This is a genomic window from Bartonella senegalensis OS02 (genome assembly GCF_000312545.1).
Taxonomy (GTDB): domain Bacteria; phylum Pseudomonadota; class Alphaproteobacteria; order Rhizobiales; family Rhizobiaceae; genus Bartonella; species Bartonella senegalensis.
In genome coordinates this window covers 9,247-213,443 of the sequence record NZ_HE997541.1, presented here as the reverse complement: position 1 = coordinate 213,443, position 204,197 = coordinate 9,247, and the positions used below count along the sequence as shown (strand labels likewise).

The 204,197-nt window shown below is 38.3% G+C and carries 148 protein-coding genes, 3 tRNA genes, 2 other RNA genes and 8 pseudogenes; 70 read left to right on the top strand and 91 right to left on the bottom strand.

From position 1 onward, the window contains the following. Positions 1-1,479 precede the first annotated feature (1,479 nt). A complete protein-coding gene (locus tag BN200_RS05385) occupies positions 1,480-2,880 on the top strand; it encodes an amino acid permease (RefSeq protein WP_019221521.1) in 1,401 nt (466 codons plus the stop codon). 101 nt (positions 2,881-2,981) lie between these two features. Here BN200_RS05385 and ilvC read toward each other — a convergent pair whose 3' ends face one another. From ilvC to BN200_RS09975, 4 genes are all read right to left on the bottom strand, one after another. Further along, positions 2,982-4,001 carry a ketol-acid reductoisomerase gene (gene ilvC, locus BN200_RS05380; RefSeq protein WP_019221520.1) on the bottom strand — a complete coding sequence of 340 codons (1,020 nt, stop codon included), beginning with the start codon at positions 3,999-4,001 and terminating at the stop codon, positions 2,982-2,984. A gap of 1,746 nt (positions 4,002-5,747) precedes the next feature. After that, positions 5,748-6,482 carry a pyridoxine 5'-phosphate synthase gene (locus BN200_RS05375; protein WP_019221519.1) on the bottom strand — a complete coding sequence of 245 codons (735 nt, stop codon included), beginning with the start codon at positions 6,480-6,482 and terminating at the stop codon, positions 5,748-5,750. Between the two features lie 83 nt (positions 6,483-6,565). After that, entirely contained in the window at positions 6,566-7,687 is a 1,122-nt protein-coding gene (locus tag BN200_RS05370; RefSeq protein ID WP_019221518.1) for an ATP-dependent DNA helicase, read from the bottom strand. A gap of 701 nt (positions 7,688-8,388) precedes the next feature. Next, positions 8,389-8,532, bottom strand: coding sequence for a hypothetical protein (locus BN200_RS09975; RefSeq protein WP_341871744.1), 144 nt, complete (start codon positions 8,530-8,532; stop codon positions 8,389-8,391). An 818-nt stretch (positions 8,533-9,350) separates the two neighbouring features. Here BN200_RS09975 and BN200_RS05360 point away from each other — a divergent pair. Both BN200_RS05360 and BN200_RS05355 read left to right on the top strand, forming a co-directional pair. Then, entirely contained in the window at positions 9,351-10,559 is a 1,209-nt protein-coding gene (locus BN200_RS05360) for an MFS transporter (RefSeq protein ID WP_019221516.1), read from the top strand. A 27-nt stretch (positions 10,560-10,586) separates the two neighbouring features. Continuing rightward, a complete protein-coding gene (locus tag BN200_RS05355; RefSeq protein ID WP_019221515.1) occupies positions 10,587-11,588 on the top strand; it encodes a TauD/TfdA family dioxygenase in 1,002 nt (333 codons plus the stop codon). A 675-nt stretch (positions 11,589-12,263) separates the two neighbouring features. On the opposite strand, the gene BN200_RS05345 is transcribed toward BN200_RS05355, so the two are convergent. The 7 genes from BN200_RS05345 to BN200_RS05315 all read right to left on the bottom strand — a co-directional run bounded on the left by BN200_RS05345 (position 12,264) and on the right by BN200_RS05315 (position 21,028). Beyond that, positions 12,264-14,063: an acetolactate synthase 3 large subunit gene (locus tag BN200_RS05345; protein WP_034989095.1), complete on the bottom strand. Its 1,800-nt coding sequence runs from the start codon at positions 14,061-14,063 to the stop codon at positions 12,264-12,266. Positions 14,064-14,331: 268 nt separating this feature from the next. Then, positions 14,332-15,204, bottom strand: a complete 873-nt coding sequence (gene miaA, locus BN200_RS05340; RefSeq protein ID WP_019221512.1) for a tRNA (adenosine(37)-N6)-dimethylallyltransferase MiaA — start codon at positions 15,202-15,204, stop codon at positions 14,332-14,334. Positions 15,205-15,842: 638 nt separating this feature from the next. After that, positions 15,843-17,360, bottom strand: a complete 1,518-nt coding sequence (locus tag BN200_RS05335; RefSeq protein ID WP_034989093.1) for a Do family serine endopeptidase — start codon at positions 17,358-17,360, stop codon at positions 15,843-15,845. Between the two features lie 152 nt (positions 17,361-17,512). Beyond that, positions 17,513-18,463 (bottom strand): protease modulator HflC, encoded by a 951-nt coding sequence (gene hflC / locus BN200_RS05330; protein ID WP_019221509.1) that lies wholly within the window; start codon positions 18,461-18,463, stop codon positions 17,513-17,515. Next, positions 18,463-19,608, bottom strand: a complete 1,146-nt coding sequence (hflK, locus tag BN200_RS05325) for an FtsH protease activity modulator HflK (protein WP_019221508.1) — start codon at positions 19,606-19,608, stop codon at positions 18,463-18,465. Before hflK ends, hflC begins: the two co-directional genes overlap by 1 nt. Before the next feature lie 119 nt (positions 19,609-19,727). Beyond that, a complete protein-coding gene (locus tag BN200_RS05320; protein WP_019221507.1) occupies positions 19,728-20,237 on the bottom strand; it encodes a dihydrofolate reductase in 510 nt (169 codons plus the stop codon). Beyond that, entirely contained in the window at positions 20,234-21,028 is a 795-nt protein-coding gene (locus BN200_RS05315; RefSeq protein ID WP_019221506.1) for a thymidylate synthase, read from the bottom strand. Before BN200_RS05315 ends, BN200_RS05320 begins: the two co-directional genes overlap by 4 nt. A 238-nt stretch (positions 21,029-21,266) precedes the next feature. On the opposite strand from BN200_RS05315, the gene BN200_RS05310 reads away from it, so the two are divergent. The 3 genes from BN200_RS05310 to BN200_RS05300 all read left to right on the top strand — a co-directional run bounded on the left by BN200_RS05310 (position 21,267) and on the right by BN200_RS05300 (position 26,903). Next, on the top strand, positions 21,267-22,574 hold the full coding sequence (locus tag BN200_RS05310) for an MFS family transporter (protein WP_019221505.1): 1,308 nt from the start codon (positions 21,267-21,269) through the stop codon (positions 22,572-22,574). A gap of 1,173 nt (positions 22,575-23,747) precedes the next feature. Next, positions 23,748-25,055: an MFS family transporter gene (locus BN200_RS05305; protein WP_019221503.1), complete on the top strand. Its 1,308-nt coding sequence runs from the start codon at positions 23,748-23,750 to the stop codon at positions 25,053-25,055. A gap of 540 nt (positions 25,056-25,595) precedes the next feature. Beyond that, a complete protein-coding gene (locus BN200_RS05300; protein ID WP_019221502.1) occupies positions 25,596-26,903 on the top strand; it encodes an MFS family transporter in 1,308 nt (435 codons plus the stop codon). A gap of 79 nt (positions 26,904-26,982) precedes the next feature. Here the strand turns inward: BN200_RS05300 and BN200_RS05295 are convergent, their stop codons facing one another. After that, entirely contained in the window at positions 26,983-27,288 is a 306-nt protein-coding gene (locus BN200_RS05295) for a DUF2853 family protein (protein WP_019221501.1), read from the bottom strand. A gap of 95 nt (positions 27,289-27,383) precedes the next feature. Here BN200_RS05295 and ssrA point away from each other — a divergent pair. The 5 genes and pseudogenes from ssrA (at position 27,384) to BN200_RS05275 (ending at position 31,385) form a co-directional block, all read left to right on the top strand. Further along, positions 27,384-27,740: a transfer-messenger RNA gene (ssrA, locus tag BN200_RS08780) on the top strand. A gap of 169 nt (positions 27,741-27,909) precedes the next feature. Then, positions 27,910-28,458: an SspB family protein gene (locus tag BN200_RS05290; protein WP_019221499.1), complete on the top strand. Its 549-nt coding sequence runs from the start codon at positions 27,910-27,912 to the stop codon at positions 28,456-28,458. A gap of 12 nt (positions 28,459-28,470) precedes the next feature. Next, positions 28,471-28,662 carry a DUF4169 family protein gene (locus tag BN200_RS05285; protein ID WP_019221498.1) on the top strand — a complete coding sequence of 64 codons (192 nt, stop codon included), beginning with the start codon at positions 28,471-28,473 and terminating at the stop codon, positions 28,660-28,662. Positions 28,663-28,678: 16 nt separating this feature from the next. Continuing rightward, a complete protein-coding gene (locus BN200_RS05280; protein ID WP_019221497.1) occupies positions 28,679-28,930 on the top strand; it encodes a ribbon-helix-helix domain-containing protein in 252 nt (83 codons plus the stop codon). Positions 28,931-29,047: 117 nt separating this feature from the next. Continuing rightward, positions 29,048-31,385, top strand: a pseudogene (locus tag BN200_RS05275) (ATP-dependent helicase). Between the two features lie 77 nt (positions 31,386-31,462). On the opposite strand, the gene BN200_RS05270 reads toward BN200_RS05275, so the two are convergent. Further along, entirely contained in the window at positions 31,463-32,092 is a 630-nt protein-coding gene (locus BN200_RS05270) for a DapH/DapD/GlmU-related protein (protein ID WP_019221496.1), read from the bottom strand. A 137-nt stretch (positions 32,093-32,229) separates the two neighbouring features. Between BN200_RS05270 and BN200_RS05265 the strand changes: the two genes are divergently transcribed. From BN200_RS05265 to BN200_RS05255, 3 genes are read left to right on the top strand one after another with little or no spacing between them, the layout of a single operon-like run. After that, entirely contained in the window at positions 32,230-32,811 is a 582-nt protein-coding gene (locus BN200_RS05265) for an SCO family protein (protein ID WP_019221495.1), read from the top strand. Positions 32,812-32,843: 32 nt separating this feature from the next. Then, positions 32,844-33,713, top strand: coding sequence for a 50S ribosomal protein L11 methyltransferase (locus BN200_RS05260; protein ID WP_019221494.1), 870 nt, complete (start codon positions 32,844-32,846; stop codon positions 33,711-33,713). Positions 33,714-33,730: 17 nt separating this feature from the next. Next, positions 33,731-35,557 (top strand): aminopeptidase P family protein, encoded by a 1,827-nt coding sequence (locus BN200_RS05255; protein ID WP_019221493.1) that lies wholly within the window; start codon positions 33,731-33,733, stop codon positions 35,555-35,557. 1,380 nt (positions 35,558-36,937) lie between these two features. Here the strand turns inward: BN200_RS05255 and BN200_RS05250 are convergent. From BN200_RS05250 to ettA, 25 genes and pseudogenes are all read right to left on the bottom strand, one after another. Continuing rightward, positions 36,938-37,177, bottom strand: a complete 240-nt coding sequence (locus BN200_RS05250) for a type II toxin-antitoxin system HicB family antitoxin (RefSeq protein ID WP_019221491.1) — start codon at positions 37,175-37,177, stop codon at positions 36,938-36,940. A 339-nt stretch (positions 37,178-37,516) separates the two neighbouring features. Beyond that, entirely contained in the window at positions 37,517-39,676 is a 2,160-nt protein-coding gene (gene ligA, locus BN200_RS05245; RefSeq protein ID WP_019221490.1) for an NAD-dependent DNA ligase LigA, read from the bottom strand. Positions 39,677-39,807: 131 nt separating this feature from the next. Then, positions 39,808-41,469, bottom strand: coding sequence for a DNA repair protein RecN (gene recN, locus BN200_RS05240; RefSeq protein ID WP_019221489.1), 1,662 nt, complete (start codon positions 41,467-41,469; stop codon positions 39,808-39,810). Positions 41,470-41,475: 6 nt separating this feature from the next. After that, complete coding sequence (locus tag BN200_RS05235) at positions 41,476-42,369, bottom strand: outer membrane protein assembly factor BamD (RefSeq protein WP_034989088.1); 894 nt, start codon at positions 42,367-42,369, stop codon at positions 41,476-41,478. 171 nt (positions 42,370-42,540) lie between these two features. Next, complete coding sequence (gene lpxC / locus BN200_RS05230) at positions 42,541-43,416, bottom strand: UDP-3-O-acyl-N-acetylglucosamine deacetylase (protein ID WP_034989086.1); 876 nt, start codon at positions 43,414-43,416, stop codon at positions 42,541-42,543. Positions 43,417-43,644: 228 nt separating this feature from the next. Then, a complete protein-coding gene (gene ftsZ / locus BN200_RS05225; RefSeq protein ID WP_019221486.1) occupies positions 43,645-45,396 on the bottom strand; it encodes a cell division protein FtsZ in 1,752 nt (583 codons plus the stop codon). 69 nt (positions 45,397-45,465) lie between these two features. After that, a complete protein-coding gene (gene ftsA, locus BN200_RS05220; protein WP_019221485.1) occupies positions 45,466-46,767 on the bottom strand; it encodes a cell division protein FtsA in 1,302 nt (433 codons plus the stop codon). After that, positions 46,764-47,681 carry a cell division protein FtsQ/DivIB gene (locus BN200_RS05215; RefSeq protein ID WP_019221484.1) on the bottom strand — a complete coding sequence of 306 codons (918 nt, stop codon included), beginning with the start codon at positions 47,679-47,681 and terminating at the stop codon, positions 46,764-46,766. The genes ftsA and BN200_RS05215 overlap by 4 nt, the downstream gene beginning before the upstream one ends. Next, positions 47,669-48,589: a D-alanine--D-alanine ligase gene (locus tag BN200_RS05210; protein ID WP_019221483.1), complete on the bottom strand. Its 921-nt coding sequence runs from the start codon at positions 48,587-48,589 to the stop codon at positions 47,669-47,671. Before BN200_RS05210 ends, BN200_RS05215 begins: the two co-directional genes overlap by 13 nt. Before the next feature lie 239 nt (positions 48,590-48,828). Continuing rightward, complete coding sequence (gene murB / locus BN200_RS05205) at positions 48,829-49,806, bottom strand: UDP-N-acetylmuramate dehydrogenase (protein WP_034989083.1); 978 nt, start codon at positions 49,804-49,806, stop codon at positions 48,829-48,831. Further along, positions 49,784-51,211, bottom strand: a complete 1,428-nt coding sequence (gene murC / locus BN200_RS05200; RefSeq protein WP_019221481.1) for a UDP-N-acetylmuramate--L-alanine ligase — start codon at positions 51,209-51,211, stop codon at positions 49,784-49,786. The genes murB and murC overlap by 23 nt, the downstream gene beginning before the upstream one ends. Next, positions 51,195-52,331, bottom strand: a complete 1,137-nt coding sequence (locus tag BN200_RS05195) for a UDP-N-acetylglucosamine--N-acetylmuramyl-(pentapeptide) pyrophosphoryl-undecaprenol N-acetylglucosamine transferase (protein WP_019221480.1) — start codon at positions 52,329-52,331, stop codon at positions 51,195-51,197. The genes murC and BN200_RS05195 overlap by 17 nt, the downstream gene beginning before the upstream one ends. Then, the gene (locus tag BN200_RS05190; protein ID WP_019221479.1) at positions 52,324-53,478 is read right to left on the bottom strand and encodes an FtsW/RodA/SpoVE family cell cycle protein; all 1,155 of its coding nucleotides are present in this window, start codon (positions 53,476-53,478) and stop codon (positions 52,324-52,326) included. The genes BN200_RS05195 and BN200_RS05190 overlap by 8 nt, the downstream gene beginning before the upstream one ends. 131 nt (positions 53,479-53,609) lie before the next feature. After that, on the bottom strand, positions 53,610-55,010 hold the full coding sequence (gene murD, locus BN200_RS05185; protein ID WP_019221478.1) for a UDP-N-acetylmuramoyl-L-alanine--D-glutamate ligase: 1,401 nt from the start codon (positions 55,008-55,010) through the stop codon (positions 53,610-53,612). 4 nt (positions 55,011-55,014) lie between these two features. Continuing rightward, a pseudogene (gene mraY / locus BN200_RS05180) lies at positions 55,015-56,090 on the bottom strand (phospho-N-acetylmuramoyl-pentapeptide-transferase). Positions 56,091-56,105: 15 nt separating this feature from the next. Beyond that, positions 56,106-57,527, bottom strand: a complete 1,422-nt coding sequence (locus BN200_RS05175; RefSeq protein ID WP_019221477.1) for a UDP-N-acetylmuramoyl-tripeptide--D-alanyl-D-alanine ligase — start codon at positions 57,525-57,527, stop codon at positions 56,106-56,108. Beyond that, positions 57,524-58,975 (bottom strand): UDP-N-acetylmuramoyl-L-alanyl-D-glutamate--2,6-diaminopimelate ligase, encoded by a 1,452-nt coding sequence (locus tag BN200_RS05170; protein WP_019221476.1) that lies wholly within the window; start codon positions 58,973-58,975, stop codon positions 57,524-57,526. The genes BN200_RS05175 and BN200_RS05170 overlap by 4 nt, the downstream gene beginning before the upstream one ends. A 23-nt stretch (positions 58,976-58,998) precedes the next feature. Then, positions 58,999-60,741 (bottom strand): peptidoglycan D,D-transpeptidase FtsI family protein, encoded by a 1,743-nt coding sequence (locus BN200_RS05165; protein WP_034989164.1) that lies wholly within the window; start codon positions 60,739-60,741, stop codon positions 58,999-59,001. Next, entirely contained in the window at positions 60,741-61,145 is a 405-nt protein-coding gene (ftsL, locus tag BN200_RS05160) for a cell division protein FtsL (protein WP_019221474.1), read from the bottom strand. The genes BN200_RS05165 and ftsL overlap by 1 nt, the downstream gene beginning before the upstream one ends. Continuing rightward, complete coding sequence (rsmH, locus tag BN200_RS05155) at positions 61,142-62,140, bottom strand: 16S rRNA (cytosine(1402)-N(4))-methyltransferase RsmH (protein ID WP_034989162.1); 999 nt, start codon at positions 62,138-62,140, stop codon at positions 61,142-61,144. Before rsmH ends, ftsL begins: the two co-directional genes overlap by 4 nt. A 291-nt stretch (positions 62,141-62,431) precedes the next feature. Next, positions 62,432-62,822: RNase P RNA component class A (gene rnpB, locus BN200_RS08565), an RNA gene on the bottom strand. Between the two features lie 97 nt (positions 62,823-62,919). Next, entirely contained in the window at positions 62,920-63,429 is a 510-nt protein-coding gene (locus tag BN200_RS05150; RefSeq protein ID WP_019221472.1) for a lytic transglycosylase domain-containing protein, read from the bottom strand. Between the two features lie 929 nt (positions 63,430-64,358). Then, a complete protein-coding gene (locus BN200_RS05145) occupies positions 64,359-64,733 on the bottom strand; it encodes a hypothetical protein (protein WP_019221471.1) in 375 nt (124 codons plus the stop codon). Positions 64,734-66,053: 1,320 nt separating this feature from the next. Then, positions 66,054-66,992, bottom strand: coding sequence for a methyltransferase domain-containing protein (locus tag BN200_RS05140; protein WP_019221470.1), 939 nt, complete (start codon positions 66,990-66,992; stop codon positions 66,054-66,056). A 444-nt stretch (positions 66,993-67,436) separates the two neighbouring features. Next, the gene (gene ettA, locus BN200_RS05135) at positions 67,437-69,086 is read right to left on the bottom strand and encodes an energy-dependent translational throttle protein EttA (protein ID WP_034989159.1); all 1,650 of its coding nucleotides are present in this window, start codon (positions 69,084-69,086) and stop codon (positions 67,437-67,439) included. Positions 69,087-69,246: 160 nt separating this feature from the next. Here ettA and BN200_RS05130 point away from each other — a divergent pair, with 160 nt between their 5' ends. Both BN200_RS05130 and pncA read left to right on the top strand, forming a co-directional pair. After that, positions 69,247-69,777: a hypothetical protein gene (locus tag BN200_RS05130; RefSeq protein WP_019221468.1), complete on the top strand. Its 531-nt coding sequence runs from the start codon at positions 69,247-69,249 to the stop codon at positions 69,775-69,777. 47 nt (positions 69,778-69,824) lie between these two features. Beyond that, positions 69,825-70,433, top strand: a complete 609-nt coding sequence (pncA, locus tag BN200_RS05125; protein WP_019221467.1) for a bifunctional nicotinamidase/pyrazinamidase — start codon at positions 69,825-69,827, stop codon at positions 70,431-70,433. A gap of 56 nt (positions 70,434-70,489) precedes the next feature. Here pncA and BN200_RS05120 read toward each other — a convergent pair whose 3' ends face one another. After that, positions 70,490-71,539 carry a DUF475 domain-containing protein gene (locus BN200_RS05120; RefSeq protein ID WP_019221466.1) on the bottom strand — a complete coding sequence of 350 codons (1,050 nt, stop codon included), beginning with the start codon at positions 71,537-71,539 and terminating at the stop codon, positions 70,490-70,492. A 385-nt stretch (positions 71,540-71,924) separates the two neighbouring features. Between BN200_RS05120 and BN200_RS05115 the strand changes: the two genes are divergently transcribed. Both BN200_RS05115 and BN200_RS05110 read left to right on the top strand, forming a co-directional pair. Next, positions 71,925-72,464 (top strand): helix-turn-helix domain-containing protein, encoded by a 540-nt coding sequence (locus BN200_RS05115; RefSeq protein WP_019221464.1) that lies wholly within the window; start codon positions 71,925-71,927, stop codon positions 72,462-72,464. Positions 72,465-72,877: 413 nt separating this feature from the next. After that, positions 72,878-73,057 carry a YegP family protein gene (locus tag BN200_RS05110; protein WP_034989156.1) on the top strand — a complete coding sequence of 60 codons (180 nt, stop codon included), beginning with the start codon at positions 72,878-72,880 and terminating at the stop codon, positions 73,055-73,057. A 2,769-nt stretch (positions 73,058-75,826) separates the two neighbouring features. On the opposite strand, the gene BN200_RS05105 is transcribed toward BN200_RS05110, so the two are convergent. Then, positions 75,827-76,141: a hypothetical protein gene (locus tag BN200_RS05105; protein WP_019221461.1), complete on the bottom strand. Its 315-nt coding sequence runs from the start codon at positions 76,139-76,141 to the stop codon at positions 75,827-75,829. Positions 76,142-76,367: 226 nt separating this feature from the next. Continuing rightward, positions 76,368-76,967: a hypothetical protein gene (locus BN200_RS08560; RefSeq protein ID WP_051007741.1), complete on the bottom strand. Its 600-nt coding sequence runs from the start codon at positions 76,965-76,967 to the stop codon at positions 76,368-76,370. A 459-nt stretch (positions 76,968-77,426) separates the two neighbouring features. On the opposite strand from BN200_RS08560, the gene BN200_RS05095 reads away from it, so the two are divergent. Continuing rightward, positions 77,427-77,741, top strand: coding sequence for a helix-turn-helix domain-containing protein (locus BN200_RS05095; RefSeq protein ID WP_034989154.1), 315 nt, complete (start codon positions 77,427-77,429; stop codon positions 77,739-77,741). 2,952 nt (positions 77,742-80,693) lie between these two features. On the opposite strand, the gene BN200_RS05085 is transcribed toward BN200_RS05095, so the two are convergent. Beyond that, positions 80,694-80,770 (bottom strand) — tRNA-Ile (locus BN200_RS05085). A 167-nt stretch (positions 80,771-80,937) separates the two neighbouring features. On the opposite strand from BN200_RS05085, the gene BN200_RS05080 reads away from it, so the two are divergent. Further along, positions 80,938-81,684 (top strand): SIMPL domain-containing protein, encoded by a 747-nt coding sequence (locus BN200_RS05080; RefSeq protein WP_019221456.1) that lies wholly within the window; start codon positions 80,938-80,940, stop codon positions 81,682-81,684. 35 nt (positions 81,685-81,719) lie between these two features. Here BN200_RS05080 and BN200_RS05075 read toward each other — a convergent pair whose 3' ends face one another. From BN200_RS05075 to dnaG, 5 genes and pseudogenes are all read right to left on the bottom strand, one after another. After that, positions 81,720-82,181, bottom strand: coding sequence for a YcgN family cysteine cluster protein (locus BN200_RS05075; RefSeq protein ID WP_034989151.1), 462 nt, complete (start codon positions 82,179-82,181; stop codon positions 81,720-81,722). Between the two features lie 450 nt (positions 82,182-82,631). Beyond that, positions 82,632-82,754 (bottom strand): hypothetical protein, encoded by a 123-nt coding sequence (locus BN200_RS09915; RefSeq protein ID WP_019221454.1) that lies wholly within the window; start codon positions 82,752-82,754, stop codon positions 82,632-82,634. Between the two features lie 390 nt (positions 82,755-83,144). Then, a pseudogene (locus tag BN200_RS05070) lies at positions 83,145-83,427 on the bottom strand (integrase arm-type DNA-binding domain-containing protein); the annotation flags it as partial. A gap of 1,344 nt (positions 83,428-84,771) precedes the next feature. After that, positions 84,772-86,775, bottom strand: coding sequence for an RNA polymerase sigma factor RpoD (rpoD, locus tag BN200_RS05060; RefSeq protein WP_019221450.1), 2,004 nt, complete (start codon positions 86,773-86,775; stop codon positions 84,772-84,774). A gap of 351 nt (positions 86,776-87,126) precedes the next feature. After that, complete coding sequence (gene dnaG / locus BN200_RS05055; RefSeq protein WP_019221449.1) at positions 87,127-89,064, bottom strand: DNA primase; 1,938 nt, start codon at positions 89,062-89,064, stop codon at positions 87,127-87,129. Between the two features lie 135 nt (positions 89,065-89,199). Here dnaG and BN200_RS05050 point away from each other — a divergent pair, with 135 nt between their 5' ends. From BN200_RS05050 to carA, 5 genes are all read left to right on the top strand, one after another. Beyond that, positions 89,200-90,417: a mechanosensitive ion channel family protein gene (locus BN200_RS05050; RefSeq protein ID WP_019221448.1), complete on the top strand. Its 1,218-nt coding sequence runs from the start codon at positions 89,200-89,202 to the stop codon at positions 90,415-90,417. 70 nt (positions 90,418-90,487) lie between these two features. Continuing rightward, positions 90,488-92,179 carry a Na/Pi cotransporter family protein gene (locus BN200_RS05045; RefSeq protein ID WP_019221447.1) on the top strand — a complete coding sequence of 564 codons (1,692 nt, stop codon included), beginning with the start codon at positions 90,488-90,490 and terminating at the stop codon, positions 92,177-92,179. 616 nt (positions 92,180-92,795) lie between these two features. Beyond that, positions 92,796-93,047 (top strand): GlsB/YeaQ/YmgE family stress response membrane protein, encoded by a 252-nt coding sequence (locus tag BN200_RS05040; protein WP_019221446.1) that lies wholly within the window; start codon positions 92,796-92,798, stop codon positions 93,045-93,047. A gap of 1,894 nt (positions 93,048-94,941) precedes the next feature. Continuing rightward, entirely contained in the window at positions 94,942-95,493 is a 552-nt protein-coding gene (ubiC, locus tag BN200_RS05035; protein ID WP_019221445.1) for a chorismate lyase, read from the top strand. 1,145 nt (positions 95,494-96,638) lie between these two features. Further along, positions 96,639-97,835, top strand: a complete 1,197-nt coding sequence (gene carA / locus BN200_RS05025; protein ID WP_019221442.1) for a glutamine-hydrolyzing carbamoyl-phosphate synthase small subunit — start codon at positions 96,639-96,641, stop codon at positions 97,833-97,835. 164 nt (positions 97,836-97,999) lie between these two features. On the opposite strand, the gene BN200_RS05020 is transcribed toward carA, so the two are convergent. Next, positions 98,000-99,220, bottom strand: a complete 1,221-nt coding sequence (locus BN200_RS05020; RefSeq protein ID WP_034989078.1) for a tetracycline resistance MFS efflux pump — start codon at positions 99,218-99,220, stop codon at positions 98,000-98,002. A gap of 1,276 nt (positions 99,221-100,496) precedes the next feature. Between BN200_RS05020 and carB the strand changes: the two genes are divergently transcribed. From carB to BN200_RS05005, 3 genes are all read left to right on the top strand, one after another. Next, positions 100,497-103,982, top strand: coding sequence for a carbamoyl-phosphate synthase large subunit (carB, locus tag BN200_RS05015; RefSeq protein ID WP_019221440.1), 3,486 nt, complete (start codon positions 100,497-100,499; stop codon positions 103,980-103,982). Between the two features lie 393 nt (positions 103,983-104,375). Next, positions 104,376-104,585, top strand: a complete 210-nt coding sequence (locus BN200_RS05010) for a cold-shock protein (RefSeq protein WP_019221439.1) — start codon at positions 104,376-104,378, stop codon at positions 104,583-104,585. Positions 104,586-104,864: 279 nt separating this feature from the next. Then, positions 104,865-106,067, top strand: a complete 1,203-nt coding sequence (locus BN200_RS05005) for a pyridoxal phosphate-dependent aminotransferase (protein WP_019221438.1) — start codon at positions 104,865-104,867, stop codon at positions 106,065-106,067. An 815-nt stretch (positions 106,068-106,882) separates the two neighbouring features. Here BN200_RS05005 and BN200_RS05000 read toward each other — a convergent pair. Continuing rightward, positions 106,883-107,788, bottom strand: coding sequence for a LysR family transcriptional regulator (locus BN200_RS05000; RefSeq protein ID WP_019221437.1), 906 nt, complete (start codon positions 107,786-107,788; stop codon positions 106,883-106,885). A gap of 62 nt (positions 107,789-107,850) precedes the next feature. After that, positions 107,851-108,798 (bottom strand): thioredoxin-disulfide reductase, encoded by a 948-nt coding sequence (trxB, locus tag BN200_RS04995; RefSeq protein WP_019221436.1) that lies wholly within the window; start codon positions 108,796-108,798, stop codon positions 107,851-107,853. A gap of 312 nt (positions 108,799-109,110) precedes the next feature. Here trxB and BN200_RS04990 point away from each other — a divergent pair, with 312 nt between their 5' ends. After that, on the top strand, positions 109,111-110,505 hold the full coding sequence (locus BN200_RS04990) for a TrkH family potassium uptake protein (protein ID WP_019221435.1): 1,395 nt from the start codon (positions 109,111-109,113) through the stop codon (positions 110,503-110,505). Between the two features lie 1,206 nt (positions 110,506-111,711). Here BN200_RS04990 and BN200_RS04980 read toward each other — a convergent pair. Both BN200_RS04980 and greA read right to left on the bottom strand, forming a co-directional pair. Then, a complete protein-coding gene (locus BN200_RS04980) occupies positions 111,712-112,770 on the bottom strand; it encodes a glycosyltransferase family 4 protein (protein ID WP_019221433.1) in 1,059 nt (352 codons plus the stop codon). A gap of 6 nt (positions 112,771-112,776) precedes the next feature. Beyond that, positions 112,777-113,250 (bottom strand): transcription elongation factor GreA, encoded by a 474-nt coding sequence (gene greA / locus BN200_RS04975; protein ID WP_019221432.1) that lies wholly within the window; start codon positions 113,248-113,250, stop codon positions 112,777-112,779. A gap of 328 nt (positions 113,251-113,578) precedes the next feature. On the opposite strand from greA, the gene BN200_RS04970 reads away from it, so the two are divergent. The 3 genes from BN200_RS04970 (at position 113,579) to BN200_RS04960 (ending at position 117,906) form a co-directional block, all read left to right on the top strand. Beyond that, positions 113,579-113,899 (top strand): SH3 domain-containing protein, encoded by a 321-nt coding sequence (locus tag BN200_RS04970; RefSeq protein WP_019221431.1) that lies wholly within the window; start codon positions 113,579-113,581, stop codon positions 113,897-113,899. A 241-nt stretch (positions 113,900-114,140) separates the two neighbouring features. Then, positions 114,141-116,453, top strand: a complete 2,313-nt coding sequence (gene uvrB, locus BN200_RS04965; RefSeq protein ID WP_019221430.1) for an excinuclease ABC subunit UvrB — start codon at positions 114,141-114,143, stop codon at positions 116,451-116,453. 736 nt (positions 116,454-117,189) lie between these two features. Next, the gene (locus BN200_RS04960) at positions 117,190-117,906 is read left to right on the top strand and encodes a BA14K family protein (RefSeq protein WP_019221429.1); all 717 of its coding nucleotides are present in this window, start codon (positions 117,190-117,192) and stop codon (positions 117,904-117,906) included. A 101-nt stretch (positions 117,907-118,007) separates the two neighbouring features. On the opposite strand, the gene BN200_RS04955 is transcribed toward BN200_RS04960, so the two are convergent. After that, positions 118,008-118,658 (bottom strand): MBL fold metallo-hydrolase, encoded by a 651-nt coding sequence (locus BN200_RS04955; protein ID WP_019221428.1) that lies wholly within the window; start codon positions 118,656-118,658, stop codon positions 118,008-118,010. Positions 118,659-118,811: 153 nt separating this feature from the next. Here BN200_RS04955 and BN200_RS04950 point away from each other — a divergent pair, with 153 nt between their 5' ends. Then, entirely contained in the window at positions 118,812-119,516 is a 705-nt protein-coding gene (locus BN200_RS04950; protein ID WP_019221427.1) for a response regulator, read from the top strand. A 7-nt stretch (positions 119,517-119,523) separates the two neighbouring features. Then, entirely contained in the window at positions 119,524-120,864 is a 1,341-nt protein-coding gene (locus tag BN200_RS04945) for an ATP-binding protein (protein ID WP_019221426.1), read from the top strand. 58 nt (positions 120,865-120,922) lie between these two features. On the opposite strand, the gene BN200_RS04940 is transcribed toward BN200_RS04945, so the two are convergent. After that, positions 120,923-121,423, bottom strand: coding sequence for a type III secretion system chaperone family protein (locus tag BN200_RS04940; protein ID WP_019221425.1), 501 nt, complete (start codon positions 121,421-121,423; stop codon positions 120,923-120,925). Between the two features lie 397 nt (positions 121,424-121,820). Beyond that, on the bottom strand, positions 121,821-122,072 hold the full coding sequence (locus tag BN200_RS04935) for an accessory factor UbiK family protein (RefSeq protein WP_019221424.1): 252 nt from the start codon (positions 122,070-122,072) through the stop codon (positions 121,821-121,823). Between the two features lie 263 nt (positions 122,073-122,335). On the opposite strand from BN200_RS04935, the gene lgt reads away from it, so the two are divergent. The 4 genes from lgt to BN200_RS04915 all read left to right on the top strand — a co-directional run bounded on the left by lgt (position 122,336) and on the right by BN200_RS04915 (position 126,537). Beyond that, a complete protein-coding gene (gene lgt, locus BN200_RS04930) occupies positions 122,336-123,202 on the top strand; it encodes a prolipoprotein diacylglyceryl transferase (RefSeq protein ID WP_019221423.1) in 867 nt (288 codons plus the stop codon). Further along, complete coding sequence (locus tag BN200_RS04925) at positions 123,189-124,268, top strand: class I SAM-dependent methyltransferase (RefSeq protein ID WP_019221422.1); 1,080 nt, start codon at positions 123,189-123,191, stop codon at positions 124,266-124,268. Before lgt ends, BN200_RS04925 begins: the two co-directional genes overlap by 14 nt. Positions 124,269-124,347: 79 nt before the next feature. After that, entirely contained in the window at positions 124,348-125,130 is a 783-nt protein-coding gene (pgeF, locus tag BN200_RS04920; RefSeq protein WP_019221421.1) for a peptidoglycan editing factor PgeF, read from the top strand. 474 nt (positions 125,131-125,604) lie between these two features. Next, the gene (locus BN200_RS04915; protein ID WP_019221420.1) at positions 125,605-126,537 is read left to right on the top strand and encodes a ribose-phosphate pyrophosphokinase; all 933 of its coding nucleotides are present in this window, start codon (positions 125,605-125,607) and stop codon (positions 126,535-126,537) included. Here BN200_RS04915 and BN200_RS04910 read toward each other — a convergent pair. Then, entirely contained in the window at positions 126,534-128,033 is a 1,500-nt protein-coding gene (locus BN200_RS04910; protein ID WP_019221419.1) for a helicase HerA domain-containing protein, read from the bottom strand. The two genes, BN200_RS04915 and BN200_RS04910, sit on opposite strands and share 4 nt — an antisense overlap. A gap of 285 nt (positions 128,034-128,318) precedes the next feature. Between BN200_RS04910 and BN200_RS04905 the strand changes: the two genes are divergently transcribed. After that, on the top strand, positions 128,319-128,936 hold the full coding sequence (locus BN200_RS04905) for a 50S ribosomal protein L25/general stress protein Ctc (protein ID WP_019221418.1): 618 nt from the start codon (positions 128,319-128,321) through the stop codon (positions 128,934-128,936). A 97-nt stretch (positions 128,937-129,033) separates the two neighbouring features. Continuing rightward, the gene (gene pth / locus BN200_RS04900) at positions 129,034-129,615 is read left to right on the top strand and encodes an aminoacyl-tRNA hydrolase (RefSeq protein WP_019221417.1); all 582 of its coding nucleotides are present in this window, start codon (positions 129,034-129,036) and stop codon (positions 129,613-129,615) included. A 1,049-nt stretch (positions 129,616-130,664) separates the two neighbouring features. On the opposite strand, the gene BN200_RS04895 is transcribed toward pth, so the two are convergent. After that, positions 130,665-131,414 carry a L,D-transpeptidase gene (locus BN200_RS04895; protein ID WP_019221415.1) on the bottom strand — a complete coding sequence of 250 codons (750 nt, stop codon included), beginning with the start codon at positions 131,412-131,414 and terminating at the stop codon, positions 130,665-130,667. A 261-nt stretch (positions 131,415-131,675) separates the two neighbouring features. Here BN200_RS04895 and ychF point away from each other — a divergent pair, with 261 nt between their 5' ends. Next, positions 131,676-132,779, top strand: a complete 1,104-nt coding sequence (ychF, locus tag BN200_RS04890) for a redox-regulated ATPase YchF (protein WP_019221414.1) — start codon at positions 131,676-131,678, stop codon at positions 132,777-132,779. A gap of 728 nt (positions 132,780-133,507) precedes the next feature. Here the strand turns inward: ychF and BN200_RS04885 are convergent. The 5 genes and pseudogenes from BN200_RS04885 to BN200_RS10105 all read right to left on the bottom strand — a co-directional run bounded on the left by BN200_RS04885 (position 133,508) and on the right by BN200_RS10105 (position 138,785). Then, a complete protein-coding gene (locus tag BN200_RS04885) occupies positions 133,508-133,948 on the bottom strand; it encodes a PRC-barrel domain-containing protein (RefSeq protein ID WP_019221413.1) in 441 nt (146 codons plus the stop codon). 98 nt (positions 133,949-134,046) lie between these two features. Then, complete coding sequence (locus BN200_RS04880) at positions 134,047-134,925, bottom strand: cytochrome c1 (protein ID WP_019221412.1); 879 nt, start codon at positions 134,923-134,925, stop codon at positions 134,047-134,049. Beyond that, complete coding sequence (locus BN200_RS04875; RefSeq protein ID WP_019221411.1) at positions 134,919-136,175, bottom strand: cytochrome b; 1,257 nt, start codon at positions 136,173-136,175, stop codon at positions 134,919-134,921. Before BN200_RS04875 ends, BN200_RS04880 begins: the two co-directional genes overlap by 7 nt. A 4-nt stretch (positions 136,176-136,179) precedes the next feature. Further along, positions 136,180-136,728, bottom strand: coding sequence for a ubiquinol-cytochrome c reductase iron-sulfur subunit (gene petA / locus BN200_RS04870; protein ID WP_019221410.1), 549 nt, complete (start codon positions 136,726-136,728; stop codon positions 136,180-136,182). A gap of 862 nt (positions 136,729-137,590) precedes the next feature. Continuing rightward, positions 137,591-138,785: pseudogene (locus tag BN200_RS10105) on the bottom strand (integrase). 659 nt (positions 138,786-139,444) lie between these two features. Here BN200_RS10105 and BN200_RS04845 point away from each other — a divergent pair. Together BN200_RS04845 and BN200_RS04840 are read left to right on the top strand one after the other, a co-directional pair. Beyond that, positions 139,445-139,657 (top strand): annotated as a pseudogene (locus BN200_RS04845) (portal protein); the annotation flags it as partial. A 401-nt stretch (positions 139,658-140,058) separates the two neighbouring features. After that, positions 140,059-140,532 carry a tRNA (cytidine(34)-2'-O)-methyltransferase gene (locus BN200_RS04840; protein WP_019221400.1) on the top strand — a complete coding sequence of 158 codons (474 nt, stop codon included), beginning with the start codon at positions 140,059-140,061 and terminating at the stop codon, positions 140,530-140,532. 220 nt (positions 140,533-140,752) lie between these two features. Here the strand turns inward: BN200_RS04840 and BN200_RS04835 are convergent, their stop codons facing one another. After that, the gene (locus BN200_RS04835) at positions 140,753-142,006 is read right to left on the bottom strand and encodes a CCA tRNA nucleotidyltransferase (RefSeq protein WP_019221399.1); all 1,254 of its coding nucleotides are present in this window, start codon (positions 142,004-142,006) and stop codon (positions 140,753-140,755) included. 255 nt (positions 142,007-142,261) lie between these two features. Here BN200_RS04835 and BN200_RS04830 point away from each other — a divergent pair, with 255 nt between their 5' ends. The 5 genes from BN200_RS04830 to BN200_RS04810 all read left to right on the top strand — a co-directional run bounded on the left by BN200_RS04830 (position 142,262) and on the right by BN200_RS04810 (position 151,604). Then, positions 142,262-143,293, top strand: a complete 1,032-nt coding sequence (locus BN200_RS04830; protein ID WP_019221398.1) for an AAA family ATPase — start codon at positions 142,262-142,264, stop codon at positions 143,291-143,293. Then, positions 143,293-144,204 (top strand): DUF58 domain-containing protein, encoded by a 912-nt coding sequence (locus tag BN200_RS04825; RefSeq protein ID WP_019221397.1) that lies wholly within the window; start codon positions 143,293-143,295, stop codon positions 144,202-144,204. Before BN200_RS04830 ends, BN200_RS04825 begins: the two co-directional genes overlap by 1 nt. Beyond that, on the top strand, positions 144,201-147,005 hold the full coding sequence (locus tag BN200_RS04820) for a DUF4159 domain-containing protein (RefSeq protein WP_019221396.1): 2,805 nt from the start codon (positions 144,201-144,203) through the stop codon (positions 147,003-147,005). The genes BN200_RS04825 and BN200_RS04820 overlap by 4 nt, the downstream gene beginning before the upstream one ends. Then, positions 147,002-149,098, top strand: a complete 2,097-nt coding sequence (locus BN200_RS04815; protein ID WP_019221395.1) for a membrane protein — start codon at positions 147,002-147,004, stop codon at positions 149,096-149,098. Before BN200_RS04820 ends, BN200_RS04815 begins: the two co-directional genes overlap by 4 nt. Before the next feature lie 1,603 nt (positions 149,099-150,701). Further along, positions 150,702-151,604 (top strand): metallophosphoesterase family protein, encoded by a 903-nt coding sequence (locus BN200_RS04810; protein ID WP_034989060.1) that lies wholly within the window; start codon positions 150,702-150,704, stop codon positions 151,602-151,604. Between the two features lie 115 nt (positions 151,605-151,719). Here BN200_RS04810 and BN200_RS04805 read toward each other — a convergent pair whose 3' ends face one another. After that, positions 151,720-152,628, bottom strand: a complete 909-nt coding sequence (locus BN200_RS04805; protein ID WP_019221392.1) for a cation diffusion facilitator family transporter — start codon at positions 152,626-152,628, stop codon at positions 151,720-151,722. Positions 152,629-153,401: 773 nt separating this feature from the next. Between BN200_RS04805 and BN200_RS04800 the strand changes: the two are divergent. Further along, a pseudogene (locus BN200_RS04800) lies at positions 153,402-154,216 on the top strand (TrmH family RNA methyltransferase). Between the two features lie 49 nt (positions 154,217-154,265). Here the strand turns inward: BN200_RS04800 and mnmA are convergent. After that, positions 154,266-155,495 (bottom strand): tRNA 2-thiouridine(34) synthase MnmA, encoded by a 1,230-nt coding sequence (mnmA, locus tag BN200_RS04795; RefSeq protein WP_019221391.1) that lies wholly within the window; start codon positions 155,493-155,495, stop codon positions 154,266-154,268. A 397-nt stretch (positions 155,496-155,892) separates the two neighbouring features. Between mnmA and sciP the strand changes: the two genes are divergently transcribed. Then, a complete protein-coding gene (gene sciP / locus BN200_RS04790) occupies positions 155,893-156,168 on the top strand; it encodes a CtrA inhibitor SciP (RefSeq protein WP_034989131.1) in 276 nt (91 codons plus the stop codon). Positions 156,169-156,393: 225 nt separating this feature from the next. Here the strand turns inward: sciP and BN200_RS04785 are convergent, their stop codons facing one another. Continuing rightward, positions 156,394-156,780: a hypothetical protein gene (locus BN200_RS04785; RefSeq protein ID WP_019221388.1), complete on the bottom strand. Its 387-nt coding sequence runs from the start codon at positions 156,778-156,780 to the stop codon at positions 156,394-156,396. Positions 156,781-157,349: 569 nt separating this feature from the next. Here BN200_RS04785 and ctrA point away from each other — a divergent pair. Further along, positions 157,350-158,051, top strand: a complete 702-nt coding sequence (gene ctrA / locus BN200_RS04780; protein WP_034989129.1) for a response regulator transcription factor CtrA — start codon at positions 157,350-157,352, stop codon at positions 158,049-158,051. Positions 158,052-158,640: 589 nt separating this feature from the next. On the opposite strand, the gene chpT is transcribed toward ctrA, so the two are convergent. Continuing rightward, complete coding sequence (gene chpT / locus BN200_RS04775) at positions 158,641-159,279, bottom strand: histidine phosphotransferase ChpT (protein ID WP_019221385.1); 639 nt, start codon at positions 159,277-159,279, stop codon at positions 158,641-158,643. Positions 159,280-159,491: 212 nt separating this feature from the next. Here chpT and BN200_RS04770 point away from each other — a divergent pair, with 212 nt between their 5' ends. Together BN200_RS04770 and BN200_RS04765 are read left to right on the top strand one after the other, a co-directional pair. Next, positions 159,492-160,082, top strand: coding sequence for a DUF1134 domain-containing protein (locus BN200_RS04770; protein ID WP_019221384.1), 591 nt, complete (start codon positions 159,492-159,494; stop codon positions 160,080-160,082). Positions 160,083-160,110: 28 nt separating this feature from the next. After that, positions 160,111-160,773, top strand: a complete 663-nt coding sequence (locus tag BN200_RS04765) for a hypothetical protein (RefSeq protein ID WP_019221383.1) — start codon at positions 160,111-160,113, stop codon at positions 160,771-160,773. Positions 160,774-161,042: 269 nt separating this feature from the next. Here the strand turns inward: BN200_RS04765 and BN200_RS04760 are convergent, their stop codons facing one another. Together BN200_RS04760 and BN200_RS04755 are read right to left on the bottom strand one after the other, a co-directional pair. Beyond that, the gene (locus tag BN200_RS04760; protein WP_019221382.1) at positions 161,043-162,161 is read right to left on the bottom strand and encodes a DegT/DnrJ/EryC1/StrS family aminotransferase; all 1,119 of its coding nucleotides are present in this window, start codon (positions 162,159-162,161) and stop codon (positions 161,043-161,045) included. 49 nt (positions 162,162-162,210) lie between these two features. Then, positions 162,211-163,167 (bottom strand): Gfo/Idh/MocA family protein, encoded by a 957-nt coding sequence (locus tag BN200_RS04755; protein ID WP_019221381.1) that lies wholly within the window; start codon positions 163,165-163,167, stop codon positions 162,211-162,213. Between the two features lie 168 nt (positions 163,168-163,335). On the opposite strand from BN200_RS04755, the gene BN200_RS04750 reads away from it, so the two are divergent. The 4 genes and pseudogenes from BN200_RS04750 to BN200_RS08755 form a co-directional block, all read left to right on the top strand. After that, positions 163,336-163,412, top strand: a tRNA-Met gene (locus tag BN200_RS04750). 473 nt (positions 163,413-163,885) lie between these two features. Further along, positions 163,886-164,194, top strand: a complete 309-nt coding sequence (locus tag BN200_RS10100) for a hypothetical protein (protein ID WP_154645980.1) — start codon at positions 163,886-163,888, stop codon at positions 164,192-164,194. Next, complete coding sequence (locus BN200_RS10095; protein ID WP_019221379.1) at positions 164,175-164,525, top strand: hypothetical protein; 351 nt, start codon at positions 164,175-164,177, stop codon at positions 164,523-164,525. The genes BN200_RS10100 and BN200_RS10095 overlap by 20 nt, the downstream gene beginning before the upstream one ends. A 153-nt stretch (positions 164,526-164,678) precedes the next feature. Continuing rightward, a pseudogene (locus BN200_RS08755) lies at positions 164,679-166,575 on the top strand (autotransporter family protein); the annotation flags it as partial. Between the two features lie 877 nt (positions 166,576-167,452). On the opposite strand, the gene BN200_RS04740 reads toward BN200_RS08755, so the two are convergent. The 10 genes from BN200_RS04740 to BN200_RS04685 all read right to left on the bottom strand — a co-directional run bounded on the left by BN200_RS04740 (position 167,453) and on the right by BN200_RS04685 (position 182,761). Beyond that, positions 167,453-168,235 (bottom strand): ABC transporter ATP-binding protein, encoded by a 783-nt coding sequence (locus tag BN200_RS04740; protein ID WP_019221376.1) that lies wholly within the window; start codon positions 168,233-168,235, stop codon positions 167,453-167,455. Further along, a complete protein-coding gene (locus BN200_RS04735) occupies positions 168,232-169,107 on the bottom strand; it encodes an ABC transporter ATP-binding protein (protein ID WP_019221375.1) in 876 nt (291 codons plus the stop codon). The genes BN200_RS04740 and BN200_RS04735 overlap by 4 nt, the downstream gene beginning before the upstream one ends. Continuing rightward, the gene (locus tag BN200_RS04730) at positions 169,100-170,029 is read right to left on the bottom strand and encodes an ABC transporter permease (protein ID WP_034989041.1); all 930 of its coding nucleotides are present in this window, start codon (positions 170,027-170,029) and stop codon (positions 169,100-169,102) included. The genes BN200_RS04735 and BN200_RS04730 overlap by 8 nt, the downstream gene beginning before the upstream one ends. Positions 170,030-170,031: 2 nt before the next feature. Further along, positions 170,032-171,105: an ABC transporter permease gene (locus BN200_RS04725; protein ID WP_034989127.1), complete on the bottom strand. Its 1,074-nt coding sequence runs from the start codon at positions 171,103-171,105 to the stop codon at positions 170,032-170,034. A 118-nt stretch (positions 171,106-171,223) separates the two neighbouring features. Beyond that, positions 171,224-172,843: an ABC transporter substrate-binding protein gene (locus BN200_RS04720; RefSeq protein WP_019221372.1), complete on the bottom strand. Its 1,620-nt coding sequence runs from the start codon at positions 172,841-172,843 to the stop codon at positions 171,224-171,226. 408 nt (positions 172,844-173,251) lie between these two features. Beyond that, the gene (locus tag BN200_RS04715) at positions 173,252-174,877 is read right to left on the bottom strand and encodes an ABC transporter substrate-binding protein (RefSeq protein ID WP_019221371.1); all 1,626 of its coding nucleotides are present in this window, start codon (positions 174,875-174,877) and stop codon (positions 173,252-173,254) included. A gap of 1,431 nt (positions 174,878-176,308) precedes the next feature. Then, positions 176,309-176,935 (bottom strand): DNA-3-methyladenine glycosylase I, encoded by a 627-nt coding sequence (locus tag BN200_RS04700; RefSeq protein ID WP_019221368.1) that lies wholly within the window; start codon positions 176,933-176,935, stop codon positions 176,309-176,311. Continuing rightward, complete coding sequence (gene xseA, locus BN200_RS04695; RefSeq protein ID WP_019221367.1) at positions 176,913-178,340, bottom strand: exodeoxyribonuclease VII large subunit; 1,428 nt, start codon at positions 178,338-178,340, stop codon at positions 176,913-176,915. Before xseA ends, BN200_RS04700 begins: the two co-directional genes overlap by 23 nt. A gap of 240 nt (positions 178,341-178,580) precedes the next feature. Then, entirely contained in the window at positions 178,581-180,212 is a 1,632-nt protein-coding gene (locus BN200_RS04690) for an ABC transporter substrate-binding protein (protein ID WP_019221366.1), read from the bottom strand. 917 nt (positions 180,213-181,129) lie between these two features. Continuing rightward, on the bottom strand, positions 181,130-182,761 hold the full coding sequence (locus BN200_RS04685) for an ABC transporter substrate-binding protein (RefSeq protein WP_019221364.1): 1,632 nt from the start codon (positions 182,759-182,761) through the stop codon (positions 181,130-181,132). A 918-nt stretch (positions 182,762-183,679) separates the two neighbouring features. Here BN200_RS04685 and BN200_RS09910 point away from each other — a divergent pair. Both BN200_RS09910 and BN200_RS04680 read left to right on the top strand, forming a co-directional pair. Beyond that, on the top strand, positions 183,680-183,808 hold the full coding sequence (locus tag BN200_RS09910; RefSeq protein WP_019221361.1) for a hypothetical protein: 129 nt from the start codon (positions 183,680-183,682) through the stop codon (positions 183,806-183,808). A gap of 71 nt (positions 183,809-183,879) precedes the next feature. Continuing rightward, positions 183,880-184,161 (top strand): DUF6460 domain-containing protein, encoded by a 282-nt coding sequence (locus BN200_RS04680; RefSeq protein ID WP_019221360.1) that lies wholly within the window; start codon positions 183,880-183,882, stop codon positions 184,159-184,161. Between the two features lie 22 nt (positions 184,162-184,183). Here the strand turns inward: BN200_RS04680 and BN200_RS04675 are convergent, their stop codons facing one another. The 3 genes from BN200_RS04675 to BN200_RS04665 all read right to left on the bottom strand — a co-directional run bounded on the left by BN200_RS04675 (position 184,184) and on the right by BN200_RS04665 (position 186,904). After that, entirely contained in the window at positions 184,184-184,993 is an 810-nt protein-coding gene (locus BN200_RS04675; protein ID WP_019221359.1) for a TIGR02186 family protein, read from the bottom strand. A gap of 2 nt (positions 184,994-184,995) precedes the next feature. After that, positions 184,996-185,916 carry a sulfite exporter TauE/SafE family protein gene (locus BN200_RS04670; protein WP_019221358.1) on the bottom strand — a complete coding sequence of 307 codons (921 nt, stop codon included), beginning with the start codon at positions 185,914-185,916 and terminating at the stop codon, positions 184,996-184,998. 172 nt (positions 185,917-186,088) lie between these two features. After that, positions 186,089-186,904 carry a hypothetical protein gene (locus BN200_RS04665; RefSeq protein ID WP_034989126.1) on the bottom strand — a complete coding sequence of 272 codons (816 nt, stop codon included), beginning with the start codon at positions 186,902-186,904 and terminating at the stop codon, positions 186,089-186,091. Between the two features lie 599 nt (positions 186,905-187,503). Between BN200_RS04665 and BN200_RS04660 the strand changes: the two genes are divergently transcribed. The 3 genes from BN200_RS04660 to BN200_RS04650 are packed head-to-tail and all read left to right on the top strand — an operon-like array spanning position 187,504 to position 190,885. Then, entirely contained in the window at positions 187,504-188,250 is a 747-nt protein-coding gene (locus tag BN200_RS04660; RefSeq protein WP_019221354.1) for an electron transfer flavoprotein subunit beta/FixA family protein, read from the top strand. Between the two features lie 52 nt (positions 188,251-188,302). Then, positions 188,303-189,223 (top strand): electron transfer flavoprotein subunit alpha/FixB family protein, encoded by a 921-nt coding sequence (locus BN200_RS04655; RefSeq protein WP_019221353.1) that lies wholly within the window; start codon positions 188,303-188,305, stop codon positions 189,221-189,223. Between the two features lie 3 nt (positions 189,224-189,226). Next, positions 189,227-190,885 (top strand): electron transfer flavoprotein-ubiquinone oxidoreductase, encoded by a 1,659-nt coding sequence (locus BN200_RS04650; protein ID WP_019221352.1) that lies wholly within the window; start codon positions 189,227-189,229, stop codon positions 190,883-190,885. A gap of 192 nt (positions 190,886-191,077) precedes the next feature. Here BN200_RS04650 and BN200_RS08525 read toward each other — a convergent pair whose 3' ends face one another. The 7 genes from BN200_RS08525 to BN200_RS04615 all read right to left on the bottom strand — a co-directional run bounded on the left by BN200_RS08525 (position 191,078) and on the right by BN200_RS04615 (position 196,892). Then, positions 191,078-191,359 (bottom strand): hypothetical protein, encoded by a 282-nt coding sequence (locus BN200_RS08525; RefSeq protein ID WP_019221351.1) that lies wholly within the window; start codon positions 191,357-191,359, stop codon positions 191,078-191,080. 1,019 nt (positions 191,360-192,378) lie between these two features. Beyond that, positions 192,379-193,170 carry a pyrroline-5-carboxylate reductase gene (locus tag BN200_RS04635; protein WP_019221349.1) on the bottom strand — a complete coding sequence of 264 codons (792 nt, stop codon included), beginning with the start codon at positions 193,168-193,170 and terminating at the stop codon, positions 192,379-192,381. Positions 193,171-193,224: 54 nt separating this feature from the next. Then, positions 193,225-193,470, bottom strand: a complete 246-nt coding sequence (locus tag BN200_RS04630) for a hypothetical protein (protein ID WP_019221348.1) — start codon at positions 193,468-193,470, stop codon at positions 193,225-193,227. A gap of 102 nt (positions 193,471-193,572) precedes the next feature. After that, complete coding sequence (locus tag BN200_RS04625; protein ID WP_195886764.1) at positions 193,573-193,941, bottom strand: YraN family protein; 369 nt, start codon at positions 193,939-193,941, stop codon at positions 193,573-193,575. 16 nt (positions 193,942-193,957) lie between these two features. Continuing rightward, complete coding sequence (gene rsmI / locus BN200_RS04620) at positions 193,958-194,845, bottom strand: 16S rRNA (cytidine(1402)-2'-O)-methyltransferase (protein ID WP_019221346.1); 888 nt, start codon at positions 194,843-194,845, stop codon at positions 193,958-193,960. A gap of 168 nt (positions 194,846-195,013) precedes the next feature. Continuing rightward, positions 195,014-195,142 carry a hypothetical protein gene (locus BN200_RS09905; RefSeq protein ID WP_019221345.1) on the bottom strand — a complete coding sequence of 43 codons (129 nt, stop codon included), beginning with the start codon at positions 195,140-195,142 and terminating at the stop codon, positions 195,014-195,016. A 658-nt stretch (positions 195,143-195,800) separates the two neighbouring features. Continuing rightward, positions 195,801-196,892, bottom strand: a complete 1,092-nt coding sequence (locus BN200_RS04615; protein WP_019221344.1) for an Mrp/NBP35 family ATP-binding protein — start codon at positions 196,890-196,892, stop codon at positions 195,801-195,803. Between the two features lie 625 nt (positions 196,893-197,517). Here BN200_RS04615 and rpmH point away from each other — a divergent pair. The 8 genes from rpmH (at position 197,518) to BN200_RS04575 (ending at position 203,727) form a co-directional block, all read left to right on the top strand. Beyond that, positions 197,518-197,652 carry a 50S ribosomal protein L34 gene (rpmH, locus tag BN200_RS04610; protein WP_011181069.1) on the top strand — a complete coding sequence of 45 codons (135 nt, stop codon included), beginning with the start codon at positions 197,518-197,520 and terminating at the stop codon, positions 197,650-197,652. Positions 197,653-197,770: 118 nt separating this feature from the next. Continuing rightward, positions 197,771-198,163 (top strand): ribonuclease P protein component, encoded by a 393-nt coding sequence (rnpA, locus tag BN200_RS04605; RefSeq protein WP_034989122.1) that lies wholly within the window; start codon positions 197,771-197,773, stop codon positions 198,161-198,163. Then, entirely contained in the window at positions 198,153-199,988 is a 1,836-nt protein-coding gene (gene yidC, locus BN200_RS04600) for a membrane protein insertase YidC (protein WP_019221342.1), read from the top strand. The genes rnpA and yidC overlap by 11 nt, the downstream gene beginning before the upstream one ends. Continuing rightward, positions 199,989-200,636 (top strand): ribosome biogenesis GTP-binding protein YihA/YsxC, encoded by a 648-nt coding sequence (yihA, locus tag BN200_RS04595; RefSeq protein WP_019221341.1) that lies wholly within the window; start codon positions 199,989-199,991, stop codon positions 200,634-200,636. Between the two features lie 139 nt (positions 200,637-200,775). Further along, on the top strand, positions 200,776-201,468 hold the full coding sequence (locus BN200_RS04590; protein WP_019221340.1) for a glutathione S-transferase family protein: 693 nt from the start codon (positions 200,776-200,778) through the stop codon (positions 201,466-201,468). Positions 201,469-201,789: 321 nt separating this feature from the next. Then, entirely contained in the window at positions 201,790-202,593 is an 804-nt protein-coding gene (dapB, locus tag BN200_RS04585) for a 4-hydroxy-tetrahydrodipicolinate reductase (RefSeq protein ID WP_019221339.1), read from the top strand. A gap of 35 nt (positions 202,594-202,628) precedes the next feature. Beyond that, positions 202,629-203,249 carry a 2,3-bisphosphoglycerate-dependent phosphoglycerate mutase gene (locus tag BN200_RS04580; RefSeq protein WP_019221338.1) on the top strand — a complete coding sequence of 207 codons (621 nt, stop codon included), beginning with the start codon at positions 202,629-202,631 and terminating at the stop codon, positions 203,247-203,249. A 393-nt stretch (positions 203,250-203,642) separates the two neighbouring features. After that, positions 203,643-203,727, top strand: a tRNA-Leu gene (locus BN200_RS04575). A 99-nt stretch (positions 203,728-203,826) separates the two neighbouring features. On the opposite strand, the gene BN200_RS04570 is transcribed toward BN200_RS04575, so the two are convergent. Then, complete coding sequence (locus BN200_RS04570; protein ID WP_019221337.1) at positions 203,827-204,030, bottom strand: helix-turn-helix transcriptional regulator; 204 nt, start codon at positions 204,028-204,030, stop codon at positions 203,827-203,829. Positions 204,031-204,106: 76 nt separating this feature from the next. Continuing rightward, positions 204,107-204,197: pseudogene (locus BN200_RS09675) on the bottom strand (lambda exonuclease family protein); the annotation flags it as partial.

Below are 204,197 nucleotides of genomic sequence, written 5' to 3'. Positions count from 1 at the left end.
AAAAGGGTGTTTTAAGATCATTTAAAGCCCCTTTAATGAATCTTTTTCTCTTCTCCTAAATATCACAATTGCTAATGATTAGTTCCTTTGCCGGAATCGCGTTATTTGACAAATTACAGGAATAAGTTGTTGTCACCTCTTTTAGGGTAAATTGACTGAAAGTTTTTCAGATATCTAGCACATTATTTAAAAATAAAAGAAGCTTCCACTTTCATTGCGCAAGCAGCGTAATATCACCTAATAATCTTACCACTTTATCGCTCTTCGATAGATCATAATTTATCGTAAGTTTTATACCAACCATTTTTTCAAAGGTTTTTAAAAATCTTTCAAAAAAGGTCATGTGAAGCCTTTTAATCTTTCTTGTAAGATTGCTTAAAATAAACCAGCTTTCTGATACGGCAACAATCAAAGCTTTCCTTTGCATATGTGCAAAGAACATAATTCTTTAAAAAATATCTTCACAATTTTGCAATAGAATGGACACAAAAAAATTACTCTGAAACTCTTATAACAACTATCCGTCTCTCTTTTTAAGAAAACATTTGTCTCTTTCAAAACCATATTACCCTTTTATTTTCTCTTTTATTCTCTCACAAAGAGATTTTTATCCACCTTTACATAAAGAACAAATGTATAGATACAGCTCAGTTCTCTGCCATATCTAAAAGACCCTCCAATATAATCTTAATGGGATTTTCTCGTAACATTCTACCAAACAGTGTAAACATCTGAAAAGAATTCTTCTTCATAACTTTAGGATTAAAGAACCGATAGGCTTTTTCAATTCCTTTGTACAAAAGAAAAAAGCTCTCCTCCGTTTATGCTACCAAATAAAAACCAATAAAATAATTGAGAAAACCATAACATTTCTGGATGAAACATTCATCAAAATCATCCTTCAGCAATAAGAAAAACCATTAAAACCCATGCCAAATCGCTGATGCACGACTCTCGTCTCACGCAAATTACCAATATCCTTCTAAAAGAGAATACTAGAACTTTCTTTTTTATGTTTGATTTTTCTATTCACGGAAATGACCTATAAAGAAATCATTTTAAATTTTCTGCAACTAGAGATTTGTCCTTAAGTAAGAGGACAATTTCTATACCCTGTACAACCGATAAATCAAACTTTCTCTCGAATATGAAGATATAAAATAATTGCCGATTAGTAGGACTTGCAATAACCTATAGACCACTCTTACAAATATTTAAAACAGCTTATAATTCTCATCATACACTAAGCCTTCTTATCAACCCTTTTAGCTACAACTCAAAACGTATCTCCAAATATTTATTGCATTATTTAGGAGTGAAATAGTATACCACGCCCATTCCATATTCTTTCTCTTTATCCACATGAAGTCATAAAAAATGTTTTTCTCCTTTACTCCTCATTCATATCATGCTTCGATAAACAAGATTACATTTTTTAGTGTAATTCTAACTTAAATAATTAAAGGGAACCTCCTCAAAATGGACTATAAACAAAATTTAGAAGATAATCCTCAGAAGAAATTGCAACGAGGATTAGACAACCGTCACGTACAACTTATAGCTCTAGGTGGTGCTATTGGAACAGGTCTCTTCATGGGATCAGGGAAAACAATCAGCGTAGCAGGTCCTTCCATCATACTTGTTTACGCTATTATTGGGTGTGCCTTATACTTTGTAATGCGCGCTATGGGAGAATTACTGCTTTCTAACTCGCAATACCGGTCTCTTATTGATTTTTCAACCGATATGCTAGGACCAGGAATTGCTTTTTTTGTTGGCTGGAACTATTGGTTAAGTTGGGTTGTGACTGGAGCTGCAGATATTATTGCTATCATTAACTATATGCATTTCTGGTGGCCAACACTCAATCCATGGGTTGTTGTTTTTTCTTGCATTGGCTTCTTTTTAATCCTTAATCTCCTTGCTGTAAAATTTTTTGGTGAACTTGAATTCTGGTTTGGTCTTATCAAAGTTGTAGCAATTTTAGCATTAAACGTTGTTGGATTTTATATGATTGTCACAGGCTTTACCTCTCCAAATGGCACTGTTGCTTCTCTCAGTCACGTATGGAACGGTGGAGATATATTTCCTCGAGGAATTACAGGATTTTTTGCTGGATTTCAAATTGCCATTTTTTCTTTTGTTGGTATAGAAATTGCTGGCACAACTGCAGCTGAAGTTAAAGAACCTAAAAAAGTTCTTCCCAAAGCAATTAATGCAATACCGGTTCGTATTGTACTCTTTTATATATTTTCTCTTGCTGTGATCATGTCAGTCACACCTTGGGATCAAGTTGTTCCAGATAAAAGCCCCTTTGTTTCGATGTTTTGGCTTGCTGGCATTCCAATAGCTGCTGGTTTGGTCAATTTTGTCGTTCTTACTTCAGCTGCCTCTTCAGCAAATAGTGGTATTTTCTCAACCAGCCGCATGATCTATGGGCTTGCAACACAAAAAGGTGCACCTCCACTTTTAGGTAAGCTTTCTAAATACCATGTTCCAGCTAATGCCCTATTCTTTTCTTGCTTATGTATTTTATTAGGTTATACAATTGCATCATCCTCTCCAAGCATCATCAGTGCTTTTACAATTGTGACCTGCATTTCAGCGATTGCATTTTTATTCGTATGGTCTGTCATTTTGATTAGCTATATTGTGTATCGCCGCAATCACCCTCATCTCCATGCTGAGTCGGTCTACAAAATGCCTGGAGGCGTTATCGTGTGCGGAATTGTTCTATTTTTCTTTGCCTTCATGCTCTATTTGTTGACATTAGAACCTGATACCTTTACGGCTTTGAAATATAGTATATTCTGGTTTATCTTCTTAGGCATAATGTATTTTATGTTTATAAGAAAGAAAACTGCTGAAGATAACAAATAAAATCTATATATTGAAAAGCATACCAAAAAAGGGTAACCAAAGTTACCCTTTTTTGTTTACATAAAAAATAAAAGCTGTTTACATAATATTTTCTATAAACTTCAATTACGTTCTTTATCAACCAAAGCGTTCGCCTTTATCCAAGGCATCATAGAACGAAGCTTTTTGCCAACTTCTTCAATAGGATGTTTATCATTCAAACGGCGCATACCTTTAAAATGAGCAGCACCGGCTTTATACTCCTGAATCCAATTTGAAGTAAATTTACCTGTCTGAATATCTTTCAAAATACGTTTCATTTCTGCTCGTGTCTCATCGGTAATCACGCGAGGACCAGACATATATTCACCCCATTCCGCCGTATTGGAAATGGAATAATTCATATTGGCAATACCACCTTCATACATGAGATCAACAATCAATTTAACCTCATGCAAACACTCAAAATAAGCCATTTCCGGCGCATAACCTGCTTCTGTTAGTGTTTCATAACCTGCTCGAATAAGCTCAACAAGACCACCACATAGAACCGCTTGTTCACCAAAAAGATCAGTTTCACACTCTTCTTTAAATGTTGTTTCAATCACCCCTGCACGTCCACCACCAAGACCACAAGCATAAGACAATGCGATATCATGGGCATACCCTGAAGCATCTTGTGCAACTGCAATTAAGCAAGGAACACCGCAACCATTTTGATATTCATTGCGAACTGTATGCCCTGGACCTTTAGGAGCAATCATCACAACATCAACTGTTTTTTTAGGTTCAATGAGACCAAAATGAATACTCAAACCATGGGCAAAAGCAATGACCGCACCATCACGCAAATGATCACGAATGTGCTCTTGATAAATATCGGCTTGTAATTCATCTGGCGTTGCCATCATAATGAGATCTGCCCATTTTGCCGCTTCAGCAACAGGAATAACCTCAAAACCGTCTGCGACAGCCTTTTTAGCCGTCACCGAGTCTGAGCGCAAAGCAATTTTTACATTTTGAACACCGGAATCTTTAAGATTTAAAGCATGCGCCCGCCCTTGTGAACCATAACCAACAATAGCCACTTTTTTTTCTTTAATCAAATTAACATTCGCATCACGATCATAATAAACACGCATGAAAATACTTCCTTATATTGATATTAAAACTGAATTTTAGATTTTTGATTGCATAAAAATCTAAAACTACCCCTAAGTGTTTCACACCCTATGCATAAACACAGCAATTCTTCACAACAGAACTGCAATTGAATAATCCTTAAAAGAGATGTATTGTATACAAAAAACTCTGCCCCCCAATCCTTACAAAAACATAGTGAGAATCTAAAAAGAAATTTCAGCCGCTTCTCTACAAAAAACGATACATTATAAAAAAATACTACCAAAGAAAAAGAGAGACTCTAAATTATACTCTTCTTCTGCAGAAAAAACCATTTTACCCTTAAAATTAAGGGGTATGATACGGCCTTCGACCCTTCGACCCTTCGACCCTTCGACCCTTCGACCCTTCGACCCTTCGACCCTTCGACCCTTCGACCCTTCGACCCTTCGACCCTTCGACCCTTCGACCCTTCGACCCTTCGACCATGAACTAAATTAAAGCGGATAGCAAGAAAAATTATAAAATGAGCACTGTAATTTATACTTTAGTTTTTTGCACTTAACATCGAACCCTAGAGGACAATTAAAGCTTCAAGCAATAATCCCATAAAAGAAGAAGCTTTTTGTCCAATCACGAGAAAATACGTCTTAACTATTTGGTTTTATTGAAAAACCATTCGATAGAATGATGTGTTTGATCACCATGTTCATCATCGTTTTGCGCTATGTGCTTAATTGAGAAAAAGCAAAATATTTTGCTTGCCTACCCCTGTTCTTTTTATACCTTCTGAACATAACTATTATCATATCAACAATCATTTATGTATTTTCTTACCCTTCAACAAACTAAACTGCTTAGATACAGTCATTGCACTCTCTGGAATTAGAATGAAAAGAAAAAACTTGGCTTAAAAACACGCATGACAGTGTAGGCTCCTCAGTGATCAAATCCTGAGTTTACTTTTCCAACGCGTCTCTCTAACATTGATCGTTTCTATAATTTTCCAACAACTTAGAACTTCTAGCACAGTAATAAACACGAATAAAGGAAACAAAAATCTTCAACAGCACTACATCCCATATCATCAATTCTTAGAAAATTTTTCTAAAAACTAGTCCCTCCTTCTAACTCTATGATCATAAAGATTTATCGACGAATTCTACACCACCTCATGTCACAAATAAAATAAGACAAAACCTATCTGTAAATAATGAAAAACTCTCACCCTTGAAACCGCATTTTTACATAACATAAACTTCTTTAATAAAAAAAATCGATGAGGTTTTCACATCTCACATGTATCTGCGAAACTTCTCTCCCATAAACAGTCAATCTTTTGCCAATCTCTCACTTGAGATCATATTTCTCCTACCTGATCTTTTATAAATAAAACAACCACCATTCGTACTTTACTGTTAAATCTTCCTAAGAAGCACAGATCTCGTGTAAAGTATAGATTTCGCTTCTTTCACACTAAAAACACTGAACAAACAGAAAAAGATAATTTTACTAACAAAAACAATATTTTAAAAAAATATTTTTATCTCTACTAAAAAATTACACGGAAAGATGTTTACTAAAATACCTGCTCAACCAAGAGCATTAATACAAAAATATCGAAGACGCTAAAAATACAGAGTTACTGACCACAGAGATGAAGAGCAAAGCGCTCTTCTTTACCAAGTATGTGCAAAATTACATTTTTGAAATAAAATTTGTAGAATTTTATCCTAATTCATAAAATTGAATAACCGAAAAAAGAATTAAGATAATAACCGGATGAAACGCTGAACAGCCTCATACATTCCGTATTCTAATGCATCAGCAATAAGTCCATGACCAATGGAAACCTCATCCAGCCAAGAAATATGATGAACAAGAGCAGGCAGATTAGTAATCGTCAGATCATGACCTGCATTAACACCTAATTGCAGCTCTTTGGCTTTTCTTGCAGCTACAGTAAGATTTTTTAATTCTTGATCCTGTTTTGTCTTATCTTGAAACGCACCACCGTAAGGTCCAGTATAAAACTCTACCCGATCAGCACCCATTGCTTTAGCAATGTCAAGACCTTCTACAACAGGATTAGCAAATAACGACACACGAATTTTTTTTTCCTTTAAACGCTGAATAATGGGCATTAAAAATTCTGCATCAAAAGCAAAATCCCAACCATGATCAGAAGTGGACTGCGCTGGATCATCAGGAACAAGAGTAATCTGATCTGCATATTTTTCTGCCAAATCTAAAAATGTATCATTTGGATACCCTTCAATATTAAACTCCGCAGTAGGAAAAGTGCTGTCAATTAAACGACGGATATCTGGCAAATCTGCAAAACGAATATGTCGCTCATCAGGTCGTGGATGAACCGTCAAACCTGCTGCACCAGCTGTCAGCGCTATATGCCCAAGATTCTTAAGACTTGGCCATGGAAGATTGCGCCGATTGCGCAACACAGCAACAGCATTAAGATTAACCGAAAGTCTTACTGCCATGGACACTCCCCATTCCTATAAAGAATTCTAAAGACAGAAAAATATACATTCCCTATGATCAGTCCAATAAAAAATAATTTTCGCTATCGAACAATAGTCAAACGCTCTGCCGCACGAGTAATTCCTGTATAAAGCCAGCGTGCAGACATGTCACGAAATGCAAAACTTTCATCAAATAAAACGACATTATCCCATTGAGACCCTTGTGCTTTATGAACCGTTAATGCGTATCCATAATCAAAATCATCATATCTCTTTTTTAATTGCCATGAAATATCATTCTCAGGGTTTTCAAACAATGCTTTTAAAAGCTTAATCTTGACTACTCCACGTTCACTCTCTTCTGGCTTAACGAGAAGATTAACACCAGGTTTAACAGTCTCCTTCTGTGAAGTCATTACTTTCCATAAAGAGCCATTTAACAAGCCTTTAGCCGGATCATTGCGCAAACAGACAAGCTTATCTCCCGCTTGTGGATAATCTGCCGTAAATCCCTTCAACGCACGCAAACGTTTGTTATAAAGATAACGTGTCCGGTTAATCCCTACCAAAAGCTGATCAGCATCCAAAACCAATTGCTGATTCACTTCTTTGCGAGTAATAATGCGAGCTGCTCCATAATCACCATAAGCAATATCACGCCCTTCACGCACATCCATAGCCAAACGAACAATGGGATTATCCCGCGCTTGTCGATGAATTTCTGAAAGAAGAAAATCTGGCGCACTATTAGAAAAAAAACCACCCCCCGAAATAGGAGGCAATTGGCCTGGATCACCCAGAACAAGAATTGGCGTACGAAAACTCATTAAATCACGCGCTAATTGTTCATCTACCATCGAACACTCATCAACAATAATGAGCTTTGCTTGTGCAGCCGCACTTCTGCGATTGAGTGCAAATGTCGGTGCGATAGACTTTTTTCCCGTAACTTCATCGGAAACCTCTTCCTCACCACGTGGACAATAAATCAAAGAATGAATAGTACAGGCGTTGCTTGCACCTTTAGAACGCAATACTTGAGCTGCTTTGCCTGTAAACGCAGCAAATTGAACAGAACCATCAACTGTTTCAGCAAAATAGCGCGCAAGCGTCGTCTTTCCTGTTCCTGCATAGCCAAAGAGTCGAAAAAGCGGAGAGCGCCCCTCCTTCAACCACGCAGAAACAGCCTTCAATGCATTATCCTGTTCCGGTGAAAACTGCATAATTTACCAAAATAAGATTCGTATAAAAAGAGCAAGCACTTTGAAAAAAAACTAATATCAAGAAAACACTCCTATCGAAAAAGTTTTTTGTCGAGACATGTCACTCTCCCCTTCTCACAGCACAATCGTCAACCTTTGTACCAACAAAACTCTCGAATAAAACGTCCCAGACTCTCAATCTTGCACCAAAGTGAAACTTGTATCACACATTTTCCTTAAATCTCATTCTTATTCTGAGCAGAAATTGTCCATATATTCATCATCAATCTGATTTTTATTAATAATGACATAAAGGAGCAGCACGAACGCCTATAAGGATAAGCAAACACAAAGCCAGTTATTTATGATTGGTGTTTCGCAAAGTGTTGTATAAAAAGCCGAAATATCTCTCCAATCCATTGCCGGTCTATGAGTGATTTTATGACATTGCTTGCCTAACAAAACTTGTGCTTTTATTGTTGCTTTTCAATCAAGCCTAACGTCACAGTGTGTTTGAGACACATATGAAAGCGATTAAAAGCTCTACAAGCAGTTCCAGCTTTTCTATGCCAAATGGGAGCGAGAACATTGTGTATCTCGATTTACGTAATCTCTAAAACGTTTATAGCCTAATTTGGGAAGAATATGAAAGCGTAATGGTAAAAACCAGTTCCCATCTTTACCGTTATTCTTTAATTCAACTTTAAGCTTTCAAAAGCATCTCAAGCAAGATCTTTTAAATAATGGGGAAGACGCATTATCACGCTTTTGTTTCTCACGTTTTTAATGAGATCACGTCCTTCACCTAAAACAGAACGCCATTGAATTGCCAATTCACGAACTTGTTTAAAAAAAACATCTCTCAACGCTCCCAAGCCCATTTCGCAATAGCGCCGCCCATGAATGATATAATGGTAAAGCTATTAAACACCACTATCTTGACACTTATGAAGAAGCAAACCGGCACACCATACTATTTGCCATCTCCCAATGTTACAAACTGCCCTTGGCAAGCAAATGGCTTTGATTGATTTAACATAAACAGATTTAAAATGAGAGAATTTTATAATATTCGGGACTCTCATTCAACATGCGAAAAAAGAATTATCTTTATAAACCAATGTATTGCCTATTAAGAGAAATACCTTATCCTACAAGAAAATAATACAGACAATAAACTCAAAACAACCTGCATATTGCAGCTTTTGTTGAATCAGATTTAAAGTAAAGAAAGTCACTAAAACAAAAGTTTAAATTGCTGTTATCGTAATTGCGAACTCCTTAGACCAAACATTATCCCTCAACAGGAATATCATTGGCAACTGCTTCATCATGAGCCTCATCAGGCAACAACATATCATTATGTGCACACCGCATCTAGACTATGTGACTGGAAAAAGCTTTGAGAATTATATTGAAAAAGCTTGCCAAAATAGAGCGTCTTTTATGAAGAGCGCTTAATGCCAGCTGAACCAATATTTGTAAAATTTATCTTATATCGCTAGCGTATCAAATTTGCACGACACATAATAGCTTATTTCCTTTAATTAAGCATATTTCTTGGCTTGCATATTAATACCAATCATATTGACAGATTTTTATGTCATCCGCATAAAATACCTCATTTATTGTTGCACTCATTATTAAAAAAGGCTACAAGTGCGCTTTCATTGGAGGGGGCATAGTGAGCAATCATCAATTTATAGAAAAGAATTATTATCGATGGATTGTATTGCTTGTTGCCACTATCGCTCAAGCATCAGCCTGCTTCTTTGTTCAAGGGATTGGTCCTTTAGCTGAATTTTTTAAGAGGGATTTCTCGCTAAGTGACTCTCAGATAGGTTTGCTGTCTTCAGCAGCGCAGTTCCTACCTATTATTGGATTACTTATAGCTGGCGAATTACTAGACAAGTTTAACGAGCGCTCTATTGTTGGCGTTGGCGCACTCGGCGTTTCTGTCGCTCTTTTGTTGGGAGCAATCGCAGATAACTATATTTCCCTTTTGATTTGTTTGCTCATTGTAGGGGGATTTTATAGTTCTGCTCAACCTGGTGGCGCTAAATCTGTTTCTGCATGGTTTCCACAATCGCAACGCGGATTTGCAATGGGAATAAGGCAGGCGGGGCTACCATTAGGTGGAGCATTAGCTGGGATGGTTCTTCCTGCGAGTGCGCTTGTCTATGGCATACAAGGTGCATTTTTGGTCGGTGCCATCGTTTCTTTTTTAGGTGGATGTATCTTTATTATTTTTTATCACGCACCAGCAAAAGTTGTCGCTATCGTTCCAAAAAGCAAGGCAAGAATTTCGTTCTATGCAAATGTAAAATCTCGTCTTGCGATGTTGGCTGCGCCGCATATGAAGAATATTATTTTTTCAGGCGTTTCACTTGTGATCGTCCAATATGTTTTAACCATTTTTATAACTGTTTATTTTTATAGAATCTATCACCTATCTCTAGATAAAAGTACTTATTTGTTTTTTGTTTCACAGGCTTCTGGTGCCTTAGGAAGAATTATTTTAGCAGCGTGGAGTGATCATTGTAGAAAAGGACGATTTTTTCCTGTCTTGTTTTGCATGATTGCAGTCGTTTTTGGATTTTTAATATTAATTTTGAGCTTGAGTGGATCCATAATTTATTTAACTCTTTTATCTGCTTGGTTAGGTTTTTTTGGATTAGGATGGTATGGCCCTTGGGTTGCTTATATTGTAGACTCTTCGCCGAAAGAAAGCGTTGGCTTTTCTCTGGGATTAGCAATGTCTGTCAATCAAATCGCAATTATTGCTGCTCCACCATTATTTGGATTAATCCAAGATTTTACAGACACTTATTTACTAACATGGTTGATTTTAATTTTAATGATTGTTTTTTCACTTTTCTTAATAAAAAAGTAGGGGAATATAATTGGGGAGGAAACTATAATGATAAATGAAAATACTTTTGAGTTGAGCAATGTCGAAAGAGACAATCTTTGGGAGGCTTTAGACCATATTATTTATGATCCATACGGTGGTATTGAATATTCGGTTAAGCTAAAAAAAATAGCATTTTCGCTGCTACCCCATAGAATCTTGGTAATTCTTATGAATCAAAAGATGTCTATTACCCCTAGACCATATTTAGTCTTTGAAAACCTTCCTATTGATAGAAAAATTAATACATCACCTAATCCTTATAATTTAGATTCGTCTTGTAAAAGCGGTTATATAAGCGAAAATTTAATTGTGATGTTTGCCTTATTAATCGGAGAGCCTTATTCAATTAAGTTTGAAGGCCAACATATAGTCAATAACCTAGTTCCTTTAGAGGATAATAAAAAAGATTATACAGGATTAGGATCTGAAGTTGAGTTAGATTTTCATATAGAAAATGCTGCACTAAAATTTATAAAAGGTTTAAATTTATCTCCTAAAGGGATACTTTTAACTGGTGTTCGCAATGATGTTGATGGCCCATTAACGAGAATATCTGATGCTCGTCTAGCTTTAAAACTTTTAAGTGAGGAGGATTTGAAGAGCTTAAGGGATAATTTATATATAATTAATGTTCCCTATAGATGGAGAAAAAATGGGGTAATCTCTACAAGTAAAGTGCCCCTAGTTCAAGGGGACAGTGAATTCCCAGATATCAGCGCTGTTTTTTATCCGGGCATGTTAGAGCCACAGTCAAAAAAAGCCAAGGAAGCTTTAGATCATTTTTATGAAGCTATTAAGGCTGTATCTTTTGGAATTAATGTACAACCAGGAAGATTATTATACATTGATAACAGAATGGCTCTACACTCTAGGGATAAATTTTTTGGATCATTTGATAGTTATAAAAATCCAATGCGGTGGCTTCAAAGAGTGTTTGTGTCTGCAGATTTATGGAATCATCGATATGTAAAACAAATAAAAGAAAGAGTCTTTGACTTTCAATGTTAATGTCCTGATAATGGTGTGATATTGAGTATTATTCTGGTTTATATATTGACGACACACCTCATATCTACAGATTTCTCTCGCATAATCAGGTGAGGTTACTAGTTGATTATAAGCTATGGTGGTCAATTGATTTTCTATGGCTGCATTTGATCTTTGTTATTTTTGCCCTTCCCTTCAAGCCACTAGGGGGATTCTCCTATCAAGCCCTTGAAAGAGCGATTTGGAACAATTTCATAATGCAACACCAAAACAAAGTGACAAACTTTTCTATTGTCTTCATAGGCACGACGGTTTGCATGGTCGCACCCTTCAAGTACGGTAGCTTTTTTTCTTGCACGATGGAATCTTTCATAGATGAGACAACATAATTAATTTATAACAGATAATTGAATGTATTATCTAAAAAATGCAACGAAATAGCTATTAATGTGAACATATGAATAAAAAACAAACATCACGTATAAATCAATTCAAACATAATTAGGCACACGATTGGGCACACGGTTTATAACATTTTTTAGATGAACAAATAATAATATATCCCATGTCTTTAAACAAAGCATGAAAATCATAAAATGAGCTGTAAGGATAATAGGAACTCTCCACAAAGAAGAGACAGAGATGAAGACTCCAAAGACTTCATCATCACCATCCTTCACTATTTTGTTAACATATTCAGACAAGAATTCTTCCCTCATCAGAAATAGCATTGGCAATGGCTTCATCATGCGCCTCATCAGACAACAGCATATCATTGTGCGCACAGCCAGAGGGGATCATGGGAAAACAATTTTCTAAATTATCAACACGACAATCGAAGAGAACTGGTTTGTCACAATCAATCATTTGCTGAATTTTATCATCAAGTTCATCCGGTTCTGAACAACGAATCCCAACCGCTCCGTAAGCCTGTGCCAATTTTACAAAATCAGGCATCGACTCCGTATAAGAATGAGAAAGACGATTACCGTGCAACAATTGCTGCCACTGTCGGACCATACCCATATATTGATTATTTAAAATAAAAATCTTCACTGGTGTCTTATGTTGAATTGCCGTTGCGAGTTCTTGGATATTCATTTGAATTGAAGCATCACCAGAAATACACACAACAAGTGCATCAGGGTGTGCAATCTGAACACCAATAGCAGCAGGAAGACCATAGCCCATAGTTCCAAGACCACCAGAAGTCATCCAACGTTTTGGCTTATCAAAACGATAATACTGCGCCGCCCACATCTGATGTTGTCCAACATCCGTTGTGATATAAGCATTTGCACCTTTGGTCAGTGCATAAAGCCGTTCAAGAGCATATTGTGGCATAATAACATCTTTTTTTTCCCTATATGCCAATGAATTACGAGCTCTCCAGCGATGAATTTGCGTCCACCACGCATGACGACTTTCGTTTTTCAATATTCGTTTCTGCATATTGAAACGTTGATTTATATCTCCTAGAATATCAGCGACATCGCCAATGAGCGGAACTTCTACTTTTACGGTTTTATTGATAGAAGCAGGATCAATATCAATATGAATAATGCGCGCATGAGGTGCAAATGCATCAAGTCGCCCAGTAATACGATCATCAAACCGTGCCCCAACAGCTAACATAACATCACAATCATGCATGGCCATATTAGCCTCATAGGTTCCATGCATTCCAAGCATTCCAAGCCAATTTTTGCTGGAAGCCGGATAAGCACCAAGTCCCATGAGTGTTGAAGTAATCGGAAAATCTCCCAATTCAACCAAATCACGCAAAAGCTTTACAGCTTGAGGACCCGATGAAATAACACCACCACCAGAATAAATAACAGGCCGTTTTGCTTGAGCTAAAAGAGAAACAGCATTTTCGATAGCTCCGCTATTCCCTTTTACTCGTGGAGAAGAATGCCGAGATAGCGAAATTTGAGGCGCTCTATAAAGACCTGAAGCGAATTGGATATCCTTAGGAATATCAATCAAAACCGGTCCTGGACGTCCTGATTGAGCAACAGCAAAAGCCTCATGAATAATGGCAGCAAGATCATTGACATCTTCAACCAACCAATTCCGTTTCGTACAGGGCTTTGTAATACCAACTGTGTCAGCTTCTTGAAAAGCATTTGTTCCAATTACAGTTGTTGATACCTGACCAGAAAAACAAACAAGAGGAATAGAATCCATGAGTGCATCTTGCAAAGGCGTCACAGCATTGGTTGCCCCTGGACCAGAAGTCACAAGCACAACGCCAACCTTCCCTGTGCTGCGTGCATAGCCTTCAGCAGCATGACCTGCTGCTTGTTCATGACGCACCAAAACATGCTGCAGTGAATCTTGTTGATAAAGTACATCAAAAATAGGAAGCACAGCTCCACCAGGATACCCAAAGAGATGTTTAACCCCTTGATCAATAAGAGCTTGAACCACCATTTCAGCACCCAACATTGTTTTTCCGTTCGCACTCTCTTGCATTCTTGGATGATTTATCATTTTCCCACTCGCCCACTTGATAGCACAATAAAAAAAGCCCCCGGAGGAGCCTATAAAAAAAGGCTCTGAGAGAGCCCATTACACACAAAAAACATAAATTGTATGATTACCCCCCATTATTCCAATGCGCAAAATATATAAGGAAAACCCTTCCTATAAAAATATTTCTAATTCCATTGATCCCATCCGTCAATAAAAAATTATACTTCTTTTAAAAAATTCCATTCATAATTCAATTTTTTACATTACTTTTCAAGCTTATACTTTCTCAAAAAAGAAGCATCCATTCTTCATCAAATTGATTACGAAACCATGTCATTTGCCTTTTTGCATATCTCCTCGTTTGTGTTTTCACCATTTCAAGAGCCTTCTCAAAACTTTGCTGCCCATCTAAATAAGCTATAAATTCAGCGATACCAATAGCCTTCATCGCTGGCAACAAAGGAGAAAGCGCAAGCTTCTTGATAGCCATCACCTCTTCTAAAGCACCCCTTTCAATCATAGAGTCCAACCGCCTATGAATACGTTCATACAGCAACTGACGCGGTGGAATGAGAAGAATTTTTTCTGCAACATACGGCGCAATGAGAGGTGTTGTTTTTTGCTTCTGCCACCAACTGAGCTTTTTATTAGTTGCCTCATAAACTTCCAAAGCACGGACAATACGTTGTCCATCATGTGAAGAAATTTTCTCAGCGAGAACAGTATCAACCTGCACCAACTGACGATAAAGGCTTTCAGCCCCCTCTTTATCAAGCAGAGCTCGCCATTTCTGCCGCACGGCATCTGGAACATAAGGAACTTTTGCAATCCCTTCCAAAAGAGCACGAAAATAAAGTCCTGTTCCACCAACAAAAATAAGCGATTTCGAAGCAAACCTAGTTAACAATTTCTCAACATCACACAACCATTTCCCGACTGAATAACTCACACTAGGACTCACATAACCGTAGAGATAGTGCGGAGCAATCGCAGTATCAGCCTGCGTAGGTCTTGCCGTTAAAATATTTAAAACATCATAAATCTGCATTGAATCAGCATTAATGATGACAGCATTGTTTTCCTGAGCCATTTGTAAGGCAAGTGCTGATTTGCCACTGGCAGTTGGACCTGCGATTAAGGTAATCGTTCTGCCTTTCATGAATGGAAATCCTTATATCCATCAATCAAAAACTTCTTGCAAGACGCATGAAAAACTCCAAAGACCTTGTCTTGCATCTCCATTGTCATAAATGTGAATGCATTCAAAGAAAATACAAGCATGCTCTCTTCAATTCACAAAGAGAAAGTACCTATGATAGTTTTGCCCCTATGAGAAAAGGAAAAATAAACACAAGAACAATGCCTAAAAATCTTAAAGTCTCTTTTCTCTATCCTTATTCAATAATAAAATACTGTCATAAATTTTTTCAAAGAAACTATTATCAAAAAGCATACTTTTTGCACTCATATACTAAAATAAGGCTAGCTAAAAAAACCATGATCACACAGCCTACGTTTTTATAAAAACGGATGATATTTGATTTAGAACAAACTCTTCACAGATCATCATCCTTAAGTGGGCAGTTTTCTTACAATTTTTTCCATCAACCACAAAAAAATATAGCAATGCCCACATGAAGAACTCTGGTATGAACCTTTTTTGTATAATTACTCTTTTAAAAACGAGTGAGAAAAAATTCTCACCTATCCCATATTTTTACAGAGATAAAAAAAACACGAATAATTGAATACATCTCCCCCCAAAAATGAATTGCTAAAATATTAAATCTCAAAATATCAATCCATCGGGATCGTTACAAATCGCAATTCTCCATCGGGCTTAGCAATGATGAAGAGAGCATTTTTGCGTCCAGCTTCACGTAATTTATGAAGACGTTTTTTAGCCTCATCAAGTGTTGTAACAGTGCTTTGATTGATATCAACAATCACTTCACCCGTGCGAATACGCTTTTTATCCGCCGCGCTATTTTCCACAACAGATGTCACGACCAATCCCTGAAGTTTATCGCTAATGGAATAATGTTGACGCAAATCCCCTGTAAGCTCAGTTAATGTCATTCCCATAAATTGAATTGTCCCACTTTTCGATACAGGAGGGCTCTTTTCATTATCAGATTCTGCGACTGTATTCTCATTTGTCTCTGTCTCAATTAAACGTCCAAGCCTAACTTTTACTGTTTTTTCCTGCCCATTGCGCAAAACAGTAATATCTACTACTTTTCCCTCAGGACTTTCCGCGACCAAACGCGGCAAATCGCGCGCATGCTTAATTTTGGCATTGCCAAAAGAAACAATGATATCACCAATCTGCAACTGGCTATTGTCTACATCCGTTTGCTCCATTTTACCTGCAACCAACGCCCCCACAGGACTACTCAATTTCAAACTTTCTGCAATATCTTCTGTCACCGGTTGAATACGAATAGCCAACCAACCACGCCTTATTTCTCCAAAATCCCGCAACTGATTGATAACAGAAAGAGCCATATCAGATGGTATAGCAAAACCAATACCAATAGACCCTCCAGAAGGCGAAATAATTGCTGTATTAATTCCAATCACCTCACCATTTCTATCAAATAACGGCCCCCCAGAATTGCCCCGATTAATCGCTGCATCTGTCTGAATAAAATTATCATAAGGACCAGCATTGAGATCACGATTACGTGCAGAAATAATACCAACCGTTACACTTCCACCAAAACCATAAGGATTACCAATAGCCATTACCCAATCACCAATACGGGCCTTTTCTGAGTCACCAAAACGCACAGCTTTTAATTTTTTACTTCCGACATCCACTTGCAGCAACGCTAAATCAGTCTTACTGTCCTTTCCAAGTAATTTTGCCTTTAGTTTTGTACCATCGGTAAAATTTACTTCAATATCATCGGCATCAACGATAACATGATAATTTGTAACAATAAGCCCTTTTTGTGCATCAATCACAAAACCAGACCCCAAAGAACGTACTTTTTGAAACTGACTCTCTTTTTGACCATCTTTAGGAGCAAAAAAATCAGTAAAATACTCTTGTAGTAATGAATCTTCTGGAATAACGGGTACCGAAGTATTTTCATCCTGTTCAGTCCCATCAACTGTTTGTGCTGTGGAAATATTCACAACTGTTTCCAAAAGCTGGGCAGCCAGATCAGGAACAGAAAGCGATGTATTTTTTGTCTCCCCCGCCCAGGACAAATTCATTGTCCCTGATAAAAACAAAACCATACAAACAAAAATTCTTATGACAAAGCACTTCATAGACGTATTTTTACCTATGACATTTCTACCCATAACACGCCTCTAACCAAAGACTGCAAAGAGCCATACCAAATTATCCCTGCAAAATTAGTATGGCTCAAGACCCATTTCATCCTAAAAGAAAACAACCAAATATCACACTTCTCATGCGAAAGTTTTTGTCCGCAATCGATCGAGTGCATCATTTATTCTCCCCCGACTTTTGAAACAGTTTTATTAAGCCCAGCATTCCCAGTAATATTCATTGTCGATGAGAATTTCCCATTTGCCTGCGGAAGATTACGAAAGTAGAAAAAGAAATCCTCATTTGGTGAAATGACCATCGGAGTACGCTCTAGATTCTTATACTGCTCCATCGCCAACCAAAAATCGTAAAAGGATGGATTAGCTTCCCGTGCTTTCAATAAAAGACGAATACTCTCAGCCTGACCTTCACCACGGGTAATCTCAGCATCACGCTTTGCTGCAGCGACGATTTCTTCATATTCACGATTAGCTTCCGCCACAATACGATCTCGCTCTTGCTGACCACGAGCACGAATATTTTCTGCTACAGCCTCCCGTTCAGCTGCCATTTGTCGGTAGACATCCTCTGAAACCGCATCGGTCAAATCGGTTTTGCGAATACGCACATCAACAATAGTAATACCTAACGAACCAGCATCTACGGAGAACTGACGCTGTACTTCAGCCATCATCGCTCCCCGTTCATCAGATAAAGCGGCTTTAAATTCGCGTTTACCATAAACGGCACGCAAAGCATCGATAAAACGCGGAGCAAGATTTTCACGCGCAGCAATTTGCGGACGCCCAGAAGCAATGCGCTGTAAAAACAGTTTAGGATCTGTAATACGATAAATAAAGAATGCATCCACTTCATAATAAGCACCACCACGAACCTGAACAGATTGTGTAGGAACGTCGTAACGTAACAAGCGATTATCAACAACAATTATCTTATCCACAAAGGGCACTTTAAAATAAATCCCCGGATCAGACTCCACTTTAACAATTTGCCCAAAACGCTTAATTGTCACTTGCTGACGAGGATAGACAATAAAAACAGACATCCACAAAGCCATCAAAACAAGCACTATGGCACTCAACATGAATAAGAAACGAGACTGCTGAACCATTAGCGTCCTCCAGAAATGTGATTATCCAAGAGCGATGCAGAATGCGCTGATCTTGTTTTCGCTTTTTCTGATGAATTGCCATGCAACAATTCATTCAGAGGAAGATAGGGCACCGCCGAAGAATTTATTTGATCAAGAACTAATTTATGAGGTGAAGAAAGAATACGCCCCATCGTCTCCATATAAAGACGATACCGTGTAGCCTCTGGTGAAATTGCAGCCTCACGCGCTATAGCTTGAAAACGCTCAGCACGGCCTGTTGCCTCTTCAACCATTTGTGCTTTTTCACCTTTTGCGATTTCCCGTGTCCGTGAAGCTTCACCATTGGCTAAACCAATCTTATTAAAACGCACACGATTTCCCTCTTCAATCATTCGCCCACGTTCCTGTTCTGCTTGTTGAACAGAATTAAATGCAGCAGCAACCTTGGTAGGAGGAGCAGCTTCACTGATAGACACACGGCTTATCTCAATACCAATTTGATATTTATCTACCGTCAACTGGATAATTTTTCTGACATCACTGGCAACTTCTTCTTTCTTATCACGTAAAACATCATCAACAGGCCTTGAGCCAATAACCTCACGCATTGCACTCTCAGCAACCTGACGAACCGTCCCTTCTTGATCATTCACATTGAATAAAAACTGACCAGGATGTGAAATGCGATAGTAAACGGAAAAATTGACATTCACAATATTCTGATCACTGGAAAGCATCAAGCCTTCACTTTGTTGCCTCTGTCCTGGCTGACCACCAATTGCGATTGTTTTTTCCGTTAAAGGTACTTTCATATAGGTCTCAATTGGCCAGAAGTGAAAATGCAAACCATCACTAATAATTTCTGTCTTAGGTACACCAAAACGCAATTCTACCGCTTGTTCATTTTGCTGAACAATATAAAGAGACTGATACAGCCAAAACAACACAGCAAATAGAAACACCAAAACAAAAAGTCCATTTCTGCCAAACTGCTTAAACTGATCCTGCCCTTTACGCAAAAGATCATCAAGATTGGGACTATTGTCACCACCGTTACTGCCACCAGAACCGAAAGGATTCTTAGAGGGTATTTTTTTGTCACCACCAAGTTTATTTTTATCGCCACTCCACGGGCCACCACCATTTTGATTTGTCCAGGGCATCATCACCTCTTTAACTGACTACCATTCCTACAAATACCAACCATTTACTTAATCTATAGGGTGCCTCACATCTTCATTACAAGACAATGGATAGCCTCTTTTCACTGAATTAAAAACCATTATTTGCGTTCATAAACTACAAAACGTGTCGGATGACTGTCTTTATCTCCTTCTGGAATATATTGTGTTTGCACAATAGTCCACTTTTCTTTATCAAAAACAGGAAAAAAACTATCACCTTCGATGGAATTTAGAACTTCTGTAAGGAATATTTTATCAGCAATATCGAAACCTTGTTGAAAAATCTCCCCACCACCAATAATAAAAATCGCATTTGCACCATTTTGAGAAGCCGCCTTTTTTGCGAGAGAACAAGCCTGAGATAAAGAGTGAGCGATAACAGCACCTTGAGCTGTGAATTCACAATTACGCGTAATAACAATATTTGTACGCCCTGGTAAAGGATGCCCAAGAGAATCCCAAGTTTTTCGCCCCATAATCACAGGCTTACCGAAAGTTAAAGCCTTAAAGCGTTGCAAATCTGTCGACAAATGCCAAGGCATTGCACCTTCTCGCCCGATAACACCATTTTCTGCAACAGCTGCAATTAAACAAATAGGAAAAGTCATACTGCTACCGGCGCCTTGATATGTGGTTGTGCATCATAATTAAGCAATTCAAAATCCTCAAATTTAAAAGAAAAGAGATCTGTTACCGCTGGGTTTATACGCATAAATGGCAAAGCATTTGGTATACGAGACAATTGATGTTGAGCCTGTTCAAAATGATTAGAATAAAGATGCGCATCACCAAGAGTATGAATAAAATCGCCAACTTTAAGACCGCTTACTTGCGCAATCATCATCGTTAACAACGCATAGGAAGCAATATTGAATGGAACACCTAAGAAAATATCCGCTGAACGCTGATAAAGCTGGCAAGACAACTTACCATCGGCAACATAAAATTGAAAAAAACAATGGCAAGGTGGGAGAGCCATTTCCTCTATGGACGCAGGATTCCATGCCGATACAATCAAACGACGAGAATCAGGCATCTTTTTAATCATTGTCAAAAGATGACTGATTTGATCAATATGGCGTCCATCAGGAGCTGGCCAAGAGCGCCACTGATAACCGTAAATAGGACCAAGATCCCCCTTTTCATCAGCCCACTCATCCCAAATTGATACACCATGTTCTTTCAACCAAGCAATATTTGTATCACCTCTAAGAAACCACAAAAGCTCATAAATGATCGAGCGTAAATGTAATTTCTTTGTTGTTAACAAGGGAAATCCAGCCTGCAAGTCAAACCGCATCTGATAACCAAAAACCGACCGTGTTCCAACACCGGTTCTGTCAGTACGATCAACGCCTTTATTTAAAACATGAGATAAAAGATCAAGGTAAGTTTTCATATAAAGTAGTATGGCCGATTCTATTCAATATAGAAAATAGAAACTATAAAATTTATAAAAATACAGTTTAAATCTCTCTCCTCAAATTTCTTACACAAGAAATTACCATGATTTGATGAAATTTTTGACGCAAAAGATAAAATATTATAGACAACTCCTAGGGGAATAAATACAGGGGTGATAAATACATAACATTATGAATATAAACAAAGATGAATATAAACAAAGGGATAGACTTATGGAGAATGAAAAAATTCTAGCACCGCATGACACAAGGAAACGTGTGCTCTCTATCATATCGAGTGCATCAGGTAATCTGGTAGAATGGTATGATTTTTATGTTTATTCTTTTACGTCCATTTATTTTGCATCACAGTTTTTTCCCTCTGATGGGGATGTTGTTACCGAACTTTTAAAATCTTCTGTTGTCTTTTTTATCGGCTTCCTCATGCGCCCAATTGGTGGCTGGTTGTTTGGATTTATTGCTGATCGCTATGGACGTAAGCGTTCCTTACTTATTTCAGTTTTTATGATGTGTGGTGGCTCGTTCCTTATTGCCCTCCTTCCCACCTATGAAACGATTGGAGCAACAGCAGCGGTTCTGCTTATTTTACTGCGCATGCTTCAAGGACTCTCGGTTGGGGGTGAATATGGAACAACAGCAACTTACATGAGCGAAATTGCTCTCAAAAATCGTCGTGGTTTCTTTAGCTCTTTCCAATATGCAACACTCATTGGTGGTCAACTTCTTGCCAGTCTCGTTATGTTTACTCTAGCCTTGTATTTAACAGAAGATCAGTTAAAAGCATGGGGTTGGCGTATTCCTTTTGCAATTGGTGGATGTGGGGCAATTGTTGCAATTTATCTGCGTCGTTCACTTCATGAAACAACCACAGAAGAAAGTCGTTCTAAAAAACAAGCTGGCAGTCTTAAAGAGCTTCTCTGCAACCACAGAAAAGCTTTCTTTCTCGTTATTGGTTTCACAGCTGGAGGATCACTCACATTTTATACCTGTACGACTTACATGCAAAAATATCTGATCACAACTACTGGATTTGATAAACATACTGCCACAACAATAATGACGGCGGCATTGTTTGTTTTCATGTTACTCCAACCTCTCTTTGGTTCGCTAGCCGATAAAATTGGTACGAAAGCTTCCCTGCTTACTTGGAGTACTTTATCCATTATCTGTGTAATTCCCGCACTTAAAATAATTGGGAATACTCATGATGCGTGGGTTGCATTATTCGTCGTTATTGGAATGCTCTGTATTATGAGTTTTTATACGTCCGTTTCTGGTATCGTAAAAGCAGAAATGTTTCCTGCTTCAGTACGCGCAATGGGAGTTGGCCTCTCTTATGCTATTGCAAATGCAATATTTGGTGGTTCTGCTGAAACTGTAGCACTCGAATTTAAAAAGATCGGGTATGAATCTGTCTTTCATTTTTACATAGCTGGTATGATGATCATTGCATTTATCGCAATTCTCTTGATGCCAGATGCTCGAAAAAAGGGATACCTGCAAGGCGACGATATTAATTAACTTTTTATATTAAATAAAAAAGCTCAGGCAACTGAGCTTTTTTACATATGTTATATAATTTTTACATATGTCATATAAAATGAAAGTAAGTGTTTTTAAGATTTTCACCCCTATTTCTGGTAACAAAGCAAAGCCATATTTCTGGCTAAAATATGCACCCATAAAAAGTAAAATTTCTTATATTATCACAAGTATCACTTGCTTCTTCTACTCCTCAACACACTTAAAAATCAAAAAAATTTTTATCTTTCATAAAAAAAGCTTTAGAAAAAATACTCAATCTCTTTTAGAAATTACTTATTCCTTTAACAAAAACCGCGCTTGCCTCATCCATCTTCTTTTTCACAACAAGACCAATTCACAAGAATAAACAGCAACACCGTTTTCAGCTGTAAATATGCGGATTGTGGATTATCATCACATCTCTGTGCAATAATAAATGCCTCTCAAGAAAAGCTAAAATTTTGCTCCATTATAGTGAAAGCATTAAAAATCAATATTTTTTGAAACAGTATAACTCTATTGATAAAGACCAAAGAAACGCACAAATACACTTAAGAGCGCCACTTTCAAAATCACTGAAACGACATAAATGGAAATATCAGACCTCTCCAAGTGTTTTGTGTGTATCAAAATTCACAATCAAGTAAAGAGACTTTATTTTTCTTAACCATAGTCAAAATAATGCGATTTAATCACGAGAACATCGATCAAAAACTGCCCCATAACACAACCGGTAGCTGCAAACCAAAACTGCCTTTGCGCGCAAAGCATTCATTTTCAAGAGAGCATCTGAACCTTTTCAAAAGATAAACCTTATGCCTCTCTCAGAAATCATAAAAACACAGTTTCTTCATTTTTCAACAATGAAAATGACACTGCATCTCCCATTACAAACCCATTTTCTTGCAATGCTCTTTTAATTTGAATGCTAAAGCTCATTGTATCATTTTTTTAATATTTAATAAAAAATCAAAATACAGTTTGATATAAATTAGTAGAAAAATGAAAAATTCCTAAAAGATAAATGGAATAAACTATATCAAACAGCTTTTCTACAAAACTACCATTCTCTATCTACAAGACTACTCTTCTCTAATTGAATACTGTAAGGTAGATTATAAAATAATTTTAATAAAAAAATGAATACAAAATCTAAAAGGGGAACATTTTATGACAAGCGGAACAATTTTAGTACCCCATGATACAAGAAAACGTATTTGGGCTATCATATCGAGTGCATCAGGAAATCTGGTAGAATGGTATGATTTTTATATTTATTCTTTTGCATCAATTTATTTTGCTTCAGAATTTTTTCCTGATGATAATAATGATGTTACACAACTGTTAAAAACCGCAGGAATCTTTTTTATTGGTTTTCTTATGCGTCCAATTGGAGCATGGCTGTTCGGCTTCATTGCCGACCGTTATGGACGCAAACGTTCAATGCTTATTTCTGTTTTTATGATGTGTGCTGGCTCTTTTCTTATTGCCATACTTCCCACCTACAAAACTCTAGGAATGACAGCAGCCTTCCTTTTGCTTTTAATCCGTATGTTTCAAGGACTCTCAGTTGGCGGCGAATATGGTACAACAGCAACTTATATGAGCGAGGTTGCTTTGAAAAAGCACAGAGGGCTCTTTGCTTCTTTTCAATATGCCACACTTATTACCGGACAACTTCTTGCCAGTTTTATTATATTTGTTCTAGCACTTTACCTTAACGAAGATCAGTTAAAAGCATGGGGCTGGCGTATTCCTTTTATGATTGGTGGCTTTGGAGCAATGATTGCAATTTATCTGCGTAGCTCGCTCCATGAAACAACCACAGAAAAAAGCCGCTCAAAACAACATGCTGGTAGCCTTAAAGAACTTTTACGCAACCACCAAAAAGCTTTCTTTTTGGTTGTTGGCTTCACAGCTGGAGGATCGCTCACATTTTATACCTACACCATTTATATGCAAAAATATCTGATCATGACGAGCGGTTTTGATAAATATACTGCAACAACGATCATGACTGCAGCGCTTTTTGTTTTTGTGTTACTCCAACCCCTCTTTGGTTTTCTAGCTGATAAAATTGGAGCAAGAATTTCACTGATCAGTTGGGGGACCCTATCCATCCTCTGTACAATTCCTGGACTTAAAATGATTGGGAATGCCCATAACGCATGGGTTGCACTATCAATCGTTATTGGAATGCTTTGTATTATGAGTTTTTATACATCCATTGCTGGCATCATAAAAGCAGAACTGTTCCCTGCCTCAATCCGAGCAATCGGAGTTGGTTTTGCTTTTGCCATTGGCAATGCATTGTTTGGTGGCTCTGCGGAATATGTAGCACTTGGATTAAAAAATATAGGACATGAAACTATTTTTCCTTTTTACATAGTTGGTATGATGATCATTGCACTCATCTCGATTCTCTTAATGCCTGATATAAACAAGGGAGGATATCTGAAAGACGATGAGGTCCATTAAATTTCTACACAGAATACAAAAAGCCCGAGCAATTGGGCTTTTTTCATGAGTGCTGTAAAATCCAATAAAAGAAACAACAAACATAAAATAATTCTCTCTTTATAGTTTCACAGTTTACCTTATAGAAAGAAATATCGTGCTGCTTTACAAGGTAGAGAATACCTGTAAAAAATCTATATTGTTGAGATTATTCAAATATTTTTGATCATTGAGTGACGTAATAATAAAAATTTATATAACCTTTTGCACTCTTCAAAGATCCTATCGAAACTTTTAAAAACAGCCATTAACAACTCTTTTATCAACATTTCACCAAGCTTGAAGCTATTTTTCAATGCACTCTTTCCTCCTTAGCTTCACTTGGACACGCTTTATCCTGCAAAAAACGCCCTCAAAATGCTCAAGCTTATAATCCAAATAAATCATCTCCAATAGCTTTCATAAGAAATTCTCACTATTATAATTCTATTTTCATGATACAAATCATGAAACAAACTTAACTATAAAAAATAAATTACAAATCTATAAGGGGAACATTTCATGACAAGTGAAACAACTTTAGCAGCAGATGATAGAAAGAAACGTATCTTTGCTATCATGGCCAGCGCATCAGGAAATCTCGTAGAATGGTATGATTTTTATATTTATTCATTTACATCAATCTACTTTGCCTCACAATTCTTTCCGTCAGGTGGTAATGTTGTTACAGAACTGTTAAAAAGTGCAGGAGTCTTTTTTATTGGTTTTCTTATGCGCCCTATTGGAGCATGGCTGTTCGGCTTCATTGCCGACCGCTATGGACGAAAACGCTCCATGCTCATCTCTATTTTTATGATGTGTAGCGGTTCTTTCCTCATCGCCATACTTCCCACTTACGAAACTCTTGGAGTAACAGCAGCAATCCTTCTACTTTTAATCCGAATGATGCAAGGACTTTCAGCGGGTGGTGAATATGGTACAGCAGCAACATATATGAGTGAGGTTGCCCTAAAAAAGCATCGTGGATTTTTTGCTTCTTTTCAATCTGGCACACTTATTACCGGACAACTTATCGCTAGTTTTATTATATTTGTTCTAGCACTTTACCTTAACGAAGATCAGCTAAAAGCATGGGGTTGGCGTATTCCCTTTGTCATTGGAGGATGTGGAGCAGTGGTTGCAATTTATCTGCGTCGTTCGCTCCCTGAAACAACAACTAAAGAAAGTCGCTCGCAAAGAAACACAGGGAGTCTTAAAGAACTTTTTACCAAACACAGCAAAGCCTTTATTATAATTGCTCTCTTTGCATCAGGAGGCTCTCTCACCTTTTATACCTGTACAACTTATATGCAGAAATATCTGATCACAACCACCGGATTTGATAAACATACTGCCACCACAATAATGACTGTCGCATTGTTTATTTTCATATTATTCCAACCTCTAGCTGGTATCCTAGCCGATAAAATTGGCACCAAAACTTTACTCATCATTTGGAGCGTACTCTCCGCAGTCTTTACATTTCCTGGACTTAGCATAATCGGCAACACAAATAGTCCATGGATTGCTCTATCCGTCATTATTGGCATGCTTGCTATTATGAGTATGTATACATCGATCTCTGGCGTCGTAAAATCAGCAATGTTCCCTGCTTCAGTACGAGCACTAGGAGTGAGTCTTTCTCACGCTATTGGAAATGCATTATTTGGTGGCTCTGCCGAATCTGTGGCACTTGGATTAAAAAATATGGGACATGAATCCCTCTTTTATTTTTACATAACCGGTGTGATGATCATTGCATTCATAGCACTTCTCTTTGTACCGAATATGAGTAAAGGAGGATACCTCCAAGATGATAAAACTCCGTAAACTTTTTCCATTAAACGAAAAAGCCCAATGACTTGGGCTTTTTTTGGAAGGATTGTATAAAATTCAATTATAATCGTATTTAAATTTTATGAAGTGCGTTTAAGTGTTTGGCTACCAAATAATAAAAAGTCATACGGCTTTTTCTGCGATCTCCAGACATCATGTCTGCAACTTTTGAAACACCCCTCTTAGCACTCTGTGTATCAGCACCTAAAACATCTTGAACCCATTTTTCAACACGCTCTAACTCTTTTGGATCCGATGTCGCAACAAGCGACGCATCCTGCTTTTTCATCACCAAAGCCAAACGATGACGAAGCCGTTCTATTGCAGCTTCATCGGGATTTGGATCGTATAGTTTAATATCTGCTAGATCATTTGTCATTCTGCAACATCTCCTCTCCAAAAACAAAAAGCTATTTTACAATCGCATTCTATCACTCCATAAATAACTAGAGGATTTAAAATATTAACAACCCCCCCCTTTTCCAAAGACCGTTCTTCATCTATATTTAAAGAGCTGGCTTACCAGCTATGGTAATAAATGGACAATGAAATAAACTTATTGGACCCGGGGGCGGTACCCGGCGCCTCCACCAAAATATAAGAGACACAGATTATATTTTGGTGGGGGCGAAATAGGATCGACAAGAGTGTAAAGATTGCTCTTTTACTCGGCATAGTACCACCGTTATCGGACTAAATGAGTAGTTGCAAATGACAACTATGCGGAAGCACGTCTCGCTGCTTAAGGCAGTGTGAATGTTTCAAACTAAGCCTTAAACCGTCGCAGGTTTAAGCGGGGTCCGAAGGCACCTGGCAACAGAAGCCTTCACTTTTGTGAGTATAATTGATTGAACTTTCAAATACTATTTATCATAAAATTGAGTATTTTCGCGATTAATGAGATGCATCATAGATAAAATATTGCTAACTTAAAGAAACATTTCATTGCACGATATCGTTCATGTTCAACTGCTGTGTAAAATAAAAGGAATAAATTTCGATGGTTCAAGATCAAATCCGTTACGATATTCTCGTTCAGGATGCACTGCGTGGGGTTATACGTAAGGTTTTATCGGAGGTTGCTAAAGCAGGACTTCCGGGTAATCACCATTTTTTTATTACTTTTTTGACAAATGCACCAGGAGTAAAAATTTCTCCTCGGCTTCAAAGCCGTTATCCAGAACAAATGACAATTGTATTACAACATCAATTTAGAGATTTAAACATATCAGAAACAGCTTTTGAGGTAACACTCTCTTTTAGAGAAATCAGCGAGAAATTGGTCATTCCTTTTCATTCTATCCAAGTATTTTATGATCCTGTAGCCGCATTTGAAGCAGCATTTGACTTGCCTTCAGATCTTAACTCTAAGGAAGATGAAAATTCAGAAAATACCCCGTCTACACCCGTTGTTTTATCGGAAAAACAAAAAAAAGAAAACAAATTCACCAACGAACAAAGTTCTAAAACAAATAACAAAGACTCTTCAAACAATGAGAGAAAACAAAGCGCTGACGTTGTTTCTTTAGATTCTTTCCGAAAAAAATAAATACTTTTTCTTATGAGCAAACTGATTAACCTTCGCCAATTTCGAAAGCAAAAAAAACGTGCGGAACAAACCGTTCATGCAGAAGAGAATCGTTATCGTTTTGGACGCATGAAAACTGAAAAAATTTTTGAACAAAAAGAAGCTTTAAAAATACAGAAATTTTTTGATCAAAATCGTTTATGTCCTGATAAAGATCCTGATTAAAGAAAAGTAAGAAAGAATGAACATAAGTGATTCTATTGATTGGTCAAAAGTGACTTTGCAAAAAATATCTGTTCGCATTGATGGACACGCAACAAGTGTATCTTTAGAACAACCGTTTCTGAATATTTTGAAAAGCATAGCACGGAATAAAGGACAATCTTTAGCCTTTATTATCTCTGATATTGACAGTAAAAGACCGCAACACGTGAATCTTTCCTCTTCATTACGTATTTATGCACTTCAGAGTGTTCTCACCCAACGCCTTTAATATTTGTTTTTATTTTTTACGATATCTATCTTTTTATTCAGCTGAAACTATTATAGTTTTTTAAAGAGAGGTTTTTAGACCTAGCACTACGGTAAAAAAAAGACTACAGAGGGTATAATGAATAATTTTTCCGATCACATACCCTTCTTTGAAGATGAACCCCCTTCCCATAAGTATGAAAATAACTTTGGGTCAATTCCTCGTACAGTAACGGTACAAGAAAAAACACGATATAATGTCGATTATTTAGAAAAGCTCAATCCCGAACAACGACAGGCCGTTATGAATACAGAAGGGCCTCTTTTAGTTCTTGCAGGTGCCGGCACTGGGAAAACGCGCGTTTTTGACAACACGTATTTCTCATATTTTGCACTCCGGACTTGCTTCTCCTCAGCAAATACTCGCGGTAACTTTCACCAACAAAGCAGCACGTGAAATGAAAATGCGTATTGGTGAACTTATAGGTGAAATTGTTGAAGGCATGCCTTGGCTTGGAACTTTTCATTCCACTGGTGCGAAAATTTTACGCCGCCATGCAGAACTTGTGAACTTAAAAAGCAACTTTACAATTCTTGATAGTGATGATGTTACTCGACTTTTAAAACAGCTTATTCAAGCTGAAGGATTGGATGATAAGCGTTGGCCTGCACGAAACCTTGCCATCATGATTGATTCTTGGAAAAATCAAGGACTTTCACCAGAACATATTTCAGAAAGTGATGCCCACTCCTTTGGCAACGGCATGGGACGCGAACTTTATCGTAGTTATCAGGAGAGATTAAAAACTCTTAATGCCTGCGATTTTGGTGATCTTCTATTGCATTCTCTCTCTCTCTTTCAACATAACCCAGACATTCTGCGCCAATATCATTCTCAATTCCGCTATATTCTTGTAGACGAATATCAAGATACAAACACAGTACAATATCTTTGGCTCCGCCTTTTGGCACAACAACCTGAAGGACAATTTGTCAATCTTTGTTGTGTTGGTGATGATGACCAATCCATTTATGGATGGCGTGGTGCTCAAGTTGATAACATATTACGTTTTGAAAAAGATTTTCCTTCTGCAAAAATTATTCGTTTAGAACGCAATTATCGCTCAACATCCCATATTCTTAAAACCGCGTCTCATCTCATTTCTCATAATCAAGGAAGGCTTGGAAAAACACTTTATTCTGATCAAGTAAAGACCGAAGCAGAAAAAGTAAAAATTCATGCTGCTTGGGATTCTGGAGAAGAAGCTCGTGCCATTGGAGAAGAAATTGAACGCGCGCAACAAGCCGATCATCCATTAAATCATATGGCTATATTAGTGCGTGCATCATTCCAGATGCGTGAATTTGAAGATCGCTTTGTAACACTTGGTCTCAATTACCGTGTCATTGGTGGTCCACGCTTTTATGAACGCATGGAAATACGGGATGCTATGGCCTATTTGCGCGTTGTGGTTCAACCAGCAGATGACTTAGCTTTTGAGCGCATTATTAACACACCAAAACGCGGTTTAGGAGATGCTACTCTGCGCATTCTTTATGAGAGCGCAAGAACACGCTCTATCCCTCTCTTTGTTGCCGCCACTGAAATCATTGAAACGGATGAGTTAAAACCTAAAGCACGCAGCGCCTTGCGAAGCGTTGTGGAAAACTTCCGTCGTTGGCAAAATATGCTCCAAAACACACCCCATAGAGAGCTTGCCGAAATAATCCTAGAGGATTCAGGCTATACAACTATGTGGCTAGAAGATCGCTCACCGGAAGCACCAACACGCCTAGAAAACCTCAAAGAAATGGTCCGCTCTATGGAACAATTCGAAAGTCTCCCTAGCTTTTTAGAACATGTTGCGCTGGTTATGGATGCTGAAAATAATGAAAATACTGATGCGATCAACATTATGACTCTTCATTCAGCAAAAGGGCTTGAATTTGAAACAGTCTTTCTTCCTGGTTGGGAAGAAGGTCTCTTTCCTCATCAGCGTTCATTAGATGAAGGTGGACGTTCAGGATTAGAGGAAGAACGACGACTAGCTTATGTAGGGATAACAAGAGCAAAAAAGCATTTGCACATATGGTTTGTCTCCAATCGGCGAATTCATGGATTTTGGCAATCTACCCTTCCCTCTCGTTTTCTGAATGAATTACCAGAAGAACATATCGAAGTTGTAGAAATGGAAACATCTTATGGTGGTTATGGGAAGTCGCACTTTAAACATCACAATCCCTTTTATAATGAGTATTCGACACCAAAACAAAAACGCGAACAAAAAAACATTGAAGGAAAAGTCATCGCTCAATCAGTCTCTGAAATTCCATCAAGTTTTTCAATCAATGATCGAATTTTTCACATAAAATTCGGTTATGGTTATATCTGCGCAATAGATGGTCACAAATTAACCATTGCATTTGAGAAAGCAGGAGAAAAACGTGTACTCGATAGTTTTGTGAGCAAAGCTTAGTATATATCCATAACGAAACTCTCTTTTTCAATGAAAGGAGAAGTTGTTTTCATTTCATTTTAATATTACTTTTAATCTTACTTCCATTTACGAATAAAAATCTCAATGGGTAAGTTTTGCATATCAGGTAATGCATTGTAAATTTTATCAAGCGGCCAATTCCACCAAGCCATCTCTAAAAGTGTTTGAATCACATCATCAGAAAAGCGCATCCGCAACGGCTTTGCAGGAACACCAGCAACAATCGTATAAGGTGAAATATCTTTTGTTATAACAGCGTTAGCACCAATGATAACACCATGTCCAATTGCCACCCCTGGCATAATAACCGCACCATATCCAATCCATACATCATGCCCGATGATAACACGTTTTTCACAACGTCTTTCACGAAAAGAACGATCTAACGGCATATAACGGAAATATTCATTAGGACGATATGTTATTTTATGTGTTGAAAGACGTTCCATGGGATGTTCTAATGCATTTACACAAACATGAGAGGCAATAGAGCAAAAACGTCCAATATCACTATAAATAGCGTTACTGTTACACTCAAAATAAGAAAAATCCCCAACCGTTACATCCCGTAAAACCACCCGCTCATTGATTTCTACATAGCGCCCCAATTTACAACCATGCAGCCGTGCTGTTGTATTGATACGAGGCTTACTCTCATGGAATCGAAGATCTTTCTCAATATCCATTTATCTTCTACCAATTACTTTTTTCTCAATAACATGAAAAGAATACCGCCTAATAAACACAAATGAATCATGAAACAAACATTGCAAAACTGACCCGCTAATGCTAGAATTTTCTAGTGATTTAAGAGAATCAAACTATGCAAAATGTAATGCGCATCTTAGGGCTAACAATCCTATTCCTTGCAGGTATTTTTGTTTATGATACGTTGAGGAATAAGCCGCTAGGTGATAATTTTACACTCACTGATTCCAATGGCAACACTATTACCGAAGCCGATATTCGAAGCAAGCCTTCAATTATTTTCTTTGGCTTTACCATGTGCCCTGAGAGCTGTCCTACTACGCTAACCAATCTTGATAGATGGCTGACAAGTCTTGGTGCAGACGCTGATAAATTAGGAGTATGGTTTGTTACAGTTGACCCCGAACGTGATACACCAGAAGCCCTCCATGAATATCTGAGTAATTTTAGCCATAAAATTATCGGCATCAGCGGAGAACCTGAAAAAGTTCATAAAATGGTGGATTCTTTCAACATTGTTGCTGTGAAAGTACCTGGAACAGATGGAAACTACACTTATAATCACACAGCAGCAATTTTTTTACTAAAAAAAGGTGGTAAATTAGCTGGTATTATTCCTTATAAAATTGAAGAAGACAATGAAGAATTGAGGGATAATATTGCCATTGAACAGCTCAAGAAACTTGTCTCAAACTAAATTTTCAGAGCCATTTAAAAAGAAAGAACAGCATGTCGCAGCAAATTCGTCTGTATTATACTGCTTCTAAAAATGAAGCAGAAGAGTGGTATGTTCTTATGGAAACAGCCTTTGATGAAGAAGGATATCCTCTTGCTCTTGCAGAGATCGATGAAAAAGATGCCATCTATGAGCTTTCACTTTATGTCAATAAAGAAAATCAAGAAAATGCTTCAAAACGTTTTGCACGCATCCTTTCTATAGATCCTGATAAAATTAACCGTGAAGTTTTACCCAATATTGATTGGGTACAAAAAAGCCTTGAAGGGCTAAAACCTGTGCATGCGGGTCCTTTTTTCCTTCATGGAAACCATCACCGAAATAATATTCCACCAGATGTTTTGCCTATTGAAATTGAAGCAAATCAAGCCTTTGGAACAGGGCATCATGGAACAACAGCCGGCTGTTTGGAAATAATTGCCAAAATACTGCACAATGAAAATCCACAAAATGCCCTTGATCTTGGTACTGGCAGTGGAGTATTAGCCATAGGCATTGCAATGCTTAAACCTATTTCTGTACTTGCCTCCGATATTGATCCAGTAGCAATCCAAGTTGCTCAACACAATATCGAACTTAACGGCGTAAAAAAATATATCACAGCTGTTAGCGCAACAGGTTTCAACCATGATGAGATTGCCTCACGTGCACCCTTTGATCTCATTGTTGCCAATATCCTTGCCAACCCTCTCATTGAACTTGCACAGGAAATGGTACAAGCACTCCAAAAAGGTGGATCCCTCATTTTATCTGGAATTCTTGAAGAACAGCATGACCATGTTTTGGAGACTTATGTCAAACAGGGATTGACACATTTTGAAACACACCACTGTCAAGGATGGGTTACCATACATCTGAAATAAAAGAAAAGAGTGTCACTATGTATCAATCCTTTGAGGCGATAACAAATCCCGCTTATGCTGCACAGCGCATTTCCTCTCTGCGTCAAGAACTCAATCGCCTTGAACTCGATGGTTTTCTTGTTCCACGTTCTGATGAACATCAAGGAGAATATGTTCCCCCACATGCTCAACGCCTTAGTTGGCTCACTGGTTTTACTGGCTCATCAGGTATTGCACTCATTTTAAAAAACAAAGCCATCCTCTTCACAGATGGACGTTATAAACTCCAAGTGCGTCAACAAACCGATCCTCATATTTTTGAATATGAAGATCTGGTAACTTGCCCACCCTCACAATGGCTTAAAAAAAATGGACAAAAACTCTCTATTGGCTTTGATCCATGGCTCCACACTATTGCTGAGACCGATACATTAAAAAAAGCATTAGAAATAAAACCAAGTGGAAAACTTATCGCAGTTCAATCCAATCCTATTGATCTTATCTGGCATGATCAACCACACCCTCCGCAATCTGCCTTATCAATTCATCCTCTCAAATATGCAGGATGTAAAACCGATGAAAAGCTGACATTAATTCGAAAAAATATCCAACAAGCCGATGCAGATGCTTTTATTTTTACAGACCCCTCCTCTATTGCATGGACATTCAATATACGTGGGAATGATGTTTCCAACACCCCTTTTGCTCTTTGTTTTGCTTTCATTCCTCTCAAAGAAAGTCCCATCTTATTCATTAACAGCAAAAAATTGGGTAGAGAACAAAAACAATATCTGGAGCGTTATGCAAAACTCTATGAACCAGAACAGCTTATTTCAACGCTCAAAGATTATGTTCAAAAAGGGATGGTTTTTGCTTTAGATCCACGAATAACCTGCGAAAAATTACGCACCATTATTGAAGAACAAGGAAGCTCTTTCACGACACTCACTGACCCGGCTGCTCTACCACGTGCCATTAAAAATAGCACAGAACTAGACGGTGCGCGAAAAGCACATTTGCGTGATGGTGTAGCATTGACTCGTTTTCTTTCTTGGTTAGATAAACAAACACTAGGATCCATCAATGAAATTTCTGCTGCTCAAAAATTAGAAGAATTTCGCATAAATACAGCAAAAGAAATGGGAGAAAAACTTGAAGACCTTTCTTTTGATACAATTTCGGCAGCAGGCGCAAACGGCGCCATTGTGCATTACCGTGTAACAAATGAAACAAATAAGCAACTCAATGCTAGTGAACTTTATCTTGTTGACTCAGGTGGGCAATATCGTGATGGCACAACAGATGTTACACGTACAGTCGCAATTGGGAGTGTTGGAGAAGAAGAAAAACGCTGTTTTACTCTTGTCCTCAAAGGTATGATTGCTCTTTCAACCGCATACTTTCCAAAAGGAACACGTGGACAAGATATTGATGTTCTCGCACGCATCGCCTTATGGAAAGCTGGTTTTGATTATGCCCATGGCACTGGTCATGGAGTTGGCTCTTATCTCTCTGTTCATGAAGGACCACAAAACCTTTCGCGCAATGGGTGCCAAGAATTGATCCCTGGAATGATTGTTTCTAATGAACCTGGATATTATCGCGAAGGTGTTTTTGGCATTCGTATTGAAAATTTACTCATTGTGAAGCCAGCACAAAAAATCAATGGTGGAGAGAGAGAAATGCTCTCATTTGAAACACTGACAAATTGTCCCATTGACCGACGATTAATTCTCCCAGATCTTTTAACAGAACAAGAACGACAATGGCTTAATGATTACCATGCGCATGTTTATCAGGTTAACGCACCTTACTTAAATGAAGAAGAGAAAAAATGGGCAAAAGAAGCAACAATGCCTCTTTAAGTGAAGGAGCATGAACGTTTTCTCATTCTTCTTTTTAAAGGAACACCCTACCTTCTTTTTTAAAAAGAAAAATGTACATTTTTCATCATGAAATACCAGGAATACTCTATTGTAGATGTTTCAAGTTTTTTACTGCTATAGAAAACGCTAACCTCGGGTGAAACAAGCGAGAATGCACTAATAAAGCGTGCACTTTAGTAGTTGCTGATAAATCAAAATATAAACCTAGTGCAGCAGCATGTTTGAGACAAAGATTGAGATGTATAAGGACTTTTGCTACTATAATAGCTTGTATGCCAGATTGAAGCAGCGCATTGCATATCTTTGTTTGCGTAATCTCTGAAAACGGGGAAACAGCCTCATTTGGAAGGAATATCAGTAAAGATAAAAACCAATTCCAGTCTTACCATCACCCTTTAATTCGGCTTTACGGCTTGCAAAAGCATTGAGAAACAATATCTTTTCAAGAATGGAGAATGCGCATTGCTTGACACTTTTGTTTTTCATGTTTTTAATAGGATCACGCCTCTTAACGCAAAACAGAACGCCATTATGTTACACATTTACGCAGCTTGTTTTAAAGATACATCTGTCAGCGGATAAAAGCTTATTTCACAACAGCGCCGGTGAAGGGTATAAAAAGCCGTTAGCACCACCATTTTTACGTTTATTGAGCGTGCAAGCCGACACTGTCATTCTCTTTGCCAGTCCCCAATGTTGCTACAACTTTTGCATTGAGACGGTTCATGAGGGGTGTTTAAAATCCTTTCTTGAAGAGTTTTATCCACACGCCCACCCCGCCTGTAACATACAAGCGAAGAGTTTTGAATGATTCACTATGAAAGAGTTTGAGAGAAGAAGATCTTACGATATTAGGGGGTCTCATTAAAGTTGAAAAAAATACATTATCTTTATTGGTTAATAGGATGCCCTTGAAAGGAGAGAATGCTTATTTTGACGACCATCTTCCAACGCCTCCACAGGGTTACATTCCTTTATTTTCCTTATGTGAAAACTTTCATTATATTCATTGTAATCTTTGGTATAGTTTCCATGCAATCTACTATAGCTTATTATAGGGTTTTAGACTCGAAATTTTCGCATATTTGTTCACAATTGTTATTTTTACAATTTGCCTTACAATGATAATCTATGGTCTTTTTCTGATAATGAAATTTGTATATTCTTTGTAAAAGAAACTGAATTATAATATGAATTTCAATGTTAATCATTTTAAAAACTTAACAAATATTCATTCACAGCATGCTGCTGTTCTCCAAAAAACAAATCCTACTAAACTTCTTTTTTGCCCGATCATTCAGTGCACAAAAAACTCCTCAATCAATCGATATATTTGCACGTACCACTTCAGAATCATTTTCAATAAAAGACATCTGTCTCAAAAAAATGCCCTTCTAAAAAGGCAGCTTTAATAGCCTTCTGTTCTATGATTTTTTCAAATTCTAAAGCTGTAGGCAATATAGCCATTTCTTCGCAATAAAGTTGAAGTGTTTCAATTGCATTTGTGATGAAGTTTTCTTCTTTATCGGCAACAGAAAAAAATCTCTTAAAACGAGGAAAATAAATACCAAAGGCAGAATCTTCGTCTTTATGAGGCAAAAAATCTCTCTATGATATCACCACCTAAGGACAAATTTCATAACACTTAAGATAATTATATAAATTCCTTAAAGACACTATATTGACTTTCAATGTCAATAAATCACACGTTGGGAAAAATGACAAATACCGATGAATCACCATGCTTAAAGAAAATCACCCCTAAACATAATGTTCCTCAATCAATTGTGGTCAAATCCCTTCATCGATACCCTCAACACCCTCGCTCTTGTGCTTTCATTAATTTTGATTCTGCCAAAATCCCACGAAAACATATCTCATGTGAAAAGAAATAATCATACAAACAGCCTATTCTAGTTCTGGAAAAAACCTTTTCCTCTAAATATTAAGTTCTTCTATCAACTGCTGCCAAGCCTCTTCATCGATAACCTCAACACCTAACTCTTGTGCTTTGATCAATTTTGATCCACCCCCAATCCCTGCAACGAGAAGATTAGTTTTTTTAGAAAGAGAACCTGATGTCTTAGCACCTAACCGTTCAGCGAGTGCTTTTGCTTCATCGCGTGACATATGCGTCAAAGTTCCTGTAAAAACAATAGTCTTTCCTGCTATTGACGAAGAATTAATCATGACAGGCTCCTCATCAAGAGGTGTGACTTCTTCAAGCAAAACAGACAAAACCTCGCGGTTATGCACTTCTTTATAAAAATCGATGATTGCTTCACCTACCTGTGGCCCAATCCCCTCAATATTTGTAAGCTCCATCCACGCCTCATTGCCTTCTTCATTCACCTTATCGCTAGGCATAGTAGCTTCCATCGCCGCAGTTTCAAACGCTTTATAATTTTGATAAGCACGTGCAAGACGGCGTGCATTAACCTCTCCAACATGGCGAATTCCTAGTGCAAATAAAAAACGACTTAAAGGAATTTTTCGGCGCACATTAATAGCATCATAAAGTTTAGAAACTGAAACAGTACCAAAACCTTCCATATTTTCCAAACGGACCAGAGATTTTTCTTGGCGACGCTGTAAAGTAAAAATATCTGCTGGTGTACGAATACAAAGCGTTTCATCTTGAATCTGGAAAAAGAACTCCACTTGTTTTTTACCAAGACCTTCAATATCAAAGGCATTGCGCGAAACAAAATGACGAATACGCTCAATCGCTTGTGCAGGACAAATAAGCCCCCCCGTACACCGACGTACAGCTTCTCCGACTTCACGAACAGCATGACTTCCACAAGCTGGACACAGATGAGGAAAAATAAAAGCAAAAGCATCTTTTGGACGCTTTTCAACAACAATATCAACAATTTGAGGGATCACATCACCAGCACGCTGTACAACCACTGTATCGCCTATACGGATATCACGCCCTTCACGAATTGCCTCCCCCTTATGACCAATTCCCTTAATATAATCCTCATTATGCAAACTAGCATTGGTAATCACCACACCACCAACAGTAATAGGTGCAAGGCGTGCAACAGGGGTTAATGCTCCCGTACGACCGACTTGAATATCAATATCTTCCAAAACTGTCATAGCTTTTTCTGCTGGAAATTTATGCGCTATTGCCCAACGTGGCGAACGAGAAACAAAACCCAAACGCATTTGTAGCATCAAATCATTAACTTTATAAACAAGCCCATCAATATCATAACTTAAGGAATGACGGCGTTCTTCGATATCATGATAATAGGAAACAATCTCTTCTAATGTTTTAATTTTTTTTGTTAATGGATTGATAAAAAAGCCATATTCTTTTAGCTTTTCTATCATCCCCATTTGGCTTTCTGCAAATATTTCACTCACTTCACCACAAGCATAAGCAAAAAATTGCAGCTTTCTACTAGCAGTTATTCTTGAATCCAATTGACGTAGCGAACCAGCCGCCGCATTTCGAGGATTAGCAAAAGCCAATTTGCCCTTTTCTTGTTGTTTCACATTAAGTGCTTGGAAATCCTCCCGCCGCATATAAACTTCACCACGAACTTCAATAATATCAGGAAATTTGCCTTGTAAGACTTGCGGAATATCAGAAATTGTTCGTGCATTCGCAGTTACATTTTCACCAACAGTTCCATCACCACGTGTTGCCGCACAAACAAGCCGTCCTTGTTCATAGCGCAAAGACAAAGATAAACCATCAATCTTCGGCTCAGCTGTTATTTCCAGCATTTGTGTTTCTGACAGTCGTAAAAAACGACGAACACGCTCCATAAATTCACTGACATCTTCAAAACTAAAAGCATTATCAAGTGAAAGCATTGGCTGTGCATGAACAAATTTTTCAAACTTTTCAGAAACCGGTGCTCCAATTTTATGTGAGGGAGAATCTGGACGAATGAGTTCAGGAAAAAGAGCTTCAATTTCTGCATTACGCTGGCGAAGAGCATCATATTCTGCATCAGAGATTTCAGGTTGGTCATCACGATTATAAAGCACATCATGACGTGCAATCTCTTTTGCCAACCACTCTAATTCACTTGCTGCTTCAAGAGCAGTAAGGTTTTGAATTTCGTCCTTGTTCATAAAACCTATTCCAAATTATGCGCTATGGCCATAAGAATCTCAGCTCTTTATCACGCATAGAATCCAAATGAATACATGCTTGCCAGTGATATAATGAATAAGCAATATTTTTACCACTTAATCAACCATCTCTATGCCAGAAGCTTTTGAGCAGCTGCACGTGCCTCTTTAGTAATCTGCTCTCCAGCTAACATACGTGCAATTTCTTCTGCACGCTCATGCTCTTCCATTTTATGAACAACAGTCACAAAGCGGCCTTTGTCATCACTCTCCGCTTTTGAAATAAGAAAATGACTGTGCGCTTTAGATGCGACTTGGGGCGCATGCGTAATAGCAAAAACCTGAATATTTTCTGATAAACGCTGCAGCCTCTGCCCAATGGCAGCAGCAACAGCTCCACCAACACCTGTATCAATTTCATCAAAGATCAGCGTAGGAGCCGATCCACGATCAGACAAAACAACCTTTAAAGCCAATAAAAAACGAGACAATTCACCACCAGAAGCCACACTGAGCATTGGTCCAGCACGAGTTCCAGGATTTGTCCGAACCCAATATTCAACACGATCTATTCCTTCTGCACTACGTCTTTCAACATCACTTTGCATGTTAACGATAAATTCTGCCTTTTCTAATTTCAATGCTGGTAATTCAGCCATAACGCTTTCAGACAAGCGCTTTGCTGCTTCTCGACGCTTTATTGAAAGTGCTTGTGCGAATGTATCATAATTTTTTTGTGCTTGCCCTACCTCATCCTCTAAACGCGCCAATATGCTCTGAGCCTCTTCAAAATCAGCAAGCTCTGCATCCATTTTATCACGTAACTGTATTAACTCATCTGCAGGAACTTGGTATTTACGAGCAAAGCCCCGAAGAGCAAAAAGGCGCTCCTCTATCCGTTCCAATTCACCAGGTTCAAAATCCAATGCCCGCATTGCTGCTTCAATGCCTTCTTGTGCTGTTGCAAGTGCATGCAGCGCCTCGTCAATGGAATTGACGACAGGTGCAATAAGCTCTTGTGCCTCGGGGATTTTGCGTTCCAAACGCCTCACCAAATTAGAAAGAACTGGAATTGGCGATTTTGAACCAGCTAAAAGATCATCAGTTTCCTTAATATCTATCGCTATTTTTTCTAATTTAAGCATATCTGCACGACGAAGAGAAAGAGCCTCTTCTTCACCAACTTGAAAATCCAGCTTTTCAAGTTCTTGGAGGCACGCACGCAGATAATCAGCCTCACGCAGAGCATTCTCTACTTTCAAACGCTGTTGCTGCAAATGCCCTTCACATTCACGCCATATCTGATAGCATTCACGTAAATTTTCTGTCTCATGCTCAAGCCCACCAAAAGCATCTAACAATTGGCGATGCGTAGCAACATCAACAAGGGCGCGGTCATCATGCTGCCCGTGGATTTCAACCAACTGACGTCCAACATGACGCATCAATGCAACACTGGCTACCTGATCATTGATAAAGACACGACTACGCCCATCACTTGATTGTATACGCCGTAAAATAATATCGCCTTCATCATCAAAACCATTCTCACGAATAAACTGGCGCACAGGATGCGAAACGGGCACATCAAAAACAGCCGTTACCTGCCCTCGGTCAGCACCATGACGCACAAGCGAAGCATCACCCCGTCCCCCCAGAGCCAGCGACAAAGCATCAAGTAAAATAGACTTCCCCGCACCCGTTTCTCCAGTTAAAACAGACAAACCGGCTGTAAAATGAATATCGAGCGTTTCGATCAAAACAATATTATGAATCGAAAGCTGTATCAGCATAAAGAATCAACGCACCCTTTTCTTATCACCACCTAAAGCACGCGAGATCCAAGAAGATTTATGCTCCTGTGGCGATATTTTATTCTTTTGCAGTAAATTATAAGAAAATTTATACCATTCACTTTTGGGATAATTCCGTCCTAAAATAGCAGCGGCTGTTTGTGCTTCCGCAGTTAAACCAAGAGCAAGATTAACTTCCGTCAAACGGAAAAGCGCCTCTTCAATTTGATTTGTGTCTGAGTACTCTTCAACCACTGTACGAAATCTTCTACTTGCAGCAAGATAGCGTCGTCCTTCTTCATAATAACGGCCAACCTGCATCTCTTTACCAGCCAACTGCTCTCGCCCAAACCGTATTTTATCTTTAGCGTCCTTCACATACTCAGAATTTGGATAGCGCTCTATGAGAAGCTGCATAGCGGCAATAGCCCGTTTCGTATCGCGCTGATCCCGTGTAACATCAGGAATTCGACGGAAAGAAGAAAGACCGATAATATAATAAGCATAAGCCGAATCATCTGACCCTGGATAAAGAGTAATATAGCGCTGAGCCATGCTAATTGCGTCATCATACTTAGCCAATCGATAATTTGTAAAAGCCCCCATTACTAAAGATTTACGCCCCCAATCGGTGTAAGCATACTGCTTTTCAATTGTAAAAAACTTTTTCGACGCCTCAGCAAGCCGCCCACTCTCAAGATTAGCAAGTGCCTGATTATAGAGAACATCAGGTGGATCGATCTTTAAAACATATGCAGACGGACTAAGGGTATTTTTCTCTTTAAATAAACAACCCGCTAACATGCAGGTGCTCCCCAAAAGCATCACCCCTAATATCTTGCGTACAATGCTAGATTTCCTATATGCCATATTTTCAATACATACATGAGATTTTATCATAATTTTTCCGGCCTCCAGAGAATGCCACCTTGTAGCAAAAATTGTTTATTAAAGATTTTTATACCATATCGCGTCAAAAACCACTAAATAATTTAATAGTTTAAGATTAATCATCCCCTTAAAAATCAAATAGACCACGAGAAATGCTTGTCAATTTTTCTTCCACAGAGTCTATAGATAACTTTTTTCGTAACATGATTCATCCGCCAAAATAGCTTTCACCAATTGTGAATTCATTTTATGTCCACTACAATAGGAACGAAATAATCCAATAAAAGGAGCCCCAAGCAAAGCAGTATCACCAATCGCATCAAGCATTTTATGCCGAACGCATTCATTCTCCCAATAAGGTCCATCTGGATTCATAATTTTGCCATCAAGGCCGATAATGAGAGAATTTTCTAAAGAAGCACCTATACCCTTTCCAGAAATCCATAATTTTTCCACGTCTTTGACAAAACCAAAAGTACGTGCACGTGACAAATCATCTCTAAAACTTTGTGGAGTAAGGTCAAAAGTTAAATGTTGTTTACCAATAGCAATCGAGGAAAAAGAGATCGTTATATCGAAACAACGCCCATCAAAGGGTAAAAATTCTGCAACACCACAGGTGTTTTCAACCCTCAGCGGCTTTTTTATAACGAAATAGGAACGCAACGCATTCTGCTGTACAATACCAACTTCTTCAAAAGCTTGACAATACTGCCATGAAGAACCATCCAAAATCGGGATCTCATGACTCGACACTTCGATAACAAGGTTATCCAAATTATAAGCAGCAATCGCAGCCATTAGATGCTCAATTGTTTCAACTCTAGCCTCACCATATCCAAGCGCTGTTGATAATTCAGTCGCTCCTGTTTGTGATGCGTGCGCTTGAAATATTTGCTCTGTTCCATCCTCTGCACAACGCTTAAAAACAATACCACATCCAATATCGGCTGGACAAATCTTCACTACAGATAAACACCCACTGTGAACACCAATACCCTTAAATATCACTGCTTTTTTAAGAGTAGATTGATATTTCTGTACCAGCTTCATCATATCACTTCATTGAACAGTTATTAAACCTTTTTAGAAATATTTATAAAGCCATAAAGATTATATTCATAGGAAATAATAAACCTGCATATTATAAACATAAACCCGCTTATGAAGCGGGTTTATTAAAAAATAGAATATTTTTCCCAAACACAGCATATTCTACTGTACAATGCTTTCGTGCATCATAAAAGAAGGAAAATATCTCCCCTCTTTCTGATTTTTTAGCAATTAATTTACTTGACGACGCAAAAATGCTGGTATTTCCAACTGATCTTCTTCGCTTATAAAGGTACGCTGATCTTGTGCAACATGAGGATGCAACTCACCAGAACGACGTGGAACATAAACAGAAGCATCCTGAGAAAGTGCCTGAGAATTTTTACTATAGACACGGGAATCCTGCTGCTGAGAAGATCTCACAGCAGGTTCGAGCTTAGCTTCAGGCTCAGTTTCCTCACGATGTGTCAAACTCTGTTTCAAACGCTGCCAAAGATTGCGCGGTCCCTGTTCATCAGATGACCTCTCACCTTGACCATAAGCCACAGGAGGAAAATCCTTTAACTCAGGCATACGCATAGGTGAACGCGCTTGCATTTGTTGTATTTGTTTTTCTTTTTGCGGCACAACCCCTGTCATCCCATCAAGTACATGCGCTGTTGCTTCCATACTCACTGGCACAACCAGTGACGGCTGTGCACTACGGCTTACTTGCGCACGTGGTGCATTTGACATCTGCCCATGCACAACACTTGATCCATAAGCAGCAGCATTTGCATTTCGTGCAGCAACAGTGTCTGTAGGCTGTACAAAAATTTGACTTTTAGGACGAAACTGTTCTCCAACAGATTTGCTCTTTTCTATTTCAAGTGCTTCAACCACTTCTACCATTGACTCAGAACGCAAAGGGGGTGACTGAACAGGAAAAGAACTCTGCGACATTGCAGGATCATTTTTACGAATTGAAGTTGCATGTCTTTGAAGTTGAGGGTGAGAAGGTTGAACCACATCACTCACCTCACGATCAATCCCCGTTGCAACCACAGAGACGCGAATAACACCCTCTAGGGATTCATCATCAATAGCACCAAAGATAACATTGGCATCCGCATCGACTTCTTCACGAATACGATTAGCAGCTTCATCCACTTCGAACAAAGTCATATCACGACCACCAGTAATGGAAATCAAAAGACCGCGAGCACCACGCATCGAAGTATCATCCAACAGCGGATTGGCAATAGCAGCTTCAGCAGCAGCCAAAGCACGCCCTTCACCAGAAGCCTCACCGGTTCCCATCATTGCACGGCCCATTTCGTGCATAACAGAACGAACATCAGCAAAATCAAGGTTAATGAGCCCTTCTTTAATCATGAGATCCGTAATGGAAGCAACACCAGAATAAAGCACTTGGTCAGCCATAGCAAAAGCATCAGCAAAGGTTGTTTTTTCATCGGCAATACGGAAAAGATTCTGATTAGGGATCACGATCAATGTATCAACAGATTTTTGTAGCTCTTCAATACCAGCCTCTGCCGTTTTCATGCGGCGTGCACCCTCAAACTGAAATGGCTTTGTCACAACACCAACGGTCAAAATACCTTTTTCACGAGCAGCACGTGCAACAACAGGTGCTGCCCCTGTTCCCGTACCACCACCCATACCAGCAGTAATAAAAACCATATGGGAATCTGCCAGATGATCAATAATTTCATCAATACATTCCTCTGCAGCCGCCTGTCCAACCTCCGGCAAAGCACCAGCACCTAGACCTTCCGTAACTGCTGCACCAAGCTGGATAACACGTTCAGCTTTTGACATAGCCAAAGCCTGTGCATCCGTATTAGCAACAACAAAATCAACTCCCTGAAGACCAGCATTAATCATATTATTCACGGCATTCCCGCCACCACCGCCAACACCAAAAACGGTAATACGTGGTTTCAATTCCGCGATATCTGGCCGATGCAGATTAATCGTCATTTTCTTTTCCTTCTCATAAGACATCGCAAGCCAAAGCGATGAAATTTAACTTTATCTCAATAGACTTACTTAAAAACTCTCACGCAACCACTGACCAACACGCTGAAAATACCCAAGCGTGCCCGTCGATAAATGATCCACTGCAGCCTGCATTGTTTTTTCCTGAAATCCCACCAATTGGGGATAAATTAACAATCCAACAGCAGATGTAAACGCCGCCCCTTTTGCAAGAGAAGGAAGCCTTGAAATCCCTAAAGGCCGCCCTATACGAACATTTCTTCCCAACATAATACGCGCCATTTCTGGCAATCCTGTTAACTGGCTTGCTCCTCCAGTCAAAATAACACGTTTACCAATGATATGACCAAAACCAGAACGATTTAAACAATCACGCACCATCTCTAATATTTCTTCAACACGTGCACGGATAATACGCCCCAGAACAGCACGTGGATACTGGATTTCACGATGCCCATTGCCAATCTCTGTCACATTAATCATATGTCGCTCATCTGCACTTGTAACAAGTGCAGAACCATCGACAACCTTTAAACGCTCTGCCTCTGTAAGTGACATAGAGAATCCACGCGCAACATCAAGAGTCACATGATGCCCCCCAACGGCAAGTGCACCAGCATGAACAAACTTTCCCTCAGAAAATACTGAAAATGTTGTCGTTCCACCACCAAAATCAATACATGCTGCTCCTAAATGCGCCTCATCATTCATCAAAACAGCAAGACCACTAGCAAAGGGAGTCGCAACCATTGCTTCAACACTCAAATGCGCACGATTAATACAAGTTTCCAAATTACGCAAAGACGCCGTTTCCGCCGTGAGCACATGTACATCTACACCAAATAAATCCCCGATCATTCCAACAGGATCAGAAATTCCTTTATCTCCGTCTAAGACATAAGAAACCGGAACTGAATGAACAACATGGCGCTCAGCATGAAAAGCTTTGCGAGAAACATCTGCAAATGCCACACGTACATCACGCTTGGTGATTTCACGACCATTCAAACGAACCATGCCATTGATAAGAGCACTCTGTAATCGGCTTGAGGAAAAGTTTACAATTACCGAATCCACCACCAAACCAGCCATTTTTTCTGCCGCATCAACAGCCAACCTTATTGACTGCTCTGCTGCAAACATATCCATCACAACACCCGATTTGATACCGCGTGAACGCTGTACTCCAAAACCTAAAATCTCCATAGAATGGGTACGACCATGTAAATAATGTGCATGTTTCAAAGGACGCAAACAAGCAATAAGACAGACAATTTTACTTGATCCGACATCAAGAACCGTCAAAAAACGTGTTTTGCGGCTTCCGCCATGATGTGATCTGAGCAACATCATAGTTTCCCTGCCTTTCGCGTATTTAAAACGCGTTCTTCTTTTTCTGCCACAAAAGCACGATGACGCTCTAACGCCTCATCGGACAAAGCAACCGTAATACGATCAGAAAGACGCAAATCAACACGTAAAACATCACGAGAAAAAAGATCTTTCACCACACCAGATTTAATAAGGGAATCAAGTCTTTCGAAAGCACCATTTTCAGGCAACATAACGCGCATCCCATTATCCAAGATAAGATCCCAACGTCGATCACCTACACGGACATAAGCACGAACATGACCGTATATTTTCGGATATACTGACAACGCTTGAAGAAAGCCCTTGGCAGCATTTTGTGCACCTTGACCAACTATAAGCGGCAAATTCTGCACTACCCCTGCTTGAAAAGGCACGATAACGCGCCCTGTACTATCAACAATATCCACCATGCCATCATGCTGCCAAATTGCATATGGCTTACGCTCCACAACTAAAATACGAACTCGGTTGGGATAAATTTTCTGAACATTAGCGGACTGAATCCAAGCCTGTTGTTCTAAAAGAGAACGCGCCCTCTCAACATCAAAAGTGAATATAGAGGAAGCAGCAGCATCAAGCCCTAAAAGCTTCAAAATGTCCTGTTTGACCACACGTTTATTACCACTCATATCAACATCGGTAATCATAAAACCAATATCCGATAATGCAGTCTTCACAATCACCTCCATACGACCACTCAATGAAAGCCCATAAAGCAACGTAAGAGAGAAAAAAAACAAAACCGCAAAAGAACCGAAATGGCGAGGCACATGGACACGGACAAAAACAAACTCAAACATGAAACGGAAAAAGCGACGATAAAGACGTGGTAAAACTGGCACTGAAAACACCACCATTGGAACATTTGTTTTATCAACATTCAACGCATACATGACGCGTCCTCCACCATCCACTGAATAATATCGCCATAACTACGACCACTCGCTTTTGCAATATCAGGGAAAAGAGATGTTGGCGTCATACCGGGTTGTGTATTAATTTCAAGCCAAACCAACTCTCCTGTTTCTTCATCAAAACGAAAATCAGAACGGCTAACACCTCGACAACCTATCGCCTGATGTGCTGCTAAAGACATTCTTTGCACATTTTGGTAAATATTTGATGAAAGTTGTGCAGGACAAATATGAAGAGAGCCACCAGATTTGTATTTTGAATCATAATCGTAAAATTGAAAGTGTTTTTCAGGAAGAATTTCACAAACATCCAACACCTCATTTCCCATAACAGCACAACTAAGCTCACGACCAGGAATATATTTTTCAACAATCACTGCATCTGGATAAACCCACTCAGAACTCACAACATTACGCGGGGGCACAGATTCATTTTCTTTTACAACAATCACACCCAAACTTGACCCTTCACAGACAGGCTTAATCACGTAAGGAGGCTCCATGGGATGCTCTCTTCCAACCGCAAAACGATTCATGACACAAGAAGGGGCAATAGAAACACCAACATTCGCAACAATAATTTTTGCACGCCCCTTATCCATGGCCAACGCCGATGCCATCACGCCAGAATGGGTATAGGGAATTTTTAAATATTCAAGAATCCCCTGAATACGACCATCTTCACCAAATGGCCCATGTAATGCATTAAAAGCGATATCAGGCTGCAACTGCTCAAGAACAGAAGCGATATGACCATCAACATCCACACGACTTACCCGATACCCTTGCGCTTCAAGAACATCAGCACAAGCAGTACCTGAAGACAAACTTACAGACCGTTCAGATGAAATTCCCCCCATCAGCACAGCTATATGCTCATCTTTCATAACAACTTATCCTCCTTCATATACTATATATAGACAACACAGAAATCACGCACACCATATACAGGAAAGAGCAAGATTTATCCTTGCGAATCAATAACCTAGCATTTTGCATAATGAATCAGACTGAGACGCATGACGCAAGTGTTTCTTTGTTAATTTATTGATTCTTAATAGATTTTTTTATTATCTCTTTGAAATGACTCATTTTTTTTATGATATTTTTTACTACACTGAACTCATCAATGAAACGGATCAAAAGAAGAGACAACACGACCTTGTTCAAATTGACCGATACGCTCTATCTCCCACTGTAAGAGATGGGAAGAATGCGCAAAAACACGAGCACGTACTGCTTCTCCCAATGCTTCAAGATCATAGCCAGTTGCTTGCCCTGTATTAATCATAAAATTACAATGCATTTCACTCATTTGAGCACCACCGATCCGCAGACCGCGGCACCCTGCTTCATCAATAACACGCCACGCAGAAATATCTTGAGGATTTCGAAAAGTTGATCCCCCTGTCTTTTCACGCACAGGCTGTACCCTTTCCCGATGAAGAGCAACTTCATCCATAGCAGCACGAATATCGTCTTTACTGCCGGGCTTTCCCTCTAATAAAGCAGCAGTAAAAATGAAATCTTCAGGAACAGTACAATGACGATAAGAATAATGCATATCTGCCAAACTTAAGGTATGATGTTGTCCTTTACGATCAAGTGCATAGACCTCAACAACACGCGCAGCTGTCTCAATACCATTAGCCCCTGCATTCATTTTGAGTGCTCCTCCAAGACCTCCTGGAATACCGTGATAAAAATGAAAACCTGCAATCTCTGCTTCTAAAGCTGCCGCTGCTAAATGTTTATCTGCCGTAGCAGCACCAACCAAAAAGCCCGTTGGAGAAACCTGCTGGACTTGCCCAAACCCTTTAGCCGAAAGACGAATAACAACACCTGGAATTCCGCCATCCCGTACCAGAAGATTAGAACCAATTCCCACAATTGTCACAGGAACAAATTCAGGCAATTTTTTCAGAAAAAAAGCTAAATCTTCCTCATCAGTAGGCTGATAAAAAAGTTCAGCCAACCCCCCAGTGCGAAACCACGTCACCTTGCGCATATCCATATTAGGCGTAAGCTTTCCTTTTATACTCCCTAACACCGGTTGTAATTGCGCCAACAGCGATTCACCATCAATCAGCTGAAAATTCATCATTGTTATCAAATACCGCTAACTGGTTAGGCAAAGCACAAGCCCATTGTGTAATATTGCCAGCACCAAGAAAAACAACATAATCACCAGACTTAGCAAATGTAGAGACAATCGAAACAACATCTTCCAAACAATCAATCAAACGCACATCACGATGACCAGCCATTTGAATATGTTCTACCAATTCTCCAGCACCAAAACCAGCAATTGGCTCCTCACCGGCTGCATAAACCGGCGCAATTAACACTGTATCTGCATCATTAAAACAAGCCGCAAAATCATCAAACAAATGATACAAACGGGAATAACGATGCGGTTGTGCAATAGCTATAACACGCCCTTTTGCACTCTCTCGCGCTGCACATAAAACAGCTTTTATTTCGACAGGGTGATGTCCATAATCATCGAATATTTCAACGCCTCGCCAACTTCCTGTTTGCGTAAAACGCCGTTTTACTCCCCCAAATTCTGCTAAGCCCTTTTTGATAGACTCATTTGAAATGCCAAGTTCATGAGCAATAGCTATAGCCGCAGTTGCATTAGAAACATTGTGCTTCCCAGACATTGGCAAAACCAAATTTTTCAATTCAGTCTCTCTACCTGTTTTCCGAGAGCGCATAAAGACATCAAAATAGGTTTTTTGACCATCCATAGAAAGATTAAAAAAACGAACATCCGCTTGCGGATTTGCGCCATAAGTAATCACCCAACGATCATCAATACGACTAGCCAACGACTGAACCTCTGGATGATCAAGGCACAAAACAGCAAAACCATAAAAAGGAACATTCTCTACAAATTGCCGAAAAGCCTCACGCACAGCAGAAAAACTTCCGTAATGGTCTAAATGCTCATGATCGATATTGGTAACAACAGCGATATCCGCAGGCAATTTTAAAAAAGTACCATCACTTTCATCCGCCTCAACCACCATCCAATCACCCTCCCCCATACGAGCATTCGTACCATAAGCATTGATAATACCACCATTAATCACCATCGGATCAAAACTCCCGGCATCAAGAAGTGCTGCAATCATTGATGTCGTTGTTGTTTTACCATGTGTACCACCCACAGCAATTGCTCGACGAAAACGCATCAGCTCTGCCAGCATTTCAGCACGTTTCACAAGTGGCAAATGCCGTTCTTTTGCAGCAATATATTCAGGATTTGTCTTTTTTATAGCAGTAGAAAAAACAACAAACTCTGCGTCTCCTAAATTTTCAGCATGATGCCCTATATGAACGTTAATTCCTTTATTCTGTAAACGTTTAACATTAGCGCTATCAATTTGATCAGATCCTTGAACTTGATAGCCAAGATTATGAAAAACCTCGGCAATTCCACTCATCCCAATACCCCCAATTCCGACAAAGTGGATAACGCCTATATTAAGCGGCATTTTCATCAAAAAACTCCTCCTTTATATCTGACAGAGATCGCCCCATAATCAGCGCTTCAGCCATATCAGCAAGATGACAGGTTGCATAAGGTTGCCCCACTTTTTTTGCAGCAAGCGCTTGTTTTTCCAATAAGTGCGGTGCACAACAGGCTTCAGTTAAGAGAAAAGCAAGTCTTTGTGCGGTCAAATCTTGTTCCGATATAATTTGAGCCCCTCCCACATGAACAAGCAGTGCTGCATTCGCTGCCTGATCGTGATCTAAAGCATGCGGATAGGGAACAAGCAAAGCAGGTCGACCAATCACGGCGATTTCACAAACGGATGAAGCACCAGCACGTGACAAAATAAAATGAGACCATGCCATACGTTCAGCCATATCATCAAAAAAAGCAGCAACTTCTGCTTGCACCCCCATCTGGCGATAGATTTTTATTAACTCTCCCGCATCACCACGAACTTGTTGAACAATTCGCAAACGTTGACGTATTTTCTCATCAAGCAAAGCAATTGCCTCAGGGACAACTCGTGAAAAAAAAGAGGCTCCCTGACTACCACCAAAAATCAAGAAATGAAACGGCTTTGCACCCTCTGAAGGATAATAAGGGATTTCTGCTGCATTGAGAACAACCTCACGCACAGGATTGCCAGTCAAAACTGTTTTATGAGCATGACGATTATTTTGCGACAACAAACCACCTGCTATCGCACACACAAAAGATGCCAACGCCCGATTGGCACGCCCCATAACAGCATTTTGCTCATGAATAAATGTTACACGCCTCATGAAGACAGCAACAACAAGAGGAGGAAAGGTAGGATATCCCCCAAACCCACCAACAAGAACAGGACGCAATTTATAAAAAAGTGCTAAAGATTGTCCCATTCCTTTTAACAACATCCAAAATGTTTTTATAAGGGCAAGAGGATGGCGTCGTGTAAATGTTGCCGATGAAATGATATGGACATGCTCTTCATCAAAGCAGCGTACAAAACGTTGTGCTCTTTCATCCGTTACCAAATGAACATCATATCCACGCTGTCTTAATTCAACAGCAACAGCTTCTGCAGGAAAAAGATGCCCACCTGTCCCACCAGCCGCCAAAACAACAACTTTTCTATCAGTCATAAGGAGTATCCAAAACACAAGGAGAGGAAAAAGCTGAAAGGCGTGCTTCCGGCCAGCGGCGTGTTAAACTAAGCAAAATGCCCATTGAAAGTGCAATCGCCACCATAGAGGAACCGCCATAAGAAATAAACGGCAATGTCATACCTTTTGGAGGGATTAAATGAAGATTAACGGCCATATTAATCGCTGATTGAAAGCCAATCACCATCGTCATGCCAGTAATACCGAGACGTATAAAGGAATCACGTGTATTCAATGCTATATAAAATGAGCGCATAACAATAAAGCCAAAAAGCATCATAATGAAAAGACAGAGGATAATACCATATTCTTCAGCAGCAACAGAAAATACAAAATCTGTATGGCTATCAGGAATGATACGTTTCACCGTTCCCTCTCCCGGCCCTTGTCCAAACCAACCACCATTTAAAATAGCCTCACGTCCTACATCCACTTGAAAGGTATCACCTTCACCTGTCAAAAAACCATTGATACGTTCTCGGACATGGTGAAGGAAAAGATATGCTAAAACAATTCCTACAAGTCCTAAAATGAGAAATAAGAAAATAATGCTCAGAGACACACCAGCAACAAAAAACAAACCGCCCCATGTTGCACTGATTAAAAACGTTTGACCAATATCAGGCTGTAGAACAAGAAGCACACAACAAAAAGCATAAAGTACAGTAGCAAGCGTATAACCGGGAATCCCCCTACGCCTTATTTGTTCTGAAAAAAGCCAAGCGGAAATAACAACAAAAGCTGGTTTCATAAACTCTGAAGCTTGTACAGAAAAACCAAACAGAGGAATCCACCGCCGTGCTCCCTTTACCTCAGGACCAAAGAATAAGGTCGCGATCATAAGAACAACCGTTGCAATTAACACAAGAGCGCATAAACGGCGAATATTACGCAGCGAAAAAAAAGAAACCGTAACCATCGTAAAAAATGCTGGAATACTAAAAATAATATGCCAGCGAACAAAATAAAAACTATCTGCAATTCCGATTTTTTTTGCAATAGTGGGGCTTGCCGCAAAAGATAGCATAATGCCAATCCCCATCAAAATCAAACATGCCGCAAAGATAGAGCGATCAATTGTCCACCACCAATTCGCAATCGGATCTCTATCCGCACGCGTAACCATTATATTCACCTTATCCTTTTCATAATTCCACTCAAAGTGACATGGTTCCCAACTTTTTTAGTAAACACTTCAAAAACTGAATTACATGAGAAAAGATTCCGGAATATTAACGCAAAAACATTTTTTATAATTTATGTTTCTTTTAACTGCATAACAAAAGAAATAAACGCTTCCCCGCGCACTTCATAATTTTTAAATTGATCATAACTTGCACAAGCAGGTGAAAAGAGGACCACAGCTTCTTTCACCTTACAACGCATTGCATCAGCAGCAGCTTCATGCACCGCATTTTCCAAAGTTAAACTCATCGAAAAAGGAAAAGAAGATCCAATAACACCAGAAAATTCTTCTGCCGCAGTCCCAATCAAATAAGCCTTACGAATTTTATGAAAAAATCCTCTAAGAGAATTAATTCCTGCTTCTTTCGCTTGCCCTCCAACAATCCAAAAAATATCATGAAAAGCAGCAAGCGCGGGAGCAGAGGCCTCTGCATTGGTAGCCTTGCTATCATTGATAAACAAAACTGATCCTATTTTACGCACCTGCTGCATACGGTGAGCCAACCCTTGATAACTTGCTAAATGCTTGTTCATATGAGGATCAATTATTTTTAAAGCCTGCAATGTTGCTAATGCCATCAGAGCATTTTGCGCATTATGACTGCCGCGCAATGCAGCCATAGACGAGAGATCTGCGAGCATATGACGCTGCCCTTGGCAAACAGAAAAGAGCTCAGTTCCATCGGCGTAAAAACCATTTTCAACAAAATGTTCCTTGGAAACTGCCACAACGTGATGACCTTCATCAAGCAATTGTTGATACAAAACCTTACAAGCTGCATCATCAACCGAAATAAAAGCATGTGAAGCCCCAGCCACTAAATTCTTTTTAGCCCTCACATAATGCGCAAAGCTCCCATGGCGATCAATATGATCAGGTGTTAAATTTAACAAAAGTCCAATGGTAGGCTGAAGAGAGGGAGTAAGATCAATTTGAAATGATGAACATTCAATCACATAAATACGTTTTTTCACAAATGGCTTAAGCATCAATATTGCCGTTCCAATATTTCCGCCCATCTGCACATCATAACCCATTTGTTCCAACAAGTGAGTAAGCAAAGCTGTCGTTGTTGATTTTCCATTTGTGCCGGTAATAGCAATAAACGGAACATCTTCATCACAAAAACCATACTGCTGTAAAAAATGGTTACGCGCACGCACAAATAATTCAATATCACCGATAATTTCTATATTTGCTTGATGTGCCTTATCAACAACCCAATGCGGCTGAGGATAAGTTAAAGGAACGCCTGGTGCGAGAATCAATGCAACAAATTCTGACCAATCTTCATGACGAAGATTTCTTGTTGGAATATTTTCTCGATGAGCCGCTTCTACACCTGAAGGATTATCATCCCAAGCGACCACCTCTGCACCACCACACATCAAAGCTTGCGCAGCAGCTAATCCGGATTTTCCTAATCCAAATAGAGCAACTTTTTTCCCCTTATAACACGCAATAGAAATCAAAATTTCACCGCAATTTAAGTGTTGAAAGACCAATGAGAGCAAGAACTATTGAAATAATCCAAAAGCGTATCACCACTTGACTTTCAGTCCAGCCTTTTTTCTCAAAATGATGGTGTATCGGTGCCATAAGGAACACACGCTTTTTTGTTAATTTAAAATAACCGACTTGGATAACAACCGAAAATCCTTCCAGCACAAAAAGTCCTCCAATAAGAGCCAAAACAATTTCATGCTTAGTTGCGACAGCAACACTACCCAACAGTCCTCCAAGCGCCAATGAACCAGTATCCCCCATAAAAATGGCAGCCGGCGGCGCATTAAACCATAAAAAGCCAAGCCCCGCACCAACAACAGCTCCCAATAAAACAGCCAATTCACCCGTCCCCGATACATAATGGATTTGAAGATAATCAGCAAAATTGATATTACCAGAAAGGTAAGCAATCAAAGCAAAAGACAAAGCAGCAACCATCACAGGAACAATAGCTAGTCCATCAAGACCATCAGTCAAATTAACCGCATTTCCAGTGGCTACAATAACAAAAGCAGAAAAAGGAATGAAAAACCAACTCAAATTGATAAAGTAATCTTTCACAAAGGGTAAAGCTAATCCAGGCGAACCCACTTGTAAAAAACCAAAGCAGCAATTGCCGCAACCAAAAACTCCAAACTTAACCGAGCTTTACCGGAAAATCCTTTCTCCGTTTGTTTGGTAACCTTAAGATAATCATCGTAAAAACCAATCATCCCAAAAGAAAGCATAACAAATAAGGACACCCAAAAATAAATATTCGATAAATTACACCACAAGAGCGCTGATACTACAATGCCGGTTAAAATCATCAAACCACCCATAGTAGGCGTTCCAGCCTTTTTAAAATGTGTTTGAGGACCATCAGCACGAATTGGCTGCCCTTTTCCCTGTCGCAATTTAAGAGAAGTAATAATGCTAGGACCAAACAAAAAGACAATGAGCCCCGATGTCAGCACAGCTGCGATAGTGCGAAAAGTAATGTAACGAAACACACCCACGCCTGGGAGCCAATCACTAAGCGAAGAAAAAACAGCATCATGATACAAAAAAACCTATTAAAACTACACAGAAGCCACTTTATAGTGATCAAGCAGTGCCCTCACAATATCTGAGGAAGAAAGACTATGGGATGATTTAATCATAAGGAGGTCTCCATTAGAAATTTCTTCCAAAAGAAGTGGTAAAATTTTTTCACTATTTTCAGCATAATGAACCTTAACATATGCAGACAGATCAGTGGCTAAAAACTTCATTGCCTCACCAAATAAAAAAACGGGATGAGCACCAGAAAGATACACTGGCTCTACTAAATCACGATGGAATTTTTCACTATAAGCCCCCAACTCCAACATATCACCCAAAACAGCAATTCGCCTTCCCTCCACACCGACTGGTCCTGTAGCAAGCAGATCAAGAGCCGCACGCATAGATTCAGGATTAGCATTATAGCTTTCATCAATTAAACAAAATTCACCCCCACTTGGCAAAGACAGTCGGTAACGAACACCGCGCCCCTTTTGAAGAGAAAAACAGCTCAAAGAAAGTAAAATAGGCTCTAAATCAACACCAAGGGCTCCACAAACAGCAATTGCAGCTAAACTGTTTTGTACACTATGCCGTCCAGGAGCACCAATTTTCATTGCCCTATCTTGCCCCAAAATACAGACAACCATTGAAGAATAATCTGTGAGAAGACGTATCTCTTTCGCTTGATAATCAGAATTCTTAGTCTCACCAAAGCTTAAGATTTTTTTCACGCCACATTGCTTTGCTTTTCGCACTAAATAAGCAAAAAAATCATTATCCGCATTTAAAACGGCAATACCTTCCTCATCTAATCCTTCAAAAATTTCAGCTTTTGCATCTGCTATTTCTTCAAGATTTTTGAAGAAACCCATATGTGCCGCAGAAATATGTGTAATGACAACAACATGTGGATGGACCAACTTAACCAAAGGGCGAATTTCATCTTTATGATTCATACCAATTTCAAAGATACCATAATCACTCTCTACAGGCATTCGCGCCAAGGTAAGCGGCACACCCCAGTGATTATTCAAAGAAGCAGAATTAGCGTGAACCTTCCCAATAGTTGCCAACACTTGTTTAAGAACTTCTTTGGTCGTTGTTTTTCCCACCGATCCTGTTACCGCTATAATTTTAGCTTTTGAGCGCGTGCGCGCAGCTTTTCCAAGTTTTTCCAGGGCTTGTAAAACATCAGGAACAACAATAAGTGGAGCGGATATTTTTTCCATATCAGTCAAACGGTTTTCCGCAACAATAAGAACGCCTGCACCTTGTTCATAAGCTTGCGCCGCAAAATCATGACCATCAAGATGATGTCCTTTAATACAGAAAAAAATATCACCGTCTATAAGAGTACGACTATCAATAGATATACCGGAAAAAGTTTCCGGTATATCGCCAATTGCATAACCCTCAATTGCTGCAATAAGTGCTTGTTTATCCCATAAAGCTTTCATTGAATCCGTTCCTGCAAAGCTTCAATCGCTTTCAAACGATCTGAAAAAGGATATGTTTTTTGCCCTATAATTTGACCATTCTCATGACCTTTTCCAGCAATGATTAATGTATCCCCTGCGTTTAAAAGCCCAACTGCATAACTAATAGCCTCACCACGATCTGCTATTTCGATGGCTTTTGGCACTGCTTGCAAAATATCCTTGCGTATTTTTGCTGGCATTTCCGTGCGAGGATTATCATCCGTTACAATCACAATATCAGCTTTATTTTCTGCAATTTTTCCCATTAAAGGTCTTTTTCCTTGATCGCGATCTCCTCCACAACCAAAAACAAGGATTAAACGCCCTTGCGTAAAGGGACGAACAGAAAGCAACACCTGCTCCAAAGCTTCTGGTTTATGGGCATAGTCTATATAAACAGGAGCATTATTTTCTGTCTTTCCAATCAACTCTAAACGACCAGGTGCTCCCTGCAAAGTTTCAAGAGAACGAAACACCTTATCAGGCGATACACCTGTTGCAATTGCAAGTCCCGCCGCCATAAGTGCATTGTTCACTTGAAAATCTCCAGCTAAAGGCAAATCAAATGTATAGATATTGTTTTCCAAACGACATTCAACACACTGTTTCAAACGTTGATGCTCAATCCGATTAAGAGTGATAAATTGCCCTTTACGGCCAATTGTTAAAACATGACGCCCCGTTTGTGTAATAATATCAATAACCTTTTGCGAATAAACATCATCTGCAAAAACCAAAGCAGAAGCATCTTGGGGTAAAAGCGTATCAAATAATCTCATTTTAGCACGCAGATAATCCTCTACGCTCTTGTGATAATCCAAATGATCACGCCCCAAATTGGTAAAGGCAGCAGCAGTAAGACGGACTCCATCAAGTCGACATTGATCAAGCCCATGCGAAGATGCTTCGAGAGCGGCATGCGTAACACCCTCATTAGCAATTTCACAAAGAAGGCGCTGCAAAATGACCGGATCAGGTGTTGTAAGAGAACCATAATCATTCCGTTTAGGAGAAATAACACCGACCGTTCCTATACTCGCAGCAGATAATCCAACATGAGTCCAAATTTGCCGAACAAAAGAGACAACGGATGTTTTTCCACTTGTCCCTGTCACAGCAACGACAGTTTCAGGTTGAGAACCATAAAAACGGGCAGCTGCAACCGCTAAACTATGACGAGCATCCAAAACACGCAAAAGGGGAACAGAAAAATTGTCCAGAACAATATTACAATCTGTAACGATTGCTTTTGCACCACGTTTTATCGCATCATTGATATAATGTCTCCCATCATCTTGATAACCTTGAAGAGCTACAAAAACATAGCCTGGCAAAATTTGCCGAGAATCTGCACTAATTCCTGTTATTTCTATTGAAGAAAGCTTCTCATCTTCAAAACATTCTGTAAAAACTGTTCCAAACAACATGACAACGCACCTTTATATAAGTTTCACCGTTTTTTAACGAAAGTTGAACTGTCCTTTGTGCTTAAAAGAGACTCATATTCTTTCTGAAAATCTGGTTTTATTCCAAGAAAACTTGCGGAACGGCGAATAATATTAGCAAGCATAGGCCCTGCATTCATTGCTGCTGTTGCTGAATGCTGCCCCTCTTCAGGCTGAGGTTCGTCGATAATTGTTAAAACAACATAAGCAGGATCATCAATGGGAAAAGCAGCGAGAAAACTATTGAAATTTTTTGTTTTAGAATATTTTCCATTTTCAACTTTTTCAGCTGTTCCTGTCTTACCACCAACACGATACCCTTCTACTTTTGCATTACGCCCAGAACCAATATCGCTATTTAACTTATAAAGATAACGCATATTTTGGCTCGTTTTAGCCTGTAGAACATGTTTTGCATGTTGCGAAGCTTGGTCTTTTGTGCGTTTTAAGAATGTAGGAGCAATTAACCAACCATCATTCATTAAAGCAGCACCAGCGACCGCTGTTTGCAAGGGCGTTGTTGCCATACCATGTCCAAAAGAAATCGTCATAGAATGGATATCCTTCCAATGATTTGGCACGAGAGGATACGCAACTTCAGGCAATTCTGTTGTCATTCGATCAAGTAAACCAAGGCGTTTCAAAAAAGTACGATGTCCCTCAATCCCTACCGCCATTGCCTCCTTAGCAGAACCAATGTTAGAGGAATAAATAAAAACCTCCCATAACGTTAGAGGACGATTTTTCCCATGAAAATCATGAATAGTAAAACCTCTACTTGCTTGAAGAGGTTTTGAAGCATCAATGACACTATTTAAATGGAATATATCTGAATCAAGTGCCATCGCAGTTGTAAAACTTTTAATGATAGATCCCATTTCAAAAGTTCCAGCAGTCATCCGATTGAAGCGATCATTTTTCAAAGCATCAACAGGATTTCCAGGATCAAAATCTGGGAGTGATGCCATAGCCAAAACTTCGCCTGTGTAGATATTTAAAATAACAGCTCCTGCAGCAATTGCCTTATAACGCTTCATTGCCTTCATAAGTTCATCATGAACAATTGTCTGAAGTCGCACATCAATCGAAAGCCGCACTGGTTTTAAGGATTCTTCGGTTGCAAGACCAGCAGCACGCAAATCACTCAAACCAGCATCATCGATATATTTTTCCATACCCGCTATGCCCTGATTATCGACATTAACCATGCCAAGAATATGGGAAAGCACAGCACCACTGGGATAAAAACGACGAACTTCGGTACGAAAACCAATTCCTGGAATACCAAGAGCCATAATTTGCGTTTTCTGCATTGGCGTTAATCCACGCTGAATCCAAGAAAAGCTAGACTTTTTTTTAAGACGTTTATAAGTTTCCTGCCAATTGAGATCTGGCAACACTGTTGAGAGCAATTCTATTGTTTCATCGACATCAATAATACGTCGTGGTTCAGCAAAAAGTGAATAGGTTTTAATATCTGTTGCCAATAAACGACCATTACGATCAAGAATATCAGGCCTGGCAGTTAATTGAAGAACACTTGGCCCTTTTGCTTCTTCAATCTGTCCCCCCTCAAGCCCATAAGAAATAAGACAAGCCCCCATAACACCATATAAAATAAGGAAACAGAGCAAAGAAAAAAGTAAGCGTGGACGAGCAGAATACGAGGGACGAACAGGAAAATTATCAATATTGAACTGTTTTTTTAAGCGCTTTTTCTTCTGCGAGAATGGAAAGTATGATTTCATCATCGCATACCTTTTCGAACAACAGCATTCTCCTGAGAAATATGATTATTTGCTAAAATATCCTTTCCTTCCTCTAAAAGATTTTGTTTAATCACATCTTCAATTGGATCGTATACACGGACTGGAAGACTGTCAAACTCTACAACTTGCCGTGGCTGGATACTCTCTAAACCAAGCTCCTTTTGATAACGTTTTGCAAGTTTTTGCATGCGTGAAGGCTCTATCATCACAGCCCACTCAGCATGAAGCAAACTCACTGTATTTTTTTCTGCAGCAATTTTTTGTTCAAGACGACGAATTTCACTCATTCGTTTTTGGACATCATATTTAACCTTATAAGTAAGACCTGCCATACAAATCATAATCATCACTAAAATCATATCGAATGTACGGAAAACTGTCATTTTTTGCCACCTTCAAAACTGGCAATCTTTGCTAAGCCAAACAATTTCATATCTTCAGCAAGACACTCCGCTTCAGTACGTACCCCAATACGCAACCTCGCAGAACGTGAACGAGGATTTCGCTCCAACTCCTCTTTATTTGCAGTTATACCCCCTTTAAACAAAGGAAAAAATGTTGCTGGAGCCATCTCTATTTCAGGAAGATAGCGTGATCTCACGCACTCTCCTGAACGAGCAGAAAAAAATCTCTTTACCATACGATCTTCAAGAGAATGAAAACTCACGATGCCCAAACGACCCCCTGGCTTCAAAACACGTTCAGCAGCAAATAAGCCACGCGCAAGTTCACCAATTTCATCGTTTACATAAATGCGAAGAGCCTGAAATACCCGCGTTGCAGGATGAATACGCTCTCCGTTTTTACGCCCCACCAATGCCTCAATGGCATGAGCAAGATCACCTGTACGCAAAAATGGCTGAAGAGAGCGGCGTTTTTCAATCATTCGTGCAATTCGCCCTGCATAGCGTTCCTCTCCTAATATTTTAAAGATTCGCGCTAACTCATCACCTTTTAAACGATTCACAACATCAGCAGCAGTAAAACCAGTCTGAGCCATTCGCATATCTAATGGGCCATCTTTTTGAAAAGAAAACCCTCTTTCAGCTTCATCAAGCTGCATTGAAGAGACACCAATATCTAAAATAACAGCATCCACCTTCTCTTCAACCACGCGATCCAACTGTGAAAACTCCCCTTGCACCAAACGAAATCGTGGAAAAAATTCATCAACAAGCGACTGCCCCTCACGAATAGCATAAGGATCACGATCAAGAGCAATAACCTGTGCACCCGCATATAACAAAGCACGTGTATACCCCCCAGCACCAAAGGTACCATCAATTACTTTTGCCCCAACCAATGGCATAAGCCCAGTTAAAACTGGCTGTAACAACACTGGAATATGGCGTTCAGCTCTGTGATCTTGTTTTGTCAAAATAATCCGTCTTGATTTATACTTTTTCACATCAAGAACCATCACTGGCAACTGATGTCAAAATCTCTAAAAGCTTAACTCTTCTCTCTCTCATAATAAAAGAAATGAAGTTAAAGCTAACCGGATACACATGCTAACGCATTATATTTAAAAAAATGTTATAATTTAAAAAGCACGCTTTGTTTGAGTGTAAACTTTAAAAAACACACACTCTATAAAAAATCTCGTGCAACATCAATTTTATACAATTCAATGATAAAATGTTGTATTAATCGATAAACGTTGTAAACTATAATCAGTCGGCCTATAAGCCGGGTTCTGTATGGTAAAGTGTACACTTTACATGGCAACCATTCATCTGGGACGGATGTTACCATCCGCCTCGTGCAACCTACCCGAATGACTCGCCCGGAAACCGGCTGCAAGTTAAGTCTTGCGCGTCATTTCTATTTGGTCTTGCTCCCGGTGGGGTTTACCTTGCCACACTCATTACTGAATGCGCGGTGGGCTCTTACTCCACCCTTTCACCCTTACCTATAAAAATAGGCGGTTTGCTTTCTGTGGCACTTTCCCTAGGGTCGCCCCCGCCGGGTGTTACCCGGCACCGTTTTTCCGTGGAGCCCGGACTTTCCTCACTCGCCGCCTTTAGGCATTGGACAAGCGCGGCTGCCCAGCCGACTGACGCCTTACTTATAAAACATTTTTCTTCAAGTGAAAAGAGTCCTGCAAAATATTTTACAAACCTAACCGAGAAAATCCATTGCCTTCAAAGCGCACCTTCATTTTAAAGAAGCCAGATAAGTTTTCACTTTTGAGCAATATTTTTCCGAAATGGAATTCATTTTTTTTGCCCCGTGACCTGCATTATATTTAAGGATTGTGCCACACGTATCGCCAGCACTTAGTTTATAGGCCCGCGCTAAATAACGCATACCATATTCAAGATTGGTTGCAGGATCATAAAGATCTTGCGCCGATCCCTTAAACCCCAATCCTCGTGCAGTAGAAGGTTTAATTTGCATCAAACCTATTTCGCCAGCAGCTCCCTTTGTACATGCCTTATAATCACTTTCAACCCTTACAACTGCATGTGCCAAATTAACAGGAACCTTGTACTTATTCGCAAATTTCTCAATAAGAGTCTCATAAGGACGAACAGGAATCTTAGAAGCAATAGTCTCTGAGCCCTCATTTGTTCCTGCAACATTGAACATGGTATGAGCCAGACTTATATCAAACACAAAAAATACAGCAAATGCTGCACTTAAAAGGATTTTTAAAAATTGCATTTTCTTTCTCTTCATTAAGACATTCTTAAGTCCTAGCCGCAACGGCTTGGCGAGGGCGCATTGTACATAGAAAAAAAACCAAAGAGTGGCTTGAAAATGAAAATATTAAGATAATTTCAAGATAAATTTTAGTATTGGAAGAAAATCACTCAATACAAAAATTATATATTTCTGTATTTTATAGAATATCAAAACATAAACAAACTATAAAAAAATCTTTAACGTTCTCAAAAAATAGTACACTCCATTATTTGTCGAGATAGCTACCAAAAACCCAACTTTGTGCAAATAAAAACAGTATTAAAATACCTCTGCTATTTTTCACATACAATTATTAAGCGCTCATTGAGATCAATCCCATAATCACAAAAAAACCATAAACTGGAAGGATTTGCAAGCAATACCCTTACATACCTCAGAATACCTAATTGGAATAAAAATCGCTATAAATTATGGCCTATAGTTGATAAACAATGACTGTAAAAATTCTCTGCCAAATAAATCATCCAGAAAAAACAACCATTATAGAGAGGGATCTCATAAACAGGTACAAACACACTTCTCTTTGGCCTATAGCAAAGTTGAACGATTATTTCCATCTGTTTTTTGAACAAATCTATAAAAAGGCGTACAAATAATCCCAAAACCACATCAATAGAAATTTATAGTATTTATCTCCATTAAAACATTTTGTCCGCTAACCATGATTTTATCAAACTCTCTCACCTCCACACCAAATTGTGAGGAATCATAAAAGAAATAAGCATCCTAAAACCCACAAAAAAACTTCAAGACTTTACCATTCTCTATCTAATGATGAAATAAATTTGGACATTACTTCCCCCTCTATAGGTTTTGCAAAACTCTACGAAAAACGCTAAAAAACCTTATAAGATCAACTACAAATGCACAATTTCTTAAAGAAATGACTAAAAATAAGCATCAGCAACAGCAGCACGAGAAGCAGCTTTTGATAAAACCATAGCAGCAGTATCACCAAGCTTGCGAGCCTGTTCATTGCTCTGACCGCTTGCTGCTGCAGCAGCAACTATATCGCGACGCACTTGCTCAATCAATTGCTTTTGTTGCTGAGGTTTCAATTTAGAGAGTTTCGTTATAATACCGGGAAAAGAAATTTCTAGCCTTTCTAGAAGAACCTTTTCTGTAACGCTGTCCTGATGAGAAGAAAGAGACCGATTAAAGAGAACGTGAGAAACAGAAGGTTTCCAATAAACAAAAAGAACTGCGACAAAAATCAAAAAGGAAATTACAACGATAACGACTCTGTGCCGAGAAGACTCCATTCCCTGTACCTAAAAAAAGACTCACAAAGCATATTTTTACAATGCATTATTCATCAAAACTTAACACTAAATCCCAAAAAGCCTGGCTGAGGAAAACCTCAACCAGGCCAGACAATCTAAGGGATCCACGCGGGGGGGGGGAGGAGGTTCCCTGATCGTCCTCTCGCATCAACCATTAACACAGGCGATGCAATATCTCTGCTATGGAATAAAATGCTCTAAACAACAAGAAATTCTTATCATCTTTCACACAAAAAACTACAAAAAAATTATAAACCGTCTAAAAATGGAAAAATTTAGGCAAAAAATATTCAAAATGATCCAATTTGGGGCAACTTTATTTCAAAGGTTATGAATAGAATCCAAGAGCTTCATCATTTTCAGAATAATTTTTCCTCAAAGCCCCGTGTCTGTAAAAAATCTCAGCTGTAGAAGTGTCCCTCTATGAAAGACAAAACATAAAAACCAAGGATCATTTATTCAAAAACTATCATCACAAAAATCAAAGTTTAGATCTTTTAACCCTTTGAAATTGTAAAAAACTATATGATGGGGAGATAAATTGGCATACTCAAAATGATGAATCTACCTTAGTCTAAATAAGATAATAAAGGAAAAAGAGACATTCTTTTCTGTTTTCATGATATTTTTTAAGAATCATCATAAAAAATCTTGTAAAATTGCCTCTACTGAAACAAGAACGATTGTGAATTTGAATCAATAAATTATTATGAAAGTTCAGAGTTTAGCATCTATTTCAAATCACTCATGATCATCATTCAAGTTGATGAAAAACTCTCTTTATTACTAATCAAAAATTGCAACATCTTATCCATAACAGACAATAACCAATGCAGCCATTTCCACCCCCTCTCTCTTACTAAAGAGTGTGCTGCAAAATGAGAAAAGTGCAAATTTTCATATCCCCAATTGCTTTACCATGTTATCTTTAGGGAGATTACGTAATACCGATCTTTTATTTTTCAGATTCTTAACAGAATCACTCATGCACACAGAACAACATACTCTTCACTGCCCACTCATACACTTGCTTTAAAGATAAAAAAACAATGCACGACCCTTATAAATCAATATCTCGATCAATTTAACGCATGCAGTTTCAACAGGCATTCAATAGTAATCCTATAACCGACTTTGCTTCTATAAAAATACTTTGTTACATAAAAAATATCGAAACATCAGCGTTCTCGTACACATAGATACTGCGCAATGCAACGAACAACAATACTGCAACGATTTATTAAAATTCTCTCTTTGCACTTTAAAAAATCAAAAAACAAAGCACATTAACCAACATGTTTATGCAAACTCTACTGTTTTGTCTTTTATATCATCAACCAGTAAACGTGGATCACGAGCAAGCCAAAGCTTAACCACGAAACTCTTATTGTTTTCACTGTGCGAAGGAGGAAAGCACATCATTTGCTCTAGAAGAAGCCCCGCATCTTTAAGCCATTGTTCTATTTGTAAATCGGAAAATCCAAAAGGCGTAGGAGAGTGGTAAGAATGAGAAGATTGAGCTTCATAGTGAACAAAATCCACAATCAGCAAACGCCCATGAGGACGCAAAACACCTGCAATCTCATGAAAAGCCATTTCGGGGTTTTCAAAAAAATGTAAAACGCAACGAAGAATGACCAAATCAAAAGTTGCATTCCCAACCGATAAATGCAAAACCTCGCTATCGAGGGCAACTTCAACTGCGTGCGTATAAAGACCTGAAAACAATTTCAAGACAGAGCCCTCTCTACCAATATCAAGCATTGTCTCAAATGGTTTATCGCCAATAATTTCACGTAAGGCGCTTTCTAAACCGTGCTCTGCAATAGAAGAAAAGCTTAATACATCCCACTGCACCGCATTTTGTAAAAAAGACGTCTTGCTGCTTTTTGGGTGCTGTTCTTTTCTATCATTCTTCAAACGAGTCCAATCGCGCGCGACCATCACATCATGCTCTAACAAAGTTGAAATAACAACCAGCACAATATTTTTACTCAAACACGCATGACAAAGCTTAAAATAAATCGATCCACCTTTCTGATAAGGCTCAATCAATTGTGCTTCATACAACAAACGTAAATGCTGTAATACATGTGATTGCGGCTGTCCAAGAACAAATGTAAGGTCTGATACCGTTAAATCTCTATGGTACAAAAGTGCAAGAAGACGCAAACGACTTGATTCTGCCATCACTTTTAGCAGCATAATCATTTCATCTAAATTTATTATTTTTTTCATCAAAATCCCTTACTGCTCAGATAAGTATTTACTCCTATTCATAGAAAATCAAGCAAAAGGCATAGAGTTGCATCACTCATACTCATAGTGTTTTTTGACACTACGAAAAACAAACCATTGCCAAAAAAATAGTACCCTCCCTCTTTCTGCCGATCAGAGCGAATATACTGGTACTGTAATCGCAAAACTATATATGAAAACTTACAAGTCTCCATTCTAACCTGATGAGGAATAATTATACCTCTAAGTTATCAGCATATCGAACATGATAACATATTCCGTAAGGAGATAATCAGAATTCTAGACTCTCTTTCTCTTTTAGGTGCGATCAATAAGACCGCACACTATAACAATAACAAAATGTCTGCACTGTCTTTCGAAAAACAAGGACAATACCAGTCACCTCACCATTTTTTCACTCAAAATCCAACAAAACAAGCAATACTAGCGTGTCAGCGGCTTATAATTGACACGCTTAGAATTGAGAGAATCTGCACCGAAACGACGAACTTTATCAGCTTCATATTCAGCAAAATTACCTTCAAACCACTCCACATGACCATCACCCTCAAACGCCAAAATATGGGTTGCCAACCGATCAAGAAACATACGATCATGCGATATGACCACCGCGCAACCAGCAAAATTCTCCAGTGCATCCTCTAAGGCACCCAACGTTTCAGTATCCAGATCATTTGTCGGTTCATCAAGAAGCAGAACATTCCCTCCCTCTTTTAAAAGCTTAGCCAAATGCACACGATTGCGCTGACCTCCTGATAAATTCGCGACCTTCTGCTGCTGATCTGTACCCTTAAAATTAAACGCACCGCAGTAAGCGCGGCTGTTCATTTCATGTTTACCTAATTTAATGACATCATTACCGCCAGAAATTTCCTCCCAAACGGTTTTATCACCAGCCAATGAATCGCGACTTTGATCAACATAACTCATGTGAACTGTTTCCCCGATACGGATTCGACCGGAATCTGGTTGTTCCTGCCCCGTCAACATTTTAAACAAGGTGGATTTTCCCATACCATTGGCACCAATGACTCCCACAATGCCCCCAGCAGGAAGCTTGAAAGAGAGATCATCAATCAAGACACGCTCTCCATACGCTTTAGAGAGATTATCAACTTCAATGACAACCTGCCCCAATCTTTCACCAATAGGAATAATAATCTGCGCCTCTCCAGGACAGCGTTCACGTGCAGCCTGAACCAACTCATCATAGGCTTTAATCCGTGCTTTGGACTTTGCTTGCCGTCCCTTTGGGCTAGAAGCAATCCATTCCTGTTCGCGTGACAACGCACGCTGACGCGCAGCCTCCTCACGCCCTTCCTGTGCTAAACGTTTGGCTTTAGCTGCCAAATAAGCAGAATAATTCCCCTCGTAAGGGATACCTTTACCGCGGTCTAACTCTAAAATCCAACCCGTTACATTGTCGAGAAAATAACGGTCATGCGTCACCAAAAGCACCGCACCGGAGTATTCACGCAGATGCCTTTCAAGCCAAGCTGTAGTTTCAGCATCCAAATGGTTTGTTGGTTCATCCAAAAGCAATAAATCCGGTTTAGACAAAAGTAACTTGCAAAGCGCAACACGCCGCCTCTCACCTCCTGAAAGTTTTGTTACATCCTCATCTGCTGGTGGACAACCAAGGGCTGCCATAGCCATTTCTACTTGACTTTCTAAATCCCAAAGATTCTGACTGTCGATGATATCCTGTAGCCTAGCACCTTCATCAGCCGTTTCCTCACTATAATTCATCATCAATTCATTATAACGCTCGACAATTGCCTGCTTATCGGCCACACCTTCCATCACATTACCACGCACATCTTTACTAGCATCAAGAAGCGGCTCTTGTGGAAGATAACCACAACGCGCCCCTTCAGAAAGCCATGCTTCTCCGGTATACTCCTTATCTATTCCAGCCATAATACGTAAAATGGTTGATTTACCTGCACCATTCGGTCCCAAAATACCAATTTTTGCATCTGGATAAAAAGACAGATGGATATTTTCCAAAATTTTCTTATTGCCGTAAGTCTTGTTAAGCCCAGCCATATGATAGATAAATTGACGTGCCATAAATTTCTCTTTAATATCGCGCATTGAGAGGTTAGGATTTTGAAAAATTGCTTTTGCTTTTCTTAAACTCTGCAAAAGACAAAGCTTGCGTTGCATCAAAAGCTTTCCACTTTATATTGGTATATTTTTTCTAATCTCACAAGCCCTCCTAAGGTTTTAAATGCAAAAAAACGGCCCTTATCAAAGCAAAAAACAGCTCTTTTTAGCTGTACCCCAAACCTGTTATCAAACCTCACCTCTCTTTTCCCTAGCAAATATAACAGTGTGTTTTTATCGTATTCAGCCAACTTATCAATGCGATAGGATACTCCAGAGAAAACCTATTCTCTATGCCCCCTCTTTTTTTGCTTTATGGGCTTTATATTTTGCCGGACAAAATCCTACTCTTTTTTCATCAATTTTATGTCACGGAAGGCAATGGACTTCACCCTTTGCTTTGCTATGGCTCAGATTATGTTTGCAAAATGAGCGCCTTCTTCTAGGATCTGACGTTCCAAGCCCGATGATCATGAAAGCTCTCCACCATCATGTAGCAATGAGTAACTATAGTGCACTCCCCATTGGTACATGGTTGCAATTGGTGAAAAACTATAAAAAGAACTGTAAAAACTTATCCACTCCCTTTTTTTGGTTTGATCATGATAATATCAATCTCCACCAAATTATTCCAAAACTTCAAGACGAGATATAGTCTTTCAAAGGGTATCACAAAAGTAAATCTCCTATAGGAATGTGTTGATGAAAAAAAAAGTCTTAATTGTTATTGATGTTCAAAATGACTTTTTACCAGGTGGGGCATTGGCAGTACCACAAAGTGATATCATTTTACCGGCTGTCAATAATCTCATAGAGCATTTTGATCATGTTATTTTAACCCAAGACTGGCATCCTAAAAACCATTGCAGCTTCGCTTCTTCCTATTCTGATAAAAAGCCCTATGATACCGTTAATCTTGACTATGGTCCGCAAATACTGTGGCCGGATCATTGCGTACAAGGAACAAAAGGAGCAGACTTTCATGCCTCTCTTAAAGTTGATAAAGCACAACTGATCCTTCGAAAAGGCTATAATCAAAAAATTGATAGTTATTCCGCCTTTTTTGAAAATGATCAAAAAACACCAACAGGTTTACAAGTTTATTTGCAAGAACATGGTTTTACACAGCTTGCTATGTGCGGCTTAGCAACGGATTTTTGTGTTGGTTTCTCTGCGCTTCATGCCATGCAATGCGGTTTTAACGTAAGTGTTTCATTAAATGCTTGTGCTGGTATTGATGTAAACGGATCACTAAACACAATGCTAAAAACCATGAACGAATCCGGCATAGAACTCCTCATGGCATCCTAAAGTCACTTGTTTTGTCCTGTCCTTGTAAAGCGTAAAAAATCTTCAATTTACTCAGATTAAGAGACACTATGTTTATTGAGATGATGGCGCTTCAAGCGAAGAGAGGAATAAAATGCCATGCCAATAATACAGACCCCCACAAGCCCTGTGAAAACTTCAGGAATCGATAGAAGAGTCTGTAGATACATAATCACTGCGAGAACTAAAATTGCATAAAAAGCCCCATGCTCCAAATAACGATAATGCAACAATATACGCGACTCAACTAACATAATTGTTATAGAACGAACGTAAAATGCGCCTATACTAAGACCAATTGCGATAATAAAAAGGTTATGCGAAAACGCAAAAGCACCAACAACACCATCAAAAGAAAAACTAGCATCTAAAATTTCCAGATAAAGAAATGCCCCTGCCCCCCCCTTGGCAACCGTAGCTAAAGTTGTTTTAGGAGCATCCAAGAGCGAACTAACCGTTTCAACAGCTATGAATGTCAAAAGTCCATACAAAGAAGCAAATAAAAAAACCATTTTATCTTCTGTTGCCACCTGCCCTGAAAAGAATAATATCAAAGCCAAAACAATGGCAATATCAATCCCGACAAGCGCACCAAACTTTTGAGCTGGTCTCTCTATAAAAGCAAGCCAATGCACTTCTTTTTCAGCATCAAAAAAATATTTCAACCCAACCATCATCAGGAAAGTGCCTCCGAAAGCTGCAATTGACACATGAACATCCGTTAAGACTGCAGCATATTGATGTGGTTGCCATATTGCTAATTTTACTGCGGCAATTGGATTAACACCAACAGCAACAGCAACCACCAACAACGGAAAAACAAGACGCATTCCAAACACTGCTATTAAAATTCCCCATACCAAGAAGCGACGGCGCCAAAGAGGATCCATTCTTTCAAGAACACGGGCATTAATAATAGAATTATCAAAAGATAAAGAAATTTCTAAAATGCCTAAAACACAGCAAATAAAAAAATATTTAAGAAAACCAATAACACTTTCCGTTTCAAACCAACCAATAGCCCCTCCCAAAAAGACGCCAATGGCCGTGAAAAAAAAAGGCCATCGCAAATAGCCTAACAGAACCATGATCTATTTCCTCAAAAATTTATTTCTTTAAATTCATCTGCTCGGCAAAGCGAAAGATTGCCTCTCTTAAAGATTGCCTCTCTTAATGTAAAAAGAGATAAAATCCCATGGGGTATTTATATGGAATTTTTCCCCAAAAAAACAAGAGAAAAAACAGTAAAAACATCTTTTATTTGCAATGAAGAAAAGCCTTAAATAATATATAATACAAAAAGTAAAAAATCCTTTGCTATGCACTATCAAAATAACTTTTTATGTATTAAAATTAAAAAATACAAAAAAATGAAAGCAATAAATATTGACATTACATCATGATATATTAATACATACTGTGCCTTTATTGGTTTAAAATGATACCATGATGATTTACTGAGGGAGATAATTCGTGGCACGTCCTGAAACTGAATCAAAAACTATATTTGGAAAACGTTTACGTTATGTTCGTCTTGCTTTAGGTGATCCATCACGCGAAGCATTGGCTAAAAGTTTTAGCATGACAAAAAACTCTATTGCTTTTTATGAACGCGGCGAGAGAGAACCCAATCTAAGTGTCTTACAAACATATCGCACATTGTACGGTGTCAATATTAATTGGCTCTTAACTGGACAAGGAAAAATGTTTGACAGTGAATATACTAAAGGTGACTTTGACTGGAACTATTTTATCAAAAAAATTGAGGGGCTTGAAGAAATCCTTTCCAATAGCGATCGTAGTAAAAAACCAAATCAAGAAAAAATCGAAAGCTCTTATGAGAAGTTGCAACACTATTTGTCAAGACAGGGTTCAGCTAACAGATACACCCCCAAAGCTGCAACCTCTCTGATTGATATGAAGGCAAAAATGGCTAACTCCTACGCCCTTAGCTTATTCATTGATTTACTTATTCGTAGCGTATCGCAAAAAGAAGTTATCGCTAATCAATAAACGTCCATACTAAAAGAGACGACGAAAAAAAATAAAAATTTATCAGCATAGGAGAAAGTAAGAATAGTTTTTTCTATGGTGATGAGTTTTGGTGTATCCTATAATTTTTTTTCGTAAAAAAATTGAATAGTCTTAAATAGAATAAGTGAATTAGAATTTTTTACTAATAAAAGGAAAAATAAATATTCATCAAATTAAAATAAATTTTTTTTAGTATAAATTACTTATTTTTGCCTTATTGACAATAAATATTTTCTTGTTACAAAATAAATTTCTCATAGAAATTATTTGTTTGAGAAAAAATTAAGGAAAATATATTGACTCCTTACTGGAGAGACATACTTTAATTCTCATAGTCAAAGGAGTTGAATATTTATCCTGCAAATTATCGACTATTTTATGAGGTAGGAAGCATGTATTTTGAGGTGTTTCAAGGGGTCCACAAACAATGGTACTGGCGTCTAATCTCAAGCGATGAACAAAAAATTGCTTTTTCGAGTAAAGGTTACCCAACAAAGAAAGATATTCTTATAAATATTGAGCAAATAAAAGAAATTACACATAAAGCCCTTATTAGAGAGCTTCAATCTTAACGTTCCTTACCATTAAAATAAAATTTTACTCTGTATATTTCGCACTTTGGTAACGAACAAAGAATATTTTTCCAATAATGGAAAAAAGGGGGGGATTATTATATTATTCCTCGTATACTCACAGATAACTCTCAGTGAAGCCTTGCACAGATTTTGTATCTGTTTTCCAAACTAACAATTCAACAACTTTTGAATTTATCAACCAGCAAGAAGCAATGCTTCTGCTCTTCTTGCAAATACAGTAACATTTCTTAAGAAATCAATTCTTAACAATATTCTAAAACAACCTGAACACTATAAATTGTCTATAAAATCACGAATATTATATACAAACCTATAAAAACTGATCTTATGTTAGATTTCGATAAAATATTTGTAAGCGCATCTATGGATTTAAGTTGTAAACGAAAGATTGCCAATACCCCTCAACAAAAATATATACATGCAAAACTAGTATAGACAGATAAACAATATCAGAAAAGATTTCTTACCAAACTTACAACACCGTTTATCCCATGCTCTAAAACAAGTTATCTTGAAATCTTTATAGAAAAAACATTGAAAAATCCCCATTAACCGTGAGCTTGTGAAAAGCGAAGTTATTTGAAACTTCAATAGTCATGAAAATATAACGCTATACTCTATAGTCGAAGATTTATTATGATCAATCATGAATATATCAAAAACAAAATCTTTCATCGATATGAACATAAAGATAAAATAGTGCACTTCATTTCCTTGGAATAACATGTGTCTTATAGTTCATATTAAGACGACAACAGAAATGCTTATTGTCATCCAAAAAATGAGCAGCACAGTGTGCTCTTTCAAGCTGAAGAGATAAAGAAGCTAACTAAGCTGTTATCAAATTTGAGGAAACAGATCTTAAAAAAGAAAGAGAAAAGAGAAAATTTACATAATTTTCGCGTAAAATCGTAAAACGGTAAACAAGCAAAATCAAGAAGTCACATTTCTACAAAAATCCTACTCGAAGCTTACTGAAATGACATACATGACCTTCTGTGCTCTTTCATTTATCGACATCGCCTTAAACAGCTGCTTGATTGCCATTCTGATCATTTTTTAAAATATATTGCCTTCCTCCTCTTTTCTTTTGACGCATTCTCCTGTCGCATTTTCTTAACCACCTTAACAAGATAAGGTATCTGATAATCTGCACACCATGCTGTTAAGAGAGTTCATAAACGCCATAAACATGAACAATATCTGATAAGAACGTGACACCCCCCTGCTGCAAAACAGATATTCAACCTCCTGATTATCGTATTCTGTAAGCCATTATAAAATGCACAATAACAAATCATACCTCCTTCACAGAAGCATATTTGAACATGGACCATTTTATTTATCAAACCATTCATAGTATAAATCGCCCAACGCACTTTCATAACTAGATCAAATAGAGAACCATATAAAACCATTGGCAACCCCATGAAAAATATTTTTATGTTCTACCATTTTTTACCAAAAGCAGGAGAAAGCGTGTGCAATATGCAAAAGCAACAGTTAGCATAAAAAAATGAACTTAAGTTATAATAATCATAAAGGAATTTTAGTAAGCGTAATTTCTGAATAAAAAAGATCCAAACAGAACTAAAAAAAATTCAATAAAAAGATATAAAAATTTATAAAAACAATGAAGCTATCTTAACAACCATAAGGAAACCTTAAACAGCAAGGAGAAGCAGAAAAATACATCTCTTTTAACAAAAAAAACAAAAGCTCGATTTTAAAAAATTGGAAATTATGTTTAAATAAAAATACAACCCTATTCAGTAATCAACCTAACTTTCCAACAATTGAGGTCTTATAATTGATGCAAAATATTCTAGCAATTCAAATATAGCACGGCACCATACTCGAAGAAAATCTATTTGAATTTTACCAAATAAACTATCTTAAGAAAAATGCAGACAAAGCCAATAATCACTCTTAACATTATGATGTTTTGACTTTTATTTTGCTCCTAAAAAGAGCATTCATTTGCTTTTAATGAAGTGTAAGTATTGCCTCTTTGCATTTAAGCCTTAAAGTTATGATATTTAGCACTTCATATCCTCTCATCCCAAACAACGTGCAAAATACTTCAAATAAACTCATGACAGGTGTATATTTACGCTCTTCTTCTTATCCCTGTTAAATTGCATTCAAGAAAAGCTCATCTTCCTCTTCTTTCAAAGCTTATCCTCTTCCTACCAACAAGTGCATCATAATTTTTTGAGACCAAATAGTATTTTCCTTTATCTCATCTCATCAATTTTGCGTCTTTTTATAAAAATAAAAAACGCGATAAAATACATACAGAAGACAAATTACGCATATGATGACTCTCCCAAAGAGCCAATGTTCTCTGCATTCATCTTATTCTCTCTACTTTTTCTATCAAATCATCATGACCAATTTATTTCTCTCATCTCATAAAACTTTCTTGTTTATATCATCACCATTGAGAGGCTTATTCTTTGAAAATATTTTATCGCCCAAAACCTTGTTCTTCCAATTAACGATCCCTGCAAAATTGTTTAAACAACATACGCATCAGCATAAAAATTAGCATTGTCCTCAATGATTATCTTTCCATAAACTTAAACTTTAGAAAAAACTATAGCCCCTTAGCAACAACTCAACACTCACCCTCATAAACAAGACTTATCCCTAACAAGGCTTATCTCTGATGATCAAACCTTATTATAAATCAGCTCATCTCAACATTTCCAAAGTCTTGCAGAATGCACAATATCGATATCATCACTCTTTCGCTTCATCCTCAGCGTTAATCTCTTCCTGATGTTGCTGCATAGCTTCTTCGTACTGTTTAACTTGTTGTTTTAGCTTTGCAATCGTCTGATCGCGTCTTTTAATCACCATATTTTGCTCTCTAATCGCCCTATCACGTTCTTCGTTTATCCTCATAGAATCCCTTAAGAACTCATGCTTTATCTTTCTTGCTTCTTCTTGAAAAGCTTGAGCCTGACCCCGATAATACAAAACAAACCGCAATATGACACCACCGAAAAGCAAAACAATAACCACTCCTATCCATAAAATTTCATTTATACTCACTTTGATCTCCTTTAAATTACAGTGAAAGATATATTTTGTTTCGCTCTCTCTCAAAAAAAAGAATGCAAAAAGCCATATGTGCCAAGTGCGATAATCACTCTCGACATCCTTATTGCCTCTATCAAAACACGCTAATAAATGACGTAAAGTAGCTCTCCTCCATCCTCTCACGCCTATTGGGTTTATTTACATCAGACGCAAGAACATAACGGATTTCAAACAAAGTTCATGGCGGAAGATACGCAACACACGCCCTACGCGCATTGTTGTTACTTGCCTCTTTTGCAGCATGGAAAATACAGCAATATATGTAAATCCCCTCATCATTGCGCAAATCTTCACACTCACAGGACTGAGGATTACATTCGACTTTTGCCTTTTCGCGAACCTTTACAGAACTCCCAACTAAAGCATTGCCATAAATCTGAGAATTTACGAAAAATTGAGCAGAATCATAAATCTCTGTACCACTATAGATATATGCAGTACCAATCCTTTTGGAAGAACGAATAATCTTTATTTTTTGGGAAAGATGCGAAATTCTGCAAATCTCTATAGATCCACATGCTTGTGCCTTATCTTCAACAACAGCAAAACTGGAAACGGAAAACATACAATGTACTTGCGCATTATCACAAACACAGACTCCATTGCGAACGTAAGAATCATTATTAAATATGGCATCCTTAAAAACACATTGATCTTCGATAAAAGATCTACTCCTTGTATCACGTTCTAAGCAATAATTACCTTGATCTTTAAAATCATAAACGTCACTTTTCTTGAAGTTTGCGAAATTTCTTAACACACGTATGCGATACACCATCGAACGATGACTCCATTTATCAAAACAAAAGGAAAACCAGCATTTTTTACCCATGAATTTATGTTTCTACAGCCATCATTCTTTTCCTTAAGGCTGCAAAGCTTAGCCGTGTTCGCACACCACCTTAACGCGCAAACTTCTTACAAATGTCAATGTTGGAGTATATCTTGATTTATAATGCCACTACGTATACTATCAGGATAGTACTTCATGAACGCACGAATGCATATTTCCATTTCTGGCCATACGTGTCCGACCTATAACAATCGTAGACTTAAACAACCATTCTTATTGCTTCAAATCCGAAAGTGTATGGGGGCATCTTGTTACTAAGTAAAAAAACTCTTTATCCTTCATAAGCGAAGAGCTCCGCATGGATATTTTCACGCTCCTTTATCATATATTCTAAATTTGCAACACGATAATAACGCTATAGCGTCAATGTGTAAAGGTCTAAAAATGACAAAGACTGAAAAAGATTGGTTCCAACGTTTAATTAAACTGATAGAAAGTGATGGACGAACGATGATTGAAATAAGCAAAGCAGCAGGCTGTGGACAAAACTACGTACAACAAATGATAAAAGGAGGAAAAAGACCCTCCGTAGATAAACTCATGGCTCTTCTTAATACACTCGGAAATGCCAGCGCCATATATGTAATCACAGGTTTTAACATCTCCGATGAAGATTTAAGACTCATAGCTCTGATTTCGTCTGGTGATAAAAAGAAGATTGAAGCTTTAAGTCTTCTGCTAACTGAGAAGAAGCAGTGAAATTTTCTACTCTTTCCAATATCTTCTGCTTTTGAGTTTTAGACAAAGCTTCCCATTTCACAATAATACGCGCTAAAACTTTCTCAAAGTTTTCTTCATTCTTCATATTTTTCTCCAATATTATCAAATCGAATAACGCCAAAGCGTTTATACACACTCCCATACCTGAGAAAAAACGAATTGCAATAGGCCGTATGGAATCAGTTGTGTAAACAAACTGGTTTTTATAAAATGCAGGTAGAATTTTATTAGTTATGTACCATGGTGAGACGAAAAACATCACACGGTCCAGACTTCTTTATAAAACAATTGATATCACCACTCTTATCAACAACGTTGATAATGCTGTTCAGATCTTGTGAGTCGAACCAATAATTAACCGATGTAAAAATATCTGTGAAGATTTTACTGAATCCTACGTGAGAGAATGAGAACAGACTTACTTTGAAGAAAGAATATATCACGATTCTATTCTACACAGCACTACTTATGTTTTCAAAACAACACCGCCAAGCAAAAAATAACGATGCGATAGAGATGAATTTTATGAACATCAATGCTCTCTACAACTCTGTGCACCTGTTTCTCAAAAGAACCTCTCCCTTCTACAAATGGTCTTAAAATACTAACAGAGACTTATTATAAAAAAATGATAATACTAAAAAAGATATAATGAAGCCAAGTGTTAATGATATCTGCAATATAAATTAAACAAAAAAGATCTTTTTTAAACAAATCAAATATTGTTTTTAAAAGTATAAAATGAAAAAGAAATCAATTTTAATTTCAAGAAAAATAATGAAAAAACTAACAGCTTTGCATAAACGATAAAGTATATAATAAAGATAAAGAACTTTGGTTAGCAGAACATTCAAAAAAAGGCACTTATTACTTTATCAAGATAAAATAAAAAAACCTATAAATCACCTTATCTATAAGAACTCAGACCACAAATGAAACAGAAAAGGCATTCTTCCAGCAAAAATCATCATAAAAAGCATCGACTTACTTTCTCAAGAAATAAAAAGATAAAACAACGCATTTAAAAGACATCATACTGGAAAAAAATGCGAATTTACCGACAAAATAATCAATATTTATGATCGTAATTTACATAGTATCTGTGCGCTGGAAACCTTCATAAAAATGAGAATGGTGTTTTAGGAAAACTAAAAATAACCAGAAAGGTGAACCTTTATCATGAAAAATGTTGTATTTTCGACAGCACAAAGATTTTAAATGATATGGACTATGCATAGCGCTTCTCAGCTTTAGAGTCATATAATTGGTTATAGAAATGATTAATGAGAATGTATGATTCTTTAGACAGTGAATTGATTCACAAAAAAATGAATATTTTGAAGAACATCCAGATTTACGACAACCTTACATCAACGAGAAAGAACAGATCACAAATAAAAGATATGAATCTACTGATAAGATTATACGGTTTGAAGAGATTGACTGCTAAAAATAATTATTTTCAATATATACATATTTGATCTCATGAATAAATAACCCAAAAAGAGTTGAGACGTACCTCACTATCTACACTGTGAATATAAAGTGACCACTCACTGCAGGTACTCTAACAGAAGTCCAAATAAAGTTATAAATTAAGAGAAATAAAAGCCATTGATCAATGACTTATCTCTCTTTAAAAAATTTCCAAAAGCAATTTCAGCAATCTATCCAGAAAAATTATTCAATGTGCAAAAAAATAAATATAACGAATCGTCACTCTCTTAAATTATAAATTTTCATCTCCCCCTCCTCATCTTGTTCCCCCCCACATGACCAAATTCTATGGCATATGCGCATTGCTTATAAACCATGGGCTAGAATTAGTAGAACCTATGAAATGCAAAAGTTTATTGACACCAACAACAATGCTTTTTGCCGAATCATAAGAGCTTATCTCCCCTGGAATCAAAAGACCTATTATAGGGTTTAATAAAATTGCTCTTTTAAGAGCATCAAGTGCTATCCTGTAAAGAAAATCAAATTCTGATGAAAATTTCCAATGCCATAGGAAAAATTTCTAAAGAGCCATAAAAAGCGCATGTTACAAGAAACGTTGAACAATAAAACCAATAATTGCCCAAAATTTTCTAAAAGCATTCTCATGGTATTCTTTGAAGATAAGCCAAATTCAGGGTAAGAAAATCTCTTCTCAAAAACAGGAATGAACTCCCATTTTGTAAGAAAAAAAGAGAAATATTACAAAAAGCAGCCCCTCTCGTAGAACTTACAAACTTATGTGAATTTATAGTCTTTGTTCTGCAAACTTACATCCTAGTAAAAGATGATCGTTCTGGCTGAAAAAACATCAGGAGAATATTATCCCTCTAAAAATAAAGGAAAGTAAATTCCAAATATATACCCCTCTATTTCATCCAAACCAACCGTCACTCTTAAAACTGATTCTCTTGGAAAGAGAGTCTGCATTTATGATAAAAGCAGCATACAGATTAAAAAAATCATTGCCATATATTGTCCCAATTCAGCTACAACGGACGCACAACTTCAAGCGCTTTTGGCAAAACTAAGAGATGCTGTTGCTTTATAAAAAAACACTGACTGCAAAAACTTTCTCTTCAGACAATAAAAATCTCTCCAATAATTCGAAAGGATAATCCTCGTAGTGAATGTAATCTGACAGCAGATTTCTAAAGAGGAAAGATGGAAAGAGAGCAGAAATATGTGATAACCTGTTATCTTTACAGAAATTTTATACCATCAAGCACAATCATTATCAAAAATGCGCTTTGTAGACGTACAACAAATAAAGTAGACTAAGAATAAAACTTTTTAGAAAAAAACAGAGAAGAATTCGAAAACTCTTTAAAAATAAAGTTAAAAATTTATACAGAGACCGTGTAGAATGTCACAACAAAACGAAAAACACAAAGTCCTTTACAACCAAAATAAACTCTTCACTTTATTGACTACTGGTGGGCCCGGAGGGACTCGAACCCCCAACCAAGCGGTTATGAGCCGCTGGCTCTAACCAATTGAGCTACAGGCCCCACAAGCAGCTTTTCTCTAAACTAAAATGCTCTATGACACAAGGGCTTGATTAAATTATAAGCCACCTTTTTCTCTTTTTTATCGGTTTTTTTTCTAATGCCCTAATTTCTTTACAAGAACTCAAGAAAATGAAAAGATAGTCAATCAACAAAGAAAAGGAAGAGAGATGAAAAAAGTAATTATTTCCAAAACGTTGAAGAGTTATCCGGTTAAAATGGCTATGCTAGCATTCACACTGTTAGCAGCTTTGCCTGTCACACACGCTGAAGAAAGCAAAATGAAAAACGCAACTATTACGGTTACTGCAACCGGTGAAAATCAAGCCACACCAGATATGGCAATTATCAATCTTGCTGTTGTTACACAAGACAAAACTGCTCAAAAGGCATTAGCAGACAACAATAAGTCTATGAATAATATTATAAACGCTTTTAAAAGCAATGGCATTCAAGAAAATGATCTGCAAACATCAGGCTTATCCATTTATCAATCTAATCCAGACAAACATCACGAAAAAAAGAACAATGGCAATGGAATTGTCTATCATGTTTCAAATTCTTTAACAGTACGCATTCGTGATCTTTCCAACGCTGGTAAAATATTTGATCAAGCAATGGCGCTCGGCATCAACTCCGTGCATGGTATTACCTTTACCAATGCCGATACAAAGCCATTCTATCAAGAAGCACGAAAAAAAGCCATTGCTGAAGCGATTGAAAAAGCAAAAACCATAGCAGAGGCAGCTAATTTAAAACTAGGAAAAATTATTAAAATCAATGAAAATGATGACAATTATTATGCAAAGCCACATCTCATGAGCAGGGCAGCAAATGCAAGCTACGCAGATACAACTTTTTCAAGTGGTGAACTGAATTACAGCGTAAGTGTCACCGTAGTATTTGCTATCAATTAAATCAATAGAATATATTGCTGGATAAAACAGTCTCGTCACTGACCTTCACAGAGAAGGCCGGTGATGTATTGAAGGTAATCTTCTTCACAAGACAATTCATCTTCGTAAATTTCTACCTGTCCACACGCAGAAAATTCTGTTTGATGGACTGTCTGATGACTTCCTGACACCAGTGGATGCCACCAGTAAAGATCCTTTCCCTCATAAATTAGTCGATAAGCACAGCTTTCTGGAAGCCAACAAGCTGTTTTAATCGTTTCAAGATTCAACGATATACAATCTGGAACAATTAATTTACGGTGAGCATAGTCTCGACACCGACAAGTTTCACCATCTAAAAGACGACACGCAACACTGGTGGCGTAAATATCACCAGTATCATCATCTTCCACTTTGTTTAGACAACACCGCCCACAGCCATCACAAAGACTTTCCCACTCAGAAAAGGAAATTTCTTCTAATTTTTTTACTTTCCAAAAAGGAGCTTTTTTACTCATAAAATCAACCACAATTTTTTCAAACAAAAGAATCTACTAAAAAGTGAAAAAATAATCCAATCTGTATAATTTTATAGACTTTTATCTACTAAAAACATCCTCTTCAGTAGATGACATCAAGACAATTTTCTTAAAGTCCAGTTTAATGAAAATAGGCAAACACTTTAAACACACATCTGTTGTGAATGAAGAGAAACAAAGCTAGCATATACAATATGGTACCTATTGCACCGCTTGAATTCTGCATCTTCAGTTAAGATTAGAAAGTAAAGTTATGCAGATCATCATATTCCGTTTGTGGAAAACAGATGAATGATCAAGAAGCCGTATTCTATCAAATGCAGCAATAAATAAAGAATTTCTCATTTATTAAAGTCAGTTTTGGATGAGTATGATGATGAAAAACCTTAACCCATCATTTTGTTGAAAACGTTCATTTTATTTTAAAAACTAAAATTCAAAGGATGAAAGCTTCTCGTTAGAAAAGGGTTTCAACAAGCTCGCACCATCATTCTCTATGACAACTTCTAATGCTACGACAATCTTGGCATTGAAACAGTTCATAAGAGACATTTTTACTTTTATTCCTTGTTTGAAGAGTTTTTATCAAGATATCAGCTCTATTTATGACGTGCAAGAAAATGATTTTGAGTGATTCACTCTAAAAGAGTTTGCGATGAAAGAATCGCTCAATATTCGGAACTGTCATTCAAACTGCGAAACAATAAATCATCCTTATAAATCACTGTGATGTATTTTTATTCCTTACACGTCTTCTTTTTGCCTCCAAAGCATAATCTTTATTACGCAATAATTTATCTCTTTTTACTTGCCTCGAGAAGCTCATCTAATTGGATGATATCACTTGTGTTCCCTATCGTTCAGAAGAAAATAAAAAGCTTATTCCCAAGAACTTCACAACAGCATGACTTTTTTATGGTCAACTGGTATCTTATTCACGATTTCAAAAGCATCTAAAGCGATATCTTTTAAGTAATGGAGATTGCGCATTGCTTCGCGCTTTTGTTTATTGCGTGTCTACAATGGGGTCACGACCCTCACGTAAAATAGAACGCCACCCAGTCGCCAATTCAAGGGTTTGTTTTAAAGAGACATCTCTCAACGCTCCCAAGCTCATTTTACGGCGGCGCCCTTGAAGGGGACAACGATAAATCGATTGAGCATTCTCATCTTTACGCTTGTGAAGGAGAAAGCCGGCACCATCATACTCTTTGCCTTCCCTCACATGTTGCTAAAGTTCTTGGCACTTAAGATGATTCATAAGAGGCATTTTTAGTCCTTTCTTAAAGAGTTTTCTATCGACACACTCATTCCGCTTATTATGTGCAAACAAGTAGTTTTGATTGATGCAAGATAAACAGGATTGAAATGAGAGAATGTTAACAGTATTCGGGGCTCTCATACAATATGAATAACGATAAATTATCATTATAAATCAATAACTTGTACAGTATATATACTTCTCACATGCTCCTCGTTTCTAGAGCATTCCTCACAATCTAAAACTTCTATATAGGGGTGAGCGCAAACAAAAGTAGTATCAATCCTTACAGATCACTATCATAATCCTAAACAAATTTTTCAAAAACCAAATTTCAGCTCTCCATCTGACCCTCTGATATCAGGATTAAAATAACTTCTATCGATACCATGCCAATTGCCATGAATGTGTAAATACCACATAACATTGATTTATAAGGATAACTCATCGTTTCGCAGTTTGAATGACAGTTCCGAATATTGTGGGATTCTTTCATTGCAAACTCTTTTAAAGTCAATCACCCAAAATCATTCGCTTGCACGTCACAAGCCAAGTTGCAATTTGGATAAAAATTCTTCAAAAAAATAAAAATGTCTCTTACGAACTGTTTCAATGCCAAGACTGTCTGTGAGAGAGGACAGATAGAATGATGGCGCAAACTCATTAATGCTTCGATAACTTCTCTTATCTCTCCGCAAAAAAACAGTACATAACAATATATTCTTAAAAAGAGCGCCATCTTATCGAAATTTCTTTCAATAAATTGAAGAACTTTAACCGTGTTTCCCCGTAATTGAATAAAAAACACCCTCTTTTATGAAATTCCTCATCCCTACTTGCAGCATTTTCGAACCTAAAAAGTAAGACGCACACAACGTAAAAGAATCATATAATCTAAATGAAATCTTTCATATCCACATACGAACACAAACGCTTTATCAATGCCTTAGCACAAATAAAACACTCCCCTCTCCTCAAAGAAAAGTAGACGCACTCTGATTTAAAGTTTCTTACACACCATCTCTTTAATAACATAAGAGAGCGCTTTAGATATTATCTATTTTTTTAAAATAAACTCTATAATTTCATACTACTTTATAGACCGTAGTAAAAATTTATAGACCGTAGTAAAAAATAACAAAGCCAAAAGAAGTTTTTGACGGCGCAAATTCTATGCAAATTCTGTAAAAATATTCAACATTCAATCTATTGTCTTTAAGCGAAAGACATTTCAAGAACCACATGATATACCTTTCTTTCATCCATCTCCATCAATAAAGCACGCATCTTTAAAAAGACACAACGCAGTTAAGAATCAAGAAAACTACGCAATTTGCGTGAACGACTGGGATGCTTTAACTTACGAAGCGCTTTTGCTTCAATCTGACGAATGCGCTCACGCGTAACTGAAAACTGTTGACCGACTTCTTCCAACGTATGATCAGTGTTCATTCCTATACCAAAACGCATTCGTAAAACACGTTCTTCACGTGGCGTTAGCGAAGCAAGTACACGAGTCGTCGTATCACGCAGATTAGCTTGAATAGCAGCATCAATCGGCAATAACGCATTCCTATCCTCAATGAAATCACCCAAATGCGAATCATCCTCATCACCAACAGGCGTTTCAAGTGAAATTGGTTCTTTTGCAATTTTAAGAACTTTTCGCACTTTTTCTAAGGGCATAGAAAGTTTACTAGACAATTCTTCTGGTGTAGGTTCACGTCCGATTTCGTGTAAGATCTGACGCGATGTACGAACAATCTTGTTAATTGTTTCAATCATATGGACAGGAATACGAATAGTGCGTGCCTGATCAGCAATTGAGCGTGTAATTGCCTGACGAATCCACCATGTTGCATAAGTTGAAAATTTATATCCACGCCGATACTCAAATTTATCCACGGCCTTCATCAAACCAATATTGCCTTCTTGAATAAGATCAAGAAACTGCAAACCACGATTGGTATATTTTTTTGCAATTGAAATTACCAGACGCAAATTAGCTTCTACCATTTCTTTTTTTGCAATTGTTGATTCGCGCTCACCTTTCTGCACCTGTGTCACAATTCGACGGAATTCACCAATCGAAATAGCCGTTTCTTGTGCTAGATTTTGTATTTCGCTGCGTAATTTTTTAATTTCTTTTGCTTCACGCGTGGAAAACTCTTTCCAACCACGCCCCGACAAAGTTGCGATATAATTAATCCAATCTGCATCCAATTCACGACCTTGATACTCTTTTAAAAATTCCTCATGACCAACGCCATAATGACTAGCAATTCGCTTCAGTTTACCTTCATTATGAATCAATCTCTTATTGATATCGTAAAGCTGCTCAACCAAAGCCTCAATACGATTTTGGTTCAAAGAAAGAGATTTCACAGCCTGAACCAGTTCGCCCTTCAATTGAATACATTTTTTCTTCTGTGAAGGTGAAAGAGCTCCCTCTTTACGTTCTGCCAAACTACTTTCGACATGCTGATCTTGTAATTTTCGCAATTTCACATAAGTTTCAGCGATAAAGTCCAACGTTTCCATGACCTGAGGACAGAGCTCATTTTCCATAGCAGCAAGCGACAAATTAACGTCATCCTCTTCCTCATCATCGTCCTCAACACCTATGTCTCGCGCAAGACTCTCCATATCGCGCATGCCAGAAGAGGATTTTTCCTCTTTTATCTTTTGAACTTCACTTCGTTCAATAACAGGGGCTTGCTTGGCTTCTGGACCTGCATAAGTCATTTCAAGATCAATAATTTCACGAAGGAGAATACGCTGCTCTTTTAATTCTTCACGCCAAATAATCAGAGCTTGAAAAGTTAAGGGACTCTCACAAAGCCCTGCAATCATTGTTTCACGCCCTGCTTCGATACGCTTGGCAATGGCAATTTCACCTTCTCGTGAAAGTAGTTCAACAGCGCCCATTTCACGCAAATACATGCGCACTGGATCATCGGTGCGATCTGTTAGCTCACGTTTTGTTGTCGTTACAAGCGCGTTACTCGTAGCCTCTACTAAATCTCCCCCCTCTACCGTAACCTCTTCTTCATAATTCTCAGCCTCTCCCTCATCATCCACGACATTAATGCCCATCTCTGAGAACATCGCCAAGGTATCTTCAATTTGTTCAGATGTAACCTCATCAGGAGGGAGAACTGCATTCAGTTCATCCATCGTCACGTAACCATTTTTTTTGGCGAGTTTAATCATTTTTTTGATGGCATCATCAGAAAAATCGAGAAGAGGACTGTCCACACTCGCTTGGGCTTTTACTTCTGTATTGTCTTTCTGTTTAACCTTTGTTGCCATACCGTTAACTCCACTTGATCACTCTGCAATTTCCAGGTGACCAGTTTGTTGCATTCCCACTTACGCGTATCAGTCATCTCTCATATAGACTTCTCTACTTGCTCTGAGAAGAACTCCCTCTTAGAAACGGAGATATTTTGTATACGTTCTTCATTCACAGAAAAACACGGGAAAACTCCAGAAGTTTCCCCGACACCTCTCAACTTTTCTAAGACAATCTCTACACCCTATAGTAAGAACCAATTTCCCGCTATTCCTAAAATTTAGTCGTCATTTTTATCAAAATGCAGCTCTACATAAAAACTTCCTTACACTAAGCCCTAGGTGACTGATTCGCTCCCAAAAAGCGAATCATTTTATCTTATCTTGTTTATTCCCGTCTATTTCTTCATCAAACCAACTTCCAAATCCTTCAATTAAAGCTTCTGTTGCTTGCATTTGTTCTAGCTCGATTTTTATTTCACGCAGCAAATCAAACACCTCACTCTTAGGATTTTCCACGAGTTGCTCTTCAATATCCTGTAGTCTCTTATGTAGGTGGTGTTCTTGAAGATGCAAGTACACGGCTTGTTTTAATACAGCACGAGCGTCTTCTATAGGAGCACCAGCAAAGACGGTACGCATACCAACATTTTGTACAAGATTTCTCATAAGCTCTAAAAGCTGTTTTTGCCCTCTTTCTTCTAAAAGTGCAACCATTGTTTCTTTATCATGAAGCTGCTGATTTCCGAGAATTTCCAACATGGATTGATGAAAACGCACTAACTGAGTGTTTTTTAACTCCAACTCGGCAAAAACCTCAAAATTTTCATACCATAACTGAGGATAATAAGCTAAAATCAATAAAATAACAGCCTCACGCAGAGGAATAGAGCGTGAAGAATTACGCACAATGTCGGAATTTGCTAAAACAGAAAACGATTGATCTTTAAATATCCTATTTTGGGAAAACGAATGAGAGTGCTCAGAATTCTTTTTGTTCGAAAAAGAGGGACGAAAAAAATCAAACAGTCGTTTTTTGATATCTTGCAAATAATAACGCCTTATATCGTCATCCTTAATCGTAAAAATTTGCTGTTTAAGTTGTTTTTCTAGCGCTGCTCGCAGCTCTGGAGTTTCAAAACTCTTTCCATAACTGGCACGCCACCATAAAAGCTCAATCAGCGGGATTGATTTTTGCAAAAAAGAGGCAAAAAGCTCTGCACCACCAGCACAAATAATTTCATCGGGATCTTTACCTTGTGGCAACAAAACAAAACGCACAGACACCCCTGCTTTTAAAAGAGGAAGCACCCGATCAGCAACACGAAAAGCAGCTTTTAAACCGGCATCATCTCCATCAAAACACAAAATTGGATCAGTCCTCATCTGCCATAAAAGCGCAATTTGTGCTTCTGTTAGTGCTGTTCCCAGAGGGGCTACAACTCCCTCAAAACCAGCTTTAGTCAATGTGATGACATCCATATAACCTTCAACAACGAGGAGTGAGTGTTTTTTTTCATCACCAACCAAGCGGCTATTTTTACGAGCAGAAGCTGCATTATAAAGTATATCTCCTTTATGAAACAACACTGTTTCAGGACTGTTGAGGTATTTTGCCCATGTCTCTTTTTCTAAAGCACGCCCCCCAAAAGCCACGACACGTCCACGTAAATCTTCAATAGGAAACATAATACGGTTTCTAAATCGGTCAGAGGCAGTGGTACCATCTTCACCCATTTTGAGAAGTCCACACTCTTCCATTTGTTTTATGGAAATACCACGCGCACTCAAAGCGTCTTTCAAAGCTGTATGCCCTGTCGGAGCAAAACCAATCCGAAAGCGCTCTGCAAGCTTTGGTGTTATGCCACGCGCATCAAGATAACGACGTGCCTGAGCCCCACCTTTTTCATGTAAGCTCTGTTGAAAAAAAACCGTGGCTCTTTTCATGACATCATAAAGATCAGCCTTTTTCATTTGGCTTTCATGAATTTGTGGATCAAAGAGAGGGAGCTTTATCCCTGCAAAATCAGCCAAACGCTCTACACTTTCTGCAAAGTGCAACCCATCAAGCTCACAAAGAAAAGTAAAAATATCACCACTCACACCACAACCAAAACAATAATAACGACCTTTTTGGTCATCACAATGAAAGCTTGGTGTTTTTTCACCATGAAAGGGACAACAACACCAAAAATCCCCTCGTGAAGGTTTACTTTTTCGAGGATCAAAAACCACCCTTTGACCAATAACTGTTGAAATTGGTAATTTGCTACGGAGCTCATCAAGGAAATCAGGCGAAAAGCGCATTATCTCTCACAGCGTTTTAAAATTCTTTTTTGCATATTTAACGACTTTAGAGCATAATTCCAAGACTTCCTCTTAAATGATTGAAAACTTTTAAAGGCTCAACAACATATAATTTGAAAAAGGGAGAGTAAAAAAGTGGTCGAATTTTTTGTTCAACATCCGTGGTTAAAGATTATTTCTTGGCTCATTATTCTGATTTTTGCTGCGATTTTCGTAAATTTCTTCGCGCAAAAGCTACTCATTCACGGAGCAAAACGACTTTCTTCTTTTTTTCCCAAGAATACAACTGCCGATATAAAAAACGCCATTCAGTATATAGCAAATATTATTGCCGTTTTTACTCTCTCAACCGGAGTTGATTTGATTCCAGAATTACCCGACGTGCTGAGAACTATTATAGGCAATGTTGCAAATGCTTTGATTATTTTCATTGTCGTCCTAACGATTTCTTCTCTTCTCAATGTCATTAACATTATGTATGAACAACGTCCAACAGCGCGGCTAAAACCAATAAAAGGTTATATTCAAATCGCCAAAATTGCACTTTTTGCTGTTGCTGCAGTTTTAATGGTAGCCACATTGATTGACCGCTCCCCTCTTATTCTCTTTTCTGGTCTTGGTGCAATGGCCGCTGTCCTCATGTTAATTTTTCAAGACACGCTGCTTTCTCTTGTTGCAGGTATTCAAATTTCATCCAACGATATGGTACGTGTTGGTGATTGGATTGAAATCCCCAATCTCGGTGCAGATGGCGATGTCATTGAAATTGCACTTCACACCGTCAAAGTTCAAAATTTCGATAAAACAATCACTACAGTCCCTATCCGTAAACTGGTAACCGATCCTTTTAAGAATTGGCGTGGAATGGAAGAGGCAGGTGCAAGACGTATTAAACGCTGCCTCTTCATTGACCAATCGAGCATCCGTTTTCACACGGAAGAAGAAAAAGACTACCTTTCCCGATTTAATCTATTAGAAGACTATTTCACACAAAAAATACCGGAAATCAATGCATGGAACGCCCAATTAGATAAAAACCATGATGTGTTAGCCAACACCCGTCGTTTAACCAATATTGGAACCTTTCGTGCTTATGTTTTGGCTTATCTCAAAAATCATCTCAATATCGAACAAAACATGACCTTGATGGCACGACAATTACCTCCTACACCAAATGGTTTACCCTTGGAAATCTATTGCTTTACCAATACGACTATTTGGCTAGAATATGAACAAATTCAAAGTGATATTTTTGACCACCTTTATTCCATTCTTCCCAGTTTTGGTCTAAAGATTTTTCAAAATCCAAGCGGCTATGATTTTAGTCATGTATTAGAAGCGAAAGCAAAGTAAAACGACAAACCCCAACTCATCAATTTTTTAGATCGATTGTATTCATAACAACAAAGAAAGAAAAAGTATCATGAATAGTTCATTGGTACTCCTTCATCTTGCAGGCGCTATTTCTTTACTCCTTTGGGCCACACGCATGGTGCGCACGGGAGTTGAACGCGCTTATGGTGATAGGCTCAAATACAAAATGCGCCATGTTATTTGCAAACCATTTTTCGCTGTAAGCTTTGGACTTTTTACAGCTATGATTTTACAAAGTTCTACAGCAATAACGCTGCTTGTTGGTTCTTTTGTTGAATCTGGTTTCGTCTCTGGATTAGCAGGGCTGATGGCTGTGCGGGGAGGAGAATTAGGATCGGCATTAGTTGTCAAAATTCTCTCCTATGACCTCACCATCGTTGTGCCATTGTGTCTTTTAATCGGCACTTGTATTTTCATGACAACTGAAAAACGTGATTGGCGTCAAATCGGACGTATCATCATCGGTATTGGCCTTTTGATTTTATCTTTACAAATGATAAGCACAGCCACAGAGCCTTTGCGTGAGAGCGCAATTTTGCCCAGTATCATTAACTATCTTTCAACCGATCCTGTCTCCACTTTTTTATTAGCAGCAGTAATAACCTACTTCTTGCATTCATCGATTGCAGGAATTATTTTACTGGTCAATTTTGCCAACTATGACCTTATCCATGCACAAATGTGTATTATTATGGTTCTTGGAGTCAACTTTGGTTCTTCTCTCATAGCGCCACTTTTAACACGCGGCGCCTCTCCTAATACGCGCCTCGTTCCCTTGGGCAATTTACTCATGCGTGGAGCAGGCTCAATCCTTGTTCTTACTTTATTTCTTTTCTTTCAACCACCTATCTCATGGCTTGGCAATGAAGCCTCTACGCAGGTTATTAATGCCCATATCATTTTTAATATTTTCATTCTGCTTGCTGGAATACCGCTCTCGAAATGGGTATTACAATTGACTACAAAAATTGTCCATTTAAATACAAAGAAAGTACCAACTGATAAAATTCTTAATCTATCCGATCAAACAGCCCTTGATGATAGCGTTCTTGAACGTCCAACTCTCGCACTCTCTAACGTTATGCGTGAAGTGATCCATATTTGTGATCTTATAGATATCATGCTAGAAAAAATCATGGGGCTTTATGAAAAACCTGATCCCGATATTATCCGTGAGCTTAATCAGTTAAACACTATATTGGACAAAAAGCATATCGCAATAAAATTGTATCTTGCACGACTAGCTGGACAGAGGTTATCGGATGAAGAAGCCCTCCAAACACAAGAACTTCTCGGCACTTGTATAAAGTTAGATCAAGCAGGAGACATTATTATCCACAATATGCTTATGTTGGTTAAAAAGAAACAACAAAAAGGCTTACAATTTAGCAGTGACGGATGGAATGACCTTCTTAAGTTTCACGCCATTGTTTTGGCCAATGCGCATATCGCATTTAATGTTCTTGTCTCGCGTGACACACACGCCGCGCATTTACTAGTACAGAAAAAAGATCAGCTGCGAAATTTAGAAAAAGAGATGAATTTAAAACATTTTAAACGCCTGCGTGAAAGTGAACTCAAAAATGTAGAATCATCCAGTCTTCACCTTGATACTGTACGCGATCTAAAACAGATAAACTCCCTTTTAACTTCGATGGTCTATCCAATTTTAGAAGCAAAGGGTTTACTCCAAAGTTCTCGTCTGCGTAATCCTCCTGAAGAGAAAACAGTAAAACCTTAATTTTGAGAACACTTACATACGACAAGAAGAATTGTCCATTCAGAGAAAATATACCATAAAAAATGCAATTCTTAGTCTGATTATCACTATTATAGCAATATTTTGGGAGATTCAATCTGCATAGCATTTTGCAAAGATTAAAAAGAAAAAAGTTTTAAATATTATTGATAGCATACTTCAGAAAACACTTTTTAGATTTTTTTGAAAATTAAATTTTCTCTTTATTTTTTCTGCCTTAAGGTAATTTAAAATTTTAAAATATTTTTATAAGAATTGCAAAAAATCTATTGATAAACAGAATTGATTAAAAATATACTTTATAAAAATCTAAATTTAATTTCTAAAAAATTCTGTGTTTACCAAAAAAATTGCTAATCTGAACATTTTTTGCTATAATAAAAGATGTTCTATGGTTTTTAGAGATCTTTCTTTGTATAAATAAAGAAGATATTTACATAAATTAAAAATCCATAAAGTAAAAATTGTAATATTGTAATAAAATATGAGATAAAGATATTCTCCACTTTGGGAGAAAGAAGTAATAAGCCTTGACCTTTACAAAGCTTACCCTAGTTAGAACTAACAGTTTAGATTCAGGCAAAGGAAGGAGAATGTAATGGAAGATGCAAACATCGGTTGGATTGCAGCTATTATCATCGGCGGGCTTGCAGGTTTTGCTGCCCAATATATTATGAAAAGCCAAACAGGAGTGTTTCTAAACATTCTGTTAGGTATTATTGGAGCCGCATTAGCGAGCTTCCTTTTTAGCTTTTTTGGCGTCAGTTTTGCTGGTTGGGTTGGCTATCTTATTTCAGGTTTTGTCGGAGCCTGTATTCTTATATGGTTAGGACGAAAACTCCGAGCATAGAGCATTTATTGTTTAAAGGCATCTTTGGTAGTAAATGCAGCTTTAAACTATTTCCGTTAGAGTTTTAGAAGTTGCAGTCATGGGAAAGGGGTGGTGAGATGCTTTAAAATGGTGTTTTTTTTGCATTGCCTTCATCATATCATCAAGCGAAAAAACAAGGGAGTTCTTACAACTTTTCAGCTGAGATGTATCAAATATGCCAGAACACTGCCACCTGAAAGAATTAGGCTCTGTTTAGTACAGTGCTAACTTTCCTTTCTATAATTTATGCTAAAATCTCATCGCTTCAAACAGAAGCTTTAAACATATGGTTTCTACTGTGTAATCCTGGTAATCAAAATCCTTATACAAATGAAATATTCCTATCAAAGATACCAAATCACATGCATCTCACTGGAGTATCAACACAGTCAAGATACGACTCTGTATAAAAAACAATACCGAAAATCAAAACTTCCATCACGCAACACGTAACCAAACCCATAGTGCATCATTAAAGATGTCATTTTATCGGAAGATTCAAATAAATCTTTTGCCTCCATGAACAAAAACATGTTTTGATAGGTTTTATGCCTTAAGTTAAAATTTGAGTATGAAGATGAAGTAGTGAGCATATTCTATTTGTGTGAGAACATTATATTTTGAAAGAATAAATCTATTAGCAGAAGTGTTCCATCAAATCCAAGGATTTGCAAAAAATTGACGGTTTAGTGAAGATCCATTTCTTATCATGCACATAATTAAAAACTTACCCATCGTTTTGCTAAAAAGATTCAGATTATTTTTTTAAACAAAGAGGCTCAATGGCAAAAGCTTCTGGCTTATCCAGCAAATATTAGAGCATCCATATTATGATCTTGGTGTCAAAAAGGGATTTGATACTCGATGTGCAAAAGCTTATTAAAACCTCTAAACTTGAACTGTAACGATCTTTTAATGATCCAATGCCACTTTATGTTGGGGAGAAAGTCTATAGTTTGGGCTAGAGAGTGTGATGGTAGCTATAAACAAGTGAGCACGAGAGAAAAACAGTGCAAAGAAGCAGTCTAAGACTTGACCCCAAAAAGTCATAGTCTGAGAATGCAAACCATGCTGTAGGTGATACCTTAGACTAAGCTCTAGGCTTTCTTCTTAAGAACAAGCAAAAAAATGATATTATCTAAGTACCTTACTTCTTGAAGCAGATGAAAATACACAAGTTATAATGATAAAGGTATCTTCAGAGGCAAAAAGGAAACCTGTAAGGAGAATAAACAGTAACACATTGATTCATAAGGATAATTAATTACTTCGCAACTTGAATGAGAACCTCGAACATTGTAAGACTTCCCACCTCAAATCTTCTATTCTAGAGAGTGAATCAATCAAAATTATTCGCTCAAATATCAAAACTGTGGTTGGCATGAGAGCAAAAAGCTCTTCAAGAAAGGAGTCCAAGTGTCTCTCATAAATCATCTTAATACAAGGAATGTTGGCAATATTTGGAGCTCGCAAAAAGAATAATAATACTAGGTTGTCACTGCATTCTGATCTTTTTTCTCGCTAAAAATTTGTTCAAAATAGGAAAAGATCACAGAACAATGATAAACATGCTAAAAAATGCGTCATCCTATCGAAAGATTTTAATAAACCAAAATTAAATTCAGACAGATCTCCAGCGATGTGATAACAAACTTCTTCTTTTATGCCATTCCTTTTCCAATCACCTTCTAGAGGAGAGAATGAAAAACACAGAGAGGATTAAGAGAAAGAAAAATGCTAAAAAACGCCCTCTTCCCTTTCACATTTTCCCGTTTAGAATATTGCACCCTCTGCATTTCTAAATTACAACGACAATGTTTTTTCTATCATCCCGCACAAAGCACATGGAATACGATTTTAGCGGTAAAGTAAAATGATGTCTGATCCTAAAGATTCTCTCCTGCCACCTCTGAAATGGCTATCTGATCAAGATCCTCCAGTACCAGCTAACATCAAAGATTGGCTCCTGGAGCCCGGATCTATGACACGTCGATTTGAAAAACACTGTACTTGCATACATATCGAACCACAACGTGAATGTTTTATTACGCGTGATAAACTGCAAGAAGAAGCTGCCCATCTGCCAAAGAGCGCACGTTATTGGCTACGTGAGGTCATACTGATGGGAGACAACCAACCTTGGCTTCTTGGTCGTACAGTCATACCGCAAGAAACTCTCTTCGAACACAATGAAGCTCTGATAAACTTAGGATCTGTACCACTGGGACGCTATTTATTCAGCAATGACAAACTGACCCGCGATTACATTCATATCGGACGACAAGACACACTATGGGCACGCCGATCCCGTTTACGATTAGCAGGCAAGCCATTGTTATTAACAGAACTGTTTTTAACAGCTTCACCGCTTTACACAACAAATCCTATAGAAATGAAGAACATCAAAAAGAGAAGGATAATGTGAAACAGAGAGTAGATGTCTTGTTCACCTCTCAAACAAGATCCCTCTCACTTACTTTAAAGCATTTCTCTGACACTGCTTTTTTGAGAAAAGTATCGTTATCAACAAGAATAACTTCCGCATGAATCTGTACGCTTAATAGACTTCTAACAATCAAAATAATTTCAGATGCCCTTTGCACTAAATAAGATTTAAGGCACTTTTCATCAAAGATGATTACCAAATTTTAAAAGAGTGCATTTTTTGCTACAAAGAGTCCCTTTATGCTCAATAGCCTTAGAAAGAATCATACAATTCCTCACCGCCTCTTTTCACATTAAAGTTTCAAAAAGAGCATGTCTAACTTCTACCGTATCAAACTGATACGAGAGAAACTGACCCAATGACCACCATTTTCCCTTATTTTTTGCCAATCTCAAGCGAGCAGATTCTTTTATAAAGACGCCCTAGCTGTTCATACTCTCCTATCCTTTTGCTAGAATAAACTGTTAAATAATCACCGGATTTGAACCTCTCTTGACCACACTGAAAAATATTACAATCTTTAACCGCAACACTAATTCAAGGGACTATCACTTAAACAAAGCATAGCAAGACATATCTGATCCCGCATCTTTAACTGCAAAACAATTTTACTGCTTCATCGCCTTGTTTATACAAGGTAAATTTTTCTGATTCTGTTCGAAAAAATTATCTACAGTCATTTCTTCCACAAAGCCAATTTTCTAAAAATAGAACCAGCCTAGCCAATATATTTTCCCAACAGCTTAGGTTCTCTGCATCTCCAACTCTATAAGCCAGAGAAAAATTGAAACAGAAAAAGGAATTTTACCCAAAAAAGCTTTTTATTAAATCCTTAGAAGAAATATTTAAAATGTTTTATTTTCATTTAAAAAGCATTCGAGGGTGGATTGTTAAAAAGCATTTTTCATCAATTCTTATACATCTTACAAAGCATGATAAAAAATAATGAACATCAAGGTGTTAGAAAATCCAAAAACAGGACTTTACCTCTTCAGAGAATAGACCTATACTCTTAAACTTAAGCAAAACATTGTAATAACAATACACACACCATCTGTTATGGTGGTGTTTTTGTATAACATTGATCATAACATCTTTCAGAGAATAAATTGCGGGCGCATATTATGACACAAGCTATTCCATCTCCTAAACCTTGGAATATAAACAGACCTACTGCCCTCCTAATATTGGCCGATGGAACAGTTATTGAGGGCAAAGGAGCAGGCGCTACAGGTTTTGCTGAAGCTGAAATATGTTTTAACACAGCCATGACAGGCTATGAAGAAATCCTCACAGATCCCTCATATAAAAAACAAATTGTGAACTTTACTTTTCCTCATATTGGCAATGTAGGAACAAATAGTGAAGATATTGAAGATCTCACCCCCCTCAATTGTCATGGAGCAGTCGGTGCTATTTTCAAAGCAGACATTACCCATCCCTCTAACTACCGCGCAAATGAAAACCTTAATCAATGGCTCAAAAGACGTAAAATCATTGCACTTTGTGGTATCGATACACGAGCATTAACCGTTCTTATTCGTGAAAAAGGTGCACTCAATGGCATCATTGCCCATGACCCAAGTGGAAATTTTGATATCAATACTCTGAAAAAACGCGCGCAAAAATGGACTGGTCTCGTCAATCTTGATCTGGCAAAAGAAGTAACATCAAAGCAATCAACAGAATGGAGTGAAAAGCCATGGGTATGGAACAAGGGCTATGAGACAAATGATGCTTCCGATTTTCACATTGTCGCGATTGACTATGGCATTAAGCGCAATATTCTGCGACTTATGGCTGCACATAGTGCACGTATAACCATTGTTCCAGCAGATACAAATGCAGAAGAAATTCTAGCACTGAATCCTGATGGTGTTTTTCTTTCCAATGGACCAGGTGATCCAGCCGCCACGGCCGATTATGCTGTTCCAACCATTCAAAAACTCATTGACAGTAATATACCACTTTTTGGCATATGTCTCGGTCATCAACTTCTTGCTCTTGCTGTTGGAGCAAAAACCATAAAAATGCATCAAGGACATCATGGTGCAAATCATCCTGTAAAAGACTTTATCACCGGAAAGGTCGAAATTGTCTCAATGAACCATGGTTTTGCTGTTGAAACGACATCTTTGCCACCACATGTTGAAGAGACACATATTTCCCTTTTTGACAATTCAAATTGTGGCCTTCGCATCATCGGAAAACCGGTTTTTTCTGTTCAATATCATCCCGAAGCATCTCCCGGACCACAAGACAGTCACTCCCTATTTCAGCGTTTTTTCAATCTGATTATGGATTATAAAAAAACAGCTTAATCGCAGGAACTTATTTTTCGGATTCTTTTCCCCAAATTATAGTGCTTTTTTTTGCGTAAAAGGCTTTGCTTTTAGTAAAAGAACAGCTTCTACTCCTTTATAGAATTATAATCTTTCTTTTTCTTTGTTTTAGCAAAAAAATTACCAACCAAAATCTCAAGAAATTAGCGCACCCGCAAAGCAAAAATGATCGTTGTAAGAAGAAGGACACAAAAACTTCCCACAAAAGGAGCTCCAGAGAAATAAAACCCTGCATTTTGATGCGTAAATTGTTCAAACAGAAACATATAAAAAATGGGACCAAATATTGAACTCAATGAAATAATAGACGCCATAGCTCCCTGCAATTCTCCTTGAGCATTTATAGGGACCTGTGCTGAAGCGATAGCACGTATAGGTGCATGAACAAGATATTCAAGCATTGTGCAAACAAAAACCACATAAACCATCCACCCTTGCGTTGCAAATGTGTAGCCAAGCGTAGCAGTCAGTGCAAACAAAAAACCTACCATTGCAATACACCAATTGCTCCATCGCTTAGACAAATAAGGCAAAATGAAAGCAACCACAACAAACTGGCCTATCCCGAAAACACTATACGACAATCCAATAGACAATGTATTCCAATCATAACGTTCTTTAGCAATGAATGCCCAAACGCTTGGCCATAAAGATTCCGCAAGCCAGTAAAGAAAAAAAACCAATAACACCCAAAGAACTGTTGGATATTGTCTAAGTTGCAAAACAGCCCCTAAAGGATTTGCACGCTTAATATCAAAATAACGCCTATTCTGTATAGGAAGAGTTTCTGGAAGCAGAGCCCAGGCAAAAATAAAATTAATCAGTGAAAAGCCAGCAGCAAAATAAAATGGAACACGTGGGCCCAATTGACCTAAAAAACCACCGAGAAAAGAGCCTAAAATAAACCCCAATCCGGATGCTATTCCTAACAAACCAAAATTGCGTGTGCGGGTTTTATCATCGGATATATCAGCCAGATAAGCTGTGCAGGTTGCAAAACTCGCGCCACTCATCCCTGACAAAAGACGCCCAATAAATAACATAGAATAGCTCCACGCTATAGCACATATAAGATTATCGAGAGCAAAACCAATCATAGAAATAAGCAAGATAGGGCGACGACCGTAACGGTCTGAAAGATTACCAATAACAGGAGCAAACAAAAATTGCATTACTGAATAAGCTACAAATAATCTTCCTCGTTCCCCAGAAGAGGCACTCACATCTTTTCCCGTCAACTGAACAAAATATTCCGGTAAAACAGGACTAATAATTGCAATACCAATCATATCCAATAATAAAGTAATGAAAACTAATACAAGCCCACGCTGCACGAATTTCGGGTTGAGCTTGTCGCTTCTCATAGTATATAGATTGTTTTCCGTATACACATTAACTTCCCTACTATTTCCCAGATTCCTCCTATTTTGGGAGCTATGACAGAGAACAAACTTTACTATAAAGCAATAATGAAATAGGAATTTAATAAAAGATCAGGCAAGCTAACTCAAAAGTCTATTCTACAAGACACACAATCATAGAACTACATCACAATCATTTTTTATCTTGAGCAAATAACATACATAGTATTATACAAAGTCACGGACTTACGTTAAAGATACATCCTACCTCGTCTCAACTGCATCTCCCAGCGCCTTTTATGGAAGGTATCAAACATATGTCACCTCCCTCTTTATGTTTATAAACATAAACAAACGCCCCATTCTACCCTAAAATACCTAATTTTTCGTTAATATTCTTACTTTTAAACAGCTGATGAAACACAGATTTAATTCTTTTCAAACTGCTTTAATATACACCCCAATCACTCCATCCATCTGTGTGCAAACAACCTTTACTCCTTTATCATTAAGGGTGTTTACAACAATGTAAAGACGATAACAGGATTTCAACAAATATCGAATGCTTCCTACACTTTTCTCAAAGCACCATGATCAGTTTTTATTTGGCCAGTCTTACACTCTCAACATGAGAGAGCTAAACTTCAAATCTCGTGTATGAATAATAACAGCATAGCAAAAAACTTAAAAAAGCTGCTCAATCACACGGACATATCTCCCAATTTCCCCCATTCTCTGAATCAAAGAAGGCTTCATAAAAATAAACCCTATCATCACAGCTAACGAAAGGTGCAAGTAGAAAAGGTTACAAAGCCACAACAAGAAACAAACAAAGGAATAAGAATATTGAGATTACAATATAATATAGATAGAAATAAAGCCAACATCATTAATAAACGGATACCATTCATTCTTAACGCATGATCTTCAATGAGCTCTTAAAGAAGTTGGCATTTGACAGCATTATCGCGACAAAAAAGCGTGAAAACTTATAACGGCAAAACTTAAAACGCCAAACATAACAACAGCAACAAGCTCACACTCTTCATCATCGCAGATAAAAAGACCTTTCCTTATCGATTTTTTCATTTTTCGTAAGTAACGACTAATGTTCGGCTCACCACATTCATTGATCCTCTATTATTAAGAAAAAAAACATGGAAAAGATATTTTAATGCTTACTTTCTTTCTCTATTAATCTATAAAAATATTCTAGCCTCAAAATCTTAAATACTCTGCTTGCGGTAATTGTGCGCGGATATTTATATAGGAAAAGACCATGCCCAAACGTACAGATATAAAATCTATTCTTATCATTGGAGCAGGACCTATTGTTATTGGTCAGGCATGTGAGTTTGACTATTCCGGCACACAAGCCTGTAAAGCATTAAAAGAAGAAGGCTACCGAATTATTCTGGTTAATTCCAATCCTGCCACCATTATGACGGACCCGGATTTAGCTGACGCAACTTATATTGAACCCATTACTCCTGAAATTGTTGCCCAAATTATTGCTCATGAACGCCCTGACGCCCTCTTACCAACAATGGGAGGACAAACAGCACTCAATACCGCTTTGTCATTAAAGCGTATGGGAATTTTAGACCGTTATCATGTTGAAATGATAGGGGCAAATGCCGATGCTATTGATAAAGCTGAAGATCGTGCCTTGTTTCGTAAGGCGATGGCAAAAATTGGTCTGGAAACACCACGTTCTATGTTAGCCAATGCAACTGAACTTAAGGAAGAAAATCGCCAACAACACGCTAAAAAACGCGAGGAACTTAAAGCTCAACTTTCTGGTGATGCTCTTGATACAGCACTGGAAGATCTTGAGCGTCATTGGCGTCACACAGAAGCGGACCGAAAACAACATTATATAGCACACGCTACTGCGAAAGCTGTTCAAGCTCTTGATATTATTGGTCTTCCAGCCATTATTCGCCCTTCATTTACGCTTGGTGGCACAGGCGGTGGAATTGCTTACAACCGTTCTGAATTTTATGAAATCATAGAACGTGGGCTTGAAGCTTCCCCCACAACAGAAGTTCTGATTGAAGAAAGTGTTTTGGGATGGAAAGAATATGAAATGGAAGTTGTCCGTGATAAGAATGACAACTGTATTATTGTTTGTTCCATTGAAAATATTGATCCTATGGGTATCCACACGGGTGACTCGATCACCGTAGCCCCTGCACTCACCTTAACGGATAAAGAATATCAATCTATGCGGAATGCCTCAATAGCTGTACTGCGTGAAATTGGCGTTGAAACTGGAGGATCCAATGTACAGTTTGCCGTTAATCCCGAAAATGGTCGCTTAGTTGTTATTGAAATGAATCCGCGTGTTTCCCGCTCTTCAGCGCTTGCCTCAAAAGCAACAGGTTTTCCAATTGCCAAAGTAGCGGCTAAATTAGCAGTTGGCTACACACTTGATGAATTAAAAAATGATATTACCGGCGGTGCAACACCAGCATCATTTGAACCTTCTATCGATTATATAGTTACCAAGATACCTCGTTTTGCCTTTGAAAAATTTCCTGGTTCATCATCCGTCTTAACGACTGCGATGAAATCTGTAGGAGAGGTCATGGCAATCGGTCGCACTTTTCAAGAATCGCTGCAAAAAGCGCTGCGTGGACTTGAAACAGGACTTACTGGTCTTGATGAAATTATCATTCCTGAACATGCTGAGGGTGATGAAAAGAGTTCTATACGCTCAGCCATTGCCATACCAAGCCCTGATCGTCTGCGCTACATAGCCCAAGCAATGCGGACAGGCTTGCCTTTAAATGAAATTCATCAAATTAGCAAAATTGATCCATGGTTTTTAGAGCAAATAGCCTCCATCATTGAGATGGAACAACGCATCCGCACTCATGGTTTGCCTCAAGACGCAAACAATCTGCGCATGGTGAAAGCTATGGGGTTTTCAGATGCGCGATTAGCCACTCTTACCGGACAAGAACCAGAGGATATTGCTGCTTTACGCAAAGCGCTTAACGTTAAAAATGTTTTCAAACGAATTGACACTTGTGCAGCTGAATTTTCTTCCCCTACAGCGTACATGTATTCAACCTATGAAGTTCCCTTTGCAGGTGTAGAACACTCAGAAGCACAAGTTTCTGAACGCAAAAAAATTGCTATTTTAGGCGGAGGACCAAACCGCATTGGACAGGGAATAGAATTTGATTATTGTTGCTGCCACGCAGCCTTTGCATTGCGTGATGCGGGTTTTGAAGCCGTTATGATTAACTGTAATCCTGAGACAGTCTCAACCGATTACGATACTTCTGATCGTCTTTATTTTGAATCTTTAACAACAGAAGATGTTCTTGCTATTTTAGAAACAGAACAGCAAAAGGGAGAGTTGCTTGGAGTCATCGTCCAATTTGGCGGACAAACACCCCTGAAATTGGCAAAAGCATTAGAACAACACAATATCCCCATCTTGGGCACCTCGCCTGACGCTATCGATTTAGCAGAAGACAGAGACCGTTTCCAAAAATTGTTGTTCAAGCTTAATTTAACACAACCCAAAAACGCTATTGCCCATTCGGTTGAACAAGCACATTTCATCGCTCATGAACTAGGGTTTCCATTGGTTGTGCGCCCATCGTATGTTTTAGGGGGACGTGCTATGGAAATTATCCGCGATGAGCGTAGCTTGCAGAATTATCTGCTTGAAAGTGTCCCTGAGTTGGTACCAGAAAATATCAAAGCCCGTTACCCCAATGATAAAATAAGCCAACTCAATACATTGCTCGGTAAGAATCCACTTTTATTTGATACTTACCTGACAGAAGCGATAGAAGTTGATATTGACTGTCTATGTGATGGAAAAGAAACATTGGTCGTAGGCATTATGGAACATATTGAAGAAGCAGGAATTCACTCTGGTGATTCAGCATGTTCTTTGCCAGTCCATACGCTCTCTCCTGAAATAGTAACTGAATTAGAGCGTCAAACCAAAGCATTAGCACAGGCACTTCATGTTCGTGGTTTGATGAATGTCCAATATGCCATTAAAGATGAAACAATCTATGTCCTAGAAGTTAATCCTCGTGCTTCACGTACTGTTCCATTTGTTGCAAAAACAATTGGACGCCCTATTGCGAAAATGGCCACCCGTATTATGATAGGGGAAACTCTCCAAGATGCTCTTCAAGCTTATGGGGGATTACCCTCTCCACAACATAAACAATGGATTGCTGTCAAAGAGGCTGTTTTTCCTTTTGCTCGTTTTCCAGGTGTCGATACGCTTCTTGGTCCAGAAATGCGTTCAACCGGTGAAGTTATGGGACTTGATTATGAGTTTGCTCTTGCCTTTGCTAAAGCACAACTTGGGGCTGGTGTTGAACTTCCAAAGGAAGGAACTCTATTTGTTTCTGTGAAAGATGAAGACAAAAAACACATCTTAGATCCCATAAAACGTTTAATTGCACTTGGGTTTTCTGTGTTAGCAACAAGTGGAACACAAAAATTTCTTACCGACCATAATATTGAAGCGAAAAAAATCAATAAAGTGCTAGAGGGGCATCCTCATATTGAAGATGCCATTCGCAATCGGCAAATTCAACTGATTTTTAATACGACGAGTACTGCCAGTGCCATCTCAGACTCTAAATCCTTACGCCATGCAGCACTCATGCAAAAAGTTCCCTATTATACAACAATAGCTGGAGCTAAATCGGTAGCAGAAGCTATCGAAGCACTCACAAAAAGTAACCTTAAAGTGTGCTCATTGCAAAACTATTTCAGTTGAGTTTTTTTGCTCATACCGCAAAGCGTAAAAATCAAAAAACACCAGCCAGAGCGTTTTCATATCGAAGAGACCCCTTACAGTCAAAAAATTCTATTGATTTTTTAGCATAAACAAACCTCCCAGTGTCTTGTCACACTTCAAGTCATGACACCATGCAACCTCTCTTTATGCTCTCTCTCAGTTTGTTTTTGTATAAAAAAAACGCCTTTAGGACTTGCTTTTTATCTCAAAGCCCTTTATATGCACTCTATCGAACGTTCGGTTATGTGACTTTCTTTCCTGTGCAATCTGCACTTTTGGCGAAACTTCTCCCACCTAATTTCGATTTAAGGCCGTATTGATTGCTAAGAGCTTCAGTACATAATAATTTATATATATTCTAAGGAGTTTCCTATGTCTACAGGAACAGTTAAATGGTTTAACACAACGAAGGGTTTCGGTTTCATTCAGCCTAGTGATGGTAGTGCAGATGTTTTCGTACACATTTCCGCCGTTGAACGTTCTGGTTTAAGCAGTCTTAATGAAGGGCAAAAAATTTCTTATGACGTTCTTCAAGATCGCCGTTCTGGAAAATTTGCTGCTGGCAACCTTGCTGCCCTTTGATTTTTAAATTCTGCAACATTCTCTTTAAAAATCTTCGTTTGTAAAAACGAAGATTTTTTTATAAATTAAAGCTTTGCCTTGCACAATTATCCAACTGTCCCTTCCCCTAAAATTGCATCATCACTCAAAACTATTTCCTTGAAAAAGTCTTAAATCTGTATTTAAAGTAAAGTTTGCTAAGAATTTTCCCACAATTTTGATTGCATACAACGTAATCTCTTATAGAATACCATCAAAGATCAAAAATCATTTGCTTCTATCATGTAAGGATTAGAAATTATGGCTTTTATCGCCGACAAGCTTTCTCGTATCAAACCTTCTGCAACAATCGCTGTTTCCCAAAAAGCGCGTAATTTAAAAGCACTAGGGCGTGATGTCATTACTTTAGGTGCTGGAGAACCAGATTTTGATACACCAGAAAATATCAAAAACGCTGCCATTGAAGCTATTCGACGTGGAGAAACAAAATACACCCCTATATCTGGCATTTCAGAATTGCGCCAAGCAATTTCTGCCAAATTTAAAAGAGAAAATAACCTCACTTATCAACCAGAGCAAATTATTGTCGGTACTGGCGGTAAACAAATTCTCTTTAATGCCTTGATGGCAACTTTGAATGAAGGCGATGAAGTCATCATTCCATCTCCTTATTGGGTTAGTTATCCAGAAATGGTGACTCTAAACGGGGGTGTACCTGTCTTTTTAGAAACTAAAGCAGAATTTTCTTATAAACTTCAACCACAAGAGCTAGAAGCTGCCATTAACCAAAAAACCAAGTGGTTTATTTTTAATTCTCCTTCCAATCCATCAGGTGCCGCTTATACACATGAAGAATTAAAAAAACTAACAGATGTTTTAGTAAAACATCCTCATGTTTATATCCTCAGCGATGATATATATGAGCATCTTACATATGAAGGTTTTACCTTTGTTACTCCAGCAGAGGTGGAGCCAAATCTTTACGAGCGTACACTTACAATGAACGGCGTATCTAAAGCTTATGCCATGACAGGTTGGCGAATTGGTTACGCAGGCGGACCGCAAAAATTAATTAAAGCTATGGATACCGTTCAAGGTCAGCAAACATCTGGTACAAGCTCTATTTCACAATGGGCAGCTGTCGAAGCACTCGGTGGTCCACAAGATTTTATCGCTAAAAATAAAGCTGTTTTCCAAGCACGCCGTGATCTCGTTGTTTCCATGCTAAACCAAGCTCCTGGCATTGAATGCCCAACGCCTGAAGGCGCCTTTTATGTTTATCCTTCCTGTGCAAAACTCATTGGAAAAAAAACGCCTAAAGGTAAAGTAATCGCCCATGATGAAGACTTTGTAACAGAGCTTTTAGAAACAGAATCTGTTGCTGTAGTGCATGGATCTGCTTTTGGACTTGGACCAGCTTTTCGTATTTCTTATGCAACATCGGAAAACTTGCTTGAAGAAGCTTGTTCCCGTATCAAGCGTTTTTGCGAGAATTTGTTGTAGACTCTGCCTCTCGTCTCTTGCTACAATTTTTTTGCCCAGTGTCAGTATATCTGAAAAGTGCTTCGGATATTGGATTGTAGCATAAACACATGGGTTCTGAAGAAGATTAGTGTCAGCAAAATTTAAACAACACTCTATTAGCAATGAGTGTTAAAAACAGAATCAAAAAAAATTAAGTATCTTCTTCAAACAGATGAGAAACAAAGAAATAATTTTCCAAGGTAATGTTTCTAGAGAGTAAATCTGTATTTTCTTGCTTATATTGAAATATAGGACCATTGGCTGTGTTTAAATATTAATTCAAAAATAACTCTTTTTGAACTTTATAATCACATTAAATTATGATAGCTAAAAGCGCTATCTCGTACACGTAAAGTTTATGCTTCTCGATTAAGTTTGTAACAATGAGAGAAAACTAGCTATCACCAATATTTTTGCCTTTTGGTCAAAATTTTTCTATCTCGTAAAGTCTATTATAAAGCTCTTCCAGAGCTCTCCATTCAATCTTGGTGTGCGTAAAAAATTTACGGCATTTATAAAAGTTTTTGAAATGATTTTCTTAGTTATCTTACCATAGATTTCTATTTTAAAAAAATCTCTCAAAAAAAAACCGGACAGATGATGCCCGGCAAATTTGGAAAATCCCCAGAGATAAAATCAATCTGACAGATCTTCGTAAGGGAACACTCAAGAAAATGCAATGGGAGGCAACATAATCAAGAGATGTTATTGTATGTCATTTTATAAGAAAAAGCACAATAAAGACTTAAGCGTATCTGCTATGCATTAAACACATAGCTCAAAAGAGCACATTATTAAAAAGACCACTGACGGGCTTTTGAAAAAATATAATCTCGAAAAGCTTTCAGCTTTGCTAAATTCTTTAAAGCGTAAGGATAACAAAAAAAAGTATCAAAAGAAGGAATATCAACCATATCAGGAAAAAGACGAACAAGGCATTCATCATTATTGACGATATAATCAGGAAGCACAGCAATACCAAGATCACGCATAAGCGCATTCTTGATTGAAATGATATTGTTGATTCGCAACACGGAAAGGCGCAAAGCCCCATTGCTTTTACCAGCCTTTTCCAACCAATTTAAACCAGACAAATAAGGTGGAACAGGTTCACCGAAGGAAATAATACGGTGTTCATCCAGCTCAGACAATTTTTCTGGTTTGCCATAATTTGCAATATAATTTTTTGAAGCATAAACATGCATATAAATCGTAAATAATTTTTTTTGTATAAGATCAGGCTGTTGAGGCTGTTGTAAACGAACAGCGCAATCTGCATGACGCATCATCAGATCAAGTTCTTTATCATCAAACAGGAGCTGAATCCGTATATCCGGATAGAGACTAAGAAATTCTGGCATGCGCTCGACAAGCCATCCTGCTCCCATTCCAAAGGTCGATGTAACCCGCAAATTTCCCGCAGGTTTTTCACAGCTTTCACTCAATTGGGAGCGTGCACTTTCAAGTTTCATCAAAACATCATGGGTCGTACGATAGAGAATTTCCCCCTGCTCTGTTAAGATCAAACCACGTGCATGACGCTGGAACAGGGACACACCAACCTCCTGTTCTAAAGCTGAAACCTGTCGTGAAATTGCTGATTGAGATAAATGAAGCGTTTGAGCAGCATGGGTAAAAGAACCCGCTTCTGCGGCCGCATGAAAAACCCTTAACTTATCCCAATCTAATGGTGACGACACAATTAATTGTACCTCTTATTTCTTTCACTTTTCTAATAAGTGTCTATTTTTAACATCGATATCTACAAATCCAAAAATCGTTCTGCCTCCAATGCTGCCATACATCCCCTGCCTGCTGCTGTTATTGCTTGACGAAATACGTTGTCTACGACATCTCCCGCAGCAAAAACACCAGCAATGCTTGTTGCTGTTGAATCCGGTGCTGTCCATAAGTAACCACCTGGTTTTTGTTTGAGTTGGCCTTCAAACAAAGAGACAGCAGGATCATGTCCGATAGCAATAAATATTCCATCCGTATCTACATGAATTTTTTGACCATTTTTAACATTTTTAAGACGTGCACCTGTCACCACAGCTCCCATTGAATCATGAGCGGGCAAACCAAGAATTTCTTCTACCACATGATCCCAAAGAACACGCACATTATCGCAGGCAAATAACCTATCTTGCAAAATTTTTTCTGCCCGAAAATAATCCCGTCGATGAACAACACTGACCCTCTTTGCTAAATGCGATAAATAAAGGGCTTCTTCAACGGCCGTATTTCCTCCTCCCACAACAAGAACATCCTTATCACAATAAAAGAAGCCATCACATGTAGCGCAAGCAGAAACACCCCCCCCCATAAATGTCTGTTCACTCTCCAAACCAAGCCACCGCGCCTGCGCTCCAGTTGCAATAATGAGCGCCTCACAACAATATTGCGTTCCTGAATCTCCGTATAAGATAAAAGGGCGCTTCGATAAATCAGCCTTTATAATAGTATCATAGATAATTTTTGTGCCCATATTTTCGGCTTGTTTTGCCATTTGTTCCATCAACCATGGTCCTTGAATAGGATCAGCAAAACCTGGATAATTCTCGACATCGGTTGTAATCATCAACTGCCCGCCTTGCTGTGTTCCAGTAATCAAAACCGGTTTGAGCATCCCTCTTGCCGCATAGATCGCCGCTGTATAACCAGCTGGACCAGAACCGATAATAAGCAGGCGAATATGCGATTGCACCATAAAATCCCTTTCATTCTTTGTTATTTAACTCTTCTCTAAATTATAACGAAATGCAGCCTTTAAAAAAAACATTTTTCAACAACCTAAATTATAGTGTATAGATACGTGCTTTTTTCGGTTTTGGTGAAAATATTGAATTTTCAATTCATCAAGAGCCGCACTTAACGTAAGAATTAATCTTTAGCCTATAAAAGGAGAAAGGTAAATTCTCATGAAGCACAAAACTGTAATAAAAATTAGAGATAGGGAACAACCATTTTTCAATTTATTATCAATGTCTGTGCGCGTTTTGCGTTAATCATGGGAGGAGCAATGCTTCTGCCAATTTTTGCTGATCTGCACAATCACAACCATGATTGGGTCACCTTTGTCTACTCTTGTTCTATAACCACTATATTGGCAACACTCATTCTTTTGGCAACAAGAGGTGCTACTTGTCGTTTTTCGGCACGACTTGGTTTTATGCTTACAGTTTGTCTTTGGCTAACAGGAAGCGTTGTGGGCGCCTTACCTCTTTATCTCTCCCCTTTGCCAATTTCTTTAGCAGGTGCAATCTTTGAATCCGTCTCAGGAATTACAACCACAGGCTCTACGATAATCACAGGTCTTGACAATTTATCGCGAAGTATTTTGTTATGGCGTTCTCTCATATGCTGGATTGGAGGTATTGGCTTTATTGGTTTAGCTTTACTAATTTTGCCTTCACTGCGTGTTGGTGGAGTGCAACTCTTTCATATGGAATCCTCTGATAAATCTGAAAAAATATTGCCTCGCATCAACCAGATTGCCAATGGAATCATCATAGCTTATGTTGGTCTAACACTTGCCTGTATGCTTTCTTATTTTGCTTCTGGGATGAGTTTATTTGACGCTATCAATCACGCAATGAGCACAGTAGCAACAGCTGGATTCTCAACCCACGACGCCTCTTTTGGCTATTTTTCTGATAAACCAGCCATTTTAATTATTTCAACAATCTTCATGTTACTCTCCGCACTCCCCTTCGTGCTTTATGTTAAATTAGTGCTCCCTGGCCGCTCCAAACGCTTCATTGATCCGCAAGTGATCGTTTTTTTCTATATTGTTTTTCTGTTCAGTTTTGCTTTAGCAGCATGGCTAAAATTTCATGATCATCGCGCTTTCCATTTGATTTTCCTTGATGTTATTTTTCACCTTACATCTGTGATTAGCACCACTGGTTATAGCGCAGAAGATTATCAACTTTGGGGGCCTTTTGCGCTTGGGATTTTTTTCATTGTATCTTTTACAGGTGGATGTGCCGGTTCTACCTCTGGTGGCATGAAAATCAACCGCCTCATTATCCTCTGGCGTATTATACAAACAAATATCGCACAACTTCTTTCTCCTAATGTCGTGGTAAAAGCCCGCTATGATCACGCAAACATCTCGAACGATGTTGCTAAAGCAATTTTGTTTTTTGTCTGTCTTTATATGTTCTGTCTCATTACCGGCACCGCACTTTTGCTTACAACCGGTCTTGACTTTACTTCTGCCTTTACAGGCGTCTTAACCGCCCTTTCAAATATTGGTCCAGGTTTTGGAGATATTATTGGCCCTACTGGTAATTTCTCTACAATCAATGATAGTGCTTTATGGATTTTAAGCTTTCTGATGCTGGCTGGACGTCTTGAAATTATAACCATTTTCGTACTTTTTATCCCCGCTTTCTGGCGTGAACAATTTTAATACATGATATTTGAATTTTGTAATGGTAAGAAATTTATCAGATAAATAAAAAAGAAACATATAGGTTTAAAATTCAAACGTGATTCAACTCATAAAAAGGTTCAATCTCTGTGAGAGAAAGTCGCACAAAAAATAAAAAATTTTACACACCTTGTCTTGACCATATAAGTAATCAAGAACACATACTGTTGACCCAAAAAGATCACTCACAAGCTATTCACACTAATAGAATCTACAATATTGAGCTTTGCTAACTTACCCTGTCAAATCGTAAAATAAACCAAACAACACTCGAACATAATCGATAAACAGCTCTTGACTACAATATTCCTTACAGAGATAAAATCTTTATAATACAAAGCATTGAAATATTACACGTTGGAAAATACACTGCTATTTTTAACATGAAAGCAATATCAAAAGCCATAATAATCCGTCTCATTACAGAAAGAGCGGACCTATATTCCCATATAAAGCATTATTAGAACAAAAATAACAGGGGATGTTTGCTACACATTGCCTTATGCTTTTGTTTATTGCCTTCTTTAATGCAGTACAGCTCTTTTAATACAGTACATACCTCAAGCAAAACAAAATGCCATTGCGTTGCACATTCACGCGTTTTTTAAAAAAGAAACATCTCTCAATTTACCCCCCTTTCATTAACGGTGTCCATAAAAGATACACTACGAAAACCATGATGCACCACCATCTTTACACTTATGAAGGTAAAATCGACACCATGCTTCTCTTTGTCACCTCAAAATGTTGCAAAGGCCTTGATATTGAGAGGGTTCATAAGATACCCTTTACTCCTCTCTTGAAAAGTTTTTAACCACACATCGACCTCACTTATGCCATGCAAGCGAATGATTTTGAGTGATTCACTATAAGAGGATTGCATATGAAAAAATTTTATAATATACGCTGCTCTTATTCGAGTTGCAAAAGAATAAATCATCCTTTTAAATCAATATGCTTCCCACCTTAACAGTCCTAATATTATTCTAAAAATATAAACTATCCTTGCGTTTTCAAAACTTTTGATAATGGGGGGCTCCTCTCAATAAATACGAGATCTTATAAAATAATATCTGCATTACTCTGCTATGCGCTTGCAAATTGATTTGCAGAAGCTCTTCCTGTAAAGGAGGAGTTTAGTCTGTGCACTTCTCAAAAAGTTTTTTGAAATATTTTTTAACATATTCAAAGTGTTTTTTGTGCAAACACTGACTCATAAACCTTGCCAATCGCAGCAGCCTCCTTTTCCAAAGGGAAATGGGTACGAACATGAGCTAAAGCTTTTTCTCCTGCTACCATTGTTTTTTCTAAATCAGCAAGATAAGGTTCAATAGCTGCCGTTAAAGCACCCCCATCTCCTGCTTGAACAACCGTCCCTGTTCCTTCCACCACCAATTCTCTATAAGCTCCCGCATCACTTGCTACGACAGCTGTCTGTGATGCCATTGCTTCCAAAGGTGTTAAACCAAAACCTTCTGTACGAGAAGGTGCTACATATAGTGACAAACGGCGGTACCACAGAGGTGTATTGAGTACCTCACCAAGAAAAACAATGCGGTCCTCCAGACCAGCTTCAGCAATCTTTTGGCGTAATTTTTTTTCAAAATAATAATGTTGCTCTATCGTCCGACCAGCAATAAGTGCTGTCCACTCAGGATAGCGTGGTAATAATCTGATCATTGCATCTACAAACAAATCAGTGCCCTTTGAAGGACGCACCCGTCCAAAACACCCCACCGCATATTTGCCAGGAAATCCTGAAGAAGAAAAGCAATCATCGAGTGTTTCCGGTGGTGAAAAACGCCTCACATCAATCCCATGCATAATAACCTGATGAGGCACTTCTAAATAGGTTCCCGTCCGTACACTGGTAGCAATAACCTTATCCATACGACGAATCAACCACTTAGTAAAAGGCTTATGATGACGTTGAGAAGCTGATGTAAAGAGGAGTTTGAGCTTCATGCGCAAGATATCACGCAAAAAGATCCCACAAAGCATCTCAATATTACGCCTTGCATGCCAGATACGAAATGGCTTACCGACCGGGCTTTTCCAAAGCCCGAAAAGATCCTTGAATGCAATAGCTGGCAATTTTTTTGGTAATCCAAATCCAAAAGTCGAGATTCGTATACCCTGCTTTCGCTGTAATGGAATAAGCTGAATAACGGTAGAGGTTATACCCGATAAACGCTTTTTAAAGTGCGGAGCAATAACCTCTGTCTCTTCTAAAGACACATGCATAATAATTTAGATATATTGGACTTCAATAATTTCATAATTATGTGCCCCACCAGGAGCATTGACTTCAACCACATCCCCCTCTTGCTTGCCAATCAGTGCACGTGCAATAGGTGAGGAAATAGAAATTTTACCAGTTTTAACGTCCGCTTCTTGATCACCAACGATCTGATACACTTTTTTCTCTTCAGTATCCTCATCCAAAAGCTTGATAGTGGCTCCAAATTTAATTTTATCGCCTGAAAGGCGCGAAACGTTAATAACTTCAGCCCGCGCAATATAATCTTCAAGCTCATTGATACGCCCTTCATTATGACTTTGTGCCTCTTTAGCAGCGTGATATTCAGCATTTTCTGAAAGATCACCATGAGCACGTGCTTCAGAAATTGCCTCAATAATCCGTGGACGTTCCTCTTGTTGGCGCCAACGCAATTCTTCTTTAAGACTTTCAAAACCAGCTGTAGTCATCGGAACTTTTTCCATTAATCCGTCCCTTTCTGTTACACGGAAGGTTTAATAAAAATACAAAAAACGGCTTCCAAAATCACTTTTGGAATCCGAAAACTATACTTTTACATATTATATAGTACGCAATCCCTATTTTCCATATAAAAATAATAAAGACATACGAAGCATTCACCGATTATATTGAGAAAACTCTTATTTTTTAGATTTAAAATGTCCACCACACGGCTCATCATCAGAAGGCTAAAGAAGAAATAATTGCCTTTTTTTCTGTTTTATCATAGCCTAAGGGAGATGATCTTATAGAAAGAGAGAGGAAGGGGAACAAAAAATCCTCTACGGAAAAATGGAAAAATTAGCAATTTTTTTTGTATTTGTCTCTCTCTTTCTCACCGCAACAATATCCACAGCTGCGGATGCCTTTGTCACAAAAAATCTTAATTTCAGAACGGGGCCAAACATTCAATGTAGAATTTATGGTTTAATTCCCGCAGGCAAGTTAGTATTTGTCCAAAACTGTAAAGCGAACTGGTGTCAGATCAGATATAATGCTCAAACAGGTTGGGTCTCATCTCGTTACCTCTCATTTAAAGATGGAAATGATCTTTATGAAACATACACAATGCTTCCAATAACAAATTACAGGAAATATGATCATTCTCCATAAGGAGTGTGATACATAGTTATGATAAAATGCTTTGTTGAACCATCATCTCGTACAAACAATCACAAATATCACCATACTCCCCCAAAAAAACTCTCCTCAAAAAGTGAAGGAAATGTCCTATGCAATATTGAGTAAACCAGAACAAAATGACTAAGGAACATTTTATCATTATCGCGATTAAGTTGTAAAATTTGGTACTTCCTGCAAAAACACGAGCGCTTTTCTATCAAAGGAGGCAACAATGAAAAATGGTGTCACGGCAACAGTGAAAGCGCTTTCTGCGTTAATTGACTCAGGCAATCCTCTTTTTAAGAATGGCGCCTTATGGACACCGCACCGCCCTATTCGTCCTGAAAAATCTGAAGGCGGAATTCCCTTTCAACTCGAAACATCTTTTGAAGCTGCGGGAGATCAACCTCAAGCGATTAAAACTCTCATTGAGGGGATTGAAAAGGATGAACGGACGCAAGTGCTTTTGGGTGTTACCGGCTCAGGCAAAACCTACACAATGGCTAAAATCATTGAAAAAACACAACGCCCTGCTTTGATCTTAGCACCAAATAAAACTTTAGCTGCGCAACTTTATGGAGAATTTAAAAGTTTTTTTCCCAAAAATGCCGTTGAATATTTTGTTTCTTATTACGACTATTATCAACCTGAAGCCTACGTTGCACGCTCTGACACTTATATTGAAAAAGAATCCTCTATTAATGAACAAATCGACCGTATGCGCCACGCTGCAACACGTGCTGTACTTGAACGTGATGACGTCATTATTGTTGCATCCGTGTCTTGTATTTATGGGATTGGCTCGGTAGAAACTTATACTGCCATGACTTTGCAAATAAAAAAAGGGGATAAACTCAATCAACGGCAATTCTTAGCTGATTTAGTGTCTCAACATTATTATCGACAAGACATTAACTTTATTCGTGGTTCTTTCCGTGTCCGAGGAGACACAATCGAAATTTTTCCTGCCCATCTTGAAGACCGTGCTTGGCGTCTTTCGCTCTTTGGTGATGAAGTGGAAACAATTACGGAATTTGATCCTCTCACAGGAAAAAAAACAGGTGACCTTCAATCTATTAAAATTTATGCTAATTCACACTACGTCATACCACGCCCAACATTAAATCAAGCAATAAAAGCCATCAAAACAGAACTGGTGCAACGTCTCGATGAATTGAACACAGCAGGACGTCTTTTAGAGGCACAGCGTTTAGAACAGCGTACGATTTTTGATTTAGAAATGTTGGAAACAACCGGTTCCTGCGCCGGAATTGAAAATTATTCACGCTATTTAACAGGAAGAAAGCCTGGTGAACCACCACCAACCTTGTTTGAATATATTCCAAACAATGCTCTTGTTTTTATCGATGAAAGCCATGTAACTATTCCTCAAATTGGTGGCATGTACAGAGGCGACTTTCGAAGAAAAGCAACCCTAGCAGAATATGGATTTCGTCTACCTTCTTGTATGGACAATCGTCCTTTGCGCTTTGAAGAATGGGACGCCATGCGCCCACAAACAATTGCTGTTTCCGCAACGCCTGGACGCTGGGAAATAGAACAATCTCATGGCATCTTTGCGGAACAAATTATTCGCCCAACAGGGCTTGTTGATCCACCAACAGAAGTACGCCCAGCCTCTAACCAAGTTGATGATGTTGTCAATGAAATTCGTAAAACAATTCAAAAAGGCTACCGTACCTTAGTAACTGTACTCACCAAGCGTATGGCCGAAGATTTGACAGAATATCTCCACGAACAAGCTATTCGGGTACGCTATATGCATTCTGACATTGATACATTAGAGCGTATTGAAATTCTTCGCGATCTCCGTCTTGGCGCCTTTGATGTTCTTATTGGCATCAACCTGCTCCGAGAAGGTCTGGATATTCCAGAATGCGGTTTTGTTGCCATTCTAGATGCCGATAAAGAGGGCTTTTTACGCTCTGAAACCTCGCTTGTGCAAACAATCGGACGCGCTGCACGTAACGTAGATGGTCGCGTTATTCTTTATGCCGATACAATCACTGGCTCTATCGAAAGAGCCTTACAAGAAACACAAAGACGTCGGCAAAAACAGATAGCCTATAATGAAGAGCATCATATCACACCGACGAGTATCAAAAAAAATATCGACGATATTCTCAATTCAGGGAGAGAAAACAGCTATACTCAAACCAATATTCCTGATTGTATCACACAAAATAGTAAGGTTGGGAACAATTTAGCAAAGCATATTCAACATCTTGAAAAATCAATGCGTAAAGCAGCAGCTGATCTTAACTTTGAAGAAGCAGCACGCCTTCGTGATGAAATCAAACAGTTACAGAAAATAGAACTTGCAATCGCAGATAATCTGTTAAATCATAGTGAAGAATTCATCCAAGAACCACAATCAAGCCTTTTCACCAAACCAGATCTTGACCACATGGGACCAACAATCGACACTGGTATCTTAGAAAATCGAAAAGCAAAAAGCAAACCTCACAAAAATACCCCTAACAAAACGACAAAAAAACAAAGAAAAATTCCGCTCAACAAATAATCCCAAAAGATCTCAAGCTATTGAAAATAAATCTAGCCTGTCTAAAATCTCAACAATATAATCAATAATCAGCACCATTCCATAAAACATACCCTCAATGTTAATGCTGCTTCAATTGAGCAAAAAACTAACAGAACAAAGAAATGACGCCAGAAAACATTTCTAAGAATTGTTTTTTCGCGGAAAAGTCCATAAAACAATCTAAAAATGTTTCTAAACTCTAAACCAGTAAGAACCGAATAAAAAATATGTTTTCCAGAGATCAAAAATACCGCATATACTGCGACACAGAGTATAAACCCAATTTTTATAATCAGCCTCTTACAAAGCTATCAAATAACACAGTACTCTTATGAAAAACGCAAATAAAAGAAAGTAAGACTGTATTGTGATCATATAACCCCATGAGAGCAAGAATGCTCTCTCTGCGATGCTTCCAAAATGCATGTTTTAAGTATGATGAAATAAGGGAATGCCCAAAACTATTCTCTTACATCGTGTTTTATGATCACAGTAAAAATCCATGGTTATCAATACGCGGTATAAAGTAATCTAAACAGCATATATTTTTTGAAATTCAATTTTTACTGATTTTATTCCATGATTTTATAATGCATTCTCAACAAAATGGCTCTCTATTCGTTTTGTCAAAATAAAATCTAAAACCGTTCAGACTATATTCAGTTTTGCACATATAAAATGCAAAAAAACTGAATTGAGAGAAGGAGTATCATTAATGAAAAAAATTACCAAGTTAGCAGTATTCTCAGCAATATCGACTGCAACCATTTGGGCTCCACTAAGCACAACACTCGCGGGTGCAAAATCGATTTATGATGAAGAGATTACGAAGAAAATAGAGGATGTGAAAAGAAAAATGGATGTCCATTTTCCTTCTCACGATTTTAGCATCCGTTCTCATAATTATAGCGCCCGTTCTGTTCTTGAGAAGCATCACCCTTATTATCCTTCTAGTAATCACCACCACCGTCATGTTGACCATAAAAGGAAAGAACAGAACCATTATCATGTTGAGCGCAAAATACATCGTCATGTTGAGCGCAAAATGACAACACATCGTCATATACATGAGCATCATGTAACGCGTCATAACTCAGGAGATGCTTTAGCGGCGGGCATTATTGGCCTTGCTGCAGGTACAATTCTGAGTAATGTTCTCAAGAAGTCAGAACAACCAAAGATTATCTATCAAACTATGCCTCAAAGTCGAGTAGTGTACCAAGAAGTTCCGCAAGGAGTTTATCAACAAGTTCCACAAAATCAGGTAATTTATGAAGTTCAATCAACGGCAACATATCAGCCACTCCAGCAACCATGGACAGACGCTTGGCTTCAATATTGCAAGAAAAAATACCGTTCATTTAATCCCAAAACAGGAACTTTTCGAGGTTATGACGGGTTGGAGCACTTTTGTTATGCCCCATTAAATTAATGTGCATTACATTTAAATTAACGCGCATTACACATTGCTACATTACACATTGCTAAAGGAATCTTAAGTGGCAAACAAAAATGCGGCAGTGTGTTTTCCACTCACTCATGAAGTCCTTGAAGGAAAGGATTGCACTGGCGCTCATAGCCTATTTGGCTTGCTGGTCCATGTCCACAGATGAAACGAACATCATCACCTAAAGGCAAAACTTTCTCTCGAAGTGACTTCATCAATTTTTCATGAGAACAGAAGGGAAAATCGGTACGTCCAATGGAACCACGAAACAGGACATCACCTAATAAGGCGAAGCGTTCTTTTTCATTGAAATAAATAACATGACCAGGAGAATGTCCTGGTGTATGGTAAACTTTAAATACATGTCCAGCAAAATGAACGCTATCGCCATCTTCTAACCATTGGTCAGGAACACAAATGCGTGCATCAGTGATGCCATAACTTTCCGCGCTTTCACGCACGGCATCCATCACAGGCTTATCATCGCGATGGGAACCAATAATTTTAACATCAAGTACCTCTTTAGCTTGCATTGCTGCTCCCACATGATCAAAATGACCATGTGTTATCCAAATAGCTTCAACGATCACACCATTCTTCTGGATTTCTTCTTGAATCCGAAGCCAATCACCACCAGGATCAACTAAAACACCCACTTTTTGTTGATTATCAAAAAGCAGAGTACAATTTTGCTGAAAAGGTGTAACCGGAATAATATGTATCCTGAAGCTAGCCATAAGAGCCTTCTTTAAAGTAATTTTTTTTCAAGCTTATAAATTAACACTTTCCTCATCCCCCCTTTATAGAATAAAATGGCCTGCGCGACAACTTTATGCAACTTATGTAAACTTGAATTTTGTAAAAAGTAAAATTTTTCAAGGTATTAAAGAATGACCGATCATGTTCAAGTTTTGTGTGATGATGCACCCCACCTTCTTGTGATTGATGACGATACCCGTATTCGCAATCTTTTACTTCAATTTCTTATTAAAAACGGATTTCGCGTTTCAGTCTCCGTCAATGCCAATGAAGCAAGACGACAACTCGCAAACTTAGATTTTGACCTTCTTATAGTTGATGTCATGATGCCCGGCGAAAACGGTATTGATCTCACTTCTTCACTGCGTCAAACAAAAAATGTTCCCATTCTCATGCTCACAGCTTTATCGGAAATAGACAGTCGCATCAATGGACTAGAAGCAGGCGCAGATGACTATCTCGCTAAACCGTTTGATCCTCGTGAACTTCTCCTTCGCATTCACGCCATTTTACGCCGTGGTTTTCCACTTAACCAATCCAAAATCGAGCAGATCGTTTTTGGACCTTATATATTTTCAATTTCCCGACGCGAACTTAAAAAAGGAGGAGAAGTCATTAAATTAACAGATAAAGAGCAAAAAATGATGGTTATTTTTGCTGAAAATCCAGGAGATATCATTCCGCGCCATAAATTTGCAATGGACGATAGCAATATAAGTGAGCGTGCCATTGACGTACAAATCAACCGTCTGCGCCGTAAGATCGAAAAAAACCCCTCACTCCCTATATGGCTGCAAACGGTGCGAGGAATAGGGTATAAACTCTCCATTGAATAGGCGTACAATGATCAATCGCTCAAGAAAATTTGTCCGCTGGTTAACGAAAAAGATGCCTAAACGGCTTTATGCCCGCTCTTTGATTATTATTATCGCTCCTATGGTACTCTTACAAACAGTAATCGGCTACGTCTTTATGGAACGCCATTGGCAAATGGTAACGGAGCGCCTCTCAACCGCTGTTGTCCATGATATTTCTGCCATTATTGATATTATTGAAACATATCCACAACAAGATAACTATGAAGATATCAAGCGTATTGCACAACAACGCATGGGATTAAACATTTCTATCCTGCCCCCTGCCACCCTCCCTCCTCCAGGACCTAAGCCCTTTTTCGCAATTCTTGATTATTTTCTTAGTGAAGAAATCACCCGCCAAATTAATCGCCCATTCTGGATTGATACAGTGGGAAATTCTAATCTTGTCGAAATTCGCATCCACCTTGGTCATAACATCTTGCGTGTCTTCGCACCACGCAGCCAAGCCTATGCTTCTAATACTGGTATTTTTTTAAGCTGGATGGTAGGAACAGCTCTGGTTTTATTGCTGATAGCAATTTACTTCTTGCGCAATCAAATCAAACCAATTCAACAATTGGCTGAAGCGGCAGAAAGTTTTGGACGCGGTCGTCCTTTACCAGAAAGTTTTCAACCACAAGGAGCTGATGAAGTCCGTCGTGCAGGCATTGCTTTTTTACGCATGCGTGAACGTATTGAACGCCAAATTGAACAACGTACCATGATGCTCTCAGGCGTAAGCCATGATTTAAGAACCATTCTTACACGTTTTAAACTTCAACTAGCCTTAGCAAATACTGACTTTGATACAAATGCGCTTGAGCAAGATGTCAGTGATATGCAAAATATGTTAGAAGGCTACCTTGCTTTTGCCCGCGGCGAAGGCAATGAAAATTTTAAAACCTTTGATTTAAAGGCTCTTATGCAAAAATTTTCCGCCGATGCTCATCTCCACAAACGTCATTTTTCCTACACTATTGAAGGTCCTACAGAGATACAAGCACGCCCACATGCCTTCACCCGTCTTGTCAGCAATCTGGTATCAAACGCATTTTGTTACGCCAATACTGTCAAACTGACCGCCATCTCCCAACAAGAATCTTTCATCATAACGATTGACGATGATGGACCTGGCATTCAAAAAAATATGCGCACAGAAGTCTTTAAGCCATTCTTTAGACTTGATAAAGCCCGCAACCAAGATGCAAGTGGAACAGGGCTTGGCCTTTCTATTGCCCAAGATATAGCGCGTAGCCATGGAGGCAATATTCAATTAGAAGACAGCCCATTAGGAGGATTGCGCGCTATCATCGATATCCCTCTATAAGAAATATTTCACCAGATCATCTACAAGAAAAGAAAAAAGGTTAAACAAGCTTGAGGCTTTAGGCATTCCCTACAGTTTCAAACAAAGTATATTGGAGTGCCTTGCTGGCGCTTTCTCCAGACCAAGCCACCATTTGAAACGCCACATAATAGCTTTCACAGACTTTAAGCGCATATATCAACAATGTTTCGACCTGTATATGAGATGGATGCACACCCCCCGCCAGAAGAAGCCCCTGTCGGTAAATAACTGAATTATTACCTTGCCAATAATCAAAATGTCCTAGCAATAATTTTTCATTAATTGCTAACAAGAGGCGATTCATTTCCACCGTTCGAGCATTTTCAATAGAAAGATCAAATGCACAAGATAAATGAAGAGCTTCCTGCTCTTCCATCCATGAAAAAGCAAGACGATAATTTGTCCGTTTTCCTTCGACACAAACACGAATTTCATCCTCAGCATCCCGCTCAAAGGACCAATCATATTTACAGGCAATCTGTTCGATAAAGTCAACAGGATGCTCTTCTCTTTCTGTGGCGCAAAATGCAAGACTCATTATTAATCCTTAATAATATTAAATATTGTCAACAGAATACAACCTACCTAAACTGTAACGATATTTTGCTACAATCAAAGCCTTTACACACAACAAATACACATTAAAAACATCAACAGTACACAAAGCCCCCGGAACCCCATAATGCTTCCTGCGGCAAAACACTTGATAATAATAAAGCGAATCATCAAGCCTTTTCAGTGTATTGATACAATTTGACAGCGCTAGCCCCTTGATTAAAAAAAGTGTTTTTTTTTATACAAATCATAGCAAAAAAAATGGATAATTTGTTCTAATAGACTCAAGATTAAGCATTTTTCCATTTCATACATCACATTGAAAAATTGGGGATATTTTTTCTAAAACACTCATTATTTTACGAAAACCATTTTATTTCTCAGATGTTTGTTTTTTTTTCCAAATCATCAAGGCGTTTTTTCAAATCAGCATTGTCGGCAGAAACTTTCAGCACCATCTCCTTAAAGATTTCAAATTCTTCACGTGGAACAAGATCAAGTTTACTGGCAATCTTTTCAGCCTGCAAACGAAAAGCTGTTCCAGCTTCACGTCGTATACCTTGTGCAACATCAGCTGCATCTGTTGCTAATTTTGCCAATTCATCAAGAATGCGGTTTGATCCATTACGCATAACGTTTTTCCTTAAATTTTAAATTAATGACACACGCATTATAACGTATTTTCATAACATTTAGATACTGCATTTGTTCCTTGTACCTAGAAGATTTTATTGACCATAGAGATTTCACTTGAACCTTTTTACACTCCTTTTACCATTATAAACTTTACCCTTATAAAGCAGTGGAAACCCACCATTCTCCTCACTTGACCATCGTGTGTGCATCTGTCATTCCTGACCATTATATCATCTTAAAAAATGTAAAGTGCTTGCTTATGAATGACCTTTTTTGTCCAGCCATTGCTTTTCCATCTTTTCTCAATCCTGTCATTGTCCATTTAGGTCCCATAGCTCTGCATTGGTATGGTCTTGGTTATGTTGTGGGCATTCTTTTTGCTTGGTGGTATGCGCAAAAATTATTAAAAAAACAATCCCTATGGTATGCAAATCATCCCCCGATAGATAAAGAGAGGATAGGAGATTTTGTGATCTGGTCTGCCATCAGTGTTGTTGTTGGTGGACGCTTAGGGCAAGTGCTTGTATGGGATCCCATTTATTATTTTAGCCATCCAACTGCCATCATCGCAGTATGGGATGGAGGAATGTCCTTCCATGGCGGTCTCATTGGCATCATCATTGCAATGATTTGGTTTGCCCGTAAAAATAACATCAATATGCGAGTAATGTTTGATATCATAGCAACCGGTGCTCCCATTGGTATCGGCATTGTACGAATATGCAACTTTATTAACCAAGAACTCTGGGGCAATGTTACCACACATCCTTGGGCCGTATGTTTTCCCCTAGACCCTTACTATTTACCCCGCCATCCAAGCCAGCTTTACGAAGCGCTTATGGAAGGATTTCTTCTTTTCATCATCTTATGCATTCTTACTTTTGCTTTCAAAGCATTAAAACGTCCAGGCACTGTGTCAGGAACATTTATTATAGGCTATGCGATAGCACGCAGTATTTCAGAAATTTACCGTGCTCCTCAAGAAGATCCACAATGGTTTTCTACTCTTTTTCATTCTACCGGATTCACCTACGGCATGGCTTTATCTCTTCCCATGCTTTTTTTAGGGTTCTATCTCCTTTTTCAAGCCTTCACCGACAAATCTACCGAAAATGACCACACTTAAACAAAAAATTAAACAAATAATTGCGCTTAATGGACCAATCACTGTCAGTCAATATATGACGTTAGCACTTACAGATCCCCAATTGGGCTATTATCAAACACAAACACCCTTTGGGCGCACTGGTGATTTCATAACAGCCCCTGAAATAAGCCAACTCTTTGGAGAGATGATTGGTATTTGGGCTCTCGCAAACTGGAAAGCCCATGGTTGTCCTGACCCTTTTATCCTTGCTGAAATAGGTCCAGGACGCGGAACTTTGATGGATGATATTTTACGCACCCTTCAAAAATTATCGACAACAGCATTTAATGCTGCTGAAATTTTTCTTCTTGAAATAAGTACAAAACTCGCAAAAGAACAAAAAAAACGTCTTACACCTTATCAAAAGCAAATCCACCACATTGAAAATTTTGATCAACTCCCCTTAAAGCCTCTTTTTTTAATTGCTAATGAGTTTTTAGACACTCTTCCCATCAACCAATATATTAAAATCAATGGAGAATGGAAAGAACGTCGCATTACAGTCAATCAAAATGGAGACTTCGTCTTCATTGTTTCTCCAGAGAAACTCTCATCTCCCTATTTGCAATTCCACGATTCTGAAATAGCTGATGGAACAATTTTTGAACATGCGCCCTCCAGACATCAATTTATGCAACAAATGAGCAACCGCTTAGTACAAGTAAAGGGTTCTGCCTTGCTTATCGATTATGGTGCTTCGGACCTCGCATTCGGCGATACATTACAAGCGCTCTCAAAACATAGATTCCGTGATATTTTTGATGCTCCCGGTGAACATGATTTAACATCCCATGTTGGTTTTTTCTTTTTAAAAAAAATAGCGCTTGAACAAGGCTGTTTTGCTGAAATTCTAGAACAAGGAGATTTTCTTGTTAAAATGGGTCTTCTGGAACGCGCAAGACAGCTTGCAACCGGCAAAAGTGCTGCATTACAAAACAAAATACACCAAGATATCGAACGATTAGCTGGCTCAGATCAAATGGGCAAATTGTTTAAAGTCTTACATGTAAGTGACAAAAATAGACCTTTACCTCCTAAAATGTGATGATCAGAAATATTGACAAAGATAAATATCTCACACACCATTCCCCCCTTAGAAACAATCATCCCTCTAAGGAACTTTTATGAATTCTATTCACCCCATCCTTGCAAAAAATCTTTCTGCTTTACACACACACGGAATAAAACATGGTTTTTTTACACGTCAAGAAGGTGTTTCAAAAAGCCTCTCTCAAAGCCTTAATATTGATCAAAGTTCAAATGATCAAGCTGAACATGTTGCACAAAATCACATTTTTATCGCCGATTATTTTGGTGTTAAATTGCAAAATTTAATCACGGTTAATCAAATACACTCGTGTGACGTTGTCGTGGTTAATCAAGCTTTTATTGACGAGCCCCCTCAAGCTGATGCTCTCGTTACCACCACACCAGAACTGGCAATCGGCGTTCTTACAGCAGATTGTGGACCAATTTTATTTGCTGATCCACAAGCAGGTGTCATTGCCGCCGCACATGCTGGCTGGCGAGGCAGCCTAAAGGGAATTGTAGAAAAAACCATTGCTGTTATGGAAGAACAAGGAGCCAAAAGACAATCAATAACAGCAGCTCTTGGACCTTGTATTGGCCCCTGCCACTATGAAGTAACAAGCGAATTTTACAACCAATTTATTGAGTGCCACAACAAATTTCAGAAATATTTTTTAAAAACAGAAAAAGTCGGTCACTTTTATTTTAATCTATGGGCATTTATTATCAGTCAACTCAAGGAAGCAGGCGTTAATGCTTCTTGTGTGGAGCTTTGTACCTACAAAGATGAACAACGTTTCTTCTCTTATCGGCGTGCAACACACAGCAATGAGCCTCATTATGGACGACAGTTTTCGGCTATTATCCTCAATAAATAAAAAATAAGTTTTTTACCTGACAACAACACCAAAACTGCAAAACAAAACTTTGCTCTTAATGAAATAATAAGCCCTTTCAATATTGTGCTTTTTTTAGCAAAAGATGCTCTCTTAACCTAGAGAATATGGGAAGTTTGGCTATAATTGTTTTCGATATTTGCTTGTGAGAATTAATAAGAAAACTTCTTTTGACATAGTTTTCCTTCATTCATTTCATATGAGTAAACATGCCTGACAGCAGTTCTTCTATAAAAAAGAAGAGCAAAAGACTTAATCAACAGGTATTTCTTTGCATCACAATCAAAAAACTGTGCTGTAAAAGTAACAAAATTTTGGAAAAAAAGAAATAAAATGCATAGCTCTTTAACAATGAGGGAGAAAATTATAATGCTTTTGTAATTGTTTTCTTGCAATTTAATAACAAGAAGTTAAAAAGCACATGACACTCTACCGTGACTACTCAGAGGCCATACCATGAAACTTTTCTGCGGCAATTCTAATCCACACCTTGCTGAAGATGTTACAAATTATTTAAGTATTCCCTTAGGCAAAGCAACCGTAAAACGTTTTGCTGATCAAGAAATTTTTGTGGAATTACAGGAAAATGTCCGCGGACAAGATGTATTTGTTTTGCAATCGACATCCTATCCAGCAAACGATCATTTGATGGAATTACTCATCATGATTGATGCACTTCGCCGTTCTTCAGCACGTCGTATCACAGCTGTTATTCCCTATTTTGGGTATGCCCGCCAAGATCGTAAACCTGGACCACGAACTCCCATTTCCGCAAAACTTGTTGCCAATCTGATTACTGAAGCAGGAGCCCATCGTGTTTTAACATTGGATCTTCATGCAGGACAAATCCAAGGTTTTTTTGATATTCCAACAGATAATCTCTATGCTGTTCCAGTCATTGCTCGCGATGTCAAAATGCATTATTCCCTTGAAAATGTTATCGTTGTTTCACCTGATGTTGGTGGTGTAGTACGCGCACGCTCGCTCGCCAAGCGCCTGAACAGTTTGCTTGCTATTGTTGATAAACGTCGCGAACGTCCCGGTGAATCAGAAGTGATGAATATCATTGGAGATGTGTCTGGAAAAGATTGTCTTTTGCTTGATGATATTGTTGATTCAGGTGGAACACTCTGCAATGCAGCAAGTGCGCTCCTAAAACATGGTGCTAACAGTGTCACGGCTTACATCACACACGGCGTTCTTTCTGGAAATGCTATTGAACGCATTACCAACTCTGAAATGAAAGAGTTAGTTATTACGGATTCAATTATGCCGACAAAAGCAATTGAGAAAGCCCATAATATCCGCGTTTTACCCATTGCTGACCTCATTGGAGAAGCAATCGCAAGAACAGCAGCAGAGCAATCTGTCTCGAGCTTATTCGGTTAAACGGGTTCTTTAGGATCTCCTGGTGCTGTTTCTACACCAAGATCAGGAAAAGCTATAATACGTTGACCGTTAAAATGCGTATGGATAACAATCAGTCCGCGCTCTTCAAAATAGGTTAAAAGTCGGCGTGCACGACTGAAAGAATGTGTACCATAAAGACGTGCCAAAAATGCATCTGACGGGCATGGTTTTCCGCCCAAAGCAGCCTGAGCCAGATGCAAAAAAACACCTTGGACCTCATCTTCCAAACTTTCTGAGAGTTGCAAAATGCGCTTCCAGTTTTCACTGACAACAGTTTCTTCATCAACACAAGCCTGAGCAACAGCCAATTTACGTCGAAATTGTGAAAGATTTAAAAAATCTCCTGAGAACCCATGAATACGGCAACGCACCAAGAAATCTTGATAAAGTACCGCTGTAGAACGATAAAAAGCCTCAGGATCCTCAAGAATTTGCCCAATAACACGTTGTGCTTGGCTCTCTCGCTCAACAACAGAACATTCAGGAAATAAATTCGGGTCTTCTGTCAACAATTCTTGTTTTTTATGCACAGCTTCTTCTAATATTTCATGAATTGATTTTTCTCTCACCAGCTCTCGTGATTGTTTCAAGGGCATTAAGACTTCTTCCGGAGAAGCAGTAAAAACAAGTTGTTTTACATCCACCTGCTCTGTAGGAAGTGGCATTAATTTGGGGCTAGAAGAACGTGCCACTGTTTCAACAGGACCAATGATAATCCGCAAAGAACGCCTTGATAAAGCAGGTCCTAAAGCTATAAAATGCCCCCGCTCAAGATCTCTAAACATTTCGGCTTGGCGACGCTCCATGCCCAAAAGATCAGCAGCACGCACCATATCAATATCTAAGAAAGTTCGCCCCATTAAAAAATTTGACGCTTCAGCAGCAACGTTTTTGGCAAGTTTAGCCAAACGCTGTGTAGCGATAACACCAGCAAGCCCCCGTTTGCGTCCTCGACACATAAGGTTTGTCATAGCCGAAAGCGAAATTTTACGTGCTTCATCAGAAACTTCTCCTGCCGCAGCTGGAGCAAATAATTGTGCTTCATCGACAACAACAAGCATGGGATACCAATAATCACGTTCCACATCAAATAATGCACCAAGAAAAGCACCCACAGCGCGCATCTGTTGTTCAGTATCCAAACCCTCAAGATTGAATACCACCGAAACCCTATGTTGGCGAATACGCTGAGCAATACGTGTGAGTTCTAATTCGCTGCGTTGAGCCTCAACAATGACATGACCAAATTTATCTGCCAAAGTGACAAAATCACCCTCTGGATCAATCACACACTGTTGGACCCATGAAGCACTTTGTTCAAGAAGACGGCGCAAAAGATGTGATTTTCCTGAACCGGAATTGCCCTGCACAAGAAGACGTGTGGCCAATAATTCTTCCAAATCAACGAATGCTGGCGTTGATTTACGCAAAGCATTACATTCTGCCATCTCACCCAAGGCAATCTCAACCTTCATAACATCTCCACCATTTGATTTTGAATATATTAGCTTGTATTGATTTATTGTCCATCCAGATCACGCTTTTAGCATTTCCTCTCTCTGAACGGTAGAAATCATCGATTTTTCCCACAACTCTTGCATCTGTGCATGGTTTGAATTATAAAACAGACTTCTGCGTAGACACCCTTGGAGGCAACGCAGAATGGAGCAAACGTTGTTTATCAGCGTATATCTTCATATTCATACAAAAACTTTTGTTGGTTTTTGATGGATCTCCAATCATATAAAAGGACTTAAATTATGAGCAAAAGCTATACTCTTAAGGCCGAAATACGCGAGCGGGTTGGTAAGGGGTCCTCCCGTGAACTTCGTCGTAACGGTCTCATTCCAGCTGTCATTTATGGTGACAAACAGCCTCCTTTGGCAATCGCAGTTTCCTATAAAGACATCTTCTACAAAATTCACGCTGGTGGTTTTCGTACCACTGTTGCCACTCTTGCAATTGGCAAGCAGAAGATTATGGTTCTCCCCAAAGATTACCAATTAGATCCAGTCCGTGACTTTCCCCTCCATGTAGATTTTCTCCGTATTTCAGCGAAATCCGTTGTAGAAGTGAGCATTCCTGTACACTTCCTCAATGAAGATTCAGCTCCCGGACTTAAAAAAGGAGGGGTCCTCAATATTGTTCGTCACGAAATTGAATGCACCGCTCCAGCAAATGCTATTCCTGAAGCGATTGAGATTGATCTCTCCAACTACTCTATTGGTGATTCCATTCATATTTCAGCAGTGCAACTGCCAAAAGATGTTACTCCAGTGATACAAGATCGAGACTTTACCATTGCAACCATCGCAGCCCCTGCTAGCATGGATGTCAGTGATGAGGGTTCCGAACAAGAAAGTAACGAAGAATCTTAATACACTCCATCAGGCGGGGACTTTTTCCCGCCTTAACTTATAAGACCCTTAATTTATAAGATATTGACTACTCTGTCATACTTTACTGAAGGTACGCATGTGGCTTATTGCTGGTCTTGGCAATCCTGGTTTACAATACCAAAATAACCGCCATAATATCGGTTTCATGGCTATTGATGCCATTTATCAATCCTTGTCTTTTTCTCCATGGTCGAAAAAATTTCAAGCTGAAATCTCCACTGGTCTGATAAGTGGTGAAAAAACTTTTCTTCTCAAACCGCAAACCTTCATGAATCTCTCTGGCCAAGCTATTGGTGAAGCCTTACGATTTTATAAATTAGACCTGAAAAATTGTATTGTCATTTACGACGAGCTGGACTTACCACCTGGGAGAGTGCGTGTAAAAACCGGTGGAGGTAACAATGGACATAACGGTATAAAGTCTATTGATGCGCACTGTGGTACTAACTACTGCCGTATACGCTTGGGAATCGGACGTCCCAATTGCAAAGAGCTTGTTCATCAGCATGTTTTAGGAAATTTTACAAAATCCGACCAAGAGTGGCTACCTCCTCTCTTAGACGCAATTGCAAAAAACATTGCTCTTCTTATAAAAGATGATAAATCTCTCTTTATGAATGAAATCTCACAAGCAACGAAAAACAAAAACTTGCAATAACAGCACATTTTTCTTAGTGCTCTGTCTTAGCTTTGAGCATAAAGTTAGCATGATGGTAAAGTTCCTTTGTAAAGAATAAAAATATGATCAAGAATGATTATGACACCAAATAAACAAAAATAAGCAAAGGATTTATCATTTATAGAAGACAAATTTCTTAGATACACTAAGAGACTGAAAATCATATCCGTCGTTTTATTGAAAACGTTCATTTTATTGTAAAAATGAAAGCTCAAGCATAAGAATTTTTCTTTATTCTCATAAGAGGCGTAAAATCCATAGAGATTTCTTAATCCTCATTTCAACAAGAAATCGGACATTGATTTATGGAAACACAATACAATGCGAATCTCTATATTTGCGAATTATAAATTGCATTAGAAGCATCATATTGTGCTATGAACTATTAATAATCATTGTCCTCAAAGAAAACTTGATAAGAAGCAAAATAACATCTGACCATGGAAAATCATGCTACGATCAATGCGTTAGACCAAAAATTTCAAATTCTCATCTTATCCTAGAAACTGGAATGCTCTCATCAAAGCACATCAACTTCTTAAAAGGAATGAAAGTACATAAGGTAATCTTTTTATCTTCTTACGAAAAGACTGTAGTTTTTCAATGAAGAGCAGCCTTATCTATAGGCAAGGTGCTGCTGATAAAAATAATGCTTCACAGGCACGAAAAAACAAGTTGAGCCCCCCAAAATGCATCCCTGCCTTTTCTTGCTCATTGAAACAAGAAAATACCGCATAATGGAGATCAAGAACTTTATAAAACACATCCATCAAGTTTTTTAAACAAACACGACAACCTTAGAGTTATTTCCTCATAATTTTCTCAAAAAGCTTTTTCTAAACTTCCAATCCATGTTTCAATCGTCTTATGTTTTAGAATAAGCGAAAGGCATAAAAAGCTTGTCTAAAACAAATCAGCACTGCTTTATGCAATTCTTGTGCAAAACACTCCCCCTATACGAAAGAGCACATTGAGCAACAAACTCCAAATTGCCCCAATGATACTCTCTAAGAGAATAGTTCTTGGAATTAAAACAATTCACTTTCACTTGGCTTAATCGTTGACTGGAGTGGATCGTAAGTTTTTGATTTTTGACTTAAAATACTATGTCTACTCTCACTATTCTGCAACACCACCACGCGTGATCCAGTGGAAACACGGTCATAAAGATCAATGATATCTTGATTGAGCAAACGAATACACCCACTTGAAATAGCATGGCCAATTGACCACGACTCGTGTGAGCCATGAATACGAAAGAGCGTATCTTGTCCATTTTTGAAAAGATAAAGAGCTCTTGCCCCCAATGGATTATCTGGTCCTGGTGGCATTCCTTTTCCTAAATGACCATAACGTTCTGGTTCCCTGGCCATCATCGCCGCCGTAGGAGCCCAATTAGGCCACTGGCGCTTACGCTGCACAACCCCCTCACCTTCAAATGCTAATCCTTCCTTACCCACCCCAATACCATAACGCAAAGCTCTTCCATTTTCGCCAATAAGGTAAAGAAAACATTCCTGCGTATCTATAACCAATGTTCCAGGCGGATAAGATGTATAATAAATGACCTGCTGACGCCAAAATTTTGGATCAATTGTCGAAAGATCAACAGCAGGTAAAAAATAAGGCTCATTCGTTACAGGTCCGTATAAGGCTTGTATTTCTGCCGGAATGTATCGAGCCTGCTGAGAAGCAACAAGCGACATATCTGAGTGACGGGTAGCACATCCAACTAAAGCCAGAGGTGCTGCAATTAAAAAAGCACGACGAGATAACACTCTTTTATTTTCTCCGATTAATTCTTCATACAAATCTGCATACTATGAAAAACTTAGCACACTGTTAACGTTAATTGAGAAATCTCTCATGATTAAAATCAAAATTTTTTAAAATGTGGTAAAAAAAAGACAGGTTATTTTTTTAGCAGAGCTTTTTTCTTCCTTACAGCAACACAAGACTATGACTCTTCTCAAAATGTGCTATAGAAACACTAAAGAAACTCTATCTTGACTATAAAATCAACAAAGAAGAAGGCGCTCATGGGTTTTAAATGCGGTATTGTTGGACTCCCGAATGTCGGTAAATCAACCCTTTTTAATGCATTAACAAAAACAGCCACGGCACAAGCAGCCAATTATCCTTTTTGCACAATCGAACCTAACACCGGAGAAGTTGCTGTACCAGATGTGCGAATGGAAAAAATTGCCTCCATTGCTGGTTCAAAAGAAATCATTCCCACACGCATCAATTTTGTTGACATTGCCGGGCTTGTGCGTGGCGCTTCAAAAGGTGAAGGTTTAGGCAATAAATTTTTAGCCAATATCCGTGAAGTTGATGCTATTATCCATGTTTTACGCTGTTTTCAAGATGATGATATTACCCACGTAGAAGGGCGCATTGATCCTGTTTCTGATGCCACAACTGTTGAAACAGAACTCATGCTTGCTGATCTTGAAAGTCTTGAACGGCGTATCGTACAGATCCGTAAACGTGCAACCGGAAAAGATAAAGAAGCTCTTACAATTCTTCCCGTAATGGAAGCTGCATTAGATTTACTGCAAAAAGGAAGCCCTGTGCGGTTACTCCTCAAAGAGATCTCTTCCGATGAGCGCCGCATCCTTGAGAGTTTAAATCTCTTAACCTCCAAACCCGTACTTTATGTTTGCAATGTCAGCGAAAATGATGCAGCTCATGGCAATAGCTTTACCCAAATGGTTGAGAAAATGGCAACAGAACAAAATGCTCAAAGCATTCTTATTTCTGCTTCCATAGAAGCTGAGATCACTCAACTTAATGACGCAGAAGCCATAGAATACCTTAGTGCTCTAGAGCTCTTTGAACCAAGTCTCAATCGCCTCATTCGTGCTGGTTATCATTTGCTTGATCTCATTACCTATTTCACCTGTGGACCTAAAGAAACACGAGCGTGGACAATTACCCGTGGCACGAAAGCACCTCAAGCAGCTGGTGTTATCCATTCAGATTTTGAACGCGGCTTCATTCGTGCCCAAACCATCAGCTACGAGGATTATATTGCTCTCGGTGGAGAAAATGGTGCAAAAGAAGCTGGAAAAGCCCGCGATGAAGGCAAAGAATACGTTGTACAAGACGGCGATATCATGTTGTTTAAACACAATACATAATGCAACATAACGCATTCCATTCAAACACCCATAGACCTCTTAAAATGCGCAGACATTATGAGAGGGATTCTTTATAACTCGGCTTTACAGTATAGCAACGCTGTTCTATGCGGTGGAAAGATGTAAGAAAATACTATCATCTCTTCATTTAAAGATGAAGACTGTAAACTCTAAACAGTTTTTCTTTCTATTTTTCTAAATCCACTGCAACATTTGCAATGAAACTCATTCAAAATTGCAAGATTCATTTGTGATAAAAGTGATAAAATATAAAGCAAAGAAAAAACTTGAGAGACAGGTTTTATGAAACAGACAATAAAAGAAAAATATCAAAAAACAGCACACAACTTAAAAAAATGAGCAGCGACACACAGTCAAACTAACTTATCCAATTATATCACAATTTAAAGCACTATCGGAATCGATAAATGACATTACGGCGTTTCTTTATACAACAAAGCGCAAATCATAAAAAAAATCCCTATAAACGATAAAAAAGCTCCCCAAAATTAGGAATAAAGAGAAAAGTGCAAGTGAATTAATCACCATCGCCTTAACTAATATAAACTCTTTATCTCATTGCTATTTATTCCACTTAAATCAATTGAAACGAGGACTGTACTTTTTGATAATTTTTTTCAAAACCTTCAAAAAATCTCTTAAATAAAAACAGCGCTATCATAGAGTATGATAGCGCTGTTATATTTACGAAAGACAGAAAAACAAAATTAGCGTGGCCAACGCCCTTCATATTTAAATGTTGGAGCTTCCTTCAACGAATCCTTTGTCGCATTCGTAATAAGCTTCCACTTTCCATAATCATTTGTCATTTGCACTGTTTCTGGTGCAACAACCACATAACTCTCCCCTATACCAAGAAAACCACCAACAGCGATAACAAATCCCGTAATATTATTTTCACGCAAAATAATATCTTTTACTTCGCCAATATTTTCGTTTTCTATATTGTAGACACTGGAACCAATAAGACTTGACGCAACAAAATCAGTTTCCAAAGGTGTAACATAACGCGCAAGCATATCTGACCCCATCCGTACGATCCCCATTGAAGAAATCGTCTCAGGTTCTGGAGTCCCCACAAAAGACTGAGCATAAGCACTAGAAGCCATCAAAACTGTCATAAAAGCAGTCAATATAATTTTTTTCATTTTAACATCTCCGTTTTTACTTTACAAAACCTCAATGCATCGTAACCGGATTTGTTCCCTGATCTCTTTTAGGACCAATAATCCTCGCTTTTTCTTACTTAGTCTTTCTTCTCCTTCTCAAATTCTTCGCCTAAGCTTCTCCAGATCCGCACTTTTAAAGTATAAACAAGCCCCGCAAAAATGATTAAAAATAAAATAACACGAAAACCAGTTTTCTTACGAATTTCCATATGAGGATCAGCTGCCCACATCAAAAAAGCAGCAACATCGCGCGCGTAATGTTCAACCGTTTCTGGAGTTCCATCCTTATAAGAAACAAGGCCATCCCTTAAAGGAGGTGCCATAGCTAAACTATTACCAGCAATAAAATAAGGATTATACCAATGACCATCAGTAATCTTCATATTCTCTGGTGCCTTTTGATACCCGTTTAAAAGAGCTGTAATATAATCTGGTCCAGCAGTATCGTAATGAGTGAGTATATCAGAAATAATAGCAGGAAATGGCAAAGACACAGCACGCGCACGTGCTATCAGTGACAAATCGGGAGGATAGGCACCCTCATGAATAAATCGTGCCTCTTCTTCATGAGCAAAGGAGGAAGGGAAAGTGTCTGTTGTAACACCAGCACGTTTAAAAAATTTTCCTTCTTTCTTAGAACCATCGCTCACTTCATATTGGCGAGCAAAAGCCTTAATCTGTTCCTGATCATAGCCAAGAGCCTTTAAATCACGAAAAGCCACATATTTTAACCCATGGCAACGAGAACAGACTTGTTGATAAACCTTCAATCCGCGTTGCAATTGCATTTTATTATAAAGCCCAAATGGCCCTGAAAAACTCCATTCCTGTTTTTTAGGAGCGTATAAAGGGAAAGAAACAAACTCCTCTTCTTTATCAGAAACATGACTAGCCAAGCTCTGAAAAGAAAAACTCATGAATATTATAACAATCAATCCAATAAAAGCATTTACCATAATTTACTTTTTTTCTGTTTCATATCTTCAGTAATTGAAGCAGGAAGAGCAATACTCTTTTCGAAAATGGGGATGATTGGCAAAACGACTAAAAAGAAGATAAAGTAATAAGCTGTACCTAATTGCGTCCATAAAAGAATACTGTGATTTATTTCCCTTGAACCAAGCCAACCAAGAAAAACAACATCAGTAATCAAAGCCCAAAAGAAAATTTTATAAACCGGTCGGTATCTTGCAGAGCCTATTGTGGAACGGTCCAACCATGGAACAAAAATCCAAACGAAAACTGCCCCAACTAAGAGAACAGCACCAAAAAAAGTTGATGAAAGAGCCCCAATACTAAAAGTGATAGCACGCAGCATCGCATAAAAAGGTAAAAAATACCACTCAGGAACCACACGAAGAGGCGCCTTTAAAGGATCGGCAACGCTATAATTTTCAGCATGCCCCATATAATCAGGCATATAAAATAAAAACCAAGCAAAAAAGAGGAGAAAAACAGTAATAGCAAAAATATCTTTGATAAGCGCATAGGGCATAAAAGGAAGAGTTTCCTTCTCTGATTTCACCTCAAGACCGGTGGGATTACCCTGTCCAACATGGTGGATTGCAACAATATGAAGCACCACAAAGAACAATAAAAGAAATGATAAACAATAATGGAAAACATAAAAACGATTCAACGTTGGTTGCCCGACGCTATAACCACCAAGAAATGCCTCATGCAACCACGTTCCCACCAAAGGAAGAGCTTTTAAAAGCCCTGCAACCACTGAAGAAGCGGAAACAGACATCATCCCCCAAACCAGCACATAACCCAAAAATGCTATTGCCATCATGACTATATAGATGAAAATACCTGTAACCCAAACCATTTCTCGCATATTTTTATAAGAACCATAATAAAGTCCGCGCGCTAAATGGATATAGACAGCAATAAAAAAGAACGAAGATCCTACAGCATGCCATGGACGAAAAAGCCAACCAAAGTGCCCTTCACGCCTGAACCTTTCACCGGTTTCAAAAGCCAAGTGAATATCCGGTACATAATGCATAGCCAACACAATACCGGTCAAAAGCTGCGATAAAAGCATAACGGTTAGAATACCGCCAAATGTATAAAAATAATTAAGATTGCGTGGAACAGGAAAAACGACAAAGGCATTGTAAAAAAAACGGGGAAGCGGTAGGCGTTTATCAAACCAACGGGCAAGAGCACTTTTAGGAAAATAGGGAGGAAATCTGGTCATTATTTTATCCTATTTTCAACAAGGTATCAGAAAGAAACTGATAAGGGGGAATGGCTAAATTATAGCTGGCAGGCCCCGAACGCACTCTTCCAGCTGTATCATAAACAGAGCCATGACAGGGGCACAGCCACCCCCCCAATCTACCAGATTGTCCAAGTATGACACAACCTAGATGGGTACAAAGATTAATGAGGATAAGCCAATTCTCACGTCCTTCTCCTGCCGAACGTGCAAAATCGGTTGCTTCTTCTCCACCTTCAAGATTAGGATTGCGTGCCAGGCGATCTTTAAGAATACCCAATTCAGTAGCGCGAGCTTGTGCAATCTCTTTTGCAGTACGATTGCGAATAACAACAGGCTGCCCCCGCCATTTAACCGTCACCGACATGCCTTCCTCAATGCCAGAAAGATCAACTTCAACAGAAGAATCCGCTAAAATAGCCTTCTCTGGGCACAGCTGACGAATAAAAGGCCACGTAACCGCACCAACACCAAAAGCCCCTGTAACACCTGTTAGCAAAAACAGGAAATCCCGCCTCGTTTGCTCACTCATTATCGATAAGAGCCTGTTTCTTAAAACATCTTTTTACCATATTCTCCCTCACTAAGCAATTACTCATCCCTCCATTTTCTCAACGATGAAAAACATCTCAAGCTGTTTGCATCTCACCCAAAAGCAAATTGAACCCAAAAGCAAATTGAATTGAGAAAAATTGAAGTTTAAGGCAAAAATTTCATAAAAGAAAAAGCTTCTTTATCCAATTATAAGAAAACACATCTGAAATATTTGCGTTTATTAAATATTAAAGAAGCATTCGATAAAAGAGCATTCTTTCATAAAAATATTCATCATCATTCTACATTGTTTTCTAAGTTAAGCGTAAAGAAAAAATGGCAAGAATGCATTTCACTTTCTCTTCTTTTTGTACCTCTGATATAATTTTATCCGTAACAACTTTTTGTATTTTCATCCCATCAACAAGAGAAGTTGCTTTGAGAGGAACATTTTTATTCCCAGAATTGAGAAGAAAATAGAAATTTTGGCCCAACCCATATCCACCCTAGCATGACTTTTCATAGGTAAAGCTTGTGCTTACTTCTTCAGAATATTTTTCTCAATGCTTACCCCTGATGCTGATTGTCTCTACAGACTACTTTACAATCTAGAGCTTTCAATACAAGGATGAACAAAAACAAAGTGCTAGCAATTCTTACAGCTCAAACATCAAAAAGAGAGTCCATAGAAGTTTTTGGCAATTTTTTCCAAAAACGAATACTCCTCCTTGTCTATTACTAGAGAATTCATAATGCTGAAATAATACCCTTGCTATAGATGCATGAATAACAAATCACTGGCATGAGAAGAAAAAAAGCTCTTGTTTTTGAATTCTAGCTTTTAAAATCACATAAACGTCTTAAACAAAACGACAGGAGAGTTTTTCAGTGCTCACTACATTTGAAAGATTTTTCTTCCATAAAGCAAAAACACAGCACAGTTCTAAATAATTTGTACGACGATAATACATTCTACTTGTCCCCCGATCACATGCCCAAAATGGTTTCTGATACCTTATAAGGAACTTCTTTTGTTTCAGCAAACCAAACACGTAAACTTGAATGAACCCCATAAAGAACATGTACCAAGCCCAATTCCGTTACATGAATTATGACAGGCAATTCGCGGCAAGAAGAACACGACCATTTGCAGAAAAAAGAAATCATTGCAAGAAAGCAAGCGCGCTTGTTTAAAAATTTCTAATGCCTCTGATGATAACGGCACACGAAATCCTGTTGTAGCATCACGCTTTCTTTTCGCAGTCTCAGCAGAAAGTGTTCATTATATTATAGCCGTCAATCTGCTGTTTATGAATATGACGCAAAGGATTTAGACAAACCCTCGTAAGGATAAGAAGACGCAAAGCCAGATATGTTATGTTTGTTGTTTTGCAAAGTGTTTGGTAAAAAGCCAGAATATCTCTTCAAGACAGAGCTGATTTATTAGGGGGTTTATGACCTTGCTATTCCTTATAAAGCTTTTGCTATTCCCTATAAATCAATATCCAAACCGTACTGAGCAGCATGTTTGAGACAAAGATTGAGAAGGATCAGGATTTCCTCTGCTATCACAGCTTTTGTATGCCAGATTGGAGCAGCATATTGCATATAGCCGTTTGCGTAATCTCTGAAACGAGAGCATCTCATTTTGAGAGGAATATAAAGCCGTCAAGGTAGAAATCAGCTTCCAGCCTTACCATCTCCTTTTAACTCTGCTTTATGGCTTTCAAAAACAGTGAGAAGCAATATCTTTTCAAGAATGGAGAATGCACATTGCCTCATGCTTTTATGTCTTACGTTCTTAAGAGAGTCACGCCCCTTAACGCAAAACAAAACGCCATTATGTTACGCATTTACGCGCTCGTTTTAAAGAGACATCTATCAGTACACACAAGCCTATTTCACAACACATTTCACGACGGACCACATAAAGGGTATAATGCGAAAGTCATTGCCTCCCTCTTTACGTTTATTGAACGTGCAAGCTGGCACCATCATTTTCTTTGTCCCCAATTTTGCGACAGCCTTTGTATTGAGACGGTTCATGAAAGGTATTTTACTTATTTTCTGAAAAGTTTTTAACCACACACTCATCTCACTTATGATATGCAAGCAAATGATTTTGAGTGATTCAACATAAACGATTTTGAAATGAGAAAATCTTACGATATTTGGAGTTCTCATTCAACATGCAAAACGATAAATTATCTTTCTAAATCAATATCTTGATATAGATAGTAAATTCCCTTACTAATCCTTGGCAACTTAATGTCAAACGTCTTCTGGCAATACTACACACATGAAAAGTTAGCACTCCTCCAGCTCTACTCTCACATCTTAACTTTAAAGTGCATAGTTTAAAGTGCAGAGAATTTAGAGAATATCCTCTAACCTTCACTGCAACAAACAGTGTCTTATCCTCCTTACACTTTATAGCTGCAAAACCCTTTAGTTTCTCTACTTTTCGCATTCTAAAATTGAAATTTTTCTATACAAGGCAATATCGTCGATATATATTATGCGCTGCGCATTGCCAAAACTTGCAATCTATTTGTTTTGAATAACATTACAATATCTGCACATTCACTCAACACACCACAATCTTTTTCAAGGAATATGAGTTGTACAGAGCTATTCTGCTCCTTCACCAGTGTAAAAATTTTGCATCCGATCTGCTTCAGCTCATCATCAAAACTATAAAGCATACACAATGAGCAAATAAATACTTCAGTCAAGTGATGCATATTCTCAATATCCAATCCAAAAGCGGCATTATGGCAGAAAGGGGCGCTTTTGAGGATGAGAGGGATACGATAAGAAGTTTGGCAAAAGCAGACAGTATTACGATTTTAAAACAGAGAGATCTTGCGGCAGGTAAGATCCAATCAAAACCTGTTGCACAATTTCCAACGAGATTTTTTCAGCTGTAGAGAATACTTATAGACAAAGTGATTAAAGTTGATTTTATAGCCAATATATCCCCGCTTACCATTTTTATAGCCAGTAAAATACTCATCTCAAAAGACATCTAGGATCAATGGTATTTTGCCAATAAGATATCCTGAACATTCTCTCAAATGATACACGCATCATATTCGCCTCATCAGCCAAATCCGTATCAGAGAAAAATAGCTACTCTCGTTTTTCAGGTCATTTGTCAGCAATTATGATTCTTCCTATCTCATGATACATTCATATCTGTCATTTTTTCTCTGAAGTTTAAAGTCAATAACAGCTAAATGCAAAAAACAGATACGTCTCAATGCTATTTTTGCAATAAATGACAGAGCACCTTTACAAACACAAGGGAAAAACCATACTAGGATACATGACTCTTCACATTGCTCTTTTTCAACCCGACATTGCTGGTAACACAGGGACGATTTTGCGCCTGAGTGCTTGTTTTGGTTTACATGTGCACATTATTGAACCTGCAGGCTTTAACCTGTCCGATCGCAACCTTAAGCGAGCGGGCATGGATTATCTCGAATATGCTTCGGTAGAACGACATATTGACTGGCAACATTTTATACATGCCATGAAACATTTTAACCGTCGTCTTTTGCTTTTAAGCACAAAAGCAGAAAAATGCTACACGCAGATATGCTATCAAGAAAACGATGTTTTACTTTTTGGACGTGAATCAGCAGGGGTTCCCAACTATGTTCATGAAGCCGTCGATGACACATTAAAAATTCCCATGCAATCACATGCACGCTCTCTAAATCTTGCAATGAGCGTGGCTATAACAACAGGAGAAGCACTTCGGCAAATCGGTTATTATGAAAAAAGAAAAACTTGATAAAAAAGATACAAAAATCCTATTAAGAGATTCAATATATTGATAAAAATAGAGATGTATTGCACATCACCAAGGATTTTCAAAAGAGTATAATCATTATATCTTTAGAAAACATATAGAAGACGTCTCAACAGTACCAAAAATCTCATACTCTTTCTCCTTTCAAAACTCTAAAAGAGCATCATTAAAAAAAGCAAAAAGCTCTTCGAAAAAATCAATGTTATAAGTTAATCTTTTCTAATAAGCTCTTGCGATCTATTAAGAATTCGCTTTCAATCCATAATGTTTCTAGTTCTTTGAGCTTTTGTCCTAAAAGCACGCCTTTAGAAAAACCTTTCTTCATCAAATCCTTACCACTCACAGGAAAAGTTGGAATCTGCCATTTTTGAGCAAGCTTATAAAGCCTCATATAATCTTCTGCTTTTTGCAAAGCTTCATTTCCCTTTAAAGCATCAACATGGGCTGCAGATAGAGAGAGAGACAATTGATCTAAAACTGGCTGTCGACCATGAAAATAAATTAATTTTTGCAAAAAATGGTCTGAACAGTTTTGGTGAATAATTTCCAATTCTGCCCATTCCTTTAACCTGTTTTTTTCCTTATGAGATAAAGACAAGCGATGCGCCATTTCATGAAGACGTACCGGATCAGGAGGAAGAAGACTTTCTAGTCGCAATAAGGGATCAACTTCGCAACCAAGATCTTGTTCTGTTTTCACAAGTGAATGAATCGCATCAATACCCCATTTTTCTGTTTCAGGAAAAATAAGTGTTAAAATTCCGCTTTGGCGCATCCATAGAAGAGCACGTGTAGGATGAGGTGCAGTGAGAAGTTTTTTCATCTCCCCCCAAATACGTTCAGATGAGAGTTTTTGCAGACCATGTTTCAAACAAACACATGCTTTTAATCCTTGTCCATCAGGTCGTCCTGCGCCATACCAAGCAAAAAAGCGAAAAAACCGCAAAATCCGCAGATAATCTTCACGAATACGCTTCTCTGCAATACCGATAAAACGTACTGTTCTGCTGGCAATATCCTCCAGTCCTCCGACCAAATCATAAAGATTGCCAGCAGCATCACAATAAAGCGCATTCATAGTAAAATCACGTCGTTCAGCATCTTTTTGCCAATCACGACCGAAGGCTACTTTTGCATGACGACCATCCGTTTCAATATCAGAGCGAAGAGTTGTAACCTCGTAAGAATATGACTGAGCAACCACAGTAACTGTCCCAAACGCAATACCTGTAGGAATAGCTTTAAATCCCGCTTCTTCTACACGTGCTATAACCTGTTGTGGCAAACAGGTTGTAGCAATATCAACATCACTAATAGGTTGCTCTAACAACTGATTACGCACTGCTCCCCCTACAATACGCGCCTCTTCACCGTCTAAAGATAAAACATAAAGAAGTTTTTGGATGTGACTATTCTGCAACCAATCAACCTGTTTGAAATCTTGTCTTATGCTCACCCTTTAACCTTTCAAACAAATCGTTACTATTCTCTCAAATTGGTATCTTTATAGGACAATAGTTTTTGATAACATCCTTTACAAGACACACATCACTCCTTAAAAAAGAGCTTTCTCTCTGTATTTGTGCATGAATATTAAAAAAACAGCGCATTACACTTCTTTTCTCATCATTTTCTGCTACAAATCATAAAATATTCATTATCATAGAGAGAAAATTATCAATTTTTCGACAAATCGCCTTAAGGAAGAAATATGAGTCAGAGTGATATATTATCCAATTCTATGAAGAAGGCTACTCTCAATCAAGAATCTCACGTAATTATTGAGGATATTGATGTAGCACACAAAGAATTAGATATTCTACAACAAGAAGTTGACAAAGTTATTTTTGGTCAAAATCATGTGATTGAATACGCTTTAACAAGCATTTTAGCTGGAGGACACGCGCTTCTTGTTGGTGTTCCAGGGCTTGCTAAGACACGCCTTGTTGAAACATTGGGAAGAGTATTGGGGCTTGATGAAAAACGCATTCAATTTACGCCTGACTTGATGCCATCAGACATTATCGGTTCTGAAATTATGGATTCAGATAAAAGTGGTAAACGCTCTTTCCGCTACCTTCAAGGCCCTATTTTCACCCAACTTCTCATGGCCGATGAAATTAATCGTGCCTCTCCACGCACACAATCAGCGCTTTTACAAGCTATGCAAGAATATCATGTTACCGTTGCGGGTACCCGTTACGATTTACCCCAACCTTTTCATGTTCTTGCAACCCAAAACCCTCTCGAACAAGAAGGAACTTACCCACTTCCTGAAGCTCAACTGGATCGCTTTTTGATGCAAATCGATATTGATTATCCTGATCTAACCACAGAAAGGCGTATTATTCTAGAAACAACAAGAGGAAAAAATCAAAATGCAAAACCAGTTTTATCGACAAAAACACTGCAAAAAATTCAAAAAATTGTCCGCAAAATGCCCATCTCTGAAAATGTTGTCGAAGCCATTTTAAAACTAGTTCGCTCGGCTCGCCCTCATAAAGACAATAGCCTCGCAAACACTTATGTTGCGTGGGGACCTGGTCCTCGAGCATCACAAGCCCTTTCCCTTTGTGCTCGTGCTCGTGCTCTTTATCATGGACGGTTAACCCCCTCTCTTGATGATATTGCAACATTAGCACGCCCTGTATTACAACACCGCATGGCACTCAATTTTTCTGCACGTGCTGAAAATATAACCATCAAAGACATTATCGATAATCTTGTGAAAGACGCCCTCTAATGGCCATTGGCAAAAAAGTTTCAAAAAAAACTCCTCTGTTACTCGCTGCCAATTTGCATAAAGATGCTGCTAAAATGCCGCATTTTCTTTTACAAGCGCACCGTATCGCCAATACAGTGATAACCGGATGGCATGGACAACGCAAACGCGGTAACGGTGAAAATTTCTGGCAATTTCGCCCTTATGTTGAAGGGGAATCCATTACACGCATTGACTGGCGCCGCTCAGCGCGTGATGAGCAGACTTACCTACGTGAACACGAATGGGAAAAGATACAAACAGTTTGGATTTGGACTGATCAGAGCGCCTCTATGCATTATTGTTCGCGTTTTTCGCAAATCTCTAAAGGCAATCATGCCATCATTCTTGCCCTTACATTGGCAACACTTCTTGCACGCAGCGGAGAATATATTGCTATCCCTACTCTCATGCCACCTACAATGGCATCGAATATCATAGAACGTATGGCGCTGGCTCTAGCAAATCATCACACAGAAAATCCATTTCCAGATTTTTCAGCCATAACACGTTTTTCACACGTGATCATCATGAGTGATTTTCTCGATTCTCCAGAAAAAATTATTCAACATTTAACGGTTTTGTCTGCAAAACAGGTTACAGCGCATTTAATTGAGGTCGCTGACCCCGCAGAAGAGCACTTCCCCTATGCAGGCCATACAGAATTTTTTGATCCGGAAACAAAAGAAAAACGCATTTTGGAAAAAGCAGAGAACTTCCGGAAACATTATTGCAAACTGTATCAAGCACGGCGAAAAGAATTGACAAATTTTTGCTCACGCCAAGGTTGGACCTATCATGTGAGTAAAACTGACCGTCCCTTAACAGAAGTCATTCTACAACTTGCCAATAAAATAGGGATCTCACCATCTCACAGTAGGAGGTCATTTTGAGTTTTGGTGTTCCCCTCCTTTTACTAGGGCTTTTGTCCTTACCGATCATTTGGTGGTTGTTGCGGATAACACCTCCAACGCCGCGCAAAGAGCTCTTTCCCCCTTTACGCTTTCTGCCGAAATCAAGCAATCAACAAGAAGCCGCAAATCACACACCTTGGTGGTTATTATTGTTACGATTAACCATAGCAGCACTCATTATTATCGCTTTGGCAAAACCTACTTGGAATCAACAGTCAATTGTACTCTCCGGATCTCAACCCTTAGCACTTATTATCGATAATGGATGGGCATCTACGAGAGAATGGAAAAAACGGATTACTGTTGCCGAGGATCTCCTCGCACAAGCAGAAAAACAGGAAAAAGACGTTTATTTGCTCGCAACAGCCGAAAGTGATATTTCCAATATTGGTCCCTTACCTGCAAAAACCGTAAAACAACATTTAAAGCATTTACAACCCAGACCTTGGCCTGTCAACCGTGTACATGCACTAACAAAACTCTTTGAAACAATCAAAGAGAAACCTCTTGATATCGCTTACTTAAGCGATGGCTTACAAACAAGCGAAGATGATCAAGCGTTTACTCTTCTTCAACAGTTAAAAGCCAAAACACTGTTGTGGTATTTTGCTGATATTTCCGATCTAACCGGCATAACAGCCATAGAAAATAACAATGGACGCCTTGCAGCACACATCATTCGTGCAACCACACAAGGAGAGAAAAAGGTTGTCCTAAGCCTTTACGATTTAAACAATAAACTCCTTGGTCATTTTACGACAAACTTCCACGAGGGAGAAACAACAGCTCTTGTTCCTTTTGAGTTACCACTTGAATTACGCAACGAGATCGCATGGATAAAAATTGAAAACCATGCCCACGCTGCAGCCACTTTCTTAGTTGATAGCCATAATCGAATAAATCGCGTTGCTCTTCTCTCACCAAGCATCAATGAAATGACACAGCCGCTACTTTCGCCGTTTTATTACATTATCAAGGCATTGCAAGGCCATGCGCAGGTTATAACAGCAGGAGGAAAAGAGCTTTCCGTTGATATTGACCATCTCCTCACACAAAATCCATCTGTTTTCATCATGGGTGACATTGTCAATATGTCAGAAGAAGCAGAAAAAAAGCTTTCTGATTTCATCGATAAAGGAGGAACACTCATTCGCTTTGCAGGAGAAAATTTAAGTGCTACCGAACACCATGATAGCCTCTTGTCAGTTCCACTGCGCCCTGGCAAACGTCTGCTTGGGAGTATCATGTCTTGGGCTAAACCGCAAAAACTTGCACCCTTTACAAAAAATAGCTTCTTCTTTGATCTTCCATTTCCAGAAGATGTCACTGTCTCACGCCAAATTCTAGCAGAACCAAGCTCAGATCTTTTTGAAAAAACATGGCTTAGTCTTGCTGATGGAACGCCCCTTATTACAGCGGCTAGTCGTGGCAAAGGCACGGTCATTTTTATTCATATTGCACCTGACCCCACATGGTCAAATCTTCCTCTTTCTGGTTTTTTTGCACAAATGTTGCAAAAACTCACCACATTAAGTGCCTATGAAAATAAAAACCAAACACAAAGAAAAACAACAACAGTACAAAACCCTTGGAAAACATTAACCGCTGATGGAAAATTACAATCCCCTCCTTCTGATGTTATTCCACTGATCATTGATGCACAAAATCCACCTCTTGCCTCTTCTCATACCCCACCTGGGTTTTACGGCTTTAAAAATAATCTTTATGCACTCAATCTCTTAAATCCTTCATCGCACTTGATAAAACAATCGCCATTGCCATCCTCCTTAAGCAAGAATCACTTATCCTACGACACAAAAGAGCAACATCTTACTGGTCCACTTTTAGGATTAGCAATCCTATTATTCGCCTTAGACTATTTTCTCATTTTATGGATGGGAGGCGTTTTTTTTCTCAAAAGACGCAGCATTATGTTCCTTTTTTTCCCCCTAGCAATAAGTCTTATCATCTTGTTCTCACACAGTCCTATCCTACATGCACAAAGCGCAGACAATCATAATGAAACCATAGTACAAGCAGCTGGTGCAACGCATCTTGCTTATATTATAACGAACAACCCTGAAATCGATGCAACGAGTAAAAGCGGACTAGAAACACTCAGTCAATTTATTGCAGAGCGTACAATGCTTTCACCTGGCTCTGTAGCGGCAATTGATCTTGAAAAAGATGAGCTCGCTTTTTATCCTCTGATCTATTGGCCGATTGATTCTCATAGTTCTTTACCAACACCAAAAAGTCTTGAAAAAATAAATAGCTTTATGAAAAATGGGGGCACAATTTTATTTGACACGCGTGATCAAATACAGACCGATCTCAATCTTGAAGGCGCTGCCACCCCAGCTACACAAAAATTGCGCACCATTTTAAAGGGATTAAACATTCCAGCCATTGAGCCCGCATCCGCTGATCACGTTATTGCGCGTTCTTTTTATATTATGCCAGACTTTCCTGGTCTTTATCGTGGTTCACCTTTATGGGTTGAATCATCATCAATCAATAAAAAAAACAACAATCCTTTTGGCTCGGGTGACAATGTAAGTTCTCTTCTTATCACTGCAAATAACTTTGCTGGTGCTTGGGCATTAGACGAAAAAGGCATGTGGAAATATCCACTTATTCCCAATGATCCAATGCAACGCCTGTGGGCATTTCGGGCAGGATTAAATATTGTTATCTATGTTCTGACCGGAAACTATAAAGCTGACCAAGTTCACGTCCCAGCACTCTTGGAGCGCTTTAACAGAGAAAGAAGGCAATGATACCATTTTTCACTTTTCAGCCTTTTTTGCCTCTCTCTTGGATTTTCTTATTAGGGGGGATATCGACACTTTTTGTGGTTATCGGCCTGATAACAAAACGTCAAGGATCTTTACTGCGTCTTATGGCGTTAGCCTCATTGATTATTGTGTTACTGAATCCGATGATAATAAAAGAGCAACGCGAACCACTGAAAAGCACCGTGGGCATTGTCATTGATCGCAGCAAAAGCCAAACATTTGGTACGCGTATAAACGATAGTGACGAAGCACGTGCACAACTTACAAATGCATTAGCGCGCTATCCACAATTTGAACCACGATTCATTGATGCTGGAAAACTTTCTGATAATCATTATGCTCCCTCGACAAATTTGTTTCATGCTTTAACACAAGCAATATCGGATATACCACCATCTCGTTATGCGGGAACAATTTTCATCACCGATGGACAAGTGCACGATATTCCTGACATTTCAGACCTTCATCATAACGCTCCTGTCAATGCGCTCATAACTGGCAGATCAGAGGAATTTGATCGTCAAATCAAATTTATTTCTCCCCCCCATTTTGCCCTTATCAATAAACCACAAAAACTCTCGATTTTAGTAGAAGATAAAGGTCAGCCGCCAGAATCTCTCCCAAAGCAAGCAAATATTACTATAAGCGTTAATGGACAAGAAGTTGGCCATTATTCTGTAACCCCTGGCATTATCTTTCAAACTGAAATCACCCTTCCGCATGCTGAAAAAAATATTATCCAAGTTGCAACCGATACGCACAAAGGTGAGCTAAGCTTTGAAAACAATCGTTCCATAACGACTATTGAAGGAATCAGAGAAAATTTACGTGTTCTTCTAATTTCCGGTGCGCCTTACAATGGTGAACGAACATGGCGTAATCTTTTGAAAGGAGACTCAAATATTGATCTTGTTCATTTTACTATTTTGCGTCCTCCCAACAAAGCAGACAATACGCCATTAAGCGAATTATCACTGGTAGTCTTTCCTACAAGGAGGCTCTTTGTTGAAGAGATTAATAATTTTGATCTGATTATCCTAGACGGCTACCAACACTCTAGTGTTCTCCCCTTAATCTATTATGATTATATCACCCAATATGTACAAAAGGGTGGTGCATTGTTGATGGTAACAGGACCTGAATTTACCCAAAAGAATTCGCTTGCAAAAACACCTTTAATAAGCATCCTCCCTGCATTACCAGATGGCATTATCATTCAAAAGCCTTTCCGCCCCGCGTTAACCAAAGAAGGGGAACGTCATCCTGTCACGAGAGATCTTGCAACAGCGACTCATCCAGCCTCTCAATGGGGACAGTGGCTACGACAAATTGCAATTGAAAACACACACAAAGGCATTGCTCTCATGAAAGGAGCTGATGAACAACCACTTTTGCTTCTCTCCCATGAAGGAAAAGGACGTGTAGGTATGTTACTTTCCGACGAAAGTTGGCTTTGGGCGCGAGGCTTCGAGGGTGGTGGTCCTTATGCAGCTCTTTATCGCCGAATTGCTCATTGGCTTATGAAAGAACCTGAACTCGAAGAAGAAAAATTAAGTGTCACCAACGATCATCATCGTTTAACCCTTCGTCGCCAAACGCTCAAAGATTATCCAGAACCAGCCGAAATAACTTTTCCCTCTGGAAAAAAAGAAAATATCATTCTTACCAAAGAGCAAGAAGGTGTGTTTACGGCAACTATCAATACCGATGAGACGGGAGTTTTTACCATCAAAAACGGGAGTTTAACAGTCCTCTCTTCTGTTGAAACGCTCGATAATCTCGAATTATTTGACTTAATTTCAACAGAAAAAAAACTAGCTGTCCTCAGTAAACACACTGGTGGGAACATCACACGGTTACACAATAAAGAAAAAGAAGGTATCTTCGTTCCTCCAATCAAGCTGATTCGATCACAAGGAAGCCACTCATCTCCCTTTGCACCTTCCATTGTTCTGAAAGAAGCAACAGAGACACGCCTAATCAATACTTTCTATTTTTCTATCTTTTCCGGTTTCTTTGCACTACTCACTTGTCTTTTACTATTAAGCAGTTTGTGGTATCGTGAAAGCCGTTAGAAATTTCTGAGAATTTATTTCATCACTTTAATATGTAATGCGTCCTTTTGCTTGTTTCTTTGTCCTTTATGCTCTTAAGCAGCATGCCACATCGTAAAGACTATTTTAAAAATCCTAAAAAAGTGTGCTGTCATTATAAAATGAAATCCATTTTATAGGAAAAAGCTACAGTAATAGATAGTGCACCCATTTTTTTTATTAAAGAACAGTACTATGCTACAAAATTTGTACGACACTCCTTTTCTCCACCACATGCCCTAAAATGCTTTCTGCTACTTCATAAACTGCATCGATTACTTCTTCTAGCCAATGACCTTAAACGAGAACTTACACCTAATGAAGCATCTCTCCGATAACAAGTCTTCAAATGCAATTTTTTTATGAAGTTTATGCGAGCCTTCAACCAAAAGACCAAAGCCATTAGCAGAAAAAAGAAAACATTGCGAAATAGAATAAAGAACACAATTGCTGGAAAATTTTCATAACTTTCAATGATAAAGACAGGCGTCGTACTTTCCTACCTCTCTTTTTATATTCTCAACAGGGATTGCCCCATACATTGCTTTCAATTTGATCCTTACAAATATGAAGCAAAGAACTTGTGCAAACATCTATAAGAATAAGCAGAGATAAAACCAGATATATTATTAATGTTATTTTGCAGAGTGTTTAATAGAAAGCCAAGAGATTTTCCCAATCTATTGCTGGTTTATGGGGAATTTTATGAGCCTTATTTTCCTCATAAAGCTTTTGCTATTATCTATAAATCAACATTCAAACCTAATATTTAAGTGCATTTTTAAGATGCATATGAAGACAGTTCCGTGCAATACAAACCGTCCCACCTTTCCTATTTCATATTGGAGCAAGAGTCGTACCTATCTCCTTTAGAAATCCCAACAAAAAGAAAGCTTGATTGAAAAAGAATATAAAAGCATAAAGGTAAAAAGCAGTTTCTCTCTTTCACATCACTCTTGAATTCAACTTCACAATTTTCTCCACGACATTATATTTCCAGTAATGGAGAAGATTATGCAATTCTTCACGCTTTTGTTTACCGGATTTTTAATGAAGGACAGCTCCCTTACACAAAACAAAATGCCCTCCCATACATAAAATAAAACGCCGTTGATTATCATTCATTGTATGACCATTCATCCGCTCATCTAAAAAACACCTCTCATTGCCCCTCCATCCCATCTCACAGTAAATGTAAAGAATATCATACAAAAAGTACAAAAGCCAAAAAGTACAAAAGCCCTTGCACAAACACATCTTTACTTTACGCTTATGAAGTACAAGAGAATTTTTTTCTGATTCTGAATATGACAATTTGAAATGAGAAGATCTTACGGTATTCAGAGTGCTCAATCAACATGCAAAACAATAAATTATCATTATAAATCAATATAGTATGATAAACAATAACATACCCTATCACGTCCTTTTTACCATGTAAAAACTCATAAGATACGAATTCCTGCAAAGATTTTTATCACATTTGCGACACAGTTTTTCTCATTGAACAATTCAATTCGCACACACCTTCAAAAATGTACCAACCTATCTTATTTTTTTCATTGTCTTCATCGTTTTCAATGCTATGCTAACGCCCATGTTTTGTCTTGCCCACATATCGGATGTGCATCTTTCACCTCTGCCACAACCCTCCTTATTCGAGCTTTTTGGAAAGCGCCTTACCGGTTATCTTAATTGGCAAAAAAAACGTAAGGGCCAAATGGCAACAAATACCCTAGACACTATAATAGAGTCCTTAAAAAAGAAAAACCCTGATCATTTTGTAATCTCCGGTGATCTTGTCAATCTTGCTCTCGATAAAGAATTTGAACAAGCACGCAATTGGTTGCTTAAGCAAGGTTATCCTCGAAATATTTCTTTAACATTTGGCAATCATGATGCCTATGTCCGTGGTGCATTTCAAAAGGCCTGTACTTTTTTCCAACCTTGGATCACAGGTGATCTCCCTCAAAACAATGCCCTTCCCTTTCCTTACATGCGCATTCGCAAGAATGTCGCTATTATAGGTGCTTCTTCAGCCATTGCGACACCACCTTTTCAAGCATCTGGTTATTTTGGCAAAATGCAAGCTCAAGCTTTGTCGCAACTTTTAAACGAAGCAGCAACGCGTAATCTTTTTCGTGTTATCATGATACATCATCCCCCTTTTCATCATGCAACCTCTTGGCATAAAAAATTATGGGGCATAGAACGTTTTCTAGAGGTTATCAAATACCACGGCTGCGAACTTATTCTCCATGGACATACTCACCTGCCTACATTGAATATTGTTAAGGGAAAAATGGGAAAAATTCCTATTGTGGGAGTTGCTTCTGCAGCACAAGCTTTTGGCAAGACCCTTCCTCCAGCAGGCTTTAACTTTTTTTCTATTGAACAGTTTAATCAGCAATGGCACTGCCAATTACAGCGCTATAGTCTTATTAATCACAATAATGAAATAGCCTGTACTGAAACAATTGATCTTTAACACTTTGAAAAAACGAAATTTTAAAAACACCAAAAAATGCAAATATTGTTTGATTCAGCGAATATCGTTTGGTTTATATACCCTTAAACAATAATATAACTGAGAGAAAATCTCTTTATATAAAAGGAACAACTGTTGTGCCAGGAGGCAACTTAGCTTCCTCTTCAGGCTCTACATGAATAGAAATGCGTACATTATCAAATTCTTCTTTAAGAACGCCTTCAATTCTATCGCAAATCTGATGTGCTTCTCCAACCGGCATTGCAGCCGGCACCACCAAATGAAATTCTATAAAAGTAACCCTTCCAGCAACACGCGTAAGCAAATCATGCACTTCAAGTGCACCCTGTGCATTTGCAGAAATAAGCTCACGAATCCGCATGGTTTCATTCAATTCAACGCCAACATCCATTAATCCTTGCACAGCAGAGTTAATCACCTTCGATCCCTGCAAAAGAATATTAATAGCAACGATTATTGCTAAAATCGGATCCAAAATTCCCCATCCCCCGATAAAACCGGCAATCAAACCAATTAAAATGGCAAGTGAAGTAAAAACATCTGTTATAAAATGCATTCCATCAGCTTTAAGAGCCGGTGAACGGTGGATTTTCCCCTGCCGAATCAGAAGCCAGCCCCATAGGAAATTTATGATACTTGAGATCAAATGAATAACGAGCCATATTCCAGGCTTTTGCAAGAGTTTAACGCTCGAAAGAGCAATCCATGCTTCTCTTAAAATTACAATTGCCGCAATAATGATCAGTATTCCTTCAAGAATCGCGGAAAAATATTCCGCCTTGTGGTGTCCGAAAGGATGATCATGATCGGCCGGCTTCATACTTATTTTAACAGCCCACCATGCTGCCAATGTCGCAAGAATATTGACGATTGATTCCAATGCATCAGAATAAAGTGCGACCGAACCAGTGATATGATATGCCCAATATTTTAAAGCAAAAACGACAAACGCAACGAAAACAGAGTATAAGGTTAAGCTTTTTATATTGATTTTTATATCCATAACCCTATCCTCTTCTTGATAAAATAAAGAATAACAAGCTCAAACCTATAACGATATTTTCGATACGTTGCCAATATTTCCTCATATTACAAAAGCATCATAACATAATAAACACGCCTCATAACTTACCCTTGTCATTTCCAGCAACTCGATTGTTACGGCGAAATCTAACAATCAGAAGACAAAGAATATGACTGAAAAAAAGAAACAAGAAATTCTCCAAAAATAAAGACAGATTATTTTACGGAATCAATAGCTTTTCAGCTGCTTAATGGTTTTACTGGTTTATAATTGAAAAATTACCTGTTAGCATCATAGTATAAATTTTTCCCAGCAATCTTTATGATCATCAAACCAATCAATATAATTGCATACAACCCAACAAGCGATAACCGTTCACCAGAAACCTCGCCTTAGAGTATCTCAAAAAAACACTCTCTCTACTAAAATAACGTTTTTACAAACTATAGAGGAACAAAAAAAGAAAAATGAATTGCCCAAAAAGAATCTGGGCATTGGGGACCCAGATTCTTTTCCCTTAGGAATTAAGGGCATACAGACCTTGGGAAATAGCGGGGACCCAACGATCTGCACCCGATACGAAAACACTACATTGTGCCGCACTCGGTATTTTCATATTATACCTATGGTTGTATTTTGTCAACACAGATTCTACTATAAGTTTAAAATAATAAAATTTTTGTCTCTTTCTTCACAAGAAAACAAATATTCAACCTCTGGTAATCGAGAAAAAAGAGCGTTAAAAACCCCGTATGCCTTTAAATATCACAACAATCTACAAAACCGATGACCTCCGCCTAAAAGACTATCACAACATTCGTGAAAAAGATCTCGTTGGACGACAACATAAATTTATTGCTGAAGGCAAAGTCATCTTATCGGCATTGCTGCATTCAAAAGTATTTTCTGCTCTGTCCTTGCTCATAGTGAAAGAACGCCTTCCAGGAGTTATACCTCTTTTAGAAGCAACCCAGCCAACCTGTCCCATTTACCAGGTTCCACAAAAAATTATGGATGATATTGCAGGTTTTCATGTTCACCGTGGAATACTCGGTATTGGTGAACGCAAAATGCCCCTATCGCTACAAAATTTTTTACATAATCTTCCGAAAGAAGCTCTGATTGTGGTTTTATGCGGTATCTCTAATCATGACAATATGGGCTCTATTTTTCGCAACGCAGCCGCCTTTGCCAGTAATGGCATTATTGTTGACAAAACCTCATGTGATCCGCTTTACCGAAAATCGATCAGAGTATCTGCTGGCGCTGCTCTAAAAGTACCCTATACACAAGGCGCTGATATAAATGACATTATAGTAGCTCTCAATGATGAGAATTTTCATCTCTATGCCCTTTCGCCTTCCGCGCGATAACTCTCAAGCAAGCAAAAAAAACAAAAAGGATAGCACTTATTTTGGGAACAGAAGGGTATGGATTGCCAATCCACATACTAGAAAAATCAGAAGCTTTACGGATTCCTATGGTTGACGGCTTCGACAGTCTAAATGTTGCCACAGCCTCAGGTATTGCAATGGCCCATTTTAGTGATTTTGATAAACTGTGCTAAAGAAAACAATATTTTCAGTTTTAAAATAATTCTATAATATTTCTCATTCTTATATATAAGAAGCCTTTGTTTTCAATTCGCAATCCACAGTAGATTCTGTTTCCAAATTACACAAAACACGCTTCAACATCATTTCAGTATCAGCAGCGCGTTCTGAATGAGTCACAAACCCACCTCCAAGAACACGTGCTCCATCAGCATTTCCGTCATAAAAAACACAAGCTTGCCCTGGTGCCACACTATTTTCGCACTCTAAAAAATCAACAGAAAAAACACCCTTTTGATAATGCAAACGAGCAAGATGGGGAGGACGCGTTGAACGAACCTTTACAGCCACCTCAACACCATCGGAGGGGAAATTATCCAACGGTTCATCACCAAGCCAATTCACATCACGTAAAAAAAGCTTATGTGTTTCCAACATTTCACGTGGTCCAACAATGACACGCGCATTTTCTACATCGAGATAAACCACATAAAGCGCTTCACCGGTTGCAACACCAATGCCACGACGTTGCCCAACAGTATAATGAACAATTCCCGAATGTTTTCCTAAAATCTGTCCATCGACATGCACAATAACCCCAGGATTGACAGCCTCTGGACGCAGCTTTGCAATAATATCAGAATATTTTCCTTGCGGAACAAAACAAATATCTTGGCTGTCATGCTTATTGGCCACAACAAAGCCCATTTCTGCCGCCAGCTCACGAACACGTGCTTTGGGAAGATCACCAAGCGGAAAACGCAAATAATCAATCTGTTCTTGTGTTGTTGCAAAAAGAAAATAACTCTGATCGCGATCGAGATCGAGAGGACGAAAGAGCGCTCGATGCGCACCATGAGGACGCGAACGAATATAATGGCCCGTTGCCAAAGCATCGGCATCTAATTCACGCGCAGTTGCTAAGAGATCAGCAAACTTAACAGTCTGGTTGCAGGCTATACAGGGCACAGGAGTCTCTCCATGTGCATAACTCTCCGCAAAAGGATCAATCACAGCTTCGCGAAATCGCTTTTCATAATCAAGAACATAATGGGGTATGCCCAATGTCTCTGCTACGCGGCGCGCATCTTCAATATCCTGCCCAGCACAGCATGCCCCTACCCGATGTGTTGCTGCACCATGATCATAAAGCTGTAACGTAATCCCGATGACATCGTAGCCTTCCTTTTTTAAAAGACCTGCAACAACCGATGAATCAACTCCTCCCGACATTGCTACAACAATGCGGGAATTTTCAGGTTGTCCTGGTAAATCAAGACTGTTCAAAAACATCTCTTCATTCTCTACTTAATATGCATCACCTAATTATGCATCTCTCTGCACGCATATCGTTATGCCACGTTCTCATCACGCCATTCATTACTTTTTATGCTATTTATTGTCGTTTTATATTGTTTTTTTATCCTTTACACAACCAAGAGCATCAGCTTTTTTAAAACAGTTGAAAAGGAAAAAAAGCGTGATCAAAATAAGGCACAATAAAAATCCTTTTTGCTCTTTTTAAAGATCCAATGAAAACATCGCAATAAGCTCTTTGCCTCTCTTCACTTTGAGCCATATTTTCACGTGTGAGGTTACTTTATTAATTTTTTCTTTCAAGGCGTTTAGCTCTTTTTTAAATTTCATGTTTTATAAACGAATCAAGTCTTTGAAAAAAGTAGACAATATGATGACAAACTTGATAAAAACACAAATGAAATATGTTATTGGGCCAGATGGTAGTCCACTCACAGTCGCCGACCTACCGCCGCAAACAACAAGACGCTGGGTAATCCGTCGCAAAGCTGAAGTTGTTGCGGCTGTCCGAGGCGGACTGTTAAGTCTTGATGAAGCATGTCAACGTTATACTTTAACCGTAGAAGAATTTCTTTCATGGCAAAGTTTGATCGATGAACATGGATTAGCTGGTTTACGGACGACCAAAATTCAACATTACAGATATTGATCGCCTATTGATCGCCGTGAATCTGGCTTCGAAATACTATTAAAATGTAAAATAGCCAAACTTGATAAGAGTTTGGCTATTTTTTTACTTTTATTTTAGCAAACAAATATCTCAAAGAGTTGAGCTTCAAGTGTTAGTTTTTCCTTTGGAACGTTAGTTTTTCTTTTGGAAAAGGAACAGCGTATTTACGTAAAAGCTCCCATTTTCTGTCAAAACGATTCGGGATTATCCAGTCATAGAATGAGAGTGCATGACGACACTGTTCTCGTCTGCCACGCCCCCATTTTCCCTTGCCTCCAAAAGCTGTGCACGTTGTAATTCTGTAGTAACCTCATGGAGAGCGATTTCGGCATTTGTTTTTTGAAGCTGCAAATCACGGATCGAATTGATAAGATTATCACGCCTTTGCCGCGCTGCACGAGCCAAAGCAGAATAAGCAAAATGATAAACATCACTGTTTCCAGATTTACGCTCTTCATGAAGAATTTGTGCTTCCAACTCTGATACCATTTGCTCAAATTCTGCGATCATCATCTCAAGCTGTGCGATTTCACGGCGTTTCCCACGCACTTGAAACATCTTCAATCGCACTATACTTTTCCGTGGCTTCATACTCGCTTACTCCTTGTTTGCGCCAACTCAAAATTCGTATTCGCACTCTTAACGTATAATTTTTAGTTACACTCTTGCTGACGAAAAAATCCATTTTCAAACTTGAAACTCTAAATTCCCAGCCATCCTTAAAGCTTCTGTGAACACAACCTGCCTTAAAGAGCAATAACCATTTCTTTACTGTTCGCCTCCATTATAGGATGAAGAAATTTAAAGCTCGGTAAATAAATACTGAAATTGTAAAAAAGTAATTTAAAATCGTCTTCTACCGGCTTTTTATAAAGTTTTATCCCCCACAACACTTCCATTTTTTATTGCGTGAACACATATCTAATTTTTCAAAAATAATTTTGTTAACTTCTTTTAAAAATAAAAACATTTTGTTAACCACTATGATAGATAGTGAGGAATTCAGTGGTGATTGTTACGCGTACTACTGAAATATTCATAAACGCTTTTAGTTAAGTGTTTAATTTTATGAATTATTTTTTATCAGCTGTGATTTTACCGGCTGTTAGAAAATAGAGATGTTCCTCTTGATTCGGGAGGAACAAAGTGAGGGATCTAAAATGCGCGTATTATTAATTGAAGATGATAAAGCAATGACTCAAAGCATTGAGTTAATGCTAAAGTCAGCAAATTTTAATGTCTATATCACTGATCTAGGTGAAGAAGGTGTCGATTTAGGTAAGCTTTATGATTATGATATCATTTTGCTTGATCTCAATCTTCCTGATATGTCAGGCTATGATGTCTTGCGGACCCTCAGATTGGCAAAAATAAAAACCCCTGTTCTCATTCTTTCAGGCATGAGTGCTATTGAAGACAAGGTTCGTGGTTTTGGCTTTGGTGCAGATGATTATATGACGAAACCTTTTCATAAAGATGAGCTCATTGCACGTATTCATGCGGTTGTCCGTCGCTCTAAAGGCCATGCACAATCGGTGATTGTTACAGGAGATCTTATTGTCAACCTTGATGCCAAAACCGTTGAAGTTGCTGGACATCCTGTCCATTTAACTGGTAAAGAGTATCAGATGCTAGAGCTTCTCTCTCTGCGCAAAGGGACGACACTAACCAAGGAAATGTTTCTCAATCATCTCTACGGTGGAATGGATGAACCAGAACTTAAAATTATCGATGTCTTTATTTGTAAACTGCGCAAAAAATTGGAAGCAGTATCTTCTAGCGTAAACTACATTGATACCGTTTGGGGACGTGGTTATGTGTTACGTGATCCAGTTGAAGAGGACGTACGTAAAACCGCTTAAGCAGTGAAATGCACATTGTAAAATCTCGGAGTGTAGCGGGCCGAGGTTTTTCTCTGTTACAGTAAAAGGCTCGCACACAAAAGATTTTTTGTCTCTCTTATAGAGCGAGAAAAGTTAAAGTTTTAATGGAGACATGCTGTTCACACAAAACAAAAAAGCCATTGTGAAACAAAAATCCTCTTGAGTTACCAATTTACGCACTTTTTTAAAGAGACATCTCTCAAAGCACTCAGATCTGTTTCACGAATATGCCCGTGAAGAGTGTAATGACACCCCATCGCCCCCCGCATTGAGACAATTCATGAGAAGTATCTTTAATCCTTTCTTGAAAGGTTTTTATCTACAGGCTCATCCCATTTGTGATGTGCAGGCGAAAAGTTTTAAGTGCTTCACGATGAAAGGGCTTGAGATGAGAAAATCTTATGATATTTTGTTCTCCCATTAAAGTTGAAGAGCGATAAATTATCTTTATAAATCAATGAACTGACTTTAAAAATACTCACCCTTTCCATTGACGAATAGAGTCTTATCACTCTCTGAAACAATCTAAGCTCTCTTTTTCCAACACGTTCAAGCACTTCTATCTTGTTCAAAGTCTCTTCGCACTTTCCAAAATAACACAACTGTCAGTCTCATTGATATTTATTTTCATATCTGTCATCTGAGCGAGTAACATTGTGTAATAAAACTGGACGACATGTGCATCGATAAGTTCTTCTTGAATTTCCCCCTTATATAACGCAATAAAATGAGAAGGAATACGGAGAGTTTTCCCGCAGATCTCAAACCGAAAAGAACGTTGATTTTCCTCCTGCCCAATCATAACAACGATTTCTCCCCCACGAGAAACTGTTGCATTTGCAATCAATAACAAATTAAGCAAAAGTTTAACTTCATTTTTGGGTAAAAGCAAAGCAGGAATTTGCCATTTTAAAGTTGCTTTTTCTTCTTTCATATATTGTTGAGCGACCTGTTCAGCAGAACGTGTATCTATTTGTCCCCCACTCGCTCCCGCAAAACCAAAAGCCAATCGAGCAAATTGGAGACGTGCAGAAGCACTGGCAACAGACCAACGTACTAATTGCAAAGCATCTTCTTCAGCTCCTCCTTCATCATAGAGCTCCATCGCATTTTGAATAGCCCCAACAGGTGAAATCAAATCATGGCAAATACGGCTACAAAGCAAGGCAGCCAAATCGGTAGACTCCAAAGAAACAGCTAATGTCATAATGATTGAGAACTCCCAAATTTAAAAACAAGCTCCCTTTTACAGCAAAACTCTTAACATCCAATGCATACATAGAGGAAATTTTAACAATCACGTTATTTTTTTAGAAACAAATTCAAGAATTTAAACAACCTTACATTTTATTTTTATTTGAATAGAATGAAAATGCTAATATCATATTTTGTTTGTAACCAATAAAAGGGAAAAATTCTATGGCTCTCTCTCTTATAATACGCTGGTACAAAAGCATTGTATCTGCAATCTTCCTTTTATTCATAACAATAAACACTTTATATGCTCAACCAATAGAACAAAAAGCACCTCATTATTCACTGCAAGAAATTATCGATTCCGGTCACATTTTTTTTGGAAAAACCACTAGCGGTATAGCAGTAGCAATTGAAAATATCTTTTCACAATACGGTTATCCCAATGCCTATATTTTAGGGGAAGAGGCTTCTGGCGCCTTTTTTGCTGGATTAACCTATGGCGAAGGGAAGCTTTTTACCAAAATCTATGGTGAACATAAAGTTTTTTGGCAAGGCCCCTCTGTAGGATGGGACTTTGGCGGCCAAGGTTCCCGTTTAATGATCCTCGTTTACGATCTTAATAACGTAAATAATTTATGGGGCCGCTATGGTGGTATCTCAGGTTCGGCCTATTTAATAGCAGGTGTTGGTTTTCATGTTCTAAAACGCCATAATGTCTTGTTAGTTCCTGTACGTACAGGAATCGGTGCACGTCTTGGTATCAATATAGGATATTTAAAATTAACACCTAAGCCAACGTGGAATCCATTTTAAATCGACTTTCAATAAAAAAGGGGATTTTATGTTTATCCAATCATTTCTATTTTTTGTTCTTGGCGTTGCCACAACTTCTTGGCTGCTCATACTTTTTTCCCCCATTCTTTGGCGTAGAGCACTCCACTTTGCGCAGAAAGTTGTTTCTGCACAAATCCCATTATCCTTGAAAGAAATACAAGCCAACTACGATTTCCTCTGTGCCAAACACGCCGTAGAACTAGCATACAGCGAACAAAAATACCAATCTTTGCAAAAAAAATATGCCCAACAGAAAATACAACTCAGTCACACAATAGAACAGCTCTATCAACGACATTTCCCCACACAGGATACTTCTTCTTCCTTTCATGAAAAAGAAGCTATCGCAATAAAGAATGAAAACAGTGTTTTTACAACAAACACTTTCATAATGGAGATCAAAACCATGCGTAAAAAAATTGCATCTTATCAGCAACGTTTACAAGAAATTCAAATCGATAAGCTTGACGCTAAATCTAACCATAAACTCCTAGATGAACTACGTGAAGAAACAAAAGAATTAGCCGCAACATTAGCTGCCCAAATAGCCCTGCAAGAAGATGGATCTTCCCCCATCAATACATTGCTCCAAAATTCTCAAATCAAAGACGATCTCGCATCGCGTATTCACAAAAAAATAACCTGTAAAAACAACACATCCCTTAAATGAGTTATCTTTTAAAAACAACTGAGTATAATTTTCTGCATCAGTGAATATTCATATTAACGGCATCTTTTCACAATACAAAAATTCACTACCGCATTGAAGGAAAGAAACATCAAAATCGCTCTACATATGCGCTTTCTTGATGAAAGAAAAGGGATTAGCGTAATTTTGTAACTCTGTTTTTTAAGTTACCACTTTTTCTAAAACACCTGCAAAGATTTTCCCCCAATCAAAGTATGCTCTTAAATAGCCTGAAAAGTAAAAGCATTCTCTCAACAATGATAAAAATCTCTTATTTTTTCGATAATCATATCCTGATCACTTTTTGTCAAATAAGGATGCATCGGTACACTGAGAACACAGTTTCCTAAAGACTCAGAAACAGAAAGAGAACCTTCTACATAAGGAAAGTGTTGATAAGCTGGCTGTTGGTGCAATGGCGTTTTATAATAAACCATTGTAGGAATAGAATTTTTCTGTAAATAGTCCTGTAATCTGTCGCGATTTTCTACTTTAAGAGTGTATTGTGCATAAGCACAACGAGCATCTTCTGCAACTTCTGGAACTATGACAATATCTCTTAAATGATTGGAATAATATTGTGCAATTGCCACACGCTTTTCCATCTCCTCCTCAAAGATAACGAACTTTTCTAGCAAGATAGCAGCTTGAATTGTATCGAGACGTGAATTCAAACCAATACGCACGTTATCATATTGCGTTTCACCCTTCCCATGAAACAGGATAGAACGCAAAAGTGCTGCTAAATCATCATCATTGGTCATCATAGCGCCTCCATCGCCATAACACCCCAAAGGTTTTGCAGGGTAAAAACTTGTCGCAGCCACATCACCAAAAGCCCCGCACATAATATTACCACTTCTTCCGCCTATTGATTGAGCTGCATCTTCAATCACAAAAAGATTTTCCTTTGCAGCCACTTGAGTAATTTGCGCATAATCAGCAGGAAGCCCGAACAAATCCACAGCAATAATCGCCTTTGGTTTGAGACGCCCCTCTTTTTTAATCATCTCAATGGCTTCACAAAGTTTCTCAACGTCGATATTGAATGTATCAGGCAAAACATCAACAAAAACAGGTTCTGCTCCTACCAAAGCAACCACTTCAGCAGTTGCCGAAAACGTGAAGCTAGGACAAAAAACAGCATCACCTGGACCAATATTTTTAGCCATAAGAGGCATCTTTAAAGCATCCGTTCCGTTGGCACAAGCAATCACATGTTGAACACCGAGATAATCTGCCAATCTCTTTTCAAATTCTGTTACTTTTGGCCCCAAAATATATTGACCACTGGCAACCACATGCGCAATTGCAGCATTCACTTTATCTTCAATGCGCGCACGCTGCGCCCCAAGGTCGATGAATTGCATAGTAACTCCATTGATAATCACAAGAATACAAAAGCGCTGCTGATCTCTTTTATCTCTGATAATTGACACCAGCAGCAGTTAAAATCCGTAAAACAGCAAGAGCATCATCGCCATTTGTACGAGGCGATTGACGCGTTTTAATACAGTGAAGAAAATGCTTTAATTCGCGGGTAAGCGGTAAGTCTTCATAAATATTAATATAGCTTAGCTCATCAGTGCTAAAAGCCCATTCTTGATTCTCCTTCCAAACGGCAAAAAGGTGAAATGCCACTTTACGGCTCCACGGTTCCATATCATTAAAAACGAGCATAGCCTTTGTCCCAACAACCGTTAAACGCCTTTCACGATAAGGACTAAGGCGTGAAGCAAAAAGATGACTACGGATACCATTTGGAAAAATCATATGAATATGAGCAAAATCAGAACACTGATCGATGACAGCAGCTCCCTCTCCCCGAATTTCAGAGGGCTCACATCCACTCAAAGCCAAAATCATTGAGAGATCATGAGGAGCAAGATCCCATAAAGCATCGCTTTGTGTATGAAATTTTCCAAAGCCTAATCGGTGAGAATAAATATAACGCACATCCCCTAGTTCTCCTTTTTCCACGAATTCAGATATTTTTTCAAAAGCAGGATGAAAACGCAAAATATGACCCACCATAAGAATCCGCCCGCATTCGTTAGCCACCTGAACTTGACGTTCAGCATCAACAACATCCAAAGCAATTGGTTTTTCAACGAGAACATCTTTGCCATTTTTTATAGCACGCAAAACATTTTCTGTATGAAATTGTGGAGGCAGAGCTAAGACCAACGCATCAATATCTCTACGATTAAAAAGATCATCAGGCACCACAGCATCAACGCCATACAGATTTGCAAAACTTGCAGCACGATCACTATCAATATCAGAAACTGCTGCTAAAGCTCCAAGGCTTTGGAGTGTTCGTATATGATTTCCACCCCAATGACCGCACCCTAAAACCGCTACACGTGGCACCATTTTTATGCCTTACCCTATTCATCATATAAATTATACTTCTCTATACTCCATATCGATGATAAAATAGAATGACAAGAGAAAAGCTTAAAAACGACGCTTGACATCTGACTATTCTACCTCTTATATCCGCAGAAGATGAAATCAGTTGCAATTTTCTTTATCTATTTTGGCGGAGTAGCTCAGTAGGTTAGAGCAGAGGAATCATAATCCTTGTGTCGGGGGTTCAAATCCCTCCTCCGCTACCATTTTCTGCATAATTGTTGGGGAATTTTATGCCTTTTTAGCCTGTATCGATTATAACAACCTTCATTTAAAGTTTTAAAAAAGCTACCAAGATTTTCTTTAAACTTCTAAATTTTTTGTATTTTTTAAAATCTATCCTTTCACTGTTTTTAAAATGGCAGTAACCAAATTTTTTTTAAAACAGATATATTAAAACAGATATAATTGTATAGTATATTAAGAACTCATATACTCTTTAAAAGCATGTTATCTTTTCTTTTCAGGGACTTCCTCATTATTTTCTCTATAAGCATAAAACCATTAAGGTCAATTCAAAACAATAATAATATAAATAAATTATTTTTAAATTTAATAATATTTCATATTATAATAAATAAGTCATTTTAATAAATATAAAAATTAAAAATAATTTATATTTATTTATTATGTAAAAAGCTACAGAAAATGAAAGTTATAAGTTAAGCAAGGAAAAATAATGATGTATAAAAAATTCCTTCTATTGCGTACAACAGCTGTAGCAATCGTATTTTTCGGAATTCATCTCAATGCACATGCAGAAATTCTTCAAGTTTCTAATGGGAATAAAAAAGAAGTATCCAACAAAAACTATGATAAACTTCTGGCAACAAACGGTGGAAAAATCATTGGCAAGCATTTAACGCTGGGCAGTACTGCTGCTCCACAAGGAGAATCATATTTTGCAAGCATTATCATGATTGAAAAAACCAACAGTTCTATTGAATTATTGGAAGATACCATGATTGGTGCCTCCAATTGGAACTAAACCTTTCTATGGATACGGTATTACGGCAAAAAACGGCGGTACATTTAAAATGATAGGAGGCTCTATCAACGTTTATGCAAACGCTATTGGCCTGACTGGTAGTGATAGCGATGAAAATAAGCTAGAAAATGTCATAATCACAAATTCTGAAGCTGATAAAATACTAATGCGCGCAATAACTACTTATGAAAAAAGTAAACTCACTTTGAAAAATGTAACTGTTACAGAAGCATCAAGTAGCATAGAAGCAGATGGTCATTCTGAAATAACAGTGTCGGGTGGCTCCTTTGGAGGAAAAATATGGGCAAAAAATGGTAGCATTATTATTTAAAAAGACGATGTTAAAATAACATCATTCAAGGATAATATAATAAAATATGACGGACCAGGTGATGGGCTATACGCAAGCGGTTCTCAATCCAAAATTACAATGACAGGAGGAACAATCACTGCAAACGGGTCTACTTTTATTTTAGAAGATGGTGGACAGATTGATACGATAAACACATCGGTAACAACAGAGAACAGCGGCATAAAATTTAAAGCATCTCAAAACGATAAAACCTCAGAAATTAATTTAACGGATACAAAGTTGTTTGTTAAAAATGGTATTGGAATAAATACAAATCAATCAATTGGTAAAGTTAATCTCAGAAACTCAAAAATCCTTGCTGATACGTTATTCAAAAACGCGATGCAGAAGACAGAGTCTGACGGAACTTTTATTTTAACTGCAGACCATTCTATCTTACAAGGCGGTGTAAGAAATGATGAAAACGGTAGAACAAACTTTGATCTAAAAAATAATACAATATGGACATTGAAAATCAGTAAACAAGAAAAAGATGATGATGGCAATTTGCTTGATATTGCTCAAAGAGCACGCTCTGAGGTGTCTGTACTTAATCTCAATAACAGCTTCATCACCTTTGATTCACCAACAGAGGATCATTATCAAACATTGCATATAGGCTCTGGCAAACCAGAGACCAAAGCAGTCTATAATGTTACAGGAAATGCACAGATTGCTTTCAATACCGAATGGAGCGATGGTAAGCCAATAGCCGATCAAAAAACTGACCGCCTTCTTATTCACGGTAATGTATTAGGCACAACAACAATTTATTTTCAAAATCGTTTAGAAAAAGAGAGAATACAAGCAGACGATTCTGATCCTTTAAATACACGCGGCATTTCACTTATTCAAGTTTCTGGAAAAGCGAATGAAAACTCTTTCAAACTAGAAAATGGCTATATTGCAATAAAAGGTTTGCCTTATAAATATGTCCTTACAGCCTATGGGAGTGAAGCAAACTATGGCCAAGCGAATGCTAACCAAAACTTGTTAGGCAGTGGCAATAATTTTTGGGATTTTCGTTTACAAAACGCATTTTTGGATCCCAATTTAAGAGTGAAAGCAGTCCTCCCACAAGTCCCAAGCTATTTTGTTATGCCAAATGCCCTCTTCTATACAGGATTAACCGATATGGCTAAACAGAATGCGTTGTTAGCCAATAGAAGAATATCTGTCGTGGAAAAAGAGCAGGAGAAAAGAACGGCTTCTTCTTATACACCTATGGCAATACAGAAAAATTCTCCTCTGAAAGTGCTTCTTATCAATATGGTTATAGTGGCGCTGATCTTCGCTATGAGGTGTCCAAGGAGGTATTAACTTCGCAGCGCTAGAAGGGCAAAATACCAGCACACATTTCGGCCTTGTCGGAACCTATGGACAACTGTCCTTCACTCCAAAGGATATACAAGATGTAAGTAACAACACGTTGGATAAGTGGTCCCTCACAGCCTATGGCAGCATACAGTATGATAATGGTTTCTACCTTGATACGCTGTTATCCTATGGAATCCTAAAAGGAGATATCAACAATGCCATCATTGGCAAAACCGCAACATTAAAAAACGCCAAGATGTGGAGCATCTCCACCACCATTGGCAAACAATTTGCAACCGGTATGGAAGAGGTAACATTCGAACCGCAAGCACAACTTGCCTATCAACATTTGATGTTTGACACTCTTGTAGATGCCGACGGCTTTAAAGTTGATATGAACAATCCTCATCAATGGATGATCCGTGTTGGTGGGCGTTTAACTAAAACCGTTACCACCGCTGAAAATGGGCGTTCTTTTTCCTTCTATGGAAAAGTAAATGCAGTTAAAACTTTGGGCAAAGATCAGGCAATCCATATTGATAAAGATTATCAACTTGATCCTATGAGCTCTTTCCTTGAAGGCGGTCTTGGTATTAATGCACAATTGTCTTCAAACATCTTGCTTCATGGCGATGTCAGCTATCAACAAAAGCTACAAAAAACCGGTATATCTGGAGCAAGCTTTTCAGGTGGAATACGCTATCAATTTTAAGACAAAATTATAAATAAGCGCATTATAGTTTGCTTATTTTAACAAAAGGCAACATAGTATGTTGCCTTTTATATATTAAAATCTGTCTTTCTTTATGAAAAGAAATTTTGTCTTTTTGAGTAATAGAAAACAACCAAAAGATTTGAATTTTGAATAATGAGCATTTGCAATTAAAGATTCTTACAAAAATCCTTTTATTTTGCAAACAATCACGCTCAATATTCGTTTTTGCCCTCCTCCTCACGCCTCAAAGGACAAAGATTCCTAAAAGTGCCTATAACAATTCAGCTTCTTGTCTAGCGGGTTTCTACTACTGACCATTTGTATGGTTCACTGATCATAAGCTCTACAGGCAAGCCATTCTCTAAATACCCACCGCACTATCTAACAATACTTAAGGTGTAAAGCCTTACAAACCATATATCACTGTCCTAAACGACAGTATTTTACGGCATAAATCAATAAAATTTCAAAATGTAACAGCGCTAAAACAATAAAAACAAAACAGATGTCATAAAAAAAATCAGTTTTTTCCAATGAAATACAGAAACATTATTCTAAGGACTATTGTTCTTTCTTATAAGCCCGAAATTTGAAATTCTAATAAAAACAAATAAATTCATAATCGCAAAGAAACATGACAAACAATACCAGAAAAGAATGCATCTTATACGCCATATTTATGGCTCACAATGTTTTATGCAAATTAGGGTTTTACGCAAATTAGGATAAAAATAATTACAGAAAAAACGCTCCTCAGAAAACTTATAGCGATAAATCGCTCTAAATAATCAAGAACCCTAAGCATAAAAAACTAAATCCTACATTCAGAAATAGAAATCTTAAACAGCAATCCACCTCTTTTCTATAAAACCTATCACACTCTTTCCTCTCTATGAGCAATAGGTTCAATACTGGCTTCAAAAAACATCTTTGTGTAATCATTTTGCGCATGTAAATTACGCAAATCATCATTGCTCAGCTCTTCAAGAATAATCCCTTTATGCATAATTCCAACACGCTCACAGATGTGTGCAACAACAGCAAGATCGTGAGATACCATCAAATAAGTGAGTTTTTTTTCCTTCCGCAACGATTTCAATAAGTTTAAAATTTCAGCTTGTACCGAAACATCCAATGCAGATGTTGGCTCATCAAGCAGCAAAACCTCTGGCTCAATAATCAAAGCGCGTGCAAGAGCAATACGCTGACGTTGTCCTCCAGATAACTCATGCGGATAACGATAAAGAAATGAAGAATTCAAACCAACAGAATTTAAAACTTCACGCACCCGCTCTTTCTGATTATCCATACCATGGATTTTAAGAGATTCAGAAAGAACAGTATGGACCATTTTTCTTGGATGAAGCGAAGCGTAAGGATCTTGAAAAACCATTTGAATACGGCGTAGAAAACCCTTATCTCTTTTTTTGGCTACCTCTTCTCCATCAAAAATAAAACGCCCACTATAGTCTGGTATAAGCCCAACCAATGTATTCAAAATGGTTGATTTTCCACATCCGGATTCACCAATCAAACCGTAAGCTTCACCACGCTTAATATGAAAATTAACATTTTTTACAACCGTTACTGCCTTGTGCCTATGCCCAAAGGTTACAGATAAATTAGAAATATCGAGTATATTGTCACAATTGGTCACGGAGCAACTCCTTCAACACCATTAACAATCGTAGGATTATGCAACCAATTAGGATCGCGTTCAGGAACAGCTAAAACATCAACAGGATTATTAAGCCGCGGTAAACTCGCTAGCAGAGCCCTCGTATAAGGATGACAAGCGCGAGACAAATCACGCGCAGGCAATTCCTCTAATACTCGGCCAGCATACATCACCAAAACACGATCACAAAAATGCGCAATCATATTCAAATCATGGCTAATAAAAATAAGTCCTGTTCCAGACTTTGTGACAAGTTCATCTAACACTGACAAAACCTGACATCTCACCGTAACATCAAGGGCAGAGGTTGGTTCATCAGCGATAATGAGATCAGGTTCAGGAATGAGCATCATAGCAATCATCACACGCTGCCCCATCCCACCTGATATTTCATGAGGAAAGAGCCGCATCACATGTTCAGGATCACGAATATGAACAGATTCCAACATAGAAATTGTCTTTTCCCGCGCCTCAACTTTTGAAACACGGTGATGAATACGATATGCCTCCATGATCTGATCACCAATGCGTATTAATGGATTAAGCGAATATTTGGGATCCTGTAAAATCATCGAAATACGCTTACCACGAATAGCCTGCATCCGCGATTCACTTGCACTCAATAAATCGACATCATCAAAGAGCATTTTTTTAGCCTTGACGATTGCTGCTCTTGGGCTCAGTTTGAGTATCGCACGTCCAGTCATTGATTTTCCAGACCCAGATTCCCCAACAATTCCGATTTTTTCTTTCCCCACGGAAAAGCTAACACCGCGGACAGCTTCTAAAACGCCACGCGTTGTAGGAAAAGAAATACGTAAATCTTCTATTTCTAATAATTTTTTATCCATTGCGTGGATCCAATACATCACGAAGGCCATCACCCAAAAGGTTGAATGCAAGACTTGCAAGCAATATTGCACAACCAGGCATCGCCGCCAACCACCAACTTGTCATCATAAACTCACGCCCCGTTGAAAGCATTGCGCCCCACTCAGGACTTGGGAGTTGAGCCCCTAAGCCTAAAAAACCAAGACCAGCAGCCGTTAAAATAATTCCAGACATATCCAATGTTAGCCGTACCACTACAGAAGGAATACACATCGGTGCAATATGAAACAAAATAATGCGCCAAGCAGATGCACCTTGTAAGCGAATTGCAGAGACATAATCGGAGGAACGTATAGTCAAGGTCTCAGCACGCGCTAAACGAGCTATTGGTGGCCAAGCTGCAATGGAAATGGCAATGGATGCATTTTCAATGCCTGGTCCCAATGCTGCTGCAAAAGCAAGAGCTAAAATCAAAGCCGGAAAAGCGAGAAAAACATCAACCATGCGCATAAGAACAGTATCAACCCACCCGCCTATATAACCAGAGAGAGTTCCAACAATCAGCCCTATCGGCCCCACAATAACTGTAGTCAGAAAAACAATATAAAGAGTAATACGGGCACCAAAAACAAGACGACTAAAAATGTCACGCCCCAATTCATCTGTTCCGAAATAATGCAACATAGATGGTGGCTGCAATCGATGAGCAAGGTCATTGCTCACAAAATCATGGGTAGCAATCCAAGGAGCAAAAACTGCACATAAGACAATAATAAAAATAATAATCAGACCAAAGACAGCCGAAAAATTATGAAAAAATTTAATCACTGAATGATAAATTTTTTGTACATTTGCTTGAACTATTGACCGTGGAACAGCTTCATGTAACCAACGACTTATAGAAAAGGAAGATTGTGATTTATGATGATTCATTATAGTCATATTTAGCGTGTCCTTGGATCAAAGATGCGATAAAGCAAATCAGAAAATAAATTAATGGCAACAAAGAGCGCCCCTACCAGCAGTGTGCATCCGACAACTGCATTCATATCTCCTGCCAAAAGAGCATTGGTCAAATAACGTCCAAAACCAGGCCAAGCAAAAACTGTCTCTGTTAAGACGGCACCTTCTAATAAAAAAGCATAAGAAAGCGCGACAACAGTCACAATCTGAACAGCAGCATTGCGAAAAGCATGGAACCAAACCGTTCGCATCCAAGATAATCCTTTCACACGTGCAGTAATAATATATTCCTGATTAAGTTGTTCAATCATAAACCCACGAGTCATACGACTAATATAGGCCATAGCACCAAAAGCTAAGATTAAAGCGGGCATAATAATATGGCTAAAAACATTACCAAAAGCCTCCCACTGTCCCTGTCTTGCAGTATCCCAAAGGAAAAAGCCTGTTCTCTGTTCAAAAGAATATTCGTAAAGAAAATCAAGACGTCCTGGTCCGCCAATCCAACCAAGCTTAGCATAAAAGACCAATAAAGCCATCAATCCAAGCCAAAAAGTTGGCGTTGAATAACTAAGGAGTGTAAAAACACGAACAAAATAATCAATAAAGGAATCGCGATACATCGCGGCAAAGACACCAAAAGGAATACCAAAACTCGTGCCAATTACAATAGCAACTGTTGCAAGCTCTAAGGTTGCAGGAAATACACGCATAATATCTGTTAAGACAGGACGCCCTGAAGTTAAAGCATCGCCAAAATCAAACAAAGCTATATTATGAAGATAATTCCAATATTGGACAATCAATGGCTTATCAAGACCCAACTTATAAAACATTGCATCATAAGCCTCCTGACTAATATTATCACCAAGAATAGCAAGAACGGGATCTAAAGGAAGAAGATGACCAATAAAAAATGTAATAGTCACCAAACCAAGCAACGTAATAAAGACTGAAACCAACAGCTTAAATGCTTTGAAAAAGAATGCCCATACATGCAGATTTTTCTGCCGTGGTGTTATTTCCCCACTTGCTTCTGGAAATGATAAAGTCATCTCGATAAGATCCCCATACACCTATAAAAATATTAGTGTGGCATCCCCCCCCCTTGTGCCACACAGTTAAAAAATTATAATCAAGCGCCCCGCACAATCTTCACTTATGGGATTGCGCCTATTTTTCTGCATCATTGTAATAAAGCCTAAAACTATTCCAAACCCATTTTTTTACTGCTGGCCCCATACCAACGGTATAATAGGTCTGAAATAAATAAACCATCGGACCATGCTCAAGCACATAATGCTGTAAAGCACGATACTGTGTAATACGCTTATTTTGATCTTGCTCAAACAATGTATCCATCACCATTTTATTGACATTTTCATCATAATAACCAGCACGCCATGCTAAATACATACTATGCTTTTTTGTAAATGTTGGATCAGGATTAAAAACGTGATTCAATGAAGCGGGATGTCCATCAGGATCAGCACTCCCCCACCCCATAATAGCCGTATCATAATTTCCACCACGCACGCGGCTTAACAATTGGGCTTGTGCCATTTTTTCAATTGTAAACTCAATACCAATTTTGCGTGCATTTTCTTGGATAGACTGCGCAACAGATGACATATATGTAAGACTACCAACTAAAAGATTAGCCTTAAAACCATGAGGATAACCGGCTTCACTGATTAACTGCTTTGCTTTTTCTAAATCCAACTTAAACGGCAATCCTTCTTTTTCATCCAAAGCCCCAGGAATTCCTAATGGCATATAACTTGCACGTGGAATTGCAATAGCCTTTAAAACAGTTTTTCCAAGGCTCTCGTAATCAACCAAATAACGAAGCGCTAACCTGATTTTCTCGTTAGCAAAAATTGCGTTTTTGTTGTTCAACGATAGATAAATAGACTGCGGTCGCAAAACACGACTAATTTTGACAGTCCCACCTTTTTTTTCAATATCTAAGACATCCTCTGAAGAAAGATCACGCGCTATATCGACATCACCTTTTTCCAAAAGCAATCTCTGGCTTGCTGATTCAGCGACATGTTGCACGACAATCTGTTTAATTTTGGGGACGTCATCTCCCCAATAATGTTGGGTGGCCTGTAAGACAACTTTCTCTCCTGGAATCCAACGCTCCAATTTATAAGGACCGACACAAGCCGAATGGGTTGCTAAATATTTATTGCCCATATCACCATCGACACTCTTTGCTTCAAGTGTTTGGCGATCAAGCAAAGCAGAGGCATAGGACTGTCCAATTACAGTCAAGACAAGTTGAATAGGATAAGGCTTATCCAATTTTAGTTGTAAAGTTTTATCGTCAAGAGCCTGGATACTTGTTTCGACATTGTCTTTAGTGAATCCATAGTTTGTCAAAAACTGGGCATAGCTCAACCCCAACTTCACAATCCGCTGCATTGACCAAGCGAGATCTTGCGCCGTCGCCTTTCTTCCATCATTAAACTTTAAATCATCACGAAGATGAAAAACAATTCTTGTTCCGCCATCAAAAACATCCCACGACTGCGCCATAGCAGGACGAACTTTTGTAGGATCATCCCGATCGTATTGTACCAAGGCACTACAAATATTCGTCAACAATTCACTTGTTACAACCTCAACCGATTGGGCAGGATCAAAACTGCTAATTGAATCAATATTCCAAGCCATCACTAATGTATCTTTAGATGACGCACTGATTGCTATTGGTATGGAGGTATTCAAACAGCCAATTGCTCCTAATAAAACACAAAAATTCTTCAACATTCCTTTCTTTCTCATTTTCTTTCCTCGTTGTTTTTCATTTTTGTCTTTTGCATTTTATTTTGCCTTGTGCACACCTAAAAATATTTCTGATGTATCAATTTCATCTCTAAACAGCATAGATAGCACAACTGCTAACTCTCCTGTCTAACTTCTATTAGAACAGACTCTCAAACATAAACCTATAATTGAGAGGGTTACACCTGTATCACAATCAATCAACATCTTCAAAATATTATCTTCATACTGCCAAATATTGACCACCCCTCCTATCAACTTGCACTTTAAACAATCTTTGATAACAAATGCCTCACAGTTTTATACGCTAAATGGCGTTAAAACCATTCTCATGCAGGAGAATATTGTCATCATTCACATCATGCTTATTATACTTATCCTTTATATTTTACAGCACTTAAGAGGTCTTTATTTCTCTATTTGACTATAAAAAATACGCGGTGAGCTATTCCAAACCCATTTTTTGATATCAGGTGTCAGAGCGACCACACTATATTTCTGAAAGATAAAAGCATAAGGTCCTTTTTGCATAAGTTCCCGCTGTAAATCTGCATAGATTTGTGCTCGTTTTTGTGAATCTTTCTCAAACAAGGCATCTTCCACTTTTTGATTCATTTTTGCATCAAAATACCCATGCTGCCAACTGGGATAGGCAGTATTTTTAGCCTCCAACCGATTATCAGGGTTGTAAATAAGACGTGAAGCCATACTATGGGGATCAGCAGAGTCATTATTCCACCCGACCAAAATCGTATCAAAAGCACGTGCATAAAGTTTTGAAAACAACTGCGTCCCTGCCAAACGCTCAATTTTAAGATGTACACCCACTTTTTCTGCATTATCTTGAAGAGACTGAGCAATGGATAAAGCATAAGGGGCGCTTCCTACCAAAAAATTCACTTCAAAACCATTTGGATAACCGGCCTCCGTTAAAAGCTGTTTGGCTTTTTGAAGATCAAGTTTAAAAGGCTGTCCTTCTTTTTCATCCAAAGCACCAAGATTCCCGAGAGGAATAAAGCTTGCACGTGGAATACCAATACCTTTGAGAATAGTCTTGCCAAGTTCCTCATAGTCAACAAGATAACGCATTGCCAAACGCACTTTTTCATTGGCAAAAACTGGATTAGTCATATTGAAGCCCCAATACATCATGGAGGGCTCCAATACCCTTTCCACCTTAACATCTGCTTTTGCTTGCAGATCTGCGAGATCTTCAGGAGTCAAATTACGTGCAACATCAATATCATGCTTTTGCAACAATAAACGTTGTGTTCCTGGTTCCGCAACATGACGAATTAAAATCTGCTTCAATTTAGGCGCTTTTCCCCAATAATGAGAACTTGCATGTAACAAAATAGCTTCTCCAGGACGCCAACTCTTTAACTGATACGGACCAACACAAGCGGCGTGACTAGCCAAATACTGGTTTCCCATATCACCATTTTTTTCATGCTTCATAATTGTTTTACGATCAAGCAGAGCGGTAGAATGACTCGCAACAATATTGTTAAGAATAAGCTCTACAGGATAAGGCTTATCGAATTTCATCACCACCGTTTTCTCATCCGGTGCTTGAAGAGCATCATCAATATTTTGTTCTGTAATACCATATTCATTAAATATCGTCGCCCTAGCCATCTTCAACTTAACAATCCGTTTCATGCTCCAAACAAGATCATGGGCGCTAGCAGGCCGACCATCATTAAACTTCAAACCATCGCGCAAATGAAAAGTAATTACTGTTCTTTGATCACCACCTGAAACATCCCAATGCGTTGCCAAAGAAGGAACCATTTTCGCTGGATCATCTGTGGCAGCACTAACCAAGGTATCACAAACATTGAGGACAACTTCATTAGCATAAACATCATTGACTTTAGCAGGATCAAACGTATCGATTGCATCAATATTCCAAGCCATCACAAGGGTATTGGCAGGTGTTTTTGCTGGCGCTTGTTGCATAAGCACCCCAAGAACAACAAGAGCAGAAACAAAAGAACTGCTGCTCTTTAATATTTCTTTTTTCAGGTTCATAAACTTTTCCTTTTAAATCTATTGTAAAGAATTAATTATTTTGAAATAATATGGTGAATTTATAACAATAAAAACTGAAGAAACGCGCCTTGACACCTAGTACAGGAGCACTTACGTTTAATTCATGAGTTCACGTTGCAATTAAATTTTAAAAAGTTGCCACATACTTCAAGCAACCACTCTCACATCCGCATAACATATCTTTTTCCCCTCTATATTAGAATCCATGTCACCCTCAAACCGACTATTCAACTTGTAAGTCAGACGGAAAGCTATCGCATAAAAATTTGTAGATTTATCATTTCCTTAAACTATATCAAAAATAAATAATGTAAAAACCTTAACAACAACTCCCCCCTTTATACACTCAGTCTTAAAGTGCACACTCACCCTTACCATATAGACTGAACTGAACAGACAGCAAAAAAAAGCAAACACCCTTTCTAGAACTCTACCGTCGTAAAAAGCTGTTTAATCTTCTGAAAGCCTTTCTTAAAAAGAAACATTTCTTTTTTATTTATAATACAAAACAAATCGATAAAAATAAAACGGCAATGAGAAATATCGGCTTTTCTAAGCTTCATTTTCCTGAGAAAATCATAACCCACGAAAAAATATAGAATAAAACATACCTTTTCATCAATAAAAAAACCACCATATACCCGCCCTCAAAAGACATGACTCACTCTAAATCCCTCTCAATTTCGATATTCACTCTTGCTGCCCATCCACTACAAAAGCCCAAATCCCCTCAACATCGCTTACAACGGAAAATTTTAGAAACGAACCAAAGAGTGGATACAAACCGATCTGATCTTAAACTTCTCCAAAAAATTGGAACTCACATAGAGTAAAACTCCTTACAGGAAAAGAACGCTATCAGATAATAAAGCTTAACACAAGCAGCCTGAGTGATTTAAAATCGGTTTTTCAGAGCACTGTTTTATTCTGTATTACAGAAAGAAGAATTTAGGAAGAAAAACTATAGAAAAATGATTATACATTCAGTAAAAAATTAAATAAAAATATTTCATAAAATTGAAAAAAGAAAATAATAAAGTGATAACTAATTTTTATTAAAAAACTAATAAATAAAGTAAATAATATTTAAATATTATAATGACATAATATTATAATGATATATAAAAAATAAAAATTAAAAATTATATTATAAAATATACCAATAATGCTTTTAGAAATAAAAAATTAGATACTATTCTTAAAAAATTATTTCATGAATTTTTTTATTTTTTCTGCAGCCACACTTTTTTTGCAACTACATTGCTGACTCTGATAAAATCCGATATCATCCACTGTGCACAGAATTTATGATCCAATAGTAATAAGTCTATTAAACAATCAAAAAACCGTTCCCATTCTTTTATTGTCCTCTTGAACAACATCTCCTCGAAGAAAGTTGGCTTTACGCCTTTATCGACAAAAACATCCCTCAAGATGATCATTAACAATCCCCACAGACTGCATAAAAGCATAACAAATTGTAGGACCAACGAATGTCCAGCCACGTTTTTTCAAATCTTTAGAAAGACGAAGAGAAGCAGGTGTTATAGGATTAGCCAAAAATGTTTGAAAATCTACCTTTTCATAACGCTCTGATTGAGGTGGTTGAAAAGACCAAAAGTAGTGAGATAAACTCCCCCATTCTGTCACAATTTCTTGTGCTCTCACTGCATTATTAAGCACCGATCGAATTTTCCCTTGATGACGAACAATACCTTTATTCTGCATCAAGATTTGCACTTTTATTTCATCATAACGAGCAATTTTTTCAAAATCAAAGTGATCAAATGCATCACGAAAAGAAGGGATTTTTTTCAAAATTGTGAACCAAGAAAGTCCTGCTTGAAAACCTTCAAGACAAATTTTTTCAAACAAACGGCGATCTTCAAAAACAGGTTTTCCCCACTCATGATCATGATAAGCACAATAAAGTGGATCTGTACCAGCCCATGAACAACGCACTTTCCCATCTGTGCCGATGAGAAGTCCTTCAGCAAGCAGCACATCTGCCCTATCAAAAAAGCATTCCTTGATCATCTTGTTTTGACTTGATACGTTTAGCTTTTGAAGAGCGATGGAAAGCAGACTCCTGTGTTACAACACTGATCTCACCATCAAAAAAGCGTAAATTTATTTGTCCAGATTCAGGAACCTGCACCAATCGTTTAATGGGTTTATTGTCCTGCCCCAAAGCCAAAACAAAGCCACGCTCTAAAATACTCTGGTAAGAAGTGCTTTTTAAAAGCCTAAAAGCAACCTCTAGCTGAGCACGTTGTTTTTCCACAGTATGCACAAAAGCACGATGAAGACGTGCAGTATATTCCTTTGTATTGTATTGTGCTTTCTCAGTATTCAGTAAACGCGGAGTAAGACGAACAGCAAGCGTATGAAAATAAAAACGTTTTTTGTCACAGCTTACACAAAGAGCACGCTGTAATCGGCTTGAAATTTCATCAAAACCACGCCGTGGTAGAGCAAAAAGTTGATCGACACTAGGAAGCGCGCGGACAAGAGCCCGTAATTTTTGTTGATGAAAATCAAAATAACGCGTAAGTCCCATGCGCAAACGTGCGCCAAGCGAGACCACATATACTTCGAGATCAATCTTGACGGGCACCGCCTTCTCTGCTGCTGCTGTGGGAGTTGGAGCGCGCCAATCAGCGACATAATCAATCAAAGTCCAATCCGTTTCATGGCCAACAGCGGAAATAACCGGGAGGGAAGATTGATAAACAGCACGAACAACCGCCTCGTCATTAAATCCCCACAAATCTTCTAAACTTCCCCCTCCCCGTGCAACAATAAGGAGATCAGGTTTTGGAATAAGCCCTTCTAAAGGCAATGCATTAAAACCTTCAATAGCAGCAGCCACTTCACGACCACAGGTTTCTCCCTGAACCCGTACAGGCCAAACCAAGATATGCAATGGAAAACGATCCGAAATACGATGAATGATATCACGAATAACAGCACCTGTTGGCGATGTCACAACACCTATAATTCGCGGCATATAAGGCAAAGGCTTCTTCTTTGCTTCGTCAAATAAGCCTTCCTCAGCAAACTTTTTCTTGCGATTTTCTAGAAGTGTCATCAAAGCGCCAACACCTGTTGGCTCAAGAGCTTCAATGACAATTTGATATTTTGATGACCCAGGATACGTCGTCAGTTTTCCAACCGCTATCACTTCCATCCCTTCTTCAGGGGGAAATTTAAGCTTTTCCATGAACCCGCGCCAAATAACAGCTTCCAACCGCGCCTTATCATCTTTTAAAGCAAAGTAAGCATGACCTGAAGCATGAGCACCACGATAACCTGATATCTCACCCCGCACCCGCACATAACCAAACTTTTCTTCAACAACACGTTTTAAAGCACCCGCTATTTCAGAAACACTAAATTCTGCGACATTCGTTGCCCCTGTTTTTTCAAAAAACAAATTCATCATTTTTTCATTCACAGACGTTGAAACATTCAATCCTCACCGCTACACAAACACATCTTTATCGGAATGAATAGTCTCTCTAAAAAAGGATGGCTTAAAATGCCATGCTATACACAATATATTAACATATTATGGACTTACGTTATGACAATTAATCTTCGACGTATGAAAAAGGTCTTAACCAATACGCCGAAGAGATCATAATCATGCTTTTTTACGCTTTACAGTGCTACTGTGCACTTATTTTTCAAGGACACTATAAAAAATACGTGGAGCGCTATTCCAAACCCATTTTTTAATGTCAGGCGTCATAGCGACAACGTTGTATGTTTGATAGATAAAAGCATAAGGTCCTTTTTGCATAAATTCCCGTTGTAAATCCGCGTACATCTGCGCCCGTTTTTGTGGATCCTTTTCAAACAACGCCTCTTTAACCTTTTGATTGATCTTTTCATCAAAATACCCATGGCACCAACTAGGATAGCCTGTATTTTTAACCTCAAACCGATTATCAGGGTTATAAATAAGGCGTGCAGCCATCGTATGAGGATCGGCAGAACCATTATTCCATCCGAAAAACATTGTATCAAAAGCACGTGTATAAAGTTTTGAAAACAACAGATTCCCTACAAAATGTTCAATTTTAAAGTGTACGCCTACCTTTTTTGCATTATCTTGGAGTGACTGAGCAATAGGCAAAGCAAAAGGATAAGGAGATTTCCCTGCCAGAATATTAGCCTCAAATCCATTTGGATAACCTGCTTCTGTTAAAAGCTGCTTGGCTTTTTTCAGATCAAGTTTAAAAGGCTGTCCTTCTTTTTCATCCAAAGCCCCAAAATTCCCAAGAGGAATAAAGCTTGCACGTGGAATGCCAACATCTTTCAGAAGAGTCTTTCCAAGACCTTCATAATCAATAAGATAGCGCATTGCTAAGCGCACTTTTTCATTGGCAAAAATTGGGTTTGTCGTATTAAATCCCCATATTATTACCGATGGCGCCAACACTTTTTCAACTTTAATATCTGTTGTTGCTTGCAGATCTGCGATATCCTCTGGCATCAAATTACGTGCAACATCAATATCGTGTTTTTGCAATAATAAACGCTGCGTTCCTGCTTCTGCAACATGGCGAATAACAATCTTCTTCAATTTGGGTGCTTCTCCCCAATAGTTGGAACTTGCACGCAACAAAATCCCTTCTCCAGGACGCCAACTTTCTAACTGATAAGGACCAACACAAGCAGCATGACTAGCCAAATAGCGGTTCCCCATATCACCATCTTGTTCATGTTTCATAAGTGTCTCACGATCAAGCAAAGCAGCAGTACGATTAGTGGAAATGTTGCTAAGAATGAGATCCGCTGGATAGGGCTTATCAAATTTCATCACCACCGTCTTCTCATCCGGTGCTTGAAAAGCATCATCAACATTTTGTTCTGTAACACCATATTCATTAAAAGTCGCCGCGTTAGACAATTTCAATTTGACAACGCGCCTCATGCCCCAAACAAGATCATGAGCACCGGCAGGTCGACCATCATAAAACTTTAAACCATCGCGCAAATGAAAAGTAATGACCGTACCTTGTCCATCATTTGAAACATCCCAACTCTTTGCCAAAGAAGGAATCATTTTAGTCGCGTCATCTGGAGCAGAAACAACCAAATTGTCACAAATATTGACAATAATTTCAGTTCCATAACGGTCATTGAGCTGTGCAGGATCAAAGTTACTTATTGCATCGAGATCCCAAGCCATCACGAGAGTATCGGTAGGTGTTTTTGCTGCAATCTGTTGCACAAACATCCCCAGTGCAAGAACAGCAGAAATAAAAGAACTGCTCCCTTGTAATATTTTTCTTTTCAAATTCATCAATTTTTCCTTTTAAAGTTTATTATATAAATTCTCCATGCAACAATAACGTGCAATAATAAGTAGATCAGGTTGAGAAAACACACCTCCCAAAGAGAAAAGATCAAAACATTCAAACAACAGCAGCCAATAGCCACCTACCTGAAAGGAACAGGACCTAAATATGCAACGGAAAACATCTGAGAAATGATGAAGATACCACGAATAACACTCATATTGAGCGATGCTACAACACCTGTAATTCGCGGCATATGAGGAAAAGATTTCGTCTTTGCTTCATCAAACAGGTCCTCTTCTTCAAATTTCTTCTAATGATTTTTGAGAAGAGTCATCAAAGCATCAACTGAGGTTGGCTCACAAGCCTCAAGAACAATTTAATATTTTGATGATCCTAGACAAATGTGGCTTCTTAATAGTGGCCATTCCAACCTTCTTCAGAAGAAAATTGGGACTTTTCTATCAAATAGCACCAAAGAACACACCATCAACCACACTTCTTCATTTTTTTAAGAAAAGTGAACGCATTTGAAACATAAGCTCTACAGGAACCTGCTATTCCCCCACGCACCTGAATATAATAAAATCTCTCTTCAATAACACATTTCAACTCCCCCCGCTCTTTCAAAAACACTAAACCCCGCTCTCTTTTATTGAGCCTATTTTTTGTTATGCCTTTTCAATAAACAAGTTTATTATTTTGTCGTGTAGATTGAGCTATCTAATCTTAAATAATTATAAATAAATATTTTATCAAGCTGAATAATATTTTTGTAAAAGTATTTTTAATTATATTTTATACACAAACTGACGATTTATTACCGATTAATTTTGACATTTTGCAAAGTTTTCAAACTCTATGCAAAACGTCAAAGATATTATAATCACGTTTTTTATATTTTACAGTATTGAAGAGGCAACTATTTTTCAACAGCACTATAAAAAATACGTGGTGCAGTATTCCAAACCCATTTTTTGATATCAGGCGTCATAGCAATAATATTATAGGTCTGATAGATAAAAGCATAAGGTCCCTTTTGCATAAATTCCCGTTGTAAATCGGCATAGATTTGCGCGCGTTTTTGCAGATCCTTTTCAAATAACGCATCTTGAACCTTTTGATTCATATTTTCATCGAAATACCCATGGCACCAACTAGGATAACCTGTGTTTTTAGCCTCAAACCGATTATCAGGGTTGTAAACAAGACGTGACGCCATTGTATAAGGATCTGCAGAATCGTTATTCCATCCCATAAAAATCGTATCAAAGCTACGTGCATAAAGTTTTGAAAACAACTGTGTCCCTACAAAATTTTCAATTTTAAAGTGCACTCCTATCTTTTTTGCATTATCTTGAATTGACTGAGCAATCGGCAAAGCAAAAGGATAAGGGGATTTCCCTGCTAAAATATTGGCCTCAAAACCATCTGGATAACCTGCTTCTGTTAAAAGCTGTTTGGCTTTTTGCAGATCAAGTTTAAAAGGCTGCCCTTCTTTTTCATCTAAAGCACCAAGATTCCCAATGGGAATAAAGCTTGCACGCGGAATACCAACATCTTTCAGAAGTGTCTTTCCAAGACTTTCATAATCAATAAGATAGCGCATCGCCAAGCGCACTTTTTCATTGGCAAAAATTGGATTTGTCATATTGAATCCCCACATAATCACAGAGGGTGTCAATTTTTTTTCAATCTTAATATCTGTTGTTGCTTGCAGATCTGCGATATCCTCTGGCATTAAATTACGTGCAACATCAATATCGTGTTTTTGTAACAATAAACGTTGTGTTCCTGGTTCCGCAACATGACGAATTAAAATCTGCTTTAATTTGGGTGCTTGTCCCCAATAATTGGAACTTGCGCGTAATAAAATCGCTTCCCCAGAACGCCAGCTCTCTAACTGATACGGACCAACACAAGCAGCATGACTAGCCAAATAGCGATTTCCCATATCACCATCTTGTTCGTGTTTCATAATTGTCTCACGATCAAGCAAAGCAGCAACGCGACCAGTAACAATATGACCCAGAATGATCTCTGCTGGATAATGCTTGTCAAATTTCATCACCACTGTTTTCTCATCTAGTGCTTGAAGAGTAGAATCAATATTGTGTTCTGTAATTCCATATTCATTAAATATTGCCGCTGCAGACAATTTTAATTTGACAACACGCCTCATGCTCCAAACAAGATCATAAGCACTAGCAAGTCGACCATCATGAAATTTCAAACCATCACGCAAATGAAAAGTAACGACCGTACCTTGTCCATCATTTGAAACATCCCAACTCTTTGCCAAAGAAGGAACCATTTTCGCTGGATCATCTGGAGCGGAATCGACTAAGTTATCACAAATATTGACAATAATTTCATTTCCATAACGTTCATTGACTTGCGCAGGATCAAAGGTCTCGATTGAATCGAGATTCAAAGCCATGACAAGAGTATCATTAGGTGTTTTTGCTGAAACCTGTTGTACAAACATCCCCAGTGCAAGAACAGCACAAACAAAAGAACTGCTTCCTTTTAATATTTTCCTTTTCAAATTCATCAATTTTTCCTTTTAAAGTTTATTATATAAATTCCCCGTGCAACAATAACGTGCAAAAATAACAAGATCAGACTTAGAAAACACACCTCCTAAAGAGAAAATATCAAAACATTGAAGAGCAACAGCCATACCCCTCCAGAACTCGTATAGGTCAAACGAAAACATGCAACGGAAAACGATCGGAGATACAATGAATGATACCACGCAATGACATTCCCCACTGAGAATGTCACAACGGCTATAATTCAGAATATATGAGGCAAAGAGTTCTTCTATGTTTTATCAAACAGGACTTCTTACAGAATTTCTTCTAGCGATTTTCGAAAAGAGTCATCAAAGCATAGACTTAGATTGGTTCAAAAACTTCAAGAACAATTTGATATTTTGATGATTCTAGAGAAGTTTAGCTGTTAACAATGCCCATATCACCCCTTTATCCCTTCTTTAGGAAGAAATTTGAGATTTTCCATGAACCAGCAAAAAGAAAACACTCCCCAACCGCACTTTATCATCTTTTAAGGAAAAGTCGTATAATTGGAAGTATAAGCTCCATAGTAATCTAATATTCCCCCACCTACTCTGCATATAACCAAATTTTTCTTCAATAATACATTTTAAAGCCCCCGCATGGAGATTGAAATATACAATTTTAAATAATATCTATACACAAATATTCTCTCAAGAAAAATAGCGTTTCTCTAAAATAACATACCTTTAAATCACATTCTATACACAATATATTAACTGATACATATCAATAAATTAATTCATATATTTTTTTATAATATTAATTTATATGGAACTTTCGACGTACTGAAAAAATTTTACTATCCTGCAAAACGTCGAAATATTCTAAAAATTTTCCTGCATGTTCTTGTACAATGAAAGAATATACCCAAATTTCATGAAAGGAATACTATGAAAATATTACGCAAAATGCCAATAGAACACGAACGCGTTTCAGAAACCAGCACAGATGTTACACCAGTCTTACAAGGCGGTAAACTTGAAAGGAAAGTAAAGAAAAACAAAAGAGAAAACAAATAGCAAGCTTCCCTTCTTGCTTTCTTTATGACAATGATGCTTCTAAAATGCAATATATTCGAAAGTATATTATAATGAACAAAAGGAAAAAGTTATCCAATTCTTTTCATTCATTTCTTGGAGGAACATTAGGATATGTGTTTGTAAAATTACTCCTTCTTTCACTCCTTGCTGGCATTATATTAAAGCTGCTTGGTTGGACACCTCTTGGTCTTATACAAAAGATAATGGAATTTTTTAAATTTTTATGGGCAACAGGATTTACAACTTTTACGAACTTCTTCCATATGGTCGCGATGGGAGCAATTGTTGTTGTCCCTACTTTTCTTTTTCTACGTATTTTCCGCAAAAAATAAAAACTATAGAATTTTTCTCTCACTAATCTTTTCGAAAAATAAAACGGCATAAAAAGCCTGTACTAACAGCTATCATCACTGCGATAATACCATAGAAAAAACTATGCTTGTGGGCTGCATGAAAAATTGCATAAGCAATATGGGCTTTAACGATTTCAAGAGTTGTAGTTGCACTATCAATAAACTGCCCATCGCGAAAAAGATAAGCACGAACCTGATAATGTCCCACAGGCGTATTTGCCGGCAAACGAAAATGTGCCGTAAAAAGTGTACCAGAACCAAAACGAACACCGCCTATTTCCTCGTGATAAAGATTTTTAGCTTTTTGCAACCTTATCAGTTCATCGCGAAAAATTTGCACTTTTTTTTGATCTTGTTCATCCGTTTGCAGCAACAAATAGGATAATCCCAAACCTAACTGTTTATAATCCTCAACAGTTGTAATATCATCAATTTCACGTGTGGTAACCATAGAATAAAAGAGAGGAACATTTTTAAAAATTAGGGAGTCTGTATTAATCCAAACGCCAGCATTACGTTTCTTTTCCCGCATCACCATTGATCGATTTTGCCCCTCCAAGCTTACAATAATATCATAACGGTTTTGTCGAGAATATAAGGGATCGATATTTTCCAAAACACCAGCAATATAAAGGTCACGACCATCAAAATGTGCATCGACCGTAATTTTATTCGTTGTTACGATAATTTGGATAGTTTCGTGATCAACTTGCTCAGTGAATGAATCTTTTGCGCCAACATGTGACCATGTAGGAAAAGAGACCACACAAAAGCAGCCGACAATGATGCATAAAGAAAATAATCTATCCATTTTTATCTCATCAGAATATCGAGAGAGAAAAGATTATCAGGGCGTATAAATAACTGGAAAGCAAGACGCATACACACAATCAACACCAAACAGGCAAGCGCTAAACGCAATTGTTCAGCCTTTAATTTTCTTCCAGCCCTTGTTCCATATTGCGCACCAATACTTCCTCCAAGCATCAACAAAAAAGCCAAAACAATATCTACTGACTGATTACTGACACTTTGTAAAACTGTAGTAAAAGAAGAGACAAACGTAATCTGAAAAAGGGAAGTCCCAATCACCACACTGGTTGGAACACGCAAAAGGTAAATCAATGCTGGGATCATGAAGAATCCGCCACCAATTCCCATGATAGAAGACAACAATCCAACAATGAAACCAATCGCTAAAACTGGAAGAATGCTAACATAGATCATTGATGTGCGAAAACGCATTTTTAAAGGCAACCGATGGATCCAGTTATGGCGACCAGCAAGACGAATATTGACTTTTTGAGCCCTACGCTGACGCAGTATATCGCGCCAACTTTCAATAATCATCAAACTTCCCACACTTCCAAGAAGGACCACATAAAGAAGCGAAATCATTAAATCCAATTGCCCCAATTTTTTCAAAACAGAAAAAATCAGAATCCCGGCTAAAGAGCCAATTCCCCCTCCAATCGCTAAAAGAATACCCAATTTGATATCAAGAGTGCGTCTTCTAAAATGTGTAATTGCCCCTGTCACAGAGGAAGCAATCATCTGATTAGCCCCTGTTCCAACAGCAATAGCAGGAGGAATATTATAAAAAATCAATAAAGGCGTAATAAGAAAACCACCCCCAATACCAAAAAGACCTGAAAAAAAACCAGCAACCACCCCCATACCAATCAAGATCAGCATGTTGAGAGACATTTCAGCAATTGGTAAATAAATACTCACTTACAGAACCTTCAAGATCATTTGCGTTTTTTAGATAGTTCGAAAACTCCTCTTCAATAAGCCTCTTCTCCAACAGTTTTTGTCGCGTATTTAAAAAGGATAATTTTAGATGTCACACATGCCTTTATAAAATCATCAATGCGCAACACCTCTCATATCACGAAACCTAACATCAAAAATCAAAAAAAGGAGCCCCTCTTAAAAAGCTATAAAAACATAACGCTATCGCTACCATAAATGCAATGCTTAAAAAACACTGGAAAAATTTTTTAAGAGACGCACGTAAAAAAAAGAAGTTTTTCTGAGGTTCCATATTAGATGAAAGCGAGCACGCATCCTCAATGTAATGAGCAGCTTCCTGAACATCTGAGCACCTTTCTTCTACGGAAGAATTTTGTCCAAGCCCCTTAACCTCTTTTGGAAAAGGCTTTATGGCATCACTTGGTAAAAAGCTTTTATTCCTTTGTTGCAAGGTATTTTCAAAATGTGTTTGGCGTGCAGTTATACCATTTTGTTTTGAATCATTTGGTAGCTCTTGGAACAACAAGCGCTCCTGTTTCCCCTCATCTGCCATATCAGCAAGCTTCTGCACAACAGAATCAAGCGATTTTGAACCAGCTATACGCTGTTTTACTGGTGTTTTTTCTAGGCTTTTCTTTTCGCTCTGCAAGCTCTGAACGAGCAGTATAATCTTCTCTAAGGACTCAAAAAGCTTTTTTTCTTTTTGGCGACGTATGTAATGTTCCGCCAAAATTGCCCGACTAATGTCATCCAAATAAGATTGAAAACTTTCTTCCACGAAATTGTGCGAGGTCAAATGATGAGGCGAGTGTTTCATTTGCATTTGTGTGTGAACAGAGCGTAATTTCTTAGCGATATCGGACATTGTTACTTCAGCAGTTGTATTCCCTTGCTTCTTTTGCTCAACAACAAAAGAAGAAAGTTTATCATGTCCAGCCTGCTTTGTAAGATGGCTCTTGCTATTCACAAACATTACCCCTCATTGTCTTCGAAAAATGCTAAGTCGCATTAATCTTTTGCAAAGAATCGCACAAATGAATGAAAAGTTTGCTCTATTTTAGTAAATAGAGCTTTAAGAACTTCCAAAATAATTTGAAAGAATGATCATTGATTTTTCTGTTCTCAAAATTTGAATTGAAAAACCGTGCCCTATTTTTACTTTTTTCACTTTTTTGGCATAACATTTAAGAGCTATTGTCCCATTATAAACTGAGCATATGCAACTCAAAAAGAATATTCTCATTTTCTATTGGTATACCATTGATCATTTTATACCCCTTTTTTTCAGGTTCTTTTCGTAAAATTATTTTATAAATCATGATAAACACATTCATTAAAAATAAATGCACAGTGTTTTTTACTTTTTATTCAAGGGGAGAAAACAATAATGACAACGCAAAAGAATACAAAATGGGGACTGGGAACAATGATAAAAGAGTACAAAAAAATAGAGAACTTTTATAGCATGAGAAAACCAATGATGAAGTGAAGTTCAGTTCTAAACGATTTGGTTTCTTGTTGCTCTTACTATAAACTTGTGATCATAAAAAAACAAAGAGGATCATCATGAAGATAATTGTCGCTGTCAAACGTGTTGTTGATTATAATATCAAAATACGCGTCAAACCGGATAGCACAGGCGTTGATCTGTCGCATGTGAAAATGTCTATGAACCCTTTTGACGAAATTGCCGTAGAAGAAGCAATCCGCCAAAAAGAATCCGGCAAAATTTCAGAAGTTGTTCTTGTTTCAATTGGACCAGAAACAGCACAAGAAACCCTAAGAACAGGACTTGCAATGGGGGCGGATCGTGCGCTCCTTGTAACAACGCAAGAAACACTCGAACCTTTAGCAATTGCCAAAATTCTTAAAGTCATTATCCAAGAAGAAAAACCAGATATGGTCTTTTTAGGCAAACAAGCCATTGATGACGAGAGTAATCAAACAGGTCAAATGTTAGCTGCCCTTCTCGGTTGGGGACAAGCAACTTTTGCCTCAAACCTAAACGTAGAAAATGGGCATGCTATAGTCACCCGCGAAGTAGATGACGGGACTCAAACTCTTTCCCTTCCCCTCCCCATCGTCATAACAGCTGATTTACGGTTAAATGAACCGCGTTATACTTCTCTGCCCAATATTATGAAAGCAAAAAGAAAACCCATTGAACAAAAAGCTCTTGTCGACCTTGGCATAGAGACACGGAAACGCTTAACAGTCTTAAGCGTAGAAGAACCCAAACCCCGTCAATGCGGTGTCAAGGTAGCAAATGTAGCAGAACTAGTCAGTGCACTAAAACAAACACATTGCATTTAATCTTTGATAACTCATAAATCAAACGCAACACTGCATAAAAGGGTAAAAACATATGGCAATTCTTTTATTAGCCGAACATAATACAGAAGAAACCGCAAAAACGTTAAACGCTGCTCGCGCAATCAGCAACGAGATCGATATTTTGGTTTGTGGAACAAACGTTCAAGCAATCGCCGAAAACAGTGCCAAATTGACTGGTGTGCGGCAAATTCTTATCGCTGAAGCTGATTATTTAACACATCAATTAGCTGAACCAGTAGCAGATACAATCATGAAACAAGCGAATGATTATGATGTGTTCATAGCCGCCTCTACCAGCATCGGAAAAAATGTCATGCCGCGCGTAGCAGCTCTTCTTGATGTTATGCAAATTTCAGACATTATCGCCGTTGTTGCATCCGATACCTTCAAACGACCAATTTATGCAGGAAATGCCATTGAAACAATACGCAGCAATGATGACAAAAAAGTTATAACAGTCCGCACAGCCTCTTTCATCCCAGAACCCTCCCAAAAGAATGCTGCTCCCATTAAAACAATAACACCAGCTCCCAATCCAAACCTTTCTTCTTTTGTAAAAGCACAAACCAACAAAAGCAATCGCCCTGATCTTACCTCAGCACGTGTGATCATATCAGGAGGGCGTGGTCTTGGTTCACAAGAACAGTTTATGGCACTCCTTCTACCACTTGCAAACAAGTTAGAAGCCGCGTTAGGCGCCAGCCGAGCAGCAGTTGATGCAGGTTATGCTCCTAATGATTGGCAAATTGGACAAACAGGCAAAGTTGTTGCCCCAAAGCTTTATATCGCAGTTGGCATTTCCGGTGCAATCCAACATTTAGCCGGTATAAGGGATGCACAGATTATTGTCGCCATTAATAAAGATGCAGAAGCTCCCATCATGCAAATTGCTGATTATGCCCTTGTAGGCGATCTTCACCAAATTATTCCTGAATTGGAGAAAGCTTTATAAACCATGAATGCACCTCTGCATCAACGTGAAAGTATAGAATGTGACATAGTAATTGTGGGAGCGGGTCCTGCAGGACTTTCTGCTGCAATTCGTCTAAAACAGATTAACCCAGAACTTTCTGTTACAATCGTTGAAAAAGGTACTGAAGTTGGTGCACATATTCTCTCTGGTGCAGTTGTTGATCCTATCGGTATTGACACACTGTTGCCAGACTGGAGAAAAGAGCAAGATCATCCCTTCAAAACACCGGTCACCAGTGATCAGTTTTTTTTTCTAAAGCCCAAACATGCCACACTCTTTCCCAATATTTTTCGCCCTAAAATCTTATCAAATGACGGATGCTATATTGTTTCGCTCGGGAGTGTCTGTCGTTGGCTAAGCAAAAAAGCCGAAGCGCTCGGCGTCGAGATCTATTCTGGTTTTTCGATATCAGAAACCATAGAGAACGATAACGGAGCCATTATTGGTGTTCTCACAGGTGATATGGGACTAAACAAAGAGGGAACTCCTGGAAAAAATTATATGCCTGGTATGGCTTTATTAGCAAAATATACTCTGATAGCGGAAGGAGCACGTGGTTCCATCGCAAAACAACTGATACAAAAATTTGATCTGAGCAAAAACCGTGAACCACAAAAGTTTGGTCTTGGTCTCAAAGAGCTTTGGGAAGTCGATCCCCAAAAACACCAATGTGGTTTAGTGCAACATTTCGCCGGTTGGCCCTTAGATAATGATACTGGTGGTGGTGGTTTTCTTTATCACCAAGAAAACAATCTGATCTCTACTGGTTTTGTTGTACACTTAGATTATAAAAATCCTTATCTTTCTCCCTTCGAAGAATTTCAACGTTTTAAAACACATCCTAAACTCTATGAAATCTTCAAAGGAGCAAAACGCCTTTCTTATGGTGCCCGTGTCATCAGCGAAGGTGGTTGGCAATCTGTACCAAAACTGACCTTTCCTGGTGGAGCACTTATTGGCTGTTGTGCTGGTTTTGTCAATGTTCCTCGGATCAAAGGATCACATAACGCTATCTTATCTGGCATATTAGCAGCCGATAAAATCGTAGCAGCTCTTGCGCAAGGTCGCGCCCACGATGAAGTCAAAGAAATCGAAGAAGAGTGGCGCAAAGGTCCCATTGGCCAAGATCTTTATAAAACACGCAACGCCAAGCCTCTCTGGGCAAAATACGGCACAAAATATGGGATTAAGCTTGCCGGCTTTGATATGTGGTGGCAACAATTATTTGGATTTTCCTTATTTAAAACACTCTCACACGGAAAAGCAGATTATGCATGCCTTGAGCCAGCAAAAAATTTTCAACCCATTGCTTATCCCAAACCAGATGGTATGGTAACTTTTGACCGCCTTTCCAGTGTTGCGCTTTCCAATACCCACCATGAAAAAAACCAACCTTGCCATTTAAAAATAGCCTCATTAGAAAAACAAAAAAATTCTGAATATGCAATCTATGGAGGTCCTTCCACCCGCTATTGCCCTGCTGCTGTTTACGAATGGCTAGAGCATAATAATCAGGAAACTTATATGATCAATGCTGCAAACTGCATACATTGCAAAACCTGCGACATCAAAGATCCCAATCAAAATATTAATTGGACCTGTCCGCAAGGGAATGAAGGACCACTTTATCTCAATATGTAAATATTGCTCATCTCTCCCAAATCACCATCCCAGCCGATATCTGCAATATACGTAATACACGTTTTTTTTCACATTTTTTCACAAATGTCATGATATAAAAAATCATTTCCTGTGCCTGTGATTTATCCTTATTTTATAATAAAATCCGCCTCTTATCACCCTTCTAAACTTCATGATTTATGTCAGCACATCTTATCGCCGTTGTCTTGATTTCTTTGTGAGTCCCCATAAGCTCTTCCTCAAACCCTTTACAGAACCGAAAATCCTAACATAATCATCAACTTGTCCATGGCTATCAACACAAACAAAACTTGAAATCTTGCTATTATAAGAGACCTTGGCATTGTCATAAATTTTTAAATATTGAAAGATAAAAGCCTTGCCAAAAACTTCCATATAATCATAGACTTGACCACAAACCTTAGTATTGCCTGGTATTTTTTCATTGTCATAAACTCGGATAAAACCAAACACCCGAGTCTACTCATAAATCCAATAGTCTGTCACACTCATAGAAGTGGTTACTTTTCTTTTCAATAAAGTTCCCAAGCCCCCCTTAACATCAGCAAATCTTTTAAGACTTTATACGATAAAGATTGGTAATATGCTGCGTATAAGCATCTTTAATTTTTTCGATTTGATATTTTTTAGCCATTAATAAAATTCAAATCTAATTTGGTATAGAAAATTTTAGAAAGGAAAACCCTACATCACCTGAAGCATTTTTGAGCACTTTCACAAAGATAATTTTTCCAACAGAGTTTATTTTTTATAAATCTGAGTCCCATCGCAAACCTTATCATCAAGAACAGTATTCCCTCGATATGTTCATAATTTAAAATCAATGTATAATCATAAATATTGTTACGGACATGCATACATGGTTTGCTAAAATACTCACCACCTGTAGCCGTGTTATCACAAACCTTTGCATTTTCAGAAAATATAGGCAGTTTCAAAAATATATAAGCTTCATGATAAACTGATCTCTCACCTTTATGAGAGAGATTGCTGTGCTTTTCAAACAAAATTACTAAAATCACCAATCTTGACATCACTAAAATCTCTTAAGTATTTTAATGCAATAAAGTGTGTGATTACCCGTTCAAAATAGTTTTCCCCCATTTTGCAGAGCACCGATCCATAAGAAGCATATTTACACTTTCAAAGATTTTTATTCCTACATTGATCTCTCTTATAACCGTACAAGCAAAGGCTTTTTTGATTCACAGTAAAAGGAATTGAAATAAGAAAATCTTGCTGTATTCAATATTCTCATGTAGGCTGTAAATAATGAATTATCTTTATAAATCAACTTATTACTGTAGAAAAATTCTGAATATCACTCTGCTTACTCTGAAAACATAGAGAACAGACAATTTTATAGATCTTGTGTTCAAGGAGCGTTGAAACAGACGCTATGATATAGCTCTTCTAAAATCAGAAAGCAAATTTTGACTCAACTATTATTTTGCAAATTTTGATCGAAAATTTTAATGTGTAAACGGCGCGTTTATTTTTTGCAAAGTAGTCTCAAGAGCCATAGTTAAAGCAGTTTCCCCCCCTTGGCGAGAAAAACAGTGTGACAAAAGTTCATTTGTCCCCCCCTTTGTTGAAAACTCCTTCTCAAGCATTGCAAAATCGAGGGGTGTAGAACCATCCGCAGCTATAATTTTGCGCATTTCATCGGTCAGATTCGCAAACATCATAGCCAGAAAATCTGCTGATTGCTGGTTTTTTAACCCCTGTTTTATAAACCATTGATGCGCTGTTTCTATAAAATTAAAATAAACCCCCATAAGTGAACCAGCAGTCATAAAAAGATTAAACTGTTCCTCCGCATCCAACACCAATGTGCCACCCAACGCATCAAATAGCTTGCGTAAAAAGGAATGATCAGGATAAATTGGCGTTAAATTTTTACATTCTGACACAAAAGGAAGTGGAACAGCACGATAAACCTTATGGTTGATCCACTCTTCAACTTCTGCCACTTTTGCCATGGCAAGTACAGAAACAACAAGCTGTTCTGAACGAAAACGAAGAGAACGCAAGACCTCTTCTGCAATTTGGTTGGGAAGACAGAGAAAAACACTCTCACTAACATCAAGCAACGCTTGATTATTTTCAGCGATCATAACCTTATCATAAGTGTGCGCAAGATGCTCTGCTCGCCGCGCATTGCGTGGTGAGAGAATAATGGAAGAAACATCAAAAGCACTTCTCATTAAACCATCAACCATTGCAGCACTGATTGTACCTGTTCCCAAAAAGCCAATTTTCATTTTCACTCCTCGTTCTCAGAATTTTCAAGCAAACTCAACCAACGCTTTGCTATTTTAACTTACATAAGCACTAATTGAAGAGGCAACACAAAGCATAGCAAGAATAATTAATGCCAAGTAGATTTTCGGCTTATCAAAGAGAACTGCAAAAGCAGAAAACCAACCAACAACCGCAGCCGCTAATGCAAACAAAAAACCTTGTTTATTCATGAGCACAATATGCATTGCCATTAAACCACCAATAATCAGCGCTCCAAAAACAATCAACAAGCCCGTTGCAAATTTTTCATAATCATCCATCTTTCGCTCCTCATAGCGCCAAAATTATTACGCATTTTTTCTAACTCATGTGTATAAACGACAGACTTTTCATCTATCATGGTTCAAACAATAGAGAAACTCTTATTTATCAGATGTAAAAAATGCTGGAATATGCTGCGGCCAACGCCATGGTAAAATAGCAATCAGGTCGAAGCGCACACATAAAAGAGCACGATCTTTTTGTCGTGCCAACCAAATATCGGCTGCTGCCTCAATGCGCTTCTCATTCACCCGCGAAACAGCAACCATTGCTTCAGCCAATGTTGAACGTGATTTGACCTCAACGATTAAAACAAGATTTCCACGTCGCGCAATTAAATCAATTTCACCACATTTCGTTTTAAAACGAATCTCAGCAATGTAAAAGCCTTTGAGTCGTAGCCACCAAGCTGCCCATTTTTCTGCACGAATACCTCGATAGAAAGACTCCTGCCTACGCTTTTTTTGTATCGTTTTCCCCATTGTTTTACGTGTCTTTTAAAAAATTCAACCGCTGAAAAAGTTTTTGTTTTTTTAAGCCGGTTTTCTTTGCCACCAAAGCAGCCGTCTGAGCCGCAGAATGCGCACCAGACAATTCTAACAACATTGCATCAATTTCTTGATCACTCATCATTTCCAAAGAAGAAAGAGCCTGTCCAACAAGCACAACAATTTCTCCACGAATATGCACCTGTTTGCTGTAATTTTCTAGCAAATTCCCTAAATTGGAAACATCAACTGTTTCAAACTTTTTTGTTAATTCACGACAAATGGCCGCAGGACGATCTGCCGAAAAAAGAGCAACCATATCCTGTAAAGTCTCAACAAGACGATGAGGTGATTCATAAAAAACCAACGTTGCGGGAATGGCTTTTAATTGTTCTAGGCGCTTTTGACGTTGCGCTTTTCGTGCACTCAAAAAACCTGCAAAGAAAAAACTATCGGTAGGCAGCCCCGTCGCAACAAGAGCAGCTAAAAGAGCTGATGCGCCAGGAATTGGAACGATTTTATGACCAGCCTTGCGTGCTTCTTCTACCAGTCGAAACCCAGGATCAGAAATGAGTGGTGTCCCAGCATCTGATACAAGCGCCACACTTTTATTTTCTGCTAAAGCTTTCAGTAACTTCGGTCCTGCCTTTTGTGCATTATATTCATGATAAAGGAAGGTTTTTTTCTCAATAGCATAACGTTCCAACAAAACACGTGTCACTCGTGTATCCTCACAAGCGAGAATATCAACTCCTGCAAGCACTTGCAAAGCACGAAGAGTGATATCTGCAAGATTTCCAATAGGCGTTGCTACAAGATAAAGCGCTGATTCTATGACCGGTGCAGAATAAGCATGAGCACCTATAAAATACGCTTTTTCACGCATGCTTTTCTTTCATAATCAAATAACTTCTCCTCAGCTTGTAACCACAAGCTCTACCCCTGATCAAGCTATATCCGCTAAAAAGTTCTTTACCAGCCTCAAAAGATCAACTGTCGAATGATACACACTGCAATAAGGTGATATCCTCAAAGTCCAATGCCTTTCTTGGCATTATAACCTATTTTGAGCATCATTATTGCTTCCAGTAGCATGAATTTCTAATAGAACCAAAGCCCTTATCATCCCCCCATAACTTGCCACAAAACCTCCTTTAAAAGCCAAAAAAACAATTTTACCCATCCCTTCTCCCGCTTATTCCACCCTGTTAAGGCTAAATGTTCCAAAGCATGCCTATAACCAAGCTTTTTTCAAATCTACCTTATTTATCGGGTTTAAAAAATATCACCCCCAGCAAAAATGAATCGCTCCTTTTAGCAACACAAACAACGACTTACATCATAGTTGAAAAGTATAAACGCACCATGAGAATTCTTAAATTTTAAAAGACTCCTAAAAAACTTTGCAAAACTCTGATGGATATCCAGTAATTTTATAGAGAAAAACATTTTATGGACACCTAGGTGCTGTTTATTTTATAAATAACTTAAAATACAGTGCTCTTTTCTTTCATTGGCTACTTTAAAATCATCCTTTGGAAAAATCTTTTACCGCTTAAACAATTTTGTCTAAACTGCTCTCATTTTCTATATATTTTTCCTTGACTTTTTGACAGGAAGACTAATCTCTCTTTTTCTTTATCTCACTGCATTATCTATACAATTTATATGATCCACCCCCCTTAAGTCATCCAATTGCATGAACGATTTTGCATTTATTTAACTTTAGAATATGTTATCTAAGAATAATTGACGAGATCTCAGACAAAAAGCACCAACACAACAGCGCTTGGTGTTTTAAATCATTGTCTTTTAGCACCTCCCTCTTTAGAAATCTCCATTTAAAACAATTTGTTTTTTATTTGATCAACGATCGTACGATAAAGCTTAGCATGTTCGCCATCAGACTTAGCAGCAAAAATAGGGATGCCTTCATCTGAAGAAGAGCGTAAAGCTGCATCAAGCGGCACTTCTGCTAAGAAAGGCACTCCACGGCATTCCGCTTCTGCACGCGTACCACCATAACCAAAAATATCGTAGCGTTTCCCTGTATCAGGAGCAATAAAATAACTCATATTCTCAATAAGTCCTAAAATGGGAACATCGACTTTCATGAACATTTCTATGGCTTTACGAGCATCAACCAAAGCAAGATCCTGCGGAGTAGAAACAATCAGTGCCCCCGTCAACTGCACTTGTTGAGCAAGAGTCAATTGGGCATCCCCTGTACCTGGAGGCATATCAACTAGCAAAACGTCAAGAGGTCCCCATAAAACATCTCTGAGCAATTGCGTTACAGCAGCCATCACCATGGGACCACGCCAGACCACCGGCTTTTCTTCCTTTACCAAAAATCCCATCGACATCAATTTAAGGCCGAATTTTTCAAGAGGATGCAGCTTTTTCCCATCAATACACTGTGGTTTTTGGTTAACAAGTCCTGTCAAACGTGGCAAAGAAGGACCATAAATATCTGCATCCATCAAACCCGTTTTAAAACCAGAATCTTGTAAAGCTAAAGCGATATTCATTGCCATTGTAGATTTACCAACCCCCCCCTTTCCAGAAGCAACCGCAACCACATGCCGTACACCTTCTATCGGCATTTTTACAGGCAAACCACTTGCTCTGTGTTTTGGTACAGAAAACACTGTCTCTCTCTGCGGAGAAGACACCTCTGGTCTTTTTTCTGCTGTGAGTGTGACAATAACAGATTCTACACCCTCTAGAGCAGAAACCACTGCTTCAGCAGAACGGCGCAACGATTCCCATTCTTGCACACGCCCATCAGGAACTGTAATGGAAAAGAAAACTTTGCCATCAGCAACCAATATTTCTGAAAGAAGCCCTAAGGATACAATATCGCTTTCAAAATTCGGTCCTTTGACTTTATGTAACGCGTTGCGAATAGCATCGCTTGTGATAGAAACCACGCTCTTTCCTCTCTCTCCAAATGCCAACGAACACAACAATAGGACAACACCTAAAACTCATCATCTAAAATTTCACACTTTGCATACTTTAATAAACGTTAACAAAGTGGAGATCTCTTATACCTTATCTCTTTTTAAAATGCGAAACCAATCTCAAATTTAAAAAGCTCAAATGCAAAATCTGCTATAAATTTCTCTTAAATAGGCTTATCGTACAAATACTTTACAAATTTTCTATAAGATTTAGCAAACTCGTTATGGTTAAATTATCCTAAAGCACACTTTATTGATAACTATCATCACTGAGAATTATAATCATTCAACAGCAAATCACACTTCTTTCACCTGTGATTCTTGATTATTCATGTGACACAAAAGAGAGAACAATCAACCGCGTTATTGCAAACACACATTATTTTTCTTAAATTATGAAAGCATCATGAACAAAATGAATATCCATCATAGAATTTTTTATATTTTCTCAAGAAAGAGAAAAACAATCTAAGATTGACTTTTTTTATGTTTTTCCTTATGGGTTAACAGTCTTATGATAGGACTAGTTTTTTATCTAGCACATAACTGCTCATAGAGCTAAGAAGGGCCGCACTCCGCGGTATTTAAATAAATGAAACGTACTTACCAACCCTCTAAACTTGTCCGTAAACGCCGCCATGGGTTTCGTGCACGTATGGCAACAGCGAGTGGCCGTAAAGTTATTGCAGCAAGGCGTGCACGTGGACGTAAGCGGTTATCCGCTTAAAGATTTAAATTTTCACAACCGTTGAACAGTCCTTGTTATTTCTTCGTTGTGAAACTTTCGTTTTGAACCTCCAATGCCTGCTTTTGCGGGCATTTAGTAAAATTGCGAAATGCTTTTTATGAAGAAAAAACATCCCTGCCGCATTCGCAAGAGAGCGGATTTTTTAGCTGTACGTACAGGAGAAAAACGACGTGGTCCCTTATTTCTGCTTGAAGTTAAGTCGAGGGAACAGACGGCAGAGATGAAATCTCCTCTTGTTGCGCGTGTGGGATTCACAGTTACACGGAGAAATGGCAATGCTGTCAAACGTAATCGTATTAAAAGGCGCTTGCGTGAAGCGGTAAGAGTTGGTTTAACAGACGATATGGAAGCAGGGACAGACTATGTCATTGTAGCGCATCCTGATGCGCTTCATGCACCTTTTACGTCTCTAATCAATGAATTAAGCCGGCGGATCAAACCGAAAACAAAACGCCAGAAACGGCAACAGGGTAATACGAATGGAATATAACAGGAATTTCTTTATCGCCATTGGATTGTCTTTTGGAGTGCTTATCGCATGGCATTTTTTTTATGTTGCTCCCAAACAGGCTGAGTTACAACAAAAACAATTAATCGCCCAACAGCTTTCAAAACAACAGTCAACAGTTTCTTCTTCCACCGCAGATTTTTCTAACAATGAACCGGTCCATGAATCAGCACTTATCACTAATCACCCGATGACCCCTGAAGTTCGTAATGCTGAATTGGTCAAAACAGACCGTATTGCCATAAAAACTGGCGAACTTGAAGGTTCTATTAATCTAGTTGGCGCACAATTTGATGATCTTCTGCTTAAAAAATATCGCCTGACAGTGGATAAAGAATCGTCGGAAATCACTTTGTTAAACCCCAAAGGATTTAAAGAAACCTATCTTGCTGAATTTGGTTTTACCAGTTCATCCTTGTCAACAAAAGCCTTGCCACAATCGGATACACGGTGGCAAATAGAGGGGAGCAATACAACACTCACCCCTTCAACGCCTGTCACTTTAATTTACAATAACGGACAAGGTCAAACCTTTCGTCGCACTCTTTCTGTTGATGATCACTACATGTTTACCATTGAGGATTCTGTCACAAATGAGAGTGATAAACCAATATATCTTTCATCCTATGCGCGGGTTGCACGAGCAGCTCCACCAGAACATACAAATGCAACCTATTTACTCCATGAAGGCATGATAGGAATTGCAGGAGATTCGCTCAAAACGGAAAAATATAAAACCTTAGCAGAACTTGATCCGAATCCCGATAGTGGACAAAAGAGTATCACCTTCTCTAAAGTCATGGGAGGGTGGATTGGTATTACCGATAAATATTGGGCTGTAGCGGTTATCCCCCCACAGGATAAAGAATATACAAGCCGCTTTATTTATTTTGATCGCCTACAAACGCATTATCAATCTGACTTACTTGGTTCGCTTTTAACAGTTGCTCCAAATGAAACAAAAACTGTTACAAATCGTCTTTTTGCCGGTGCAAAACAAGTTGAAATTATTAATCACTATCAAAATGACCTAAAAATTAAGAAATTTGCTCTTTTAATCGATTGGGGTTGGTTTGATTTCATCACCAAACCGATGTTTTCCCTTATTGACATCCTTTATAAGCAAACAGGCAATTTTGGTATCGCCATTCTTCTTGTTACAGTACTCTTGAAAACACTTCTCTTTCCATTAGCAAACAAATCCTATAAATCTATGGCGCGTATGAAAATCATACAACCGATGTTGCTGGAAATAAAAGAGAAATATCCAGAGGATAAAACCAAACAACAACAAGCAATAATAGAGTTATACAAAACTCAAAAAATTAATCCTCTTGCGGGCTGTTGGCCGATGTTAGTTCAATTTCCGATATTCTTTGCTCTTTATAAAGTTTTGTATATCACTATCGAAATGCGGCATGCACCTTTCTTTGGTTGGATTCAAGATTTAGCAGCGCCGGATCCAACTTCTCTTTTTAACCTATTTGGTCTTTTGCCTTATACAGTTCCTGCATTTTTTATGCTTGGTGCATGGCCTTTGATCATGGGGATAACGATGTTCTTGCAAATGCGTATGAACCCCGCCCCTCAAGATCAAACACAAGCTATGATTTTCGCGTGGATGCCAGTCATTTTTACCTTTATGCTTGCGTCTTTCCCTGTTGGTCTGGTTATCTATTGGGCATGGAACAATATATTGTCTATGATTCAGCAAGGTATTATGATGAAACGGCAAGGGGTTAAAATTGAGCTTTTGAATAATCTTAAAGCCATGTGGAGAAGATCACCCAAAAAAGAAGTGCAATGAATGACACCAGATTTTTCCCTTCCAGGAATTTTTTCTCGCAATTGGATTTTTATTCGCGGTGTCCCTACAATGCGCTTTCTTCCCCCTGAAGGACCACCGGAAATTGCATTTGCCGGACGTTCCAATGTAGGGAAATCATCTTTGATCAACGCACTTGTCCGACAAAAAAATTTAGCGCGAACCTCAAATACACCAGGACGCACTCAAGAGCTTAATTACTTTGTACCTGATGGTTTCAGTGGGCGACCAGGAGACCTCCCGCCTATAGCACTAGTGGATATGCCGGGCTATGGTTTTGCCGAAGCGCCTAGAAATCTGGTTGAGGCATGGACAGATTTGATTTTTAGCTATTTACGGGGACGCACAACACTAAAACGTGTTTATGTGTTGATTGACTCGCGTCATGGTATAAAAAAAAATGATGCAGAAGTTTTAGATCTTCTTGATAAAGCAGCCGTTTCTTACCAAATTATTTTAACCAAAAGTGATAAAATAAAATCAAGCGTTCTTGATCAACTCGTTATAACCACAAAAACAAAACTTCTCAAACATCCAGCAGCTTATCCTGAAATTCTTGCAACATCTTCAGAAAAAGCACTGGGTCTGGAAGAATTGCGTACTGCCATTTTACAAACGATCGCATTATAGAACGCCTTCCTGTTCTTAACGGTTTATTAAACCTAATTACTAGCTTCTGCTAATAATCTTGTAGTTTCAATAAAGCATCTTTATAAAAATTCTTTTTACTTGAAAGAATTACTATCAACTCTATTTGAAAGTGTAGATTATGCTGACACTTTTTCACTCCCCGCTTTCTTCTGCTTCCCGCTTTATACGTCTTATTCTTGGAGAATATAGTATAAACACTCAACTCATTGAAGAACATGAATGGGCAAGAAGACACGAATTTCTTGCGCTTAATCCAGCTGGAACTATTCCCGTTCTTCTTACTGAACAAGAAATTCCATTATCAGGAGCCATTGTTATCTACGAATATTTAGATGAAACATACGGAAGTTTACGACAAGAGAAAAAATTCTTTCCAGAAAATCCTTTAGACCGTGCTGAGGTACGCCGTCTTAACGACTGGTTTTTAAATAAATTTGAAAATGAAGCTACGCGCCACATTGTACGCGAACGAATCTATAAACGTGAAATGCCGCTAGCCATTGGTGGAGGCGCGCCCAATTCACAAATTTTGCGCAATGCGCGTGCCAATATTTTACCACATATGAACTATCTCAATTGGCTCTGTGCCTCTCGCGATTGGTTAGTTGGATCTGAACTCTCCTATGCAGATCTAGCAGCAGCAGCAATTATTTCTGTCCTTGATTTTCTGGGTGAAATTGACTGGGCACAATCCCCTGCTGCTAAAGATTGGTATATGCGGGTTAAATCGCGCCCTTCTTTTCGTCCTCTTTTAACAGATCGCATCCGAGGGATTGTAGCGAGTCCTCATTATGCAGATCTCGACTTCTAAGAACCTCTCCCTAATAAAAGTGAAAGCAATATTGAACAACACAGGAAATATGCTTCTATAGCAATGGAATCTTATACATTTGTACACACCATGTATAATCCTCTCTTCTCCAGAATACCTATTAAAAGATGTACTAAGCTACATTCATATTATTGACTCTCTCAACAAGCAGGAAAATATTTCCCATCGTGCACTTTTATTAACAGATAATCCCTTCACATCACTAAAGAAACAACTTTTTGCTATAGAATAAAGAACCGTTGGCAAGAAAGAAAGAATTTGCCTATAGTACAAAAGGTAAAGTGACATAAGGAGAAAAATATGCGCCTTACAGTCGTCGGTGCGAATGGAAAAATGGGACGTGAACTTATTACAGCTATTCAACGTAGAAAAGACGTGGAGCTTTGTGCTGTGCTTGTACGGAAAGGATCATCTTTTGTAAACAAAGATGCAAGCACATTGATTGGTTCAGATTTTCTTGGGATCAGCATCACTGATGATCCAGAAATCGCCTTTTCTAATACTGAAGGTATTTTAGATTTTTCTCAACCACAAGCCAGTATTTTCTACGCAAACTATGCTGCTCAAAAAGGCCTTGTCCATATTATTGGCACAACGGGATTTAGCAAAACAGAAGAAATGGAAATTGCAGACTGTGCAAAATATACAACGATTGTCAAATCCGGAAATATGAGTCTTGGCGTCAATCTCTTGGCCAACCTTGTAAAGAAAGCTGCAAAAACATTAGAGGATGATTTTGACATTGAGATTTATGAAATGCATCATGCGAACAAAGTTGATGCCCCTTCTGGAACAGCTCTCCTTCTTGGGCAAGCAGCAGCAGAAGGTCGCAATGTTATGCTAAAAAATGTGAGTGTCAACGAACGGAGTGGCCATACAGGAAAACGTGAAAAAGGCACAATTGGCTTTACCTGTTCACGAGGTGGAACAGTTATTGGTGATCATAGCGTTACTTTTGCCGGCGAAAATGAACGTATTGTTCTTTCACATATAGCACAAGAACGTTCTATTTTTGCCAATGGTGCATTAAAAGCAGCTCTATGGGCAAAAAACCAGGAAAATGGTCTTTATTCAATGCTTGACGTTTTGGGACTGAATGCATGAATTTTAAACAGTTTAAATAACATAGGAAACTCATAATGGGACGCACACTTGTACTCATCCGTCATGGACAAAGTGAATGGAATCTCAAAAATTTTTTTACCGGTTGGAAAGATCCTGATTTAACAGAAAAAGGCTGTATCGAAGCAATAGCAGCAGGCAAAAAACTTAAAGAAGCTGGTTTGAAATTTGATATTGCTTATACATCTGCCTTACAGCGTGCACAAAAAACAGCGCGGTACATCTTAGAACAAATGGGACAATCAGATTTAAAACTGATAAAAACCCCCACATTGAATGAACGGGATTATGGTGATCTTTCTGGTTTGAATAAAGATGAAGTGCGTCAAAAATGGGGGGAACAGCAAGTGCAAATATGGCGCCGTTCCTATGCTATTGCCCCCCCTAATGGAGAAAGCCTTCGCGATACCGGTGCACGCGTTTGGCCTTATTATCTTCACCATATTCAACCACATATTTTGCGCTCTCAAACTGTTTTAATCGCAGCACACGGTAACTCTCTTCGTGCTCTTATCATGGCACTTGAAGGCCTAAACAGTGAAGAAATCATCTCTCAAGAATTAGCGACTGGTATTCCCATGATTTATACATTGAATTCGGATTCAACAATTTCATCAAAGACAATCCTTACCCCTTAAATTTTTAAAAGCACAGTGACTGAATACAGAATTCAATCTGATAATTTTGATCTTGAAAATAAATTCTTTGCTTTCTTCCTTAACCTAAAGATAAAGCTTACTCATCTTCACCGATCTGTTATAAAATTGGTTTCTCTTTGCAAGCTTCTATTGTGAGCACCTATTTACTTTCCTTCATAAATTTTACAAATAAGTTCTGTCCTGAGCATCTCACTCATTTTTATCTCTTTCATACTTCAGTAATGCACAAGAAAACTAAAATCAGCTATCGATGACATTGTATTTCTTAATATGGATGAATACGCTTCCACGTTCTGTACTAAAAGACAATGTTTACGATACCATGGATAATTTTATTGACAGAAGTTCCTCACAAGCTTAGATGAATTTTAAGCCCAGATGGCGGAATTGGTAGACGCGCAGGTTTCAGGTACCTGTGCCGCAAGGCGTGGAGGTTCGAGTCCTCTTTTGGGCACCATTTTTTGTTTTTAGGGCGTTGAAATATATAGTTTTTCTATTTAATTCTCTTTTTTAAGACCACCTTTTAGTCCACCTCTTGTAGTTTATACAATTTTACCTAATTTGTTGTTATTTGCTCCGTATTTTTCTTTGGAGTAAAAGCTAGAATCTCTTTTTTTCTCCACCTTACTGCTCTGCCTAGCTTATATGGCTCTGGAAATACACCTTGAAGCACCCAATTACGAATCGTTGTCGTTGATACACTAAAAAGCTGTGCACATTCACGGGTTGTTACATATCTATCGCCATCATCAAATATCATCTCATTGCCTTTCTATTTTTTATATTATGTAAATGGGGGGGTGAGGGTGCTGGGAGGAGAGAGCACCCCCATAACGTCAAGCAGCTTTTGTCAAAATCTTTTGCATCTCTTGTTCTATTTCTGCTAAAAAGATTTCAACCGCTTGATTGATCTGTTCAATTCGTTTC

Bases quoted from the DNA above. Each gene is read 5' to 3' on its own strand.
- BN200_RS05385 (WP_019221521.1), top strand. From the start codon at position 1,480: ATGGACTATAAACAAAATTTAGAAGATAATCCTCAGAAGAAATTGCAA.
- ilvC (WP_019221520.1), bottom strand. From the start codon at position 4,001: ATGCGTGTTTATTATGATCGTGATGCGAATGTTAATTTGATTAAAGAA.
- BN200_RS05375 (WP_019221519.1), bottom strand. From the start codon at position 6,482: ATGGCAGTAAGACTTTCGGTTAATCTTAATGCTGTTGCTGTGTTGCGC.
- BN200_RS05370 (WP_019221518.1), bottom strand. From the start codon at position 7,687: ATGCAGTTTTCACCGGAACAGGATAATGCATTGAAGGCTGTTTCTGCG.
- BN200_RS05355 (WP_019221515.1), top strand. From the start codon at position 10,587: ATGATAAATGAAAATACTTTTGAGTTGAGCAATGTCGAAAGAGACAAT.
- BN200_RS05345 (WP_034989095.1), bottom strand. From the start codon at position 14,063: ATGATAAATCATCCAAGAATGCAAGAGAGTGCGAACGGAAAAACAATG.
- miaA (WP_019221512.1), bottom strand. From the start codon at position 15,204: ATGAAAGGCAGAACGATTACCTTAATCGCAGGTCCAACTGCCAGTGGC.
- BN200_RS05335 (WP_034989093.1), bottom strand. From the start codon at position 17,360: ATGGGTAGAAATGTCATAGGTAAAAATACGTCTATGAAGTGCTTTGTC.
- hflC (WP_019221509.1), bottom strand. From the start codon at position 18,463: ATGGTTCAGCAGTCTCGTTTCTTATTCATGTTGAGTGCCATAGTGCTT.
- hflK (WP_019221508.1), bottom strand. From the start codon at position 19,608: ATGCCCTGGACAAATCAAAATGGTGGTGGCCCGTGGAGTGGCGATAAA.
- BN200_RS05320 (WP_019221507.1), bottom strand. From the start codon at position 20,237: ATGACTTTTCCTATTTGTTTAATTGCAGCTGTTGCAGAAAATGGTGTT.
- BN200_RS05315 (WP_019221506.1), bottom strand. From the start codon at position 21,028: ATGAAAACTTACCTTGATCTTTTATCTCATGTTTTAAATAAAGGCGTT.
- BN200_RS05310 (WP_019221505.1), top strand. From the start codon at position 21,267: ATGGAGAATGAAAAAATTCTAGCACCGCATGACACAAGGAAACGTGTG.
- BN200_RS05305 (WP_019221503.1), top strand. From the start codon at position 23,748: ATGACAAGCGGAACAATTTTAGTACCCCATGATACAAGAAAACGTATT.
- BN200_RS05300 (WP_019221502.1), top strand. From the start codon at position 25,596: ATGACAAGTGAAACAACTTTAGCAGCAGATGATAGAAAGAAACGTATC.
- BN200_RS05295 (WP_019221501.1), bottom strand. From the start codon at position 27,288: ATGACAAATGATCTAGCAGATATTAAACTATACGATCCAAATCCCGAT.
- BN200_RS05290 (WP_019221499.1), top strand. From the start codon at position 27,910: ATGGTTCAAGATCAAATCCGTTACGATATTCTCGTTCAGGATGCACTG.
- BN200_RS05285 (WP_019221498.1), top strand. From the start codon at position 28,471: ATGAGCAAACTGATTAACCTTCGCCAATTTCGAAAGCAAAAAAAACGT.
- BN200_RS05280 (WP_019221497.1), top strand. From the start codon at position 28,679: ATGAACATAAGTGATTCTATTGATTGGTCAAAAGTGACTTTGCAAAAA.
- BN200_RS05270 (WP_019221496.1), bottom strand. From the start codon at position 32,092: ATGGATATTGAGAAAGATCTTCGATTCCATGAGAGTAAGCCTCGTATC.
- BN200_RS05265 (WP_019221495.1), top strand. From the start codon at position 32,230: ATGCAAAATGTAATGCGCATCTTAGGGCTAACAATCCTATTCCTTGCA.
- BN200_RS05260 (WP_019221494.1), top strand. From the start codon at position 32,844: ATGTCGCAGCAAATTCGTCTGTATTATACTGCTTCTAAAAATGAAGCA.
- BN200_RS05255 (WP_019221493.1), top strand. From the start codon at position 33,731: ATGTATCAATCCTTTGAGGCGATAACAAATCCCGCTTATGCTGCACAG.
- ligA (WP_019221490.1), bottom strand. From the start codon at position 39,676: ATGAACAAGGACGAAATTCAAAACCTTACTGCTCTTGAAGCAGCAAGT.
- recN (WP_019221489.1), bottom strand. From the start codon at position 41,469: ATGCTGATACAGCTTTCGATTCATAATATTGTTTTGATCGAAACGCTC.
- BN200_RS05235 (WP_034989088.1), bottom strand. From the start codon at position 42,369: ATGATAAAATCTCATGTATGTATTGAAAATATGGCATATAGGAAATCT.
- lpxC (WP_034989086.1), bottom strand. From the start codon at position 43,416: ATGATGAAGCTGGTACAGAAATATCAATCTACTCTTAAAAAAGCAGTG.
- ftsZ (WP_019221486.1), bottom strand. From the start codon at position 45,396: ATGACGATTAATCTGCATCGGCCAGATATCGCGGAATTGAAACCACGT.
- ftsA (WP_019221485.1), bottom strand. From the start codon at position 46,767: ATGATGTTGCTCAGATCACATCATGGCGGAAGCCGCAAAACACGTTTT.
- BN200_RS05215 (WP_019221484.1), bottom strand. From the start codon at position 47,681: ATGTATGCGTTGAATGTTGATAAAACAAATGTTCCAATGGTGGTGTTT.
- BN200_RS05210 (WP_019221483.1), bottom strand. From the start codon at position 48,589: ATGAAAGATGAGCATATAGCTGTGCTGATGGGGGGAATTTCATCTGAA.
- murB (WP_034989083.1), bottom strand. From the start codon at position 49,806: ATGATGAATTTTCAGCTGATTGATGGTGAATCGCTGTTGGCGCAATTA.
- murC (WP_019221481.1), bottom strand. From the start codon at position 51,211: ATGAAAATGCCGCTTAATATAGGCGTTATCCACTTTGTCGGAATTGGG.
- BN200_RS05195 (WP_019221480.1), bottom strand. From the start codon at position 52,331: ATGACTGATAGAAAAGTTGTTGTTTTGGCGGCTGGTGGGACAGGTGGG.
- BN200_RS05190 (WP_019221479.1), bottom strand. From the start codon at position 53,478: ATGGTTACGCGTGCGGATAGAGATCCGATTGCGAATTGGTGGTGGACA.
- BN200_RS05175 (WP_019221477.1), bottom strand. From the start codon at position 57,527: ATGAAAGCTTTATGGGATAAACAAGCACTTATTGCAGCAATTGAGGGT.
- BN200_RS05170 (WP_019221476.1), bottom strand. From the start codon at position 58,975: ATGTTGTTTGGAACAGTTTTTACAGAATGTTTTGAAGATGAGAAGCTT.
- BN200_RS05165 (WP_034989164.1), bottom strand. From the start codon at position 60,741: ATGAAATCATACTTTCCATTCTCGCAGAAGAAAAAGCGCTTAAAAAAA.
- ftsL (WP_019221474.1), bottom strand. From the start codon at position 61,145: ATGACAGTTTTCCGTACATTCGATATGATTTTAGTGATGATTATGATT.
- BN200_RS05150 (WP_019221472.1), bottom strand. From the start codon at position 63,429: ATGCAATTTTTAAAAATCCTTTTAAGTGCAGCATTTGCTGTATTTTTT.
- BN200_RS05145 (WP_019221471.1), bottom strand. From the start codon at position 64,733: ATGGAGTCTTCTCGGCACAGAGTCGTTATCGTTGTAATTTCCTTTTTG.
- BN200_RS05140 (WP_019221470.1), bottom strand. From the start codon at position 66,992: ATGAAAAAAATAATAAATTTAGATGAAATGATTATGCTGCTAAAAGTG.
- ettA (WP_034989159.1), bottom strand. From the start codon at position 69,086: ATGGCACGTCAATTTATCTATCATATGGCTGGGCTTAACAAGACTTAC.
- BN200_RS05130 (WP_019221468.1), top strand. From the start codon at position 69,247: ATGCAAAAAAACGGCCCTTATCAAAGCAAAAAACAGCTCTTTTTAGCT.
- pncA (WP_019221467.1), top strand. From the start codon at position 69,825: ATGAAAAAAAAAGTCTTAATTGTTATTGATGTTCAAAATGACTTTTTA.
- BN200_RS05120 (WP_019221466.1), bottom strand. From the start codon at position 71,539: ATGGTTCTGTTAGGCTATTTGCGATGGCCTTTTTTTTTCACGGCCATT.
- BN200_RS05110 (WP_034989156.1), top strand. From the start codon at position 72,878: ATGTATTTTGAGGTGTTTCAAGGGGTCCACAAACAATGGTACTGGCGT.
- BN200_RS08560 (WP_051007741.1), bottom strand. From the start codon at position 76,967: ATGGTGTATCGCATACGTGTGTTAAGAAATTTCGCAAACTTCAAGAAA.
- BN200_RS05095 (WP_034989154.1), top strand. From the start codon at position 77,427: ATGACAAAGACTGAAAAAGATTGGTTCCAACGTTTAATTAAACTGATA.
- BN200_RS05080 (WP_019221456.1), top strand. From the start codon at position 80,938: ATGAAAAAAGTAATTATTTCCAAAACGTTGAAGAGTTATCCGGTTAAA.
- BN200_RS05075 (WP_034989151.1), bottom strand. From the start codon at position 82,181: ATGAGTAAAAAAGCTCCTTTTTGGAAAGTAAAAAAATTAGAAGAAATT.
- BN200_RS09915 (WP_019221454.1), bottom strand. From the start codon at position 82,754: ATGTCTCTTATGAACTGTTTCAATGCCAAGATTGTCGTAGCATTAGAA.
- rpoD (WP_019221450.1), bottom strand. From the start codon at position 86,775: ATGGCAACAAAGGTTAAACAGAAAGACAATACAGAAGTAAAAGCCCAA.
- dnaG (WP_019221449.1), bottom strand. From the start codon at position 89,064: ATGCGCTTTTCGCCTGATTTCCTTGATGAGCTCCGTAGCAAATTACCA.
- BN200_RS05045 (WP_019221447.1), top strand. From the start codon at position 90,488: ATGAATAGTTCATTGGTACTCCTTCATCTTGCAGGCGCTATTTCTTTA.
- BN200_RS05040 (WP_019221446.1), top strand. From the start codon at position 92,796: ATGGAAGATGCAAACATCGGTTGGATTGCAGCTATTATCATCGGCGGG.
- ubiC (WP_019221445.1), top strand. From the start codon at position 94,942: ATGATGTCTGATCCTAAAGATTCTCTCCTGCCACCTCTGAAATGGCTA.
- carA (WP_019221442.1), top strand. From the start codon at position 96,639: ATGACACAAGCTATTCCATCTCCTAAACCTTGGAATATAAACAGACCT.
- BN200_RS05020 (WP_034989078.1), bottom strand. From the start codon at position 99,220: ATGAGAAGCGACAAGCTCAACCCGAAATTCGTGCAGCGTGGGCTTGTA.
- carB (WP_019221440.1), top strand. From the start codon at position 100,497: ATGCCCAAACGTACAGATATAAAATCTATTCTTATCATTGGAGCAGGA.
- BN200_RS05010 (WP_019221439.1), top strand. From the start codon at position 104,376: ATGTCTACAGGAACAGTTAAATGGTTTAACACAACGAAGGGTTTCGGT.
- BN200_RS05005 (WP_019221438.1), top strand. From the start codon at position 104,865: ATGGCTTTTATCGCCGACAAGCTTTCTCGTATCAAACCTTCTGCAACA.
- trxB (WP_019221436.1), bottom strand. From the start codon at position 108,798: ATGGTGCAATCGCATATTCGCCTGCTTATTATCGGTTCTGGTCCAGCT.
- BN200_RS04990 (WP_019221435.1), top strand. From the start codon at position 109,111: ATGCTTCTGCCAATTTTTGCTGATCTGCACAATCACAACCATGATTGG.
- BN200_RS04980 (WP_019221433.1), bottom strand. From the start codon at position 112,770: ATGCATGTGTCTTTAGAAGAGACAGAGGTTATTGCTCCGCACTTTAAA.
- greA (WP_019221432.1), bottom strand. From the start codon at position 113,250: ATGGAAAAAGTTCCGATGACTACAGCTGGTTTTGAAAGTCTTAAAGAA.
- BN200_RS04970 (WP_019221431.1), top strand. From the start codon at position 113,579: ATGGAAAAATTAGCAATTTTTTTTGTATTTGTCTCTCTCTTTCTCACC.
- uvrB (WP_019221430.1), top strand. From the start codon at position 114,141: ATGAAAAATGGTGTCACGGCAACAGTGAAAGCGCTTTCTGCGTTAATT.
- BN200_RS04960 (WP_019221429.1), top strand. From the start codon at position 117,190: ATGAAAAAAATTACCAAGTTAGCAGTATTCTCAGCAATATCGACTGCA.
- BN200_RS04955 (WP_019221428.1), bottom strand. From the start codon at position 118,658: ATGGCTAGCTTCAGGATACATATTATTCCGGTTACACCTTTTCAGCAA.
- BN200_RS04950 (WP_019221427.1), top strand. From the start codon at position 118,812: ATGACCGATCATGTTCAAGTTTTGTGTGATGATGCACCCCACCTTCTT.
- BN200_RS04945 (WP_019221426.1), top strand. From the start codon at position 119,524: ATGATCAATCGCTCAAGAAAATTTGTCCGCTGGTTAACGAAAAAGATG.
- BN200_RS04940 (WP_019221425.1), bottom strand. From the start codon at position 121,423: ATGAGTCTTGCATTTTGCGCCACAGAAAGAGAAGAGCATCCTGTTGAC.
- BN200_RS04935 (WP_019221424.1), bottom strand. From the start codon at position 122,072: ATGCGTAATGGATCAAACCGCATTCTTGATGAATTGGCAAAATTAGCA.
- lgt (WP_019221423.1), top strand. From the start codon at position 122,336: ATGAATGACCTTTTTTGTCCAGCCATTGCTTTTCCATCTTTTCTCAAT.
- BN200_RS04925 (WP_019221422.1), top strand. From the start codon at position 123,189: ATGACCACACTTAAACAAAAAATTAAACAAATAATTGCGCTTAATGGA.
- pgeF (WP_019221421.1), top strand. From the start codon at position 124,348: ATGAATTCTATTCACCCCATCCTTGCAAAAAATCTTTCTGCTTTACAC.
- BN200_RS04915 (WP_019221420.1), top strand. From the start codon at position 125,605: ATGAAACTTTTCTGCGGCAATTCTAATCCACACCTTGCTGAAGATGTT.
- BN200_RS04910 (WP_019221419.1), bottom strand. From the start codon at position 128,033: ATGAAGGTTGAGATTGCCTTGGGTGAGATGGCAGAATGTAATGCTTTG.
- BN200_RS04905 (WP_019221418.1), top strand. From the start codon at position 128,319: ATGAGCAAAAGCTATACTCTTAAGGCCGAAATACGCGAGCGGGTTGGT.
- pth (WP_019221417.1), top strand. From the start codon at position 129,034: ATGTGGCTTATTGCTGGTCTTGGCAATCCTGGTTTACAATACCAAAAT.
- ychF (WP_019221414.1), top strand. From the start codon at position 131,676: ATGGGTTTTAAATGCGGTATTGTTGGACTCCCGAATGTCGGTAAATCA.
- BN200_RS04885 (WP_019221413.1), bottom strand. From the start codon at position 133,948: ATGAAAAAAATTATATTGACTGCTTTTATGACAGTTTTGATGGCTTCT.
- BN200_RS04880 (WP_019221412.1), bottom strand. From the start codon at position 134,925: ATGGTAAATGCTTTTATTGGATTGATTGTTATAATATTCATGAGTTTT.
- BN200_RS04875 (WP_019221411.1), bottom strand. From the start codon at position 136,175: ATGACCAGATTTCCTCCCTATTTTCCTAAAAGTGCTCTTGCCCGTTGG.
- petA (WP_019221410.1), bottom strand. From the start codon at position 136,728: ATGAGTGAGCAAACGAGGCGGGATTTCCTGTTTTTGCTAACAGGTGTT.
- BN200_RS04840 (WP_019221400.1), top strand. From the start codon at position 140,059: ATGACTCTTCACATTGCTCTTTTTCAACCCGACATTGCTGGTAACACA.
- BN200_RS04830 (WP_019221398.1), top strand. From the start codon at position 142,262: ATGAGTCAGAGTGATATATTATCCAATTCTATGAAGAAGGCTACTCTC.
- BN200_RS04825 (WP_019221397.1), top strand. From the start codon at position 143,293: ATGGCCATTGGCAAAAAAGTTTCAAAAAAAACTCCTCTGTTACTCGCT.
- BN200_RS04815 (WP_019221395.1), top strand. From the start codon at position 147,002: ATGATACCATTTTTCACTTTTCAGCCTTTTTTGCCTCTCTCTTGGATT.
- BN200_RS04810 (WP_034989060.1), top strand. From the start codon at position 150,702: ATGCTAACGCCCATGTTTTGTCTTGCCCACATATCGGATGTGCATCTT.
- BN200_RS04805 (WP_019221392.1), bottom strand. From the start codon at position 152,628: ATGGATATAAAAATCAATATAAAAAGCTTAACCTTATACTCTGTTTTC.
- mnmA (WP_019221391.1), bottom strand. From the start codon at position 155,495: ATGTTTTTGAACAGTCTTGATTTACCAGGACAACCTGAAAATTCCCGC.
- sciP (WP_034989131.1), top strand. From the start codon at position 155,893: ATGACAAACTTGATAAAAACACAAATGAAATATGTTATTGGGCCAGAT.
- BN200_RS04785 (WP_019221388.1), bottom strand. From the start codon at position 156,780: ATGAAGCCACGGAAAAGTATAGTGCGATTGAAGATGTTTCAAGTGCGT.
- ctrA (WP_034989129.1), top strand. From the start codon at position 157,350: ATGCGCGTATTATTAATTGAAGATGATAAAGCAATGACTCAAAGCATT.
- chpT (WP_019221385.1), bottom strand. From the start codon at position 159,279: ATGACATTAGCTGTTTCTTTGGAGTCTACCGATTTGGCTGCCTTGCTT.
- BN200_RS04770 (WP_019221384.1), top strand. From the start codon at position 159,492: ATGGCTCTCTCTCTTATAATACGCTGGTACAAAAGCATTGTATCTGCA.
- BN200_RS04765 (WP_019221383.1), top strand. From the start codon at position 160,111: ATGTTTATCCAATCATTTCTATTTTTTGTTCTTGGCGTTGCCACAACT.
- BN200_RS04760 (WP_019221382.1), bottom strand. From the start codon at position 162,161: ATGCAATTCATCGACCTTGGGGCGCAGCGTGCGCGCATTGAAGATAAA.
- BN200_RS04755 (WP_019221381.1), bottom strand. From the start codon at position 163,167: ATGGTGCCACGTGTAGCGGTTTTAGGGTGCGGTCATTGGGGTGGAAAT.
- BN200_RS10100 (WP_154645980.1), top strand. From the start codon at position 163,886: ATGATGTATAAAAAATTCCTTCTATTGCGTACAACAGCTGTAGCAATC.
- BN200_RS04735 (WP_019221375.1), bottom strand. From the start codon at position 169,107: ATGGATAAAAAATTATTAGAAATAGAAGATTTACGTATTTCTTTTCCT.
- BN200_RS04730 (WP_034989041.1), bottom strand. From the start codon at position 170,029: ATGACTATAATGAATCATCATAAATCACAATCTTCCTTTTCTATAAGT.
- BN200_RS04725 (WP_034989127.1), bottom strand. From the start codon at position 171,105: ATGACTTTATCATTTCCAGAAGCAAGTGGGGAAATAACACCACGGCAG.
- BN200_RS04720 (WP_019221372.1), bottom strand. From the start codon at position 172,843: ATGAGAAAGAAAGGAATGTTGAAGAATTTTTGTGTTTTATTAGGAGCA.
- BN200_RS04715 (WP_019221371.1), bottom strand. From the start codon at position 174,877: ATGAACCTGAAAAAAGAAATATTAAAGAGCAGCAGTTCTTTTGTTTCT.
- BN200_RS04700 (WP_019221368.1), bottom strand. From the start codon at position 176,935: ATGATCAAGGAATGCTTTTTTGATAGGGCAGATGTGCTGCTTGCTGAA.
- xseA (WP_019221367.1), bottom strand. From the start codon at position 178,340: ATGAATTTGTTTTTTGAAAAAACAGGGGCAACGAATGTCGCAGAATTT.
- BN200_RS04690 (WP_019221366.1), bottom strand. From the start codon at position 180,212: ATGAATTTGAAAAGAAAAATATTACAAGGGAGCAGTTCTTTTATTTCT.
- BN200_RS04685 (WP_019221364.1), bottom strand. From the start codon at position 182,761: ATGAATTTGAAAAGGAAAATATTAAAAGGAAGCAGTTCTTTTGTTTGT.
- BN200_RS09910 (WP_019221361.1), top strand. From the start codon at position 183,680: ATGAAAATATTACGCAAAATGCCAATAGAACACGAACGCGTTTCAGAA.
- BN200_RS04680 (WP_019221360.1), top strand. From the start codon at position 183,880: ATGAACAAAAGGAAAAAGTTATCCAATTCTTTTCATTCATTTCTTGGA.
- BN200_RS04675 (WP_019221359.1), bottom strand. From the start codon at position 184,993: ATGGATAGATTATTTTCTTTATGCATCATTGTCGGCTGCTTTTGTGTG.
- BN200_RS04660 (WP_019221354.1), top strand. From the start codon at position 187,504: ATGAAGATAATTGTCGCTGTCAAACGTGTTGTTGATTATAATATCAAA.
- BN200_RS04655 (WP_019221353.1), top strand. From the start codon at position 188,303: ATGGCAATTCTTTTATTAGCCGAACATAATACAGAAGAAACCGCAAAA.
- BN200_RS04650 (WP_019221352.1), top strand. From the start codon at position 189,227: ATGAATGCACCTCTGCATCAACGTGAAAGTATAGAATGTGACATAGTA.
- BN200_RS04635 (WP_019221349.1), bottom strand. From the start codon at position 193,170: ATGAAAATTGGCTTTTTGGGAACAGGTACAATCAGTGCTGCAATGGTT.
- BN200_RS04630 (WP_019221348.1), bottom strand. From the start codon at position 193,470: ATGGATGATTATGAAAAATTTGCAACGGGCTTGTTGATTGTTTTTGGA.
- rsmI (WP_019221346.1), bottom strand. From the start codon at position 194,845: ATGCGTGAAAAAGCGTATTTTATAGGTGCTCATGCTTATTCTGCACCG.
- BN200_RS09905 (WP_019221345.1), bottom strand. From the start codon at position 195,142: ATGGGTAAAATTGTTTTTTTGGCTTTTAAAGGAGGTTTTGTGGCAAGT.
- rpmH (WP_011181069.1), top strand. From the start codon at position 197,518: ATGAAACGTACTTACCAACCCTCTAAACTTGTCCGTAAACGCCGCCAT.
- rnpA (WP_034989122.1), top strand. From the start codon at position 197,771: ATGAAGAAAAAACATCCCTGCCGCATTCGCAAGAGAGCGGATTTTTTA.
- yidC (WP_019221342.1), top strand. From the start codon at position 198,153: ATGGAATATAACAGGAATTTCTTTATCGCCATTGGATTGTCTTTTGGA.
- yihA (WP_019221341.1), top strand. From the start codon at position 199,989: ATGACACCAGATTTTTCCCTTCCAGGAATTTTTTCTCGCAATTGGATT.
- BN200_RS04590 (WP_019221340.1), top strand. From the start codon at position 200,776: ATGCTGACACTTTTTCACTCCCCGCTTTCTTCTGCTTCCCGCTTTATA.
- dapB (WP_019221339.1), top strand. From the start codon at position 201,790: ATGCGCCTTACAGTCGTCGGTGCGAATGGAAAAATGGGACGTGAACTT.
- BN200_RS04580 (WP_019221338.1), top strand. From the start codon at position 202,629: ATGGGACGCACACTTGTACTCATCCGTCATGGACAAAGTGAATGGAAT.
- BN200_RS04570 (WP_019221337.1), bottom strand. From the start codon at position 204,030: ATGATATTTGATGATGGCGATAGATATGTAACAACCCGTGAATGTGCA.